Annotated in this window: 203 protein-coding genes, 1 pseudogene and 1 riboswitch (2 of these 205 running past the window's edge); of the genes and pseudogenes, 113 read left to right on the top strand and 91 right to left on the bottom strand. The window is 71.9% G+C overall.

The window, feature by feature from the left end:
• A protein-coding gene (locus JOD65_RS20850; RefSeq protein ID WP_191194710.1) for a CHAP domain-containing protein crosses the window boundary here: on the bottom strand, positions 1–119 show its 5' portion. 1,549 nt of this gene lie to the left of the window's left edge; the window shows 119 of its 1,668 coding nt (coding positions 1–119); the start codon lies at positions 117–119; the stop codon falls past the left edge of the window.
• Positions 120–194: 75 nt separating this feature from the next.
• Complete coding sequence (locus tag JOD65_RS20845; protein ID WP_191194711.1) at positions 195–1,415, bottom strand: GAF domain-containing protein; 1,221 nt, start codon at positions 1,413–1,415, stop codon at positions 195–197.
• A gap of 111 nt (positions 1,416–1,526) precedes the next feature.
• On the opposite strand from JOD65_RS20845, the gene JOD65_RS20840 reads away from it, so the two are divergent.
• The 6 genes from JOD65_RS20840 to JOD65_RS20815 all read left to right on the top strand — a co-directional run bounded on the left by JOD65_RS20840 (position 1,527) and on the right by JOD65_RS20815 (position 9,142).
• Positions 1,527–3,368, top strand: coding sequence for a flavin-containing monooxygenase (locus JOD65_RS20840; protein WP_191194712.1), 1,842 nt, complete (start codon positions 1,527–1,529; stop codon positions 3,366–3,368).
• Between the two features lie 75 nt (positions 3,369–3,443).
• Positions 3,444–4,367 (top strand): L-lactate dehydrogenase, encoded by a 924-nt coding sequence (locus JOD65_RS20835; protein WP_191194713.1) that lies wholly within the window; start codon positions 3,444–3,446, stop codon positions 4,365–4,367.
• A 21-nt stretch (positions 4,368–4,388) separates the two neighbouring features.
• Entirely contained in the window at positions 4,389–5,072 is a 684-nt protein-coding gene (locus tag JOD65_RS20830) for a TetR/AcrR family transcriptional regulator (protein ID WP_191194714.1), read from the top strand.
• Positions 5,073–5,166: 94 nt separating this feature from the next.
• Positions 5,167–6,276: a GuaB3 family IMP dehydrogenase-related protein gene (locus JOD65_RS20825; RefSeq protein WP_191194715.1), complete on the top strand. Its 1,110-nt coding sequence runs from the start codon at positions 5,167–5,169 to the stop codon at positions 6,274–6,276.
• A gap of 107 nt (positions 6,277–6,383) precedes the next feature.
• Positions 6,384–7,349: a putative endonuclease domain-containing protein gene (locus JOD65_RS20820; RefSeq protein WP_191194716.1), complete on the top strand. Its 966-nt coding sequence runs from the start codon at positions 6,384–6,386 to the stop codon at positions 7,347–7,349.
• A gap of 80 nt (positions 7,350–7,429) precedes the next feature.
• On the top strand, positions 7,430–9,142 hold the full coding sequence (locus JOD65_RS20815) for a glycerol-3-phosphate dehydrogenase/oxidase (protein ID WP_191194717.1): 1,713 nt from the start codon (positions 7,430–7,432) through the stop codon (positions 9,140–9,142).
• Here the strand turns inward: JOD65_RS20815 and JOD65_RS20810 are convergent.
• Complete coding sequence (locus tag JOD65_RS20810; RefSeq protein WP_191194718.1) at positions 9,139–9,666, bottom strand: hypothetical protein; 528 nt, start codon at positions 9,664–9,666, stop codon at positions 9,139–9,141. The genes JOD65_RS20815 and JOD65_RS20810 overlap by 4 nt on opposite strands.
• Before the next feature lie 121 nt (positions 9,667–9,787).
• Here JOD65_RS20810 and JOD65_RS20805 point away from each other — a divergent pair, with 121 nt between their 5' ends.
• The 3 genes from JOD65_RS20805 (at position 9,788) to guaA (ending at position 15,015) form a co-directional block, all read left to right on the top strand.
• Positions 9,788–11,404 carry a succinic semialdehyde dehydrogenase gene (locus JOD65_RS20805; RefSeq protein WP_191194719.1) on the top strand — a complete coding sequence of 539 codons (1,617 nt, stop codon included), beginning with the start codon at positions 9,788–9,790 and terminating at the stop codon, positions 11,402–11,404.
• The gene (locus JOD65_RS20800; RefSeq protein WP_224747165.1) at positions 11,401–13,122 is read left to right on the top strand and encodes a GMC oxidoreductase; all 1,722 of its coding nucleotides are present in this window, start codon (positions 11,401–11,403) and stop codon (positions 13,120–13,122) included. Before JOD65_RS20805 ends, JOD65_RS20800 begins: the two co-directional genes overlap by 4 nt.
• Before the next feature lie 315 nt (positions 13,123–13,437).
• Complete coding sequence (gene guaA, locus JOD65_RS20795; RefSeq protein WP_191194720.1) at positions 13,438–15,015, top strand: glutamine-hydrolyzing GMP synthase; 1,578 nt, start codon at positions 13,438–13,440, stop codon at positions 15,013–15,015.
• Positions 15,016–15,196: 181 nt separating this feature from the next.
• Here the strand turns inward: guaA and JOD65_RS20790 are convergent, their stop codons facing one another.
• A complete protein-coding gene (locus tag JOD65_RS20790; protein WP_191194721.1) occupies positions 15,197–15,559 on the bottom strand; it encodes a hypothetical protein in 363 nt (120 codons plus the stop codon).
• Between the two features lie 33 nt (positions 15,560–15,592).
• Here JOD65_RS20790 and JOD65_RS20785 point away from each other — a divergent pair, with 33 nt between their 5' ends.
• Positions 15,593–15,976, top strand: coding sequence for a VOC family protein (locus tag JOD65_RS20785; RefSeq protein WP_191194722.1), 384 nt, complete (start codon positions 15,593–15,595; stop codon positions 15,974–15,976).
• 4 nt (positions 15,977–15,980) lie between these two features.
• Here JOD65_RS20785 and JOD65_RS20780 read toward each other — a convergent pair whose 3' ends face one another.
• Positions 15,981–16,598 (bottom strand): pyridoxamine 5'-phosphate oxidase family protein, encoded by a 618-nt coding sequence (locus JOD65_RS20780; RefSeq protein ID WP_191194723.1) that lies wholly within the window; start codon positions 16,596–16,598, stop codon positions 15,981–15,983.
• A 151-nt stretch (positions 16,599–16,749) separates the two neighbouring features.
• Between JOD65_RS20780 and JOD65_RS20775 the strand changes: the two genes are divergently transcribed.
• Together JOD65_RS20775 and JOD65_RS20770 are read left to right on the top strand one after the other, a co-directional pair.
• On the top strand, positions 16,750–18,465 hold the full coding sequence (locus tag JOD65_RS20775; protein WP_191194724.1) for a sodium:solute symporter family protein: 1,716 nt from the start codon (positions 16,750–16,752) through the stop codon (positions 18,463–18,465).
• Between the two features lie 16 nt (positions 18,466–18,481).
• The gene (locus JOD65_RS20770) at positions 18,482–18,802 is read left to right on the top strand and encodes a hypothetical protein (RefSeq protein WP_191194725.1); all 321 of its coding nucleotides are present in this window, start codon (positions 18,482–18,484) and stop codon (positions 18,800–18,802) included.
• A 1-nt stretch (position 18,803) separates the two neighbouring features.
• On the opposite strand, the gene JOD65_RS20765 is transcribed toward JOD65_RS20770, so the two are convergent.
• Positions 18,804–23,087: an nSTAND1 domain-containing NTPase gene (locus JOD65_RS20765; RefSeq protein ID WP_191194726.1), complete on the bottom strand. Its 4,284-nt coding sequence runs from the start codon at positions 23,085–23,087 to the stop codon at positions 18,804–18,806.
• A gap of 95 nt (positions 23,088–23,182) precedes the next feature.
• On the opposite strand from JOD65_RS20765, the gene JOD65_RS20760 reads away from it, so the two are divergent.
• The 10 genes from JOD65_RS20760 (at position 23,183) to JOD65_RS20715 (ending at position 34,444) form a co-directional block, all read left to right on the top strand.
• On the top strand, positions 23,183–24,448 hold the full coding sequence (locus JOD65_RS20760; protein WP_191194727.1) for a DUF6986 family protein: 1,266 nt from the start codon (positions 23,183–23,185) through the stop codon (positions 24,446–24,448).
• Positions 24,448–25,323, top strand: a complete 876-nt coding sequence (gene pucL / locus JOD65_RS20755; protein WP_191194728.1) for a factor-independent urate hydroxylase — start codon at positions 24,448–24,450, stop codon at positions 25,321–25,323. The genes JOD65_RS20760 and pucL overlap by 1 nt, the downstream gene beginning before the upstream one ends.
• Positions 25,320–25,814 (top strand): 2-oxo-4-hydroxy-4-carboxy-5-ureidoimidazoline decarboxylase, encoded by a 495-nt coding sequence (uraD, locus tag JOD65_RS20750; RefSeq protein ID WP_191194729.1) that lies wholly within the window; start codon positions 25,320–25,322, stop codon positions 25,812–25,814. Before pucL ends, uraD begins: the two co-directional genes overlap by 4 nt.
• Positions 25,814–26,134 (top strand): hydroxyisourate hydrolase, encoded by a 321-nt coding sequence (gene uraH, locus JOD65_RS20745; RefSeq protein WP_191194730.1) that lies wholly within the window; start codon positions 25,814–25,816, stop codon positions 26,132–26,134. Before uraD ends, uraH begins: the two co-directional genes overlap by 1 nt.
• 2 nt (positions 26,135–26,136) lie before the next feature.
• Positions 26,137–27,495, top strand: coding sequence for an allantoinase AllB (gene allB, locus JOD65_RS20740; RefSeq protein WP_191194731.1), 1,359 nt, complete (start codon positions 26,137–26,139; stop codon positions 27,493–27,495).
• Positions 27,492–28,337 (top strand): bifunctional allantoicase/(S)-ureidoglycine aminohydrolase, encoded by an 846-nt coding sequence (locus JOD65_RS20735; RefSeq protein WP_191194732.1) that lies wholly within the window; start codon positions 27,492–27,494, stop codon positions 28,335–28,337. The genes allB and JOD65_RS20735 overlap by 4 nt, the downstream gene beginning before the upstream one ends.
• A 120-nt stretch (positions 28,338–28,457) precedes the next feature.
• Positions 28,458–29,876: a xanthine dehydrogenase small subunit gene (locus JOD65_RS20730; RefSeq protein WP_191194733.1), complete on the top strand. Its 1,419-nt coding sequence runs from the start codon at positions 28,458–28,460 to the stop codon at positions 29,874–29,876.
• Positions 29,873–32,248 carry a xanthine dehydrogenase molybdopterin binding subunit gene (xdhB, locus tag JOD65_RS20725; protein WP_191194734.1) on the top strand — a complete coding sequence of 792 codons (2,376 nt, stop codon included), beginning with the start codon at positions 29,873–29,875 and terminating at the stop codon, positions 32,246–32,248. The genes JOD65_RS20730 and xdhB overlap by 4 nt, the downstream gene beginning before the upstream one ends.
• Position 32,249: 1 nt before the next feature.
• A complete protein-coding gene (gene xdhC, locus JOD65_RS20720; RefSeq protein ID WP_191194735.1) occupies positions 32,250–33,065 on the top strand; it encodes a xanthine dehydrogenase accessory protein XdhC in 816 nt (271 codons plus the stop codon).
• Positions 33,062–34,444: a guanine deaminase gene (locus JOD65_RS20715; RefSeq protein WP_191194736.1), complete on the top strand. Its 1,383-nt coding sequence runs from the start codon at positions 33,062–33,064 to the stop codon at positions 34,442–34,444. The genes xdhC and JOD65_RS20715 overlap by 4 nt, the downstream gene beginning before the upstream one ends.
• On the opposite strand, the gene aceB is transcribed toward JOD65_RS20715, so the two are convergent.
• Positions 34,401–35,981 carry a malate synthase A gene (gene aceB / locus JOD65_RS20710; RefSeq protein ID WP_191194737.1) on the bottom strand — a complete coding sequence of 527 codons (1,581 nt, stop codon included), beginning with the start codon at positions 35,979–35,981 and terminating at the stop codon, positions 34,401–34,403. The genes JOD65_RS20715 and aceB overlap by 44 nt on opposite strands.
• A gap of 204 nt (positions 35,982–36,185) precedes the next feature.
• Between aceB and JOD65_RS20705 the strand changes: the two genes are divergently transcribed.
• The 6 genes from JOD65_RS20705 (at position 36,186) to map (ending at position 42,279) form a co-directional block, all read left to right on the top strand.
• Positions 36,186–37,286 carry a sugar ABC transporter substrate-binding protein gene (locus JOD65_RS20705; protein ID WP_191194738.1) on the top strand — a complete coding sequence of 367 codons (1,101 nt, stop codon included), beginning with the start codon at positions 36,186–36,188 and terminating at the stop codon, positions 37,284–37,286.
• A gap of 117 nt (positions 37,287–37,403) precedes the next feature.
• Entirely contained in the window at positions 37,404–38,180 is a 777-nt protein-coding gene (locus tag JOD65_RS20700) for an ATP-binding cassette domain-containing protein (RefSeq protein ID WP_191194739.1), read from the top strand.
• Between the two features lie 13 nt (positions 38,181–38,193).
• On the top strand, positions 38,194–39,510 hold the full coding sequence (locus tag JOD65_RS20695; RefSeq protein ID WP_191194740.1) for a sugar ABC transporter permease: 1,317 nt from the start codon (positions 38,194–38,196) through the stop codon (positions 39,508–39,510).
• A gap of 8 nt (positions 39,511–39,518) precedes the next feature.
• Complete coding sequence (locus JOD65_RS20690) at positions 39,519–40,751, top strand: ROK family transcriptional regulator (RefSeq protein WP_191194741.1); 1,233 nt, start codon at positions 39,519–39,521, stop codon at positions 40,749–40,751.
• Positions 40,752–40,802: 51 nt separating this feature from the next.
• Entirely contained in the window at positions 40,803–41,492 is a 690-nt protein-coding gene (locus JOD65_RS20685; protein WP_191194742.1) for a type 1 periplasmic-binding domain-containing protein, read from the top strand.
• A 10-nt stretch (positions 41,493–41,502) separates the two neighbouring features.
• Positions 41,503–42,279, top strand: a complete 777-nt coding sequence (gene map / locus JOD65_RS20680) for a type I methionyl aminopeptidase (protein ID WP_191194743.1) — start codon at positions 41,503–41,505, stop codon at positions 42,277–42,279.
• A 6-nt stretch (positions 42,280–42,285) separates the two neighbouring features.
• Here map and JOD65_RS20675 read toward each other — a convergent pair whose 3' ends face one another.
• The 4 genes from JOD65_RS20675 to JOD65_RS20660 all read right to left on the bottom strand — a co-directional run bounded on the left by JOD65_RS20675 (position 42,286) and on the right by JOD65_RS20660 (position 48,325).
• Positions 42,286–44,436: an MMPL family transporter gene (locus JOD65_RS20675; RefSeq protein ID WP_191194744.1), complete on the bottom strand. Its 2,151-nt coding sequence runs from the start codon at positions 44,434–44,436 to the stop codon at positions 42,286–42,288.
• 84 nt (positions 44,437–44,520) lie between these two features.
• Entirely contained in the window at positions 44,521–45,594 is a 1,074-nt protein-coding gene (locus JOD65_RS20670) for a hypothetical protein (RefSeq protein ID WP_191194745.1), read from the bottom strand.
• Positions 45,591–46,472 (bottom strand): glycerophosphodiester phosphodiesterase family protein, encoded by an 882-nt coding sequence (locus JOD65_RS20665; RefSeq protein WP_191194746.1) that lies wholly within the window; start codon positions 46,470–46,472, stop codon positions 45,591–45,593. Before JOD65_RS20665 ends, JOD65_RS20670 begins: the two co-directional genes overlap by 4 nt.
• Positions 46,469–48,325, bottom strand: a complete 1,857-nt coding sequence (locus JOD65_RS20660; protein WP_191194747.1) for an AMP-dependent synthetase/ligase — start codon at positions 48,323–48,325, stop codon at positions 46,469–46,471. Before JOD65_RS20660 ends, JOD65_RS20665 begins: the two co-directional genes overlap by 4 nt.
• A gap of 129 nt (positions 48,326–48,454) precedes the next feature.
• Between JOD65_RS20660 and JOD65_RS20655 the strand changes: the two genes are divergently transcribed.
• Positions 48,455–48,736, top strand: a complete 282-nt coding sequence (locus JOD65_RS20655) for a hypothetical protein (protein WP_191194748.1) — start codon at positions 48,455–48,457, stop codon at positions 48,734–48,736.
• Here the strand turns inward: JOD65_RS20655 and JOD65_RS20650 are convergent.
• Both JOD65_RS20650 and JOD65_RS20645 read right to left on the bottom strand, forming a co-directional pair.
• Positions 48,696–49,079 (bottom strand): HNH endonuclease, encoded by a 384-nt coding sequence (locus JOD65_RS20650; RefSeq protein WP_191194749.1) that lies wholly within the window; start codon positions 49,077–49,079, stop codon positions 48,696–48,698. The two genes, JOD65_RS20655 and JOD65_RS20650, sit on opposite strands and share 41 nt — an antisense overlap.
• A 36-nt stretch (positions 49,080–49,115) precedes the next feature.
• Positions 49,116–49,730, bottom strand: a complete 615-nt coding sequence (locus JOD65_RS20645; RefSeq protein WP_191194750.1) for a maleylpyruvate isomerase N-terminal domain-containing protein — start codon at positions 49,728–49,730, stop codon at positions 49,116–49,118.
• Positions 49,731–49,866: 136 nt separating this feature from the next.
• Here JOD65_RS20645 and JOD65_RS20640 point away from each other — a divergent pair, with 136 nt between their 5' ends.
• From JOD65_RS20640 to JOD65_RS20630, 3 genes are all read left to right on the top strand, one after another.
• Positions 49,867–50,247 carry an HDOD domain-containing protein gene (locus JOD65_RS20640; RefSeq protein ID WP_191194751.1) on the top strand — a complete coding sequence of 127 codons (381 nt, stop codon included), beginning with the start codon at positions 49,867–49,869 and terminating at the stop codon, positions 50,245–50,247.
• Between the two features lie 152 nt (positions 50,248–50,399).
• Complete coding sequence (locus JOD65_RS20635; protein WP_191194752.1) at positions 50,400–51,158, top strand: hypothetical protein; 759 nt, start codon at positions 50,400–50,402, stop codon at positions 51,156–51,158.
• A gap of 185 nt (positions 51,159–51,343) precedes the next feature.
• Positions 51,344–52,234 carry an NAD(P)-dependent oxidoreductase gene (locus tag JOD65_RS20630; protein ID WP_191194753.1) on the top strand — a complete coding sequence of 297 codons (891 nt, stop codon included), beginning with the start codon at positions 51,344–51,346 and terminating at the stop codon, positions 52,232–52,234.
• A 100-nt stretch (positions 52,235–52,334) separates the two neighbouring features.
• Here JOD65_RS20630 and JOD65_RS20625 read toward each other — a convergent pair whose 3' ends face one another.
• From JOD65_RS20625 to pepN, 3 genes are all read right to left on the bottom strand, one after another.
• Positions 52,335–53,606 carry an HNH endonuclease signature motif containing protein gene (locus tag JOD65_RS20625; protein WP_307821307.1) on the bottom strand — a complete coding sequence of 424 codons (1,272 nt, stop codon included), beginning with the start codon at positions 53,604–53,606 and terminating at the stop codon, positions 52,335–52,337.
• Positions 53,607–53,784: 178 nt separating this feature from the next.
• Positions 53,785–55,110, bottom strand: coding sequence for a hypothetical protein (locus JOD65_RS20620; protein ID WP_191194754.1), 1,326 nt, complete (start codon positions 55,108–55,110; stop codon positions 53,785–53,787).
• A 155-nt stretch (positions 55,111–55,265) separates the two neighbouring features.
• A complete protein-coding gene (gene pepN, locus JOD65_RS20615) occupies positions 55,266–57,719 on the bottom strand; it encodes an aminopeptidase N (protein ID WP_191194755.1) in 2,454 nt (817 codons plus the stop codon).
• A 144-nt stretch (positions 57,720–57,863) separates the two neighbouring features.
• Between pepN and JOD65_RS20610 the strand changes: the two genes are divergently transcribed.
• Complete coding sequence (locus JOD65_RS20610) at positions 57,864–58,472, top strand: SigE family RNA polymerase sigma factor (protein WP_191194756.1); 609 nt, start codon at positions 57,864–57,866, stop codon at positions 58,470–58,472.
• Positions 58,469–59,689, top strand: coding sequence for a beta-propeller domain-containing protein (locus tag JOD65_RS20605; protein WP_191194757.1), 1,221 nt, complete (start codon positions 58,469–58,471; stop codon positions 59,687–59,689). Before JOD65_RS20610 ends, JOD65_RS20605 begins: the two co-directional genes overlap by 4 nt.
• 7 nt (positions 59,690–59,696) lie before the next feature.
• Here the strand turns inward: JOD65_RS20605 and JOD65_RS20600 are convergent, their stop codons facing one another.
• On the bottom strand, positions 59,697–60,620 hold the full coding sequence (locus JOD65_RS20600) for a phytanoyl-CoA dioxygenase family protein (protein WP_191194758.1): 924 nt from the start codon (positions 60,618–60,620) through the stop codon (positions 59,697–59,699).
• A gap of 82 nt (positions 60,621–60,702) precedes the next feature.
• On the opposite strand from JOD65_RS20600, the gene JOD65_RS20595 reads away from it, so the two are divergent.
• Positions 60,703–61,644: an NAD(P)/FAD-dependent oxidoreductase gene (locus tag JOD65_RS20595; protein ID WP_191194759.1), complete on the top strand. Its 942-nt coding sequence runs from the start codon at positions 60,703–60,705 to the stop codon at positions 61,642–61,644.
• Here the strand turns inward: JOD65_RS20595 and JOD65_RS20590 are convergent.
• Positions 61,637–62,434, bottom strand: a complete 798-nt coding sequence (locus tag JOD65_RS20590) for a DinB family protein (RefSeq protein WP_191194760.1) — start codon at positions 62,432–62,434, stop codon at positions 61,637–61,639. The genes JOD65_RS20595 and JOD65_RS20590 overlap by 8 nt on opposite strands.
• A 55-nt stretch (positions 62,435–62,489) precedes the next feature.
• Between JOD65_RS20590 and JOD65_RS20585 the strand changes: the two genes are divergently transcribed.
• Both JOD65_RS20585 and JOD65_RS20580 read left to right on the top strand, forming a co-directional pair.
• The gene (locus tag JOD65_RS20585) at positions 62,490–63,374 is read left to right on the top strand and encodes an alpha/beta fold hydrolase (protein ID WP_191194761.1); all 885 of its coding nucleotides are present in this window, start codon (positions 62,490–62,492) and stop codon (positions 63,372–63,374) included.
• A 49-nt stretch (positions 63,375–63,423) separates the two neighbouring features.
• Positions 63,424–64,251, top strand: a complete 828-nt coding sequence (locus tag JOD65_RS20580; RefSeq protein ID WP_191194762.1) for an NADPH-dependent oxidoreductase — start codon at positions 63,424–63,426, stop codon at positions 64,249–64,251.
• Positions 64,252–64,269: 18 nt separating this feature from the next.
• Here JOD65_RS20580 and JOD65_RS20575 read toward each other — a convergent pair whose 3' ends face one another.
• The gene (locus JOD65_RS20575) at positions 64,270–64,485 is read right to left on the bottom strand and encodes an amphi-Trp domain-containing protein (protein ID WP_191194763.1); all 216 of its coding nucleotides are present in this window, start codon (positions 64,483–64,485) and stop codon (positions 64,270–64,272) included.
• A gap of 31 nt (positions 64,486–64,516) precedes the next feature.
• The gene (locus JOD65_RS20570; protein WP_191194764.1) at positions 64,517–65,665 is read right to left on the bottom strand and encodes an acyl-CoA dehydrogenase family protein; all 1,149 of its coding nucleotides are present in this window, start codon (positions 65,663–65,665) and stop codon (positions 64,517–64,519) included.
• 79 nt (positions 65,666–65,744) lie between these two features.
• Between JOD65_RS20570 and JOD65_RS20565 the strand changes: the two genes are divergently transcribed.
• Complete coding sequence (locus JOD65_RS20565; RefSeq protein ID WP_191194765.1) at positions 65,745–66,266, top strand: hypothetical protein; 522 nt, start codon at positions 65,745–65,747, stop codon at positions 66,264–66,266.
• 20 nt (positions 66,267–66,286) lie between these two features.
• On the opposite strand, the gene JOD65_RS20560 is transcribed toward JOD65_RS20565, so the two are convergent.
• From JOD65_RS20560 to JOD65_RS20550, 3 genes are read right to left on the bottom strand one after another with little or no spacing between them, the layout of a single operon-like run.
• Positions 66,287–67,174: an oxygenase MpaB family protein gene (locus JOD65_RS20560; RefSeq protein ID WP_191194766.1), complete on the bottom strand. Its 888-nt coding sequence runs from the start codon at positions 67,172–67,174 to the stop codon at positions 66,287–66,289.
• The gene (locus JOD65_RS20555) at positions 67,162–68,202 is read right to left on the bottom strand and encodes an LLM class F420-dependent oxidoreductase (protein ID WP_191194767.1); all 1,041 of its coding nucleotides are present in this window, start codon (positions 68,200–68,202) and stop codon (positions 67,162–67,164) included. Before JOD65_RS20555 ends, JOD65_RS20560 begins: the two co-directional genes overlap by 13 nt.
• A 41-nt stretch (positions 68,203–68,243) precedes the next feature.
• On the bottom strand, positions 68,244–72,473 hold the full coding sequence (locus JOD65_RS20550) for an nSTAND1 domain-containing NTPase (RefSeq protein WP_191194768.1): 4,230 nt from the start codon (positions 72,471–72,473) through the stop codon (positions 68,244–68,246).
• A gap of 144 nt (positions 72,474–72,617) precedes the next feature.
• Here JOD65_RS20550 and JOD65_RS20545 point away from each other — a divergent pair, with 144 nt between their 5' ends.
• Entirely contained in the window at positions 72,618–72,887 is a 270-nt protein-coding gene (locus tag JOD65_RS20545) for a hypothetical protein (protein ID WP_191194769.1), read from the top strand.
• Positions 72,888–72,912: 25 nt separating this feature from the next.
• On the opposite strand, the gene JOD65_RS23850 is transcribed toward JOD65_RS20545, so the two are convergent.
• Both JOD65_RS23850 and JOD65_RS20540 read right to left on the bottom strand, forming a co-directional pair.
• Complete coding sequence (locus JOD65_RS23850; RefSeq protein ID WP_263575291.1) at positions 72,913–73,041, bottom strand: hypothetical protein; 129 nt, start codon at positions 73,039–73,041, stop codon at positions 72,913–72,915.
• A 343-nt stretch (positions 73,042–73,384) separates the two neighbouring features.
• Positions 73,385–77,614, bottom strand: coding sequence for an nSTAND1 domain-containing NTPase (locus JOD65_RS20540; RefSeq protein ID WP_191194770.1), 4,230 nt, complete (start codon positions 77,612–77,614; stop codon positions 73,385–73,387).
• Between the two features lie 151 nt (positions 77,615–77,765).
• Here JOD65_RS20540 and JOD65_RS20535 point away from each other — a divergent pair, with 151 nt between their 5' ends.
• Positions 77,766–78,029 carry a hypothetical protein gene (locus tag JOD65_RS20535; RefSeq protein ID WP_191194771.1) on the top strand — a complete coding sequence of 88 codons (264 nt, stop codon included), beginning with the start codon at positions 77,766–77,768 and terminating at the stop codon, positions 78,027–78,029.
• Positions 78,030–78,035: 6 nt separating this feature from the next.
• Here the strand turns inward: JOD65_RS20535 and JOD65_RS20530 are convergent, their stop codons facing one another.
• Positions 78,036–78,578, bottom strand: coding sequence for a YbaK/EbsC family protein (locus JOD65_RS20530; RefSeq protein ID WP_318151937.1), 543 nt, complete (start codon positions 78,576–78,578; stop codon positions 78,036–78,038).
• Positions 78,579–78,783: 205 nt separating this feature from the next.
• On the opposite strand from JOD65_RS20530, the gene JOD65_RS20525 reads away from it, so the two are divergent.
• The 3 genes from JOD65_RS20525 to JOD65_RS20515 all read left to right on the top strand — a co-directional run bounded on the left by JOD65_RS20525 (position 78,784) and on the right by JOD65_RS20515 (position 82,574).
• The gene (locus JOD65_RS20525; protein ID WP_191194773.1) at positions 78,784–79,665 is read left to right on the top strand and encodes a glycerophosphodiester phosphodiesterase family protein; all 882 of its coding nucleotides are present in this window, start codon (positions 78,784–78,786) and stop codon (positions 79,663–79,665) included.
• A gap of 64 nt (positions 79,666–79,729) precedes the next feature.
• Positions 79,730–80,839: a glycerophosphodiester phosphodiesterase gene (locus JOD65_RS20520; RefSeq protein WP_191194774.1), complete on the top strand. Its 1,110-nt coding sequence runs from the start codon at positions 79,730–79,732 to the stop codon at positions 80,837–80,839.
• A 34-nt stretch (positions 80,840–80,873) separates the two neighbouring features.
• Entirely contained in the window at positions 80,874–82,574 is a 1,701-nt protein-coding gene (locus JOD65_RS20515; RefSeq protein ID WP_307821305.1) for an aminotransferase class V-fold PLP-dependent enzyme, read from the top strand.
• Here the strand turns inward: JOD65_RS20515 and JOD65_RS20510 are convergent.
• A complete protein-coding gene (locus JOD65_RS20510; RefSeq protein ID WP_191194775.1) occupies positions 82,571–82,882 on the bottom strand; it encodes a hypothetical protein in 312 nt (103 codons plus the stop codon). The genes JOD65_RS20515 and JOD65_RS20510 overlap by 4 nt on opposite strands.
• 11 nt (positions 82,883–82,893) lie before the next feature.
• Complete coding sequence (locus tag JOD65_RS20505) at positions 82,894–84,135, bottom strand: PspC domain-containing protein (protein ID WP_191194776.1); 1,242 nt, start codon at positions 84,133–84,135, stop codon at positions 82,894–82,896.
• Positions 84,136–84,278: 143 nt separating this feature from the next.
• On the opposite strand from JOD65_RS20505, the gene JOD65_RS20500 reads away from it, so the two are divergent.
• The 6 genes from JOD65_RS20500 to pcrA all read left to right on the top strand — a co-directional run bounded on the left by JOD65_RS20500 (position 84,279) and on the right by pcrA (position 91,151).
• Positions 84,279–85,658, top strand: a complete 1,380-nt coding sequence (locus tag JOD65_RS20500; protein ID WP_191194777.1) for an ATP-binding protein — start codon at positions 84,279–84,281, stop codon at positions 85,656–85,658.
• On the top strand, positions 85,655–86,320 hold the full coding sequence (locus JOD65_RS20495) for a LuxR C-terminal-related transcriptional regulator (protein ID WP_191194778.1): 666 nt from the start codon (positions 85,655–85,657) through the stop codon (positions 86,318–86,320). The genes JOD65_RS20500 and JOD65_RS20495 overlap by 4 nt, the downstream gene beginning before the upstream one ends.
• 100 nt (positions 86,321–86,420) lie before the next feature.
• Positions 86,421–87,848 (top strand): APC family permease, encoded by a 1,428-nt coding sequence (locus JOD65_RS20490; protein WP_191194779.1) that lies wholly within the window; start codon positions 86,421–86,423, stop codon positions 87,846–87,848.
• A 1-nt stretch (position 87,849) separates the two neighbouring features.
• The gene (locus tag JOD65_RS20485) at positions 87,850–88,302 is read left to right on the top strand and encodes a universal stress protein (protein ID WP_191194780.1); all 453 of its coding nucleotides are present in this window, start codon (positions 87,850–87,852) and stop codon (positions 88,300–88,302) included.
• 29 nt (positions 88,303–88,331) lie between these two features.
• Positions 88,332–88,685 (top strand): hypothetical protein, encoded by a 354-nt coding sequence (locus tag JOD65_RS20480; protein WP_191194781.1) that lies wholly within the window; start codon positions 88,332–88,334, stop codon positions 88,683–88,685.
• A gap of 57 nt (positions 88,686–88,742) precedes the next feature.
• Positions 88,743–91,151, top strand: coding sequence for a DNA helicase PcrA (pcrA, locus tag JOD65_RS20475; RefSeq protein WP_191194782.1), 2,409 nt, complete (start codon positions 88,743–88,745; stop codon positions 91,149–91,151).
• 363 nt (positions 91,152–91,514) lie between these two features.
• Here the strand turns inward: pcrA and JOD65_RS24140 are convergent, their stop codons facing one another.
• Positions 91,515–92,282 (bottom strand): M23 family metallopeptidase, encoded by a 768-nt coding sequence (locus JOD65_RS24140; RefSeq protein WP_204811315.1) that lies wholly within the window; start codon positions 92,280–92,282, stop codon positions 91,515–91,517.
• Positions 92,283–92,501: 219 nt separating this feature from the next.
• Positions 92,502–93,848 carry a cryptochrome/photolyase family protein gene (locus tag JOD65_RS20465; RefSeq protein ID WP_191194784.1) on the bottom strand — a complete coding sequence of 449 codons (1,347 nt, stop codon included), beginning with the start codon at positions 93,846–93,848 and terminating at the stop codon, positions 92,502–92,504.
• 129 nt (positions 93,849–93,977) lie between these two features.
• On the opposite strand from JOD65_RS20465, the gene sucC reads away from it, so the two are divergent.
• Together sucC and sucD are read left to right on the top strand one after the other, a co-directional pair.
• Complete coding sequence (gene sucC, locus JOD65_RS20460; RefSeq protein WP_191194785.1) at positions 93,978–95,147, top strand: ADP-forming succinate--CoA ligase subunit beta; 1,170 nt, start codon at positions 93,978–93,980, stop codon at positions 95,145–95,147.
• Positions 95,148–95,164: 17 nt separating this feature from the next.
• On the top strand, positions 95,165–96,046 hold the full coding sequence (gene sucD / locus JOD65_RS20455; protein WP_191194786.1) for a succinate--CoA ligase subunit alpha: 882 nt from the start codon (positions 95,165–95,167) through the stop codon (positions 96,044–96,046).
• 3 nt (positions 96,047–96,049) lie between these two features.
• On the opposite strand, the gene JOD65_RS20450 is transcribed toward sucD, so the two are convergent.
• The 3 genes from JOD65_RS20450 to JOD65_RS20440 are packed head-to-tail and all read right to left on the bottom strand — an operon-like array spanning position 96,050 to position 99,608.
• Positions 96,050–96,274, bottom strand: a complete 225-nt coding sequence (locus JOD65_RS20450) for a hypothetical protein (protein WP_191194787.1) — start codon at positions 96,272–96,274, stop codon at positions 96,050–96,052.
• Positions 96,275–96,278: 4 nt separating this feature from the next.
• A complete protein-coding gene (locus JOD65_RS20445; protein ID WP_191194788.1) occupies positions 96,279–97,673 on the bottom strand; it encodes a hypothetical protein in 1,395 nt (464 codons plus the stop codon).
• A 36-nt stretch (positions 97,674–97,709) separates the two neighbouring features.
• Positions 97,710–99,608, bottom strand: coding sequence for a SigE family RNA polymerase sigma factor (locus tag JOD65_RS20440; protein WP_191194789.1), 1,899 nt, complete (start codon positions 99,606–99,608; stop codon positions 97,710–97,712).
• A gap of 123 nt (positions 99,609–99,731) precedes the next feature.
• On the opposite strand from JOD65_RS20440, the gene JOD65_RS20435 reads away from it, so the two are divergent.
• The 6 genes from JOD65_RS20435 to JOD65_RS20410 all read left to right on the top strand — a co-directional run bounded on the left by JOD65_RS20435 (position 99,732) and on the right by JOD65_RS20410 (position 105,870).
• Positions 99,732–101,003 carry a cell division protein PerM gene (locus JOD65_RS20435; protein ID WP_191194790.1) on the top strand — a complete coding sequence of 424 codons (1,272 nt, stop codon included), beginning with the start codon at positions 99,732–99,734 and terminating at the stop codon, positions 101,001–101,003.
• A 3-nt stretch (positions 101,004–101,006) separates the two neighbouring features.
• Positions 101,007–102,197, top strand: coding sequence for a YibE/F family protein (locus tag JOD65_RS20430; protein WP_191194791.1), 1,191 nt, complete (start codon positions 101,007–101,009; stop codon positions 102,195–102,197).
• Between the two features lie 10 nt (positions 102,198–102,207).
• Entirely contained in the window at positions 102,208–102,825 is a 618-nt protein-coding gene (purN, locus tag JOD65_RS20425; RefSeq protein ID WP_191194792.1) for a phosphoribosylglycinamide formyltransferase, read from the top strand.
• A 1-nt stretch (position 102,826) separates the two neighbouring features.
• Positions 102,827–102,904: riboswitch (ZMP/ZTP riboswitch) on the top strand.
• Between the two features lie 25 nt (positions 102,905–102,929).
• Positions 102,930–104,507: a bifunctional phosphoribosylaminoimidazolecarboxamide formyltransferase/IMP cyclohydrolase gene (gene purH, locus JOD65_RS20420; RefSeq protein ID WP_191194793.1), complete on the top strand. Its 1,578-nt coding sequence runs from the start codon at positions 102,930–102,932 to the stop codon at positions 104,505–104,507.
• A gap of 126 nt (positions 104,508–104,633) precedes the next feature.
• Complete coding sequence (locus JOD65_RS20415; protein WP_191194794.1) at positions 104,634–105,482, top strand: bifunctional methylenetetrahydrofolate dehydrogenase/methenyltetrahydrofolate cyclohydrolase; 849 nt, start codon at positions 104,634–104,636, stop codon at positions 105,480–105,482.
• Position 105,483: 1 nt separating this feature from the next.
• Positions 105,484–105,870, top strand: a complete 387-nt coding sequence (locus JOD65_RS20410; protein WP_191194795.1) for a DUF3017 domain-containing protein — start codon at positions 105,484–105,486, stop codon at positions 105,868–105,870.
• Between the two features lie 115 nt (positions 105,871–105,985).
• Here the strand turns inward: JOD65_RS20410 and JOD65_RS20405 are convergent, their stop codons facing one another.
• A complete protein-coding gene (locus JOD65_RS20405) occupies positions 105,986–106,972 on the bottom strand; it encodes a malate dehydrogenase (RefSeq protein ID WP_191194796.1) in 987 nt (328 codons plus the stop codon).
• A gap of 108 nt (positions 106,973–107,080) precedes the next feature.
• On the opposite strand from JOD65_RS20405, the gene JOD65_RS20400 reads away from it, so the two are divergent.
• Positions 107,081–107,767 carry a hypothetical protein gene (locus JOD65_RS20400; RefSeq protein ID WP_191194797.1) on the top strand — a complete coding sequence of 229 codons (687 nt, stop codon included), beginning with the start codon at positions 107,081–107,083 and terminating at the stop codon, positions 107,765–107,767.
• A 26-nt stretch (positions 107,768–107,793) separates the two neighbouring features.
• Here the strand turns inward: JOD65_RS20400 and JOD65_RS20395 are convergent, their stop codons facing one another.
• The gene (locus JOD65_RS20395) at positions 107,794–108,906 is read right to left on the bottom strand and encodes an aquaporin (RefSeq protein WP_191194798.1); all 1,113 of its coding nucleotides are present in this window, start codon (positions 108,904–108,906) and stop codon (positions 107,794–107,796) included.
• 196 nt (positions 108,907–109,102) lie between these two features.
• Here JOD65_RS20395 and JOD65_RS20390 point away from each other — a divergent pair, with 196 nt between their 5' ends.
• The 3 genes from JOD65_RS20390 (at position 109,103) to JOD65_RS20380 (ending at position 112,955) form a co-directional block, all read left to right on the top strand.
• The gene (locus JOD65_RS20390) at positions 109,103–111,316 is read left to right on the top strand and encodes an NADP-dependent isocitrate dehydrogenase (RefSeq protein ID WP_191194799.1); all 2,214 of its coding nucleotides are present in this window, start codon (positions 109,103–109,105) and stop codon (positions 111,314–111,316) included.
• 68 nt (positions 111,317–111,384) lie between these two features.
• On the top strand, positions 111,385–112,632 hold the full coding sequence (locus JOD65_RS20385) for an MFS transporter (protein ID WP_191194800.1): 1,248 nt from the start codon (positions 111,385–111,387) through the stop codon (positions 112,630–112,632).
• A 164-nt stretch (positions 112,633–112,796) separates the two neighbouring features.
• A complete protein-coding gene (locus JOD65_RS20380; protein WP_191194801.1) occupies positions 112,797–112,955 on the top strand; it encodes a hypothetical protein in 159 nt (52 codons plus the stop codon).
• A gap of 17 nt (positions 112,956–112,972) precedes the next feature.
• Here JOD65_RS20380 and JOD65_RS20375 read toward each other — a convergent pair whose 3' ends face one another.
• Together JOD65_RS20375 and trpS are read right to left on the bottom strand one after the other, a co-directional pair.
• On the bottom strand, positions 112,973–114,235 hold the full coding sequence (locus tag JOD65_RS20375) for a lipase family protein (protein WP_191194802.1): 1,263 nt from the start codon (positions 114,233–114,235) through the stop codon (positions 112,973–112,975).
• 118 nt (positions 114,236–114,353) lie between these two features.
• Complete coding sequence (gene trpS / locus JOD65_RS20370) at positions 114,354–115,418, bottom strand: tryptophan--tRNA ligase (RefSeq protein WP_372440158.1); 1,065 nt, start codon at positions 115,416–115,418, stop codon at positions 114,354–114,356.
• 51 nt (positions 115,419–115,469) lie between these two features.
• On the opposite strand from trpS, the gene JOD65_RS20365 reads away from it, so the two are divergent.
• The 3 genes from JOD65_RS20365 (at position 115,470) to JOD65_RS20355 (ending at position 118,263) form a co-directional block, all read left to right on the top strand.
• On the top strand, positions 115,470–115,979 hold the full coding sequence (locus JOD65_RS20365) for a 2'-5' RNA ligase family protein (protein WP_191194803.1): 510 nt from the start codon (positions 115,470–115,472) through the stop codon (positions 115,977–115,979).
• Positions 115,980–115,983: 4 nt separating this feature from the next.
• Positions 115,984–117,039, top strand: a complete 1,056-nt coding sequence (locus JOD65_RS20360; protein WP_191194804.1) for a YihY/virulence factor BrkB family protein — start codon at positions 115,984–115,986, stop codon at positions 117,037–117,039.
• A 282-nt stretch (positions 117,040–117,321) separates the two neighbouring features.
• Complete coding sequence (locus JOD65_RS20355; protein WP_191194805.1) at positions 117,322–118,263, top strand: hypothetical protein; 942 nt, start codon at positions 117,322–117,324, stop codon at positions 118,261–118,263.
• 139 nt (positions 118,264–118,402) lie between these two features.
• Here JOD65_RS20355 and JOD65_RS20350 read toward each other — a convergent pair whose 3' ends face one another.
• From JOD65_RS20350 to JOD65_RS20340, 3 genes are read right to left on the bottom strand one after another with little or no spacing between them, the layout of a single operon-like run.
• Positions 118,403–119,146 carry a succinate dehydrogenase/fumarate reductase iron-sulfur subunit gene (locus tag JOD65_RS20350; RefSeq protein WP_191194806.1) on the bottom strand — a complete coding sequence of 248 codons (744 nt, stop codon included), beginning with the start codon at positions 119,144–119,146 and terminating at the stop codon, positions 118,403–118,405.
• Positions 119,143–121,164: a fumarate reductase/succinate dehydrogenase flavoprotein subunit gene (locus JOD65_RS20345; protein WP_191195473.1), complete on the bottom strand. Its 2,022-nt coding sequence runs from the start codon at positions 121,162–121,164 to the stop codon at positions 119,143–119,145. Before JOD65_RS20345 ends, JOD65_RS20350 begins: the two co-directional genes overlap by 4 nt.
• Before the next feature lie 40 nt (positions 121,165–121,204).
• Positions 121,205–121,918 carry a succinate dehydrogenase cytochrome b subunit gene (locus JOD65_RS20340; protein ID WP_307821302.1) on the bottom strand — a complete coding sequence of 238 codons (714 nt, stop codon included), beginning with the start codon at positions 121,916–121,918 and terminating at the stop codon, positions 121,205–121,207.
• A 155-nt stretch (positions 121,919–122,073) separates the two neighbouring features.
• On the opposite strand from JOD65_RS20340, the gene sdhC reads away from it, so the two are divergent.
• The 3 genes from sdhC to JOD65_RS20325 are packed head-to-tail and all read left to right on the top strand — an operon-like array spanning position 122,074 to position 125,527.
• Positions 122,074–122,895 (top strand): succinate dehydrogenase subunit SdhC, encoded by an 822-nt coding sequence (sdhC, locus tag JOD65_RS20335; RefSeq protein WP_191194807.1) that lies wholly within the window; start codon positions 122,074–122,076, stop codon positions 122,893–122,895.
• Positions 122,895–124,751, top strand: coding sequence for a fumarate reductase/succinate dehydrogenase flavoprotein subunit (locus tag JOD65_RS20330; RefSeq protein WP_224747168.1), 1,857 nt, complete (start codon positions 122,895–122,897; stop codon positions 124,749–124,751). The genes sdhC and JOD65_RS20330 overlap by 1 nt, the downstream gene beginning before the upstream one ends.
• Positions 124,751–125,527, top strand: coding sequence for a succinate dehydrogenase/fumarate reductase iron-sulfur subunit (locus JOD65_RS20325; RefSeq protein ID WP_191194808.1), 777 nt, complete (start codon positions 124,751–124,753; stop codon positions 125,525–125,527). The genes JOD65_RS20330 and JOD65_RS20325 overlap by 1 nt, the downstream gene beginning before the upstream one ends.
• Positions 125,528–125,694: 167 nt before the next feature.
• On the opposite strand, the gene JOD65_RS20320 is transcribed toward JOD65_RS20325, so the two are convergent.
• Positions 125,695–126,945, bottom strand: coding sequence for a hypothetical protein (locus JOD65_RS20320; protein WP_191194809.1), 1,251 nt, complete (start codon positions 126,943–126,945; stop codon positions 125,695–125,697).
• 148 nt (positions 126,946–127,093) lie between these two features.
• On the opposite strand from JOD65_RS20320, the gene JOD65_RS20315 reads away from it, so the two are divergent.
• The 4 genes from JOD65_RS20315 (at position 127,094) to JOD65_RS20300 (ending at position 133,371) form a co-directional block, all read left to right on the top strand.
• A complete protein-coding gene (locus JOD65_RS20315) occupies positions 127,094–128,926 on the top strand; it encodes a methylmalonyl-CoA mutase family protein (protein ID WP_191194810.1) in 1,833 nt (610 codons plus the stop codon).
• Positions 128,923–131,097: a methylmalonyl-CoA mutase gene (gene scpA, locus JOD65_RS20310; RefSeq protein ID WP_191194811.1), complete on the top strand. Its 2,175-nt coding sequence runs from the start codon at positions 128,923–128,925 to the stop codon at positions 131,095–131,097. The genes JOD65_RS20315 and scpA overlap by 4 nt, the downstream gene beginning before the upstream one ends.
• A gap of 1 nt (position 131,098) precedes the next feature.
• The gene (gene meaB, locus JOD65_RS20305) at positions 131,099–132,103 is read left to right on the top strand and encodes a methylmalonyl Co-A mutase-associated GTPase MeaB (protein ID WP_191194812.1); all 1,005 of its coding nucleotides are present in this window, start codon (positions 131,099–131,101) and stop codon (positions 132,101–132,103) included.
• A gap of 80 nt (positions 132,104–132,183) precedes the next feature.
• Positions 132,184–133,371: an amidohydrolase gene (locus JOD65_RS20300; RefSeq protein ID WP_191194813.1), complete on the top strand. Its 1,188-nt coding sequence runs from the start codon at positions 132,184–132,186 to the stop codon at positions 133,369–133,371.
• 15 nt (positions 133,372–133,386) lie between these two features.
• Here the strand turns inward: JOD65_RS20300 and JOD65_RS20295 are convergent, their stop codons facing one another.
• Complete coding sequence (locus tag JOD65_RS20295; RefSeq protein ID WP_191194814.1) at positions 133,387–134,547, bottom strand: sensor histidine kinase; 1,161 nt, start codon at positions 134,545–134,547, stop codon at positions 133,387–133,389.
• Between the two features lie 327 nt (positions 134,548–134,874).
• Here JOD65_RS20295 and JOD65_RS20290 point away from each other — a divergent pair, with 327 nt between their 5' ends.
• The 4 genes and pseudogenes from JOD65_RS20290 to JOD65_RS20280 all read left to right on the top strand — a co-directional run bounded on the left by JOD65_RS20290 (position 134,875) and on the right by JOD65_RS20280 (position 136,524).
• On the top strand, positions 134,875–135,228 hold the full coding sequence (locus tag JOD65_RS20290) for an iron chaperone (RefSeq protein ID WP_191194815.1): 354 nt from the start codon (positions 134,875–134,877) through the stop codon (positions 135,226–135,228).
• Positions 135,229–135,329: 101 nt separating this feature from the next.
• Complete coding sequence (locus tag JOD65_RS20285) at positions 135,330–135,554, top strand: hypothetical protein (RefSeq protein ID WP_191194816.1); 225 nt, start codon at positions 135,330–135,332, stop codon at positions 135,552–135,554.
• A gap of 72 nt (positions 135,555–135,626) precedes the next feature.
• Positions 135,627–135,752 (top strand): annotated as a pseudogene (locus JOD65_RS24220) (hypothetical protein); the annotation flags it as partial.
• Positions 135,753–135,771: 19 nt separating this feature from the next.
• Positions 135,772–136,524 carry an SDR family NAD(P)-dependent oxidoreductase gene (locus tag JOD65_RS20280; protein WP_191194817.1) on the top strand — a complete coding sequence of 251 codons (753 nt, stop codon included), beginning with the start codon at positions 135,772–135,774 and terminating at the stop codon, positions 136,522–136,524.
• 359 nt (positions 136,525–136,883) lie between these two features.
• Here the strand turns inward: JOD65_RS20280 and JOD65_RS24135 are convergent, their stop codons facing one another.
• On the bottom strand, positions 136,884–138,869 hold the full coding sequence (locus tag JOD65_RS24135) for a prolyl oligopeptidase family serine peptidase (protein ID WP_191194818.1): 1,986 nt from the start codon (positions 138,867–138,869) through the stop codon (positions 136,884–136,886).
• A gap of 231 nt (positions 138,870–139,100) precedes the next feature.
• Between JOD65_RS24135 and JOD65_RS20270 the strand changes: the two genes are divergently transcribed.
• Entirely contained in the window at positions 139,101–140,384 is a 1,284-nt protein-coding gene (locus JOD65_RS20270; protein WP_191194819.1) for a calcium-binding protein, read from the top strand.
• 111 nt (positions 140,385–140,495) lie between these two features.
• On the opposite strand, the gene JOD65_RS20265 is transcribed toward JOD65_RS20270, so the two are convergent.
• The 3 genes from JOD65_RS20265 to JOD65_RS20255 form a co-directional block, all read right to left on the bottom strand.
• On the bottom strand, positions 140,496–140,891 hold the full coding sequence (locus JOD65_RS20265; RefSeq protein ID WP_191194820.1) for an SHOCT domain-containing protein: 396 nt from the start codon (positions 140,889–140,891) through the stop codon (positions 140,496–140,498).
• A 144-nt stretch (positions 140,892–141,035) separates the two neighbouring features.
• Positions 141,036–141,374 (bottom strand): hypothetical protein, encoded by a 339-nt coding sequence (locus tag JOD65_RS20260; RefSeq protein ID WP_191194821.1) that lies wholly within the window; start codon positions 141,372–141,374, stop codon positions 141,036–141,038.
• A gap of 98 nt (positions 141,375–141,472) precedes the next feature.
• On the bottom strand, positions 141,473–141,901 hold the full coding sequence (locus JOD65_RS20255; RefSeq protein ID WP_204811313.1) for a cupin domain-containing protein: 429 nt from the start codon (positions 141,899–141,901) through the stop codon (positions 141,473–141,475).
• Positions 141,902–141,921: 20 nt separating this feature from the next.
• On the opposite strand from JOD65_RS20255, the gene JOD65_RS20250 reads away from it, so the two are divergent.
• Positions 141,922–142,422 carry a hypothetical protein gene (locus JOD65_RS20250; protein ID WP_191194822.1) on the top strand — a complete coding sequence of 167 codons (501 nt, stop codon included), beginning with the start codon at positions 141,922–141,924 and terminating at the stop codon, positions 142,420–142,422.
• A gap of 15 nt (positions 142,423–142,437) precedes the next feature.
• Here the strand turns inward: JOD65_RS20250 and JOD65_RS20245 are convergent, their stop codons facing one another.
• On the bottom strand, positions 142,438–143,085 hold the full coding sequence (locus tag JOD65_RS20245; RefSeq protein ID WP_204811311.1) for a FadR/GntR family transcriptional regulator: 648 nt from the start codon (positions 143,083–143,085) through the stop codon (positions 142,438–142,440).
• 72 nt (positions 143,086–143,157) lie between these two features.
• Between JOD65_RS20245 and JOD65_RS20240 the strand changes: the two genes are divergently transcribed.
• Positions 143,158–144,405 carry an MFS transporter gene (locus JOD65_RS20240; RefSeq protein WP_191194824.1) on the top strand — a complete coding sequence of 416 codons (1,248 nt, stop codon included), beginning with the start codon at positions 143,158–143,160 and terminating at the stop codon, positions 144,403–144,405.
• Between the two features lie 46 nt (positions 144,406–144,451).
• Here JOD65_RS20240 and JOD65_RS20235 read toward each other — a convergent pair whose 3' ends face one another.
• The 4 genes from JOD65_RS20235 to JOD65_RS20220 form a co-directional block, all read right to left on the bottom strand.
• A complete protein-coding gene (locus tag JOD65_RS20235; RefSeq protein WP_307821300.1) occupies positions 144,452–145,756 on the bottom strand; it encodes an ABC transporter permease in 1,305 nt (434 codons plus the stop codon).
• Positions 145,753–147,045 (bottom strand): ABC transporter permease, encoded by a 1,293-nt coding sequence (locus JOD65_RS20230; RefSeq protein WP_307821299.1) that lies wholly within the window; start codon positions 147,043–147,045, stop codon positions 145,753–145,755. The genes JOD65_RS20235 and JOD65_RS20230 overlap by 4 nt, the downstream gene beginning before the upstream one ends.
• Complete coding sequence (locus tag JOD65_RS20225; RefSeq protein WP_191194825.1) at positions 147,042–148,565, bottom strand: ABC transporter ATP-binding protein; 1,524 nt, start codon at positions 148,563–148,565, stop codon at positions 147,042–147,044. The genes JOD65_RS20230 and JOD65_RS20225 overlap by 4 nt, the downstream gene beginning before the upstream one ends.
• Before the next feature lie 149 nt (positions 148,566–148,714).
• Positions 148,715–149,830: a BMP family lipoprotein gene (locus JOD65_RS20220; RefSeq protein WP_191194826.1), complete on the bottom strand. Its 1,116-nt coding sequence runs from the start codon at positions 149,828–149,830 to the stop codon at positions 148,715–148,717.
• Positions 149,831–150,062: 232 nt separating this feature from the next.
• On the opposite strand from JOD65_RS20220, the gene JOD65_RS20215 reads away from it, so the two are divergent.
• From JOD65_RS20215 to JOD65_RS20205, 3 genes are all read left to right on the top strand, one after another.
• On the top strand, positions 150,063–150,506 hold the full coding sequence (locus tag JOD65_RS20215; RefSeq protein ID WP_307821297.1) for a cytidine deaminase: 444 nt from the start codon (positions 150,063–150,065) through the stop codon (positions 150,504–150,506).
• Positions 150,506–151,789 (top strand): thymidine phosphorylase, encoded by a 1,284-nt coding sequence (locus JOD65_RS20210; RefSeq protein ID WP_191194828.1) that lies wholly within the window; start codon positions 150,506–150,508, stop codon positions 151,787–151,789. The genes JOD65_RS20215 and JOD65_RS20210 overlap by 1 nt, the downstream gene beginning before the upstream one ends.
• A gap of 107 nt (positions 151,790–151,896) precedes the next feature.
• On the top strand, positions 151,897–153,495 hold the full coding sequence (locus JOD65_RS20205; protein WP_191194829.1) for a VWA domain-containing protein: 1,599 nt from the start codon (positions 151,897–151,899) through the stop codon (positions 153,493–153,495).
• A gap of 4 nt (positions 153,496–153,499) precedes the next feature.
• On the opposite strand, the gene JOD65_RS20200 is transcribed toward JOD65_RS20205, so the two are convergent.
• The gene (locus JOD65_RS20200) at positions 153,500–153,952 is read right to left on the bottom strand and encodes a MaoC family dehydratase (protein ID WP_191194830.1); all 453 of its coding nucleotides are present in this window, start codon (positions 153,950–153,952) and stop codon (positions 153,500–153,502) included.
• A 49-nt stretch (positions 153,953–154,001) separates the two neighbouring features.
• Here JOD65_RS20200 and JOD65_RS20195 point away from each other — a divergent pair, with 49 nt between their 5' ends.
• A complete protein-coding gene (locus JOD65_RS20195; protein WP_191194831.1) occupies positions 154,002–155,078 on the top strand; it encodes an adenosine deaminase in 1,077 nt (358 codons plus the stop codon).
• Here JOD65_RS20195 and JOD65_RS20190 read toward each other — a convergent pair.
• Positions 155,068–155,679: an ATP-binding protein gene (locus tag JOD65_RS20190; protein WP_191194832.1), complete on the bottom strand. Its 612-nt coding sequence runs from the start codon at positions 155,677–155,679 to the stop codon at positions 155,068–155,070. The genes JOD65_RS20195 and JOD65_RS20190 overlap by 11 nt on opposite strands.
• 97 nt (positions 155,680–155,776) lie before the next feature.
• Between JOD65_RS20190 and JOD65_RS20185 the strand changes: the two genes are divergently transcribed.
• Entirely contained in the window at positions 155,777–157,453 is a 1,677-nt protein-coding gene (locus tag JOD65_RS20185) for a substrate-binding domain-containing protein (protein ID WP_191194833.1), read from the top strand.
• A 241-nt stretch (positions 157,454–157,694) separates the two neighbouring features.
• On the opposite strand, the gene JOD65_RS20180 is transcribed toward JOD65_RS20185, so the two are convergent.
• From JOD65_RS20180 to deoC, 3 genes are read right to left on the bottom strand one after another with little or no spacing between them, the layout of a single operon-like run.
• Positions 157,695–158,555, bottom strand: coding sequence for an aldehyde dehydrogenase family protein (locus JOD65_RS20180; RefSeq protein WP_191194834.1), 861 nt, complete (start codon positions 158,553–158,555; stop codon positions 157,695–157,697).
• On the bottom strand, positions 158,552–159,985 hold the full coding sequence (locus JOD65_RS20175) for an aldehyde dehydrogenase family protein (protein WP_191194835.1): 1,434 nt from the start codon (positions 159,983–159,985) through the stop codon (positions 158,552–158,554). The genes JOD65_RS20180 and JOD65_RS20175 overlap by 4 nt, the downstream gene beginning before the upstream one ends.
• Positions 159,986–159,990: 5 nt before the next feature.
• Positions 159,991–160,968 carry a deoxyribose-phosphate aldolase gene (gene deoC / locus JOD65_RS20170; protein WP_191194836.1) on the bottom strand — a complete coding sequence of 326 codons (978 nt, stop codon included), beginning with the start codon at positions 160,966–160,968 and terminating at the stop codon, positions 159,991–159,993.
• A 78-nt stretch (positions 160,969–161,046) separates the two neighbouring features.
• On the opposite strand from deoC, the gene JOD65_RS20165 reads away from it, so the two are divergent.
• Positions 161,047–161,655, top strand: a complete 609-nt coding sequence (locus JOD65_RS20165) for a hypothetical protein (RefSeq protein ID WP_191194837.1) — start codon at positions 161,047–161,049, stop codon at positions 161,653–161,655.
• Here the strand turns inward: JOD65_RS20165 and JOD65_RS20160 are convergent.
• Positions 161,639–162,295: a TetR/AcrR family transcriptional regulator gene (locus JOD65_RS20160; protein WP_191194838.1), complete on the bottom strand. Its 657-nt coding sequence runs from the start codon at positions 162,293–162,295 to the stop codon at positions 161,639–161,641. The two genes, JOD65_RS20165 and JOD65_RS20160, sit on opposite strands and share 17 nt — an antisense overlap.
• A gap of 95 nt (positions 162,296–162,390) precedes the next feature.
• Here JOD65_RS20160 and JOD65_RS20155 point away from each other — a divergent pair, with 95 nt between their 5' ends.
• Complete coding sequence (locus JOD65_RS20155) at positions 162,391–163,332, top strand: NAD(P)-dependent alcohol dehydrogenase (RefSeq protein ID WP_191194839.1); 942 nt, start codon at positions 162,391–162,393, stop codon at positions 163,330–163,332.
• On the opposite strand, the gene yidC is transcribed toward JOD65_RS20155, so the two are convergent.
• The 4 genes from yidC to JOD65_RS20135 are packed head-to-tail and all read right to left on the bottom strand — an operon-like array spanning position 163,322 to position 167,316.
• Positions 163,322–164,119 carry a membrane protein insertase YidC gene (yidC, locus tag JOD65_RS20150; protein ID WP_191194840.1) on the bottom strand — a complete coding sequence of 266 codons (798 nt, stop codon included), beginning with the start codon at positions 164,117–164,119 and terminating at the stop codon, positions 163,322–163,324. The genes JOD65_RS20155 and yidC overlap by 11 nt on opposite strands.
• Positions 164,120–164,175: 56 nt before the next feature.
• The gene (locus JOD65_RS20145; RefSeq protein ID WP_191194841.1) at positions 164,176–164,484 is read right to left on the bottom strand and encodes a hypothetical protein; all 309 of its coding nucleotides are present in this window, start codon (positions 164,482–164,484) and stop codon (positions 164,176–164,178) included.
• 20 nt (positions 164,485–164,504) lie between these two features.
• On the bottom strand, positions 164,505–165,650 hold the full coding sequence (locus tag JOD65_RS20140) for a right-handed parallel beta-helix repeat-containing protein (protein WP_191194842.1): 1,146 nt from the start codon (positions 165,648–165,650) through the stop codon (positions 164,505–164,507).
• A gap of 1 nt (position 165,651) precedes the next feature.
• Positions 165,652–167,316, bottom strand: coding sequence for a phospho-sugar mutase (locus tag JOD65_RS20135; RefSeq protein WP_191194843.1), 1,665 nt, complete (start codon positions 167,314–167,316; stop codon positions 165,652–165,654).
• 59 nt (positions 167,317–167,375) lie between these two features.
• On the opposite strand from JOD65_RS20135, the gene JOD65_RS20130 reads away from it, so the two are divergent.
• The gene (locus JOD65_RS20130) at positions 167,376–167,747 is read left to right on the top strand and encodes a VOC family protein (protein WP_191194844.1); all 372 of its coding nucleotides are present in this window, start codon (positions 167,376–167,378) and stop codon (positions 167,745–167,747) included.
• A 143-nt stretch (positions 167,748–167,890) separates the two neighbouring features.
• Entirely contained in the window at positions 167,891–168,535 is a 645-nt protein-coding gene (locus JOD65_RS20125; RefSeq protein ID WP_191194845.1) for an MOSC domain-containing protein, read from the top strand.
• A 74-nt stretch (positions 168,536–168,609) separates the two neighbouring features.
• On the opposite strand, the gene tpx is transcribed toward JOD65_RS20125, so the two are convergent.
• Positions 168,610–169,107, bottom strand: a complete 498-nt coding sequence (gene tpx, locus JOD65_RS20120) for a thiol peroxidase (protein ID WP_191194846.1) — start codon at positions 169,105–169,107, stop codon at positions 168,610–168,612.
• 39 nt (positions 169,108–169,146) lie between these two features.
• Here tpx and JOD65_RS20115 point away from each other — a divergent pair, with 39 nt between their 5' ends.
• Positions 169,147–170,466, top strand: a complete 1,320-nt coding sequence (locus JOD65_RS20115) for a DUF2252 domain-containing protein (protein WP_191194847.1) — start codon at positions 169,147–169,149, stop codon at positions 170,464–170,466.
• A 20-nt stretch (positions 170,467–170,486) separates the two neighbouring features.
• Here the strand turns inward: JOD65_RS20115 and JOD65_RS20110 are convergent, their stop codons facing one another.
• Genes JOD65_RS20110 through JOD65_RS20090 form a run of 5 tightly spaced genes read right to left on the bottom strand, consistent with a single transcriptional unit; the run spans position 170,487 to position 174,071 of the window.
• Positions 170,487–171,476: an aldo/keto reductase gene (locus tag JOD65_RS20110; RefSeq protein ID WP_191194848.1), complete on the bottom strand. Its 990-nt coding sequence runs from the start codon at positions 171,474–171,476 to the stop codon at positions 170,487–170,489.
• A 56-nt stretch (positions 171,477–171,532) separates the two neighbouring features.
• On the bottom strand, positions 171,533–171,907 hold the full coding sequence (locus tag JOD65_RS20105; RefSeq protein ID WP_191194849.1) for a MerR family transcriptional regulator: 375 nt from the start codon (positions 171,905–171,907) through the stop codon (positions 171,533–171,535).
• A 33-nt stretch (positions 171,908–171,940) separates the two neighbouring features.
• Complete coding sequence (locus tag JOD65_RS20100) at positions 171,941–172,750, bottom strand: NAD-dependent epimerase/dehydratase family protein (protein WP_191194850.1); 810 nt, start codon at positions 172,748–172,750, stop codon at positions 171,941–171,943.
• Between the two features lie 8 nt (positions 172,751–172,758).
• Entirely contained in the window at positions 172,759–173,571 is an 813-nt protein-coding gene (locus JOD65_RS20095) for a purine-nucleoside phosphorylase (RefSeq protein WP_191194851.1), read from the bottom strand.
• Positions 173,572–173,618: 47 nt separating this feature from the next.
• Positions 173,619–174,071, bottom strand: a complete 453-nt coding sequence (locus JOD65_RS20090) for a gamma-glutamylcyclotransferase family protein (protein ID WP_191194852.1) — start codon at positions 174,069–174,071, stop codon at positions 173,619–173,621.
• A 67-nt stretch (positions 174,072–174,138) separates the two neighbouring features.
• Between JOD65_RS20090 and lpdA the strand changes: the two genes are divergently transcribed.
• The gene (gene lpdA, locus JOD65_RS20085; RefSeq protein WP_191194853.1) at positions 174,139–175,542 is read left to right on the top strand and encodes a dihydrolipoyl dehydrogenase; all 1,404 of its coding nucleotides are present in this window, start codon (positions 174,139–174,141) and stop codon (positions 175,540–175,542) included.
• On the top strand, positions 175,542–176,933 hold the full coding sequence (locus tag JOD65_RS20080; RefSeq protein ID WP_191194854.1) for an NAD(P)H-quinone dehydrogenase: 1,392 nt from the start codon (positions 175,542–175,544) through the stop codon (positions 176,931–176,933). Before lpdA ends, JOD65_RS20080 begins: the two co-directional genes overlap by 1 nt.
• Here JOD65_RS20080 and JOD65_RS20075 read toward each other — a convergent pair.
• Positions 176,869–177,777: a DNA-formamidopyrimidine glycosylase family protein gene (locus JOD65_RS20075; RefSeq protein ID WP_191194855.1), complete on the bottom strand. Its 909-nt coding sequence runs from the start codon at positions 177,775–177,777 to the stop codon at positions 176,869–176,871. The two genes, JOD65_RS20080 and JOD65_RS20075, sit on opposite strands and share 65 nt — an antisense overlap.
• A gap of 144 nt (positions 177,778–177,921) precedes the next feature.
• Here JOD65_RS20075 and JOD65_RS20070 point away from each other — a divergent pair, with 144 nt between their 5' ends.
• Together JOD65_RS20070 and JOD65_RS20065 are read left to right on the top strand one after the other, a co-directional pair.
• Complete coding sequence (locus JOD65_RS20070) at positions 177,922–179,160, top strand: SpoIID/LytB domain-containing protein (protein WP_191194856.1); 1,239 nt, start codon at positions 177,922–177,924, stop codon at positions 179,158–179,160.
• Positions 179,157–180,101: an SGNH/GDSL hydrolase family protein gene (locus JOD65_RS20065; protein ID WP_191194857.1), complete on the top strand. Its 945-nt coding sequence runs from the start codon at positions 179,157–179,159 to the stop codon at positions 180,099–180,101. Before JOD65_RS20070 ends, JOD65_RS20065 begins: the two co-directional genes overlap by 4 nt.
• Here the strand turns inward: JOD65_RS20065 and JOD65_RS20060 are convergent.
• Both JOD65_RS20060 and JOD65_RS20055 read right to left on the bottom strand, forming a co-directional pair.
• Complete coding sequence (locus JOD65_RS20060) at positions 180,088–183,480, bottom strand: pyruvate carboxylase (RefSeq protein ID WP_191194858.1); 3,393 nt, start codon at positions 183,478–183,480, stop codon at positions 180,088–180,090. The genes JOD65_RS20065 and JOD65_RS20060 overlap by 14 nt on opposite strands.
• Before the next feature lie 71 nt (positions 183,481–183,551).
• The gene (locus tag JOD65_RS20055) at positions 183,552–184,490 is read right to left on the bottom strand and encodes an NAD-dependent epimerase/dehydratase family protein (RefSeq protein ID WP_191194859.1); all 939 of its coding nucleotides are present in this window, start codon (positions 184,488–184,490) and stop codon (positions 183,552–183,554) included.
• Positions 184,491–184,614: 124 nt separating this feature from the next.
• Here JOD65_RS20055 and JOD65_RS20050 point away from each other — a divergent pair, with 124 nt between their 5' ends.
• Complete coding sequence (locus JOD65_RS20050; RefSeq protein WP_191194860.1) at positions 184,615–185,337, top strand: TetR/AcrR family transcriptional regulator; 723 nt, start codon at positions 184,615–184,617, stop codon at positions 185,335–185,337.
• A 104-nt stretch (positions 185,338–185,441) separates the two neighbouring features.
• On the opposite strand, the gene JOD65_RS20045 is transcribed toward JOD65_RS20050, so the two are convergent.
• The 8 genes from JOD65_RS20045 to JOD65_RS20010 form a co-directional block, all read right to left on the bottom strand.
• On the bottom strand, positions 185,442–187,151 hold the full coding sequence (locus JOD65_RS20045; protein ID WP_191194861.1) for an FAD-binding dehydrogenase: 1,710 nt from the start codon (positions 187,149–187,151) through the stop codon (positions 185,442–185,444).
• The gene (locus JOD65_RS20040) at positions 187,148–187,783 is read right to left on the bottom strand and encodes a TetR/AcrR family transcriptional regulator (RefSeq protein ID WP_191194862.1); all 636 of its coding nucleotides are present in this window, start codon (positions 187,781–187,783) and stop codon (positions 187,148–187,150) included. Before JOD65_RS20040 ends, JOD65_RS20045 begins: the two co-directional genes overlap by 4 nt.
• Before the next feature lie 127 nt (positions 187,784–187,910).
• Positions 187,911–189,692 (bottom strand): acetyl/propionyl/methylcrotonyl-CoA carboxylase subunit alpha, encoded by a 1,782-nt coding sequence (locus JOD65_RS20035; protein WP_307821296.1) that lies wholly within the window; start codon positions 189,690–189,692, stop codon positions 187,911–187,913.
• A 68-nt stretch (positions 189,693–189,760) separates the two neighbouring features.
• Positions 189,761–192,406 carry an AMP-binding protein gene (locus tag JOD65_RS20030; protein WP_191194863.1) on the bottom strand — a complete coding sequence of 882 codons (2,646 nt, stop codon included), beginning with the start codon at positions 192,404–192,406 and terminating at the stop codon, positions 189,761–189,763.
• A complete protein-coding gene (locus JOD65_RS20025; protein WP_191194864.1) occupies positions 192,403–193,467 on the bottom strand; it encodes an ABC transporter ATP-binding protein in 1,065 nt (354 codons plus the stop codon). Before JOD65_RS20025 ends, JOD65_RS20030 begins: the two co-directional genes overlap by 4 nt.
• Positions 193,464–194,939 (bottom strand): ABC transporter permease, encoded by a 1,476-nt coding sequence (locus tag JOD65_RS20020; RefSeq protein ID WP_204811309.1) that lies wholly within the window; start codon positions 194,937–194,939, stop codon positions 193,464–193,466. Before JOD65_RS20020 ends, JOD65_RS20025 begins: the two co-directional genes overlap by 4 nt.
• 80 nt (positions 194,940–195,019) lie before the next feature.
• A complete protein-coding gene (locus tag JOD65_RS20015) occupies positions 195,020–196,048 on the bottom strand; it encodes an iron ABC transporter substrate-binding protein (RefSeq protein WP_307821295.1) in 1,029 nt (342 codons plus the stop codon).
• Between the two features lie 208 nt (positions 196,049–196,256).
• Complete coding sequence (locus tag JOD65_RS20010) at positions 196,257–197,171, bottom strand: LLM class flavin-dependent oxidoreductase (RefSeq protein WP_191194865.1); 915 nt, start codon at positions 197,169–197,171, stop codon at positions 196,257–196,259.
• 71 nt (positions 197,172–197,242) lie between these two features.
• Here JOD65_RS20010 and JOD65_RS20005 point away from each other — a divergent pair, with 71 nt between their 5' ends.
• Complete coding sequence (locus tag JOD65_RS20005) at positions 197,243–198,442, top strand: acyl-CoA dehydrogenase family protein (RefSeq protein ID WP_191194866.1); 1,200 nt, start codon at positions 197,243–197,245, stop codon at positions 198,440–198,442.
• 7 nt (positions 198,443–198,449) lie between these two features.
• On the opposite strand, the gene JOD65_RS20000 is transcribed toward JOD65_RS20005, so the two are convergent.
• Both JOD65_RS20000 and JOD65_RS19995 read right to left on the bottom strand, forming a co-directional pair.
• Complete coding sequence (locus JOD65_RS20000; RefSeq protein ID WP_191194867.1) at positions 198,450–198,785, bottom strand: YnfA family protein; 336 nt, start codon at positions 198,783–198,785, stop codon at positions 198,450–198,452.
• Between the two features lie 27 nt (positions 198,786–198,812).
• Positions 198,813–200,147 carry an HNH endonuclease gene (locus tag JOD65_RS19995; protein WP_191194868.1) on the bottom strand — a complete coding sequence of 445 codons (1,335 nt, stop codon included), beginning with the start codon at positions 200,145–200,147 and terminating at the stop codon, positions 198,813–198,815.
• Between the two features lie 155 nt (positions 200,148–200,302).
• Between JOD65_RS19995 and JOD65_RS19990 the strand changes: the two genes are divergently transcribed.
• From JOD65_RS19990 to JOD65_RS19975, 4 genes are all read left to right on the top strand, one after another.
• The gene (locus JOD65_RS19990; protein WP_191194869.1) at positions 200,303–201,643 is read left to right on the top strand and encodes a sensor histidine kinase; all 1,341 of its coding nucleotides are present in this window, start codon (positions 200,303–200,305) and stop codon (positions 201,641–201,643) included.
• Positions 201,643–202,329: a response regulator gene (locus JOD65_RS19985; protein ID WP_191194870.1), complete on the top strand. Its 687-nt coding sequence runs from the start codon at positions 201,643–201,645 to the stop codon at positions 202,327–202,329. The genes JOD65_RS19990 and JOD65_RS19985 overlap by 1 nt, the downstream gene beginning before the upstream one ends.
• A 102-nt stretch (positions 202,330–202,431) precedes the next feature.
• Positions 202,432–203,313, top strand: a complete 882-nt coding sequence (locus JOD65_RS19980; RefSeq protein ID WP_191194871.1) for an ABC transporter ATP-binding protein — start codon at positions 202,432–202,434, stop codon at positions 203,311–203,313.
• Positions 203,310–204,521, top strand: coding sequence for an ABC transporter permease (locus JOD65_RS19975; RefSeq protein WP_224747170.1), 1,212 nt, complete (start codon positions 203,310–203,312; stop codon positions 204,519–204,521). Before JOD65_RS19980 ends, JOD65_RS19975 begins: the two co-directional genes overlap by 4 nt.
• A 29-nt stretch (positions 204,522–204,550) precedes the next feature.
• On the opposite strand, the gene JOD65_RS19970 is transcribed toward JOD65_RS19975, so the two are convergent.
• From JOD65_RS19970 to JOD65_RS19940, 7 genes are all read right to left on the bottom strand, one after another.
• Positions 204,551–205,009, bottom strand: coding sequence for a VTT domain-containing protein (locus JOD65_RS19970; RefSeq protein WP_191194872.1), 459 nt, complete (start codon positions 205,007–205,009; stop codon positions 204,551–204,553).
• Complete coding sequence (locus JOD65_RS19965) at positions 205,009–205,647, bottom strand: CDP-alcohol phosphatidyltransferase family protein (protein WP_307821292.1); 639 nt, start codon at positions 205,645–205,647, stop codon at positions 205,009–205,011. Before JOD65_RS19965 ends, JOD65_RS19970 begins: the two co-directional genes overlap by 1 nt.
• Before the next feature lie 18 nt (positions 205,648–205,665).
• Positions 205,666–206,298 (bottom strand): Maf family protein, encoded by a 633-nt coding sequence (locus JOD65_RS19960; protein WP_204811307.1) that lies wholly within the window; start codon positions 206,296–206,298, stop codon positions 205,666–205,668.
• Positions 206,295–207,998 (bottom strand): DUF885 domain-containing protein, encoded by a 1,704-nt coding sequence (locus JOD65_RS19955; RefSeq protein ID WP_307821290.1) that lies wholly within the window; start codon positions 207,996–207,998, stop codon positions 206,295–206,297. The genes JOD65_RS19960 and JOD65_RS19955 overlap by 4 nt, the downstream gene beginning before the upstream one ends.
• Positions 207,999–208,031: 33 nt before the next feature.
• A complete protein-coding gene (locus JOD65_RS19950; protein ID WP_191194873.1) occupies positions 208,032–209,603 on the bottom strand; it encodes a putative Ig domain-containing protein in 1,572 nt (523 codons plus the stop codon).
• Positions 209,604–209,737: 134 nt separating this feature from the next.
• Positions 209,738–209,977, bottom strand: a complete 240-nt coding sequence (locus JOD65_RS19945) for an acyl-CoA carboxylase subunit epsilon (RefSeq protein WP_191194874.1) — start codon at positions 209,975–209,977, stop codon at positions 209,738–209,740.
• Positions 209,974–211,599, bottom strand: coding sequence for an acyl-CoA carboxylase subunit beta (locus tag JOD65_RS19940; RefSeq protein WP_191194875.1), 1,626 nt, complete (start codon positions 211,597–211,599; stop codon positions 209,974–209,976). The genes JOD65_RS19945 and JOD65_RS19940 overlap by 4 nt, the downstream gene beginning before the upstream one ends.
• Positions 211,600–211,684: 85 nt before the next feature.
• Here JOD65_RS19940 and JOD65_RS19935 point away from each other — a divergent pair, with 85 nt between their 5' ends.
• The 6 genes from JOD65_RS19935 (at position 211,685) to purE (ending at position 216,228) form a co-directional block, all read left to right on the top strand.
• Positions 211,685–212,482: a biotin--[acetyl-CoA-carboxylase] ligase gene (locus JOD65_RS19935; RefSeq protein WP_191194876.1), complete on the top strand. Its 798-nt coding sequence runs from the start codon at positions 211,685–211,687 to the stop codon at positions 212,480–212,482.
• 32 nt (positions 212,483–212,514) lie between these two features.
• The gene (locus JOD65_RS24130) at positions 212,515–213,018 is read left to right on the top strand and encodes a PH domain-containing protein (protein WP_191194877.1); all 504 of its coding nucleotides are present in this window, start codon (positions 212,515–212,517) and stop codon (positions 213,016–213,018) included.
• Positions 213,008–214,027 carry an adenylate/guanylate cyclase domain-containing protein gene (locus tag JOD65_RS19925; protein WP_191194878.1) on the top strand — a complete coding sequence of 340 codons (1,020 nt, stop codon included), beginning with the start codon at positions 213,008–213,010 and terminating at the stop codon, positions 214,025–214,027. Before JOD65_RS24130 ends, JOD65_RS19925 begins: the two co-directional genes overlap by 11 nt.
• Positions 214,028–214,122: 95 nt before the next feature.
• Positions 214,123–214,440 (top strand): winged helix-turn-helix domain-containing protein, encoded by a 318-nt coding sequence (locus JOD65_RS19920; RefSeq protein ID WP_191194879.1) that lies wholly within the window; start codon positions 214,123–214,125, stop codon positions 214,438–214,440.
• A 62-nt stretch (positions 214,441–214,502) separates the two neighbouring features.
• Positions 214,503–215,672 (top strand): 5-(carboxyamino)imidazole ribonucleotide synthase, encoded by a 1,170-nt coding sequence (locus JOD65_RS19915; RefSeq protein WP_191194880.1) that lies wholly within the window; start codon positions 214,503–214,505, stop codon positions 215,670–215,672.
• Between the two features lie 4 nt (positions 215,673–215,676).
• The gene (gene purE, locus JOD65_RS19910) at positions 215,677–216,228 is read left to right on the top strand and encodes a 5-(carboxyamino)imidazole ribonucleotide mutase (protein WP_191194881.1); all 552 of its coding nucleotides are present in this window, start codon (positions 215,677–215,679) and stop codon (positions 216,226–216,228) included.
• 15 nt (positions 216,229–216,243) lie between these two features.
• Here purE and arfB read toward each other — a convergent pair whose 3' ends face one another.
• On the bottom strand, positions 216,244–216,678 hold the full coding sequence (arfB, locus tag JOD65_RS19905) for an alternative ribosome rescue aminoacyl-tRNA hydrolase ArfB (RefSeq protein ID WP_191194882.1): 435 nt from the start codon (positions 216,676–216,678) through the stop codon (positions 216,244–216,246).
• Positions 216,679–216,745: 67 nt separating this feature from the next.
• Here arfB and lhgD point away from each other — a divergent pair, with 67 nt between their 5' ends.
• Positions 216,746–217,954: an L-2-hydroxyglutarate dehydrogenase gene (gene lhgD / locus JOD65_RS19900; RefSeq protein WP_191194883.1), complete on the top strand. Its 1,209-nt coding sequence runs from the start codon at positions 216,746–216,748 to the stop codon at positions 217,952–217,954.
• A gap of 23 nt (positions 217,955–217,977) precedes the next feature.
• Positions 217,978–218,973 (top strand): Gfo/Idh/MocA family protein, encoded by a 996-nt coding sequence (locus tag JOD65_RS19895; protein ID WP_191194884.1) that lies wholly within the window; start codon positions 217,978–217,980, stop codon positions 218,971–218,973.
• 15 nt (positions 218,974–218,988) lie between these two features.
• On the opposite strand, the gene JOD65_RS19890 is transcribed toward JOD65_RS19895, so the two are convergent.
• Positions 218,989–219,420, bottom strand: coding sequence for a CoA-binding protein (locus JOD65_RS19890; RefSeq protein ID WP_191194885.1), 432 nt, complete (start codon positions 219,418–219,420; stop codon positions 218,989–218,991).
• A 156-nt stretch (positions 219,421–219,576) separates the two neighbouring features.
• On the opposite strand from JOD65_RS19890, the gene JOD65_RS19885 reads away from it, so the two are divergent.
• From JOD65_RS19885 to JOD65_RS19865, 5 genes are all read left to right on the top strand, one after another.
• The gene (locus JOD65_RS19885) at positions 219,577–220,500 is read left to right on the top strand and encodes a DUF6801 domain-containing protein (RefSeq protein WP_191194886.1); all 924 of its coding nucleotides are present in this window, start codon (positions 219,577–219,579) and stop codon (positions 220,498–220,500) included.
• Between the two features lie 152 nt (positions 220,501–220,652).
• The gene (locus tag JOD65_RS19880) at positions 220,653–221,825 is read left to right on the top strand and encodes an acyl-CoA dehydrogenase family protein (protein WP_191194887.1); all 1,173 of its coding nucleotides are present in this window, start codon (positions 220,653–220,655) and stop codon (positions 221,823–221,825) included.
• Between the two features lie 143 nt (positions 221,826–221,968).
• On the top strand, positions 221,969–223,345 hold the full coding sequence (locus JOD65_RS19875) for an L-serine ammonia-lyase (protein WP_191194888.1): 1,377 nt from the start codon (positions 221,969–221,971) through the stop codon (positions 223,343–223,345).
• Positions 223,346–223,446: 101 nt separating this feature from the next.
• The gene (locus JOD65_RS19870) at positions 223,447–224,343 is read left to right on the top strand and encodes an RNA polymerase sigma-70 factor (RefSeq protein ID WP_191194889.1); all 897 of its coding nucleotides are present in this window, start codon (positions 223,447–223,449) and stop codon (positions 224,341–224,343) included.
• An 81-nt stretch (positions 224,344–224,424) separates the two neighbouring features.
• On the top strand, positions 224,425–225,180 hold the full coding sequence (locus JOD65_RS19865; protein ID WP_191194890.1) for an SDR family oxidoreductase: 756 nt from the start codon (positions 224,425–224,427) through the stop codon (positions 225,178–225,180).
• A gap of 29 nt (positions 225,181–225,209) precedes the next feature.
• On the opposite strand, the gene JOD65_RS19860 is transcribed toward JOD65_RS19865, so the two are convergent.
• The gene (locus JOD65_RS19860; RefSeq protein WP_191194891.1) at positions 225,210–225,647 is read right to left on the bottom strand and encodes a pyridoxamine 5'-phosphate oxidase family protein; all 438 of its coding nucleotides are present in this window, start codon (positions 225,645–225,647) and stop codon (positions 225,210–225,212) included.
• Between the two features lie 107 nt (positions 225,648–225,754).
• On the opposite strand from JOD65_RS19860, the gene JOD65_RS19855 reads away from it, so the two are divergent.
• Both JOD65_RS19855 and JOD65_RS19850 read left to right on the top strand, forming a co-directional pair.
• Complete coding sequence (locus JOD65_RS19855; protein ID WP_191194892.1) at positions 225,755–226,588, top strand: universal stress protein; 834 nt, start codon at positions 225,755–225,757, stop codon at positions 226,586–226,588.
• 15 nt (positions 226,589–226,603) lie between these two features.
• Positions 226,604–227,353 (top strand): dienelactone hydrolase family protein, encoded by a 750-nt coding sequence (locus JOD65_RS19850; RefSeq protein ID WP_307821289.1) that lies wholly within the window; start codon positions 226,604–226,606, stop codon positions 227,351–227,353.
• Between the two features lie 19 nt (positions 227,354–227,372).
• Here the strand turns inward: JOD65_RS19850 and JOD65_RS19845 are convergent, their stop codons facing one another.
• Positions 227,373–227,907 carry the end of a hypothetical protein gene (locus tag JOD65_RS19845; RefSeq protein WP_191194893.1) on the bottom strand. 590 nt of this gene lie beyond the right edge of the window, so only the last 535 of its 1,125 coding nucleotides appear in the window; its start codon lies beyond the right edge, outside the window — the gene reads right to left on this strand; the stop codon is at positions 227,373–227,375.

Genomic DNA, 227,907 nt, shown 5'->3' with positions numbered 1-227,907 from the left:
CACGCCCACGGATAGTCGTCGGCCGCGTGCGCTGCCGCGGCGCCCACACCCAGCACCCCACTCGCCAGGCAGGTCGCCACGACAGCGCGCGCGAACCTTCTGCTCCCTCGTCCCCCCACCTGCAGGACGGTAGGCACCGCACCGGGTGCGCGTGACCGGCTTTGCCGACCTGTGCACCAGCCGTTGCCGAACGCTCACGTGCCGGCGCGCCACCGGCGTACGACCGGGGCGGACGAGCGAGGCAGCGCGGACGCGCGATCGCCGCGGACCTCGGTGGCCAGGCCGGGCGCCAGCCGGTAGGGGCCGGAGAGCAGCAGGCTGCCCGCGAGCCGGCGAAGCCGCGACATCTCGGCGCGGACGGTGACGGTGCGACCGGGGTCGGCGAAGAGGTCCTCAGAGAGCTGGCCGGCCGTGCGGCCCCCATGGCCGGCCTCGAGGAGGGACAGCAGGATCTCGGCGTGGCGGGGCGAGAGGGCGCGCGACCACGACCCGCTCGGACCGGACACCACCAGCCGGGACTCTCCGTCGAGCTCGAGCACCAGCGTCGACGTCGCGGCGTCGGTGGTCTCGCCGGACTCCAGGCGCAGCAGCCAACCGCCGTCCAGCGGCTCGGCGGTCGCGTGGCCGAGCGTCGGCAGCCAGACCCGGCCGGCGGTGAGCTGGTCGGGGAGCGCCACCCGCTCGGGGCTGCGGCTGCCGATGGCGGCGGCGAGGTGGCCGGCGTGGTCGATCGCGAGCGCGTCCCCGCTCAGCCTGGCGAGCAGCGGCGCGGCCCGGGCGCGGAGCCCGTCGAGGGCTGCACGGTGCCGGGCGACGATCTCCGACGACGTCATGCGTGCGGCGAGCTGGACGAGCGCGAGCTCGGCCGGGTGCATGCCGCGGCTCGGGCCGCTGACGTCGAGCACACCGAGCGTCCGCCCCGTCCACGGGTCGACCAGCGGCGCCGCGGCGCACCCCCAGCGGGTGTGCGACTCCACGAAGTGCTCCGGTCCCTGCACGTGCACGGCCGTCCCGAGCACCAGCGCGGTGCCGATCGCGTTGGTACCGACGTTGGCCTCGGTCCACGCCGAGCCGCCCACGAAGCCGAGGTCGTCCGCCAGGCGTCGTACGCCGCTGCTGCCCAAGCGCCACAGCACCCGACCCTCGGCGTCGGCGACGACCACCAGCTGACCGGCGTCGACGACCGGCGCCAGCGACTCGGCCAGGCGCGGCACCACGTCGGCCAGCCCGCTCGCGACGCGTCGCCGTTCGAGCTCGGCGGAGTCGATCGGCGGGATGTCGGCACCCGATCCCGGGTCGAGCCCGGTGGCCGCGACGCGGCGCCACGAGGCGGCGATCTCCGTGCGGGGGAGGGGAGCCCGCGCGCCACCGGCGAGCGCGGCCTCACGGCTGCGGTGCAGGTCGCGGTCGGTCATGCAGTGTCCCTCGGGTCCTCCGGCCGAGTGGTTGCAACCTCTCGCAACCCTGTCGGCGCCCGGCTCCGGCGGTGTGTGCTCGGTCACACCAGCGTAGTTGAAGGAGAACCGATGACCCAGACCCTGGATCCCGTGACCGGCACCGACCCGACCGCCCCGGACCCGCAGGCGCGCGTCGACGCGTGGCTCGCCCGCTTCGAGGCGGCCCTCGCCGCCGGCGACGCGACCGCGGGCGCCGACCTGTTCGCGACGGAGTGCTACTGGCGCGACCTGGTGGCATTCACCTGGAACCTCAAGACGGTCGAGGGCCGTGACGGCGTCGCCGACCTCATCGGTGCTGCCGGTGCCCGGTCGGGCGCGTCCGCCTTCGCGACCAGCGAGCCGCCCGACGAGGCCGACGGCGTGGTGACGGCATGGATCACGTTCGAGACCGGCACCGGCCGCGGCAACGGTCTGCTCCGGCTGAAGGAGGAGGACGGCGAGGACCGCGCCTGGACGCTGCTCACCGCGCTCTACGAGCTGAAGGGGCACGAGGAGCCGCGGGGCACGCACCGGCCGATGGGCACCCAGCACGGCGCCTTCAAGGACCGGGTGACGTGGCAGGAGCGGCGCCAGCAGGAGGCGGAGAGCCTCGGCTCTGCCACCCAGCCCTACGTCCTGGTGATCGGCGGCGGCCAGGGCGGCATCGCCCTCGGCTCGCGCCTGCGCCAGCTCGGCGTGCCGAGCCTGGTGATCGACAAGCACCCGCGTCCCGGCGACCAGTGGCGCAACCGCTACAAGTCGCTCTGCCTGCACGACCCGGTCTGGTACGACCACCTGCCCTACCTGAAGTTCCCGGACAACTGGCCGGTCTTCGCGCCCAAGGACAAGGTCGGCGACTGGCTCGAGTCCTACGTGAAGGTCATGGAGGTGCCCTACTGGTCGAGCACGGTCGCCACCAGCGCGACGTGGTCCGACGAGACCCAGGAGTGGACGGTCGAGGTCGAGCGCGAGGGCAAGCCGCTCACGCTGCGACCCCAGCAGCTGGTCTTCGCCACCGGGATGAGCGGCAAGCCGAGGATCCCTGACGTCCCCGGCACGGACGTGTTCCGCGGCGACGTGCACCACTCGTCCGCGCACCCCGGCCCCGACGCGTACGCCGGCAAGAAGGCGGTCGTCATCGGCAGCAACAACTCCTCCTTCGACATCTGCGGCGCGCTCTGGGAGCACGACGCCGACGTGACGATGGTGCAGCGCTCGTCCACGCACATCGTCAAGAGCAGCAGCCTGATGGAGATCGGGCTGGGCGACCTCTACTCCGAGCGGGCGCTCGCCGCCGGCGTGACGACGGAGAAGGCCGACCTGATCTTCGCCTCGCTGCCCTACCGGATCCTGCACACCTTCCAGATCCCCGCGTACGAAGCGATGGCGGAGCAGGACAAGGACTTCTACGACCGTCTGGAGAAGTCGGGCTTCCGGCACGACTGGGGCGACGACGGGTCGGGCCTGTTCATGAAGTACCTCCGGCGCGGCTCCGGCTACTACATCGACGTCGGCGCCGCCGAGCTGGTGGCCAACGGCGACGTCCACCTGGTGCAGGGGCAGATCGACCGGCTCACCGAGGATGCCGTGGTGCTCGAGGACGGTACGACGCTGCCCGCCGACCTCGTGGTCTTCGCCACCGGCTACAACTCGATGAACGGCTGGGTCGCCGACCTGGTCGACCAGGAGACCGCCGACCGCCTCGGCAAGTGCTGGGGCCTGGGCTCGGAGACCACCAAGGACCCAGGTCCGTGGGAGGGCGAGCAGCGCAACATGTGGAAGCCGACGCAGGTCGACCACCTCTGGATGCACGGCGGCAACCTCCACCAGTCGCGGCACTACTCGCTCTACCTCGCGCTCCAGCTCAAGGCGCGGCACGAGGGGATCGAGACGCCGGTCTACGGCCTGCAGGAGGTGCACCACACCGGCTGAGCCGGGCGGAGCCCGACAGGGAGCCGGCCCCCCACGGCCCCTGTCCTCCGAAGGCGCCGGCTGCCACGATGAGGCGTGACCTCCGCGAAGATCGCCATCGTCGGCGCCGGCGCCGTCGGCTCCACGCTCGCCTACGCCTGCCTGGTCCGCGGCGTCGCCACCACCGTCGCCCTGCACGACGTCGACGCGGCGAAGGTGCGGGCCGAGGAGCTCGACCTCCGCCAGGGCCTGCAGTTCCTGCCCACCGCCCACGTCGAGGGGTCGGCCGACGTCTCCGTGTGCGCCGGGGCGCAGGTCGTCGCGGTGACGGCCGGCGCCAAGCAGCAGCCCGGGCAGACCCGCCTCGACCTCGCGGCCTCGACCACCAACATGCTCCGCTCCCTGATGCCGGCCCTCGTGGAGGCGGCCCCGGACGCCCGCTTCGTGATGGTCACCAACCCCGTCGACGTGGTGACGTACGCCGCCCAGAAGCTGACCGGACTCGGCACCGAGCAGCTCTTCGGCTCGGGCACCGTGCTCGACTCGGCGCGGCTGCGCGGGCTGGTGGCGGCGCGCTGCGGCGTCGCGGTCCAGAACGTCCACGCCTACGTCGTCGGCGAGCACGGCGACAGCGAGATCCCGCTCTGGAGCAGCGCGAGCATCGGCGGAGTGCCCGTCACCGACCTGGTGGCGGCCCACGAGCGGGACGCGATGGCCGCCGAGGTGGTGGGCGCGGCCTACGAGATCATCAAGGGCAAGGGCGCCACCAACTACGCCATCGGCGTCTCCGGCAGCCGGATCATCGAGGCAGTGCTGCGCGACGAGAAGCGGGTGCTGCCGGTCTCCACGCTGCTGGCCGACTACCACGGCATCAGCGACGTCTGCCTCTCCGTGCCCACGGTGGTCGGGTCAGGTGGTGCCGAGCGGCGGCTCGAGGTCCCGATGGGCGAGGCCGAGCTCGCAGGGCTGCGCGCGAGCGCCGACCGCATCCGTGCCACCGCCAGCGACCTCGGCTTCTGAGGCGTCACCTACGCTCGCGTCGTGGAGGAGAGGGAAGCCCCCGAGCGCCGCTCGTACGACGCCAGCGGGCGCCGAGCGGCCGCCGAGCGGCGACGGCTCCACGTGGCCGAGGTGGCGGCGCGGTTGTTCGCCGAGCGGGGCTGGAACGGCACGACCCTCGCCCTGGTCGCCGCCGAGTCCGGGGTGTCCGTCGAGCTGGTGACCAAGACCTTCGACGGCAAGGCTGGTCTCTTCATGGAGGCCTTCCGGTCCGCCGGGTTCGGGCGCCGCGGCGGGTTGCGGGAAGCCTTCGCCGCCCTGCGGCTCGACGACGAGCCCGACCTCGAGGTGCGGCTCGACCGGTTCGTCGAGTTCGCCTGCAGCATCGTCGTACCGATGGGGCCGCTGGTGCTGGTGCTGGCGCACGGCGCCGAGCAGGACCCCGCCCTGCGCGACCTCGTCCGCGGCGCGCACCTCGGCCATGCGGCGATGTGCGGCGACCTGGTGCGGCTGCTCGCGCGCGGGGAGCCGGCGCCGGACGCCGTCGACGAGGTCTACCTGCTGACCCGCGCTGAGACCTACCTGACCCTCGCGCAGCACCGCGGCTGGACGGTCGAGAGGTATGCCGCGTGGCTGCGACGGTCGCTGCGCTCGGCCGTCGACGGACCGCCTGCCGGCTCGGGCGACGGTCGGGTGTCACCCGCCCCAAAATTGGGTACTATGTAACTGGATCCAAACGTGGGGTATGGATTCCGGGTCCAGAAGGTCCGGTCGGGTGGGGGCCCGGCCGGACCTGATGCTCGCCGATAGGCTGCCGGGCATGAGCGAGATCGAGATCGGCCGTGCCAAGCGCGGCCGCCGCGCGTACTCCTTCGACGACATCGCGATCGTGCCCTCGCGGCGCACGCGCGACCCCGAGGAGGTCAGCACGGCCTGGCAGATCGACGCCTACCGGTTCGACATCCCCGTGCTGGCCGCGCCGATGGACTCGGTCATGTCGCCGTCCACCGCGATCGCGCTGGGCCAGATGGGCGGCCTCGGGGTGCTCAACCTCGAGGGCCTCTGGACGCGGTACGACGACCCCACCGGCCTGCTCGAGGAGGTCGCCGGGCTCTCCGGGCACGAGGCCACCCGCCGCATGCAGGAGATCTACACCGAGCCGATCAAGCCGGAGCTCATCACCGAACGCCTCAAGGAGGTGCGCGCCGCCGGCGTCCCCGTCGCGGGCTCGCTCTCGCCGCAGCGCACGAAGGACCACGTCAAGGCCGTCGTCGACGCCGGCGTGGACATGTTCGTCATCCGCGGCACCACGGTCTCCGCCGAGCACGTGAGCAGCCAGGCCGAGCCGCTCAACCTCAAGGAGTTCATCTACGAGCTCGACGTGCCGGTCATCGTGGGCGGGTGCGCGACCTACCAGGCCGCGCTCCACCTCATGCGCACCGGTGCCGCCGGCGTGCTCGTCGGCTTCGGCGGCGGGGCCGCCCACACGACGCGCACGGTCCTCGGCGTCGCGGTCCCGATGGCCAGCGCCGTCGCCGACGTCGCCGCCGCCCGCCGCGACTACCTCGACGAGTCCGGCGGCCGCTACGTCCACGTGATCGCCGACGGATCCATCGGCAGCTCGGGCGACATCGCCAAGGCCGTCGCCTGCGGCGCCGACGCGGTGATGATCGGCTCGCCGCTCGCCCGGGCCGTCGAGGCTCCCGGCCGCGGCTTCCACTGGGGGAGCGAGGCGACGCACGCCCAGCTGCCCCGCGGCGAGCGCGTCGGCTTCGAGCCGGTCGGGTCGCTGGAGGAGATCATGTTCGGCCCCTCCCGCGTCGCCGATGGCACCATGAACCTCATCGGCGCCCTGCGCCGCGCGATGGCCACCACGGGCTACACCGAGCTCAAGGAGTTCCAGCGCATCGAGGTCGTCGTCCAGCACTGATCGCGGAGCCGTGAGGTCACCCGATGACCTCCAGGCTCCGCGATCCGCCCTCCACAGATCGTCGGATGCGTCTGGTCCCGCTCCAGCGGTGCCAGCAGGCTGGAGCGGTGCGAGACGATCCGGCGCTTCTCCACCTCTCCGGCCACCTGGACGGCCAGTGCGGGGTGGTCTCGCGAAGCCAGGCGCTCGGGTGCGGCCTGCGCCCCGGCGACCTCCGCCGCCTCGAACGACGCCGTGACCTGGTCCGCGTGCTGCCCCGCGTCTACCTCTCCCACACCGGGGAGGCGACCTGGTCGCAGCGCGCCTGGGCGGCCGTCCTCTACGCCTGGCCGGCTGCGCTCATCGGGGCGTCGGCACTCCGCGCCGCCGACGGGCCCGGTCGTCCTGGCGCCGACCGGGTGCCGATCCACGTGGGCATCGCCCCCGAGCGCCGGATCCTGCAGGTGCCCGGCGTCGTCGTCGTACGCACTGCGGGGCTCGACGCCCGCGCTCGCTGGAACCTCGGCCCACCCAGGCTTGCGTACGACGACGCGGCGCTCGACGTCGCGCTCGAGGCACGCACCGAGATGGAGGCGATCGCTGCGGTCGCCCGTGCCGTTCAGAGCCAGCACACGACGGCCGTCCGCATGGCAGGCCTGTTGTCCGAACGGACGCGTGCACGGCGGCGCAAGTTCCTGGAGGGAGTCCTCGACGACGTGGCCTCGGGCACGTGCTCGGTCCTCGAGCACGCCTATCTCGTCCGGGTCGAGCGGCCGCACGGGCTGCCCACCGCCATGCGGCAGGTGCGGGAGGTGACGGCCAGCGGGGTGGTCTACCGGGACGGGCTGCTCCTGGACCTGCCGATCGAGCTCGACGGTCGGCTCGTGCACGACACGGCCGAGCAGCGCGACCGCGACTTCGAGCGAGACCTCGATGCGGCGGTGTCCGGACGCGGAACCGTCCGGCTCTCGTGGGGTCAGGTGGTCGGGCGGCCGTGCCGGACGGCCGCGAAGCTCTCCTCGCTGGTCGTGCAACGAGGCGGGCCGCCGGCGTACGCGTGTGGGCCCGGGTGTGCCGTCAGGCAGGCCGCGTGAGCGTGATCGCGGAGCCGGGAGGTCACCCGATGACCTCCCGGCTCCGCGATGTCGTTCGGCCTCCCTGAGAGACTGGCGCCATGACCCTCGCCAAGGCCCTCGATGCCGATCAGCGCGCCGATGCGCTCCAGCAGCTCGGGTCCGGTGAGCTCGACGTGCTGGTCGTCGGCGGCGGGATCGTCGGCGTCGGAGCGGCGCTCGACGCGGTGACGCGTGGCCTCAAGGTCGGGCTGGTCGAGCAGCGCGACCTCGCCTCCGGCACGTCGTCGCGGTCGTCCAAGCTGGTGCACGGCGGCCTGCGCTACCTCGAGATGTTCGACTTCGCGCTGGTCAAGGAGGCCCTCGAGGAGCGCGGCCTGCTGCTCACCCGGCTCGCCCCGCACCTCGTCCGACCGGTGCCGTTCCTCTACCCGCTCGAGCACGCGTGGGAGCGCCCCTACGTCGGCGCCGGCGTCGCGCTGTACGACACCATGGCGATGACCGGCAGGTACGACATGGGCGTGCCCAAGCACAAGCACGTCTTCCGCAAGCAGCTCGCCCGGATGGCGCCGGACATCCGGACCGACAACCTCCACGGCGCGATCCGCTACTACGACTGCCAGGTCGACGACGCCCGGCTGGTGATGACCATCGCCCGCACCGCCGCCAACAACGGCGCCCACGTCGCGACCCGCACCAAGGTGACTGGCTTCCTGCGCGACGGCGACCGCGTCGTCGGCGTACGCGCGCGTGACCTCGAGGGCCAGCGCGACCTGGAGATCCGGGCCCGCGTCGTCATCAACGCGGCCGGGGTCTGGACCGACGAGGTGCAGGAGCTGGTGGGCGGCGAGGCCCAGCTCGACGTCGACGCCAGCAAGGGCATCCACATCGTCGTCCCCAAGGACCGGATCCGGTCGGAGTGCGGCTTCATCACCAAGACCGAGAAGTCGGTCCTCTTCGTGATCCCGTGGGACGACTTCTGGATCATCGGCACGACCGACACCGCGTGGGACCTCGACCTCGCCCACCCCGCTGCCAGCAAGACCGACATCGACTACGTCCTCGAGCACGCCAACCGGCTCCTCAAGGACCCGCTCGACCACCGCGACGTCGTCGGGGTGTACGCCGGGCTCCGGCCGCTGCTGAAGCCGACGCGCAAGGAGGGCGAGATGGGGGAGACCACCAAGCTCTCCCGCGAGCACACGGTCGCCAACCCGGTGCCCGGCCTCGTGCTGGTCGCCGGCGGCAAGCTGACGACGTACCGCGTCATGGCGCGCGACGCGGTCGACCACGCGATCCGCGACTTCGACGCCACGCCCTCCTCGATCACCGACCGGGTGCCGCTGATGGGTGCGTGGGGCCACGAGGCGCGGACCAACCAGCGGGTCGCGCTCAGTCGCGCGTCGGGCCTCGAGATCGGGGTGATCGACCACCTGCTCGGCCGCTACGGCGGCCTGGTCGACGAGCTGCTCGCCCTGATCCACCGTCGCCCCGAGCTCGGCGAGCCGCTGCCCGGGGCCGAGCACTACCTGCGGGCCGAGGTGCTCTACGCCGTCACCCACGAGGGCGCGCGCCACCTCGACGACGTGCTGGCGCGGCGGACGCGGGTGTCGATCGAGACCTTCGACCGCGGCATCGCCGCCGCGCGCCCCGCCGCGGAGCTGATGGCCGAGGGCCTGGGGTGGGACGACGCGCAGCTCGAGGACGAGGTCGACCACTACCTGCGGCGAGTGGAGGCGGAGCGGCAGAGCCAGCTCATGCCGACCGACCAGGAGGCCGACGAGGCGCGGGTCAAGGCGCGCGACATCGTCTAGAGGCGCTGGACGGGACCCGGCGCCGACCCGCCGAAGGCCTCGCGCAGGCCGGACCGCTTGCCGCCGGCCTCCAGGGCGTCGGCGACCTTGCCCACCGGTCGGGCGCCGGGCCAGACGTGCACCACCATCAGCGCGAGCGAGACCACGGCGCCCCCGAGGTAGGTGAGGATGCTGCCGTCGGGGAGCACGAACGCGGCGGCCACCGAGGCGATGGCCACGAACTCCGCGATGGCGAACCGCATGATCATCAGCGCCTGCCAGCGGGTGCGGGCCTGCGCGGCTGCGTCGTCGTCGGTGAGCGCGGTCGACAGGGCGGGGGTGCGGTAGCCGACGGCCTCGAGCAGCAGGTGCGCGGCGACGCCGGCCAGCACCTGCACGGCGAGGACCGCGACCGGGACCGACCCGGGTGCGGGCAGCACCACCGACAGCGCGACGCCGATGACGACGAGGGCGCCCATCAGCGAGCCCGCCAGGATGCGGGTGCTCGGCGCGAAGGGCGCGGACGTGGGCAACGGCGTCGACATGCGGCGAGCCTAGACCGATCGAGCGGCTCCGGACGTTGGACAAAAGTGGTCGATATGTCGAATGTTGGGACGAAGTGACCAACCGGTAGCAACGGCGTCGGCGGCGACCTACGCTGCAGGGATGAGTGAGCAGACCCCTGCGTCCGGTCCTGTCACCGACGGGCCCGCCGACCCCGAGCACGACGCCACCGCCGCCTACGGCCTCGACCGCGCGTACGTCGCCAGCCTGACGCGGCGCCTCGTCAGCACCACCGGCGAGACGGTCGCCGTCGCGTCGCCGATCGGCGGCACGCCGCTCGCGCACGTCCCCCAGTCGAGCCCGACCGACGTGGCCGAGGCGTTCGCCCGGGCGCGTCGGGCGCAGGCGTCGTGGGCGGCCACCTCCGTCGACGACCGGGCGGCGGCACTCCTGAGGCTGCACGACCTGCTGCTCGACCGGCAGGAGGAGCTCATCGACCTCGTCGTGTGGGAGTCGGGCAAGGCCCGCAAGGACGCCTACCTCGAGGTCGCCCACCTCGCGCTCACCGCGCGCTACTACGGCCGCACCGCCCACGAGCACCTCGACACCCGGCGCGTCGGCGGCATGTTCCCGGTGCTCACCCGTGCCGAGGTCAACCGCGTGCCGAAGGGCGTCGTCGGCATCATCTCGCCCTGGAACTACCCGCTCACGATGGCGCTCTGCGACGGCATCCCGGCGCTTCTGGCCGGCAACGCGGTGGTGTCCAAGCCCGACGCGCAGACCGTGCTCACCGCGCTACTCGCCGCCCAGCTGCTCGAGGAGGCCGGCTTCCCGCCCGAGACCTGGCAGGTCGTCGCCGGCCCCGGTCCCGAGGTGGGCGGCGCGATCGTCGCGAACGCCGACTACGTCTGCTTCACCGGCTCCACGGCCACCGGCCGCATCATCGCCAAGGGGTGCGCAGAGCGGCTGATCGGCTGCTCGCTGGAGCTCGGTGGCAAGAACCCGATGCTCGTGCTCCGCGACGCCGACGTGCACCGGGCCGCCGAGGGGGCGACCCGCGCGGTCTTCTCCAACGCCGGCCAGCTGTGCGTGTCGATGGAGCGCCTGTTCGTCGCCGACCAGGTCTACGACCGCTTCGTCGACGCCTTCGTCTCCCGCACGCAGGCGATGACCCTCGGCGCCAGCCAGGAGTGGTCCGTCGACGTCGGGTCGCTGATCTCGCAGGCGCAGCTCGACACCGTCACCCGTCACGTCGAGGACGCCGTCGCCAAGGGCGCCCGCGTGCTCACCGGCGGCCGGCACCGACCCGACCTCGGGCCCTACGTCTTCGAGCCCACCATCCTCGAGGGGGTCTCGGCCGACATGGAGTGCTTCGGCAAGGAGACCTTCGGCCCGGTCGTCTCGCTCTACCGCTTCCACAGCGAGGACGAGGCGGTCGAGCGCGCCAACGACGGCACGTACGGCCTCAACGCCTCGGTCTGGACCCGCGACACCGCGCGCGGGCGGGCGCTGGCTCGCCGCATCGCGTGCGGCACGGTCAACGTCAACGAGGCCTACGGCGCCACCTTCGGCTCGCTCGGCGCGCCGATGGGCGGCATGCGCGAGTCCGGCCTCGGTCGCCGGCAGGGCGCCGAGGGCATCCACCGCTACACCGAGGCGCAGTCCGTCGCCGTCCAGCGGCTGGTGCCGATCGCGCCGATGTTCGGGATGTCGGAGGAGACCAACGCGAAGGTGATGACCGGGGCACTGCGGCTGCTCAACAAGCTCGGCCTCGCATGACTGCCCCCGAGATCAAGCACTACGACGTCCTCGTCATCGGGTCGGGCTTCGGCGGGTCGGTCTCGGCGCTGCGGCTGACGGAGAAGGGCTACCGGGTCGGCGTGCTCGAGGCGGGCGCGCGTTTCGAGGACGACGACCTCCCCGAGCACGGCGGCGAGGTGCGGAAGTTCCTCTTCCGCCCCGAGCTCGGCATGTACGGCATCCAGCGCATCGACCTCGTGCACGACTGCTTCATCCTCGCGGGCGCCGGGGTGGGGGGAGGGTCGCTCAACTACGCGAACACGCTCTACGAGCCGCCGGACCCGTTCTACCGCGACCAGCAGTGGGCGCACATCACGGACTGGAAGTCCGAGCTCGGGCCCTACTACGACCAGGCCAAGCGGATGCTCGGCGTGACCGAGTACGCCAGGACGACGCCGGCGGACGTGGCCATGAAGAAGGTCGCCGACGAGATGGGCGTCGGCGACACCTTCCACGCGACCCCCGTGGGGGTCTTCTTCGGGCAACCCGGGCAGCCGGGGGGCGAGGAGGTCCCCGACCCGTTCTTCGGCGGGGCCGGTCCCGACCGGTCCACGTGCATCAACTGCGGCTCGTGCATGACCGGGTGCCGGCACAACGCCAAGAACACCTTGGTCAAGAACTACCTCTACCTGGCGGAGCAGGCCGGCGCCGTCGTGCACCCCCTCACGACCGTCACCGACGTGCGCCCCCGCGCCGAGGGCGGCTACGAGGTGACGGCACGGTGGACCAAGGCGAAGCTCTCCCGCGGTCGAGCCGTCAGGACGTTCACGGCCGACCAGGTCGTGTTCTCGGCCGCAGCGCTCGGCACGCAACGGCTGCTGCACCGCCTCAAGGCCGAGGGGTCGCTCCCGCGGGTCTCGGACCGCCTCGGCGTGCTGACCCGCACCAACTCCGAGGCCATCCTGTGGGCCACGGCCAACGACGACGCCGTCGACTGGACCGACGGCGTGGCGATCACCTCCAGCTTCCACCCCGACGAGCACACCCACGTCGAGCCCGTCCGCTACGGACACGGGCGCAACGTGATGCCGCTGCTCGCGACCGTGCTCGTCGACGAGGTGCTCGGCGAGAAGCGGTGGCGCACCTGGGGCAAGGAGCTGTGGCGGCAGCGCAACGGCCTGAAGGACCTCTACGCCTTGAACACCTGGTCGCGGCGCACCGTCGTCGCCCTGGTCATGCAGACCCTGGACAACTCGATCACGACCGTGTGGCGCACGCGCGGGTCCATCGGCTACATGTCGTCCCAACAGGGCCACGGCTCGCCCAACCCGACCTACATCGCGTCGGCGTACGACGCCGTCCGACGGCTGGCACGCATCATGGGCGCCCGGCAGGCCTACGGCTCCGTCGGCGAGCCGCTCGGCATGCCCTTGACCGCCCACTTCATCGGTGGTTGCGCCATCGGCGACTCGCCCGAGTCGGGCGTCGTGGACGCCTACCAGCGCGTCTACGGCTACGACGGCCTGCACGTCGTCGACGGGTCGGCGATCTCGGCCAACCTCGGGGTGAACCCGTCGCTCACCATCACCGCGCAGGCCGAGCGGGCGATGGCGTTCTGGCCCAACAAGGGCGAGGCCGACCCGCGCCCGGAGCTCGGGTCGGCCTACCGCCGACTCGCGCCGGTGGAGCCGAAGAACCCGGCCGTGCCGGACGCCGCGCCGGGGGCGCTGCGGCTGCCGATCGTCGGCGTCAGCTGATCCGGCGGACCTCTCCGCAACCTGGTCCGGAAGGTGGTCCGGAAGGTGGTCCGGAAGGTGGTCCGGAAGGTGGTCCGGAAGTTGGTCGGGGCCGGGCCGTAACCACCCCTCGCAGAGGTCGTTGGGCCGGGTGAGGGGCCCGGCAGTCATGCTCCCTCCCAAGGGCCGGGTCTCTCGTCTCGGCAGCTGTTCGCAGTGGCTGGGAGCCAAGCCCCAGGGTCCGATCACCCTCCCTCCCCGATCGGGCCCTGGGGCGTTCCCGGCCCGATCCCAGCCCCGTCCCGGCCCGGGGGCGTACGTCGATAGACTCGGCGCGTGACGCAGCCTGGAGAGCACGACCTGGTCCTCGTCGTCGACTTCGGGGCGCAGTACGCCCAGCTGATCGCGAGGCGGGTGCGCGAGGCGCGGGTCTACTCCGAGATCGTCCCGCACACGATGCCGGTGGCCGAGATGCTGGCCCGCAAGCCGAAGGCGATCATCCTGTCCGGCGGCCCGTCGAGCGTCTACTCCGAGGGCGCCCCGGGCATCGACGACCACGTCTTCACGGCCGGGGTGCCGGTCTTCGGGATGTGCTACGGCTTCCAGCTGATGGCCAAGGGCCTCGGCGGCGAGGTCGCCCACACCGGCGCGCGCGAGTACGGGCGTACCCCGGTCTCCGTCTCCGAGCCGGGCACCCTCCTCGAGGGCATCCCCTCCGAGCACAAGGTCTGGATGTCGCACGGCGACTCCGTCGCGCGGGCGCCCGAGGGCTTCACCGTGCTCGCGTCCACCGCGGACACCCCGGTCGCTGCGTTCGAGGACGTCGACCGCGGTCTCGCCGGCGTCCAGTGGCACCCCGAGGTGCTGCACTCCGAGCACGGCCAGAAGGTGCTCGAGCACTTCCTCCACCACATCGCCGGTGCCCGCCAGACGTGGACCATGCTCAACATCGCGGAGGAGCAGATCGAGCGCGTCCGCGAGCAGATCGGCGACAGCGGCCTGGCGATCTGCGGCCTGTCCGGCGGCGTCGACTCGGCCGTCGCCGCGGCCATCGTGCAGCGCGCCATCGGCGACCGGCTGCACTGTGTCTTCGTCGACCACGGGCTGCTCCGTGAGGGCGAGGCCGAGCAGGTCGAGCGCGACTTCGTCGCCGCGACCGGCGTCAACCTCCACGTCTTCGACGCGCGCGAGACCTTCCTCGCCGCCCTCGCCGGCGTCACCGACCCGGAGGAGAAGCGCAAGATCATCGGCCGCGAGTTCATCCGCGCGTTCGAGGCCGCCGAGGTGCAGGTGCTCGGCGAGGCGGCCGAGCACGGCGACAAGGTCGGCTTCCTCGTGCAGGGCACGCTCTACCCCGACGTCGTCGAGTCCGGCGGCGGCGCCGGCACCTCCAACATCAAGTCGCACCACAACGTCGGCGGCCTGCCCGAGGACCTCGAGTTCGCACTCGTCGAGCCGCTGCGCACCCTGTTCAAGGACGAGGTCCGCCTCGTCGGCGAGCAGCTCGGCCTGCCGGCGGAGATGGTGTGGCGCCAGCCCTTCCCCGGTCCCGGCCTCGGCATCCGCATCATCGGCGAGGTGACCGCCGACCGGCTCGACATCCTGCGCCGCGCCGACGCGATCGCCCGCCAGGAGCTGACCCGCGCCGGCCTCGACCGCGACATCTGGCAGATGCCGGTCGTGCTGCTCGCCGACGTCCGCTCCGTCGGCGTGCAGGGCGACGGCCGCACCTACGGCCACCCCGTCGTGATCCGCCCGGTGACCTCCGAGGACGCGATGACCGCCGACTGGGCCCGCCTGCCCTACGAGGTGATGGAGCGGATCTCCACCCGCATCACCAACGAGGTCGAGGAGATCAACCGGGTCACCCTCGACATCACCTCGAAGCCCCCGGGCACCATCGAGTGGGAGTGAGCCACCCGCGCCGGGGTTGCGCCGCGAGCCATACGGACCGGGTGATCTCGTAGGTCAGGACGCCGGGAAACGGCGCCAGGGTGCGTGTGACTCTGGCACACGTTCCCGGACAGGATCGTGGAAGATCCGAGTCATCAGGTGACGCGGATGTTCCACGATGACCGCCAACCAGCCCGAGTCCTCAGCCCGACTCCTCCAGACAGGTCGCGGTCGAGACGTCGCGCGGGCAGCCGCGGAGGTCGGAGCCGATGACGAGCCCGGCGAGGAGCGTCGCCAGCACGGAGAGGCCGACCGCGTACGCCGCCAGCCGGGCGCTGCGGCGTACGAGCGCGTAGAGCGCCAGCGGCAGCCCGGCGACGACCCCGGTGGCGAGCAGCAGGAGCCGGGTCAGGTCGGGGTCGGTGGAGCGGCCGAAGCCGCCGCCCGTGCAGCCGGAGACACCGCAGATGGTGAAGCCGGCGAGGAGCGCGGGACCGGCGGCCAGCACGATGCCGAGGACGACGAGCGCCGCGGCGAGGGGTGCGGAGACGGGCCGAGGGTCCATCGCGCCACCCTGTCAGAGGTCTAGGGTCGCGACATGCCGCGCGCGCTGCACCACCTGGACCTCTGGGTCGCCGAGCTCGCCACCGCGGAGGGGGAGTGGGGTTGGCTGCTCGCCTCGTGCGACTGGCAGCGTGAGGAGGGGGCGCTGTCGTGGGTGCACCCGGACGGCACCTACCTCTTCCTGGAGCACTCTCCCGACCAGCACGGCGAGCACGACCGGCTGCGCCCCGGGGTGAACCACCTCGCCCTCACGGTCGACACCCGTGCCGAGCTCGACCGGATGCGGGCGGAGTCGACCGAGCACGGCTGGCACGAGCTGTACGCCGACCGCTACCCGCACGCCGGCGGCGAGCAGCACGTCGCGCTCTACGTCGAGAGCTCGGAGGGCTTCGAGGTGGAGGTCGTCGTCGGCGACTGACCCGTCAGAACTGCGGGACGGACGGCGCGCTGGGGTTGGTCGCGTCGAGTGCCGGGTCGCCCTTCGCGAGGGTGCCGTCGAACCACTCGTCGAGCTTCCAGTCGGGGACCGGCGGCTGCGCGCCCTCGACGGGCACGAAGACCGACCTCTCCTGCGGACCGTGCGTGTGGACGTACCTCCGGCAGTTGGGGAACACCGCGTGTGCGCGCACCCGGACGACCAGCTTGGCGCCGGGGAACTCCGCGAGGAGCGGGTCCGAGGGATCGATCGACGCCTCGCCGTTGAGGCGGAGGCGCGAGCCGTTGGAGAAGTCGATGAAGAGCAGGCCGACCAGCGGGTTCTCGGTGACGTTGCCGGCGCTGAGGAACATGCCGTTGCCGTCGTAGAGCGGGAAGGCGAGCGTCGACGGGTCGATCACCCGGACGAACCCGGGGTGGCCACCCTTGTAGGAGGACTGCGGCTGCCCGTCGGCGTCCGAGGTCGCGAGGAAGAACATGTCACGTGCCTCGATGAAGTCCGTGAAGGCGGTCAGGTCGTCGCCCGCGACGCTGCCCAGTCGGTCGGCCAGCCGCCGGGTGTCGAAGCGGTCCTGCAGCGCTCGGTGCGCGTCGCGGTAGTCCATGTCGATGCCTCTCCTCCGACGAGGATCGCACTGTCGGACACCCCGCGGAAGTGCGATCCGGGCTGGATTGACCCACCACGGGGTGGTCGCGCGGACCGACGCGAGAGGTCTAGGTTGCTGGGTGGCCCACACATGAATCTCGGGAGGTGACATGTCGTCCGACACCCTGATCGACGCGACCTGGCTGGACTACCTGCTGGTCGCGATCTACTTCGGCTTCGTGCTCGGCATCGGCGTGATGGCCCGGCGGTCGGTGTCGGACTCGATCGACTTCTTCCTCTCCGGTCGTTCACTGCCGGCGTGGGTGACGGGCCTGGCCTTCATCTCCGCCAACCTCGGTGCGGTCGAGATCATGGGCATGTCCGCCAACGGCGCGGAGATCGGGCTCCCGACGGTCCACTACTTCTGGGTCGGCGCGGTGCCGGCGATGCTGTTCCTCGGCGTCGTGATGATGCCGTTCTACTACGGCTCGAAGGTTCGCTCGGTCCCGGAGTTCATGTTCAAGCGGTTCGGCACCGGGGCCCACCTGGTCAATGCCATCAGCTTCGCCGTGGCCCAGCTGCTCATCGCGGGCGTCAACCTCGCGCTGCTCGCTGGCATCCTCCACGCACTGCTCGGCTGGCCGATCTGGATCGCGCTCGTCGTCGCCGGCGCGATCGTGCTGTCCTACATCACCCTCGGCGGCCTGAGCGCCGCGATCTACAACGAGGTGCTGCAGTTCTTCGTCATCGTCGCCTCGCTGCTGCCGCTGACCCTCCTCGGGCTGAACCGCGTCGGCGGCTGGGACGGCCTCAACGACAAGATCACCGCCGCAGCGAACAGCGCACCGGCCTCTGCGGAAGTCGCCCCGGCGAGCCAGCAGCTCGAGTCGTGGCCCGGGCAGGCCCTCTCCGGGTTCGACTCCCCGTTCTTCTCGGTGGTCGGCATCGTGTTCGGTCTCGGGTTCGTGCTGTCCTTCGGCTACTGGACGACCAACTTCGTCGAGGTCCAGCGGGCGATGGCCTCCAACTCGCTCTCCGCGGCTCGCAAGACGCCGATCATCGGGTCCTTCCCGAAGATGTTCATCCCCTTCATCGTGATCGTGCCGGGCATGGTCTCCGCGGTCCTGGTGCAGGAGATGATCGACCTCAAGAACGGCGGCACCCCCGCAGGCGGGGCGAGCGGCGAGGGGGTGGCGTACAACGACGCCCTGCTGCTGCTGATGCGAGAGGTGCTGCCCAACGGCCTGCTCGGCCTGGCGATCGCCGGTCTCCTCGCCGCCTTCATGGCCGGCATGGCCGCCAACATCTCGGCGTTCAACACCGTCTTCTCCTACGACCTGTGGCAGCGCTACATCCGCAAGGACCACAGCGACGACTACTACCTCCGCATCGGGCGTCTCGCGACCGTCGCGGCGACCATCATCGCGATCTTCACCGCCCAGATCGCCATGGGCTACGACAACGTCATGAACTACCTGCAGACGCTCTTCGGGTTCTTCAACGCGCCGCTGTTCGCGACGTTCATCCTGGGCATGTTCTGGAAGCGGATGACGCCGACCGCGGCGTGGGTCGGCCTGGTGTTCGGCACGGTGTCGGCTGTCGCCGTCGACCGCCTGGCCGCCGCCGGTGTCATCGACCTGCCCGGCCAGGGTGCGGCCTTCCTCGCCGCGTCCACGGCCTTCGTCGTGGACTTCGTGCTCAGCATCGTCGTCTCATTGGTGACCAAGCCCAAGCCGGCCTCCGAGCTCAAGGGTCTCGTCTACTCCGAGACGCCGAGAGAGGACCGCATCGATCCCGAGGAGTCGTCCTACCCGTGGTACCGCCGGACGGTCCCGCTCGCCGGCATCGCGCTCGTGATGGTCATCATCCTCAACGCCGCCTTCTGAGAAAGGGGCCACCACCATGTCCGACACGTCTGGGAAGTCCGACAACGCCGCCGCTCCGCACAAGGCCGGCGCCTTCGACATCCGCAACATCATCGGCGCCCTCATGGGCCTCTACGGCGTCATCCTGACGCTCGCCGGCATCTTCGCCGACCCCGAGCTCGAGAAGACCGGAGGCGTCAACGCCAACCTGTGGACCGGGCTGGCCCTGATCGTGGTCGCCGCGGTCTTCGTCGGGTGGGCGCGCCTCCGGCCCATCGTCGTGCCGGAGAAGTTCGACCGGCCCGACGACGACCCGACCCGGCCCGGACCCCAGCGGAAGCGGCCACCGAGTCACTGAGTCACTGAGTCTCACCCTCGGGGCACGTCTCCTGGTGGGGCCGGGTGCCGAACCACGACTCCCACTCCACCTCGTCGAGATCTCCCGCCGAGGCACGGCAAGCGAACTCGATGGCGTGGTCGGCGCTCGTGTTCCAGTGATAGAAGCTGTCGGTGTACGGGGTGAGCAGCAGCGTCTCGTCGTCGGGCAGGAAGGCCACGTTGGTGATCAGCTGCTCCGGCATGAGCACGCTTCCCATGGTCACGCCCTCCACTCCGTCCCACAGCACCACCGTTCCGTCCCATCCCGTCGTGGCGAAGCGCTTGCCGTCAGCTGACCACGCGATCCAGGTGGTCGGCACGCCGTGGCCCTTGAGTGCCGGGCGGACGAGCTCACCAGTGGCCACCTCCACCAGAGCCACCTCGCCGTTCACCCCACCCACGGCCAGCCGCGTGTGGTCCGGGGAGACGGCCATCGTCATGATCTCGAATCCCACCTGGTCACGGTCGACCCGGCCGGTCTCGAGGTCGATGAAGACCCACTCGCTCAGCCCCCCTCCCCACTCGAACGACCCCGAGACCTCGGGAGGGGTGTCGCTCACGAGCGCGAAGGCCGAGTGGTTGTCCGGACCGGGCTGAACGCCGTAGGCCGACTCGCCGAGGTGGACAGGCTCTCCCGCCGGCGCAAGGGTCTGGGCGTCCAGGAGCACCATGTCGCCGCTCTCGTCGGTGAGGACGATCTGCTTCTCGTCCGGTGTCCAGGTCAGATCGACGATGAACTCCCGCCAGCGGTGTCCGGTGTTGCTCCGCACGACCTCGCCGGTGGCTGGGTGGAAGAGCCAGATCCGACCACCCCAGCTGCCTGCGAACAGGCTCGCGTCCTTGTTGAAGGCCCCGCCCGCGCAGCAGTCGGGCCGGGCGGGCTCGACCCACGGAGTCGGCTTTCCGCTGGCTGCGTCGAAGAATCTCAGGCCGTGGTCGACGTCCGAGTGAGCGGTGTACTGACCGTCGCGCGACGGCAGGACCCATCCGAAGCCGAACTCGTCAGGTGCGCGCGTGCGTGCCAGGAACCGCCCCTCGCCGTCGAGGTCCCACACCCGGATGGCTTCGTCCCCACCTGCGGTGTAGAGGAGCCCGCCGTCGGACGAGAACGCGAGCCCCAGGACGCCGTAGTCCGCGAGGTCGAGACGCTCGACCTCTGTGCCTTCAAGGTCCCACACAACTCCCTCGCCGTCCTGTCCGGAGGTCGCGATCCGACGACCGTCGGGCGAGAACTCGACACCGATCACGTTGGTGCGGTGCCCGCGCAACCGGTCGAGCACGGCCCCCGTGCGCGAGTCGAGCAGCGACACCTCGTCGGGGTCGGCGTTCGCCGCGGCCACCGCGAGGGTCCTCCCGTCCGGTGCGAGGTCCATGGCGAAGATGTCGCGCTCTGTCCGGAGCCTGGCCTCGCCAGTGCTGGTGTCGTACGCCGTGAGCGGCTGGCTCAGCCACGCCGTCGAGCCGTCGGCGCTCAGGGCGAGCAGGTTCCGGTCTCGCCTCTGCTCCGTGCGGCCCGGGACGGTGTGCCGGAGCACGAGACGAGGTTCCGGTCCCAACCGCCAGACCAGCAGGTGGTGCACGGTGGAGTCCCAGTACGGGGTACCGCCGATCTCGTCCCTGAGGAAGAGCCGCTGCACGACGGCAGCCACGGTGCTCCCGTCCGCACTCCACGCGAGGTCGACCGGACGGTCGAGCACCTTGGCTCCGTCGGGAGAGAGCCCGGGCAGCTGGGTCTCGATCGGCTCGAGCGTCCTCCCGTCGAGCAGGCGCACCGGATCCGGCGCGAGCAGGGGCATCCCGACGACGAGCGTGTCGCCGTCCGGGGAGAACGCCATCGGTGCGATGCGGTCACGGGACAGGGGTGACTCGGGGGCCCTGAACGTCGCCAGCTGCCGCCAGTCGTCGGGGTCGACCAGGTCGACCCTCCCTTCGTGGTCATAGACGGCGAGGCGCTCGCCATCGGGCGACAGCTCGAGGCCCGTCACGGGCGCTCCCTCCCACGGGGTCGACTCCACGAGCTGCGGCCGCTTCGTCAGGACGTCCTGGAGGTTTGCCCGGGTGGCCTCGGAGTCGTCGAGCCGCACCCCGGCGACCGCCAGCAGCAGCGACGTGTCCACGTTGTCGACCGAGAGCGCGCGAGCACCCGCGCGACGGGCGTCGGAGCTGGTCTGGGCCCGGACGGCGTCACGTGCATTGCCCTGTGCGACGGACTGCTGGCGGGCGGCGAAGGCGCCGGCCGCGAGGGCGGCCAGCAGCAGCACGAGGGCTCCGCCCAGGACGAGCCGGAGGCGCCGGATCATCCGGGCCTGGCGCCTCGCGGTGTCCGCGGCCGCGCGTTCCTCGGCCTCCGCCAGCTCACGGCTGGCGTCGAGGAACGACCGCTCGGTCGTCGTGAGCTCGGGGTGGGGACGCTCGTCCCACTCCAGCGCGTGCGCCAGCCGGACGCCCCGGTAGAGCTCGCTCGGTGGCCGGCCCAGCGCGTTCCAGGTGTCGGCCGTCGCGGACAGGTGGTGCATGATCCGCTGGCCCTCGACGTCGTCCTCGAGCCAGCCGCGCAGCCGCGGCCACGCCCGGGCCAGTGCTTCGTGCGCGATCTCGACGACGCCGTCGTCGCTCGTCACCAGCCGCGATCCGACGAGGAGGTCGACGAGCTCGTCGTTCGACGGGTCGGTCACGACCTGGCGGCGCGGGACCCGTGCGCGCACGGGCTCGCCCTCAGCGCCCGGATGGACCAGTCGCAGCAGCAGGTCGTGGAGGGCAGGTCGCTGGTCGGGGTCGAGGTCGGTGTACAGCGTCTCGGCCGACTGCGCGATCGCGCCACGGATCCCGCCTGAGGCGGTGTAACCGGCGACGGTGAGGGTGCGCCCCTCGCGCCGGAGCCAGGCCTCGCGCAGCACGTGCGAGAGGAGGGGCAGGGCGCCGGGCTCCCCCTCGACCTCGCGGACCAGCAGGTCCGCGAGTCCCGGCTCCACCAGCAGACCGGCCTGGCGTGCGGGGCCGTCGATCGCCGCGCGCAGCTCGTCCGGCGTCATCGCGGCCAGCACGTAGAGGCCGCGTTCCACGACGCGCGCCAGGGACGGGTGGGCGGAGACATCGCCCATTCGGTCCGCCCGCAGCGCCAGCACCAGCGGGGCGCCCGCGACCTGCCAGTCGGCGAGCACCTGGAGGAAGCGGTCCCGCTCCACGGGGTCGGGACAAAGGGAGAAGACCTCCTCCGCCTGGTCGACGACGAGCGCGCGCTGCGCTCCTCCTTGGCGTGGTGTCGGCAACGATCCGACCGGGTGGACGCCGGGCGTGATCACGTCTGCGTCCTGACCGCGACGCTTGAGGGTGGCCACGATGCCGGCGCGGACGAGTGACGACTTGCCGCTGCCGGACGGTCCGATGACGACCAGCACGCCCTCCGCGTCGAGCCGGTCCAGCGCCGCGGCGACATCGCGGTCGCGCCCGAAGAACCCCTCCTCGTCGCCGACGTCGTACGGCATCAGCCCCAGCCAGGGGCAGTCCGCGCTGCTCGAACTGGCGACCGGAGCGAGCTCGAGGGAGGGGTCCTGTCGCAGGATCGAGTCCTCGAGCGCGCTGAGCTGGGAGCCGGGGTCGAGCCCGAGGTCGTCCGCCAGCCGGCGGCGCACGTCGTTGATGGTCTTGAGGGCCTCGCCCTGGCGGCCCGACCGGTACTGGGCCAGGGCCAGCAGCTCCCAACGACGCTCCCGCAGCGGCGCCGCCTCGACCAGCGCCCGGGCCTCGGTGAGGACGTCGCGGTAGCGGCCGGCCTCGACCATGCCCTCCAGCCACCACTCCTGGGCGTCGAGTCGCAGGTCGGTCAGCCGGGCGGCCTCCAGGGTCCCGGGCTCCCAGTCCTCGAGCTCCTCCAGCGGGCGTCCGCGCCACAGGGCGAGGGCCTGCCCGAGGGTGTACGCCGCCCGCTCGTGCTCACCGAGCATCGCCAGCTCCTTGCCCCGAGCCACCAGGGCCTCGAAGCGCCGAGCGTCCACGACGTCGGCCGGGACGGTGAGCCGGTAGCCGTGACCGACGGTCTCGATCGCTTCCGCGCCCAGGCTCTTGCGGAGCCGGACGATGCAGGTCTGCAGGTTCTTGCGCCAGGACGCCGGGGGCGTGTCCCCCCACACCGCGTCGGCCAGCCGGTCGGCGCTGACGACGTCGCCGACGCTGATCGCTAGCGCGGCGAGGACCAGTGATTCCCGGGGACCCATCCGTGCTGCCGAGTCATCGACGGTGAGCGGTCCGAGGACGGAGATACCCACCTCTACACGGTGCGCGCGCCGTTCGGGGCGGTCAACACGCGATGTACCGATCGAGTACCGGTCTGTACCGCCGCCGTCGGACTAGGGTGCCGGGCATGGAGCGCCACGGGGCCGGTCTCGACCTCGCAGGGCTCGTCGACGAGCTCGACGAGCGCCTTGCGGACGTCGACGTCGCGCTCGCACATCACTACCCCGGCGAGCGCGCGGGACGCCAGCCCGTCCACACGGTGTACGTCCCGGCCGACCGGTTCCACGCGGGGCTGGTCGCCGACCACGGCGCCGCGGCCCTGGCCGTGACAGATGAGCACGAGGGCCTGCTGCTCCGACTGCTCGACGACGACGGCGATCTGCTGGCGCGGGTCCGCGAGAAGCTCGCGCGCGAGCCCGTGGAGGACCTGCGCATCGACTTCGAGGACGGCTACGGCACCCGGTCTGACGAGGAGGAGGACGGCGACGTACGACGCGCGGCGTCCGGGTTGCGCGCCGCCCTCGACGCCGGGACCGCCGCGCCCTTCACCGGCATCCGGTTCAAGGGGTTCGAGGCGCCCACCCGCAGCCGCGGCCTGCGCACCCTCACGCTCTTCCTGGCCGGGCTCGTCGAGGACGGCCCGCTGCCGGACACCTTCGTCGTCACGCTGCCCAAGGTGACCGCGGTCGAGCAGGTGGAGGCGCTGGTCCACGTCGCCGCGCGGCTCGAGAGTGGGCTGGGCCTCGACGACGGCGCGCTGCGCTTCGAGATCCAGGTCGAGACGCCGCAGTCGATCCTCGGCCCGGACGGCAGCGCCCTCGTGGCCCGCATGGTGCACGCGTCCGGCGGCCGCTGCACCGGCCTGCACTACGGCACCTACGACTATTCGGCCTTCTGCGGCATCGCCGCGGCGCACCAGAGCCTCGAGCACCCCGTGGCCGACCACGCCAAGGCGGTCATGCAGGCCGCGGCGGCCGGCACCGGCGTACGCCTCTCCGACGGCTCCACCAACGTGCTGCCGGTCGGCACGCCGGACGAGGTCGCCGCTGCGTGGGCCAACCACCTGCGACTGGTCCGCCGCTCGCTCGCGCGCGGCTACTACCAGGGGTGGGACCTCCACCCGGCCCAGCTGCCGACGCGCTTCGCGGCGACGTTCGGGTTCTACCGCGACGGGCTCGCGTCCGCGGCGGGCCGGCTGCGCACCTATGTCGAGCGCCGGGACTCCGGCGTCCTCGACGAGCCGGCGACCGCCCGTGCGCTCGCCGACTTCCTGCTGCGCGGGATCGACTGCGGCGCCCTGTCGCAGACCGAGGTGAGCGAGGGAACCGGGTTGGACGCACACCGGCTCGCCGGGCTGGCGCACCGCGCCAAGGAGACAGGAGGCAGTGGCTGATGAGCACGCGAGAGGGCACGGGGATCGTGCTGGGACCGAATCGCTACGGCAAGGCGGAGTCGCGCGTCGTTCGCATCGTGCGCGACACGACGCGCCACGAGATCCACGACCTCAACGTGTCGACCTCGCTGTACGGCGACTTCGCCGCCGCGCACACCGACGGCGACCAGTCGCAGGTGCTGCCGACCGACACCCAGAAGAACACGGTCTTCGCGTTCGCCAAGCGGCACGGCGTCGCGTCGCCCGAGGACTACGCGATCGCGCTCGGCACCCGCCTGCTCGAGGCCACGCCGGCTGCGAAGGGCGCCGTGGTGCAGGTCGAGGAGTACGCGTGGGACCGGATCCCGGTCAACGGCTTCGGCCACGACCACGCGTTCGTGCGCCGCGGCGGCGAGGTGCGCACCGCGGTGGTCGAGGTGACATCGGCGGGCCCGTCGGTCACCTCCGGGCTCAAGGATCTGGTGGTGCTGAAGTCCACCGGCTCGGAGTTCAAGGGCTTCCTCCGCGACGAGTACACGACGCTCCCCGACGCCGACGACCGCATCCTCGCGACCGCGCTCCGCGTGGACTGGCACCACCGGGACGGCGCGCGACCCGACTGGAGCACGACGTACGAGTCCGTGCGGGCGCTCCTGCTCGAGACCTTCGCGACGACCTACAGCAGGGCCCTGCAGGAGACGCTCTACGCGATGGGTCGGGCCGTGCTCACCGCCCACGAGGACATCACCCGGATCGCCTTCTCGGCCCCCAACAAGCACCACTTCCTGGTCGACCTCGAACCGTTCGGGCTGGACAACCCGGGCGAGGTCTTCATCGCGGCCGACCGCCCCTACGGGCTGATCGAGGCCGAGGTCGTGCGGGAGGGGACGGCGTGAACCTTCCACGCTTCAACGGCGCGACCGACGAGGACGCCCGCCGGCTGCTGCTCACCTGCCTCGATGCACCGCAGTGGGCCGACCGGGTGCTGGCCGGCCGGCCGTACGACACCCTCGGCGAGGTCGAGGCCGCCATGGTCGTGGCGTCGGCTGCCATCTCCGACGAGGAGCTCGAGCAGGCGCTCGCGCGGCACCCGCGCATCGGCGAGCGCGCCGACGCGGACCGGCACGACGCTGCCCACTCCACGCGCGAGCAGTCCGGCGTCGACCGGGACGACGCCGACCTGGCCCGTCGCCTCGAGGAGGGCAACCGGGTCTACGAGGACCGCTTCGGCCGGGTGTTCATCGTCCGGGCCGCGGGCCGCAGCGGCACCGACATCCTCGAGCACCTGCAGCAGCGCCTCGACAACAGCGACGAGCTCGAGCGCGCTGCGACGATCGACCAGCTGACCCAGATCGCGGTCCTGCGAATGAAGGAGGCGTTGTCCTGATGGCATCGCTGAGCACCCATGTCCTCGACACGGCGAGCGGTCGCCCGGCCGCGGGCCTGCGGATCACCCTGGAGTCGGCCGACGGCAGCGTCCTCGCCGAGGGACTCACCGACGACGACGGGCGGATCGGGGACCTCGCCGCGGACCTGGCGGTGGAGGACCACGTCCTGCGCTTCGACACCAGCGCGTGGTTCGCCGCGCAGGGGATCGCTGCCTTCTACCCCGAGGTCGTCGTCACCTTCGCCGTCGGGGACGACGAGCACTACCACGTGCCGCTGCTGCTGAGCCCCTTCGGCTACTCGACCTATCGAGGCAGCTGAGCATGGCCCAGGAGACCGCGCCGGAGACCCTCGTGCGGGCCGGCCGCGCGGTCATCGGCGGTGCCGAGCGGCCGGCCTCCGTCCGTCTCCGCGACGGGCTCGTCGTCGCCGTCGGTGCGTACGACGCCGCCGCCGCGGGTGCAGAGGTCGTCGAGCTGGCCGACGACGAGGTGCTGCTGCCGGGACTCGTGGACACGCACGTCCACGTCAACGAGCCGGGTCGCACCGACTGGGAGGGCTTCGCCAGCGCGACCCGCGCCGCGGCTGCCGGGGGTGTCACGACGATCGTCGACATGCCGCTCAACAGCATCCCGCCGACCACCACGGTCGCGGCGCTGGACGCGAAGCGGGCGGTCGCGGCCGACCAGGCCTGGGTCGACGTCGGCTTCTGGGGTGGCGCGGTCCCGGGCAACGTCGCCGACCTGGCGCCGCTCGACGACGCCGGGGTCTTCGGCTTCAAGTGCTTCCTGCTCGACTCCGGCGTGGAGGAGTTCCCCCACCTCGCGCCGGCCGAGCTCGCCGACGCGATGGCCGAGGTCGCGCGGATCGGCTCCCTCATGGTCGTGCACGCCGAGGACGCCGACGAGATCACGGAGTGCGCCCACGGTGCGGCCTACCGCGGCTTCCTGGACAGCCGGCCGGACGCCGCGGAGGAGCAGGCGATCGCGCTCGTCATCGACACCGCCCGGCGCACGGGTGCTCGCGCCCACGTCGTGCACCTCAGCGCCTCGGGCGCCGTGCCGGCGCTGCGGGCCGCCCGGGCCGACGGTGTCGACGTGAGCGTGGAGACCTGCCCGCACTACCTGCACTTCGACGCGGCGACGATCGCCGACGGCGCCACCGCGCTCAAGTGCTGCCCGCCGATCCGCGACGCGACCAATCGCGACGCCCTCTGGCGGGCGCTCGTCGCGGGCGACATCGACCTCGTCGTCACCGACCACTCGCCGTGCACCGTCGACCTCAAGCGCCAGGAGACCGGCGACTTCGCCGACGCCTGGGGTGGGATCGCCTCGCTCCAGCTGGGCCTGCCGGTCGTCTGGACGGGCGCCCGCGAGCGCGGCGTGCCCCTCGCCGAGGTGGTGCGCTGGATGGCCACCGCCCCGGCCCGCCGGGTGGGGCTGTCCGGCAAGGGCGAGATCGCCGTGGGCGCCGACGCGGACCTGTGCGTCTTCGCGCCCGACCAGGAGTGGGTCGTCGACGCGGCGGCGCTGCACCACAAGAACCCGGTCACGCCCTACGCCGGGCGTACGCTCACCGGCACCGTGCGCGCGACCTGGCTGCGCGGACGACCTGTCGACCTGTCGGGCCCGCCGCGCGGCCGGCTGCTGGGGCGAGGGATGAGGAGAGGGGTGGCGCGATGACGTACTGGGTCCCGAGGGGCGGGCTGCCGCCGCAGACCGACCTGACCACCGGCCAGTCCGGTCGGGCGGTCTTCACCGAGGCGTACGCCGTGCTCCCGCGCGGCACCATGACCGACATCGTCGCCAGCCGCCTGCCGCACTGGGACGACACCCGGCTCTGGGTGATCGCCCGGCCGCTGTCCGGCTTCGCCGAGACCTTCTCGTGGTACGTCGTGGAGGTGGCGCCCGGTGGCGGGACCGAGCGGCCCGACGACGACCCCGACGCGGAGTCCGTGCTCTTCGTCGTGGGCGGGCGGGCCACGCTGACCGTCGGTGACGAGACCCACGGGCTCGAGCCCGGCAGCTACGCGTTCGTGCCGCCCGGAACGACCTGGACGCTGCGCAGCGACGGGGCCGATGCCGAGCCGCTGACCTTCCACTGGATCCGCAAGGCCTACGAGCGGGTCGACGGCATCGAGGTGCCCGAGCCGTTCGTCGTGCACGAGGACGACGTCGCGGCCGAGCCGATGCCCGACACCGACGGCGCGTGGGGCACCCAGCGCTTCGTCGACCCGCTCGACGTGCGGCACGACATGCACGTCAACATCGTCGGCTTCGAGCCCGGGGGAGCGATCCCGTTCCCGGAGACCCACGTGATGGAGCACGGCCTCTACGTCCTCGAGGGCAAGGCGGTCTACCTGCTCAACCAGGACTGGGTCGAGGTGGAGGCGGGCGACTTCATGTGGCTGCGCGCCTTCTGCCCCCAGGCCTGCTACGCCGGCGGGCCCGGCCGTTTCCGCTACCTGCTCTACAAGGACGTCAACCGGCACCCGCGGCTGCACCCGACGTCGGGCCCGATCTGACTGACGATGTGACCCGGCTCACGTAGGATGGGCGGTGGCAGGTCGTCGTTCGGCATGGACAACCGGCGACCCGTGACTCCCTGAACCATGCGACGTCAGCGCTGCCCGAGGGGAGAGCACGTGCCGGATCCGCAGGTCACCGTCAACGGGCAGCCGCGCCCGCTCGCCGGGACGCCCATCCACACCAACGCGCTCGACTTCCTGCGCGGCCTCGGTCTCACAGGCGCCAAGGAGGGCTGTGCGGAGGGCGAGTGCGGCGCCTGCGCCGTGATGGTCGCCCGCCCCGAGGGGGCCGGCAGCCGCTGGACGCCGGTCAACGCCTGCCTGGTGCCGGCCCTCGCGCTCGACGGGCAGGAGGTCGTCACCGCGGAGGGGCTCGGCACGCCCGAGCAGCTGCACCCGGTCCAGGCCGGGCTCGCCGCCGCTGGCGGCTCCCAGTGCGGCTACTGCACGCCAGGGTTCGCCTGCTCGATGGCGGCGGAGTACTACCGGCCCGACCGCGAGGCAGGGGCCGACGGGTTCGACCTGCATGCGATCGCCGGCAACCTCTGCCGATGCACCGGCTACCGCCCGATCCGCGACGCGGCCCGCGCCCTCGGTGGTCCCGCACCCGCGGACCCTCTGGCCGAGCGGCAGGCGAACCCCGCGCCCGCGGCGGTGGCGACCCGGGTCGACGGGTTCGCCCGTCCCGCCGACCTCGCCGATGCGCTCACGCTCCTGGCCGACCACCCCGACGCCGTGGTCGTCGCCGGGTCGACCGACTGGGGCGTGGAGGCCAACCTGCGCGGTCGCCGAGCGGCGTACGTCGTCGCTGTCGACCGGCTGCCGGAGCTGCGCGGGATCTCGACCGACGGCCCGGTCGAGATCGGTGCCGCGCTGACCCTGAGCGAGGTCGAGGCGGCGCTCGGCGACACCGTGCCGCTGCTCGCGGAGGTCTGGCCGCTCTTCGCCTCGCCGCTGATCCGCAACGGCGCCACGATCGGCGGCAACCTCGCGACGGCGTCGCCGATCGGTGACCTCGCGCCCGCCCTGCTCGCCCTCGACGCGACGCTGCTGCTCGCCTCGACCACCGGTGACCGGGAGGTCGCGCTGGCCGACTTCTTCACCGGCTACCGCACGACCGTGCTGCGGCCCGCGGAGCTCGTCCGGGCCGTCCGGGTGCCGACCCCACTCGCCGCACACACCACGTTCCGCAAGGTCGCCAAGCGGCGCTACGACGACATCTCCAGCGTCGCCGTCGCGGCCGCCCTCGACGTCGTCGACGGCACGGTCGTGAGGGCCCGCATCGGCCTCGGCGGCGTCGCCGCCACGCCCCTGCGCGCCCGTGCCACCGAGGCTGCCCTCGAGGGACGGCCGTGGACGCAGGAGACGGTCGAGGCGGCCTCCTCCGTGCTCGCGGGGGAGGGCACGCCGATCGACGACCAGCGTGCCAGTGCGGCCTACCGCTCGGCGATGCTGGGCAACGCCCTGAGGGCCTGGTGGGACGAGGCGTGGGACGAGGCGCGGGACGAGGCGCGGGACGAGGAGGGGTCGGCGTGAGCCACCTGTCCGAGCGCCCCGACGACGCGGTCGTCGGCCTCGCCCTGCCCCACGAGAGCGCGGCCCTGCACGTCACCGGCCACGCGCTCTACACCGACGACCTGGTGCACCGCACGCCCCACGTCCTGCACGCCCATCCGGTCTGCTCGCCCCACCCGCACGCCCGGGTCACCCGGGTCGACACCTCCGCGGCCCTGACCGTCCCGGGAGTCGTCCGGGTGCTGACCGCCGAGGACGTGCCCGGCACCAACGACGCGGGCGTGAAGCACGACGAGCCGCTGTTCCCCGACGTCGTGATGTTCGTCGGGCACGCCGTCTGCTGGGTCCTGGGCGACACCCTCGAGGCCGCCCGCGTCGGCGCGGCCGCGGTCGAGGTCGACTACGAGCCGCTCCCCGCGATCGTGTCGCTGACCGAGGCGATCGACGCCGAGCACTTCCAGGGCGGCCGACCCGTCGTGGCCCGGGGCGACGTCGAGGCGGGCCTGGCGGGGGCGACCCACGTCTTCAGCGGCGTCACGGAGATGGCGGGCCAGGAGCACTTCTACCTCGAGACCCATGCCTCGCTCACCCTCGTCGACGAGGGTGGCCAGGTGTTCGTGCAGAGCAGCACGCAGCACCCGAGCGAGACGCAGGAGATCGTGGCCCACGTGCTCGGCCTCGACAGCCACCACGTGACCGTGCAGTGCCTGCGGATGGGCGGAGGCTTCGGCGGCAAGGAGATGCAGCCGCACGGCTTCGCGGCCGTCGCCGCGCTGGGTGCCGTCCTCACCGGCCGACCCGTGCGCCTGCGCCTGAGCCGCACCCACGACATGACGATGACCGGCAAGCGGCACGGCTTCCACGCGCAGTGGCGGGTCGGCTTCGACGACGACGGACGGCTGACCGCGCTCGAGGCGACGCTGACCTCCGACGGGGGCTGGAGCCTCGACCTCAGCGAGCCGGTGCTGGCGAGGGCGCTGTGCCACGTCGACAACGCCTACTGGATCCCGCACGTGCTCGTCCACGGCCGGGTGGCGCGCACCCACAAGACGTCCCAGACCGCGTTCCGCGGCTTCGGCGGACCGCAGGGGATGCTGGTGGTCGAGGACATCCTCGGCCGCTGTGCCCCGCTGCTCGGGATCGACCCGGTCGACCTGCGCCGGCGCAACTTCTACGTGGACGGCCAGGCCACCCCCTACGGGCAGGTGGTCCGCCACCCCGAGCGACTGGCCGCCGCGTGGGAGCAGGTGCTCGCCAGCGGCGACGTCGTACGCCGTCGTGCGGAGGTGGCGGCCTTCAACGCCGCTCACGCGCACCGCAAGCGCGGCCTCGCGGTGACGCCGGTGAAGTTCGGCATCTCCTTCAACTTCACGGCCTTCAACCAGGCCGGTGCACTGGTGCACGTCTACAAGGACGGGTCGGTGCTGATCAACCACGGTGGCACCGAGATGGGCCAGGGGCTGCACACGAAGATGCTCCAGGTCGCGGCCACCACCCTCGGCGTACCCCTCGCGAAGGTCCGTGTGGCACCCACCCGCACCGACAAGGTGCCCAACACGTCCGCGACCGCGGCGAGCTCCAGCAGCGACCTCAACGGCGGCGCGGTCAAGGACGCCTGCGAGCAGGTCCTGGCGCGCCTGCGCGAGGTCGACGCGGGGCGCGGCCTGGCGTGGGAGGAGCTGGTCCGCGAGGCCTACTTCAGCCGGGTGCAGCTGTGGGCGGCCGGCTTCTACCGCACCGAGGGCATCCACTGGGACTCCACGCAGATGAGCGGCCACCCGTTCAAGTACTTCGCCTACGGCGTCGCTGCGGCTGAGGTCGAGGTCGACGGCTTCACCGGCGCCCACCGCACCCGGCGGGTCGACATCGTGCACGACGTCGGCGACAGCCTGTCCCCGCTCGTCGACCTCGGCCAGGTCGAGGGCGGCTTCGTGCAGGGAGTGGGCTGGCTGACGATGGAGGACCTGCGCTGGGACGAGTCCGACGGTCCCGCGCGCGGCCGGCTCACCACGCAGTCCGCCAGCACCTACAAGCTCCCGAGCCTGGGCGAGCTGCCCGATGAGCTCCACGTCGCCCTGCTCGAGCACGCGCACGAGGACGGCGCGGTCTACGGCTCGAAGGCGGTCGGTGAGCCTCCGCTCATGCTGGCGTTCGCGGTGCGTGAGGCGTTGCGCGAGGCGGTCGGGGCCTTCGGACCGGAGGGCGCCAGCGTCGAGCTCGCCTCCCCGGCCACGCCCGAGGCGGTCTTCTGGGCGGCGGAGCGCGCCCGGGGCGCGGCCCCCGACCGCGTCGTCGAGGGCCTGCCAGGTGTACAGCCCGACCGGCCGGACCCGGCGGCGCCGGCCCTCCACCCCCGGTCCGAGCAGGCGGCCCGCGCGGCGGGGGAGGCCTGACGTGCACTGGCTGGGAGCGGTCGAGAGGCTGCGGGAGCAGCGGCTCGCCGGGGTGCTGGTCACGATCGCCGACGTCCGCGGGCACGCTCCCCGTGACGCCGGCGCCAAGATGGTGGTGTCTGCGACGGCGTCGTGGGGCAGCGTCGGGGGCGGCAACCTCGAGGAGACGGCGCTCGCCCGCGCCCGCGCGATGCTCGACGACGGGACCGACGCCCCGGAGCAGCTCGTCCTCGGCCTCACCGACAAGGCGCGCACCGACCACGGTCGCCAGTGCTGCGGCGGCGAGGTCACCCTGCTGCTCGAGCCGCTGCCGGTGGTGGGGTCCGTGGCGATCTTCGGCGTCGGCCACGTCGGGCTCCAGCTCGCGCGGATCCTGGCGGCCCACGACGTCGACCTCCACCTCGTCGACTCCCGCCCGGGCCTGCTCGCCGACGAGCGCCTGGCGTTGCCGGCCGACGGGGAGGCGCGGGTGCGGGTCCACCACTCGCCGGTCCCCGAGCTGGCGCTCGGGGCGGTCCCGGCCGGCACCCACGTCCTCGTGATGACCCACGACCACGCCGAGGACTTCGCCCTCTGCGACGCCGCCCTGCGCTGCACCCACCTCGGGTCGGTCGGGCTGATCGGCTCGACCGCCAAGTGGGCCCGCTTCCGCACCGGCCTCGCGGTGGAGGGTCACGACGGGGCCACGATCGACCGCATCCGGTGTCCCATCGGGTTGCCCGGTCCCTCCTCCAAGCCGCCGGCCGCGATCGCCGTCTCGGTGGCCGCCGAGCTGATGGACCTCCTGGCCGCCGACCGGGCGCGGACCGACGCATGACGATCGCCCCGACCAGCGACGCACGCGTCGTCTACCGGGCCCGCGCGTACGACGCTCCCGAGGACCCGTTCACCACGAGCGGCCCGGCCTTCCGCTACGACGACGACCTCGGGCTCGCCGTCTCCGACGACGGTGTGATCACCGACCGCGGCCCGTTCGCCTCGGTGGCCGCCTCACGCCCCGACGCGCCCGTCATCGACCTCCGGTCCGGCCTGCTGCTGCCCGGGCTGGTCGACACCCACGTCCACTTCCCCCAGGTGCGGGTGATCGGTGCCCTCGGCATGCCGCTGCTCGAGTGGCTCGAGCGGTGCGCCCTGCCGGAAGAGGAGCGCCTCGCCTCGACGTCGTACGCCGCCACGGTGGCCGGTGAGCTCGTGGCCGGTCTCGTCGCCGCGGGGACGACGACGTCGCTGGTCTTCGGGTCGCACTTCGCGCCGGCGATGGACGCCCTCTTCGCCGAGGCCGAGCGGTTCGGCCTGCGGATGACCAGCGGGCTCGTGGTCAGCGACCGCGTGCTGCCCGAGCCGTTGCTCACCACGCCCGAGCGCTCCCACGACGAGGCCGTCCGGCTGGCCGGGGACTGGCACGGCCGCGGCCGGCTCCGCTACGCCGTCACGCCGCGCTTCGCGCTCTCGGCCTCCGACGCGATCCTCGCAGCGTGCGCCGACGTCCTGGCCGCGGTCGACGGCGCCTGCTTCACCTCCCACGTGAACGAGAACAACGCCGAGGTCGCCACGGTCGCCGACCAGTTCCCGCACCGGGACCACTACGTCGACACCTACGACCACCACGGGCTGCTGGGTGGCTGCTCGGTGCTGGCGCACAACGTCCACCCGACCGACGCCGAGCTCGACGTGCTGGCGGCGCGGGGCACCGCGGTGGCCTACTGCCCGACGAGCAACGCCGCCCTCGGCTCGGGGATGTTCTCGCTGCGGCGCCACGTCGCGGCGGGCGTGCGCGTCGCGCTCGGCAGCGACGTCGGCGCAGGCACCGGGTTCTCGATCTTCAAGGAGGGCCTGCAGGCCTACTTCCTGCAGCACCTGCTCGGCGCCGACGGGCTGCCGCTGGCAGCGGGGCACCTGCTGCACCTCAGCACCGCGGCGGGCGCGGCGGCGCTGGGCCTCGGCGAGGTGACCGGCGACCTGAGCCCGGGCAAGCAGTTCGACGCGATCTGCGTGCGGCCGCCGGTCGGCACCGCGCTCGACATCGGGCTGCGGCACGCCGGGTCGCCGGAGGAGGCGCTCGGAAAGGTGTTCGCGCTCGCCGGTGACGCCGACGTCGCCGACGTGTGGGTCGGTGGCGACCAGGTCGCCTCCGGCGGGTTCGTCCGGCCGGTCAGTCGCCCCGCGCCAGCAGGACGTCGTACGCCTGCAGGGTGAGGAAGTCGGGGAAGTCCTCGCCCAGCGCGCAGTCGACGAAGAGCCGGCGTGCGTCGTCGTCGACCGCACCGCCGAGGGCCTCGTGCTCCTCGGCGACCAGCCGCTCGACGAGCTCGCGCGTGATCGCCTCGCCCGAGGCCAGGGTGGCGCCGTTGTGGACCCACTGCCACACCTGCGAGCGGGAGATCTCGGCGGTGGCAGCGTCCTCCATGAGGTTGTCGATGCCTGCCGCGCCGTTGCCCGACAGCCAGGCGTGGAGGTACTGCATGCCGATGCGCACGTTGCCGCGCAGTCCCGCCTCGGTGCGCTCACCGGGTGTCTCACCGACGGCGAGCAGGTCGGCGGCCGAGACCGCCACGTCGTCACGGAGCACGTCGAGCTGGTTGTCCCGCTCGTCGAGGACGGCGTCGAAGACCTCCTCGCACAGCGGCACCAGGTCGGGGTGGGCCACCCACGAGCCGTCGAAGCCGGCGCGGGCCTCGCGGGTCTTGTCCTCGCGCACCTTGGCGAAGGCGCGCTCGTTGACCTCGGCGTCGCGCCGGCTCGGGATGAAGGCAGCCATCCCGCCGATCGCGAAGGCGCCGCGTCGGTGGCAGGTCTGCACGAGCAGGTCGCTGTAGGCGGTCATCATCGGCGCCGCCATGGTCACCGCGTTGCGGTCGGGCAGGGTGAAGCCGGGTCCCGCGTCCCGGAAGTTCTTGATGATGCTGAACAGGTAGTCCCAGCGGCCGGCGTTGAGCCCGGCCGCGTGGTCGCGCAGCTCGTGGAGGATCTCGTCCATCTCGAAGGCCGCGGTGATGGTCTCGATCAGGACGGTCGCCCGCACCGAGCCGTGCGGCACCCCGAGCGCCGCCTCGGCGTGGGTGAACACGTCGTCCCACAGACGCGCCTCGAGGTGCGACTCCATCTTCGGCAGGTAGTAGTAGGGCCCGCTCCCGGCGGCCAGCAGCTCGCGGGCGTTGTGGAAGAAGTGCAGGCCGAAGTCGACCAGGGCCGCGACCACGGGGCGGCCGTCGGCCGTGAGGTGGGCCTCGTCGAAGTGCCAGCCGCGGGGGCGGGGGAGGACCACCGGCGTGCTCGCCGGGTCGGCGACGGCGTACTCCTTGCCCTCGGGCGAGGTGAAGGCGAGGCGCCCTCGGACGGCGTCGCGCAGGGTCAGCTGGCCGCCGACGACGTTGCGCCAGTGCGGGGTGTTGGCGTCCTCGAGGTCGGCGAGCCACACCCGCGCGCCTGAGTTGAGGGCGTTGATCGCCATCTTCGGGTCGGTGGGACCGGTGATCTCGACGCGGCGGTCGCGCAGGTCCGCGGGCACGGGCGCCACCGTCCAGTCGCCTGCGCGCACGTCGGCGGTCGCGGGCAGGAAGTCGAGGCGGCCGGTCCGGGCGATCTCTTCGCGCCGGCTCCGACGGGCCGCGAGCAGCTCGTCGCGACGCTCGTGGAACTGGGCGTCGAGGTCGGCCACGAAGGCGAGCGCCTCGGGGGTGAGCACCTCCTCGGACCTCGGCACGGGCGGGGCGGACACGTCGAGGCCGGTCATGGGCGCCACGCTAGCCGTCGGGGCTCACTGGTGGTCCAGTCCACAGCAGCCCCACGAGCCCGTTTTGGTAACGAACCGGCAACAGCCGCCGCGGCGATCTGGACGTGACGGTGGTCACTTCATATGTTGCGTGGAACAACATATGTACGCGCCTCCGCGCTGGGCGGTAGCCGACGTACGTCAGATCGCTAGGAGGCGGTTCGCGTGAAGCGGAAGCACAGTTTGGTCCTCGTCCCCCTGCTCGGCCTGTCGATGGCACTGACCGCTTGTGGCAGCGACGACAGCGGCAGCGACGACAGCGACAGCGGGAGCGACAGCAGCAGCTCGGAGGCCACCGGCAAGATCGGCGTGATCCTGCCCGACACCGAGTCCTCGGTGCGCTGGGAGAGCGCGGACCGCCCCGCCCTCGAGGCGGCCTTCGACGAGGCAGGCGTCGAGTACGACATCCAGAACGCCGAGGGCGACGCCGAGCGGATGACGCAGATCGCCGACACGATGATCGGCAACGGCGTGACGGTCCTGGCGATCGTGAACCTCGACTCCGAGTCCGGTGCGGCCATCCAGGAGAAGGCCAAGTCCCAGGGCGTCGCCACGATCGACTACGACCGCCTCACCCTCGGCGGCTCGGCGGAGTACTACGTCTCCTTCGACAACACCGTCGTCGGCGAGCTGCAGGGGCAGGGCCTCGCGGACTGCCTCGGCGACAAGAAGGCCAACATCGTCTTCCTCAACGGCTCGCCCACAGACAACAACGCGACGCTCTTCGCCGAGGGTGCGCACAGCGTGCTCGACGGGATGAGCAACTACACCGTCGTCGGTGAGCAGGCCGTCCCGGACTGGGACAACGAGGAGGCCGCCACGATCTTCCAGCAGCTCTACACCGCTGCTGACGGCAAGGTCGACGGCGTGCTCGCCGCCAACGACGGTCTCGGTGGCGCGGCCATCAGCATCCTCGAGGGCAACGGCCAGGCCGGCAAGGTCCCGGTCACCGGCCAGGACGCCACCGTCGAGGGCCTGCAGAACGTGCTCGCCGGCACCCAGTGCATGACGGTCTACAAGTCCGCCACGCAGGAGGCCGGTGCGCTGGCCGACGCCGCCATCGCGCTGGTCAACGGCGAGGAGGCCGAGACCACCGGCACCACGGTCGACTCCTCCGACGACAGCGAGGTCCCCTCGATCCTGCTCGAGCCGCAGTCCATCACCAAGGACAACGTCGGAGACGTGATCGACGACGGTGGCCAGAAGGCCGAGGACGTGTGCACCGGCAAGTTCGCCGACCTGTGCACCGAGGCCGGGATCTCCTGATCCCGATCGGGACAGCCTGACCCTCAGCGGTACGACGACGCCCGGGCCGGACCATTCGGCCCGGGCGTCGTCCTCCGTCCTCTCGCACAACAAATTCTGCTGATCGGAAGTGGGACCATGGTTCAACCGCTGCTCGAGCTGCGCGGCGTCAACAAGAGCTTCGGCGTGGTGCACGTGCTGCACGACGTCGACTTCGCCGTCTACCCCGGACAGGTCACCGCCCTGGTCGGCGACAACGGCGCCGGCAAGTCCACGCTCGTCAAGATCATCGCCGGCATCTACGGCCGCGACAGCGGTGACTACTTCTTCGACGGCAACAAGGTCGAGGTGCACGGCCCGCGTGACGTGGCCCACCTCGGCGTCGAGGTCGTCTACCAGGACCTCGCCCTCTGCGACAACCTCGACATCGTCCAGAACATGTTCCTCGGCCGCGAGGAGAAGAAGGGCGTCGGCCTCGACGAGATCACCATGGAGTCGCGCGCCCGCGAGACCCTCGCGTCCCTCTCCGTGCGCACCGTGAAGTCGGTGCGCCAGAGCGTCGCCAGCCTCTCGGGCGGTCAGCGCCAGACGGTCGCGATCGCCAAGGCCGTGCTCTGGAACTCCAAGGTCGTCCTCCTCGACGAGCCCACCGCGGCCCTCGGCGTCGCCCAGACGCGCCAGGTGCTCGACCTCGTCCGCCGCCTCGCGGACCGCGGCCTCGGCGTCGTGCTGATCTCGCACAACATGGGCGACGTCTTCGAGGTCGCCGACCGGATCACCGCGCTCTACCTCGGCCGGGTGGCCGCCGACGTCCCCGCGAAGGACGTCAACCACAGCCAGGTCGTCGAGCTCATCACCGCCGGACGCTCCGGCGACCTCGGCATCTCCGAGAACCCCGCCACCGCGTCCGTCTGAGAAGGAGCACGACATGACTGACACCGACGTCCCCAGCCCCGACTCCGCGGGCGGCACCGGCACCGTTCCCAGCCCGGCACCGATCCGGGAGACCACGGGCTTCGACAGCGACAACGCGCAGGCCGCGACCATCAAGGACTCGGCGCGCGAATACCTCGACCGCCTGCGCGGTGGCGACATGGGCTCCCTGCCCGCCATCCTCGGCCTCGTCTTCCTGTTCATCGTCTTCAGCTCGCTGCACGACCGCTTCCTGACGACCTACAACATGGCCAACCTGGTCATCCAGGCCGGCTCGATCATCGTGCTCGCGATGGGCATCGTCTTCGTCCTGCTGCTGGGCGAGATCGACCTGTCGGCCGGTGTGGCCGGCGGAGCCTGCGCGACGATCATCGCGCTGATGCTCATCGACTACGACTGGACGTGGTGGGCCGCGACCCTGACCGGCGTCGCCGCGGGAGCGCTGATCGGCCTCGCGATCGGCTCCCTGGTCGCCTTCCTGGGGATCCCGTCCTTCGTGGTGACCCTCGCGTTCTTCCTCGCCCTGCAGGCGATCCCGCTGAAGCTGATCGGCTCGGGCGGCTCGCTGCGCTTCAACGACGAGGTGCTGCGCGGCCTCTCCATCAAGAACGTCCCGGTGACCGCAGGCTGGATAGCGGCGATCCTCATCGTCGTCGGCTACGCCGCGCTCTCGCTGTGGAGCTACCGCACCCTCTCCGCCAAGGGCCTGGTCCACCGGCCGCTGGGCCTGGTGATCATCCGGATCGTCGTGCTCGGCGCGATCGTGCTCGGCGTCACCGCCCTGCTCAGCGCCAACCGCGCCCCCAACCCGGCGCTGTTCAACATCAGCGGCATCCCGTGGGTGCTCCCGGTCGTGGTCGTGCTCCTGCTGTTCTGGACGTTCATCCTCGGCCGCACCCGCTTCGGCCGGCACCTCTACGCCGTCGGCGGCAACGCCGAGGCCGCTCGCCGGGCCGGCATCAACGTCAACCGGGTGAAGATCACCGGCTTCATCATCTGCTCCTCGATGGCAGCCATCAGCGGCCTGCTCGCCGCGTCGTACACCGGCAAGGTCTCGCCGGGCTCCGGTGGCGGCAACGAGCTGCTGTACGCCGTCGGCGCGGCCGTGATCGGCGGCACCAGCCTCTTCGGTGGCCGGGGTCGGGCGATCGACGCGGTGATCGGCGGTCTGGTGATCGCGACCATCCCCAACGGCCTCGGCCTGCTCAACCAGGCGAGCTACATCAACTTCCTCGTCACGGGTGGGGTCCTCCTGCTCGCTGCGAGCGTGGACGCCATCTCGCGCCGTCGCCGTTCCTCTGCCGGCGTGTAGGGCCCGACATGACCACCCGCCGGCGTCCGGGCCTGGGCACCAACCAGGAGCTCGCGCGTCGCCACAACCTCGGGACCGTCCTGCGGCACGTCCATGGAGCCGGTCAGATCTCGCGCGCCGAGCTGACCGGCCTCATGGGGCTCAACCGCAGCACCATCGCCGCGCTCGTCAACGAGCTGGAGGCACTCGGCATCACCGAGCGGGTGCTCCCGGTCGAGGGGACGCCGCGCCAGGGCGCCGGCCGACCGTCGGCCGGGGTCCGCATCGCCGAGCAGGGCCCGTTCGTCATCGCGGTGGACCTCGGGGTCGACCGGGCGGTCGTGGCCCGCATCGGCCTCGGTGGGCGCGTGCTTCAGCGGGCGCAGGCGCCGGTGCGCAGCGACGGCGAGGCGTGGCAGGTCGGCGCCGCCGTCGCCGGACTGATCCGCTGCGTCGTGGAGGAGGTCCCCGACGCCGCGCAGCTGGTCGGCATCGGGATCAGCGTCCCCGGCCTCGTGCGCAACAGCGACGGCCTGATCCGGCTCGCCCCGAACCTCGAGTGGCACGACGTCTCGTTCGGCGGCATCGTCCTGGCCGCGCTCGGCCTCGACGTGCCGGTGTCGATCGCGAACGACGCCGACCTCGGCGCGCTCGCCGAGCACGTCCGCGGGGTGGCCGTGGGGGTGGACGACCTCATCTACGTCTCGGGCAACGTCGGTGTCGGCGCCGGCGTCATCACCGGGGGCGTCCGGCTGGAGGGCGCCGGGGGGTACGCCGGCGAGGTGGGCCACCTCCGCTTCAACCCGGCTGGGCGCGAGTGCCACTGCGGCAACCGGGGCTGCTGGGAGACCGAGGTCGGGGCGCACGCCATCGCCGAGGCCATCCACTGCCCGACCGACAAGGTGGCTCAGCTCGACGAGGTCCTCGACGGGTTCGGCGAGCCGTCACCGGCGCTCCGTGCCACCGGGACGGCGCTCGGGCACGGACTGGCCAGCATCGTCAACGTCTTCAACCCCCGCCAGGTGGTGCTGGGGGGCTACTTCCGCTCCCTCTACGCGCTCGTCGGCCCCGAGGTGGAGGCCGGGCTCGCCAACCGCGCGCTGCCGGCTCCCCTCGAGTCGGTGACGTTGACCCTGCCGGGACTCGGGTCCGACTCCTCGCTCCTCGGTGCCGCGGAGATCGCGCTGGAGCCCCTTTTCGTGGACCCGGTGGCCGCCCTCGGCACCGCGCTCGTCGGCGTCGGCACCCGGCTCGCCGGATGAGCGGCGCCGCCGGCGCGGTCACTGCAGGGCAGAGCCGATAACCTCCTCCGGATGCTCCGCGCAAGACTCCTCACCGCTGCCCTCGTCGTCGCCCCGCTGCTGTCGGGCTGCGTCGGCGACGAGCCGACCATCGCGGTGCTCGTGGCCGACGGCGGGGACTCCTCGTCCCGCGTGGTGGACCTCGACCGGCTCACCGACCGGGTGGAGTCGACCTGCGACGAGTGCCGCGTGCGGGTGTACGACGCCGAGGGCGACGCCGCCACCCAGAAGAGCCAGGCGCGCCAGGCGGAGGCCGCCTCGGCGGACGTGGTGGTCGTGGTGCCGGTCGACCCCGACGACCTCGACACCCTCGCCGGCGGCGACCTGCCCGTCATCTCGCTCGGTGAGCTCGTCCCCGGCTCGGACCGCTTCGTGGGCCTCGAGAGCGGCTCGCTGGCCCGCCAGACGGGCTCGGACGTGGAGGCCGCCCGCGACATCGTCCGCGGCGAGGAGAAGACGATGACGTACGTGCCGACGGGAGCGATGAGCGACCGTGCCGCCGACCTGGCCGTGGCCTACCTCGCCGACGAGCCCGTCGAGGGCGGCGAGGACGTCGACGGGGTGGAGTCGTGGCTCTACAGCGACCGCGACGTCACCGTCGACACCCTCACCTCCGTCCTGGTGGCCGAGGGGATCCTCACCCTCGACGACCTGTGCAGCGGTGACACGCGCAAGCAGTGTGCGAGGCTGGGACTGAGATGATGGCGCCCCGATGATCGAGATCCTCACCCCGGCCCAGGTCGACCGCGCCCGCCGCACCGGCGCCCTCGTCGGCGACATCCTGCAGACGCTGCGCTCGCGCAGCGACGTCGGCACCAACCTGCTCGACCTCGACCGCTGGACGGCCGAGATGATCCGCGAGGCGGGCGCCGAGTCCTGCTACGTCGACTACGCCCCGTCCTTCGGTCGGGGCCCGTTCGGCCACTACGTCTGCACGGCGGTCAACGACGCCGTGCTGCACGGGCGCCCGCGCGACCAGCGCCTCGCCGACGGCGACCTGCTCACCCTCGACCTCGCGGTCCGCCTCGACGGGGTCGCCGCCGACTCGGCCATCAGCTTCGTGGTGGGGGAGAGCCGCCCGGCGGGGAGCGTCGAGATGATCGAGACCACCGAGCGGGCGCTGGCCGCCGGCATCGCCGCCGCCGGCCCGGGCGCTCGGATCGGCGACCTGTCACACGCGATCGGCACGGTCCTGGGCGACGCGGGCTACCCGATCAACATGCAGTTCGGCGGCCACGGCATCGGCACGACGATGCACCAGGACCCCCACGTGTCCAACGACGGCCGACCGGGCCGGGGCTACAAGCTCCGCCCCGGCCTGCTGCTGGCGCTCGAGCCGTGGATCATGGCCGACACCGACGAGCTGGTGACCGACGACGACGGCTGGACGCTGCGCAGCGCCACCGGCTGCCTGACCGCGCACAGCGAGCACACGATCGCCATCACCGAGGACGGCGCGGAGGTCCTGACCCTCGCGACCTCCGCCTGACCCCTGTTAGTGCACCGTCTCCAACGGGGCCTCCGCCTCGCTCTCGGTGAGCGGGATGTCGGCTGAGTCGAGCTTGCTCGGCCACCAGATCTTGCCGCCCAGGTCGAGGTTGAGCGCCGTGACCAGGACCGACCGGACGACGAGTGTGTCGAGCATGACGCCGAGGGCCACGGCCACGCCCAGCTCGGCGAGGAACACCAGCGGCAGCGAGCCCAGCACCAGGAAGGTGGCGGCGAGGACGATGCCGGCCGAGGTGATGACGCCTCCGGTGGACGCCAGGCCGATGAGCGAGCCCTTGCGGGTGCCGTAGGTGACGGTCTCCTCCCTCACCCGGGTCATCAGGAAGATGTTGTAGTCGATGCCCAGCGCCACGAGGAACACGAAGGCGAACAGCGGGAACCCGGGGTCGGACCCGGCGAAGCCGAAGACGTACTCGAAGAGCAGCGCCGAGATGCCCAGCGCGGCGCCGAAGGACAGCACCACGGTCGCGATGAGGATCACGGGGGCGACGACGGCCCGCAGCAGCCCGATCAGGATCAGCAGCACGACTGCCAGCACCAGCGGCATGATGACCCAGCTGTCCCGCTCGGAGGCGATCTTGGTGTCGAGGTAGAACGCGGCACCGCCTCCGACGAGCGCGTCGGCACCCGTCACCCCGTGGACGGCCTCGCGGCTGGACTCCACGATGTCGGCCGCGGTGGTGGAGGAGATGTCGGCGTTGACGGTCGCCTCGAACCACACCCGGCCGTCGGAGATCGGCTGGACCTCTCCCGGGGCGCCGAGGCCCTCGACGCCCTCCAGCGACGCCGCGACGTCGGCTGCCTGGTCGGCGTTGGTGACGACCTGGATCGTGTTGGAGTTGTCGGCCAGGCCGTGGTCGGCGAGCAGCGCCTGGCCCTTGATGGAGTCGAACTCCTTCGTGTAGGTGTCCTCGGTGGAGAGCCCGGACGCGTCGAGCCGGAAGAGGCCGAGGCAGGCCAGCAGCAGGAGACCGGTGGTCGTGATCCAGACCCGGCGCGGGCGGTGGCTGATCGCGCGGCCGACGCGAGCCCAGAAGCCGTTGGCGGTGGGCTCGGCGCTGCGGTAGGCAGGGCGCTTGGGCCAGAAGACCCAGCGGCCGCAGATCACCAGCAGAGCGGGCAGCAGCGTCACCATCACGAGCATGGTGACGGCGACGCCGATGGCCAGGACCGGGCCGAGGCCGGCGGTGGAGTTGAGGTCGGCGAACGACAGGCACAGCATGCCGACGGCGACGGTCGCCGCGCTGGCGAAGATCGCCGGCGCGGCGCGGTGCAGCGCGAACGCCATCGCCTCGTGGCGGTCCTCGTGACGACGGAGCTCTTCCCTGTAGCGGGCGACGAGCAGCAACGCGTAGTCGGTGCCGGCCCCGATCACCAGGATGCTGAGGATGGCCTGGCTCTGGCCGTTGACCGTGAGGTCGGCGTACTTCGCGAGGAGGTAGACCAGGCCGGTCGCGATGAAGTTGGCCGAGACGGCGCAGAGGATCGGGAGCAGCCACAGGATCGGGCTCCGGTAGGTGAAGAGCAGGATCACGATGACGACGGCGAGCGTCGCGAAGATCAGGTTGGTGTCGATGCCCTCGAAGGCCTCGGCGGAGTCGGCGGCCTGGCCGCCGTAGCCGGCGAGGTGGACCTGTCCGCCGTCGAGCGTGGCGATGTCACGGATCTCGTCGGCGGCGTCGGGGATTGCGTTCCAGCCGTTGGCCCCGAAGTTGAGCACGAAGTAGAGGTAGGCGACCTCGCCGTCGTCGGACACCAGCGTCGGCACCGGCGCCCCCTGGGCCGCAGCTGCCTCCGCGGCCGCGGGCGTCAGCACGCCCTCGTCGGTGACACCGTCGATCTCGGCGATCTCCGGGCCGTCAGCCTCGATCTGGGCGAGGTCGTCCTCGGTCAGCCCTCCGTCACGCTGGTAGACCACCAGGGTGGGGATGTCGTTGGGGTCGACGGTCTCGGACAGCTCCTCCAGGACCTGGGTCGACTCCGCCGACTCGGGCAGCCACGAGGAGGCCTCGTTGTTCTGGACGGAGGTGAGCTTGGCCGAGAAGGTGGCCATGATCCCGGTGAGCGCCAGGACCGCCACGAGGACGACCCACTTGGTCACGCGGCCGGTCAGGGTGCCAGCGATCTGTCGGTGCATGCCCTTTAGTGGAGCAGCCGGGGGCCGTTGCGTGCATCGGTAATTGCCCTGAGGTCTAGACAGGGTCGGCCCCCCGGCGCCCCGTCAGCGGGTCTGGAGCCGGAACGGCGCCCGGGCGTCCATCGTCCCGCGCCGGGGTGCGACGGCGTACTCCATCGAGCCATCGACGCCGAGCCGCACGACCGCCCACCGGTCGGCCTGGTAGGTCACGACGAGCACGTGCCCGGCGTCCTCCCAGACCTCGTCGAAGTACGTCGCCGAGCGGCCGTTGCGGGCCGAGGTGAACGACCTCGCCACCGAGCCGTCGGCGGTGGTGAGGAGGTCGAGCGTCCCGGGGCCGAAGCCGTCGGCGTACGCCGGGGTGCCGAGGACGTGGCGGTTGTCAGGGGAGATGTCGGAGAGCTGGTTGTCGCAGGTGCGCCACTTCACGTTCCAGCTGCGCAGCATCGCGCTGCACGAGCCCATGTCGCTCAGCGAGGTGATGCCGCCGATCCACCGCCCGCGCCCGGTCGAGGTGAGTCGCAGGTGCGGCGGCCGGTCGACGATGCCGTGCGAGGACGTGTAGTAGGCGCGGTTGGGTCCGTTGACGTAGATCGAGCACCCGGTGCTCGTCGCGCTCTCCTTGCAGTCCTCGCCGAACAGCGCCACCGCCCGCCCCTTGCCGGAGATGGGGACCGGGTTGAACGACAGCACCCGGTCGCCCGCCTCGTCGATCGACCAGACCTTGCCGGCCCTGCCCGAGAAGGCGACGGCCTTGCCCTGGGCCGAGACCGCCAGTCCGTAGCCGGTGCGCCACTCGCGCGGGCCGGGGGTGCCGTCGGCGCCGATCCAGCGGGTCCTGGCACCGCCGGCACCGATGGTCTGGATGACGTGGCCGGAGCCCATCGGCGCGAACTGGTCGAGGCGGTTGGGCGCGGGCGTGCGGGTGCCGCCGGTCCCGTGGATCACGGTCCGGCCGGAACGCCGCTCGCTCCAGGCGACGGCGGGCGGGTCTCCCTGCTCGAGGCCGCGGACGTCGAGGACGGTCGTGGGGGCAGGACGGCTGCTCGTGTCAGCGGCGGAGGTCGCGGAGGTCGCCGGCGACAGCCCGGCGGCGAGGGCGAGGGCGGCGGCAGCGACCAGGGTGGCGCGCGAGGCCGCGCGGAAGGAGGGGGTCATGTCGAGGAGACGCTCCGGACCGGCGGCAGGTTGCCTGCGCCGCCGGGAAACGTGGGCGGGAGGCTGCGGCCCTCGTCGGCGAGCACGTCGCGGAGCCGCTCGGGGTGGTTGGTGATCAGCCCGTCGACCCCCAGGCGCACGAGGTGGCGCATGGTGGGCGCGTCGTCGACGACGTAGGGCACGACCGCCAGCTCCGCGGTGTGCGCGGCGTCGACCAGTTCCGCCGTCGTGAAGGGCTGGTACGCCGGATCGTCCACGCCGGAGCGGAACGGCGACCCGTGGATCGGCGAGATCGCCGTGAAGCCCTGCCGGGCTGCGGTGGTGATGAAGTCGTCGTCGACCGCGAGCCCGTCGAACCACGGCGACGGCGCCCCGCCGGCGCCCCCGAGGTACTTCGGGGAGACGAGCAGGTTGCGCGCGAGGGATGGCTCGGCCTCACCGACGCGGTCCAGCACGCCCCAGTCGAAGCACTGGATGCTCGTGCGGGGGACGAGCCCGTCCACGCGCAGGGCGTCGACGACCCGCTCGACGAACGCCTTACGGGAGGTGAGGCCGCTGGCGTCGAGGGCGTCGTACTTGATCTCGAGGTTGACCCGCACCCGGTCGGCGCCGCGCTCGGCGAGGAGCGCGGCGACCTGCCGGAGCAGCGGCATCGACGGCGGGAGGTCGGCGCGGCTGAGCTCGCGGATCCTCCTCGCGTCGGCCAGTCCGCCGTGGACGGTCGGGTCGTGGTGGACCACGACGTCGTCGTCCGCGGTCAGGTGGACGTCGAGCTCGAGGGTGGAGACCCCGAGCGCGAGGGCCCGACCGAAGGCCTCGAGCGTGTTCTCGGGCCAGAGCCCCGCACCGCCGCGGTGGGCTTGCAGGTCGAAGGTCACGTGTAGAGCTTGTCCACCACGTCGGCGTACTTGGTCTTCACGACGCGCCGCTTGAGCTTGAGCGTGGGCGTGAGCTCCTCCGACTCCGCGGTCCACTCGTCGGGCAGCAGCTCCCAGGCCTTGACCTGCTCGGGACGCGACAGCCGCTCGTTGGCCTTGTCGACCGCGGCCTGTGCCATCGCGCGGATCTCCGGCTTGGCCGACAGGTCGGCGAGGTCGGTGAACTCGACGCCCATCCTGGCCGCGACCAGCGGTGCGATCTCGCCGTCGAGGGTGAGGATCGCGACGACGTACGACTGGCCGTCACCGAGCGCCATGGCGTGGCCGACGATGGGCGACTCCTTGAGGTAGTTCTCGATGTTGGAGGGCGCGATGTTCTTGCCCGCCGAGGTGATGATCAGCTCCTTCTTGCGGTCGACCACCGAGTAGAAGCCGTCCTCGTCGACCGTGCCGATGTCCCCGGTGCGGATCCAGCCGGCCTCGTCGATGAGGTTGCGGGTCGCGGCCTCCTGCTTGTAGTAGCCGGGGGTGTTGACCGGGCCGCGGCACAGGATCTCGCCGTCCTCGGCGAGTCGCACCTCGACGCCGGGGTTGGGTCGCCCGACCGTGCCGAGCTTGAAGGCGTCGGGTCCGTTGGAGGTGAAGGCCCCGGTCGTCTCGGTCATGCCGTAGACGTCGTACACCCGCACGCCGAGCCCGCCCATGAACTTCGCGACCTCGAGCGGCATCGGGGCGGCGGCGCTCGCGGCCCACTGCACCTGGTCGAGGCCGAGCAGTAGGCGCAGGAACGCCAGGATCGCCTCGTCGGCCTTGGCGAAGGCCTCCTCGACCTCGGGCGTCATCGCGTTGCCGTACTCGTGGGCCTGCGTCCACGCGAGGCCCGCGGCCATCGCGTCGGTGACCAGCTTCTGGTTGGCGGGGTCGGGGTCCTCGGCGAGCTTGGCCGAGATGCCGGTCTTGATCTTCTCCCAGACGCGGGGGACGCCGAAGAAGGCGGTCGGATGCACCTCGCCGAGCGCCCCGAGGAGGCCCGCCGGGTCCGGGATCGCGTGCACGTGGCTGCCCAGGAACGGGGGAGCGTAGGTCGCCAGGATGCGCTCGGCGATGTGCGCGAGCGGCAGGTAGCTGATCGTGCGCTGCGGGCCGTGCAGGCCGCCGGCGTCGAGGGTGGAGACCGCCTCGTACATCACGTTGTGGTGGGTGAGCACCACGCCCTTGGGGTTGCCGGTGGTGCCGGAGGTGTAGAGGAACGTCGCCGGCAGGTCGGGGGTGATCCGCTCCATCCGCTCGTCGACGGGGCCGGTGTCGTCGCCGCGGGCAAGGAGGTCGGGCCACGTCATGACCCTCGGGTCGTCGACGCGGTCGGCGTCGGACAGCATGACCAGGTGGCGGATGGAGTCGACCTCCTCCAGCGCCCGCTCCCACCGCTGGTAGCGGTCGTGGTCCTCGAGCACCACCACGACGGGTCGTGACTCGCCCGCGATGAAGGCGACCTGGTCCTGGGCGAGGGTGTTGTAGATCGACATCGGCACGGCGGCCGCGGTCATGGCGCCGTAGTCGGCCAGCGTGTGCGCGGTGCGGTTGGCGGCCATGATCGCCACGGGGTCGCCCGGCTCGACCCCGAGGTCGATCAGGGCGGCGGCGACCCGGCGGGTCAGGTCCCACGTCTCGGTCCAGCTGATCGTCGACCACGTCTCGCCCTCGGCGACGTCGAACTTGTCGGAGAAGGCCGGTGCGTCGCCGTACGTCTCCGCTGCCTTCCGCACGGTGGCCGGCATGTGCAGCCCGAGGATGCGGGCCTCGTACTCCTCGCGCACTGCGAGGACGTCGGGGTGGGTGTCGGTCGCGGTCATCTCCGGCTCCTCGGGGTGCTGACGGGGTGTGGCGGGGGTCACATCATGATGGGCCGCGCCCTTGCTGGCTAGGGCCGACCGGTCCGGTGCGAGACCAGTCGACCGCACGGAGATGGGTACGTTCGACGCATGACCTCCGATCAGTCCACCACCGACGACATCGTCGCCGAGTCCGCGCTGCAGCTGTGGTCGGCGGCCCAGACCGACTTCGACCCCTTCGAGGTCGACTCGTCCGACTGGCCGGACACGGCCGTGCCGGTCCGCGACGTCGACATCGCAGTCGACACGCGGCTCGAGGTCGACGACGTACGCGCGGCGCTCGGACGGTTGGACGGGGTGAAGGTCGTGGTGGGTCGGGAGGCCGGGACGGTCAGCGTGCTGCGGGTGGTGCCGGCGGACACGCCGCTGTAGCCGGCTGCCGGAGCTCGGCCTGCACCGTCGCGAGACGCACCAGGAAGGCGCGCTCGTCGAGCCGCTTGCGGCGCAGCCAGCCGGTGACCTCGTCGTTGCACTTGCTCGCGTTGCACGAGGCGCACGCGGGGACGACGTTGAGCAGCGTGTAGCGACCGCCGCGGGAGATCGGGAGCACGCAGTCCTTCTGCAGCGCGCCGGCCGTCGCACCGCAGTAGGCGCACCCTCCCCAGGCGTCCTGCAGCGCGGTCCAGTCGTCAGGGCTGAGGTCGTGCTCGACGCTCGCCATCCGCCGCTGGCGCTTCCGGGCCGCTCTCGCGCGGCGGGTGCGGGGCGCTGGCATGGAGTCAGGGTAGGGGTGGTGCGTCCCCGATCCGCGTCACAGCACCGAGAAGCCGGGCGGAAGTCCCTCCCGCCCGGTGGCGGCACGCAGGAGGGCCGTGGCACGACCGTCGCTGACGGCGAGCTGCGCGACCAGGTCGAAGGCCTGCGCGGCGGGGGCCGGTGGCGGCTCGGACGCCAGGCCCAGGGCGGCTGCGAGGTCCGCGGTGTGGACGACGAGCTCGAAGGTGCGGGTCGGCAGGTAGTCCGCCAGCCGCATCCCGCCGGCGATCGTGGTGACCACCTCGGTGCCCTCGCACGCCGCGACCAGGGGAACCACTCGGGCGGCGAGCGCCGCGACGGCGGCAGCCGGGTCCGTCCCCAGCGCCTCGCCGGCTGCCCTGCCGCGAGCCGCGACGTCGGGTCCCGCGGCGACAGCCCGGGTCGCGCGGTAGTAGTCCGCCGCCGAACCGACCTCGACGGAGTCCGCAGGGCTGGCGAGGTACGTCTCGACCGTCAGCAGCGCACGGCTGGTGTGGCCCACCAGGCTGCGCACGTCCCACTCGCCCAGGCCGGGCTCCGTCCACCGGCCGCCCGCCAGGGCGGCGGTGGTGACGAACCACTCGGCCGCGTCGCCGAACGCCCGGCAGGAGGTCGTCCACTCGAAGTCCATCTCGGGAGGGTAGGACGCGGCACCACTGCGCGTCTTCACTGCCCGTTCGGGTGGCGCCCGATGGCGGCGACACGTCCCACCATTCCAACCAGCCCGTCTCCCTCAGGTCTCGCCCCGGCGTGCCGATCACCCGGACGTGACCACCGCACCGCTCGTGGACCCGGCGGACCTGCTCGAGACCGAGCGGGTGGTCTTCGGGCTTACCCACGCCGACATCGGCGCTGCAGTGGTCGAGGCGTGGGGACTCCCGTTGACGATCGTCGACGGCATCCGGGACCACCACGAGGCGCACGAGGACCTGTCCGCCGTGAGTGCGGCAGTGGCGCTGGCATGCGCGATGTCGTTCGAGATCACCACCCGTGACACGGACCCGGAGGAGCAGGAGAGCGAGGTGGCCCGACGCCGTGAGGTCACGCCCCTGATGAAGATCCTGCAGCTCGACGACGACGACTACCGCGAGATCGTGGCGAGGTCGAGCGAGCGGTTCGACGAGGTGGCCGACCGCTACGGTGGCTGAGCCCGCGGCACGGGGCCCGCGGGAACGCATCGCGTGACGGGCGGCGATGGGACGCATCGACGCCGATCCCCGAAGTCGAGTACGTCCGGGTGCGCGCGCGTGCTCGTGCGTGTCCGGGCAGGGAACGTGGGGTCGACGTTGGGAGGGACTTCATGCGCGGGCTCGTGCGAGCGGCGGTGGCCGCCTTGATCGCGCTCGCGGGTGCGCTGTGGGTGGCTGCCGCGGCGCAGCGCTGGTGGCCCGCCTGCAAGCTCGGCGACTTCGACGCCGTTGCGTGCATCCAGCTCCAGGACCATCTGTACGACTACGTCGCACCGACTGCTCCGTGGGTCGCCGTCGGCAACGCGGCTCAGCTCGCCGGAGTCGCGATGACTCTCCTGGCCATCGGGGTGACGTTGCTGCCGTGGTTGTGGCTGCCCCGCCGCCCGCTCGTGTGCCTGGCGGTGGCGTTTCCCGCGCTGTCTGTCCTTCTCATCGGTGGGTCGACGTGGCATGCCGGACTCAGCCACGAGGCCCTGGCAGCGGGAGTTCTTCCCACGATCCTGGTCTGGTCCTTCGGCCTGCCGATCGCACTGGCACTGGCCGCGGCGACGAGCCGCGACGACCACACCGCTCGGCGGACGACGCGGTGGCGCGTCGTCGTCACCGTCCTCATCGCCATGGCCACCCCGTTGGCGGAGCTCATCTTCGCCCCGATCCTGCTCGGGTACATGTCGCATGACTCCACGCCTTGGACGGGAGCGGTGACAGGAGCACTGCTCGTCGCGGCAGGGTGCGCTGTGTGGCCGGCGACGTCCGGACCCCGGCGGCCGAGTGCAGCTCGGACATCTGCGGGTCGAGGCCGCCGAAGCTTCCTCGGTGAGGCGTGGGAGGCGCCGACGACCGCGCCACCGGGTCACCGGAGGCGCTGACCGTCCCTGCGGCGATCTGGAACTTGGCTGGACCACCGTGGTGGCGCCTATCCGGCGACAACTGGCCGGATGGGCGCTGGTCCGCGCCTGCGGCCGAGCGGCACGCTTGATCACGGTACGGCTCGGAGGTGAGCACCTGAGCCGGCCATCGGCGAGGGGTCGGTCACGAGTCGCGGGAGGCGTTCATGAGTGTCGGATTCATCGGGCTCGGAAACATGGGCCTGCCCATGGCGCTCAACATGGTTCGTGCGGGTACGACCCTGATGGTCTGGAACCGGTCTCGCGACAAGGCAGAACTCGTGGCCGAGGCCGGCGCCACGGTCGCTCGTAGTCCGGCTCACGTGTTCCGCGACTCGACGACGGTGTTCCTCATGCTGGCGAACGGCGCGGTCATCGACGAGGTGCTCGAGCGTGGCACCCCCCGCTTCGACCAGATGGTGTCCGGACGGACGCTCGTCCACATGGGCACGACGGCGGCGGCGTACTCGGAGCGACTCTCCAGGGACATCGAGTCGGCAGGCGGCCGCTTTGTCGAGGCGCCGGTGTCGGGGTCGCGTCGCCCCGCGGAGGCAGGTCAGCTGGTGGGCATGGTGGCCGGCCCGACCGCAGCCGTGGATGCGGTCCTTCCCCTGCTCGCACCGCTGTGCTCGACCACGGTCATGTGCGGTGAGGTCCCGAACGCCACGCGCATGAAGCTGGCAGTCAACCTCTTCCTCATCACCCAGGTCGCGGGCCTCGCGGAGGCGTTCCACTTCGCCGAGAACAACGGCTTGGACGTCGAGGCCTTTCGTTCGGTGCTGGACGCCGGGCCGATGGCCAGCGGCGTCTCTCGGATCAAGTTGGAGAAGCTGGTGCTGGGCGACTTCGAGGTGCAGGCGTCGATCAGTGACGTGCACTACAACAGCCGTCTCGTCGCGGAGGCAGCCCGTCGGGCCGGCGTGTCCTCTCCCGTCCTCGACACCTGCCGCGACCTGTTCGCGGAGGCCGAGCAGCTGGGTCACGGTCATGCAGACATGGTTGCGGTGCTGCGAGCGATCGAGGCGCGCACCGAAGCCAGGGGACCGGGACCTGGCTGACCGCGGGTCGGTGACCACAGCGCGGATCGTCGCGCCGCCCCGATCGTGCCAAGGCGGCGAAACGGGCGTCGAGCAGATCGGACCTGCTCGGTGTCGCCGCCTATCTGCGTCGGTGGAAGCGGTAGTCGCCGTTGGGGAGGCGTTGGAGGCGCCATCGTGGTCCGTGGGCTCGATGGTGGTGGTGGCTGCAGGGCAGGACGCCGTTGTCGAGGTCGGTCCGGCCGGTCGGCACCCAGGGATCGAGGTGGTGGGCCTCGCACCAGGTGCCGGGGACGTCGCAGCCCTCGCCGCGGCAGGTGCGGTCGCGGACCAGGAGTGCCTTGCGCTGGGCGGGTGTGTAGAGGCGGCGGGTGCGGCCGAGGTCGAGGGGGAGGCTGTCGCCGCCGAGGACGACGGGCAGGATCTTCGCCGTGCACGCCAGGCGTCGTGCCTGGGCGGCCGTGAGCTGGTCGCCGGTGAGGTCGTCGCCCGGGACGAGGCCGGCGCCGATGAGGTCGGCGGTGGCGAGGTCGGCCCTCAGCGCGTCCAGGGACACGGTGACCACGAGGGTGGTGGCGTCGCCGCCGTGGATCGGGAGCCGGGTGGGGTCGAGGGACTCGAGGAGCTGGACGAACGCCTGCCCCATCCGCTTCGGGTAGGCCAGCCGCGGCACCGGGTCACCGGCCGTAGCCGCGCCCTGCGGATCGCGTGCTGCCCGCGGGTTGGTGAACGCTTCGAGGTAGGTCGCGAGCCGGGTGGCGGCGGCGTCGGGCAGGCGGGAGGAGAGGCGGGTGGTGCCGTCGCCGAGGCGACGCATCGTGAGCCGGGTGAGATCGGCCGCGTGGGTTTCGAGGTCGGCCAGGCGGGCGGCTTCGGTGGCTTCGGCGATCTCGGGGGCGACGACGTCGAGGATCCGGCGTCCGATGCGGCCGAGCTCCTTCGGCCCGAACTCCCCGGCACGGTCGACGAGGTGTGCCTCGGCCGCCGCCACGGTCTCGGCACCCACCCCAGCGGGCAGCAAGCGGAGCGCGCGGTCGATCACCCGAGCCCGGGCCAGCGATGCCGCACCCTCGCGCATCGCCGCCGCCACCGCGGGCCGCTCCCGGTCCAGCGCGCCGGCCAGGCGCAGGTCGGATCGCGCGTCGGCGTACGACGTCCGGGTGTGCTGCGCCAACCAGCCCGCCGCGTCCTTCGCCGCAGTGTCAGCGGCGAGGTCACCGGCGTCGGCGAGGATCCGCAACCGCAGCTCGACCAGCTGGGCCTCCGCCGCCACCAGCTCACGCAGCGCCGCCGCCTTCTCGCTGACCGTCATGAACGTCGGGTTCGCGCCAGCCACGGCCTTGAGCGACGCCCGGACGTCGCAGGCCGCGGCGATGATCGGATGACGAGTCACGGGCGGCCTCCTTCGACGACGGGTTCCACGCCACACGCACGTGCGGCAGGTCAACGGGTCGTCACCAGGACGCCAACTGGGCCAAGGCCCTCGTAGCACACCTCTCAGCTGAGGTTCATCGCCATCTTACCTTCATTCGCTCATATTCGCAAGCATGTTCGATCACCTGTAGCGGTGATCAGCGACCTGACACGTCCCGTGCGCCCGGTGTGACCTCCGTCCACCTGTGGCCGTCACGGGACAGCGCGACCGTACGCATCCCGGTGCGGGCGACGATCCATCCACCCGATGGGTAGATCCCAACGGCCCAGAAGGGACCGAATAGCCTCGGGGCGTCGGCCACGAGCTTCGGCGCGGCACCGGGCGAGGCGAGTCGCCAGATCTGTCCCGGCCGGTTGCAGGCGAGCTCGTCGCAGTAGTGCTCCGAGCCCGTCACCTCCGCGATGAGCAGCGCGCCGTCCGGGGTGAACGCCATGCCGCCGAAGCGCAGCCGGTCCCACGGCAGCTCGACACGGCGGAATTCTTTCTCGTCACCGGTCCACCACAGCTCCCACAGGTACTTCGGGAGGTCCGGCAGCATGTCCGACATCGCGATCGCCTGGAGGCGCCCGGGGCCAACGGCAAGCGTCGACTCGTCTGCGTACCGCCAGAGGTACTTGACCCCGAGCGGCAGTGCCACGTCCCTCCTGTCCCACGACAGGCCTTTGTCGGTGGAGGTCTCGAAACGCCACACTCCGTCGCCGACGCCGTTCCGGTAGCCGACGGTGGTCATCAGCGAGCCGTTGCGACCGGGCAGGCTCCCACGTACGTCACCGAGTGGCGAGCCGGGGATCGGGTAGATCTCTGCGGCCTCCACGTCGGCCGCCCACATGCCCTGGGACCCGTCCCCATCGGTCCTGAGACCATCGCCCGGGTCCACCGGCAGGTCCCCGATCAGGTTGTAGAGGCCGATCCCGAGGAGTTCGCTGTCCGCGTCGAGACTGGTGTCCTCCGCGACCCGTAACGGCTTCGTCTCGCCACCCGGGTAGAGGACGAAGGGCGGGTACGACCTGCGGGGCCACTGGTCCTGTGCCTTGATCCCGACCGCACCCTCGCCCAGCGGCAGGTAGTCAACGAGGTCGGCGAGCTCGTGGCTGATGCGCAGCCGGGTGGCGTGGGCCCAGTTGTCGTCCGTGGTCGCGATGATCGTCCCCCGGTCGACTCTGACCCGGGTGTCGACGAAGTAGGCGACGGCAGCTTTGCGGGAGGTGTAGTCCACGTCCCGCAGCTCGAAGCCGGGTGGGATGCGATCGAGGTGCTCCACCCTCTCGAGGAGGTGCGTCAGCTTGTCGAGCCGGTGCTGCGACATCGGCCGGGGCGAGGAGGGCGTGGTCGAGTCCGCGTCCGCGGGCGCGGAGGACTCGGTCGACTCGGGCGGCTCGAGTCGGGCCTCGCCGTCGCTACAGCCGGCGACGAGAGCGGCGAGCAGCACCGTCGCGAGGGGCAACGTGTCTCGGGTCCTCATGTCCTCAGGATGGAAGCTCGCCCCGTGCGGCGCACGGGTCGCGAGTCCCGACCGGACCGGGAACGTCAGGTAGCCCCGGACCTTCGTCGCAGTGCCGTTCGCGATGGTCTACTTCAGCGGCATCGACATGGGCTGCTGAGGCGGACCGCTGATCGTCAGCCGGCCCTGCGGGCGGACTCGCGTCGACGCCGCCTGTCGTTGAGCTCCCTCACGTTGTGCCGCACGACGGGGCTCACACCGTCCTGACCCGCAGCGGTCCCGAGCCGGTCGCGGAAGTCGTCCTCGCCCCCCACCGCGGGATAGAAACCGCGCGACATGCACAGGGCCCACAGCATCCCCGCGTTGCCGAGCTCCGGCAGCGCTTGCAGGAACCTCTCCGCATAGGCCGTCACCAGGTCGTCCTGGCCAGGCCGCCAGAAGGACCGGCCGACCAGGAAGAGGACGTCCTGCGGGACCTTGCGGTCGATCATCACGGCCTGCCAGGCGGTTTCCTTCGCCTCGGCGCTCGGACGGGCCGTCCGGGCCCGCAGGGCGTTCACCCACGCGTCGGGGTCCGGGTCCTCGGCGAGCAACGACTCGACGTCCGACTCAACCAGCTGGTCGAGCTCGCCGAGACGGATGAGGCGTCTCCACCGCAGGTCCGGCTCGGTTGCGTGCGCGGCGAGGAACTCCAGCTGCGTCGGTGTGGTGGCGCTCTGCGCGAGGCCGCGCAGTGCAGCCAGCCGGCGACCCGGTGCGTCCGCCAACGAGATGCACAGGTCGCTGACCCGCGACTGGAGGTGGTCGCGCGCCGCGGTGGGCGCCCAGTGGTCAGCCGCATCGACGAGCCGTCCGAGGAGGGGTTCGATGACGGAGTCGGCCGTCTCGCGCGACAGCACCCCCACGCCGCAGTCGACGAGCTGTTCGGCGCCCAGCTCTCCGTCGTAGAGCAGGCTCCACGCAGTGGTGAGCGCCAACGTGCGTCCCACCGCGGTCGGGAGCTCTCCTCCGCGGGTCAGCAGGATCTCCAGGGACACCGGGTCCGGGCGGACGGTGGCGAAGGTGAGGTCGTCGTCGTTGACCAGCAGCAGGTCCCCGTCAGCGCCACCGTCGACCTGCGTCCGTTCGCCGGCGACCTCGACGGACAGCGTCTCGAGCAGGGTGAGGCCCTCGCTGCTCGCGGCGTACGACCCGATCTGCAGGCGGTGCGGCAGTGGTGCCCGGCCGCCCGGCGCCGTCGCCACCAGGACGCGTCCGCCGTCCTGCCGTTCGAGCGTGAGTCGATCGGCCCCTGACGTCTCCAGCCAGCTCACGACCCAGTCGGACAGGTCGCGGCCGCTCGCCGACTCGATCTCCGCGATCAGGTCATCGAGCGTGGTGTTGCCCCAGGCGTACGTGGCGAAGTAGCTCCTCAGCCCCTCGAGGAAGGAGTCCTCGCCGACGAAGGCGACGAGCTGCTTGAGGACCGCGGCGCCCTTCGGGTAGGTGATGGCGTCGAAGCTCGCCGCGGCTGTCGCGACGTCGACGAGCTCCTGACGGATCGGATGCGTGGTCGGCGCTGCGTCAGCGGCGTACGCATCCTGCTTCTCGGTGGCGAGCATCTGGGCCCACATGTCGGTGAACTCCGTGCAGCGGACGGCGGACCAGGCGCAGGCCCACTCCGCGAAGGACTCGTTGAGCCAGAGGTCGTCCCACCAGCGCATGGTCACCATGTCGCCGAACCACATGTGCGCCATCTCGTGGAGCAGGACCAGGGCTCGCTCCTCCCGGTCGGCGTAGGAGGGCGGGTCGCGGAAGATGAAGACGTCGCTCCACGTGACACAGCCGTAGTTCTCCATGGCGCCGCCGAACTCCGGCACGAAGACCTGGTCGTAGCGGGGTTCCGGGAAGGCCATCGCGAACTGCTCGCCGTAGAAGGCGAGGCCCTTCGAGGTGAGGTCGAAGAGCTCCTCGGCATCCCGGTCCAGCATCGGGGCGAGGGACCGCCGCGCGTACAGGCCGAGGTCGTAGCCGTCCCGTGTGCTGCGCAGCTCCACGAAGGGCCCGGCGTTGACGACCGGGACGTAGGTCGACAACCGGGGCGTGTCCGTGAAGGTCCACCGCCGCGTGCCGTCGGCTGTCGTGACCGCTGCGCTGCCCATGTTGCTCGTGACCAGCCAGTCGACGGGTGCGTGGACGCTGATGCCGAAGACGGCCTTGAGGTCGGGCTGGTCGAAGCAGGGAAACACCACGCGGGCGTCGTCCGGCTCGAAGCTCGTCCACACGTAGACCGCGCCGTCGCTCGGGTCCACCGAGCGGTGGATGCCCTGACCGGCATCGGTGCGGCGCTGGACCGAGCGCACCACCAGCACGTTGTCGGGCCCGAGGTCGGGTAGCTCAAGGCGTCCGAGCGGGGGTGTCCCTGTAGCCAACGCACGGCCGTTGAGCGTGGCCTCCTCGACGTCCGACAGGCAGTCGACGAACGTCGTGCCTCCTGCCGTGGCCGCTGAGAACGCGATGGTGGTCGTGACACGGAGGGTGTCGCCCTCTGCCAGGCCGGTGAGGTCGAGCTCCAGGTCGTAGCGGTCGACCTCGAGGAGTGCCGCGCGCTCGCGTGCCTCGTCCTGCGTCAGACTCCGGGCCTCGGACATGCTGCACGGTAGCGCCGAACCGGGTCGAGGAGGGTGGCTGGCGTCGACTGGTCTACACGGCAGCTGGTTCGGGAGGACGATGGAACGTTCCTGCCCTCTGGTGACGATCAGTGGGTGAGGGCGAGAAGTGCTCAGGGACGGGACATGGTCATGGTCGATGTGGCGAGATCCGGCGGAGGTGATCCGGCTCCGGACGATGCTGGCTTCCGCGAGTGGATGATCGTCCGGGCCTCGACGCTGCGCCGAAAGGCGTTCTTGCTGTGCGGGGACTGGGCCTCGGCTGACGACTTGGTGCAGGACGTCCTCGTCGCGATGTACCCACGATGGTCGCGGATCGTCCGTGGCGGACATGTGGATGCGTACGCCAACCGCGTGCTGGTCGGGAAGCATGTCGACGCACGGCGCCGTCCGTGGCGGCGGGAACGGTCCTTCGACACCGTCCCGGACTCGGTCGACTCGGCCAGTGAGGGCGCCATCGCCGCGGTCGAGGAAGGCGACGGGCCTCTCGTGGCAGCGCTGGCCGCGCTCCCAGCGGGTCAACGCGCAGTCCTGGTCCTGAGATTCACCGACGACCTCTCCGTCGAGGGGATTGCTCAGGTCATGGGCATTCCGGCCGGCACGGTGAAGAGCCGCCTCTCCCGTGGCATCGAGAGCTTGCGGGCCCACCTCGATGCGTCAAGCGACCTCGCCGCGCGAGTGCCACCTCTCGAACCGGACCCGGCGTTCGTTCCCGTCACGGAGGACCGGTCATGAGCTCGAACCTGCAGGACCTCTTCGACGAGGTAGGTCGAAACGCGCCAGCCCCGACCCTGGACCCTGACGACGTCCTGCGCCGGGCCCGGCGCTCCCGCCATCGCCGCATCTCTGGCGTGGTGGCGGCGACCGTGGTCGTTGCCGTGGCCCTGGTGGTGGGGTTGGCGAGCCAGCGACAGCTGGGTGCGACGCCCGATCCTGCGACGCCACTCCCCACGGCGCCGGTTCTTGGGACCCTGGGCCGGCTCGCGTACGCGATCGACGGAGACGTCTACGTGGCCGACGCGCACGGCAGGAACCGGATCCGGATCGCGGACGGCACTCCCGGTGTGGACGGCAATTGTCCGGGCTATTGGGGAGAAGGACCCATCTGGTCCCCCGACGGGCGGTACCTCGCCTACCGGGGGGACCCCCTGACCGCCGGAGACACCCCGGCTCCGGACTGTCTCTGGAACCGCAACGTCACCATCAGTGACGCATCCGGCGACCGCCTCGCATCGTTCCCGGGCGACGGCTGGGCCGTCGCGTGGTCGCCCGACTCCACGCGCGTCGCTGCGTGGGTCGACTTCTACGGCGAGCACACGCTGGGCATCTATGGGCTCGACGGGGTGCGCCAGGCGCTGCTCGACGTCCCGTCGGACCTCATGACGGGAGGCGACTGGGACCCCGTGTGGTCACCCGACGGTGCGTGGCTCCTGGGCCCCGGCGGCCTGGTGATCCCGGTCGACGGCTCCCCGCCCCGGACCCTCCCGGAGGGCGACCCACGATCGTACGGTTGGTACGCGTACTCGCCCGGCGGAGCCGCCTTCGCCTACATCTCCCCGGACGGACTCGGCGTCGCGGCGGCCGATGGTTCCCGGGCTCGCGTGCTCGTCCGCGGTGGTCTCGGCAACGCGTGGTGGTCCCTGGGACCGGTGTGGTCGCCCACCGGTGATCGGATCGCCTTCGTGTCCGTCGAGAATGGGGAGAACGAGCTCGCCGTGCTCGACGTGGCGAGTGGGACCGTGGGCCCGCTGGCCGACATGGGTGGTCATGCCGACACGGTCGGTTCCATCATCACGTTCTCGCCCGAGGGTGACCGGATCCTGTTCGTGAGGAGGGATCCCACGGGTGAGAGGGGCTCACTCTGGAGCGTCAACACCGATGGCTCCGAACCCCACCGACTGGTGCCCGGGTCCGGGTGGGGCGACTGGCAGACGCTGGTCCCGACGCGCTGACGGAGCCTCACGCCTTCGAACGCCACGGGGCCATGTCGAGCCCGGGATAGCGCTGGCCCACCCCGTCGAGGGTCTCGGCGGTCCAGTAGGGGTGACCGGGGGCGGGGAACCCGAACAGCTCCAGCTGGCGCGGATCGGCCTGCTCGACGAAGTCGTACCAGTCAGGGTCGTGGCTGCGGTCGGCCCACGCGTGGCGCTGCGCCCACTCGGCAGCCGCCGGGCGGTAGTTGAGGTGCATGGAGAACCTCGCTCCGCGCGGTCGGGTGATCGCGGACCCGCGATGCACCGTCTGCGGCTGGAAGGCCACGACGGTCCCGGGCGGTCCGGTCGCCGGCACCTCCTCCCGGTACAGGTCGGGACGCCCGGCCGGGGACACGAACCCCGCCTCGGTGTCGCTGGTGTCGCGACGCGGGAAGAAGTTCGGCTTCGCGGGCAGTCCGTCCGTCGTGGCGGTCCGTGGAACCATCCGCGGTGCGCCGAGCTCGACCGTCACCTCGGAGAGGAAGACGAAGAGCTCGAGCTGGCGGTACGCCGGCGCAGTGGAGGGCGCCAGGACGGTGTGGTTGAGGTAGTCGCGGTGGAGGTCCTGCTCGTAGTCGGCCGCGCCTTCGTACTTCGCCCAGGCCTCTGCCGAGTAGAGACGGATGTCCGGTGTCCCGAGCAGCGTCGTGGCGAGCGAGACGAGGGCGTCGCAGACCGGGATCCGGTTCAGTGCGGGGCTCGCGAACGGGAAGCCGTCGATCCCGTCGAACTCGTCTCCGACGAACCGGGCGTTGCGGTCCGGGTCGGCTCCGTCGTGGAAGTCGGCCGCGGACGGGAACAGGAGTCCGAGCTCGTCGACGGCCGGGGCGAGGTCGGTGGCGGGGAGGTAGCCGGGCAGGACGACGAAGCCGTCCTCGATCCACGACCTCGTTGCGGCATGCAGGTCCATGGACCGGTTCTACGCACCGGGCGCTGCTCGCGCACCTGCTTTTCTCGCGCGCCCCGTTGGCCGCCTGACCTAGTGTCGCCGCATGGGAGCCGACGTGGTGGTCGTGGGCGCCGGCCTGTCGGGGGTCGCCTGCGCCCGCGAGCTCCGGGCGGCCGGCCTCGACACGCGCGTCCTCGACCGCGGTCGCGTTGCGGGCGGCCGGATGGCTGTCCGCACCCTGTGGGACCGTCGCGTCGACCTCGGTGCGTCCTACCTCACCGTGAGCGACCCCGGGTTCGCCGCCGTCGTCGACGACTGGTCCGCACGCGGGCTGGCCCGCGAGTGGACCGACACGTTCACGGCGCTGGGCGGAGGCACGCCGGACAGCAAGACCGGGCCGGTGCGCTGGGGAGCGCCGCACGGCCTGCGGTCGCTGGTCGAGGACCTCGCCGCCGACCTGGCCGTCGAGCGCCTGGAGGTGCACGCGCTGGCGGAGCTCGACGCGGACGCCGTCGTGCTCGCCATGCCCGACCCGCAGGCCCGCCGGCTCGTCGGCGACCACCCGGTCGCCGCGGTGCTCGACCGGGAGTGGGAGCCGGTCGTCGCCGTCGCCGGCCGGTGGTCCGACCGCACCTGGGACGGCGTCAGCCCGACCGGGCGCTTCGACGGGGCCTTCGTCAACGACGACCCCGACGTCGCCTGGATCGCCGACGACGGCCGGCGCCGCGGCGACGACGCCGCGGTGCTGGTCGCCCACTCGACGCCCGAGCTGGCCGTGCGCCACCTCGACCACCCGGCCGGCGCCGCACCGGCGGTGCTGCATGCCGTCCGGAGGCTCCTCGACATCGGCGAGCCGCAGGACGTCCACGTCCACCGCTGGACCTTCGCCCGTCCGACGGGTCGGCGCGAGGAGCCCTACGCCCTCGTCGACGGCGACCGCCCGGTCGGGGTGTGCGGCGACGGGTGGGGCGAGACGCCCAAGGTCGAGACCGCCTGGCTCTCCGGCGTACGCCTGGGGCGCGCGCTCGCCGCGCGGCTCACGTGACCGCCAGCACCGCCAGGTCGCGCTCGGCGTATAGCCGGTGCTCCCACTCCTCGTTGAGGACGACGCGCAGGCAGTCGGCGACGGTGAGCCCGGTGGCATCGGCGAGGAACGGCGTGGCCGAGGAGACCGGTCGGCCCAACCCGGCGTCGGTCAGCCCGTCGAGCACCTCCGCCACGGTCGCGCGGCGCTGGCGACGCAGGGCCATGACCTCGTGCAGCTCGGGCCGCACCCGCCGGGCCCAGGGCACTCCCTCGTGCTGGGGCGCCTCGTCCCAGGGCAGGTCGAGCGGGTGCCAGGGCGAAGGGTCGGCGAGCACCACGCCGCCCACCCAGCACGCGTGCGCGAACCCGAGGTGGCGGAGGGTCTCGATGAAGGACCACTCGCCCTCGACCTGCTCGTGCAGCCGCTCGGCGGACACGGCCCGGGCGTGCCCCATCGTCTCGCCCCACAGCCGGTCGAGGACGGCGAACGCCTCCTGGAAGCCGGCGACGTCGGTCGGCGCCATCAGCGCGCGCTCGGGCATCCGCCGGTTGAGCTCGGCCTCCACGAGCGGGACGACGTCGACCCCGTTGACCACGAGTCGCAGGACCTCGCCGCTGATCTCCATGTCGGGGATCTCGACGCCGGTCATCCGGACGCCGTCGAAGTACGCCGCCCGCACGCGGGTGCGGCTCAGGTCGACCTCGCGGACGTCCAGGCCGCTCATGTCGGCGCCCCGGAACGTGCTGCCCGAGAGATCCACCCGCTGGAAGCTCGAACCGGAGAGGTCCTGCTCGGTGAAGTCGGTCATCCGGGCAGACTAAAGGGCGATGCGGACGATCCGGGACCGGTTCGATGATGGCGGCATGACCGATGCACCCCGCACGCCCGGCACCGTCGCGGTCCCCGGCGCAGTCCTGTCCTTCGACGTCGTCGGCGACCTCGCCGACGCGACTCCCGACAGGCCGCCGCTGGTCCTGGCCGGATCACCGATGGACAGCACCGGCTTCGGCAGCCTCGTGGCCCGGCTCGACGACCGGGTGCTCGTCCTGACCGACCCGCGCAACGTCGGGCGCAGCACGCGCGAGGACGACACGGCGGCGGTGACGCCGGAGCAGCACGCCGACGACCTGCACGCCCTCGTCGAGGCACTGGGGGTCGGACCGGTCGACCTGTTCGCCACGTCCGGTGCCGCCGTCAACTCCCTCTTCCTGGTCGCCGCGCACCCCGACGACGTACGAGTCCTGGTGGCGCACGAGCCGCCGATGGCCGCGCTGCTGCCCGACGGCGCCGCCATCGGCCGGGCGTGCGACGACCTGGTCGCGGCCTACGACGCCGCGGGCATCGGCCCCGGGATGGCCCGCTTCATCAGCCTCGTGATGCACCGCGGCGAGTGGACGGGCGACGAGCCGGTCCCGGACCCTGCGGCGTTCGGCCTGCCGGCCGAGGACGACGGCTCTCGCAACGACGGCCTCATGGCCAACATGCGCGGCGAGGGATGCACCCGCGTCCCGGACCTCGCCGCCGTCCGGGACGCGTCGACCACCGTCCTCATCGGCGTCGGGGAGGAGTCGGGAGGCCCGACGGACGGGGAGATCGCGGGGCGCGCCGGGTACGCCGTCGCGCGGGAGCTGGGCGTCGAGCCTGTGGTCTTCCCCGGCGGCCACAACGGGTTCCTCGGCGGCGAGTACGGACAGACCGGCAAGCCGGACGAGTTCGCGGCGACGTTGCGCGGCGTGCTCGGCGGCTAAGCACAGTAAGTCGCCTAAAATAGTCGTCAATTGACGACGAGGAGCCATGATGACCATCACCGACCGCGCGCAGGACACCGGCTGGAACCAGCGCTACGGCGCGACCGAGGAGCCCGACCACACCGAGGTGCCCGACGTGGTCCGGCTCCAGCTCGCCCACCGCTCGGTGCGCCGGTTCCTGCCGGGTGAGGTCTCCGACGACGAGCTGCGGACGCTCGTCGCGGCGGCGCAGTCCGCCCCGACGTCCTCCAACCTCCAGCCGTGGAGCGTCGTCGCGGTGCGCGACCCTCAGCGCCGCCGTCGGCTCTCCACGCTTGCCGCGCGGCAGCAGTTCGTCGCCGAGGCCCCGCTCCTGCTGGTCTGGGTCGCCGACCTCGGTCGCGCCCGCCGGCTCGCTGAGCGCCGTGGGCACAAGCTCGAGGCCGCCGACTACCTCGAGACCGCGCTCATCGGGTTCATCGACGTCGCGCTCGCCGCCCAGAACGCCGTCGTCGCCGCGGAGTCACTCGGCCTCGGCAGCTGCTTCGTCGGCGCGATACGCAACAACCCCGAGGACGTCGCCGCGGAGCTCGGGCTCCCGGCCCACGCCGTCGCCGCGTTCGGCCTCGCCGTCGGGCGTCCCGACCCGGCCGAGCACGCCGGCGTGAAGCCGCGGCTCCCGCAGGAGGCGGTGCTGCACCAGGAGACGTACGACGCCGAGCGCGCCGACGCCCAGCTCACGGCGTACGACGAGCGGCTCACCCACTACAACGAGAGGTACGGGCTGGTGGGCGGCTGGACCGACCGCGTCCTCACCCGGCTCGCGGGACCGGAGTCGATGGCCGGGCGGCACCGCCTGCGCGAGGCGCTCGAGCAGCTGGGGCTGCCGGTCCGCTGAGGCGGGCCGACGAGGTGGCTACCAGGTGAGCTCGATCTCGATCTCGTTGTCGTCGCCGAGCTCGACCTCGACCTTGAGCCGCACCTCGTCGGGCACGGCCACCGTGACGCGGCCGCCCTCGCGGGAGAACTCCACCGAGTTGTGCTTGGCGAGCGAGTCGGCGAGGGCGCGCAGCCGGGCAGCGGCCTCCTCGCGGGTCATGGTCTGGGTCTCGTCCATCTCGAAAAGGTCCATGCCCCGAACGTAGACGATCGCCACCAACTGCCTACAGGCCCAGCATCCGCCCGATGATCTCCTTCTGGATCTCGGTCGTGCCGCCGTAGATCGTCTGGATCCGCGAGTCGGTGTAGGCCTTGGAGATCGGGTACTCGTCCATGTAGCCGTAGCCGCCGTGCAGCTGAACGCCGGCGTCGACGACCCGCTTCTGCAGCTCGGTGGTCCACCACTTCGCCATCGACGCCAGCGCTGTGTCGACCTCTCCGGCGTTGAGCCGCAGCACGCAGTCGTTGATGAAGACCCGCGCGATGTGCGCCTCGGTGGCCATCTCGGCCAGCACGAAGCGGTTGTGCTGGAACTTCCCGATCGGCTTGCCGAACGCCTCCCGCTCCTTGGCGTACGCCAGGCACAGGTCGAGGACGTGCTCGATCGCGGCGACGGCGATGCAGCCGATCGAGATGCGCTCCTGGGGGAGGTTCTCCATCAGTGACACGAACCCGGAACCCTCCGCGCCGAGCAGGTTCTCCTTCGGCACCCGTACGTCGGTGAAGGACAGCTCGGCGGTGTCCTGGGCGTGCAGCCCCATCTTGGCGAGGTTGCGGCCGCGCTCGAAGCCCTCCATGCCTCGCTCGACGACGAGCAGCGAGATGCCCTGGTGTCCCGCGTCGGGGTCGGTCCGGCAGACCACGACGACCAGGTCGGACAGGATCCCGTTGGAGATGAAGGTCTTCGACCCGTTGAGCACGTAGTGGTCGCCGGCGTCCACCGCCGTCGTACGGATGCCCTGCAGGTCGGACCCGGCACCGGGCTCGGTCATCGCGATGGCGGTGACCAGGTCGCCGGAGACGCAGCCCGGCAGCCACCGCTGCTTCTGCTCCTCCGTCCCGAGCGAGGAGATGTAGGGGACGATGATGTCGGTGTGCACGGCGAAGCCGGGCCCGGAGGCTCCGGCCCGCGCCGACTCCTCGGCGAGCACCATGTTGTAGCGGAAGTCCTTGATCCCCGGCCCGCCGTAGGCCTCGTCGACGTCGAAGCACAGCAGCCCGCGCTCGCCGGCCCTGCGCCAGACCTCGCGGTCGACGATGCCTGCCTGCTCCCAGGCGGCGTGGTGGGGCGCCACCTCCTTCTCGAAGAAGGCGCGGGCCACGGCGCGGAAGTCCTCGTGCTCCTGCTCGAGGATGCTGGGGCGGTCAGGCATGGTTCCTCCGATCGGTCGGGGTGGTGGACCTCCCCGACGGGGCGAGGCAACGCCGGTGCGGCGTGCCTACGTTGGCGGCATGACTCTCATCAGCACGGCCGTGCGCGCCACCCACCTCGTCACGAACGCCGCGTGGTTCGGCGGCTCGCTGATGGGGGCGGTCGGGCTCAACCAGGCCGCGCGCGAGCCCGACACCGAGCAGGAGCGGGTCGAGGTCTCGGGGACCGGCTGGGAGCGGTGGGGTCCGGTGCAGGGCGCCGCGATCGGGCTGCACCTGCTGAGCGGGATCGCGATCCTCGCCGACAACCGCAACCGCGTGGCGTCGCACCCGCCGACCACCGCGTCCGTGGTGGCCAAGACGGCGCTCACCGGGGCTGCCGTGGCCGCGTCCGCGGCGGCGTACGTCTACGGGCAACGCCTCGGCGACGCGAGCGGGGAGGACGGCCACCCCCGGGAGCCCGAGGTCGCCGAGGACGCCCGCGGCAAGCTGGCGTGGCTGCAGTGGGCGACGCCGGCGCTCACCGGCGCGCTGCTGATCCTCGACGCCCAGCTCGGTGAGCAGCAGCGAGGCAGGGCGGGCTTGCTCGACCGGCCCTGGTGAACACCCTGGTGGACGTCGCGTCATGACGCCGACCTGTTGAGCGCGTCGAGCATCGTGGTCGGCCCGAGGTCCTCGAGCCGGTAGCCGTGCGGGTAGCTGGTCGGCCGGTGGGCGTACGCCGTCCGGCGTGGGGGAGCGAGCCGCAGCAGCCGCCCGCGTGCCCGCAACCCGCCGCGCACCGCCCGGACGAGCCACCGCGGCTGGCGCGGCAGGCCGAGCGCCTCGCGCAGCGGCTCGTCCATGACCGCGATGGTGACGCGCCGCAGCAGGGGTCGCAGCGGCGCCGGCGCGACCTCCTTCGCGATCCGGATCGATGCCTCGGCCAGCCGGGTGGCCTCCGGGGTGTGGGCGAAGTGGCGGCGCTCGTAGTCGACGAGCAGCGCCAGGTACCCGTCGTACGTCGTGGGCAGGCCCTTGATCCCCATCAGCTCGCCGAAGCGGGTGGTCACCTTCGTGATCGCGGCGAGCTCGTGGTCGTCGAGGCGGCGCCAGCCGTAGGCCTCGATCCAGCGGACGGGGCCGACGATGGTGGTGGCGAGGACGTAGGCGAGCTCGTGGTCGGGGATGTCGTAGTGGCCGTGGATGCGGTTGAGCCGGCGCAGTGCGGCGTAGGAGCGCGGTGAGTCGATGCCGTCGAGGGTGGCCTCGTCGCCGATGAGGATGGTGTCGTCGTAGCGCTTGGTGCCGTGGTCCTCGAACTCCCGCGTGCGATCGAGGACGGCGGCGATCGAGGGGACGCCGTAGTCGCGCATGAAGGCGATGCCGGTGCCCTGCGTGTAGTCCCACGGGAACTCGAGGCGGGCGGTCAGCCGCAGGATCTCGTCGTGGTCGACCTCCGGGTCCAGGGACCGGATCCGGCGCAGGTTGGCGTAGCGGCCCGGGGCGTGCACGAGGCTCAGGACACCCATTCCTTCACCTGCGCCACGGTGGCGGCCGGATCCTCCGAGACGGGCGTGATGTTGAGGTCGGTGACCCCGGCCTCCCTGAAGGCGGCGATGCGCTCCCGGACGTACGACGCCGGGCCGACGAGGTTGGCGGCCTCGAGCCACTCGGTCGGGACGAGCGCCTCGGCCTCCCGCTTCTTGCCGGAGAGGTAGAGGTCCTGGATCTCCTCCGCCTCCTTCTCGTACCCGTAGGACCGCGCGACGTCGTTGTAGAAGTTCTTGCCCTTGGCGCCCATGCCGCCGACGTAGAGGGCGAAGATCGGGCGCGCGAAGTCGAGCAGCGACTTGGTGTCGGGGCCCTCGCCGATGGCCACCATGCCGCCGGCCATCACCTGCAGGGGACCGAGGCCCTCCTGTCGCCTGGCGTTGCCGGCCGCGAGGGCGTCACCCCAGACGAGGTGTGCCTTCTCGGGGTGGAAGAGGTGCGGGATCCAGCCGTCGGCGATCTCGGCGGTCTGCGCGACGTTCTTCGGGCCCAGTGCGGCGATCCAGATCGGGATGCTGTCGCGCTCGGGCCGGGTGAGCAGCTTGAGCGGCTTGCCGAGGCCGGTGACGGCGCCGTCCTCCTTGGTCAGTGGCAGGTGGAACTCGCCGTCGGCCGACAGCGGCTCGCGCCTGAGGCCGCGGCGGATGATGTCGACGACCTCGGCGGTGCGCGCCATCGGCTTGCGGTAGGGCACCCCGTGGAAGCCCTCGACCACCTGCGGCCCGCTCACCCCGAGACCCAGGATCGCCCGGCCCTGGCTGACGTTGTCCAGCCCGGCCGCGGTCTGGAGCAGGGCGCCCGGGGTGCGTGAGTAGATGTTGAGGATGCCCGAGCCGATCTTCACGGTCTCGGTCGTGGCGGCCAGGTAGCCCATCAGCGTGGGGGCGTCGAAGCCGTAGGCCTCCGCGACCCACACGCTGTCGAGTCCCGCCCGCTCCAGGGCGACCACCTCGTCGGCGGCCTTGCGCGGGTTGCCGTCGTACATCAGCAGGGTGGCGAGACGCATGCGACAACTGTGACAGTGGCACTGTCACGATGGCAAGGGTGTCAGTCCTGCGGGCAGACGGACTGGTACGGCTGGGCCGGAAGGACCTGGGTCCACTCCTCCTCCGTCAGGTCGCGGCCGGCCATCTGGCAGGCGAAGTCGAGGGCCCGGTCGACCTCGGTGTCCCACCTGTAGGTCGACCCGTCGTGGGACGCGATCGCCACGTCGCGGGTGTCGCCGATGAACTGGGTGCTGCTCGGGGTCGGTTCGCCGTGGTGGGGCGGGTACACGGTGCCGAGGAGGTCCAGCGTCGCGGCGTCCCACAGACTGGCGCCGCCGTCGCTCGCGCCCGAGACCAGCAGCTCTCCGTCGTCGGAGTAGCTGAGCGAGACCAGCGGGGCGCCCAGGCTGGTGGATCGCCGTTGCGCTCCGGACGCGATGTCGATGACGACGATTTCGCCGGTGTCACCCCCCACCGCGACCGTCGATCCGTCCGGGGAGGCCACCGAGGCGGCCGGGAACACGTCGACGTTCCCCTCGGACGTCACGTCCCCCGTGTCGACGTCGATCACCTGCCAGTGGGCGGAGATGCCGTCCCCCGAACTCGCGTAGACCATCGCGGTGCTCCCGGGGCCACCGATCGGGGTGGCGCAGCAGGAGGGCGGAACGTCCAACGGTTCGTCGCGAGACCGCAGGGTCTCGGCGTCGACGACGTGGGGCGGCCCGTCCCAGGTGCCTGCGAACAGGCTGCGGCCCTCGTCGACGTACGCGAGCGAGTTGAGCTCGCCTCCGACGACCTTCCGCTTCACGATGAGCTCGCCCGTGGTGGGGTCGAGGAGACGGGCGGCGCCCGAGTCCGGGCACGCCTCGCAGCGTGCGGCGTACAGCCTGCCTTCGGGATGCCAGGCCCCGAGGGACCACGGGTCCTTGCTCGTCCGGAGGCGCCCCGGGGGTGTGATGGCTCCGGTGACGAGGTCCGCGAACCTGACCCACCCCTTGCCGGTGTCGTCGGTCCAGCTGAAGACCACCTGCTGTCCGTTGGGGGAGATCTCGGCGTGCGCGAATGCCGTGGAGCCACCGACCTGGCTCGTCCTCTGCAGGTACGTGTTCTGCAGCGACAGGTCCCACGTGCGCAACATCGAGTCGCCGCCCCCGCCGTAGACCAGGTCATGGTCCGGACTGAAACCGACGCCCCACGGATCGAAGGTGTCCCAGCCCTCCAGTCGCCGGCCGGTTGCTGCGTCCCAGACGATGAGCTGACCGTCGCGTGAGCTCGAGCCCACGAGTGTGTCGTCGTGCGAGAACAGGATGTCCGGGGAGACGGCCTCCCGGTGTCCTCGAAGCGTGGCAACGGTGTTGCCCTCGGCCGTGCCCACCAACAACCCGTCTCCGTCGTTCCCGCCGTCGAGGGCCAGGACGGTCCCCGCGGTGTTGATGTCGACGCCCAGGAACGCCGTGATGTCGCTGCGCCGCCAGATCCGCGTGCCTGACGCCACCCGATAGGCCGACAGCGGCGCGGATGTGTACAGGGTGCTGCCGTCCGGGCTGAGAGCAATGCCCTGGGCCGCGGTCCCGGTGGGTACGCGAACGGGCGGCGTGGACGGCGAGCGCAGGTCCCACACGGCAACGTAGGTCGGCGCGGCGACCCCGGCTCGTTCCTGCTCCGGCACTGTCTCGAGGGAGGCCGCGAGATAGCGTCCGTCCTCACTGAACTGGACGTCGGACCCGATCGCCGGTTGCCGTCCGGGGGAGGACAGTCTCGTGGCCGTCGGTTGCATGGTGTCGGGATCCAGGAGGCGCACTGGATCCGTGGACTCCACTGACTCCAGGACGACCGCGAGCTGCCTGCTGTCCGGGCTGAACGATCCCATGATCCACGCCTGCCCGGCGCGCGGCGGACGGCCTGCGTCGTAGCTTCGCAGCAGGCGACTGGTGGAGGCGTCGTAGAGGTGCATCCAGTTGGCCTCGTCGGATGCGGCGATCCAGCGGCCGTCGGGACTGACGCTCAGGCCCTCCATGTAGCTGCCGCCGGGCGGCGCCGACCGGACCAGGTGTGGGCGCATGGAGAGCGCGGTCATCAGGTTCGTCCGGGTCTCCGGCGAGTCCTCGAGTCGAGCACCCGCGACCGCGAGCAGCAGCGAGAGGCTGATGTCGTCGGTGAGCTGCGACCGGAGCCCGACCCGCCGAGCGTCCGCGGAGACGGCCGCCCGTTCGGCACGTCCGGCGTTCTGGTTGGCGCGGTCGGACTGGACCGCGGCGAACCCGCCGGCGACGAGCGCGAGCGCGAGGAGGACGACTGCACCGCCGAGCACGATCCGCAGCCGGCGGATCAGGCGAGCCTGCGTCCGGGCCCGATCGGCGGCGGTCTGTTCCTCGAGCTCGGCGACGGTGCGTGCCCGCTCGAGGAACTCCCGCTCGGCGTCGGTGAGCGCGCTGTCCGTGCGGGACTGCCAATCCAGCACGCGGGTCAGGCGTACCCCGCGGTAGAGCTCGCTGTCCGGGCGGCCGAGGGTGTCCCATGCGTCCGCTGCGCCGCTGAGGTGGTGACGGATGCGCTGGCCCTCGACGTCGTCGTCGAGCCAGCCGCGCAGGCGTGGCCAGGCTCGCGCCAGCGCCTCGTGGGTGATCTCGAGGACGCCCGCGTCGCTGGTCACCAGCCGGGCGTCGACGAGCATCGCGACGAGCTGCTCGTGAGGCTCGTCGGCCGCGATCAGCCGGCGCGGGACCTGGGTGCGGACTGCCTCACCCTCGCCACCGGGGGAGACCAGGCGCAGCAGCAGGTCGCGCAGCAGGTGACGCTGGTCAGGGGGCGTGCTGCCGTAGAGCTGTTCGGCGGACTGGGCGACAGCACCATGGATCCCGCCGCTGGCGTGGTACCCGTCGACGGTCATCGTGTTGCCCTCGCGGCGCCGCCAGGTCTCCTGCAGGGCGTGCGATAGGAGTGGAAGTGCCCCGGGGTCGTCACGGACCTCGCGCACGAGGAGGTCCACCAGGCCGGGCTGGAGGACCAGCCCCGCCATCAGGGCCGGGCCGGTGATGGCCTCACGGAGTGCGGCCTCGTCCAACGCCCCGACGAGCTGGAGTGACCGCTCGACCAGGCGGCTGAACTCCGGGTGCTCGGTGACCTGCGTCAGCCGGTCGCCGCGCAAGGTCACGACGACCGGCCGCCTGGCGACCTCCCGGGCCAGCCGGTCGAGGAACTCCCTGCGCTCGTCAGGGTCGTCACAGAGGGTGAACACCTCCTCGGTCTGGTCGACTGCGAGGACCGTGCGTTCGTCGGCGCCCTCCGGCAGAGCGGTGAGGGCGTCGAGCGGACGCGCGGTGGGCGTGACGAGGACGATCGAGCGTCCCCGGTCGCGGAGCACGGCCAGCACCCCCGCGCGCATGATTGACGACTTCCCAGAGCCTGATGGGCCGACCAGCGCGGCGAAGGAGCCCGCCGCGAGGAGGTCGAGGCACGCCTGCACGTCACGCGAGCGGCCGAAGAACCGGTCGGCGTCGTCGACGTCGTACGCCTTGAGGCCCTGCCACGGGCACTCACCGTTGCCCGTGCGGGGCTGCGGCGCCATGAGGCTCGGGTCCTGGTTCAGGATCGATTGCTCCAGCGCGCCCATCTCCGGCGAGGGATCGATCCCGAGCTCGCGTGCCAGGACGGTCCGCAGCTGGCGCAGGGAGCGCAGGGCCTCACCCTGGGCGCCGGTCTGGTACTGCGCGAGGACGAGCAGCTCCCATCGGCGCTCCCGCAGCGGAGTCGCCCGCACGAGGGCGTGGGCATCCGAGAGCGCCTCACGTGCCCTGCCGCTGCGCAGCATCGCGTCGACGTGCATCTCCTGTGCCTCCAGGCGCAGCTCGTCCAGCCGCCCGGCCTCCCGGCGGGCCGGCGGCCACTCCGTGAGGTCGGCGAAGGCTGCGCCGCGCCACTGGGCGAGGGCCTGCTCGAGCTGGAACGCCACCCTGTCGGTCTCGCCCGCCGCGAGGAGTGCGCGGGCCCGGTGCACGCGCGCCTCGAAGTCGTGGGCGTCGAGGTCGTCGGGTGGCACGGCCAGCACGTAGCCGTGGGGCGAGGTCTCGATCGCCTGCGTGCCGAGCACCTTGCGGAGCCGGACGATGCAGGACTGGAGGTTCTTGTGCGCCGACGCCGGTGGCCGCTCGCCCCAGACAGCGTCGACCAGCTCGTCCGCCCGCACCGGCTGCCCCAACCGCGTGGCCAGGGCTTGCAGTACGACTCGGTCGTGGGGGCCGAGACGGCCCGGTCCGTCCACGGTCAGCGGACCAAGGACGTTGATCCCCACCCCGCCAGAGTGATCGGCCTCGGGAGGCGGGTCAACGGGACGTGTACCCGGGCTATACCGCGCGTGCGCCCGTCCTGTACCGGGTCGTGGGCCACTGGGCACCTCGAGCCGTCCGGCCCGGGGGACCCAGGTCAGGAGACCACCATGAACCACATCAGGAACGTCATCGTCGCACTGGCCGCCGCTGCTGCCCTCAGCCTCGTCGCCGGCTGCGGTGCCCTTGACGCACCCGCCCAGGACATCAGTGGCCCGGGCGAGGGCACGAGTGACACCCCGGCGCCGGAGGGCCCGGTCAGGACCAACCTCCACCGGCTCGACTTCGGGGACGGCGAGGCCGCCCCGCCCGCGCAGCCCGAGACGACACGGGACGCCAACCTGTCTCGCCTCGACTTCAACGACAACGGCCTCGGCTGACCGCACCGGAGATGGTGATGAGCTCCTACTCGATCGGCGCGGACTCGCCGCGCTGGTGGTGGCTCCCGGCTGCCGCCGGCGCGGCGGGGGCCGCAGCGATCGCCGCGATCCTGGTCCTGCCGGCCGACAGTGCCTCGCCACCCGAGAGGGTCACCCCGCATGACATTCCTCAGCCCGCGGGTGATTCGCGGTTCTCCAGGATCGACCCGGGCGCGGGTCCCCCGTGCTTCAGACGTCTCCCGCGCACCGACGGCATCGACCAGCCCAGGTGCGGGCGTCAGCCATCCCGAGGGCCGTGGCCCTCGCTCGACGGCCCGCGCCCCGGCCTAGACGCCGGCCCGTGAGGAGGGTCGTCATGGACGCGAACCGCTCCCGTCGCGCACTCGCCGCGGCCATCCTGGTCGCCGGCGCGCTCCTGGGCTCCGCCTGCGACAAGGTCGGCCCGCCGCCGCAGGACATCGGGTTCGAGCACAGCGTGGAGCCGCAGAAGCCCGCGTCTACTGCGGGCAGGTCTCGCGGAACGGCAGGTCGCCGAAGTGCTCGGCCCACTCATCGCGTGTGAGGTCGCGGCCCACCGCGCGGCACGCGAACTCGACGGCGCTGTCACTCGACAGGTCCCAGTCGTAGGCCATCCCGGTGAACCAGTCGAGGAAGCGCGCCGTGCGGCCGTCCGGCAGGAAGGCGCCGCTCGCCGCCATGCCCAGCGGCAGGGCGATGGTCGAGGTGGGGGTCACTGTCCCGGCGTCCCATACCGCGACCAGGCCGTTGGGGCTCGACGTCAGCAGCCGGGTCCCGTCCGGGGAGAAGGTCACCTGCGACCTGGGGTTGCCGCCCCACTCCCGCACCGGTGCGACCAGCCGGCCCGTGGACAGGTCGATGACCTCCACGTTGGCTCGGTCGCCGGCCTGGGCGCCGTCCCCGTACTCCCCGCCGCCGACGACGGCGCGCGCGCCGTCGGGTGACACGTCCAGCCAGTGTCCGTACCTCATCTCCAGCGTCCCTCGTCGCACCACGACCCCGTCGACCAGGTCGACCAGCGCCCAGCCGCGGCTCGGGAGCACGAAGCTGTCGGAAGTTGCGACGCCGACGAGGAGCACCACAGCCGTGCGCCCGTCCGGGCGGGCGACGACCCAGGACACGGGCTCACCCATCTCGACGGGCGTGCCCACCCGCTCGAGCGAGTCCCCGTCGAGCAGGGTGATGGTCCCGTCGAGCTCGGCCACGGCGAGGCGACTCCCGTCGGGGGTGTAGTCGAGCTCGGTGATCTGCCCGGAGGGGAACACCGCCTGCTGGCCGGTCGGCTCACCCTCGCTGTCCCACACCTCGACCCGTGGCCCCGCCGCGGTCGCGAAGTGCTGCCCGTCGGGGTGGAAGGCGCCGTAGGCGTGCCGGGAGCCCGCGGGCCCGGGCATCACGCCGACCCTGCCCGTGCGGTAGTCGGACAGGACCCATCCGCCGTCGGTGAGCACCACGGATCGCTGGCCGTCCGCGGCCATGACCCCGAACTGGCCGCTCCAGCCCGAGGATGTCGGCACGGTCGACACGTAGCCCCTCTCCCCGGTGAGGTCCCAGCGGCGCAGGGCGGTGCCACCCCGTCCCGACGCGTAGACGAAAGTCCCGTCGGCGGAGTAGTCGACGGCGTTGGCGTTGCCGCGGTCGAGGGAGAAGCCTCCGCGAGGCTCCTTCGCGTCGACGACCTTCCACTCCCGCACCTCGCGCTCGTCCGAGCTGGTCACCATGAACCTCCGCCCGTCGGGACGGACCCTCAGGCTCATCAGGAAGGAGCCGTCGGAGGGGTAGCTGGCCAGGACCTCCCCGCTGGACCCGTCGACCCGGGTCGGGGTGTTGCCGTCGATACCGAGGACGTCACCATCAGGGAGCACTGCGAGGGACCAGAACGAGTCGCGCGGGACGAGCACGCGAGAGGCGCCTGTGACCACCGAGCGTCGGGTCAGGGGGTGGGACGTGAAGAGGACCTCGCCGCGCTCGTCGAGCGCGACCTGCGGGACGACCTTGCCGATGAACCGGAAGCGGCGGGGCGCGGCCCCGCTGTGGAGGTCCCACACGAGAGCCGCGCCGCGGATCTGGGAGGCACCCACGTCCGCCGTCCTCTGCAGAGCTGCAGTGAAGTGGCTCGCGTCGCCACTGAACGACAGGTCGGTGACCTGCCACGCGCGACCCGGCAGGCCGCGCAACGTGGCTGCCGGCTCGAGGGTGGGCACCGAGAGCAGGTCGAGCGCCTGGCCACTGGCGGGGGTCCACGACACAGCCAGCCAGCGGCCGTCCGGGCTGAACTCCACCTGCCTTCCCACCTGGGCGCCCACGGTGACCAGCGGAGCGCCCTCCTGCCGCTCACCGACGAGCCCTCCGGTGCTCGCGTTGTAGAGGCGGAGGTGGTGCGACTCGTCGAGGATCGCGACGTACTTCCCGTCGGCGCTCGCGTCGATCCCCAGCGGGAGGTCACCCTCGATGGGGGTCGAGGTGAAGAGCTCGGGCCGCTTGCCGATGGCGGCGAGCAGGCTGTTCGCGGTGCCCGTGCCGGGGTCCAGACGGGTGCCCGCGACGGCGAGCAGCAGGGAGGTGTCGACGTTGGCGGTCACCAGCGCGCTCGCACCGGCGCTGCGGGCGACGGCGTTGATCTCCGAGGCTGCTGCCGCTGCCGCATTGTCGTCGGCCCGGTCCCGCTGGAACAGGGCGACACCCGCGCCGGCGGCCGCGAGCAGGAGCAGCACGACGGCCCCGGCGAGCACCTGTCGGAGGCGCGAGATCAGCCGGGCCTGCTCGCGCGCGCGTGTGACCGCGTTCTGCTCCTCGACGTCGGCCTGCGCGCGGGAGGCCGCGAGGAAGTCGCGCTCGACCACGGTCAGCGTGGCGCCGGTGCGGGCCCGCCAGTCCAGCGCGCGGGTCAGCCGGACGCCACGGTAGAGCTCGCTGTCCGGCCGGCCCAGGCTGTCCCACGCATCCGCCGTCGAGCTCAGGTGGTGCAGGATCCGACGGCCGTCGACGTCGTCCTCCAGCCACCCGCGCAGGCGCGGCCAGGCTCGGGCAAGGGACTCATGGGTGATCTCCAGGACGCCGTCGTCGCTGGTGACGAGCCGTGCCGAGACGAGCATCTCGATCAGCCGGTCGCGCGCGGCGTCCGTGCCGACGAGCCGCCGGGGGACCCGGGTGCGCACCGGCTCGCCCTCAGACCCGGGGGATAGCAGGCGCAGCACGATGTCGCGCAGCGCCTCGCGCAGGTCGAGCTCGACCTGGGCGTAGAGACGCTCGGCCGACTGCGCCACCGCGCCGTGGATCCCGCCGCTCGCCCGGTAGCCATCGACGGTGAGGGTGCTGCCCTCACGCCGCTTCCACGTCTCCAGCAGCGCGTGCGAGAGGAGCGGCAGGGCGCCGGGGTCGTCGCGGACCTCGGTGACGAGGAGGTCGACCAGCCCCGGTTCGAGGATCAGCCCGGCCTGACGGGCGGGGCCGGTCACCGCGAGGCGGAGGCCGCCCTCCTCGAGCCCGCCGACGAGGTAGAGGCCGCGCTCGACGAGCCGGCTGAAGGTGGCGTGGGCCGTGAGGTCGGCGAGGCGGTCGGCACGCAGCGCCACCACGACGGGCCGGCTGGCCGCTTCCTCGACCAGCGCGTCCAGGAAGGTGCGGGCCTCGTCCGGGTCCTCGCACAGCGTGAACAGCTCTTCCGCCTGGTCCACGAAGAGGGCGTCGCCGGCACGGGCCGGGCGGAGGGCCGACATGGCCTGCACCGGGTACCGGCCCGGGGTGATCGTCACCAGTGCCGTGCCGCGCTGGCGGAGCCGAGCGCCCAGGCCGGCCCGCATCAGCGACGACTTGCCCGACCCCGAGGGGCCGACCAGCGCGAGCATGCCCTGACGGTCGAGGATGGCCAGGCAGGTCTCGATCTCCTCTTCGCGCCCGAAGAACCGGTCCGCGTCGGTGACGTCGTAGGCCTGCAGTCCCTGCCGCGGGCAGGTGGACACCGCCGCGGACGCCTCGTCGTGTCGCAGCGAGGGGTCCTGACGCAGGATCGACTGCTCGAGGGCGGCGACCTCCGGCGCCGGGTCGATGCCCAGCTCACGAGCGAGGACCGTGCGGAGCTGCCGGATGGTGCGCAGCGCCTCACCCTGGGCACCCGTGCGGTACTGGGCCAGGGCGAGGAGCTCCCAACGGCGCTCCCGCATCGGGGCGGCACGGACTATGTCGTGGGCGCGGGGAAGGGCCTCGCGGGCGTGGCCGCCACGGAGCTGCGCGTCCAGCAGGAGCTCCTCGGCATCCCGGCGGAGCTCCTCGAGACGATCGGACTCCCGTCGGGCGGGCGGCCATTCGGCGAGGTCCGTGAAGGCCTGCCCGCGCCACAGCTCGAGCGTCTTCTCCAGCAGGAACGAGGCTCGATCCGCCTCACCCAGCGCAAGGAGCTCGCGGGCTCGTGCCACCTCTGCCTCGAACCGCTGGGCGTCCACGTCGTCGGCACGAGCCCGGAGCCGGTAGCCGCCGCCCGTGGTCTCGATGGCGTCGGCGCCGAGTGCCTTGCGGAGCCGGACGATGCACGACTGGAGGTTCTTGTGGGCAGACGCCGGCGGGCTGTCGCCCCAGAGTGCGTCCGCCAGCTCGTCGGACGTGACGGATAGTCCCTGACGGACGGTCAGGGCCTGGAGTACGACACGGTCGCGCGGACCGAGACGTCCCGAGCCGTCGACGGTCAGCGGACCGAGGACCTGGATGCCCACTTCTCAACGGTGCTCCCCGTCGCAGCACTCGTCAACGACGCGGATACCGGACGGATACCGCAGCGGGGCCCGGTGGATACCGCGTCGCCGCAAGTTCGAGTGGCCGGGCAGTCCCGCCCGACGACATCACCACTCGAGCAAGGACAAGACCATGAACACCATCGCGACAGCACGCACCTTCATCGTGGCGGCCACCTTCGCCGTCGCGAGCATCACCTTCAGCTCCTGCGGGTCGGAGATCGAGCCACCCGCGCAGGACATCGGCGGCGTCACGCCCGAACCGTCGCCGCGCCACTTCGAGCCGGCCTGCAACACCCGGGCTGCGGTCACGCCGTGCCCGGAGCCCGACACCTGGAACGGCAACGGGGCGCACAACCGCAAGCAGTTCGACGACGAGTACGCCGGAGGGAGTTGAGGCGGGTCACCGACCCAGGTCGGGGACCACCTCGGCGCCCGGCAGGTCCGCCAGCACGCGTCCGGGCACGAGCAGCTTGGAGCGTCGTACGCCGCTGCCGATCACCACGACGGGCTCGTCGAGCAGCGCGTCGTGGACCAGCACGCGCCACCCGTCGGGGAGCCCGAGCGGGGTGATGCCGCCGTACTCCATGCCGGTCTCGGCGACCGCGCGCTCCATGGAGAGGAAGGACGCCTTGCGCACGTCGAGCATCTTGCGGACCAGCGTGTTGACGTCGGCGCGCGTGTCCGCGCGCACCACGCACGCGGCGACCCGCTCGTCACCGGCCCGCGCGCCCGCCACCACGACGCAGTTGCCGCCCGCGGTCATCGGGATGTCGTACGCCTCGCTCATCGCGGCCGTGTCGGCGAGATCGGGGTCGATCCCGACCACGGCGACGTCGGTCGCTCCGGGCCACGCGGCGAGCGCGGCGGCGACGGGAGCGGCGACCAGGTCGGGGTGCTCGGTGGCGGGCAGGGACGTCAGGGAGGGGAAGCTCGGGAGCGTCACGCGGTCATCATGCGGCATTCACCCTCACGTCATCGCGGCACCACCGTCCGGTCCCCGTGCTCGGGCAGCGTGGTGCCATGACGGTGACCCGCGAAGCGGTGCACAGGACCTCGTCGTTGGTCCCCACCCCCGCTGTGGTTGCGCACCGCGGCGCCAGCGGGCACCGTCCCGAGCACACCTCGACGCCTACCGGACCGCCATCCGGATGGGCGTCGACGACATCGAGCTCGACCTCGTCGCCACGCGCGACGGGGTGCTCGTGGCGCGCCACGACCTCGAGCTCAGCGCGACGACCGACGTCACCGACCGTCCCGGGCTCGCCCACCTGCGCCGCACGCTCGTCGTGGACGGGGTGGAGGAGCACGGCTGGTTCGTCCAGGACCTCACGCTCCCCGAGCTCAAGGCCCTCGCCGCGCGCGAGCGGCTGCCCGGCACCCGGCCCGGCAGTGCGACGTATGACGGTGCGGAGGGCGTGCCGACGCTCACCGAGGTGCTGGCGATGGTCGGCGCGGAGTCGGTCCGGCGAGGCCGCCCGGTGGGGGTGGCGCTCGAGCTCAAGCACGCCGCCCACCACGACGCGGCCGGCCTCCCGCTGGACGTGCCGCTGCTGCGCGAGCTCGTCCGCCAAGGACTCGACCACCCGTGGGCGCGGGTGACGCTGATGTCCTTCGAGGCGCCCATCCTCCGACGGTTGGCCGAGCGGACCCGGCTGCCGGTCGTGCAGCTGCTCGACCGCGGGCACGCCCTGACGCCCGACGAGCTCGACCGCATCGACGAGTACGCCGACGGGCTCGGCGCGCACAGGTCGCTCGTGCTGCCCCGGGACGCGCAGGGAGCGATCGGCGCGCCGTCGTCCCTCGTCCGCGACGCCCACCGCCGCGGCCTCACGGTGCATGCCTGGACCGTCCGCGCCGAGAACCGCTTCCTGCCCACCAACCTGCGCCGCGGGACCGCCCCCGACGCGCTCGGGGACATGGCGGGGGAGGTGCGGGCGCTGCTCGATGCCGGCGTCGACGGGGTGATCACCGACCACCCCGAGGAGGCGCTGTCGGTGGTGCGCGAGCAGGCGGCGACCGCCGTCGGCTGAGGGTTCACGGGGCGTTCACCACGTCGACTGCCGCCTGCCTCCCCGTCCCGGTTGGCTCACGGGCATGACCTCTCGGACACGCGCCGGCCTCGGGCTGGCACTCGCCACCGCACTCACCTCCACCCTCGCCCCTGCCCTCGCCTCGTTCGCCGCGACCGCCGCTGCGGCGCCGGCCGGGACCGCCGGGCCGTCGCTCGTCGAGCCCGTGCTCGTCGGCCACCGCGGCGCCTCGGGCTACCGGCCCGAGCACACGCTCGCCGCCTACGAGCTCGCCATCGAGCAGGGCGCCGACTTCATCGAGCCCGACCTCGTCTCCACCAGGGACGGCGTGCTCGTCGCCCGCCACGAGAACGAGATCGGCGGCACCACCGACGTGGCGGACCACCCCGAGTACGCCGGCCGTCGCACCACCAAGGTCATCGAAGGCAGCCCGGTGACCGGCTGGTTCACCGAGGACTTCACCTACAAGGAGCTGCGCACCCTGCGCGCGAAGGAGCGGCTTCCGCAGGTGCGGCCCGACAACACGGCGTACGACGGCCAGGAGCGGATCCCGACCCTCGACGAGGTGATCAAGCTCGCCCGCCGCGAGGGCGTCGGCATCTACCCCGAGACCAAGCACCCGACCTACTTCGACTCCATCGGCCTCTCGCTGGAGGAGCCGCTCGTCGCGGCGCTGCGCAAGCGCCACTGGGCCGACGCCGACGACCCGGTCATCATCCAGTCCTTCGAGGTCAGCAACCTCCGCCGGCTCGACGCCATGGTCGACGTGCCGCTCGCCCAGCTCGTCGACGCCGCCGGCGGACCCGCCGACCTGCCGGGCACGACCTACGCCTCCATGGTGACGCCGGCGGGCCTCGCCACGATCGCGACGTACGCCGACGGGCTGGGCGCCGCGAAGAACCTGGTCCTCCCGCGCGACGCCGCCGGACGCACCGGCGCTCCGTCGTCGGTGGTGCCCGACGCGCACGCTGTCGGCCTCGTCGTGCACGTGTGGACCCTGCGCCGAGAGAACCAGTTCATGGCCACCAACTTCCGAATCGGCACCGACCCGAACGCGCCCGGCGACCTGGCCGCGGAGGCGCGGGCCTTCCTCGACGCGGGCGTCGACGGGGTCTTCAGCGACAACCCGGACGTGGTCGCCGGGGTGATGGACAAGACCACCTCTCAGCGGTGACAGGCAGGGCCTTGCACCGGCGTACGCTCACCCCGTGACGTACGCTGGTGCCGCCCCGACCGCGACCTCGACAGCCCTGCTCGAGCGCATCCGGGCGTCCGTCATCGGCGACGACCAGGTGATGGAGGGCCCCTACGGTCCCCGTCGCGTCACCTACGCCGACTACACCGCCTCGGGGCGCAGCCTCACCTTCGTCGAGGACTTCATCCGGCACGAGGTGCTCCCGGCCTACGCCAACACCCACACCGAGGCGAGCGGCACCGGGCTGCAGACGACCCGCCTGCGCGAGGACGCGCGACGGATCATCCGCGACGCGGTGGGCGGCGACGACGAGACGGTCGTCATCTTCTGCGGCTCCGGCAGCACCGCGGCGATCGACAAGATGATCGGCATCCTCGGCCTCCGCATCCCCTGCACGCTCGAGGACCGCCACCACCTGAGCGCCGCGATCCCCGCCGACCAGCGCCCGGTCGTCTTCATCGGCCCGTTCGAGCACCACTCCAACGAGGTGAGCTGGCGCGAGACCATCGCCGACGTCGTCACCATCCACGAGGACGCCGACGGCCGGGTCTCGCTCGACCACCTGCGCGAGGAGCTCGAGCGCCACGCCGACCGGCCGCTCAAGATCGGCTCGTTCTCCGCGGCCTCCAACGTCACCGGCATCGTGACCGACACCGAGGGCGTCGCCGACCTGCTCCACGAGCACGGTGCCCTCAGCTTCTGGGACTTCGCCGCGTGCGCGCCCTACGTCGACATCGAGATGTACGGCCCCGGCAGGTCGCGCAAGGACGCCATCTTCATCAGCCCCCACAAGTTCATCGGCGGCCCGGGCACCCCGGGCGTCCTCGTCGTGCGCCGCGAGCTGCTCGCCAACCGGGTGCCGGTCGTGCCGGGCGGCGGGACGGTGATGTACGTCAACCCGACCGAGCACCGCTACCTCGACGACCCGGCCCACCGCGAGGAGGGCGGCACCCCGGCGATCGTGGAGTCGATCCGCGCCGGGCTGGTGTTCCAGCTCAAGCAGGCCGTCGGCGTCGCGACGATCCAGGCGCACGAGGAGGAGCTGCTGCGCCGCGCGGTCGAGACGTGGGTCGCCGAGCCCGGGATCCAGATCCTCGGCAACCTCGACTCCCAGCGGCTCTCGATCGTCTCCTTCGTCGTCAAGGCGCCCGACGGGACCTACCTCCACCACAACTTCGTGGTCGCGCTCCTCAACGACCTCTTCGGCATCCAGACCCGCGGCGGCTGCTCGTGCGCCGGCCCCTACGGCCACCGGCTGCTCGACATCGACCTCGACCACAGCCTCCGCTTCGAGGCCCAGATCAGGGGAGGCTGCGAAGGCATCAAGCCCGGCTGGGTGCGGGTCAACTTCAACTACTTCGTCGACGAGGAGGTCTTCACCTACGTCGTGGAGGCCGTACGCCTCGTGGCGCGCGAGGGCTGGCGCCTGCTCGGCGACTACCGCTTCGACCCGGTCACCGGCCTGTGGCACCACCGCACCGGCCCGGTCGAGCCGCCGCTGCGCCTCGACGACGTCACCTACGCCGCCGACGGCTCGATGACCTACCCCCGGCACACGACGACGGCCCCCGTCTCGGTGCTCAGGGAGCACCTCGACGAGGGCCGCGCGATCATGGCCGCCGCGTCTCCACCGGACTGGTCCGACACCGCCCACCTGGGGGCCGACTTCGACGACCTCCGGTGGTTCGCGCTGCCGGCCTGCTCGCTCGACTAGCCGCCGAGCTGCTGCCGGCGGCCCGGCCAGACCGTGGCCGCAAGTCCGGCGGCACCGGCCGCCAGCCACGGGATCGGCAGCAGCCAGCGCAGCTCGGAGGTGTCGACGACGTCGCCCTGGACGAGCGCCCACACCAGCACCATGCCGGCGAACGCGACGCCCATCACGAGCTGCCCGATGTTGACCGGGTGCAGGCCGGACGGCTTGTCCGGTGCGTCGAGCGGGCCGACCATCGGCTCGTCGTACGTCGTTCCGTAGCTGGTGTCGTAGCCGTAGAGGTCGGAGAAGTCGTTCTCGTTGTCAGTCATGGCAGTTCTCCTCAGGCCGCTTCGCGGACGACGATCTCGCCGCCGACCAGGTCGATGGTGATGGACATGTCCGGGACGTCGTCGCCGCCGTCGATGGACCCGTTCTGCGTGATGTCGAAGCCGTCGCTCTGCTGGCCGAAGACCTCGCTGGTGCCACCCACGACCCCGGTCTGGACGTCGACGTCCACCCCGTCGGGGACGACGACCTCGATCTTTCCGCCGACCCCGTCGATCGTGATGTCGCGGCCGTCGAGGCCCTCGACGTCGGAGACGTCGGACAGGTCGAGGGTGAAGCGACCGCCGCCGAACTCGTAGGCCTGTCGGACCTCACCGGCGCTGGTAGGGGCGTAGTGGCGGTCCTGCTCCCCGACGTTGCTGCCGATGGTCGCGGCGGCCGTGCCGAACGCGGCGATGAAGCCCAGGAGGATCAGTCCGCCGGCGCGGCCCCAGAAGGAGCCGATGACGAGCACCAGCGCGGTGATGCCGAGCGCGAGGGCGGGGTACGCGCTGTCCGCGACCGCCACTCCGGCCAGGTCGACCACGCCGAGGACGCCCTCGGCCAGCGCGATCAGCGCCAGCGTGAACCAGAACAGGATCGGGCCGCGCTTGCGCGGGTTGCGCGGTCGCCGCGGCTGCTCGTACGAGCCCCACGGCGCTGCCGGGGGGTAGCCCGTCCCGGGAGCGTAGGCGGGGTCGTACGTGGTGGCGTAGCCGGCCGTGTAGTCCGTGGTGTGGCCCGACGCGGGGTCCGGCACGAGCTGGTCGCCGTACGCCGGCGGCGCGGCGCCGTCAGTCGGAGCGGGCGACCGCTGCTGCTTGCGGTGGAGGAACCACACGACGAGCCCGACGCCGATCGCCAGCGGCCAGGGGAACCAGAAGGCTCCGGCCCAGTCGCCGAGCGCGGCGAGCAGGGCGAGCACACCGACGCCGGCGAGGGCGATCGTGCGGCTGCGCTGGTCGAGGCCGAGCGGCTCGTCCGCGGTGCCCTCCTCGGGCACCAGGATCCAGGCGGCGACGTAGAGGAGCAGACCGGCCCCACCGAAGAACGTCGCGACCACGAGGGCGACGCGGATGATGATGGGGTCGACGTCGAGGTGGCGGGCGATGCCGCCGGCGACGCCGGCGATGTGCCGGTCGGTGACGCTGCGGCGCAGGCGGCCGAGGTCCTTCATCTCGTCGCGGGTGACCCGCGGGCCCGACGGGGGCGGGGTGCCCGGACCGGGCTGCTCGGTGGAGGGGCTGGCGTTGTCCATGCCCCAACTCTCCTCGGCCGTGACGCCCCGCACCATCGGGGACAGCCCTGATCCGGCACGGGTCCGCCGGGGTCCGGGTCAGGGTCGGCTCGGGGTCAGTCCTCATGGTCGGAGACCTGCGCGCCTGAGACGATGGAGGCACGATGAGCCACCCCACGCCCCCCGCACACCCGGCCGCCCACGCGGCTGCCCGCCCGACGCGCCCGGGTGCGTCGCGCCGCGCCTACCGCGACAGCTCAGCGCCGATCGCCGGCGGTGTCGCGGCCGGTCTCGCCCGGCACCTCGCGGTGCCGGTGCTGTGGGTGCGCGGCTTCTTCGTGGCCACCGCCTTCCTCGGCGGCTTCGGGCTCATGCTGTACGCCGGGCTGTGGGTGTTCCTGCCCGCCGACCAGCACTTCGAGGTCGGCGCCCCCGGCCTCGAGAGCGCGACCCGCACCGGCAAGCGCCCCGGTCGGCGATCGCGCCTGCGTGACGCCGGTCCGGCGATCGCCCTGGGGGCCCTGTTCTTCGGCGTGGTCCTCGGCGTCGAGGGGATCTTCGGCCAGGGGGTGCTCTTCTGGCCGGTCGTCCTCGCCGTCGCGGGCATCGGGCTGCTGTGGCGCCAGGCCGACGAGGCCCAGCGCGAGCGCTGGATGGACTCCTCCGGGCGCATCGACCCGTTCCGCGCGATCTTCGGCAATGGCGGCTGGGCCGCCTACGCCCGGATCGCCGCCGGCCTCGGGCTGATCGTCACTGCCCTCATCGTCTTCGCCGTGGCCGCCGGCCAGGCCACCTTCGCCATGCCCGTGCTGGTCGCAGGCCTGCTCGGGCTGCTCGGTCTCGCCATCGTCGTCGGCCCGTGGGCACTGCGACTCGTCAACGACCTCGGCGCCGAGCGGGCCGAGCGGGTGCGCACCCAGGAGCGCGCCGACATGGCCGCGCACCTGCACGACTCGGTGCTGCAGACCCTCGCGCTGATCCAGAAGAACGCCAACGACGCCACCACCGTCGCCCGCCTCGCCCGGTCGCAGGAGCGCGACCTGCGCCAGTGGCTGTTCGAGGCCGACACCACCGACGCGACGACCCTCGCCGGCGCGCTGAAGGAGATGGCGGCCGACGTCGAGTCGCAGCACCCGGTGGTCGTCGACGTCGTCACCGTCGGCGACTGCGACCTCGACGAGTCGCTGCGTCCCCTCGTCCTCGCCGCGCGGGAGGCCGTCGTCAACGTCGCCAAGCACGCCGGCACGCAGCGCGCCGACGTCTACGCCGAGACCACCGGGGGAGCGGTCGACGTGTTCGTCCGCGACCGCGGCGCCGGCTTCGACCTGGGCGGTGTCGCCGGCGACCGCCACGGCGTCCGCAACAGCATCGTCGACCGGATGGCACGCCACGGTGGCAGCGCGGACGTACGCTCGGCTCCCGGCGAGGGCACCGAGGTCCGCCTCCACATGCCGCGCACCGGCCGCCCCGAGTCACGCCACGAGCCCCACCCCGAGCCACGCAACGAGTCCCACCACGAGTCCCACGACGAGGAGACCCCATGACCCAGACCAGCCCCGAGCGTCCCGTGCGGGTCGTCCTGGTCGACGACCACGCGATGTTCCGCGCGGGGGTCCGCGCCGAGCTCGCCGCCAGCGGAGCGGGTGTGGTCGAGGTCGTGGGCGAGGCGGCCGACGCCGACGCGGCCATCGCGGTCGTACGCGAGCAGCAGCCCCAGGTCGTCCTGCTCGACGTGCACCTGCCCGGCGGGGGAGGGGTGGAGGTCATGCGGCGTCAGCCCTCGCCCGACGCGCTCTACCTCGCCCTGTCGGTCTCCGACGCCGCCGAGGACGTCATCGGCACCATCCGCGGAGGCGCGCGCGGCTACGTCACCAAGACCATCACCGGCCCCGAGCTCGTCGACGCGATCACCCGCGTCGCCGGGGGAGACGCGGTGTTCTCGCCGCGGTTGGCCGGCTTCGTGCTCGACGCCTTCGCCGGGTCGATCGACGTCGCCGCGGTCGACGAGGACCTCGACCGGCTCACCGAGCGCGAGCGGGAGGTGATGCGGCTGATCGCCCGCGGCTATGCCTACAAGGAGGTCGCGAAGGAGCTGTTCATCTCGGTCAAGACCGTCGAGACGCACATGTCGTCGGTGCTCCGCAAGCTCCAGCTCTCGAGTCGTCACGAGCTGACGAAGTGGGCCTCCGACCGCCGCCTGCTCTGAGGCGCGCACCGCGCCCGTCCGGGTGGGCGTCGATTGACAACGCCGCGCGGAACCGGTGGGGTCGGGGCACATCCCCACCCTTCTCGGGAAGCGAGGCACGATGGCTGACACCGCCACCATCCCGCACCAGGACGAGGACGACGGCGAGCTCAAGCGCTCCATCACCGGACGCCTCCTCTTCTTCTACACGCTCGGAGACGTGCTGGGGTCGGGCATCTACGTCCTCATCGGCCTCGTCGCCGCAGCCGTCGGCGGCGCGTTCTGGATCGCCTTCGCGCTGGGCGTCACCGTCGCGGCCATCACCGGAGCGGCGTACGCCGAGCTGGTCACCAAGTACCCCCAGGCCGCCGGCGCCTCGCTCTACGTCAACAAGGCCTTCGGCAACCGGCCGCTGACGTTCCTCATCACGGTGTCGTTCCTGGCCGCCAGCATGGCGGCGTCGGGCTCGCTCGCCGTCGGCTTCGCGTCCTACTTCGACACCCTGTGGTCCGGCCCGCCGGCGCTGCTGGTGTCCCTCGTCTTCGTGGCGCTCCTCGTGGTCGTGAACTTCATCGGCATCACCGAGTCGGTGTGGATGAACATGCTCATGACCTTCGTCGAGGTCGCGGGCCTGCTGATCGTGCTCATCATCGGCATCGTCTACATCGTCCAGGGCAACGCGGACTTCGGCGTGCTGACCCACATCGACACCAGCGGTGACTACGGGAGCCCGGCGCTCGCAGTGCTGGCCGGCATCTCGTTCTCCTTCTTCGCGATGACCGGCTTCGAGAACACGGCCAACGTCGCCGAGGAGACCATCGACCCCTACAAGGCGTTCCCGCGCTCGCTGGTCGGCGGCATGGTCGTGGCCGGGATCGTCTACGTCCTGGTGTCGATGGCCGCGGCGCTCACCGTGCCGACCGAGACGCTGGCCACCTCCGACGCCGCGCTCCTCGAGGTCGTCAAGGCGGGCATCCTGCCCTTCTCGACCGACCTGATGGCCACCCTGTTCAGCATCATCGCGCTGATCGCCATCACCAACACGACGCTGGTCACGATCGTCACCCAGCCGCGCGTGCTCTACGGCATGGCCCGTGAGGACGTCGTCCCGGGCGTCTTCGCCAAGATCCACCCGGTCCGTCGCAGCCCGTGGGTCGGGCTGATCTTCTCCGGAGCCGTCGTGGGGTCCCTGCTCGTGATCGGCACCCTGGTCACCGAGGCCGGGGGCGGCATCGACCTGGTCGGCCGGCTCGCCACGGTGACCGTGGTGCTGCTCCTCGCGATCTACGCGATCGTGATCGTCGCGTGCCTCAAGCTCCGCGGCCGGGACGAGGACAACCCCTTCTTCCGCGCCAACACGCCGCTGCTCCTCGTGGGCCTGGTCGGCAACCTCGCCATCCTCGGCTTCACGGTGTACGACGACCCGCACTCGCTGATCTGGTGCGCCGGGCTCCTCGGCGTCGGGCTCGTGCTGTTCCTCGCGGAGTACTTCTTCGGCAGCAAGGGCACCGGGTCGCGGGCCCCCGACCTCGACAGCCAGGAGGCCTGACATGCACGTCATCGTCGCCACGGACGGCTCCCGCCAGTCGCTGGCCGCCGCCAAGCACCTCAAGTCCTTCGCCGATCCCACCAAGGTCACCGAGATCTCCGTCGTCGCGGTGATCCGACCGCTGGCCTCGGTGGCGTTCGCCGACGACCTGGCCGAGGACGGGTTCGACGGGTCCTTCCGCGACGCCGCCCAGAGCGCGGTCGACGCCATCGCGGCCGTCTTCGACGGCTGGGGACCCAAGGTCAACAAGCGCATCCGCAGCGGGTCGGCCGCCAATGAGATCATCAAGGCCGCCAAGCAGTACGACGCGGGGCTGGTCGTGGTCGCGGCGGGCGGGCGCGGGCTCAGCGACAGCGTGCTCGTCGGCAGCACCGCCCAGCGCGTGCAGCACTACGCACCCTGCCCGGTGCTCGTCGTACGCCCTGCGCCCAAGCCGAGGAAGCGCCGGTCCTGATCGTCAGGCCGGTTCACTAGGGTGTCCGCATGGAGACCCTGCGGCTGGTGCTGCTCTTCGTCCACATCCTCGGTTACGCCGCCCTCCTCGGAGGCCTCCTCGTGCAGGTGCGCGACGACACGAAGAGCGTGAACTCGCTGATGCGCGACGGCATCGGGACGGCATTCGTCGCCGGCCTGCTGCTCGTCGGCGTGCTCGAGAACCTCAGCTCGCCCGACCACGCGAAGATCGGCGTGAAGTTCGCCATCGGCCTGGTGATCCTGGTGCTCGTGATGGTCAACATGCGCAAGCCGAGCATCCCGCAGGGCCTCTACCTCGGCCTCCTCGCGCTGACGATCGCCAACATCGCGGTGGCGGTCTTCTGGTCGCCCGTGCACGCCTGATCGGCTCCGACCGGGCCTGACCGGTTTGTCGTACCCGGCGCATAGGCTGGGGCCGACATGAGCCCCATTGACGCACCGGCCGACCCGGCCCTCTTCGAGCACCGCGACCACCCGCTCCTCGACGGGCTCAACGAGCCCCAGCGGGCCGCCGTGACTCACGCCGGTGCCCCGCTGCTGGTGGTCGCCGGCGCGGGCTCGGGCAAGACCCGGGTCCTGACGCGTCGCATCGCCTGGCTGATCAACGAGCGCAAGGCGCACCCGGGCTCGATCCTGGCGATCACCTTCACCAACAAGGCCGCGGCCGAGATGAAGGAGCGCGTCGAGGCCCTCGTCGGCAAGCGGGCCCGGATCATGTGGGTCTCGACCTTCCACTCGGCCTGCGTGCGCATCCTCCGCAAGGAGATCGACCGGGTCGGCTTCAAGTCCAACTTCTCGATCTACGACGCGGCCGACTCCAAGCGGCTGATGACGCTGGTGCTGCGCGACCTCGAGCTCGACCCGAAGAAGTACCAGCCCAACGCGGTGCTCCACTGGGTCTCGGACCAGAAGAACGAGCTGCGCGACGCGGAGGACGCCGCCAAGGAGGCGCGCAACTCCTTCGAGGAGGCCTACGCCAAGGCGTTCAGCAACTACCAGCGCCGCCTGCGCGAGGCCAACGCGCTCGACTTCGACGACCTGATCATGACCACGGTCCACCTGCTGCAGGCATTCCCCGACGTGCGGGAGAACTACCGCCGGCGGTTCCGTCACGTGCTCGTGGATGAGTACCAGGACACCAACCATGCGCAGTACAGCCTGATCCAGCAGCTGTGCGGGCAGTCCTTCGAGATCGGCACTGCCCTGGAGGAGCAGGGCGCCGAGGCAGCGGAGCGTGTGGAGCCGAGCGAGCTGATGGTCGTCGGTGACGCCGACCAGTCCATCTACGCCTTCCGGGGCGCCGACATCCGCAACATCATGGACTTCGAGCAGGACTTTCCCGACGCCACCACGATCCTGCTGGAGCAGAACTACCGCTCGACGCAGACCATCCTGACCGCCGCCAACTCCGTCATCGGCAACAACCGCGGCCGCAAGCCCAAGCGGCTGTGGACCGACGCGGGGGCGGGCGAGCGGATCGTCGGCTACGTCTCCGACGACGAGCACGACGAGGCCCGGTTCGTCAGCGAGGAGATCGACAAGCTGACCGACGACGCCGGCGTACGCCCTGCCGACGTCGCCGTCTTCTACCGCACCAACGCCCAGTCACGCGTCTTCGAGGAGGTGTTCATCCGCACCGGCCAGCCCTACAAGGTCGTCGGCGGGGTGCGCTTCTACGAGCGCAAGGAGGTCCGCGACGCGCTGGCCTACCTCCGGATGCTGGTCAACACCGCCGACGAGATCTCGCTGCGCCGGGTGCTCAACACCCCCAAGCGCGGCATCGGCGAGCGGGCCGAGGCCTGCATCGCCGCCCTCGCCGACCGCGACCGGATCACCTTCTGGGAGGCGCTGACCCGGGCGGCCGAAGCGCCCGGCCTGGCCACGCGCAGCCTGAAGAACATCGAGGCGTTCGTCGCGATCGTGCAGGAGCTGCAGTCGATGGTCGAGGCCGACGAGCGCCCCGACGTCATCCTCGAGTCCGTGCTCGAGCGCTCGGGCTACCTCACCGAGCTCGAGGCGAGCGACGACCCGCAGGACGGCACTCGGGTGGAGAACCTCGCCGAGCTCGTCGCGGTGGCGCGCGAGTTCGCCGAGGACCCGCAGCCGGGGCCGAGCGCCGACCCGGCCGAGGTCGAGGCCGGCACAGTCGCGGTCGGCCTCGGTGACTTCCTCGAGCGGGTCGCCCTGGTCGCCGACGCCGACCAGATCCCCGACTCCCCGGACGGCGACGACTCCGGGGTCGTCACGTTGATGACGCTCCACACGGCGAAGGGCCTCGAGTTCCCGGTCGTCTTCCTCACCGGCCTCGAGGACGGTGTCTTCCCCCACCAGCGCTCGCTCGGCGACCAGCCCGAGCTCGAGGAGGAGCGCCGCCTTGCCTACGTCGGCCTCACCCGCGCGCAGAGTCGCCTCTACATCTCCCGGGCCCTCGTCCGCTCCGCGTGGGGCGCGCCCAGCCACAACCCGGCCAGCCGCTTCCTCGACGAGCTCCCGGTCGACCTCGTCGACTGGCGCCGCACGGCCGCCGAGCAGACCCGCTGGGGCCGCAGCGACCTCAGCGGCGGCTCCACGCGCCTCGGCATCCCCACCGACGCCGGCCGCCGCAACTTCAGCTCCGCCGCCCTCCGCGCCGACGCGGCCTCCAAGGCCAAGCCCGCCCGCGAGATCCCGAGCCTCTCCCCGGGCGACCGGGTGGCCCACGACTCCTTCGGGCTGGGCACCGTCGTCGCCGTCGAGGGCGCGGCCGAGAAGTCCGTGGCCTCCATCGACTTCGGCTCCGAGGGCGTCAAGCGCCTCCTCCTCCGCTACGCGCCGGTCGAGAAGCTCTGAGGCGCGCCTGGCGGTGCGCCAGGGGGAATCGAGCCGTCCAGAATCCCCGTCAGCCACCGCTAGGTGCGCGTCGGCGTACGACGCGCCGGTGGCGGTGTGTCAGCCACGTTCTAGGCGCCCGGAATGTGGCTGAGCCACCGCCGAGGTGCATGTCGGCGTACGACCCGCCAGTGGGCGGTGCGTGAGGCCGGTTCTGGGCCCCGAAAACGTGTCTCACTCACCGCTGGCGCGCGCGTCGGCGTACGTCGCGCTGGTGGGCGGTGTGTCAGGGGGAATCGAGCCGTCCAGAATCCCCGTCAGACACCGCTCGGTCGCGGGCGCTGCTCGATCTCCCCTGACCTCGGGGCCGATAACGCGTCCCCGTCAGGGGACGATGCCGTGCTCGACGAACGCCTGGAAGGGGTCGACCGGGCCGCCGCCGCCGGGGCGGACCTCGAGGTGGAGGTGGGAGCCCGTGACGTTGCCGGTGGCGCCGACGGTGCCGATGTTCTCGCCGCCGTTGACGCGGTCGCCGACGGAGACGTAGATCGCGGTCTGGTGGCAGTACCAGATCTCGGTGCCGTCATCGAGGGTGACGACGGTCTTGTTGCCGTACGCCCCGTCGTAGCCGGTCTGGGTGACGGTGCCGTTGGCGACCGCCAGGATGGGGTCACCGCTGTTGGCGTTGAAGTCGAGGCCGGTGTGGTAGCTGGCCCAGAGGCCGTACTGGCCGAAGGTGGCGGTGATGCCGTAGCTGGCGAGGGGGAGAACCCACTTGTTCTCCTTGATCTTCGCCGCCTGCTTCTCCGCGGCGTTGCGCATCTCCTCGAGCTTGGCGGCCCGCTCGGCCATCTGCTTCTCGGCGAGCGCGACGAGCTCGGGGTCGGTCTCCTCGTTGCCCGAGTCGCGGGTGTGGTCGCGGCTGACGACGACGCCGCGGCGGGAGATGGCCTGGCCGGCGACCGAGCCGATGGCCTGCGTGGCCCCGACCGCGGAACCCGTCGAGGTGAGCGCGGTGACGCCCGAGCCGGACCCGGTGACGGCAGCGCCGGCGGAGACCGCCAGCACGGCGACACCGGCGACGAGGGGCAGGGACGGCAGCCGGACCAGGGAGCGTCGCGGCGGCGTGGAGGCACGTCGCTTGCCGCTCACGGGTGCAGCCGTAGCCGAGGTGCGTCGCTGGGGAGCGCGCTCCGCTCGGTGGTTGCCCATGAAGGAGTTACCAATCTGCCGGGTCGTCAGGGGGGTCGGGTCGGCGAGACCGCGCACGACTGTAACGGAAGGATCACGGGAAAGTGCAACCCTCGACCAAATAAGTTCACGTACCCCGCCGGGCGGCCGATAAACGGACGCTGCGAGGTGACGCAGGACTCAGCCGCGCGCCGCCTGGTAGCGCTCGAGCGCCTCCCGACGCTCGTCGGCGTGGTCGACGAGGCGCAACGGGTAGTCCCGCTCGTAGCCCACGTCGGACTTCCACGGCTCGTGGGCCGACTTGCCCGGCAGGTGCTCCAGCTCGGGCACCCAGCGGCGCACGTAGTCGCCCTGCGGGTCGAACTTGAGCCCCTGCGTCACGGGGTTGAACACCCGGAAGTAGGGCGAGGCGTCGGTCCCGGTGCCGGCCACCCACTGCCACCCGTGGTTGTTGGAGGCCACGTCGCCGTCGATCAGCAGGTCGAGGAAGTGCCGCGCGCCGACCGGCCACCACACGTGCAGGTCCTTGGTGAGGAAGGAGGCGGTGATCATCCGCACCCGGTTGTGCATCCACCCGGTGTGCATCAGCTGGCGCATCCCGGCGTCGACGATCGGGTAGCCGGTGGTGCCGGTGCGCCACGCCTCGATCGCGTCGTCGGGATCGTCGTACCTCATCCCCTCCAGCGCGGGCTTGAGGTCCGACCACGCCGAGGACGGTGCGTGCCACAGCACGTCGGCGTAGAAGTCGCGCCACGCCAGCTCGGTGGCGTACGTCGACGTGTGGGGGACCTCGGCCAGGAGCGAGCGCGGGTGGAGCACCCCGAGGTGGAGGTAGGGCGAGAGCCGCGAGGTGCCGTCGTGGTCGGGGCGGTTGCGCTCGTCCCCGTAGTCCCGCAGGCCGTCGTCGCGGAAGGACCGCCAGCGGCGCCAGGCAGCGTCCTCGCCGGCGCCGGGAAGGTCGAACGGCGCCTCGGCCACCGCCTCCTCCAACAGGTCCAGCGCGGCCTGGTCGGAGTCCGCCGGCGCGAGGTCGGGGGAGCGGGGCGTGGAGGCAGGGTCGGACCAGCCGTGCTCGCGCCAGGCGCGGGCGAAGGCGCTGAACACCTGGTAGGGATCACCGCTGCCGTTGCGGACCAGCCCCGGCCCCACGGCGTACGGCGACCCGGTCGCGACGAGCTCGACCTGCTCGGCCACGGCCCCGTCGCGGCGCCGGCCGTACGGCGTCGTCTCGGCGGCGACGTGCACCCGCCGACCGTCGGCCACCTGCGGCACGACGTCGCGGGGGTCGCCGTGGCGGATGGTCAGCGGGATGCGGTCGGCGAGCGCGAGCACGTTGGCGGCCAGCCACGCCCTGCGTGCCGGGCCTGCCGTGGCCCAGATGGCCGGGTCGACGACGAAGAGCGCGGTCGCCGACCCCTCCTCGAGCGCGGCGAGGAGGGCCGGGTTGTCGCGCACCCGCAGGTCGCGACGGAACCACATCACCGCTGAGGTCGAGTCCCGGTTCGAGCCTGGCTTGGGGGTGGACATGCTCCTCAACCTAGCCCGGGCGTGAGCACCACCACGCTCACCCGACCTCGCCCGACCCCGCTCGGAGGTCTAGGGTGCCGAGAGGGATTTCCCCGCACTGTTCGCAGACGAAAAGGACTGGTCACTCTCGTGGACCTGATGGAGTTTCAGGCGAAGGAGCTTTTCGCCAAGCATGGAGTCGCGACCACCCTGGGTGTCGTCGCCGAGACCCCGGAGGCCGCGCGAGCCGCCGCCGAGGAGATGGGCGGCGTGACCGTCGTCAAGGCCCAGGTCAAGGCCGGCGGCCGTGGCAAGGCCGGCGGCGTGAAGATCGCCAAGACCGCTGACGAGGCTGAGTCCTACGCCCGCGACATCATCGGCATGGAGATCAAGGGCCTGCGCGTCAACCGCGTCCTGGTGACGCCGGCGACGCCGCCGGTGGAGGAGTACTACTTCTCCTTCCTGCTCGACCGCTCCAACCGCTCGCACCTGTGCATCGCATCGGTCGAGGGCGGCGTGGAGATCGAGGAGGTCGCCAAGACCAACCCCGACGCCGTCAAGCAGATCCGCATCGACGCCCTCGAGGGCGTCACGCCGGAGAAGGCTGCCGCGATCGTCGACGAGGCCAAGTTCCCCGCCGCGCTGCGCGACCAGGCCATCGAGATGGTCCAGAAGCTGTGGAAGGTCTACGTCGAGGAGGACGCCACCCTCGTCGAGGTCAACCCGCTCGCGCGCCTGGAGGGCGACAAGCTCGAGGCGCTCGACGGCAAGGTGTCGCTCGACGACAACGCCTCCGAGGTCCGCCACCCCGACCACGAGCAGTTCGAGATCCGCGAGGAGGCCGACCCGCTCGAGGCGAAGGCCAAGGACAAGGGCCTCAACTACGTCAAGCTCGACGGCCAGGTCGGCATCATCGGCAACGGCGCGGGCCTCGTGATGAGCACCCTCGACGTCGTCGCGTACGCCGGTGAGGCGCACGGCGGCGTGAAGCCCGCCAACTTCCTCGACATCGGCGGCGGCGCCAACGCCCAGGTGATGGCCGACGGCCTCGACGTGATCATCAACGACCCGCAGGTCAAGAGCGTCTTCGTCAACGTCTTCGGCGGCATCACCGCCTGCGACGAGGTCGCCAACGGCATCAAGGGTGCGCTGGAGATCCTCGGCGACAAGGAGAGCAAGCCCCTCGTCGTCCGCCTCGACGGCAACAACGTCGAGGAGGGTCGTCGCATCCTCGACGAGCTCAACCACCCGCTGGTCACCCAGGTCGACACGATGGACGGCGCGGCCGACAAGGCCGCCGAGCTCGCCCACCAGGCCTGAGAGAGAGAACTGAACAGATGAGCATCTACCTCAACAAGGACTCCAAGATCATCGTCCAGGGCATGACGGGCGGCATGGGTGCCAAGCACACCACCCTCATGGTCGAGTCGGGCGCCAACATCGTCGGAGGCGTCAACGCCCGCAAGGCCGGGACGAAGGTCGAGCTGGGCGGCAAGGAGCTCCCCGTCTTCGGCACCGTCGAGGAGGCCATGAAGGAGACCGGCGCCAACGTGTCCGTCGCCTTCGTGCCGCCGGCCTTCACCAAGGACGCCGCGATCGAGGCCATCGACGCCGAGATCCCGCTCCTCGTGGTGATCACCGAGGGCGTGCCGGTCCTCGACACCGCCGAGGTCGTGCAGTACCTCGAGGGCAAGTCCACCCGCATGATCGGCCCCAACTGCCCCGGCATCATCACGCCGGAGGAGTCGCTGGCCGGCATCACCCCGCACACCATCGCGGGCAAGGGCCCCATCGGCCTCGTGTCGAAGTCGGGCACGCTGACCTACCAGATGATGTACGAGCTGAAGGACTTCGGCTTCACCACCGCGATCGGCATCGGCGGTGACCCGATCATCGGCACCACCCACATCGACGCGCTCGAGGCCTTCGAGAACGACCCGGAGACCAAGGCGATCGTGATGATCGGCGAGATCGGCGGAGACGCCGAGGAGCGGGCCGCGGCCTACATCAAGGAGCACGTGACCAAGCCGGTCGTCGGCTACGTCGCCGGCTTCACCGCTCCCGAGGGCAAGACCATGGGCCACGCCGGCGCCATCGTGTCGGGCTCCTCGGGCACCGCCCAGGCGAAGAAGGAGGCCCTCGAGGCCGCCGGGGTCAAGGTCGGCAAGACGCCGTCGGAGACCGCTGAGCTGATGCGGGCGGTCCTGAAGGAGATCTAGCCCTCAGGCGCTCTGGTCCAGAGCACTTTCCAGACGGCCTCGCAGGTCCACCTGCGGGGCCGTCGTGGATTTCGCGTGCCGGTCGTGGCGGGTGGGCGGGTGGGCCTCCCACAGCAGCCGCCACACGACGTGGGCGCCCAGCAGGCGCACCGGCGCGACGGCGGTGAGCCGTCGCGGCGACGGCAGGGTCGGGCAGGCCGAGCTGGCCAGCGTCGATGGAATGGACATGGTTCTAGCACCCCGTTTTCGTGAACGCGCACATCGACTGGACGATCTGGTTGGTGGTCCCCGTGACCTCGTCGGCCTGTCGGTCCAGCGACGCGAGCGAGCCCTCACCGTACGTCTGGACCATCAGTCGTGCCGAACCGACCCGGGTGACCTGGAAGACCGAGCTGCCGAGCCCGTCGGCGTACGTCAGGCCCATCGTCACCGTGTCGTAGCCGGTGTCGCGGGGCAGGACGGTCCACACCTGGTTGGCGGAGCGCCGGCAGTCGCGGGCGGCCCGACGGACCTCCGTCATGGCCTCCACCGCGGCGTCGGCGTCGGCGTGGACGACGAGCTCGCGCCCGTCGTAGTACTCCGGGCCGAGCACGAAGGAGTAGAGGTGGCGGGTGCTCGCCGCGTCGGCGTCGGGCCACACGTCGCGGCCGCACATCTCGACCGGGTCCATGCCCACGTCGTCCGTGGGAGGCGTGACGTCGTTGTCGCCGCCGTCCTCGGGCAGGCCGACGCCGAGCGGGAAGTCCGCCGGGATCTCTGCGGGCTCGGTGGGCTGGGGGGTCTCGGGTGTCCCGGTCGGGTCGGTCGTCGGGGTCGACGTCGGCGGCGCCGACGGTGTGGAGGACGGCGGCGACGAGGAGGGAGCCGACGGTGACGGCGTGGTGGGCGCCTCGGTCGGAGTCTCGGTCGGGGTCTCGGTCGGGGCCGGCGTGGACGTCGGGACCTCGCCGAACATCGCCAGTGCCTCGACCGTGCCGCGCAGCGGCCCGACGGTCGCGTCGACGGCGTCCCGGGCGCGCTCGCGGGTCCACTGCCCGTACGTCGACGTGACGAGGAGCGCGGCACCGACGGGCACGACGTGCACGATGGTCGCGCCCGTGCCCGGCTCGCCGTCGAAGCTGTAGGTCTGCAGGAGCGTGGTGGCCGGCCCGGGACCGAACGGCGAGGCCAGCACCTCGGTGCGCGTCTCCATGTCGCGGCTGGCGTCGGGCTCGGCGCAGTCGGCGACGAGGCCGGCCAGGCGGTCGGCGAGGCGGCGCGCGTCGTCGGGAGCCCCGAGGACCAGCAGCTCGCGGGTGTCGGCGGACTCGCCGCCGCTGTTGTCGGCCACCATCCGGTCACGGGTGCCCAGTCCGCGCAGCGGAGAAGTGCCGCACAGCTCGAGGTCACGCAGGCCGGTGCCGCTCCGGGAGGTCGGGACGGTGTCGGCAGGACCGCCCATGCCCGAGGACAGCGGGAAGTCGTCCGGGATCGCGGTGCCCGGGCTCGTCCCGTCGCTCGCTGACGCGACGGAGCCGTCCGAGGAGCCACCCGTCGTCGGCCCGTCCGCCGACTGGTCCCCGCACCCGGCGGCGAGCGCGAGGGTGCAGGCCAGCGCGGCGGTGACGAGCCGTGCGCGGTGCCTCATGACCGGTGAGACACCGTCAGGGGCGAAAAGGTTGCGTCAGCTCGAGGAATCCAGCGGTCCGAGCCGCTCGGCCACGCGCCGGGCGAGGGCGACGAAGTCGTCGCGCGACATCGTCATGGCGCGGTCGGGGGCGAAGCCGAGCTGGGAGACGGCGCCGCCGTCGCGCACGATCGCCATCAGGAACGGGAACGACTGGCTGTCGTTGATCTCGAAGGTCAGCGCCCACACGCTCAGGTCGCCCGACTTCGAGGACGCCGAGGCCAGCTGGGTCACGTTGGTGCCGAGGTTGGCCTGCCCGCACTGGCGGATGCGGTCGCGGACCTGGTCGACGAACGTGCCGGCCCGGCCCGGCTTCATCGCGCCGACGGTCTGGGTGAGGCCGAGCTGGTTGGCGTTCGGCGTCTCGGGGAAGAGGAAGGTGCGGGTCAGGGCCTTGCTGATGCCCTTGCCCTGGAAGGTCGTCCGGTCGCACCGGGTGGCTGCGTAGTTGTTGCGCGCCCGCTCGGGCTCCGTGCCGACCCAGGGGCCGCGAACGGCGGCGACCGGCGGTAGGTCGACCACCGAGAGCAGCCCCGGCGGCGTGCCGATCCCGAGCGGCGGGGTGGCGTTGTCCCGGGCGCGCCCGGCGCAGGCGCCGGCGCCCTCGGACCCGCACACGCCGTTGACGGCGGCGGCGAGCCCGGTCAGCACCGCCTTGTCGGGGACGGCGCGACCGCGGCTGCGCACGACCTGGGTGACCACGAGGCTGCCGGTGCGGGCCGTGCCGACGGTGAGGGTGGCCGGCTGCTTGCCCCAGGACCGCAGCCGGAAGACGCGTGCCTCGTCGCCGACGCGCTTCACCGTGCGGGTCGACATGAGCTGGGTGCGCGGGTCGATGCATCCGGCGAACCACAGCGACGCGGTCTCGAAGCCCTGCGCCGCCTGGCGCTCGTTGCGCGACATCTCGACCATCTGGACGGCGGTCGACCGTACGTCGGTGACCTCCCGCTTGCGCGTGCGCTGGCGGTCGCCCTTGCCGACCTTCGTCCGCTCCACGCGGGTCTCGGTGCCGTCCCAGGTGCGGGCGAGGGCGGTGACGCCGTCGGGGTCGGCGAACCGCTCGCGCTGGCACGGCGCCAGCAGGCCGTCGCCGTCGAGGTTGTCGGTGGTGGCGGTCTCGGTCCAGTCGAGCCCGGACCCGTAGCGCGTGAGCTGGTCCGGGGCGAGCAGCGAGTCGGCGCTGATCATCTCCGCGCCCGCGTCGTCGTCGACGGGTGCGTGCACCGTGACGCCGGGCGTGGCCTTCTCCTCGCTCAGGCTCGTGGGCTCGGCGCCGGCGCCGGTGGCGACCAGGGAGCCGGAGGCCAGGAGCGCGGCGGTTGCGAGGCCGGCCCCGATCACGGTGTGGGTACGGCGTCGCGCGGCGCCGGAGCGACGGATGACCGTGGCGCGGGGCCAGCGGATGTCCTCGAGCGGGCCGTTGAGCGCGTGGAGCAGCCGCGGGATGTCGGTGGTCGGGGCGTCGCGGTGCAGCGAGAACTGCGAGCTCGCCGTCTGGAGCTCGCGCTCGGCGTCGGCGCGGGGGAGGCCGACGGTGCGGGCCACCTCGCCGAGGGAGAGCGCGGAGATGCCGTTGAGGACGAGCAGCTCGCGCTGGCGCGCGGTGAGCTTGGACAGCGCGTCGAGGGTGCTGCGCACCTCGGGGTCGAGCGACTTGTCGCGGTGCCAGATCCGGGCGGTGTGCCGCCGGCGGGCGCGACCGAGGGCGAGGGGGCGGACGTAGCCGTCGCGGTCCTCGAGCTGCCCGACCTTGCGCCAGCGGTGCCAGGCCACGACGAAGGCGTCGCGGACGGCGGCCCGGGAGGCCGGCGCGTCTCCGGTGAGGGCGTACGCCTCGTGCAGGAGACGGGTGCGGGTCTCGACGTAGTAGGCGTCGAAGGTCTCGGGGCTCCTCATGACCGCTCCACGGTACGGGAGGGGGCCTTGCGGTGCACATCCCTGCCCACCGGGGCGTCGCGGTTGCGACGGGCGGCGTGGGAGCGACATCTGCTTCGAGGGGCAGGTGATGATGGGGCGGCCATGACGTCGCTCCTGACCCGACCCGACCACGCGCGGACCGAGGCTGTCCGGCCGCGCCCGCTCGTGCTGATCGCGACCCTCGGCGGTGCGCTCGCGGCGCTGGGCCCCCTCGTCGTGCTGCTGTCGATCGGCGTCATCGGCTGGTTCGCCTCCGACGCCGGCGTCCACGGCGCTCCCCGCGACGGCATGCGCGTGGGCGCCCTCGCCTGGCTGGCCGGCCACGGCTCCGGAGTCACCGTCCTGGGCGCGCGGGTCACGATCGTCCCGCTCGGGATCACGGCCATCGCGGCGTGGTCGGTGTGGCGGCTCGGGCACCGCGTCGGCGACTCGGTCTCCGGTCACGGCCCCGACGCCGACCGGATCTCCGACGGCGAGCGCGACTTCACCGTGCCCACCGCCGTCGCCCTGTTCTTCGCCTCGTACGCCGTCGTGGCCGTGGTGGTCGCGACCCTCGCCGCCGGCAGCACGGCCGACCCCTCCTTGCCGCGGGTGCTCGGCTGGACCGTGCTCCTGACGGCGTTCGTCGCCGCCCCGGCCATCGCGATCGGCTCGGGCCGCGCCGCGATCTGGGCGGCCTTCCTCCCGGCCTCCGTCCGGGCGGGCGCCGCCGTCGCCGGCTCCGTGCTCGCGCGGTTGCTGGCCGTCTCCGCCGTGCTCTTCCTCGTCTCCTTCGCCGTCTCCTTCGGCGAGGCCGCGACGATGACCTCGCGGCTGCACCTCAGCCCGTCGGAGGCCGGCCTCTACGCCCTCGTCAACGCCGCCTACGCCCCCAACGCCGCCCTGTTCGCCGGCTCGTGGCTCCTCGGGCCAGGGTTCGCCGTCGGTGGCGCGACCCTCGTGTCGCCGGGCGCGGTCGTGCTCGGCCCGCTGCCGGTCGTCCCGCTGTTCGCGGCGCTGCCGGCGGTCGGCACGCCTCCGGGCTGGATGGGCGGCCTCATGGTCCTCCCGCCTCTGGTCGCTGCCGTCTCGGCGCACCGCGTGCTCCGCGGCCGCCCCCTGACCTGGGACCGGATCGCGCTCGCCGGGTGCGGAGGCGGGCTGGCTGCCGGCGTCGGGTTCGCGCTGCTCGCCTCGCTGTCGGGTGGTGCCGCCGGACCGGGCCGCATGCGTTTCGTGGGTCCGTTCACCCGCGACGTCCTGGTCCACTCGGTCACCGCGTGCGGCATCGGAGCGCTCCTCGGCGCATCGGTGCTGGCCTTGTTCGCGTGGCGCACGGCCCGGTCCGTGGCGCCCGAGGAGGGCCCCGGTCCCGACACGCCCGCCGAGGACTGATCGGTGGGGGCTGGACACAGCCACGGCGAGCGCCCGTCCCTCGGGCCCGCGCCGCGGCAGATCAGGGTGCTGATGGCGGCGCTGGTGGCCCCGCTCGTGATCGCGACGCTCGTCGGGCTCGTCACGCTCTGGCCCGACGGCGACCTGGAGATCAGCGGTCCGGGGGTCGACGTCGAGCGCGGCGCGGCCGAGGTGCTGTCGGTCGGCCCGTGCCGCCAACAGGTGGAGGGGTGCCAGCTCGCCGAGGTCGAGCTGCTCAGCGGTCCCGGCGCCCCCGGTGAGGCGGAGGCACTGCTGCCCTACGGCTCGCAGGCACCCGAGGTGGTGGCGGGCGACCGCATCATCGTGTCGTTCACCGAGCAGGCGCCCGACGGCGAGCAGTACGCCTTCCAGGACTTCGACCGCGGGCCGCCCCTGCTCGTGCTGCTGATCCTGTTCGCCGTGGCCGTCCTCGCGCTGTCGCGCTGGCGCGGCATCGGCGCCCTCGCCAGCCTGGCGTACTCCCTGATCCTCATCGCGGGATTCACCTTGCCCGCGATCATGGAGGGTGCCTCGCCGCTCCTCGTCGCGGTGACGACCGCGGCCGCGATCATGCTGGTCACGCTCTACCTCTCGCACGGCTTCACCGTCCGCACGACGGTCGCGATGCTCGGGACCCTGGTGTCGCTCCTGGTGATCGGCGGCGTCGGGTGGGTGTTCACCGAGGTCGGCCAGTTCACCGGCCTCGTCGACGAGGGCAGCCAGTACATCTCCGGCATCGCCGCCCAGGTCGACCTCCGCGGGCTGCTGCTCGCCGGCCTGGTCATCGGTGCCCTCGGCGTGCTCGACGACGTCACCGTCACCCAGACGTGGGCGGTGTGGGAGCTCGCCGACGTCGACCCCGACGCCAGCACGCGCTCGCTCTTCACCCGCGCGATGCGCATCGGGCGCTCGCACGCCGCGTCCACCGTCAACACCCTCGTGCTGGCCTACGTCGGCGCCACGTTGCCGCTGATGCTCGTCTTCTCCGCGCTGTCACTGCCCTTCGGGGTCGCGGTCAGCCAGGAGGTGGTGGCGCAGGAGGTGGTCCGCGGGCTCGTCGGCGGGCTCGGGATCATCGCCGCGGTCCCGGTGACCACGGCGATCGCGGCGCTGGTCGTCGGCCGTCTCCTCCGCGAGCGGACGCAGGCGAGCGCACCCTCCCACCGCGCCTAGACTTCCGCGCGTGCACCAGCCCACCCGCCTCGTCGTCCTCGTCTCGGGATCCGGCACCAACCTGCAGGCCCTGCTCGACGCCTGCGCCGACCCGTCGTACGGCGCCCGGGTCGTCGCGGTCGGCGCCGACCGCGAGGACATCGAGGGCCTCGCGCGTGCTGAGCGCGCCGGGATCCCGACCTTCGTGCGCCAGGTGTCGGACTTCGAGACCCGCGAGGGCTGGGACGCCTCCCTGACCACCGTGGTGGAGCGCTTCGAGCCCGACCTCGTGGTCTCGGCCGGCTTCATGAAGCTGCTCTCGACCGAGTTCCTCGACCGGTTCCTCACCCTCAACACCCACCCGGCGCTGTGCCCGGCGTTCCCCGGCATGCACGGCCCGCGGGACGCCCTCGAGCACGGCGTCAAGGTCACCGGCGCGACCCTCTTCGTGGTCGACGCGGGCGTCGACACCGGCCCGATCGTCGCGCAGGTGCCCGTGGCGGTGGCCGAGGACGACGACGTCGCGTCGCTGCACGAGCGGATCAAGACCGCCGAGCGCGCGATGCTCGTGGACGCCGTGGGGCGGATCGCCCGCGAGGGGATCGCGGTGGAGGGCCGCCGGGTTCGCATCGGGACCTCCGCTCGGTAGTCTGGCGCCACACGACTGGCGCAGGTGGGCCACCACCAGGGAGTGACGCGCGAGAGCATCGAACGCCTGGGTGCCCTCGCACTCGTTCGCAACCGAGGAGTCCCGTGTCCCCGACCTCTGCTGACCGCATCGCCATCAAGCGCGCGCTCGTCTCCGTCTACGACAAGGCCGGGCTCGACGACCTGGTCCGCGGCCTGCACGCGGCCGGTGTCGAGCTCGTCTCCACCGGCGGGTCCGCCGCGCTCATCGAGTCGCTCGACCTGCCCGTCACCAAGGTGGAGGACCTCACCGGCTTCCCCGAGTGCCTCGACGGCCGCGTCAAGACGCTGCACCCGCGCGTGCACGCCGGGATCCTGGCCGACCGCCGCCTCGACTCCCACGAGGCGCAGCTCGAGGAGCTCGGCGTCGAGCCGTTCGACCTCGTGGTGAGCAACCTCTACCCCTTCACCCAGACCGTCGCCTCGGGCGCCGGTCCCGACGAGTGCGTCGAGCAGATCGACATCGGGGGGCCTTCGATGGTGCGCGCCGCGGCCAAGAACCACCCGAGCGTCGCCATCGTGACCTCGCCCGCGACGTACGACGCCGTGCTGGCCGCCGTCGCGGCCGGCGGGTTCACGCTCGCCGAGCGACAGCGCCTCGCCGCCGAGGCGTTCGTGCACACCGCGACGTACGACGTCCACGTCGCGTCGTGGATGGGCAACGTGCTCACCGACAGCAGCGAGGGGTCCGGCTTCCCGGCGTGGATGGGCGCCACGTGGACCAAGGAGGCGGTGCTGCGCTACGGCGAGAACCCGCACCAGTCCGCCGCGCTCTACAGCAACGGCTTCCAGCCCGAGGGCCCCGGTCTCGCCCAGGCGAGGCAGCACCACGGCAAGGAGATGTCCTACAACAACTACGTCGACGCCGACGCGGCCCGACGGGCGGCGTACGACTTCGACGAGCCGGCCGTGGCGATCATCAAGCACGCCAACCCGTGCGGCATCGCGGTCGGCGACGACGTGGCCGACGCGCACCGCAAGGCACACGAGTGCGACCCGGTCAGCGCCTTCGGCGGCGTGATCGCCACCAACGTCCCGGTCTCCGTCGCGATGGCCGAGCAGGTGGCCGAGATCTTCACCGAGGTCGTCGTCGCGCCGGGCTACGAGGACGGGGCGATCGAGGTCCTGCAGGCCAAGAAGAACATCCGCATCCTCGAGTGCCCGCCGCTCACCCGCGGTGGTGGCGAGGTCCGGTCGATCTCGGGCGGGCTGCTGCTGCAGGAGCGCGACGTCATCTCCGCCGAGGGCGACGACCCCTCCACCTGGACCCTCGCGACCGGGGAGGCCGCCTCCGACGAGGTGCTGGCCGACCTGGCGTTCGCGTGGCGTGCCTGCCGCGCCGTGAAGTCCAACGCGATCCTGCTCGCCGCGGGCCGCGCCTCCGTCGGCGTCGGCATGGGGCAGGTCAACCGCGTCGACTCCTGCCGCCTCGCCGTCGAGCGGGCGGGGGAGCGGGCCCCGTCCGCGGTCGCCGCCTCCGACGCGTTCTTCCCCTTCGCCGACGGGCCGCAGATCCTCATCGACGCCGGCGTGAAGGCCATCGTCCAGCCCGGCGGCTCGGTGCGCGACGCCGAGGTCGTCGCGGCCTGCGAGGCCGCCGGCGTGACGATGTACCTCACCGGCGCGCGGCACTTCTTTCACTAGGGGACGCGTCAGCGGACCCGCCAGTGAAAAGGTCGAGTGCACCCGCGACCGCCGAAGGAGGTCGCGACGGCGTGTACCGAGACACCATCGACACGAGCAGCAACAGACCCTGACAGGATGACCCGCGTGACCGCACAGACCCTCGACGGCGCAGCCACGCTGCGGACCATCAAGGCCGAGCTCGCCGAGCGCGTCGCGGCCCTTCGTGAGCGGGGCGTCGTCCCCGGCCTGGGCACCGTGCTCGTGGGCGACGACCCCGGCTCGCACTGGTACGTCGGTGCGAAGCACAAGGACTGCGCGGAGATCGGCATCACCTCGATCCGCCGCGACCTGCCCGCCACAGCCACCCAGGCCGAGGTGGAGGCCGTCATCGACGAGCTCAACGCCGACGACGCATGCACCGGTTTCATCGTCCAGCAGCCGACGGGGCTCGACGAGTTCGCGCTGCTCTCGCGCGTCGACCCCGACAAGGACGTCGACGGGCTGCACCCGGTCAACCTCGGCAAGCTCGTGCTGGGCGAGGCCGGACCGCTGCCCTGCACCCCGGTCGGCTCCATCGAGCTGCTGCGCCGTCACGGCGTCGAGATCGCCGGCTCCGAGGTCGTGGTCGTGGGTCGTGGCATCACCGTCGGCCGCCCGCTCGGGCTGCTGCTGACCCGCCGTTCCGAGAACGCCACGGTCACGCTGTGCCACACCGGCACCCGCGACCTCGCCGCGCACGTCCGCACCGCCGACATCGTCGTGGCGGCCGCCGGCGTGCCCGGCATCATCACCGCCGACATGGTCAAGCCCGGCGCGGCCGTGCTCGACGTCGGCGTCTCGCGCGTCGACGGCAAGGTCACCGGCGACGTGCACCCCGACGTGTGGGACGTGGCGGGGTGGGTCTCGCCCAACCCGAAGGGCGTCGGACCGATGACCCGCGCGATGCTGCTCACCAACATCGTCGAGATCGCCGAGAAGTCCGTCCGGTCCTGACATGGCCGAACCCGACCGCCCCGACCCGCCCGTCGAGCCCCCCGAGCCCCCCGAGTCGGTCCCCCCGGTCTCGGCGGAACCGCCGCCGGAGGACCCCGACGAGCCGCGCCGCTACCCCTCGACGATCGGGGGAGCGTTCTACCTGCTCGTCCTGGGCGTCGTCGCCGTGGCGATGGTCGTCGTGGCGCTCGACGAGTGGCGCAGCGGCGTCCGCCTGATGGGCGGGGCGCTGATCTTCGCCGCCGCCGTGCGGCTGGTCCTGCGCCGCCGCGACGCCGGCATGCTCGCCGTACGCCACAAGGTCCTCGACGCGGCCATCCTCATCGTGCTGGGCGGGTCGCTGATCTTCCTCGCGGGCTCCATCCCGGACCAGCCCGGCGGCTTCTAGGCGGGTCGGCGCATCCTGCCGCCGAAATCGCATCGAGTCGGCGCGTCCTGACGCGTGATTGCGTCAGGATGCGCCGACTCGACGGGCAGAGCGGGCCAGGACGCGCCGCCTCGGCTCAGATCAGGCCGAGCTCGGTGACAGCCGTGCGCTCGTCGGCGAGCTCGGCGGTCGAGGCGTCGATGCGGGCACGGGAGAAGTCGTCGATCTCCAGGCCCTCGACGATCGACCATTCGCCGCCCGACGTGGTGACCGGGAACGAGGAGATCAGGCCCTCGGGGACGCCGTACTCGCCGTTGGAGACGACGGCCATCGACACCCAGTCGTCCTGCGCCGAGCCGAACAGCCAGTCGCGGGCGGCGTCGATCGTGGCGGACGCGGCCGAGGCGGCCGAGGACGAGCCACGGGCGTCGATGATCGCGGCGCCGCGCTTGGCGACGGTCGGGATGAAGTCGTTCTCCAGCCAGGCCTGGTCGCCGACGAGCTCGGCGGCGTTCTGGCCCTTGACCTCGGCGTGGAAGAGGTCGGGGTACTGGGTGGCGGAGTGGTTGCCCCAGATCGTCATCTTGGTGATGTCGGTGACGGGCGCGCCGGTCTTGGCCGCGAGCTGGCTGATCGCGCGGTTGTGGTCGAGGCGGGTCAGCGCGGAGAAGCGCTCGCGCGGGATGTCGGGCGCGTTGGTCATCGCGATGAGGGCGTTGGTGTTGGCCGGGTTGCCGGTGACACCGATGCGCACGTCGTCGGCCGCGACCGCGTTGAGGGCCTTGCCCTGCGCGGTGAAGATCGCGCCGTTGGCCGAGAGCAGGTCGCCGCGCTCCATGCCGGGGCCGCGCGGACGCGCGCCGACGAGGAGGGCGAGGTTGACGCCGTCGAAGATCTTCTCGGCGTCCGAGCCGATCTGGACGCCGGCGAGGTTCGGGAACGCGCAGTCGTCGAGCTCCATGACGACGCCCTCGAGCGCCTTGAGGGCGGGCTCGATCTCGAGCAGTCGCAGCTCGATCGGGCGGTCCGCGGCCAGCGCGCCGCTGGCGAGGCGGAAGAGCAGGCTGTAGCCGATCTGGCCGGCGGCGCCGGTGACGGCGACCTTGAGGGGTTCGGAGGTCACGGTGGTACTCCTCGTGAGGTGTGCGGGAGGCGGGACGTCTGTCCGGCTGACGCTAGCAGCGCCGGATCCGCCGCCGGCCTCTGGTCTACGGCTGGCATGCTGGCGCCCATGACGAGGGGGCTCCGAGGCGTACGCCGTCCGCGGACGGCGGCTGCGCTGGCAGCCGGACTCGTCGTCGGTCTCACCGGGTGCGCAGGCATCGGCCAGCCCGCGCCCTACGACTCGCCCGGCATCAACGGCCTCGTCATCCCGACGCCGACGCCGACGCCCGCCGACTTCGTCGAGGGCGTCGACAACCCCTGGCTCTCTCTCGCGCCGGGGGCGCGCTGGACGTACGACGTCGCCGAGGACGCCGGCACGCGCGGTCGCATCGACGTCGACGTGCTGGACGACACGGTGCCGGTCGCGGGTCTGGAGGCCACGGCCGTGCAGACCACGACGGACCTCGGCGACGGCACGACGAGCGTCGCGACCCGGCTCTACGCGCAGGACGATGCCGGCAACGTCTGGCTGGTCGGCTCGGACACCGACGACGCGTCCTGGCGGGCAGGGGAGGACGGTGCGGAGGCCGGGCTCGCGATGCCCGCCGACCCGCGTCTCGGCGACGGCTGGCTGTCGTACGACGTCCCCGGCCTGCCGCGCGCGAGCGCGACCATCGAGGACCAGTCCAGCGAGCTGGTGCAGCTGCGCAACGAGGCCGACACCACGACCCGCACGGTGTACGAGAAGGGTGTCGGCCTCGTGGGGCTCGAGGACCTCGACGCCGGCTGGACCGCCGAGCTGGTCGAGGGCTAGCCGGTCAGTCGGGTCTCAGTCGGGGCTCAGTCGGGGCGGCGGACCTGGGTGCGGCCGTCGTCGTCGCCGTCGGGGTTGCCCCAGTGGCCGGGCTGTCCCGGCTGACCGGGCTGCTGTGCCGGCTGCTGCGGCGCGCCCCACTGCCCGGGCGGACCGGGCTGGGGCTGAGCGGGCTGGGCCGGCTGCTGCGGGGCCGGCTGACCCCACTGACCGGGCTGCTGCTGCGGTGCGCCGTAGGCCGGGTCGGGCTGCTGCTGCGGCTGCTGGTAGGGGTCGGGCTGGCCCCACTGCTGCTGCGGGGGAGCGCCCCACGCGGCGCCGGGCTGACCCCAGCTGGCCGGCTGACCCTGGTTCCACTGGGCCTCGTAGTTGCCCGGCACGAACTGGTCCTTCCGGCCGCCGCCGAAGTTGAGGCCCGAGCCGGCCACCGGCGCGGCGCCGTGGCCGAAGAGGACTGGGTAGGTGAGCCCGGCGATCGCGGCGCCGAGGAACGGCGCGAGCACGAAGAGCCACAGCTGGACGATCGCGTCGGTGCCGGCGAAGACGCCGACGCCGATCGAGCGGGCCGGGTTGACAGAGGTGCCGGTCAGCGGGATCGCGAGGAGGTGGAACATCGCGAGCGACAGGCCGATCGCGAGCGGGCCGAGCGCGACGTTGACCTCGTTGCGCGCGTCGGTGACGGAGAGGATGACCCATACGAAGACCGCGGTCATCAGCAGCTCGAGCAGCAGGGCGGCCCACCAGGCGAAGCCGGATCCCTGGTCGCCGAAGAAGTTCTGGCCCATGTTGCCCTCGGCGACGAAGCCCTCGAAGCCGTGGCCGAGGCCGAAGAGCACGGCGCCGGCGAGCAGGGCGCCGAGCAGCTGCGCGGCCATGTAGATGCCGACCTGGCTCCACGGCAGGCGCCCGCTGAGGACGGCGCCGAGCGTCACGGCGGGGTTGAAGTGACCGCCGGAGATGCGACCCACGGCGTAGGCCATCACCAGCACGGTGAGTCCGAAGGCCAGGGCCGTCGCGACGAGGTCGCCGCCGCTGTAGACGGCAGCGCCGCAGCCGAAGAAGACGAGCACGAAGGTGCCCAGAACCTCTGCGGTGAACTTCTGCCCGGTGGTCGGTGTGTCTTCGACGGTGTCGCTCATCGCGAGTCCCTCCAGAGTCAAGGTGGCCGTACCCCTCGTAGGCCACGCGAAGCCTAGCGGCATCCTGCGCCATGCCTAGCGGCATGACAGGAGGGGTGCGAGGGTGGGCGAGTCGCCACCCGTCACCGGCGTCAGGTATCTTGACGTCAAGAGTTATGCCCGGATCAGATCGCGATCTACAGGAGCTGTCGTACCCATGGCCAAGATCATCTACACCCACACCGACGAGGCGCCGCTGCTCGCGACGTACTCGTTCCTGCCGATCATCGCCGCCTACGCGAAGACCGCCGGTGTGGACGTCGAGACCCGTGACATCTCGCTGGCCGGCCGCGTGATCGCCCAGTTCCCGGACCGCCTCACCGACGACCAACGCCTCGACGACGCGCTGGCCGAGCTCGGCGAGCTGGCGACCCGGCCCGAGGCCAACATCATCAAGCTCCCCAACATCTCCGCCTCGATCCCGCAGCTCAAGGCGACCATCGCCGAGCTGCAGTCGCAGGGCTACGACCTGCCCGACTACCCCGAGAACCCGCAGACCGACGACGAGCGCGAGACCCGCGCCCGCTACGACAAGGTCAAGGGCTCCGCGGTCAACCCGGTGCTGCGCGAGGGCAACTCCGACCGCCGCGCGCCCGCCTCGGTCAAGAACTACGCGAAGACCCACCCCCACTCGATGGGCGCGTGGAGCAGCGAGTCCAGGACCTCGGTGGCGACGATGGGCCACGACGACTTCCGCAGCAACGAGAAGTCCGTGGTCCTCCCCTCCGACGACACCCTCTCGATCGTCCACGTCGGCAAGGACGACGCCGAGACGGTCCTCAAGGAGGGCCTGAAGGTCCTCGAGGGCGAGGTTGTCGACGCGACCTTCATGAGCGCGGCCCACCTCGACGAGTTCCTCGAGCAGCAGGTGGCGAAGGCCAAGGCCGACGGCGTACTGTTCTCCGCCCACCTCAAGGCCACCATGATGAAGGTCTCCGACCCGATCATCTTCGGCCACGTCGTGCGCGCCTACTTCGCCGACGTCTTCGCCCAGTACGGCGAGCAGCTCGCCGCGGCCGGTCTGTCCGCCAACGACGGCCTCGGAGCGATCCTCTCGGGCCTCGACAAGGTCGAGGGCGGCGCGGAGATCAAGGCCGCCTTCGAGAAGGGCCTGGCCGACGGGCCGTCGCTCGCGATGGTCGACTCCGACCGCGGCATCACCAACCTGCACGTCCCGTCCGACGTCATCATCGACGCCTCGATGCCGGCGATGATCCGCACGTCGGGCCAGATGTGGAACGCCGACGGCGAGCAGCAGGACACCCTCGCCGTCATCCCGGACTCCTCCTACGCCGGCGTCTACCAGGCGGCGATCGACGACTGCCGCACCAACGGCGCGCTCGACCCCTCCACGATGGGCTCCGTGCCCAACGTCGGCCTGATGGCCAAGGCGGCCGAGGAGTACGGCTCCCACGACAAGACCTTCGAGATCCCCGCCGCGGGCAAGGTCGAGGTCCGCAACGCCGCCGGCGACGTGCTGATGTCCCACGACGTCGAGGCCGGTGACATCTGGCGCGCCTGCCAGACCAAGGACGCCTCGATCCGCGACTGGGTCAAGCTCGCCGTCACCCGGGCCCGCGCCAGCGAGACGCCGGCGATCTTCTGGCTCGACGAGACGCGCGCGCACGACGCCAACCTCATCGCGCTCGTGACCGAGTACCTGAAGGAGCACGACACCGACGGCCTGGAGATCCAGGTGATGGCGCCGGCCGAGGCGACGACGTACTCCCTCGAGCGGATCCGCCGCGGCGAGGACACCATCTCGGTGACCGGCAACGTGCTGCGCGACTACAACACCGACCTGTTCCCGATCCTCGAGCTCGGCACCAGCGCCAAGATGCTCTCGATCGTCCCGCTGATGAACGGCGGCGGCCTCTTCGAGACCGGCGCCGGCGGCTCGGCGCCCAAGCACGTGCAGCAGCTGGTCAAGGAGGACTACCTCCGCTGGGACAGCCTCGGTGAGTTCTTCGCCCTGGCCGCCTCGCTCGAGCACCTCGCCGGCTACGACGACAACGCGCGCGCCCGGATCCTGGGCGACACGCTCGACAAGGCCACCGAGACGTTCCTCAACGAGGACCGCTCGCCGGGGCGCAAGCTCGGCACGATCGACAACCGCGGCTCGCACTTCTACCTCGCCCTCTACTGGGCCGAGGAGCTCGCGAAGCAGACCGAGGACGCCGACCTCGCCGCCGCGTTCGCCTCGCTCGCGAGCACCCTGCGCGACAACGAGAAGGTGATCGTCGACGAGCTGCTCGCCGTGCAGGGCAAGCCGGCCGACGTCGGCGGCTACTTCCGCCCCGACGCCGAGAAGGCTGCCGCGGTGATGCGGCCGTCCGCCACGTTCAACGAGGCCATCGCCTCGCTGGGCTGAGCGCGACCTACGTCACTGACAGGCCCCCGGGGGAATAACCCTCCGGGGGCCTTGTCTTGCGCCAGGTGATGACGACGACTGCCGAGACCTCCGCCCTGCCCGCCGACCCCTCGGCGGCCGACCTCGACGTCCCGTCGGTGACCGCCCGCCACTTCGGACTGGCGGTGCTCGCCCTCGCGATGGGCGGCTTCGCCATCGGCACCACGGAGTTCGTCACGATGGGGCTGCTGCCGCAGATCTCGAGCGGTGTCGACGTCTCGATCCCGACCGGTGGCCACGTCATCTCGGCGTACGCCGTCGGGGTGGTCGTCGGCGCGCCGGTGCTGGCCTTCCTCGGCGCCCGCCTCCCGCGGCGCGGCCTCCTGGTGGCCCTGATGGCGGCCTTCGCCGTCGGCAACGGCCTGAGCGCGCTCGCGACGTCCTACGAGCAGCTGATGGTGGCCCGCTTCGCCGCCGGGCTGCCGCACGGCGCCTACTTCGGTGTCGCCTCCCTCGTGGCGGCGAGCATGGCCCGGCCCTCGCGCAAGGGCCGCGCGGTGTCCCTGGTGATGCTCGGGCTGTCGGTCGCCAACGTGATCGGCGTACCCGCCGCCACGGTGCTCGGCCAGGAGCTGGGCTGGCGCGCGGCCTACTGGGCCGCCGGCGGCCTGGCCGTGGTCACCCTCGCCCTCGTCGTGTGGTTCGTGCCGTCGTGCCCCGGCGACCCCGGGGCGAGCGGTCGCCGCGAGCTGTCGGCCTTCCGGGTGCCGCAGGTGTGGCTGACCCTCCTGGCCGGCGCGGTGGGCTTCGGCGGCATGTTCGCCGTCTACTCCTACATCGCGCCCGTCGTGACCGACGTGGCCGGCCTGGGGGAGCGGTCGGTCGCGGTGTTCCTGCTGGCCTTCGGCCTCGGCATGGTCGCCGGCACCGGGCTCGCCGGGATCATGGCCGACTGGTCGATCTTCCGCTCGCTCATCATCGGCGGCGTCGGCATGGCCGCCACGATGCTGGCCTTCTGGGTCGCCGCCCCACACGGCTGGGCCGCCCTGCCCGTCGTCTTCCTCATCACGACGCTCGGCTCGGTGCTGGTCGTCAACCTCCAGCTGCGGCTGATGGACGTGGCCGGCGACGCCCAGACCCTCGGCGCCGCGATGAACCACGCCTCGCTCAACATCGCCAACGCCCTCGGCGCGTGGCTCGGCGGGCTCGTCATCGCCGCCGGCTGGGGACTCCGCGCCCCGGCCCTCGTCGGACTCGGCCTCTCCATCGCCGGCGTGGCCATCCTGCTGCTCTCGGCAGCGCTCCACGTACGCCAGCGGGACGCCGTACCCGCCTGATCCGGGCCTGATCTGCGCTGCCTTGCGCGAAGAACCGTGCACGCCTTTTCCGCTGATGTTGCGTGGTGTTAACACGGGCGGAACTGTTGCGTAGCCCAGGCTTGTAACGATCCAATCCATGGAGGGGCGGGTCAGCCGCCACAGGATCTCCGGATGGGGGAGTCATGGACGAGGACAAGATCGCACGCCAGATGGAGCGCCGCCGCCAGCTGGCTGACCGCAACGTGGGTGCGGTGGTCGAGCTGCTGAGGCGACGCGAGGAGCTGAAGGGCATCTACCCCGCGGCCGACCTGGTCGCGGAGAACGTCGGCTGGGCCGTGTGACGCGGCCGGCCTGAGCCTCAGAGCGACCAGCAGTTGCCGATCTGCGGCAGGCCGGCGAAGCGGGCCTCGAAGAACGGCAGCGCCTCGGCCAGGTGCGGCACCATGCCGCCGACGTGGAGCGGCGCGACGTTGGTCGAGAAACGGACGTTCGCCCCGGCGGAGCACCACGACCGCGCCATCGCCCGGCCGACGCCGTAGGGGATGGTGTCGTCGAGTGCGGAGTGGGTGACCAGCACCGGCACCCTCGGCCTGATGGTGCCGATGCGCTGCGACTCGATGATCGAGGCGAACGGCTCCAGCTTCATCAGCTCCGACATCGGCCGGCCGTCCGCGCTCAGCGTCGAGGACCGCACGAAGGCGTTGTCGAGCAGGTCGAAGACACAGTCCTGCTCGACACCGTCCATCGCCGCGCGGCCGGCGGCGTTGAGGTAGGGCGTCAGGTCGACGTCGTGGCTGGCTGCCAGCCCGCGCAGGGCGAAGAAGGCGAACGCCGAGAACAGCCCGCCGTCGAGGTTGGTGGCCACCTTGGCGAGGTCGGCCGGCACTGCGCCGACCACCGCGCCGCGGACCCGGAGGTCGGGGGCGTAGGTGGGGGCGAGCTCGACGGCGGACGCGGCCGCGCCGCCGCCCTGGGAGTAGCCCATCAGGCCGACGGGGCTGGTGCTGCTGAGCCCGGTGCCGGACAGGCGCTGCGCGGCGCGTACGACGTCGAGCGTGGCGCGACCCTGCGAGACCCGGTCCATGTAGGTGTGGATGCCGGCGGTGCCGAGGCCCTCGTAGTCGGGCATCGCCACCGCGTAGCCGCGCAGCAGCAGGCCCTCGATGCCGATGCCCTCGTACTCGATGCCCTCCGAGAACTGGCGCGACGGGGCGCACCGGTCGGCCATGCCCTGCGTGCCCGGCGCGTAGCCGATGACCGGTCGCGAGCCGACGCCGACCCACGGGGAGCTGGGCACCAGGACGGTGCCCGAGACGGCGATGGCCGTGCCGCGGCGGTTGGTGGTCGTGTAGAGCACCCGCTGGGCGTTGCGGACCAGGCTCGTCGCGTCGAGCGGGTCGAGCAGGAACGACATCCGCTCGCTGCGGATGACCGCGCCGTTGCCGCTGGGCAGGGTCGCGGGGGCCTCGTAGAACGCCGGCCGGGGCGGCTCGTCGACGACGGCGTACGCCGGCGTCGTACCAAGCACGGCGCCGATCGTGACGGTGAGCAGGACGGTGAGCAGGACGGTGAGCGGGGCGACGAGCGAGGCGCTCGCGCGGCGGAGCGCGGTGACGTGCATGGCGGTTCCCTCCTGGGCCGGACCCGGACCGGCCGATGAGGGGAACCTACTGGTGAGTCACATCGCTCGTCAGTGTGACCTGCGTCACGCCGTCAGGCGCAATCGTCAGGCCCAGTCGTCAGGCCCAGCCGTAGACCATGCCCATCGCCGCTCTGACCTCGTCGAGGGTCGCCTCGGCGACCTCGTTGGCCCGGGCGTTGCCGCGGCGGAGGACCTCGTCGAGGTAGCCGGGGTCGGCCTCCAGCTCGGTGCGACGGGCGCGGAGCGGGGCGAGCTCGGTGTTGATGGCGTCGGTGAGGCGGCCCTTGAGCGCGCCGCCACCGCCGTCGCCGATCTCCTCGGCGACCGCAACCGGGTCGACGCCTTCGCACAACCCGATGAGGGTGAGCAGGTTGGCGACCTCGGGCCGGGCGTCGGGGTCGTAGGTGATGACCCGGTCGCTGTCGGTCTTGGCGCCCTTGAGCTTCTTGGCGGTCTCGTCGGCGGTCATCCGCAGCTCGACCACGTTGCCCTTGGACTTGCTCATCTTGGTGCCGTCGGTGCCGAGGATCAGCGGCGCCTCGGACAGCAGCGCACCCGGCTCCGGGAACACGGGGGCGTACCTGTCGTTGAAGCGGCGCGCGACGACTCGGGTCTGCTCGAGGTGGGGGAGCTGGTCGCGACCGACGGGCACGACGTTGGCCTTGCAGAACAGGATGTCCGCGGCCTGGTGGACGGGATAGGTGAGCAGCAGCCCGCCGATCGAGGTGATGCCTGCAGACTTGGCCTCGTCCTTGACGGTGGGGTTGCGCTGCAGCTCGGCCACGCTGACCAGGCTGAGGAACGGCAGCATCAGCTGGTTGAGCGCGGGCACCGAGGAGTGCGTGAAGATCGTCGCCTTCTCGGGGTCGAGGCCCGCGGCGATGTTGTCGACCAGCAGGTTGCGCACGTTGCCGGCGATGTCGCCGGCGACCTCGCGGTCGGTGATCACCTGGTAGTCCGCGATCAGCTGCCAGATCTCGGCGCCGCTGTCCTGGAGGCGGAGGCGGTTGCGGATCGAGCCGAAGTAGTGGCCGATGTGCAACGCCCCGGTCGGACGGTCCCCGGTCAGCATGCGCAGCGAGGCCGGGTCCTTCGCCATCTGCTCCTCAATGGCGTCGCTGCGAGCCTGTGCGGCGCGGAAGGTGTCACTCACGCGGTCGATCCTTTCACGGGGGCGATCGGCGTCGCGATCGGGTTCTGTAGGGTTTCGGAGGTGCCCACCATCGGAGTAGCGATCGCGATTCCCGAGCCCTGGGCGAGCGAGCTCCAGGACTACCGGACGAGCGTCGGCGACACGACGGCGACGCAGATCCCCACGCACATCACGCTGGTCCCGCCGACCGAGGTGCCCGAACCCGACCTCCAGGCCGTGCGCGCGCACCTGACCCAGGCCGCGTCCGCCGTCCCGCGGTTCGACATCCACCTGCGCGGCACCGGCACGTTCCGTCCGGTCTCGCCGGTCGTGTTCGTCACCCTGGCCGAGGGGATCTCCGGCTGCGAGGTGCTCGCGGGCGCCGTACGGCAAGGGCCGCTCGAGGTCGAGCTGCACTACCCGTACCACCCGCACGTCACCATCGCCCACCACCTCGACGACGAGACGCTCGACCGGGCGTTCGCGGAGCTCGCCGAGTTCGAGTGCCGCTTCGCCGCGGACGCGTTCAGCCTCTACGTCCACGACGCCGACGCCGGCTGGCGGGCCACCGACCACTTCGCGCTGGGCTGAGCGGGTGCCCGTCCTCGACAGCGCCAAGCAGCGCGTCTCCGATGTCCGCGAGCGGCGTCCGGTCGTCGACCACCTCGCGCGCGCCCTCGAGCACTATGGACAGGTCAACGGCAGCGCCCTCGCCGCAGCGGTGACCTACTTCGCCTTCCTGTCGTTCTTCCCGATCCTCGCGCTCGCCTTCGCGATCTTCGGCCAGGTGACCAAGGTCTACGAGGACGCCGAGGACACGCTGGTCGACGCGGCGAACTCCGTCCTCCCGGGCCTGGTCGGCGGCGAGAGCGGCGTCCCGCTCGCGACCCTGCAGGCCGCGGCTCCGGGGATCTTCAGCGTCGGCATCCTGCTCACCCTCTATGCCGGTCTGGGATGGCTGTCCGGCATGCGCACTGCGCTGATGGCGATCTTCGAGGAGCCCGAGCGCGAGAAGCCGAACTTCGCGGTCGGCAAGCTGCGCGACGTCCTCGCGCTGATGGCGCTCGGCTCGATCCTGGTGGCGAGCGTGGCAGTGTCCGGCGTCGTAACCAAGCTGCTCACCCCGATCACGGAGTCGCTCGACCTGGGCGCGGTGGCGGAGGGCTTCTTCTGGGTGCTGGCCCTGTGCCTGGGCCTGGCAGCCAACACGTTGCTCTTCTTCGCCTTCTTCCGTCTGCTCGCACAGCCGAACACCCCCAGCCGGTCGCTGTGGTCCGGATCGTTCCTGGGGGCCGTCGTGTTCGAGGTCCTCAAGCAGCTCTCCACGTTCCTGCTCAAGGCGACGGCCAACTCCGACGCGTTCCAGGCCTTCGGCATCGCGCTGATCCTGATGGTCTGGATCAACTACACCTCCCGCGTCGTCGTCCTCGCCGCCGCCTGGGCCCACACCTCGCCCGAGGCCCGCGCCATCCGCGACGCGAACCGGGTCGCCGACCAGATGCCCGAGGGACCCCGCATCGACCTCGCCGCGGCAGCGCCCGGCGTACGCTCCGCCTCTCCTGCTTCCGACGCGACCTCCCCGAAGGCCGCCTTCGCCGCCGGCGCCGCCGCGATGCTCGGGCTCGTCGCCCTCCTCCGCCGCCGGAGCTGAGCGGCCCGCCGAGCGGTGCGTGAGCCACATTCCGTCGACGTCGAATGTGGCTCCGACACCGCCCGCCGGCGTGTCGCGCGTGTCGGTCGCCCGGGGCGGTGGCCCAGCCACAATCGCGGCTGCCGGAATGTGGGTGGGGCACCGCCCGGCACAGGATCGCTGCGAGTCGGAGGGGTGCACCCCTGGCCACGAGGTGTCCACAGCAGGTGCCCATGACGGCGTTTCCACAGGACGTACGACGGCCTCGGGCGCGGGCGGGCCGGTGTGTGGCGCCATGGCGTCATGCATGACGTCGCCCCTGAGCTCCTGCACGGTCCGTTCACACGCGAGTACGCCCTGGCGCTGGGCGTGCCTGCCCGCGTGCTCGAGGGCGTTCAGTTCATACGACTGCATCAGGGCGTCTACGTGCATCGGAGCCGCGACATGACGTGGGCCGACCACGTGGAGGCGGCGCGTCTTGCGCTGCCTCCATCGGCGCGTACGACGGGCGCGACCCGACTGCGACAGGCAGGCTTCGACGCGGGAGAGCGGTGGCCGCTCCACTTCGTCGTCCAGGGCGACCTGCACCTGACGCTCGATGGCGTGTTCCTGCACCGAACTGTCAAGACGCCGCCATGTGATGACCACGCTGTCACCATCGAGGCGGCATTCGTCGCCTTCTGTGCTGAGGCGCGATTGCTCGACGCCATCACGGTGGGTTCGGTCCTGCTCAACCGGGGGGCGCTCGACCTCGGCCTCCTCGAGGAGATCCTGAGCGAGGAGAGGTGGCGGCACGGCGTGCCCGAGACGGCGTACGCCCTTCCGCACCTCGAGGGGCGCTGCCGGTCCATGCCGGAGGCCGAGCTATTCGCGTACGTCGTGTTCGCGGAGCTGCCGGTGCCTGAGGTCAACCGACGGCTCGAGGTCGTCGAAGGCGTCGAGCTCACGCCGGATCTCTGGTTCGAGGACTACGGGCTCGTGGTCGAGTACGAAGGCAGCCAGCACCAGAATGATCGCGGGCAGTACAACGCCGACATCGACCGCTATGCGCTCTACCGCCGCCACGACGTGCCCTACGAGCAGGTCACCAAGGAGCGGATGCGGTCACCCAAGGCCACGGTCCGGCTGGTCCACGCGGCGCTCGTGGCGGAGGGCTACGTCGGGCCGCCGCCGGCGTTCGGGGCGCAGTGGGCTTCACTCTTCGAGCCGCTCGCCCATCTCGTGCGCCGGCCCCGCGCGGCGTGAGCCGCAGAAGCGGTGCGTCACCCACATTCACGTCGCACGGAATGTGGGTGGGACACCGCTCGAGGCGGCTGACACACGCCCGGAGACGCGACGAGGGCCGGGGGAGACCCCCGGCCCTCGTCGTGCGGCAGTACGTCGCTCAGTGACCGTGCTTGATCGCGATGCGGAGGTCCTTGTTGAGCTGGGAGATCACGTCGAGCGGGATCTCCTTGGGGCAGGCGGCGGTGCAGGCGCCGATGTTGGTGCAGCCGCCGAAGCCCTCGTGGTCGTGCTGGGCGACCATGTTGACCACGCGCTCGTCGCGCTCGGGCTGTCCCTGGGGGAGCAGGCCGAGGTGGGTCACCTTGGCGCCCATGAAGAGCGAGGCCGAGCCGTTGGGACAGGCCGCGACGCAGGCGCCGCAGCCGATGCAGGTCGCGACGTTGAAGGCGCGGTCGGCGTCGTCCTTGGGGACCGGCACCGAGTGGGCCTCGGGCGCCGAGCCGGTGTTGACCGAGACGTAGCCGCCGGCCTGGATGATCCGGTCGAAGGCGCCGCGGTCGACGACGAGGTCCTTGATGACGGGGAAGGCGTCGGAGCGCCACGGCTCGATCGTGATGGTCTCGCCGTCGGTGAACGAGCGCATGTGCAGCTGGCAGGTCGTGGTGACCTCCGGGCCGTGCGCGTCGCCGTTGATCATCAGGCCGCACATGCCGCAGATGCCCTCGCGGCAGTCGGAGTCGAACGCGATCGGGTCCTCGCCCTGGTCGTTGAGCTGCTCGTTGAGCACGTCGAGCATCTCGAGGAACGACATGTCGGGGGAGACGTCGGCCAGCTGGTAGGTGTGCATCGCACCAGCGCTGACGGCGTCGGGCTGACGCCAGATCTTCAGGGTCAGGTTCACTTGTAGCTCCGCTGCTTCATCTCGATGGCCGTGTAGGAGAGGTCTTCCTTGTGCAGGACGGGCCGCTCGTCGAGGCCGGCCCACTCCCAGGCGGAGACGTAGGCGAACTCGTCGTCGTGCCGCAGCGCCTCGCCGTCCTCGGTCTGCGACTCGCCACGGAAGTGGCCGCCGCAGGACTCGCGCCTGTTGAGCGCGTCGATGCACATCAGCTCGCCGAGCTCGATGAAGTCGGCCACGCGCCCGGCCTTCTCCAGCGACTGGTTGAGCGACTCGTTGGTGCCGAGCACCTTGACGTTGCGGTAGAAGTCGTCGCGCAGCCCGCGGATCAGGTCGATCGCCTTCTTGAGGCCCGTCTCCGTGCGCTCCATGCCGCAGTACTCCCACATGATGTTGCCGAGCTCGCGGTGGTACGAGTCGACGCTGCGGGTGCCGTTGACCGTCAGGAAGTGCTCGATGCGCTCCGTGACCGACGTACGCGCCTCGACGACCGCCGGGTGGTCCTCGCCGATGGCCTCGAACGGGCCGTCGGCGAGGTAGTCGCGGATCGTGTGGGGCAGCACGAAGTAACCGTCGGCGAGGCCCTGCATCAGCGCCGAGGCGCCGAGGCGGTTGGCGCCGTGGTCGGAGAAGTTGGCCTCACCGGTGACGAACAGGCCGGGGATCGTGGACTGCAGGTCGTAGTCGACCCACAGGCCGCCCATGACGTAGTGCACGGCCGGGTAGATCCGCATCGGCACCGAGTAGGGGTCCTCGCCGGTGATGCGGGCGTACATGTCGAAGAGGTTGCCGTACTTGTTGGCGACGGCGTCGCGGCCGAGGCGCTCGATCGCGTCGGCGAAGTCGAGGTAGACACCACGTCGTACGCCGTCCACCTCGGGGCCGACTCCGCGACCTTCGTCGCAGACGTTCTTCGCGGCCCGGGAGGCGATGTCGCGGGGGACCAGGTTGCCGAAGGACGGGTAGATCCGCTCCAGGTAGTAGTCGCGGTCCTCCTCGGCGATGTCGCGCGGGTCCTTGTCGCAGTCGGCCTGGTTCTTCGGCACCCAGATGCGGCCGTCGTTGCGCAGCGACTCCGACATCAGCGTCAGCTTGGACTGGTGCGAGCCGGAGACGGGGATGCAGGTCGGGTGGATCTGCGTGTAGCAGGGGTTGGCCATGTAGGCGCCCTTGCGGTGCGCACGCCACGCGGCGGTGACGTTGGAGCCCATCGCGTTGGTGGACAGGTAGAACACGTTGCCGTAGCCGCCGGAGGCGAGCACGACGACGTCCGCGAGGTGGGTCTGGACCTCGCCGGTGACCATGTCGCGGGCGATGATGCCGCGGGCCTTGCCGTCCGCGACGATCAGCTCGAGCATCTCGTGTCGGGTGAACATCGACACCGTGCCGGCGGCGATCTGGCGCTCGAGCGCCTGGTAGGCGCCGATCAGCAGCTGCTGGCCGGTCTGGCCGCGGGCGTAGAAGGTGCGCGAGACCTGGACGCCACCGAAGGAGCGGTTGTCGAGCAGGCCGCCGTACTCGCGGGCGAACGGGACGCCCTGCGCGACGCACTGGTCGATGATGTTGGTGCTGACCTCGGCGAGGCGGTAGACGTTGGACTCCCGCGAGCGGTAGTCGCCGCCCTTCACGGTGTCGTAGAAGAGGCGGTGGACGGAGTCGCCGTCCTCCTTGTAGTTCTTCGCGGCGTTGATGCCGCCCTGCGCGGCGATCGAGTGCGCGCGGCGCGGGGAGTCCTGGTAGCAGAACGTCTTGACGTTGTAGCCGGCCTCGCCGAGCGTGGCCGCCGCCGAGGCGCCGGCCAGGCCCGTGCCCACGATGATGATCGAGAGCTTGCGGCGGTTGGCCGGGTTGACGAGGCGGGCCTCGAACTTCCGGTTCTGCCAGCGGTCCGCGATCGGGCCCTCCGGCGCCTTCCCGTCTACCAGCGGCGTGCCTGGCGTGTAGTAGCCCGCGGCGTCGTCGTAGTCCCCGTCGAGGGACCCGCTCGGCGAGGCCTCCGCCGCGGTCACGGTGTCGGGCATGTCCATGTCATGGCTGTCGTGGCTCACGTGCGATGACCCCTTACTTGCTGATGATGCCCGCGAGCACGGCGAGCGGGACGAGGGAGAAGCCGACCGAGACGATCAGCGCGATGACGAAGCCGAAGACCTTGGCGCGCTGGCGCTTGGCCGCGGTGCCTGTCCAGCCGAGCGTCTGCGCGGCGCTCCAGATGCCGTGGTGGAGATGCGCGCCGAGGGCGAGCATCGCGACGATGTAGATCAGCGTCATCCACCACAGGTCGAAGGTGTCGACCATCAGGTTGTAGGGGTCGTTGGTCGCGCCGCCCCCCGGGTTGACCTTGCCGATGGTGAAGTTGAGCAGGTGCCAGATCAGGAAGACCAGGATCGTCACCCCGCCCCAGCGCATCATCAGGCTGGCCCGCGTCGCGCCGGTGTCCTTCTTCATGACGTACTTGGTGGTGCGGGCACGAGCCGCGCGGCGCCAGAGCACGACGGCGCAGTAGACGTGCACCACCAGCGACAGGATCAGGCCCAGTCGCAGGATCCAGAGCGCGCCCTCGTGCGGCAGCATCGGCTCGCCGAGCACGCGCAGGTGGTGGGCGTACTCGTTGAACGCGTCATGTCCGGCGAACGCCTTGAGGTTGCCGTACATGTGCGCGAGCACGAAGCCGAGGAAGATGAAGCCGCTGACCGCCATGCCCAGCTTGAGCGCGATGGTGGTGCGCGAGGCCCGCGCACCCTTCACGAGCCGAGGGGGATTGAGTTGGGTTGCCACGCCGCCACGTTATCGCGGCGCTCAGGCGCACGACGCGCCGAGGGCGTGTGAGGTTTTGCTGGGCGCGGTGTCTTCCGCTCAGGCGTGACACAGGTCATAGTCGGGACCGTTGTCCGGGACCGCCTCCCGGACTGCCGGGACCTCACGGAGGACGCATGGCGACAACCGACCACGGCGTGACCAGTCCGACCCGCGCGCGCATCGACGCCCGGACGTTGCGCCAGGACCGGTGGTGGCTCTCGCCCCTCACGACGTTCGTCGTGTTCTCGGCGTTCGTCGTCTACGCAACGGTCCGCGCGTTCATGGGCCGCGACTACTACGCCACGCCTTACCTGTCGCCGTTCTACTCCCCGTGCCTGGGCGACTGCGTGGAGGGCGCCTCCGACTTCGGCCAGCCGTTCGCGTGGTGGCCGCTGTCCGCGGCGCTGATCATCCTGATCTTCCCGCTCGGCTTCCGGATGACCTGCTACTACTACCGCAAGGCCTACTACCGGGCGTTCTGGTTGAGCCCGCCCGCCTGCGGCGTCGCCGAGCCCCACGGCTCCTACTCCGGCGAGACGCGGTTCCCGCTGATCCTGCAGAACGTCCACCGCTGGTTCTGGTACGCCGCCGTGCTGGTCGGCCTGGTGCTCACCTTCGACACGGTCCTGGCCTTCCGGCCGATGCCGGCGGAGTACGCCGTCGGCGACGGGGAGACCAGCGGCATCCACATGGGCCTCGGCACGCTGCTGATGATCGCCAACATCACCTTCATCTGGCTCTACACGCTGTCGTGCCACTCGTGCCGCCACCTCGTCGGCGGCCGGCTGCGCCACTTCTCCAAGCACCCGGTCCGCTACCGGCTGTGGACCTGGGCCTCGCGGCTCAACGAGAGCCACGGCAAGTGGGCGTGGTACTCGCTGTTCTCGGTCGCGATCGTCGACCTCTACGTCTTCCTGCTCGCCACGGGCACCATCCAGGACGTGAGGTTCTTTTGATGACGAGTGAGCGGCATCCGATGACCGGCAACGAGATGTCCTACTACGCCGAGGGCGGCATCGAGCGCCACCAGTACGACGTGGTGGTGGTCGGCGCCGGCGGGGCGGGCCTGCGGGCCGCGATCGCCGCGCACGAGGCGGGCGCGGAGACCGCGATCGTGTGCAAGTCGCTGCTCGGCAAGGCGCACACGGTGATGGCCGAGGGTGGCATCGCCGCGGCGATGGGCAACCGGTGGCCCGAGGACAACTGGGAGGTCCACTTCCGCGACACCATGCGCGGCGGGAAGATGCTCAACCACTGGCGGATGGCGCAGCTCCACGCCCAGGAGGCGCCCGAGCGGGTGATGGAGCTCGAGGACTGGGGCGCCCTCTTCGACCGGACCGAGGACGGGCTGATCAGCCAGCGCGACTTCGGCGGCCACAAGTACGCCCGCCTCGCCCACGTCGGCGACCGCACCGGCCTCGAGATGATCCGCACGCTGCAGCAGCGCGCGGTGCAGGTCGGGATCGACGTCTTCATGGAGTGCACCGTCACCGACCTGCTGAAGGACGATGCCGGCGCCCTGTCCGGAGTCTTCGGCTACTGGCGCGAGACCGGTCGCTTCGTGACGATCGAGGCCCCGGCGGTCGTGCTGGCCACCGGCGGGATCGGCAAGTCGTTCAAGGTCACGTCCAACTCGTGGGAGTACACCGGCGACGGCCACGCGCTGGCGCTGCGGGCCGGCGCTTCCCTGATCAACATGGAGTTCGTGCAGTTCCACCCGACCGGCATGGTCTGGCCGCCCTCGGTGAAGGGGCTGCTGGTCACGGAGTCGGTGCGCGGCGACGGCGGCATCCTGAAGAACTCCGAGGGCAAGCGGTTCATGTTCGACTACATCCCCGACTTCTTCAAGGCGGAGACCGCCGACACGGAGGAGGAGGCGGACCGCTGGTACGACGACAAGAAGAACAACCGCCGCCCACCCGAGCTGCTGCCGCGCGACGAGGTCGCGCGGGCCATCAACTCCGAGATCAAGGCGGGTCGTGGATCACCGCACGGCGGGATCTACCTCGACATCGCCTCGCGTCGCGATCCCGACTTCATCCGCAAGCGGCTGCCGTCGATGTACCACCAGTTCAAGGAGCTCGCGGACGTCGACATCACCCAGGAGCCGATGGAGATCGGACCCACCTGCCACTACGTGATGGGTGGCATCGAGGTCGACCCCGACACCGAGCTCAGCTCCGTCACCGGCCTCTACGCGGTCGGGGAGTGCTCGGGCGGGATGCACGGCTCCAACCGGCTGGGCGGCAACAGCCTCTCCGACCTGCTGGTCTTCGGCCGGCGCGCCGGCGAGGCGGCAGCGGCGTACGTCACCGGCCTGGCGCAGCGGCCCGTCATCACCGACGAGTCGGTCCGCGCCGGCGAGTGGTCGGCGCTGACGCCGTTCCAGGTCGAGGGTGGCGACAACCCCTACACGATCCAGCAGGAGCTCCAGCAGACGATGAACGACCTGGTCGGCATCATCCGCACCGCCGAGGAGCTCGAGCAGGCGCTGGTGCGGATCGAGGAGCTCAAGCAGCGGGCGCAGCAGATGTCGGTGGAGGGCCACCGCCAGTACAACCCCGGCTGGCACCTCGCCCTCGACCTGCGCAACATGCTGATCGTCTCGGAGTCGATCGCCAAGGCGGCGCTCGCCCGCCAGGAGTCCCGCGGGGGCCACACGCGCGACGACTTCCCCGCGACCGACCACGAGGCGTGGGGCCACAAGAACCTCGTCGTCCGTCTCGACGAGGCCGGCACCGGCGTGACCCTCGCCGAGCAGGCGCTGCCCGAGATGCCCGACGAGCTCAAGACGTACTTCGAGGAGACCTGATGGCCTACGACCTGAAGCTGCGTGTCTGGCGCGGAGACATCGAGGGCGGTGAGCTCACCGACTACACCGTCGAGGTGTCCGAGGGCGAGGTCGTGCTCGACGCGCTCCACCGGCTCCAGGCGACCCAGACCGGCGACCTCGCGATCCGGTGGAACTGCAAGGCCGGCAAGTGCGGCTCGTGCAGCGCGGAGATCAACGGCCGTCCACGACTGCTCTGCATGACGCGGCTCTCCGACTTCGAGCCGTCCGAGACGATCACGGTCACGCCGATGCGGACGTTCCCGGTGATCCGCGACCTCGTCACCGACGTGTCGTTCAACTACCGAAAGGCCCGCGAGCTGCCGTACGCCGAGCTGGGCCCCCGCGACGCCGACGGCAAGCGGCGGATGGCCCAGGTCGACGTCGAGCGGGGCCAGGAGTTCCGCAAGTGCATCGAGTGCTTCCTGTGCCAGGACGTCTGCCACGTCGTGCGTGACCACGAGGACAACAAGCAGCACTTCGCCGGACCGCGCTTCTTCATCCGCTACGCCGAGCTCGACATGCACCCGCTCGACACCCACGACCGTCGGGCGCTCGCCCAGGGTGCGGCCGGCCTCGGGATGTGCAACATCACCAAGTGCTGCACCGAGGTCTGCCCCGAGGGGATCAAGATCACCGACAACGCGATCATCCCGATGAAGGAGCGCGTGGTTGACCGCAAGTACGACCCGCTCGTGTGGCTCGGCAACAAGATCGGGATCCGCAACAAGGACAACGAGGGCCGCGCGGAGGTCTGAGCCTGTCCCGCGACGATGTCGACGGCGACGGGCTCGACGCGGTCGGGCCCATCCCTTGACCTTGCGCGACCTGGCCGGTCGACTGCTGTGCGCAACCTGATCAGCGCGGATCGGCGTGACGAGGGCGCGCAGGTCTCCCGGCGACGATGATCGCGGGTGAGGACCGGTCAGCCGTCCGTCGGACCGGTGGTGTCCGTCCGGCCGGGCAGCAGCCGCCACGACGGGGACGTCCGGTCGAGGTAGGCACGGGAGGCCCGTTCGACCAACGGGTGCCGGTCGGCGTGGTGGACGGCCCGCTTGCGCACCCAGAACCCGCCTGCCCGGAGCTGGCTGGTCAGCACCTCGGTGGGTCCCGGCAGCCGACCTTCGCGCTCGACGAACGCGCGCCGGTAGCGGCGGAAGAGCTGCCCGTGGTCGAGGGCGATCGACGCCAACGCCGCCCGTGTGGCGGCGAGCAGCTCGGCGTCCGTGACGTCGTCGAGCGCGGGGCCGGTGGCTGCGGCGTCGGGCGGCACGAGGTCGGAAATGGCGCCGTGGACCGTGAGGCCGCGGCGTCCGACCTCGGCCGCCAGCCGCTCGCCGTACGACCGCGCCCACGCGAGGTGCTCCGGCGGCAGCTCCAGCGGCCGGGCGGTCGCGCCGGCGAGCCGCGACCGGATCCCGGCCTCGATCACGAACCGGTGCTGGGTGGCGTTGAACGTCCCGCCCACCGCCTCGTTGAGGCGGCGCACCACCTCGAGCTCGGCTGCGCCCAGCGAGACGTTGCGGACGACCTGCTGCTCGCCGGGCCAGCCGTCGGGCAGGTCCGCCGCCGCGGCGAAGCGGGCCAGGAGGGCGGTGCCCGGCGTGCCGCGCGGCGGCACGGTGACCAGCCGGATCCGCTCGACCGGCACCGCCGACGACCAGGTGTCGACCACGCGGAGGAGGTCGTGGCGCCAGTGGAAGGACACGCCCTCGCTCGGCGGCGCGCCCTCCTGTCCCCGCACCGACGCCACGAAGTCCGCCCAGGTCGTGGAGCCGCCGTTGACGATCGTCTGCTGCCACGCCGACACCAGCGTCCGCGCCATGTCGCGAGCACCGATCACGACGTGCACCCGGTGGCCCTCGAGGGCACGCACCAGCCGACGCGCCTGGCGCGGCCGGGCCAGGGACAGCTCCTCCTCGGAGACCACCACGGTCGGACCGTCGTGGGCCGCCACGAGGTCGACCAACCGGCCCAGCGCCCCGGCGGCCTCGCCGCGCTGCTCGCCGCCCACACGTTGGCCGAGCAGGTCGTAGGCCGCGAGACGCTGGGCACGGTGGCCCCCCGGGAAGAGCACCCCCGCGGCGGCGAGCTGCTCCGCCGTGGCCGCGAGGGCGCCCTGGATCGTGGTCGTCCCTGTCTTGTAGAGACCCACGTGGAGGAAGACGTCCGGCATGACGACGACGCTAGGAAACGGCGGCGGCCGGCACATGGGGCCGACGTCCCGGCCGGCCGGGAATCTCCGGCAGGAGTGCCGGGACGGTGACCTATCCCATAGCCGGCGCAAGTGACCCTCGCCACGGTGCGGGCCTATCCTGCGCAGCATGACCGACCTCCCTGGTGGCCTCCCTGGTGGCCTCGACGGCGGACTCGACGAGCCCGAGGAGCTGCAGCCCGCGGAGGGCTCCCTCCGGCTCGTCGGCGACGGCGACGTGTACGACGTAGCGGCGTGGGAGGCGGCCACGGCCGCCGTGCTGCGCAAGGCCCGCCGCCTCGGCGACGACGCGCCCGACTCCGACGTCTGGGCGGCCCTGAGCCGCACGACGCTCGACGGCATCGACGTCGCTCCGATCGGGCAGCCCTCCGACCTCCAGGGACGCACGACAAGCGGGCGGCCGGCGCGCCGTGGCGCGTGGGACGTGCGGACGCAGGTCGAGGTCGCCGATGCGAAGGCCGCCAACGAGGCGGTGCTGCAGGACCTCGAGAACGGCGCAACCTCGCTCGCGCTGCACCTCTCCGAGGAGACGGAGCACGACTGGGCCACGCTGCTCGACGGTGTGCTGCTCGACCTGGCGCCCGTCGTCCTCGACCGTCCCTCGACCGAGCAGGTGGAGGCGTTCGCCGACTTCCTGGAGGGAGCGGAGGGTGCGCTGCACCCCGCCACGAACCTCTCCTTCGACCTGCAGACCATCGAGATGCTGCCGCACCGCCTGCGCGAGGACGGCGTGACGGCCCGCGACCTGTTCGCGCCGGTCGCCCGTCGCGGCTTCCAGCTCGGCGTCCGCGCGCTGGTGGTCGACGGCACGGCGCTGCACGACGAGGGTGCGAGCGACGCCCAGGAGCTGGGCTGGGCCATCGCGACCGGCGTCGCCTACCTCCGCCTCCTCGCCGACGAGGGTTTCTCCGCCGAGCACGGCGCGCGGCTGATCGAGTTCCGCCTCGCGGCCACCGACGAGCAGTTCCCGACCATCGCCAAGCTGCGCGCGGCCCGCCGGCTGTGGGCCCGCGTGCTCGAGGCATCCGGTGCCACCGGCGAGATGGCGCTGCACGCGGTCACCAGCCGGCCGATGACCAGCAAGCAGGATCCCTGGGTCAACATGCTGCGCGGCACGATCGCCGCCTTCGCCGCCGGGGTCGGCGGCGCCGACGCGGTGACGGTCGTCCCGTTCGACGAGCGGCTCGGCATGCCCGACGCGTTCGGCCGCCGGATCGCCCGCAACACCTCCTCGCTCCTGATCGAGGAGTCGCACGTCGCCGCGGTCGCCGACCCGGGCGGTGGCTCCTACGCCGTGGAGAAGCTCACCGACGACCTCGCTGTCGCCGGCTGGGCCGAGCTCGGACGGATCGAGGCCGCCGGCGGGGCTCTCGCCGACGAGGCCCGCTCCGGGGTGAAGGAGCGCTCCAGGGCCGTGCGCGCCGAGCGCGACGCCCAGGTCGCCGACCGGTCCCGCCCGCTCACCGGCGTCTCGGAGTTCCCGAACCTCGGCGAGGTGCTGCCCGAGCGCGAGGACCTCCCGTTCCGCTACGCCCGCCACTACGACTGGGCCTTCCAGGACATGCGGACCGAGCCCGCCTCGAGCCCGGTCTTCCTCGCCACGATGGGCCCGATCGCCGCCCACACCGCCCGCGCCACCTTCGCCACCAACCTGTTCGCCGCCGGCGGCGTCGCCGTCGAGGCCGCCGGAGCGACGCCCGACGTTGACGCGGTCACGGCGGCCTACGCGGGCCAGTCCGTTGTCTGCCTCGCGGGCACCGACGCCGCCTACGCCGCGTGGGGCGGCGACCTCGTGACGGCGCTGCGCGCGGCAGGGGCGTCGTACGTCGTCCTGGCCGGCAAGCCGGGGGAGCGGACCGTCACCGACGTGGACGACTCGTGTGCCGTGGGAGTCGATGCGCTCGGCTTCCTCGGCCGGATCCGAGAGGAGCTCGCCCGATGAGCATCCCGAAGAACTTCGCCGACGTGAGCCTGGGCTCGACGGCTCGTGAGGCCGCCGGCGCGGCTGGCGGCGAGCCGTGGAGCAGCCCGGAGGGGATCGACGTCCTCCCGGTCTACGGCCCCGAGCACCTCGAGGGCCTCGACGGCCTCGACACGTGGCCGGGCCTCGCGCCGTTCCTGCGCGGCCCCTACCCGACGATGTACACCACCCAGCCGTGGACGGTCCGGCAGTACGCCGGCTTCTCGACCGCCGAGGAGTCCAACGCGTTCTACCGCCGCAACCTCGCGGCGGGCCAGAAGGGCCTGAGCGTCGCCTTCGACCTCGCCACCCACCGCGGCTACGACTCCGACCACCCGCGGGTGCGCGGCGACGTCGGCATGGCGGGTGTGGCGATCGACTCGATCTACGACACCCGCACGCTCTTCGGCGGCATCCCGCTCGACGAGATGTCGGTGTCGATGACGATGAACGGCGCCGTGCTGCCCGTGCTCGCGCTCTACATCGCGGCGGCCGAGGAGCAGGGGGTGAAGCCGGAGCAGCTGGCGGGGACCATCCAGAACGACATCCTCAAGGAGTTCATGGTCCGCAACACCTACATCTACCCGCCGTCGCCGAGCATGCGCATCATCAGCGACATCTTCGCCTTCACCTCGCAGAAGATGCCGCGCTTCAACTCCATCTCGATCTCCGGCTACCACATCCAGGAGGCCGGGGCGACGGCCGACCTCGAGCTGGCGTACACCCTCGCGGACGGCGTGGAGTACATCCGCGCCGGCCTCGACACGGGCATGACCATCGACCAGTTCGCGCCGCGCCTGTCGTTCTTCTGGGCGATCGGCATGAACTTCTTCATGGAGGTCGCGAAGATGCGCGCGGCCCGCGCACTGTGGGCGCGGCTGGTCGACGACTTCGACCCGCAGAACCCCAAGTCGCGGTCGCTGCGCACGCACAGCCAGACCTCGGGCTGGTCGCTGACCGCGCAGGACGTCTTCAACAACGTGGGCCGCACCTGCATCGAGGCGATGGCCGCGACGCAGGGCCACACGCAGTCGCTTCACACCAACGCGCTCGACGAGGCGATCGCGCTCCCGACGGACTTCTCCGCGCGCATCGCCCGCAACACCCAGCTGCTCCTGCAGCAGGAGAGCGGCACCACCCAGGTCATCGACCCGTGGGCCGGCTCCTACTACGTCGAGAAGCTGACCCACGACCTCGCCGAGCGCGCCTGGGCCCACATCCAGGAGGCCGAGCGGGCCGGGGGCATGGCCGCGGCGATCGAGCAGGGCATCCCCAAGATGCGCATCGAGGAGGCGGCCGCCCGCACCCAGGCGCGCATCGACTCGGGCGCGCAGAAGGTCATCGGCGTCAACACCTACCGCCTCGCGGCCGAGGACAAGCTCGACGTGCTGCGCGTCGACAACGACGACGTCTACCGTCAGCAGGTCGCCAAGCTCGAGCGGCTGCGTGCCGAGCGCGACGACGACGCCGTACGCCGCTCGCTGGACGCGCTGACGGCCTCCGCCGAGCGCGGCCCGGTCGGCGGCGGCTCCCTCGAGGGCAACCTCCTCGCGCTGGCCGTCGACGCGGCCCGCGCCAAGGCCACGGTCGGGGAGATCTCCGACGCGCTGGAGAAGGTCTACGGCCGCCACCAGGCCGTGATCCGTACGATCAGCGGCGTGTACCGCGACGAGGCAGGCGCCGCCGAGGGCAGCGCCGTCGCCGCCGTGCTGAAGGCGACCGAGGAGTTCGAGGCCGAGGAGGGGCGCCGCCCGCGCATCCTCGTGGCCAAGATGGGCCAGGACGGCCACGACCGCGGGCAGAAGGTCGTCGTCACCGCCTTCGCCGACCTCGGCTTCGACGTCGACGTGGGGCCGCTGTTCTCCACGCCCGAGGAGGTCGCCCAGCAGGCGATCGACGCCGACGTGCACATCGTCGGCGTCTCCTCGCTGGCCGCCGGCCACCTGACCCTCCTGCCGGCGCTCAAGCAGGCGCTGGCCGACCAGGGCCGGCCCGACATCATGATCGTGATCGGCGGCGTCATCCCGCCCGACGACGTGGCGACGCTGCGGGAGATGGGCGCTGCGGCGGTCTTCCTGCCCGGCACCGTCATCGCGGAGTCGGCCCTCGACCTGATCGCGCGCCTGCGGGAGGACCCCGCCCTCGGTGGCTGAGGTGCGAGCACAGCGAGCCTCGAAGCCCGTCGACGTCCCCGCGCTCGTCGCGGGGGTGCGCGCGGGCCAGCGAGCCGCGGTGGCGCGTGCCATCACCCTCGTGGAGTCGTCGCGTCCCGAGCACCGGGTGGCCGCGCGCGAGCTGCTCACCGAGCTCGCGGCGACCGGGCGACCGATGGCGACCCGCGTCGGCATCTCGGGCGTCCCCGGCGTCGGGAAGTCGACGTTCATCGAGGCGCTCGGCACCCGGCTGACCGGTTCGGGCCACCGCGTCGGAGTCCTCGCCGTCGACCCGTCGTCGGTGCGCACCGGCGGCTCGGTGCTCGGCGACAAGACCCGCATGGCGACGCTGTCGGTCGACCCCGACGCCTTCATCCGGCCCTCGCCCTCGGCCGGCACGCTGGGCGGCGTCGCCCGGGCGACGAGCCAGGCGATGCTGGTGCTCGAGGCGGCGGCGTACGACGTCGTGCTCGTCGAGACGGTCGGCGTCGGGCAGTCCGAGGTCACCGTCGCGGGGATGGTCGACACGTTCCTGTTCCTCACCCTCGCCCGCACCGGCGACCAGCTGCAGGGCATCAAGAAGGGCATCCTCGAGATCGCCGACGTGGTGGCGGTCAACAAGGCCGACGGCGAGCACGAGACCGACGCCCGCGTGGCCGCGCGCGAGCTGTCCGGCGCGCTGCGCATGGTCCGCGGGCACGCCGAGTGGGCCCCGCCTGTCGTCACCTGCTCCGCGCTGACCGGTGCCGGGGTCGACGACGTGTGGCAGCGCGTCGGCGCCCACCGCGAGCACCTCGGCGTCGACGGCCTGGCCCACAAGCGCGCCGGGCAGCAGCTCGAGTTCACCTGGTCCCTCGTGCGCGACGAGCTCGACCAGCGGCTGCGCTCCTCACCCGGGGTCGCCGCGGTCCGCGACGACGTACGACGTGCCGTGCTGTCCGGTGAGCTGCCGGCGCCGCTCGCCGCGGACCGGCTCCTCGCGGCGTACGACGGGCGCACGACCTAGGACCGTGGTCGCTCGCGGGTCGTCCCGACCCGTGCGCAACGGGCCCGGGGGAGGGGGCACGCCCGTAGACTGGGTCGGTCATGCCACCCGAACTCCCTGCCACCCACGTCATCGCCGAGGTCGTCGACAAGTACGCCGACGAGCTCGTCGCGCTCCGCCGCGACCTCCACGCACACCCCGAGCTGAGCTGGGCCGAAGAGCGCACCTCCGAGGCCGTCGTGACCGCGCTGGAGGGGGTCGGCTGGACCGTGCGGCGACCCGAGGGCGGTGGGGTGCTGGCCGAGATCGGCCACAGCGGCCGGCTGGTCGCGCTGCGCGCCGACCTCGACGCGCTGCCGGTGGACGACCTCATCTCGGACCCGTGGCGGAGCACCAGCCCCGGTGTCGCCCACGCCTGTGGCCACGACGTCCACACGGCCGGGCTCGTCGGAGCCGGGCTCGCGCTGGCGGAGGTCTCCGCCCGCGGCCTCCTGCCCGGGCGCGTACGACTGCTGTTCCAGCCCGCCGAGGAGGTGATGCCCGGTGGAGCGCTGCAGCTGATCTCCGCCGGTGCGCTCGAGGGCGTCTCCCACGTCTTCGGCCTGCACTGCGACCCGAGCCTCGACGTAGGCCGCCTCGGCCTGCGTGAGGGCCCGCTCACCGGTGCCGCCGACGCGCTGACCGTGCGGCTGATCGGCAAGGGCGGCCACACCTCGCGGCCGCACCTCACCGAGGACCTGACCTTCGCCCTCGGCAAGGTCATCACCGAGCTCCCCGCGATCCTGAGCCGCCGTCTCGACCCTCGCGCGGGCGTCAGCGTCGTCTGGGGCATGGTGCGCGCGGGCTCCGCCCACAACGTGATCCCGCACGGCGGCGTGGTGGCCGGCACGGTCCGGATGCTCGACGCGGTCGCCTGGGCCGACGCCGAGCACCTGATCCGCCAGCTCATCACCGCCATCGTCGCGCCCTACAGCGTGACCGCCGAGGTGACCTACCAGCGCGGCGTGCCGCCGGTCGTCAACCACGAGGAGTCCACCCGCCTGCTCGGCACCGCGGTCGAGAGCGTCCTCGGCCCGCACGGCCACGTCTCGACCGCCCAGAGCCTGGGCGGCGAGGACTTCGGGTGGTACCTCGACTCCGTCCCCGGGGCGATGGCCCGCCTCGGCACCCGCACGCCCGGCGGACCGACGTACGACCTCCACCAGGGCAACCTCCGCATCGACGAGGCAGCCACCGGCATCGCCGCCCGCGTGCTCGCCGAGGCCGCGGTGACGGCGCTCAACGACTGATTCGCCAGGCGGGGGTCAGGCGGGCGGCAGCGGGAGGCCGAAGGTGAAGGTGCTGCCCTCACCGAGGGTGGACTCGACGGCGAGGTGACCGCTCATCAGGTCGACCAGCTCGCGGCAGATCGCCAGGCCGAGGCCGACCCCGAGGCGGTCGCCCGCGGACTGCGGGTCGGCCTGGACGAACGGGTCGAAGAGAGTGCGGAGGTCGTCGTCCGCGATCCCGATCCCGGTGTCGCGGACCCGGACCTCCACCCAGCTGCCGACGCCCGGGCCGTCCGCGGAGCAGGGGCGACCGCTGACACGCACGTCGACCGAGCCGTGCTCGGTGTAGGCGATGGCGTTCTGGACGAGGTTGGTGACGACCTGCGTGATGCGCCGGGTGTCGCCGAGGCCGGTCGCGGGGACCCCCTCGTCGACGGCCAGGGTGATGGCGAGGCCCTGCGACTCGGCGAGCGGGACCGCCCACGACGTCACGTCGGCGATGATCGCGCGTACGTCGACGGGCACCCTCCGCAGCACGGTCTGGCGCGCCTCGAGCCCGGAGAACTCCAGGATCTCCTGCACCAGGTGCATGAGGCGCTCCCCGGAGCGGTGCACGATCCGGGCGAAGTGCTCGGGCTCGGGCGGCAGATCCGTGTCGATCAGCAGCTCGGACGCGCCCACCAGCGCGGCCAGCGGCGTACGGACCTCGTGGCTCACCGTGGCCAGGAAGAGGGTCTTGGCGGCGTTGGCCTCCTCGAGCTCGCGCAGGATCCGCTTGGCCTCGGTGACGTCCTCGGTCACCCCGTGCACGCCGACGACCTCGTCGGCGACGATCACCGGGATCGCCGTGCAGCGGACGTCGATGACCTCCCCGTCCACGCGCACCACCCGTGCCTCGACCACCTGCGGATCGCCCGCCATGGCCCGGTCGAAACCGTCCTGGATGAGGTGCAGGTCCTCGGGGTGGATGACCTGCGCGAAGTGGGTCTGCCGCATCTCCGCGAGGCTCAGCCCGGTCATCTCCAGCGACCGGTCGTTGGCGTCGGTGAAGTAGCCCCGCGTGTCCACCGAGTAGGCGGCATGGGGGTGGTGGGTGAACATCGAGGAGTAGCGCTCGCTGCTCTGGGACATCGCATGCGCGCCCACGGTCGCGTCGGTCGACAAGGCGCGACCGGGGTCGCGCTCACCGAGAGCCATCAGGACCTCCGAGAATCGTGTTGGCGTGCGTTGCACCGTACCCCGCGGTATGCGCTGCGGAGGCATCGCTCGTAGTTCATCGGTTGTTCGAAAAGGTCCGACCGGCTGGTGGATCCACGCGAGGATCGAGGCGGTTGGGGTGTCGGTGGCCTCTGGCGGAATGTGATCATGACGACGCACCGGTGGGGCCTGAGGTCCCGGGCCTCGAGGGGATGTGGGAGCAGCCGGACGCCCGCTCCGTCTCGCTCCCGACTGCATGGCGTCGCGCCAACGCTGCTTCCCGGCCGTCCCCGCCGATTGCCGTCGTCGTCGAGCCATACTGCACTCATGCCGAAGTTCGCGTCGGTCGACGACTACCTCGCATCGCTGCCCGCTGAACAAAGGGAGGTGGTGGAGGAGATCGAACGACGGGTGATGCTGGTGGTGCCCAGCGCAGATCGCGTGATCCGCTACGACATGCCGACCTGGCAGGTCGACGGCGTTTCCCTCGTCCACGTGGCGGCGTGGAAGCAGCACGTGTCGCTCTATCCCGTGCCACCGGCAGGCGACGCTGACCTGGACGCAGACCTCGCGCCCTACGCCGGAGCGAAAGGCACGCTCAAGCTTCCGTACCCCGATGTCGACTACGCACTGATCGAGCGGGTCGTGCGCCGGCTGCTCGAGCCTCACCCTTCGAAATAGCGTCGGCTCAGCCTGCGAGCGATCACCGATCTCCGAAGGCTCCGTGCCGTGACCTCGGAGATTCATGGTGGGTGGCGTTGTGCGCGTCTAGTGTGCGAGACATGAAAGGGCTTGTGCTTCGTGTCCGGCTGATCAGCGGGGACAGCATGGATGTCACGTACGACGACCCCAGTGCGGGGAGTGAGAACGAGGTCATCGACCACGTCGTCGACACGCTCTCGCAGGGCTCTGGCGTGCTCCGCTGTCGACACGGCGATCGGCTCTTGGTGCTGTACGCAAGGGGTGTTGCCGCGGTGGAAGTCGCGCCCCGCGGCGCGGTCCTCTAGTGATTCAGGTCCCCCACGAGGGGCGAAGGTCAGGGACTCGTCCCAGCGAACTCGCAGCTAGGACGCGATCCGATGTGCCCGCATCGCCCGGCTGCGCACCCGGCCGGTCGTCGGTACGGTTGCCGGGTGACGAAGGGCACGGCGGTGGTGACGGGTGCGTCCACGGGAATCGGGGCAGCGACCTGCCGCCACCTCGCGGGTCTCGGCTTCGACGTGCTTGCCGGCGTACGCCGCGACGAGGACGCCCGCGCTCGTGGAGTCGTGGTCGCCCCGGGTCCGCGCGCAGAGGCTCGACGTCACCGACCCCGACCAGGTGGCCGCGCTCGCGGACGCGGTGGCGACCGGGCCAGGTCCGCTGCGCGCGCTGGTCAACAATGCGGGAATCGCGGTCGTCGGCCCGGTGGAGGCACTCACGGTGGCTGACTGGCGCCAGCAGCTCGAGGTCAACGTGCTGGGACAGGTCGCCGTCACCCGGACACTGCTGCCCGGCCTGATCGACGCGCGGGGCCGGGTTGTCATGATGAGCTCGATCGGGGGACGTGTGGCAGGTCCGCTGTTCGGGCCGTACTCCGCCTCGAAGTTCGCGATCGAGGCCTTCACCGACGTCCTGCGCCGCGAGGTCGGGCCCTTGGGCGTCCGGGTCGTGGCGATCGAGCCCGGCGCGATCGCCACGCCGATCTGGGAGCGGGGGCGGCTCGCCGGCGACGACCGTTGGGCGGGGGTCGAGCCTGAGGTCCAGCGTCGGTACGCTCGAATGGTCGACGCGGTTCATGCGCTCGCCGACCGGGGCTCACGCGACGGACTGCCGGCAGAGGACGTGGCCGAGGTCGTCGGTCGGGCGCTGACCGCGAAACGGCCACGCACCCGGTACCTGGTCGGGAGAGACGCCGTCGCCCAAGCGTGGCTTGGTCGGCTGCTGCCTGACCGGGTGATGGACGCGCTCGTACGACGTGCCGTGCTCGGGGGCTGACCACATGGGCGGCGTCCAGGTGCTGGCCAGGATGCACACCTACCTGGGGGTCAGCCCGCACGTCGCCGAGCGCCGCGTCTGGCCCGGACCGCAGCGCCTCGAGAGCCCGATTCGAACAGGTGTCGACAGACAACTGCTTCGCGACGGTGGTGGTTGTTCACGCGCGGCTGTCGAGTTGATCGATGCGGGTCGCCTTCAGCGGTGCCGCCACCAGCTCGAAGACAGGGCCGTACACCCCTGATGCCATCGCCTGTTCCACGGCAGCCGCCTGCGCGTCCGCAGAAGCCCACTTGGCAATCTCGATCAGGGCGTCCGGGTTGTGTGATTCGAGCCCATCTCCGTGCCATGGCGGCGGGCCACTACTGCGTGAACCCGTGCCACAGTGCCCAGGCGTAGAAGCACAGCTCGTCGACGTCCTGCTCGATCAGGGCGGCGCGGGTGGTGCCGCCGCTGTGCCCGGAGTCGCGCAGTGGCAGCAACAGGTACGGCCCGCCGTCGGTCGCGTCTGCCTGCATCCGGGCGACCATCTTCACCGGGTCGTACGGCGGCGCCAGCTTGTCGTTCATCGCCGGTACGAACGCGATCGCGGGGTAGCGGACCCCTGGTCGGACGTTGTGGTACGGCGAGTACCCGGCGAGGTAGGCACCCTCGACCGGGTCCTCGGGCGAGCCGAACTCGACGGTCGCGGTCCGCCCGTTGTCGAACCGGGTGAACCGGATCATGTCCAGCGTCGGCGCCCGGCAGAACACGGCCCGGAACGCGTCTGGCGCCTGCAGGGCGGTGACCGCCACGAGGATGCCACCGTTGCTGTTCCCGCGCGACACCAGCTGGTCGGTCGTCGTGTAGCCGTTCCTGACCAGCCAGCGGGCGGCCGCGATGTAGTCGTCGAATGCGTTCTGCCGGTTGGTCCCGACCGCCGCCTCGTGCCACTCGCGTCCGTACTCACCACCGCCGCGGATGTTGGGGAAGGCAAGCGCCCCGCCGGCCTCGAGCCAGGCCGCATGCACCGGTGAGAACCACGGCGAGACGTCGATGTTGAACCCGCCGTACCCACTCAGCCGCGTCGGCAGTGGTCCGTCCGTCCCCCTGGGCCGCACGATGAACATCGACACCTGTGTGCCATCCATCGACTCGTACCAGACCTGTTCGGTCGCGGCGTCGATCGCCGCATCGGGAACGTGGTACCCGGTGAGCTCGTCGTCGTCGACGTCGTAGTGGTAGATCGACAAGGGCTGGACGAACGACTGGAACTCGACCCACACCTCGTCGCCGTTCCAGCTTCCGGTGACGCCGCTGACGACCCCGCCCCCCTCGTTCCCATTGACCGAGCCGAGACCGGGCAGTGCGACGTCGCGGATCTTGGCGCCGTCGGCGGCGTGCACGGTGATCCGGTGCGACGCCGCGTGGGAGTAGACCGCATACAGGTGGCCACCGATCCCGCTGACGGTCTGCAGAGTGTCGTTGCTCTCCGCGATGACGGTGTGCCACACGGTGGGACTCATCAGCGATGCCCTGCACAGCCGGCCGCGTGGTGCCCCGAGGTCGGTGACGATGAGCAGGTCGTCGTCGACCACCTGGACCTGGTTCACGGCTTGCATGGTCGTCGTCACCGGCATCAGCTCGTCGTCGGCCAGCCTCAGCAGGGACACGGTGTTGGCGTGGACGAAGTCCCACTGGTACAGGACGGCGTACCGGCCGCACTCGGTCACGTCGACCCAGCACCAGTAGTCGGCGTGACCGCCGAAGACCTGCCGATCCTGAGCCGTGCCGATGCGGTGCTCGAGGATGACCTCCTTGCCGTCGGCGACCGCCGGGTAGAAGAACGACGCCGAGTCCGGTCGCCACGCGGGGCGATAGTGGCTCGTGCCGCTGGGCTCGTCGGCGAGAACGGTTCCGGTGTCGATCTCGAGGATCTGGATCCGCGCGTCGTGGGTGCTGCCGGTCGCCATGCCGAAGGCGACGAGCCTGCCGTCGGGTGACGGTACGGCGTACACGAGCGCGTCCGTGCTTGGCCAGGTGTTCGGGTCGAGCACGGTCTCGAGCGGCCCGTCCGGCTCGCGGCGCATCCGCAGCGCGAGCTTCTCGTCGTCGGGACGGGCCTGCCAGACGAACTCGCGTCCTCCCGCGCGGATCGGCCGGGACAGCCGCTCATAGCGCGACGCACGGGACACCGCGGCGCGGAACCGGTCCCGCGTCGGGACCGCGTCGAGGAGCGCGTGGGTGGCGGCCTCCTGCTCCGCGATCCAGCCCATCACCTCAGGGTCGTCGAACCGTTCGAGCCACTCGTAGGGATCAGGAATCCACTCATCGTGGAACCAGAACCCACTGTCCGGATCGGCCCTCACCGTCCCGCCCCTCCACTCGTATGCGCCCGATCATGCCGCATTCCGCGCGCACGGCGACTGCGTCTTTCCGCCGCGTGCTGCGTACCTCGACCCATCCGCTCATGCCGTGAACGTGGATCGAGCCGTCCGCAAGGGGAACCCAGGACGGGTCGACCCACAACTTCCGTCCTGGTCCGTGCGTCACACTTCTCACGGCCCGCAGACGGAGACCGACCCACTCGGAGGAGAGCCATGCGACGCATCCCCATCACTGTCTCGTTGATCGCCCTGGTGCCGCTCGGCGTCGTGGTCCTGGCCGCTGGTCCCGCGACGGCCGAGGCGACCTGTGACGGGAAGGTGCCCTCGATCGTCGTCGTCCCCGGTACGCCGACCACCGGCACGCCGGGTGACGACGTCATCCTCGGCACGTACGCCCGGGACGCCATCGACGGGGGTGCGGGCAACGACACCATCTGCGGGCTCGGCAACGCCGACACGCTGGTCGGCGGGCCGGGCGGCGACCGGCTGTTCGGTGGCCTCGACGACTACTACGTCCCCGACGACGGCTACGCCGGCGACACGCTCGTGCCGGGTCCCGGGAACGACCACGTGGACCTGGGCGACGACCCCGCGTCGGCGAACGTCGACGACGTGGACCGGCCGGCTCGCTACGACAGGGTCGTCTACGAGGACGCACCCGGTCCGGTGGCCGTGGACCTTTCGGCCGGTACGGCGACAGGTGAGGGCACGGACACGATCGTGGTGCCCGCCTTCTCCGGCGGGATCGTGGGCTCGGCGTACGACGACGTGCTGACCGGGACGGACGGGCCGGACCGCATCGTCGGCGGCGCCGGCGACGACCGCATCCTCGCGCTCGGCGGTGACGACGAGCTCGAGCCGGGGAAGGGCGACGACGTGGTGCGCGGGGGTGACGGCGACGACTACATCATGTCGCCGGACAAGGGACGCGACCGGTTTCACGGCGACGACGGCGGGGACTTCGTGGAGGCTCACGGACGCGGCAGCGCGATCGGCGGCGGTGGTGGCGACGACTACCTCGTTGCCGAGCTCGGCGCCACGGTCCATGGCGGATCGGGCAACGACGAGATCGACGCCGACCTCACCCGCAGGACGCGGATCGAGGTGGACGGCGGCGGCGGGCGACGCGACGTCGTCCGGCTGCGGGCGCCGAAGTCGGAGTTCCCGCGGGGCTCGAGGTACGTCATCGACGTGCCGCGCAAGCGCGTGACGGTCGGCGGCGCGAAGCGGGCGCGCTACGAGGGCGTCGAGGACGTCAGGTTCTCCGGGCGTCCCGGCAGCCTGACCTACCTGGGCGGCCCCGGGCGCGACCGCCTGTCGGTGAGCGGCGGCATGCGGGTGAAGGCGTACGGGCATCGTGGGGCCGACATCCTCGTGGGCGGTTCGCGCAACGACCTCCTCGTCGGTGGTCCCGGGCGCGACCAGCTCGTCGGTGGTCCCGGGCGGGACCGGTGCATCGGCGGTGAGCAGCGACGGCAGTGCGAGGTGCGCCGCTGACGCGGAGTGGGCGAGGACGAGCAGCTCGAGGAGCCGGCTGCCGCCGATGCTGGCTCGCCTCCCCACAGGTCGCTCGTGACGACTGCGGCCCTGGGGGTTCAGGCGGGTGGTTCAGGCGAGAGCCTTGGCCTTCAGCGTGTCGAACTCGCTCTGGTCGATGGTGCCGGAGTCGAGCAGCGCCTTCGCGTTGGCGATCTGGTCGGCAGGTGTGGTCGACGTGCCGGCGACCTGTTGGATGTACTGCTCCTGCGCGGCCTGCATCTCCTTTGCCCTGCTGAGCTGCCGTTCGTTCATGCTGCGGCCGCGGGCGATCAGGTAGATCAGGGCGCCCAACCAGGGCACGAGGATGAGGAGCAGCGCCCATCCGGCCTTGCCCCAGCCGCTGAGCGTGTGGTCACCGAACAGGTCGAACAGGCATCGGAACCAGACCATGAGTGCGGCGATCCAGATGAAGAACCAGAAGGACCAGAGGAGCACGTCCCCGAAGCCGTTGATATTGGAGTCCATGGCAGGGCCCTTTCGCAGGTCCGGTCGGGCGACCGGTGTGCCGCAGTGTGGCACCGCGGACGGTGTTCGCCGCTCACCCGCGGAGGGTGAGCATCAACGACACCGAGTCTGTGCGAGGGACCGCCGGCTCGCATCGGCTCGACGCTAGAGCTTCCTTCGACCGAACATGCGGCCCAACCGGGCGGCCATCGATCTCGGTGGCTTGACGTCGATCAGGGTCGATGCCTCTGGCAACGCCAGGTTCCTCGCCTGCTCCCTGGACAACGTCGTGCGGACATGGGTGGTGTAGATCGAGGCGACCTGGTCCGCATCCACGAACCGTGCACCTTCCGCAGTCTCGACGACGATGCCGTCGAACACCGAGACCTTTTCATCGACCAGAACGGCTTGGACGGTGGCGAAGTCGTACCCATCGCTCGTCTGCACCGGCGTACCCGGCTGGAGTGCGGTGTAGGCGATGCGGTGGTCGGGTGCTCCAGGCATGCAGCAACCTTAGGACCGCGCCGCGATGAGGGCGACGATCGGCCGTGCATGCGGCACGCGCCCCCCGGGATGAATGGCTGTACCCAGCGTGGACCCGGTCAGCGCCCTGCGGGCCCGTCGACGTTCACGGTCGGGACACCACCGCCCACCCGGGCGATCACCGCGAAGGATGGCTCGCGGCCGGGGTTGGACTCACGGTGGACGGTCCAGGCCGGTACGTGCACGAAATCGCCCGGGCCGGCATCCAGGTAACCGTCGTAGCCCTCGAACTCAAGTCTCAGCACACCACGCACGATGTACAGGCTCGACTCGTTGCGGTCGTGGTGGTGCCAGCCTGATACCGCTCCCGGCTCGGTCTCGACCTGGCCGGCCCAGAGCAGCGGGAGCTCGAATGCCAGGGCGCGGCTCATGCCAGGCGTGGGGTCTGCCGGCGCCAAGTCAGCCGGCGTGAAGACCCGTACTGGCCGTGGAAGGTCACCGCTCATCAGTTCACGATGCCACTGTCCGGTGCCCTGCGCGACCTGCACCGAGCCACTACGGTCAGTTCATGGAGCGGCGTGCGGAGAGGTGGCGCTGGCGACCGGAGCCGGGCTGGCTCTGGCTGTCGCTCCTCGGGCTGACAACGGGTGCCTTCGTGGGTGCCGTCCTTGCCGTGGTGGTGGTCCTTGTGGACGTGTTCGGTGCAGGTGCGTTGGCAGGTGACGCCATCGGAATCCCCGGCGCTGTCCTCGGCCTCGGTGTGTTCGGAGCACTGCTCGGTGGCGGGGTGGGGTTTGTCCTCGGCGGCGCGGTCGGGGTCGTCCTGATGCTCCTGGTGGGCCGCCGCATGCCGGGGCGGGCCCCGGCTGTCCTCGCCTTCGTCGGGGCGGCTGCCACGGTGGTTGTCCTGGCTCGGCCCGTCCTGGCGCCGTTCCTCAGGGTGCAGTCCGACGTTGTCACCGTGCTGATCTCGGCGAGCGGGGTGATCGCCGGTCTCGTCGCGGTGTGGTTCCGGGCCCAGCTGCCCCGACCGCCGGCGGAGGAGCGTACGAGTCGACCCGTGCCGTGATCGCCTGACGTCGGCTCAGTGCATGAAGGGGTCGAAGATCGACCGGACGAGGGCGGACGCACGGTCCGCGTCGCCCGCTGCGACCGCCTCGACGAGGTCGTGGTGGTGGCGGTGCGACGCGTCGTCGTCCCCGGACTCCTCGTGTCGCATGTGGCTCGCGAAGACGTCGGTCACGCTCGAGTAGAGCTGCAGGTAGAGGGGGTTGTGCGTCGCCGCCACGATCGCTCGGTGCAGCGCGAGGTCCGCCGCCGCCCGGACATCGGGGTCGTCCGACGACCAGCTCTCCTCGCGCCGGGTCCTGAGCTCACGGAGCAGCTCGATGTCGGCGTCCGTCCGACGCAACGCGGCGAGCGAGGCGGCGGTGCTGTCGAGTGCGAGGCGCAGCTCGAGGTAGTGGTGCCTGCTGCCGCCGGCCAGCTGCCGGGCGAGCGACCCGCTGAGCTCTGAGGTCGAGATCACGAACGTGCCGCGGCCCTGCTCCCGGCTGAGGAGACCTGCATGCACGAGGGACTGCAGCGCCTCGCGGACGGTGTTCCGGCCGGCGCCGAAGGCAGCAACCAGGTCGGCCTCGACGGGGATCCGCTCGCCGACCGGCCACCGGCCGGAGGTGATCTCCTCCTGGAAGCGCGCGGCGACCTGGTCGATCAGCCCCACTCGACGCACCGGCGGGGTTGTGCCAGACTCACCGTGATTCATCCCATGATCCCATCATTCGTCGCGACCTCGGAGCAAGTGTTGACCATCCCCACCGCCACCGCACCCACCCCCGGAGGATCAGGCCCGGCCACCCGCGGACGCCTCGCGCTGTGGGCCGGGCTCGCGATCGCCCTCACGGCGCTGAACCTGCGGACCGCGGTCACGGGCATCACGCCGCTGCTGGAGATCATCGGGTCGGACCTGGGGTTCGGAATCGCCCTCGCCGGCCTGCTGGGCACGGTGCCGGCGGCGACGTTCGCCGTCTTCGGCTTCCTGGCCCCGGTCGTGACGAGGAGGTACGGCCTCGAGCGCACCGCCACCGCCGCCCTCGGCCTCTCGGCAGTCTCCCTCGTGCTGCGGGCGCTCTCCCCGACGCCGGCCGTGCTGGTCGCGTCGACCGTCCTGGCGCTGGCGGGCATCGGCGCCGCCAACGTCGTGCTCGTGCCGCTCATCAAGGCGTGGTTCGCCGATCGCATCGCCCTGTGGACGTCGTCGTACCTGCTGCTGATGCAGACCGGGCAGTTCGTGGCACCCCTCCTGGCCGTGCCGGTTGCCGAGGCAGCGGGCTGGCGGGTCTCGGTGGGGATCTGGGCAGCCCCGGCAGCGGTGGCTGCGCTGGTCTGGTGCGTGCTCGCGGTCAAGCTGCCCGCCGACCACCACGTACCGGCCGTCGCCGCGACGCCCACCGTCAAGCTCAGGGTCGGTCGGTCGTCGACGGTCTGGGGGCTGGTGGTCCTGTTCGCGATGATGTCGCTGTCCAACTACAGCATCATCACGTGGGTGCCGGCGGTGCTCACCGATGCCGGTGGCAGCGCGTCACTCGGCGGCGCGATGGTCGGCCTCTACTCGGCGTGGGGGGTGCTCGCAGCCGTGGTGGTCCCGCAGGTCGCCACCCGGATGCGCAACCCGTTCGTGGTCGTCGTGGCGTGCTCGGTCGTCCTGGTCCTCGGCTACGTCGGCCTGGCTGTCTCGCCGCTCGACGGCACCGTGCTGTGGGTGTGCGCCCTGGGCATCGGCGTGAGCACGTTCCCGCTCTGCATGACCCTCATCAACCACCGGACGCGGACCCCGCAGTCCGCCTCGACCGTGTCCGGATTCGTCCAGGGCATCGGCTACGGGCTGGCCTGCCTCGGGCCGATCGGCCTCGGCCTGGTCCGCGAGGCGACAGGGTCGTGGACGACACCGTTGGTCGTGCTCGCCGCCACCGCCGTCCCGGGCGTGGTCGCCGGGTGGTTCGCCTGCCAGCCGCGGTTCGTCGAGGACGACGCGTCCCGCGTCGCCCGATGAACGAAGAAGGGCCCAGCGCACAGCGCTGGGCCCTCCTCGAGCTGACCTACTGTTGTCGGTAGGGCACGCCGTCCGCGGCCGGCGGCCGGGAGCGGCCCACCAGTCCCGCCACCGCGAAGATGGTGACGAGGTAGGGGAGCATCAGCATGAACTGGCTCGGCACGGGGGACCCGATGGCCGAGAGCACTCCCTGCAGGTTGGTCGCGAAGCCGAAGAGCAGCGCCGCCAGCGTCGCGCGGATCGGGTCCCACTTGCCGAAGATGACGGCAGCCAGCGCGATGTAGCCGGCGCCTCCGGTCATCTCGCGGTTGAAGCCGGCCACCGAGACGAGGCTGAAGTAGGCGCCGCCGAGACCGGCGATGGCACCCGCGAGCAGGATCGTGCGGTAGCGGGTGCGGTTGACCTTGATGCCGACCGTGTCGGCGGCCTTGGGGTGCTCGCCGACCGCACGGAGGCGCAGGCCCCAGCGGGTGCGGTAGAGGGCGTAGGCCACGACCGCGACGACGATGTAGAGCAGGTAGACGAGCGGGGTCTGGCGGAAGAATATCGGGCCGATCAACGGGATGTCGCCGAGGATCGGGATCGGCAGCGCGCGCAGGCGCTCGGGGGAGTTGAGCGACTCGGAGTTGGGCGTGAGCACCTGGCGGAACAGGAAGTTGGTCAGACCGACCACGAGCACGTTGAGGACGACGCCGACGATGACCTGGTCGACGAAGTAGGTGATCGCGAAGAGGCCCAGGATCAGCGCCACCAGGGCGCCGGCCACTGCGGCGGCCGCGACGCCGGCCCACGGCGAGCCGGTCATCGAAGCGGTGACGGCAGCGGCGAACGCGCCGAGGAGGAGCTGGCCCTCGATGGCGATGTTGACCACGCCTGCGCGCTCGCCGAGCACGCCGCCCAGCGCGCCGAAGACGAGCGGGATGGCGAGCGCCACGGCACCGCCGAGCAGGCTGACGACGCGGATGCGGTCGCCGGCGGCCGCCCAGCTGAGGAAGCCGATCATCCAGAGGATCGCGAAGGTGATCGGGATCCACATCGGCTGGCTCACGCGGGTGAGCATGCGGCGGACGGCCTCCGCGGTGAGCCCGAGGCAGATCACCACCATCAGCCACGCGGTGGGGCCGGACGGCACCACGATGTCGGGAAGGGTGACGAAGTCGGTCACCGTCGAGAGCTGGAACGTCGTGTCGCCCGACGGGCTCGAGCGGAGCAGGACGCCCGCGAGGAGCAGGGTCAGCACGCCGAGCACGACCGGGAGCTTGCGAGCGCCCGAGCCGCGGCCGTGCGTCACGACGGTGTCGGGAGCCAGGCCGCCGCTGTCGGGGGTCGGCTGGTCGGTCACGGTGCTCACTTGGCCTCCTGGGCGGGGAGCCGGAAGATCGCGCGCACCAGGGGAGGGGCGGCGAGGAAGAGGACGATCAGCGACTGCACCACGAGCACCAGGTCGACCGAGATGTTCTCGGAGGTCTGCATGGTGAATCCGCCGGCCTTGAGGGCGCCGAACAGGAGCCCGGCGGTCAGGATGCCGAGCGGGCGGGAGCGGCCGAGCAGTGCCACGGTGATGGCGTCGAAGCCGATCGCCGCGTCGAGGTCGAGCGAGACGCCGCTGGACACGGTGCCGAGCACCTGGTTGACGCCGGCGAGGCCGAGCAGGGAGCCGGAGATCATCATCACGGCGATGTAGATCCCGCCGACGTTGATGCCGGAGGCGCGGGCCGCGTGCGGGTTCTCACCGACGGCGCGGATGCGGTAGCCGAGCGTGGAGCGGTTGAGCAACCACCACACGACGGCGACCGCGACGATCGCGAGCACGAAGCCGAGGTGGAGGTTGAACTGGTCGCCCAGCACCTTGGGCAGCGTCGCCGAGTCCTTCATCGGCGGTGACTTCGGGTTCACCGAGCCGGGCGTCTTGAGCAGCCACTCCTTGGTGAGGGCCCAGAAGAGGAGGTAGTAGGCGACGTAGTTGAGCATGATCGTGACGATCACCTCGTGCGCGCCGGTGCGCGCCTTCAGCACGCCCGCGATGCCACCCCACAGGGCGCCGAACACCATGCCGACGATGATGGCCAGCGGCAGGTGGATCGCGAGCGGCAGGTCGAGCTGGAAGCCGACCCAGCCGGCCGCGCCACCGGCGATGAGCATCTGGCCGCGGCCGCCGATGTTGAACAGCGCCGCCCGGAAGGCCAGGCCGACGCCGAGGCCGCCGAGGATCAGCGGGCCTGCGAACTTCAACGTCTCCGTCAGCGGGCGCCACTGCTGGGCCGGCTCGGTGAGGTTGTAGTTGAAGACCGCGCCGCGGAACATCGCGCTGTAGGCGCCGGAGATGGCGTCCCACACGGCGGTGAAGAAGTCCGAGGGCCGCGCGGTGATGTAGCCGGCGGTCTCGCGCACCACGTCGTCGGTCGCCGCGATCATCACCGAGCCGACGAAGACCGCGAGGAACACGGCCAGCACGCCGGCGAGGACGTCGCCGGAGGCGATCTCGCGCAGCATCGACCGCGTGCGGTCGCCCCGCGCGTCGTGGGGGTCGACCTCGGGAGCCTCGGTCGTCGTGTCCGTGGCCGTCGCCCCCCGGGCCGCCTCGTCGTCCGTCACCGGCGCGTCGGGCTTCTCGGGCTGGGGCTGGGGGGTGTCATTCACGCGACCACGTCCTTCAGGTCCTTCGGGCGTTCGCCGGTCATCATGAGTCCGAGGGTCTCGCGGGGGGTGTCGGCCGCGACGATGCCGACGACCTTGCCGCGGTAGAGCACCATGATCCGGTCGGCGAGCGCGACCACCTCGTCGAGCTCGGTGGAGACCACCAGGACCGGGATGCCGCTGTCGCGGGTCGCGACGATCTGCTTGTGGATGAACTCGATCGAGCCGACGTCGACACCGCGGGTGGGCTGGGCGGCGACGAGCAGCCGCAGGTCGCGGGAGAGCTCGCGGGCCACGACGACCTTCTGCTGGTTGCCGCCGGAGAGGTTGGCGGCCAGCGAGTCGATGTCGCGGGCGCGGACGTCGTACTCCGTGAGCTTCTTCTGGGCGAACTCGCGCAGGGCGCCGAGGCGCAGCGAGCCGTTCCTGACGAACGGGGACTTGAAGCTGCGGTTGAGCATGAGGTTCTCGGCGATGGTGAAGCCGGGCACGAGGCCGTCGACCTGCCGGTCCTCGGGGATGAAGCCGACACCGGCGTCGAGGATCTTGCGCGTCGAGCGGCCGACCAGCTCGACGCCGTCGAGGTTGATGGAGCCGGTGACGTCGTCCTGCAGGCCGAGGATGGCCTCGGTCAGCTCGGTCTGGCCGTTGCCCTGGACGCCGGCGACGGCGAGGACCTCGCCGGCGCGGATGGTGAAGCTGAGGCCGTCGACCTGCGTGTGACCGGCCAGGTCGACCACGCGGAGGTCCTTGACCACCAGCGCGTCGTCGCCGAGCTTCGCGTCCTCCTTGTGGACGACCAGCTCGACCGGGCGGCCGACCATCATCGAGGCGAGCTCGGCGTTGCTGGCCTGGGGGTCGGCCTCGCCGACGACCTTGCCGAGGCGGATGACGGTGATCCGGTCGGCGACCTCGCGGACCTCGCGGAGCTTGTGGGTGATGAAGACGATGGCCTTCCCGGCCTCCTTGAGCTGGCGCATGATGTCCATCAGCTCGTCGGTCTCCTGCGGGGTGAGCACCGCAGTGGGCTCGTCGAAGACGAGCAGCTCCGCGTCGCGGGAGAGGGCCTTGATGATCTCCACGCGCTGCTGCACGCCGACGGGGAGGTCCTCGACCAGCGCGTCGGGGTTGACGTGGAAGCCGAAGCGCTCGGAGATCTCGGTGACGCGCTTGCTGGCCGCGGCGAGGTCCAGCGTGCCGGCGAAGCCGGTGGTCTCGTGGCCGAGCATGACGTTCTCGGCCACGGTGAAGACGGGGATGAGCATGAAGTGCTGGTGGACCATGCCGATGCCGGCCGCCATCGCGTCGCCGGGACCGGTGAAGTGCTGGACCTCGCCGTCGAGCTCGATCTCGCCCTCGTCGGCCTTGTAGAGGCCGTAGAGCACGTTCATCAGCGTGGACTTGCCGGCACCGTTCTCGCCGAGGAGGCAGTGGATCTCACCGGGCTCCACCGTGAGGGAGATCGAGTCGTTGGCCACCACGCTGCCGAAGCGTTTGGTGATGCCTCGCAGGACGAGTCTCATGGCATCGCATCCTAGGGGTCGGGATGGTCCGGAGGTCTGGACCGGGGGTCTGGTACGGGGTCGGCCGGGGGCCGGACGAGAGGCCTCGACACGGAGAAGGGAGGCCGACGAAACCGTCGGCCTCCCTCCATCGTGGAGCGTGCTGGTGATCAGCCCAGGTAGGACTCGACCTTGATGGAGCCGTCGATGATGCCGGCCTTCACCTCGTCGAGCTCGCCGGCCAGCTCGGGGCTGACCTTGTCCTCGAAGTTGTGGAACGGCGCGATGCCGACACCGTCGTTCTCGAGGGTGCCGATGTAGGGCTCGAAGTCGAACTCGTCGTTGCCCGCGGCCATGACGGCCTCGTAGGTCGAGACCTTCATGCCCTTGAGGATCGAGGTCATGACGTAGTCCTGGGTGGTCGGGTCGGTCTCGAAGAGGTCGGCGTCGACGCCCACCATCGCGATGTCGTTGCCCGAGTCCTCGATCGCGGTGATCGCGCCCTGGTAGATCGGGCCGCCGACCGGCAGGATCACGTCGACGTCCTGGTCGAGGATCTGCTTGGCCGTGCTGGTCGCGGCCTCGTTGGCCTCGAAGCCACCGGTGAAGGAACCGTTCTTGCCGTCCCAGCCGACGACCTCGACGTCCTTCTTCTTCTCCTTGGCGTAGTACTCGGCGCCCTGCTTGAAGCCGTCCATGAAGATGGTGACGGTCGGGAAGGGCATGCCGCCGTAGGTGCCGACCTTGCCGGTCTTGGTGTAGTCGGCAGCGGCGTAGCCGGCGAGGAACGCGGCCTCGGCGGTGTTGTAGAGCAGCGGCTTGATGTTCTCCACGTCGGCCTTGCCGTCGAAGGTCGCACCGTCGTCGCCGCCGTCGGCGGAGTCGTCGATCAGGACGTACTCGATGTCGGGGTTGGCGGCTGCCGACTCCTTGGTCGCCGCGGCCAGGGCGAAGCCGACGGTCACGATGACGTCACAGCCCTCGCCGACCAGGCTCTCCAGGTTGGGGCCGTAGTCGTTCTCGCTGTTGGACTCGACCGGCTTCAGCTCGACGCCGAGCTCGTCGGCGGCCTGCTGGGCACCCTCGAAGCCGAGCTGGTTGAACGACTTGTCGTCGAACCCTCCGGCGTCGGACACGATGCACGGCAGGAAGTCGCTGGCGGCCGGGGTGCTGTCGCTGCCGCTCCCGGTGGTGTCTTCCTCGGGCGCGTCACCACACGCAGCCAGGGTCGCGGCGGCGAGCAGCGCCACGAGGCCGCTCGAGACGACCTTCCTCGTCTTCAACACAAATGCCTCCAAGTTCGTGCACCCCCGGGTGGGGTCAGCTTTCCGGGAGCATGATGCCTGCCGTGGCGCACCCCGTCACGAGGTTCGGTACTTCTGAAATGCGTTTGAGACATAAAAGTCGCCGGACGACTTTCGGCGGAACCTGCCAAAGACCGCCGGTTCACGGTATGCGCCATAGTGGCCGCCTGCAGGAGCAGGCGGAGGGATGGCGGAGCGAACAGTGGAGGACGCCGTGCACGAGACGTTGGACCAACAGGGCTGGCACGAGCTCAGGGCGGCTGCCACCGAGGTGATGCAGCGGGCCTACGCCCCCTACTCCCACTACAAGGTGGGCGCGGCTGCACGGGCCGATGACGGCCGGATCGTGATCGGCTGCAACGTGGAGAACGCGGCGTACGGCGTCGTGCTCTGTGCCGAGTGCGGACTGGTCTCCCACCTGCACGCAACCGGCGGCGGTCGGCTGACGCACTTCGTCTGCGTCAACGGCGGGGGTGAGATCATCATGCCGTGCGGCCGGTGCCGCCAGCTCCTGTTCGAGCACGGCGGTCGCGACCTCCTGGTCTGGACCGTTTCGGGGGTCAAGCCCATGTCCGAGGTGCTGCCCGACGCCTTCGGACCCGACGACCTCACCCACATGGCCGACATGGCCGACGCAGCAGCGGAAGGAACCGACTAGTGGCTGCCCACGACGCCGTCGAGGTGATCCTCGCCAAGCGCGACAAGCACGAGCTGTCCGACAGCCAGATCGACTGGGTGATCGACGCCTACACGCGCGGCGACGTCGCCGACGAGCAGATGTCGTCGCTCGCCATGGCGATCCTGCTCAACGGCATGAACCGCAGGGAGATCTCGCGCTGGACCGGCGCCATGATCGCCTCGGGGGAGCGGATGGACTTCTCCTCGCTGTCCCGCCCGACGGCCGACAAGCACTCCACCGGTGGCGTCGGCGACAAGATCACCCTGCCGCTGGCCCCGCTTGTCGCGGCCTGCGGCGTCGCCGTCCCCCAGCTCTCGGGCCGGGGCCTGGGCCACACCGGTGGCACGCTCGACAAGCTCGAGTCGATCCCCGGGTGGCGCGCGGCGCTGAGCAACGAGGAGATGTTCGCCATCCTCGAGGACGTCGGCGCCGTGATCTGCGCCGCCGGCGACGGCCTCGCCCCGGCCGACAAGAAGCTGTACGCCCTGCGCGACGTCACCGGCACGGTCGAGGCGATCCCGCTCATCGCCAGCTCGATCATGAGCAAGAAGATCGCCGAGGGCACCGGGGCCCTGGTGCTGGACGTCAAGGTCGGCAGCGGCGCCTTCATGAAGGACCTCGACTCCGCGCGCGAGCTCGCCGAGACGATGGTGGCGCTCGGCACCGACGCGGGGGTGCACACCGTCGCCCTGCTCACCGACATGGCGACCCCGCTCGGGCTGACCGCGGGCAACGCAGTGGAGGTGCAGGAGTCCGTGGACGTCCTGGCGGGCGGCGGCCCCGCCGACGTGGTGGAGCTGACCCTCGCCCTGGCCCGCGAGATGCTCGCCGGCGCCGGGCGTGACGCCGTCGACCCGGCGGACAAGCTGGCCGACGGCTCGGCGATGGACGCGTGGAAGGCGATGATCCGCGCCCAGGGCGGCGACCCGGACGCCGCCCTGCCCGAGGCGAAGGAGTCGCACGTCGTCACCGCGCCGTCGAGCGGCACCCTCACCCGGCTCGACGCGATGGCGGTCGGCATGGCCGCCTGGCGCCTCGGCGCCGGGCGGGCGCGCAAGGAGGACCCGGTGCAGGCGGGTGCCGGCGTCGTGTGGCACGCGCGGCCCGGCGACGAGGTCACCGAGGGCCAGCCGCTGTTCACGCTGCTCACCGATGAGCCGGAGCGCTTCGAGCGGGCGCTGGCCTCGCTCGAGGGCGGCTTCGACATCGGTGGCGACGCGAGCGGTGTCGGCACGGAGATCGTGCTCGACCGGATCGGCTGACGCCCGCGCAGCGCCCTCCCCAACTCTGACGATGACCGGCCAGTAGCAACCGGGTCGCCCGGGCCTCCTCCTAGCGTTTCTTTACCTTAGGGATCTTGGGGGACCCGATGCAGAGCAACGACCAGCGCGGACCCGGCCGCGCCATGATGACGTCGACCGCCGTGCTGGCGGTCGTGGTGCTGGTGACAGGACTTGCGGTCGGCGCGGGCGCCACGTGGTTCGCACTGTCCCGCGGCGACGACGGGGTCGCCGCCTCCGACGACGGGTGCGCCGAGTTCCGCAGCGTCGACCTCGTCGTCGCGCCGGAGATGTACAGCGTGGTGGTGGCCGCCCTGGCGGACGTCACGCCCGACTGCGTGCAGGTCGACCCGGCGCTGCGGCCGGGCATGGAGGTCGCTCGCGGCGCCTCGCTGGGCAGCCGGCTGCCGGACGTCTGGATCCCGGAGGCGCACTTCGTGACCACCGAGGCCTTCCTCGGCCGGGCCCCCCGACCGAGGCTGCTGGTGAAGAGCCTGGCCCGGACGCATGTGGTCCTCGTGGGCGGCAACGCAGCGCAGCGCTTCGCGACGTGGGGCGACGCCGAGGCGTCGGGACTGGTCTCCGTGCCCAACCCGGAGTCGTCGGTCGTGGGCGCCCTCGCGGTGACCGCACCGGAGGCCGAGGCCCGCGCGGTGGGCCGGACCCGGGACGCCGCCCGCCAGCTCCTGGTCCCCTTCGCGCAGGCCCAGGGTGCCCGCACCGTGGACGGAGAGGACACGACGGTCCAGCCGGCCATGTTCGCGCGTCGCTCACCGCGGCTGGTGGTCGCCACTGAGCAGCAGCTGGAGACGGTGGATGGTCGTGCCGACCTCCGCGACCTGACCCCCGACGTGGGCGCCCCGGTCCTCGACTTCCCGCTCATGGTCGCCGCCGACGCCGCGCCCGGGTCGCGTGCCCTGGCGCGGGCGCTCGCCGAGCACCTCGAGGGCACGGTGGGGCGCTCGTTGATCGCCGACGAGGGACTCGCCGCACCGGGCGGGGACGGCGATGCCTCCCTGCGACCACCTGCGGCCAAGGCGATCGCGGAGGCGGTCTTCTCGTGGAGCCAGCTCAGCGTGCCGTCGGCCATGCTCGCCGTCGTCGACGCCTCCGGCTCGATGGACGCCGACGCCGGCAACGGGTCGCGGATGGACCTGCTGGCCGACGCGGCCCGGATCGGGCTCGAATTCCTGCCCGACCACGCGCGGGTCGGCCTGTGGATCTTCTCCATCGACAAGGGTGGGCCAGGGAAGGACTGGCGCGAGCTCGAGCCCATCCGTCGCCTCGACGACCTGCGCTTCGGCCGCACCCAGCGCTACGCCCTGCGGGAGCGCGCCGCCCAGATGTCCAGCCTCACCGACGGCGGGACCGGGCTGTACGACACGGCGCTGGCCGCCTATCGCACGGCCCTGCGCAACTACCGCCCGCACTACTCCAACTCCGTGGTCCTGATGACCGACGGCCGCAACGAGGATCCCGGCTCGATCGGCCTCGACCAGCTGCTGCAGCGGCTCGAGGAGCTGAAGGACCCCGACAAGCCGGTGCGCGTGGTGGGCATCGCGATCAGCGGGGACGCCGACCTCGGAGCCCTGCGCCAGATGGCCCGGGTGACCGGTGGTGAGGCCTACCTCGCTGCCGAGCCCGCGGACATCCTGGGGGTGTTCGCCCAGGCGGTGCTGTCGCGCTGAACCCTCAGGCGAGGAGCAGGACGACGTGGGCGGCCACGCAGGCCGGCTTGTCGTGGCCCTCGATCTCGACGGTGTGCTCCACGACGAGCTGCTTGCCGGCCGCCAGGTCGCGGACCTCGCCGAAGCGCACGTGCGACCGCAGCCGGCTGTCGACCGGCACCGGGCTGGGGAAGCGCACTTTCTCCAGGCCGTAGTTGAGCCGGGCGCCCGGGGTGTCGAGCCGGAAGACCTGCGAGGCGAAGTGCGGGAGCAGGCTCAGGGTGAGGAAGCCGTGGGCGATGGTGGTGCCGAACGGACCCTTGCCCGCAGCGTCGACGTCGACGTGGATCCACTGGTGGTCGAGCGTGGCGTCGGCGAAGGCGTCGATCCGCGCCTGGTCGACGTCGAGCCACTCGCTGGTGCCGATCTCGGACCCGGAGGCGGCGGCGACCTCGTCGAGCGTGGTGAAGGTGCGCATGCGCACGAACATAGTGCTTGACCGTGGGCGGGCCTGCTTGGATGTGCCGATGAGCACTCCCACCCGCGACCAGGTGCAGGCCGCCCCGAAGGTCCTGCTGCACGACCACCTCGACGGCGGGCTACGTCCGCAGACGATCGTGGAGCTCGCCGCTGAGGCCGGCCACGAGCTGCCCGCCTCCGACGCGGAGTCGCTCGGTCACTGGTTCACGGAGTCGGCCGACTCGGGCTCGCTCGTCCGCTACCTCGAGACCTTCGACCACACCGTCGCGGTGATGCAGAACGGTCCGGCGATCGCCCGTGTCGCCCGCGAGTGCGTCCAGGACCTCGCCGCCGACGGTGTCGTCTACGCCGAGGTGCGCTACGCGCCGGAGCAGCACGTCAGCGGCGGCCTCACCCTCGACGAGGTCGTCGCGGCGGTGCAGGAGGGCTTCGACGCCGGGATGGCCGCCAGCGGCGGCAGGATCGTCGTACGCCAGCTGCTGACCGCGATGCGGCACCAGGCCAGGTCGATGGAGATCGCCGAGCTGGCGATCGCGTGGCGCGACCGCGGAGTCGCCGGCTTCGACATCGCCGGCGCGGAGGCGGGCTTCCCGCCCACCCGGCACCTCGACGCCTTCGAGTACCTCCAGCGCGAGAACGCCCACTTCACGATCCACGCCGGTGAGGCCTTCGGCCTGCCGTCGATCTGGCAGGCGATCCAGTGGTGCGGCGCCGACCGGCTCGGCCACGGCGTGCGGATCATCGACGACATCACGGTGAACGACGACGGGTCGGTCGAGCTCGGTCGGCTGGCGGCCTACGTCCGCGACAAGCGGATCCCGCTCGAGATGTGCCCGAGCTCCAACATCCAGACCGGGGCGGCGGAGTCCTTCGCCGAGCACCCGATCGGGCTGCTGACCGACCTGCGGTTCCGCGTCACGGTCAACACCGACAACCGGCTGATGAGCGGCACCTCGATGACGCAGGAGATGTTCGGGCTGGTGGAGGCGTTCGACTACACGCTGGAGGACCTGCGCTGGTTCACCATCAACGCGATGAAGTCGGCGTTCCTGCCCTTCGACGAGCGGCTCGCGATCATCGACGACGTCGTCAAGCCGGGCTACGCCGCGCTCATCAACGGTTAGCAGCGCTGCTGTCGGTGGTCAGCTCGGCGTACGCCTGGTCGCCCGTCGCCCGCCGACAACCCTGGCGCACCGCGTGCGCGACGACCCGCTGCTGGTCGCGCATCAGCGCCAGTCCGCGGCGTACGAGCACCAACGGCGGCTTGCGGTGCTCGCGCAGGTCGCGGGTGAGGCGCCGCCAGAACGTGACGAGCGGGTGCTGGGTGATGCAGTAGGCCGCGGCGAGGATGCCCGCCTCCCGGCACGCGGCCACCACCTCAGGCGCGAAGATGCCCTCCGCGACGAACCGGCTGCTGCCGCCGAGGTCGACCGTGCGTGAGCCGCAGCGTCCGTTCTGCGCGATCTCGTAGATCGGCACCTCGCTGCGCCCGGTGGCGCACAGCTCGCGCAGCGCGGTGAGGGCGTCGGCCTCGTGCCACGAGTCGGGGTGGTCCCAGTCGACGAGCCCGGCGTTGGCGCCGGTGGTGATGCGGGGGAGCGAGGGGTCGTCGCCGTCCTTGTAGAAGTCGTCGAGGCGCAGGACGGGGAGTCCGAGGCGCTCCGCGAGCCGGGACTTTCCGGCGCCGCTGGGTCCGGCCAGGACGACCACCTGGGCAGTACTCATTTGTTGCGAACTCATTTCGTCGTTCGGCCACGGACGGTAAAGGCTGGACATTAGTCTCGCCCAGACCTTCGAACGACACCTCTGTGGGAGGACCTCCATGAGTCTCGACGACTCGACTGCGCCCGAGACCGCGCCCGCGACCGCGGACGGTTCTGGCGGCGCCGGCCGCTCCTCCAAGACCTACGTGCTGGGCGGACTCGCGCTCGCACTGGTCGTGGGCCTGGTCGGCTTCTTCACGGTGCGCGGTGCCAGCGGCGAACCCGAGGGTGCCGACTGCATCTCCGAGGTGGTCACGCTGACCACCGCCCCGGTCATGGAGGACCTCGTCAACCAGGCGGTCAAGGACGTCAACGAGGACGAGCCCTGCATCGACATCCAGGTCACGGCAGGCACCGTGAAGGACGTCGTCGCCCTGCTGAGCGACCCCAACGCCGAGCTCCCCGAGATCTGGATCCCGGACAGCCCGACCTGGAAGGGCCAGCTCACCAGCGCCGGCTGGACCGGTACGCCGATCGCGGAGGTCCTCGCGCAGACGCCGGTCGGTCTCATCGGCGGCCCGGCCGCCAAGGCCCCCACCTCCTGGTCCTCCGTGCTCGACGGCGGCAGCCTGGCGATGGCCGACCCGAGCGCCGAGGGTGCCTCTGCGCTCGCGCTGCTCGCGCCGTACGCCGAGATGAAGAAGACGGGCGAGACCGCGCTGTCCATCGAGGAGAAGACCGTCCCGGTCGCCCAGACGTTCGGTGAGCGCGCCGTGGCCGGCGGCGCCACCGAGACCGACCTCTCCACGATCACCGCTTCCAGCACCCAGCTGGTGCCCGCGACCGAGCAGGCCTACCTCGCCGCCCGCCGCAGCAACGACCAGCTCACCCTGGTGGCTCCGAAGACCGGCGCGCCGATGCTGCAGTACCCGCTGATCGACGTGAACCGCGGCACCAAGGACATCCTTGCCTCCGGTGGCGACCTGTCGGCCCGCGTGGGCCGCGCCCTGGGTCGCTGGTTCGCCTCGGGCGCCGGCGTGGAGGCCATCGCGGCCGCTGAGCTCCGCGGCCCCGACGGCGCTGCGCTGCCCAACGACATCGGCCTCGGCACCGCCCCGGTGCTCGCCAAGGTCGCCCAGAAGACCACCGACGACACCCTGCGCCAGTGGCGCGTGCTGTCGGTGCCGTCCAGCATCCTGGCGGTCGTCGACCTCTCCGGCTCGATGAAGATGGCCATCGGTGACACCACCCGCATCGGGCTGGCGGTGACCGCGTCCCAGGTCGCGCTCGACGCCTTCCCGGCGCAGGCCCGGATCGGCATCTGGGGCTTCTCCAAGAACCGCGGCGAGAACGGCGCCTCGTACGCCGAGTACTCCCCGCTCGAGCGGCTCGACGCCCCGGCGGCCGACGGCAAGACGCACGAGGACGAGGTCCGCTCCGAGGCCGACGCCCTGCCCGGCCGCGTGCGCGGCGGCACCGGCGTCATGGACTCCACCCTCGCGGCCTACAAGCACGCGCAGGAGATGTGGGACCCGGCGTGGTTCAACTCCGTGGTGATCATGACCGACGGCGCCAGCGACGACTCGAGCTCCCTGTCGCTGGAGTCGCTCGTCAACCAGCTCAAGTCGCTGCGTGACCCCGCCAAGCCGGTCAAGGTGATCGTCATCGGCATCTCGCAGGACGCCGACAGCGGCGAGCTCGAGCAGATCGCCGCCGCCACCGGTGGCCAGAACTACCTCGTGACCGACCCCAACGAGATCCTCGGCGTGCTGGCCCAGGCCCTGCTCAACCGCTGATCGACCGGCTCGCGCGACGCACAACAGGGATGGACGTCCACTCGTAGGAGTGGACGTCCATCCCTGTTGTGCGTGGTCCACGCTCAGGACTCGATGAATGTCCACCTGCACCAGTGGGAGTTCATTCCGAGCCGATGACGGCGGAGTCTCGGGGTCACCCGGTGACGCTGCGACTCCGCCATCACGCACGAAGGCCCCGGAGGATCTCCAGGGGCCTTCGTCGTGTCGTGCGTCGGTCGGCTCAGACGCCGATCGGGTGCCAGACGGTCTTGGTCTCGAGGAACTGCGTCATCCGGTCCAGCGCGGGCTCGGCGAGCCAGTCGGTGTCGGGAGCGGGACGTCGTACGCGCTTGAGGTTGTCGGCGGCAGCCACCTCGAGCTCGGTCGCGAGCTCGTCGTCCTCGACCCCGGTGAGGTCGATGCCGTTGACGTCCATGTGCGAGGCCAGCCACGGGGCGATCTCGGTCTGCGAGCCGGTGAGCACGTTGACCACGCCACCCGGGAGGTCGCTGGTCGCCATCACCTCACCGAGCGTGATCGCGGTCAGCGGGTTGTCCTGGCTGGCGATCACGACGACGGTGTTGCCGGTGATGATGAGCGGCGCGACGACGCTGACGAGGCCGAGCAGGGGGCCGCGCGGGGCGACGACGGCGATGACGCCGCTGGGCTCGGGGGTCGACAGGTTGAAGTAGGGGCCGGCGACCGGGTTGGCGTTGCCGACGACCTGGGTGATCTTGTCGGCCCAGCCGGCGTACCAGACGAGCCGGTCGATCGAGGCGTCCACGTAGGTGCGCGCACGGGCGGGCGTGATGCCCTCCGAGGCGCGGAGCTCGGCCTCGAACTGCTCGCGGCGACCCTCGAGCACCTCGGCGACGCGGTAGACGACCTGGGCGCGGTTGTAGGCGGTCTTGCCGGACCAGCCACCGAACGCGGCACGGGCGGCGACCACCGCGTCGCGGGCGTCCTTGCGCGAGGCCTGGGCGGCGTTGGCGACCAGGCGGCCCTTGGCGTCGTTGACGACGTAGGAGCGGCCCGACTCCGAGCGCGGGAACTGGCCCCCGATGTAGAGCTTGTACGTCTTGCGTACGTCGATGCGGCTCACGCGTCCGCTCCCTTCAGGTAGCCCTCGAGACCGTGGCGGCCGCCCTCGCGGCCGTATCCGGACTCCTTGTAGCCGCCGAACGGCGAGGTGGGGTCGAACTTGTTGAACGTGTTGGCCCAGACCACGCCCGCCCGGAGGCGGTTGGCCATGGACAGGATGCGCGAGCCCTTGTCGGTCCACACGCCGGCCGAGAGGCCGAACGGCGTGTTGTTGGCCTTCTCGATCGCCTCGGAGGGCGTGCGGAAGGTCAGCACGGACAGGACCGGGCCGAAGATCTCCTCGCGGGCGATCCGGTGGGCCTGAGAGACGCCGGTGAAGACGGTCGGGGCGAACCAGTAGCCGTTGGCCGGCAGGTCGCACGGGGCCGACCAGCGCTCGGCGCCCTCGGACTCGCCGATCTCGGAGAGCTCGCGGATCTTGGCGAGCTGCTCGGCCGAGTTGATCGCACCGACGTCGGTGTTCTTGTCGAGCGGGTCACCCACGCGCAGGGTGGCCATGCGGCGCTTGAGCCGGCTCATCACCTCGTCGGCCACGGACTCCTGCACCAGCAGGCGCGAGCCCGCGCAGCAGACGTGGCCCTGGTTGAAGAAGATGCCGTTGACGATGCCCTCGACGGCCTGGTCGAGCGGTGCGTCGTCGAAGACGATGTTGGCGGCCTTGCCACCGAGCTCGAGGGTGACCTTCTTGTCGCTGCCGGCGACCGCGCGGGCGATCGCCTTGCCGACCTCGGTGGACCCGGTGAAGGCCACCTTGTCGACGTCGGGGTGCGACACGATGGCGCGGCCGGTGTCGCCGGCGCCCGTGACGATGTTGACGACGCCCGGCGGCAGGTCGGCCTGCTGGCAGATCTCGGCGAAGAGCAGCGCGGTGAGCGGGGTGGTCTCGGCGGGCTTCAGGACGACCGTGTTGCCGCAGGCCAGGGCCGGGGCGATCTTCCACGCCAGCATCAGCAGCGGGAAGTTCCACGGGATGACCTGGCCGGCGACGCCGAGCGGGGTGGAGCCGTAGCCGGAGTACTGGAGCTTGTCGGCCCAGCCGGCGTAGTAGAAGAAGTGTGCGGCGACGATCGGCACGTCGACGTCGCGCGACTCCTTGATCGGCTTGCCGTTGTCGATCGACTCCAGGACGGCGAGCTCGCGGCCGCGCTCCTGGATGATCCGGGCGATCCGGTAGAGGTACTTGGCGCGCTCGGCGCCGGACATCCGCGACCAGACGCGGGTGTAGGCGCGACGGGCGGCCTTCACGGCCTCGTCGACGTCGGCGTCGCTGGCCTCGGCGACCTCGGCCAGCACCTCCTCGGTGGCGGGGTTGACGGTCTTGAACGACGTGCCGGTGCCGTCGACGAACTCGCCGTTGATGAACAGTCCGTAGGACGGCTTGATGTCGACGATGGCGCGCGACTCGGGCGCGGGGGCGTACTCGAAGGTCATGGTTATCAGTCCAGCGTGAAGTAGTCGGGACCGGAGTAGCGGCCGGTCGTCATCTTGGTGCGCTGCATGAGCAGGTCGTTGAGCAGCGTGGAGGCGCCGAAGCGGAACCAGTCGGGGTCGAGCCAGTCGTCGCCGCAGATCTCGTTGACCATCACGAGGTACTTGATGGCGTCCTTGGTGGTCTTGATGCCACCGGCGGGCTTGACGCCGATCATCTGCCCGGTCTGCTCGCGGAAGTCACGGACCGCCTCGAGCATGATCAGGGTGACCGGGAGGGTCGCGGCGGGCTGGACCTTGCCCGTGGAGGTCTTGATGAAGTGGCCACCGGCCATCATCGCGAGCCAGCTGGCCCGGCGGACGTTGTCGTAGGTCTGCAGCTCGCCGGTCTCGAAGATCACCTTGAGGTGTGCGTCGCCACAGGCCTCCTTGACCTGCGCGATCTCCTCGAAGACGTCCAGGTAGCGCCCGGAGAGGAACGCACCACGGTCGATGACCATGTCGATCTCGTCGGCGCCGGCCTCGACCGCGTCGCGGGTGTCGGCGAGCTTGATGTCCATCGCGGCGCGACCGCTCGGGAACGCCGTGGCGACCGCCGCGACGTTGACGCCGCTGTCGCCGAGCGTCTGCTTGGCGATGGCCACCATGTCGGGGTAGACGCACACGGCAGCGGTGGCCGGGCAGGTCGGGTCGGCCGGGTCGGGGCGCATCGCCTTGGACGCGAGCGCACGGACCTTGCCGTGGGTGTCCTGGCCCTCGAGCGTGGTCAGGTCGACCATCCGGATGGCCAGGTCGATGGCGTACGCCTTCGACGTGGTCTTGATCGACCTCGTGGCCAGACCAGCGGCGCGGGCCTCGCACCCGACCTGGTCGACGCCGGGGAGGCCGTGGAGGAATCGGCGGAGCGAGGAGTCCGAGCGCACGATGTCGTCGAAGACCGCGTGCGAGGAGGTCGTGCTCGCCGTGGAGCTGGCAGTGGGTGTCACCGACCCAGCATAGAGTTGGCTCGGACGCCCCCGGCAATCCGCAGGGGGCCAATGTCTGCCCAAAACAGCGAGGAGACCATGGCACGCCTGCAGGACGACGGCGAGGCCGTCGTGGAGCGGTTCCAACCCACCAGTGGACGGTTCTCCGGCTGGGCGGCCGTGCTGCTGGGCGCCGCGGTCGTGGTCGCCATGGTGGTCTACCTGGACGACGGCTTCCCCGCGTGGGTCGGCGGCGTCGCCCTGCTGGTCGGCGTCCTGTCGTGGGCCGCGATGCTGCGCCCGGCGTTGTGGGCCACCGAGGAGCACCTGGTGATGCGCAACCTCGCCGAGACGGTCCACATCCGGCTGGCCGCGGTCGAGGAGCTGGCCGTGCGCCAGGTGCTCGCGGTCCGCGCCGGCGACCGGCGGCTGGTCAGCACGGTGCTGGGCCGCACGTGGCGCAAGGCGATGACGTCTCGCCGCGCCCCGTCGTCCGAGGACGGCCCGCACGAGGGGATGCGCTACGTCGACTGGGCCGAGCACCGGCTCCGCGAGCTCGTCGACGCGGCCCGCGACCGCGCCGGGGTCACCGCCGGCTCGGAGGAGCAGCGCGCGCTGCCCGATGCCGTACGACGTGAGCCGGCGCTGGTGCCCCTCGCGCTGATCGCGCTGGCCGCCGCGCTGCTGGTGGTCAGCTTCTTCCTCTGATCTCCTCCGGCACGCGCTGCTCGAGGCCGTCGAGCACCAGCGCGAGCCCGTAGTCGAACTCGTCGCCGTAGGCGTAGTCCTGTCCCACGACCTGCTCGGCCACCATCTCCGCGAGGTGCGGGTGGTCGGCGAGCACCGCGCCGAGGTCGGCGACGAAGTCGTCGGCCGACTCGCCGGGCTCGAAGGGCAGGTTCACCTCGGTGAGGACGAACCCGTAGGTGTAGGCGTCGAGCACCGAGAATGCGTGCGCGGCGAGCGCGACGGAGAAGCCCGCCGAACGCAGGCAGCCGAGCACCGCGTCGTGGTGGCCGAGGGTGGCCGGACCGGGGGAGCGCCGCGACTCGAGGAGCCCGAGCCCCCACGGGTGGGCGGCGAGCACGGCCCGCGCCGAGCGGGCCCGCTCCTCCATCTCCGCGCGCCACCCCGTGCCCGAGCGTGGCAGAGTGATGCGGGCGAAGACCCAGTCCGCGAGGCCGTCGAGGAGCGCCTCCTTCCCGGCGACGTGGTGGTAGAGCGACATCGCCTCGACCCCGAGCTCGCGGCCCACGCTGCGCATGCTCACCCCGGCGAGGCCGGACGCGTCGGCGACCCGGCTCGCGGCGTCGACGACGCGGTCGGGGGAGAGCGGTGGTCTGGACATGAGGACTCCTGGGCTTGGGTGGCTTACAGGCGTAAGGCTACGGTGTCAGACACCAGGCTTACAGGTGTAAGTCTCCATGGGCTCGAGGAGTGGTCGTGAAGGCAGCAGTGGTGGAGCGGTACGGACCGCCGGAGGTCGTCTCGGTGCGTGACCTGCCCGACCCGGTCGCCGGGAAGGGCCAGATCGTCGTGCGCGTGAGGGCGACGACCGTCAACTCGGGGGACGCCCGGATCCGCGGGTGCCGCTTCCCGCGCGGCTTCGCGCTGCCGGGCCGGTTGGCCCTCGGGTGGCGCGGCCCGCGCCGAGCGGTGCTCGGCGTCGTCTACTCGGGGACGGTCGAGTCGCTGGGCTCCGGCGTCACCGGTCTGACGATCGGCGACCAGGTGGCGGGGATGACCGGGATGGCGATGGGCGCGCATGCCGAGCTCGCGGCCGTGCGCGCCGATCGGCTCACGTCGGTGCCTGCCGGTGTCTCGCACGAGGACGCCGCCGCCGTCCTCTTCGGCGGCAGCACGGCGCGCCACTTCCTCGACGACGTGGTGGCGCCCGGCCGGCGCGTCCTGGTCAACGGCGCGTCCGGCGCGGTCGGGACGGCGGCCGTGCAGGTCGCGCACCTGGCCGGCGCGCACGTGACCGCGGTCTGCAGCGAGCGCAACGCCGAGCTCGTGCGCTCGCTCGGGGCGGACGAGGTGGTCGACCACAACCGGACGTCGGTCCACGCCCTGGCGACGACGTACGACGTCGTGCTCGACGCGGTCGGCAACCTCGACCGGCGCTCGGGCCGCCGCCTGCTCGCGCCGTCAGGTGTGCTGGTGCTCGCCGTCGCGGGGCTCGTCGACACCGTCCTCGCCCGCGGGAACGTCCGCGCCGGAGGATCCCCGGAGGACCCCGCCCACTTCGCGTGGCTGCTCGAGCGGCTCGCGGCGGGGGACCTGCGGCCGGTGGTCGCGCGGACGATGTCGCTCGACGAGATCGTCGAGGCGCACCGCATCGTCGACTCCGGCCGCAAGGTCGGCAACCTCGTCGTCACGCCATGACGTGGCGCGCGGCCGCCGCTGTCCCGGGGGTGGGCCACCAGCGCGCGATCGCCGCCGACTGGCCCAGCGTCCACGTCGAGCTGCACACCCAGTAGACGAGCAGGGCCACCGGCACCACGCCTCCTGCGAGCAGCATCCCGCCGGCCGACATCACGGGCATGATGCGCTGCGCCGCGACCATCGCCTCCGGCATGCCCTCGACGGACGTGTTGGGCGCGACCACGAACCGCTGGGTGACGTACGACAACGCGGCCGCGGTCAGCGCGAGCCCCGCCACGACGGCGAGGTGGAGGCCACCGGAGCCGAGGTAGCCGTGGCCGGCGAGCGAGACGCCGACGAGCGAGGCGGCACCGAACGACGACACCAGCCCCGGTCCCATCGCGCCGACGGCCGTGCCGTGGGCCACGTCCGAGACGAGGTGGTAGAGCGCGAGCCACACCGGCAGCTGCACCAGCACCGGCAGGCAGCCGAGCCGGCTCACCCCGTGCTCCGCCGACACGGCTCGGCGCTCGTCCATGTGGGCGCGCAGGCTCTCGGCGTCCGTGCGGCCGCGGTAGCGCTCGGTGATCCCCTTCAGGTGGGGGCGGGCGCGCGCCCCGGCGTGGGCCTGGCGGACGCCGTGGATGACGAACGGCAGCAGCAGGAGCCGCACGAGGACGACGAGCGAGGCGATGCCGAGCACCCAGGTGACGGCGGAGTCGGCGGAGACGCCGAGGGCGGCGAGGGCGTCATGGGTCGTGGCCAGGACGGCGGCGAGGGCGTGCTTGAGCGGGGCGAGCGGTGACATGGAGGTCTCCTGGATCGGGTGGAAGGGTCTGTACGACGTCGCGCGGGGGCGACGGGTCAGACGCGTCCAGGAGCGCGCGGGCGCACCGGGTGGACCACGTCGGTGGTCCGTCCGGCGAGCACGAGCGGGATGTCGGCGGCGCGACGGCGCGGCCGGAGCGAGTGGATCCCGGCGTCGGGAACGGCCAGCAGGCAGTGCACGCCGGCGAGCGTGGTGGCTGCAGAGAGGGCGGTCATCACCACGACGGTCTGGGCGGTCGCGCTGGGGTCCAGCGAGGCGGCCGCGAGGAGCGATGCGACGCCGAGCAGGGTCAGGACGAGCGCGAGGCGCGCGCGTGCTGCCACGTCGGCGGCGGTCCGGACCATGGACCGAGGGTAGCGGGTGGTCAGCGGAGCTCGTAGGCGCCGAGGTCGGTGCGGCCGACGCCCGGGCGGCTCTCGTCGCGGGCCGGGTGGACGTACTGCCGCCGGGCCCGATAGCGCGACGGCACGCGGGCCCCGCGGTCGACGGCCCGCGACGACGCCGTGAGCCGGTAGTCCTCGCGGGCGGGGTCCACGAAACCGCCGGGCCCGACGCGGCGGTTGGCCCGCGCGTCGGGGCCCGCGCCGCTGGAGAGCTCGCCGGGTCCGACCAGGAGGTTGTTGCGCAGGTGGGCCCGGCTGCTGTCGGCGAGGGCGACGTACGTGCCGGACGGGCGCTGGTTGACGAAGGTGTTGTTGACCACCCAGAGCGTGCGGCTCGGGTTGGTCAGGCCCTCGGCGCCGTAGGAGACGAGAGCGGGGTTCTCCGACCGGGGGCCCTGGACGACGACGTTGCCGGCGACGAGCGACAGGCCGCCGTTGGGCAGGTCGATCGAGTAGCTCGCGGTGGCGTCGCCGTCGCTGATGCGGTTGGCGACGATCGTGTTGCGGGCGGCGCGGGACTTGAGCTCGTGGCCGGTGTCGGCGCCCCACAGCCAGCTGCCGGTCACCGTCAGCGACCGCACGGCGCCGACGTAGAGGTTGTGCGAGTAGCCGTCGCCGGCACCGTTGCGGAAGAACCGCGACCGGCGGATCACCACGTCGCTGTCCGGGTCTGCGCCGGTGAGGATGCCGTTCTCGTTGTCGTGGAACCAGCTGCGCGTGACGGTGAGGTCGGTGCCCTCCTGGCGGATGCCCGCGCCGTTGCGGTCGGGCACCGCGGCACCGCTCAGCTCGATCCGGTCGACGGTCGTCCGGTCGCCGACGATGACCCAGATCGCCTTGCCCTGGGCGTCGCTGCCGTCTGCCCGCAGGTGCGCCCGGCCGCCGTCCCCACGCAGGGTGAGGTCGTCCTGGGTCCAGGTCGCGACGTCGCCGGAGTAGGTGCCCGGGTCGATCAGCACGGTGTCGCCGTCGCGTGCCACCGCCGCGGCCGCGCTGGGGGTCGACAGGGCGCGGTCGGGCCCGACGCGCCACGTGCGCGGACCCCCGTCGGCGTACGACGTCGCGGCGGGCGCCGCGGTGAGCAGGCCGGCGGCGAGGGCGAGGACGAGCGGTGTCGCGGCGCGCACCTCAGCCCCCGAAGGCCACGCCCCGCAGGTCGGCCTTGATCGCGTCGAGCCGGCCCGCAGCGGAGATCCGGGCGGCATCCGCGCCACCCCCGTCGGACCCCGTCTGCACCGGGATCACGACCTCGAGGTAGCACTTGACCTTGGGCTCGGTGCCGCTGGGACGCACGATCACGCGAGCGCCCTCGGCGAGGGAGTAGCGCAGGCCGTCGGTCGGTGGCAGCGCGGCCGAGCCCTCGGACAGGTCCTCCACCTGCTCGACCGCCAGTCCGCCGAGGGTGGTCGGCGGATTGCTGCGAAGCCGGTCCATCGTCGCCGGGATGGCGGCGAGGTCGTCGAAGCGCACCGACAGCTGGTCGGTGGCGTGCAGGCCGTGCTGACCGGCGATGTCGTCGAGGACGTCGGGGAGGCCGCGCCCCTCGGCCTTGGCCTGCGCGGCGAGCTCGCACACGAGCAGCAGCGCCGAGACGCCGTCCTTGTCCCTGACGTGCTCGGGGTCGCAGCAGTAGCCGAGGGCCTCCTCGTAGCCGAAGGCGAGCCCCTCGACGCGGCCGATCCACTTGAAGCCGGTGAGCGTCTCCTCGTGCGGCTGCCCGGCGGCGGCGGCCATCTTGCCGAGCAGGCTGGAGGAGACGATGGAGTTGGCGTAGGTGCCCTGTCGCCCCCGGGCGAGCAGGTGGTGGGCCAGCAGGGCGCCCACCTCGTCGCCGCGCAGCATCCGCCACCCGTGGACGTCCGGCACCGCGACGGCGCAGCGGTCGGCGTCGGGGTCGTTGGCGACCACCAGGTCGGCCTTGTGCTCCGCGGCGAGCGCCATCGCCAGGTCCATCGCGCCCGGCTCCTCCGGGTTGGGGAACGAGACGGTCGGGAAGTCGGGGTCGGGGTGCTCCTGCTGCTCGACGACGTGTGGGGCGTCGAACCCGGCGGTCTCCAGCACCTGCGCGACGGTCGTGCCGCCGACGCCGTGGAGCGGGGTGTAGACGATGCGCAGGTCGCGCGGGCCGTCCTCGGCCAGGCCCGCGACCGTGTCGAGGTAGCGGTCGACGATCTCCTCGCCGACGAGGCGGCCGGCGTCGCCGCGCGGGAGCTCGGCGAGCGGGCCGACGGCGGCGATCCGGGCGGCGATCTCGCTGTCGGCGGGCGGGACGATCTGGCTGCCGTCGCCGAGGTAGACCTTGTAGCCGTTGTCCTGCGGCGGGTTGTGGCTGGCGGTGACCATCACGCCGGCCGCGCAGCCCAGCTCGCGGATCGCGAACGCGAGCAGCGGCGTGGGCAGCGTCCGCGGCATCACGAGGGCCTTGAACCCGGCGCCGGTCATGACCTCCGCGGTGTCGCGGGCGAAGACGTCGGAGTTGTGGCGGGCGTCGAAACCGATCACCACGGACCCGCCCTTGTGGCCGGTGTCGCGGAGGTACGCCGCCAGGCCGGCCGCCGCGCGCGTGACCACGACCCGGTTCATCCGGTTGGGGCCGGCGCCGAGGGCGCCGCGCAGGCCCGCGGTGCCGAACTCGAGGGGGCCGGCGAAGCGGTCGGCGAGGTCGGTCTCCGCGCCCCGCTCGGCGGCGGCGACGAGCGCCTCCAGCTCGGCGCGGGTCTGCTCGTCGGGGTCCTCAGCTGCCCAGGCGCGAGCCGCCTCGAGCAGGGCGGTCTGGTCGTTCGGCACGGTCATGGACGCACGCTATCCCCACAGGCCGTGACGCCGTCGGTGGGCGGTGCCACGATCGGGTCATGATCGATCACCTGGGCATCAACTGCACCGACCTGCCACGAGCGGCGGCGTTCTACGACCGGGTCCTGGGCGTCCTGGGGCACCGGCGCCTGATGGACTTCGAGGTGGCCATCGGCTACGGCACGGAGCAGCCGGACTTCTGGATCAGCACCTTCGAGGGCATCGGTCCCAACCGCGAGGTCCACGTGGCCTTCCGAGCCCCCGACGCCGCCACGGTCCGGGCCTGGCACGCCGAGGCCGTCGCCGCCGGAGCCGAGTCGCTCCACGAGCCGCGACTGTGGCCGGAGTACCACCCGGCCTACTACGGCGCCTTCGTCCGCGACACCGAGGGCAACAACATCGAGGCCGTCTGCCACACCGGCGACAACTGACCTCTACGAGCGTCGGCCGGGCGGAGGATCGTGGAGTCTCCGAGTCACCAGGTGACTTCCGGACTCCGCGATCCCGGCGTCGGTGTCGACCGAACCCCGGATGTCCGCGCGCGCCGGTCCACAGCGGCGGCTAGCGTGTCGGCGTGCCAGCCGTCGTCCGCTCCGTCAATGCCGGCACGGCCGGACCGGTCCCGGGGCTGAAGCGGCCCAGCGGGATCCACAAGCGCCCGGTGGACGTGATCGAGGTGCGCGACCCCGGGCCGAAGAGCGGCGGGCTCGGCAGCGGCGTCGTCGGTGACGCGATCATCAGCCGCCGGCACCACGGGGGGACGACCCAGGCGGTCTACGCCGTCGCCCGCGAGGAGCTCGACTGGTGGGGCGAGCACCTCGGCCGCGACCTGCCCGACGGCATGTTCGGCGAGAACCTCACCACGGTGGGCCTCGAGGTCGACACGGCCGAGGTGGGGGAGCGGTGGCAGGTCGGCGGCACCCTCCTCGAGGTGTGCGGGCCGCGCATCCCGTGCGCGACGTTCGCCAAGCACATGGCCGAGCGCGCGTGGGTACGCCGCTTCGCCGAGCGCGGCCTGACCGGCGCCCACCTCGCCGTGGTCGAGCCCGGGGCGATCCGGGCGGGCGACCCGGTCGAGGTCGTCGAGCGGCCGGGGCACGGGCTCACCCTGCCGATGTACTTCCGCGCCCTCATGGGCGACAAGGACCTCGCCGCGACCTTCCTGGCCTCGGGCCTGCTGCCGCAGGTCGAGCACGACTGGCTCGCGCGGCGCCAGTAGCGCGGGACGACGGTGGCCGCGGACCCATCGGGTCCGCGGCCACCGGTCGGGGTGTCGCTCGGGGTGTCGCTCGGTCAGCCGAGAGCGGCCACCGCGGCGTCGTAGTCGGGCTCGACGCCGATCGCGTCCGTGAGCTGGGTGTGGAGCACGGTGCCGTCGGTGTCGAGGACGACGACCGCGCGGGCCAGCATTCCCTTCCATCCGCCGTCGGCCATCGCGATGCCGTAGTCCTCGCCGAAGGAGGACCGGAACGCCGACCCGACGAGGACGTCGTCGATGCCCTCGGCTCCGCAGAAGCGGGCCTGCGCGAGCGGCAGGTCGACCGACACGTTGACGACGGCCGTGTTGTCCAGGCCGGACGCGAGCTCGTTGAACTTCCGGACGCTCGCCTGGCAGACGCCGGTGTCGATGCTCGGGAAGATGTTGAGCACGACCCGCTTGCCGGAGACGTCGGCGTCGGTGAGGGCCTGGAACTTGGAGTCGACCAGGTCGAAGCCGGGAGCCTGCGAGCCGACCGTGGGGAGCTCGCCCACGGTGCTGACGGTGTTGGGGCCGAGTTGAGTGGTTGCCATGGTCCCCAACCTACTGGCCGCCGGTCCTAGAGTGCCCGCATGGCCCCCGCGCGAACCGACGCCCGCACCGACGTGATCATCGAGGTGCTGCGCGACGCGTTCGCCCCACTCATGCGGGCCGACCCGGCGGCGTTCCGCGCGAAGTACCGCAAGATGGCCCGGGACCCGCACGCGTTCTACCGCGGCAGCGCGTGCCTCTTCTTCAACGACGTGACGGGCGAGCGCGACGAGTGGGCGGCCCACGGTGCCGAGCGCATCTGGATCCACGGTGACCTGCACGTGGAGAACTTCGGCACCTACCTCAACTCCGACGGCCGGCTGGTCTTCGACATCAACGACTTCGACGAGGCCTATGTCGGCCGCTTCACGTGGGACCTCCAGAGGTTCGCGGCGAGCCTCGCGCTCGTCTGCTGGCAGAAGGCGCTGCCCGAGGACGCGATCCGCAAGCTGATCGCCCGCTACGCCAGGTCCTACCTGTCCCAGGTGAACCACTACGTGGCCTCCGACACCGACGACGACTTCGAGATCCGGCTCGACAAGGCCGAGGGGCCGGTGCTGACCGCGCTGGTGGCCGCGCGGGCCATGCGCCGGGCCGACCTCCTCGACGAGATGACCTACCTGGCCAAGGGGACCCGCCGTTTCATCGAGGACGCCAGCACCCGCCGCCTTAAGCGCGAGGAGCGCGCCAAGGTGGTCGCGGCGTTCCGCGCCTACCTCGACACCATCCCCGAGTCGAAGCGGTTCGACCGCAAACTCTTCTACGAGCTGCGCGACGTCGTGGGCAAGTCCGGGTTCGGCATCGGCAGCGCCGGCCTTCCGGCCTACAACGTGCTGGTCGAGGGCTACAGCCAGGCGCTCGACAACGACGTCGTGCTGAGCATGAAGCAGGCCAACGTCCCGGCGTTGAGCAGGTTCGTCGACACCGCCGAGGTGGACGCCTACTTCGAGCACGAGGGGCACCGCACCGCGGTCAGCCAGCGCGCGCTTCAGGTGCACACCGACCCGCTGCTCGGGCACACGAGCGTCGACGACGTCGGCTACGTCGTCTCGGAGATCTCGCCCTACGAGGTCGACCTCGACTGGAGCGAGATCAACGAGCCCGACGACATGCGCTCGGTGGTCGACCTGCTCGGCCGCGCCACGGCGAAGATCCACTGCGCCTCCGACGAGGACAGCCAGCAGGACCTCGTCGACTTCGACGTCGAGGCGGCCATCGCCAAGTCGCTGGAGGGACGGCGCAACGAGTTCGTCCAGTGGCTGTGCGACTGGGGCATCGCGTACGCCGTCCGCGTGCGCGAGGACCACGCGCTGTTCGTCGACGCCTTCCGCGAGGGCAAGGTCGGGATCGCTGCGACCTGACCCCCGCTTGGTCGCCGGGCTCAGGCATCGATCGACGCCATGCTGCCGTAGCGGTCGCCCTGGACGGCGTCGCGCGGCACGGCCTGCTCGAGGGCGGCGAGGTCGTCGGCGGTGAGCTCGACGTCGAGGGCACCGACGTTCTCCTCGAGGTACGTCACCCGCTTGGTGCCCGGGATCGGTGCGACGTCCTCGCCCTGCGCGAGCACCCACGCCAGCGCGAGCTGTCCGGGCGTGCAGCCCTTGGACCCTGCGATCTCGCGGACCTTGTCGACGAGCACGAGGTTGGCGTCCAGCGCCTCGCCCTGGAACCGCGGGAAGTACTCCGACCGGCGGCGGTCGGCCTCGCCGTCGGCCCCGCCGGTGGCGCTGATCGCGCCCGTGAGCAGGCCACGGCCGAGCGGGGAGTAGGGCACCAGACCGATGCCGAGCTCGCGCAGGACGGGGAGGATCTCGTCCTCGAGGTCACGGGTGAAGAGGGAGTACTCGGTCTGGAGCGCGGTGATCGGATGGACGGCGTGGGCCCGGCGGACGGTGGCTGCCGAGGCCTCGGAGAGCCCGAGGTGGCGGACCTTGCCGGCCTCCACGAGCTCGGCCATCGCTCCGACGGTGTCCTCGATCGGGACCGTCTTGTCGACACGGTGCTGGTAGTAGAGGTCGATGTGGTCGACGCCGAGCCGCTGGAGCGAGGCGTCGCAGGCCGCACGGACGTAGTCGGGGGAGCCGTTGATGCCGACCATGGTGCCGTCCGGGAGCCGCTCGTTGCCGAACTTGGTGGCGAGCTGGACCTCGTCGCGCCGGCCGGCGATCGCCTTGCCGACGAGCAGCTCGTTGGTGAAGGGGCCGTACATGTCGGCGGTGTCGAGGAAGGTCACGCCCAGGTCGAGGGCGCGGTGGATGGTGTCGGTGCCGCCCTGCTCGTCGGGGGTGCCGTAGAACTCCGACATCCCCATGCAGCCGAGGCCGAGGGCGGAGACGGTGAGGGAGCCGATCTGTCGTGTCTGGATGCTCATGCCTGCCACCCTTCGCCTTCGAGCGCGCTCCAAGTCAACCCCTCGGCGGGTCGGGTTCAGGCGGTGGGCGCGACCTTGTTCTCGTAGAGCGCGATCTTGTGGTCGATGGCCCGCAGGTGGCCAGTCACCTCGGCGAGCTGGCGCTCCACGACCTCGCGGTGCGCGAGCAGCAGGCCCAGGCGCTCGGCCTCGTTGCCGTCGCCGTCCCGCACCAGCGCGGCATAGCGGCGTACGTCCCGGATGGGCATCCCGGTGGCGCGCAGCCGGGTCACCATCTGGATCCACCGCAGGTCCTCGGCGGTGTAGCGACGGTGGCCGGACGGGGCCCGGTCGACCGAGTGCAGCAGCAGGCCGTCACGCTCGTAGTAGCGCAGCGTGTGGGCCGTGAGCCCGGTCTTCTCGGCCGCCTCGGCGATGCTCAGGCTGGTCATCCGACCAGTGTCGGACTTGGAGCGTGCTCGAAGTCAAGCACCCAGCGCGGGACGATGGAACTGAGCCGTCGCGAACGGGCCGCCGACGAACTCGGCCTCCCCGTCGTCGTGCGGGCCGGCCTCGACCCGGTCGGCGTACGTCTCGGCGTCGTCCTGTGGCTCGTAGCCCAGCCGGCGACCCGGCTCGAGGTCCCACCACGCGCGGGTGTTGGCGCTGATGCCGTAGAGGACGGCGTAGCCGGGAGCGGGCGTGCTCAGCGCCGCCTCGACCATCCGGACGCAGTCACCGTGGGAGAGCCACGTCGACAGGCCGCGGATGCTGGCCGGCTCCTCGAGGAACGAGCCGATCCGGCACGCGACCGCGTCGATGCCGTGGCGGTCCGCGAAGAGGTGGAGGAGCGCCTCAGCCGCGACCTTGGCGACGCCGTAGTAGGTGTCGGCGCGGGGCAGGGCCTGCTCGGTCAGCGTGCCGTCCGCGCGGGGTGTGCGGCCGACGGCGTGGTTGGAGGAGGCGTAGACGATGCGCGGCACGTCGTGGGCCACCATCGCGTCGAGGAGGGCAGCGGTCGTCACGACGTGGGAGGTGAGCTCGTCGGGCAGCGACGCCTCGTCGGGGATGCCCGCGAGGTGCACGACGGCGCCGAGCCTGCCCCCGGTCGACAGAGCGGCGAAGACCGCCTCGACGGCGTCGCCGTCGGCGCAGTCGGCCTCGTGCCAGGTGAAGGGCGTCCCGTCGGGCGGCGGGACCAGGTCGAGGCCCACCACGTCGTGGCCGGAGGCGGCCAGGCCGGTGGTGACCACCCGGCCGATGCTGCCGGCGGCGCCGGTGACCAGGACGCGCATCGTCGGCCTCAGATCCTCGTCACGACCTGGCTCAGCAGGCCGCCCATCCGACTGGCCGCGGAGCGACCCGCCACGAGGACCTCCTCGTGGTTGAGCGGCTCGCCGCTCAGGCCGGCGGCGAGGTTGGTGACCAGGCTGATCCCGAGGACCTCCATGCCGGCCTCGCGGGCGGCGATGGCCTCCAGTGTGGTGCTCATGCCGACGAGGTGGCCGCCCATGATGCCGGCCATCCGGACCTCGGCGGGCGTCTCGTAGTGGGGGCCGGGGAACTGCACGTAGACGCCCTCGTCGAGGGAGTCGTCGACCTCCTTGCACATCGCGCGCAGGCGCGGGCTGTAGAGGTCGGTCAGGTCCACGAAGTTCGCACCGACGATCGGGCTCGTGCCGGTGAGGTTGATGTGGTCGGAGATCAGCACCGGCTGGCCGGGCTGCCAGCCCTGCTTGAGTCCGCCGCACCCGTTGGTGAGGACGATGGCCGAGCAGCCGGCCGCGGCCGCCGTACGCACCGGGTGCACGACGGCGGCGACGCCCTTGCCCTCGTAGAAGTGGGTGCGCGAGAGGAACACCAGGAGGTTCTTGTCGCCGCTCCTGATGGAACGGATCTTGCCGCTGTGGCCCGCGACGGCGGCGGCGCTGAAGCCGGGGAGGTCGGTCGTGTCGATCTCGGCGGTCGCCTCGCCGAGCGCGTCCACGGCCGGGAGCCAGCCCGAGCCCAGCACCAGGGCGATGTCGTGGCGCTCGACGCCGGTCAGCTCGGCGAGCCGGGCGGCCGCCTCGGCGGCGCTCTCGTAGGGCGTGGGGACGGAGGCTGCGTGGGTCACGCCGGAAACTCTAGACCGACGACAGCCGGTGCTCCGGTGTGTGGTGCTCAGAGCCCGGTGGACCGGCAGGCCCGGCGGCGCAGGGCCGCGACGTAGTCCTCGGGCGCACCCGCGGCGTCAGCCGCGTCGGCGAGGACCCCGAGGTAGGACGCCGAGGGCAGGCCTCCCTCGTAGGCGTCGAGGACGTAGGCCCACACGACGAGCGCGCCGGTCAGCGTCTGCACCCGCACCCTGGTCTTGCGGTAGAGGCCGGTGTCGGCGGCCTCCCAGCCGTCGAGCAGGCGCTCGTCCTCGGGCGTGACGTCGTAGACCGCCACGAAGACCTGCTCGAACGGGTCCTGCACGATCGTCGAGAGGGCACCGTCCCAGCCGTGCTCCTCGCCGCCGAACGTCAACCGCCAGCCCGTGAGCCAGCCGGTGGAGTGGAGGATCGAGTGAGGGCAGCGCTCACCCATGCGGGCGGGATCGAGGTTCGTCCCGTAGGCGGCGTACAGCGTCACGGGCCACACGATATCGAGCCGCGACCTCGGGTGGTTCCCCCTCACGGCGGACAACTAGGCTGGGGGCGTGACCGACACCCACTTCGACACCCTCGTCCTCGGCGCCGGCCCCGGTGGCTACGTCGCCGCGATCCGCGCCTCCCAGCTCGGCCAGAAGGTGGCCGTGGTGGAGGCCAAGTACTGGGGAGGTGTCTGCCTCAACGTCGGCTGCATCCCGTCGAAGGCCCTGCTCAAGAACGCCGAGTTAGCTCACACGCTCCAGCACGAGAAGGCGAAGTTCGGCATCGAGGGCGACGCCACGATGTCCTTCGGCCCGACCCACAAGCGCAGCCGCGACGTCAGCGCCGGCATCGTCAAGGGCGTCCACTTCCTGATGAAGAAGAACAAGATCACCGAGATCGACGGCTGGGGCACCCTGACCAGCGCGACCGGGATCGACGTCAAGGACAACGACGGCCAGACCACCGGCTACACCTTCGACAACCTGATCCTCGCCACCGGCGCCACCGTGCGCCTGGTGCCCGGTGTCGAGCTGAGCGACAACGTCGTGACCTACGAGGAGCAGATCCTCACCGACCAGCTGCCGGGCTCGATCGTCATCGGCGGCTCCGGGGCGATCGGCGTCGAGTTCGCCTACGTGATGGCCAACTTCGGCGTCGACGTCACGATCGTGGAGTTCCTCGACCGGATGGTCCCCACCGAGGACGCCGACATCTCCAAGGAGCTCCTCAAGCACTACAAGAAGCTCGGCGTGAAGGTGCTCACCTCCACGGCGGTCAAGAAGGTCGAGGACACCGGCTCGGGCGTCAAGGTCACCATCGCCCCCGCCGCGGGTGGCGACGAGCAGGTGATCGAGGCCGACAAGTTCCTCGCCGCCTTCGGCTTCGCCCCGCGGGTCACGGGCTTCGGCCTCGAGGACATCGGCGTCGCGGTCTCCGAGCGCGGCGCGATCGAGATCGACGACTACATGCGCACCAACGTCGACAACGTCTACGCCATCGGTGACTGCACCGGGAAGATGATGCTCGCCCACGTCGCCGAGGCGATGGGCATCGTGGCCGCCGAGACGATCAACGGCGCCGAGACGATGCCGGTCGAGTACGACTTCGTGCCCCGCGCCACCTACTGCATGCCGCAGATCGGCTCGTTCGGCTACAGCGAGGCCCAGGCCAAGGAGAAGGGCTACGACGTCAAGACCGCGACGTTCCCCTTCACCGCCAACGGCAAGGCGATGGGCCTCGGTGAGGCCGTCGGCTTCGTGAAGGTCGTCGCCGACGCCGAGCACAACGAGATCATCGGCACCCACATGATCGGCCCCGACGTCACCGAGCTGCTGCCGGTCATGACGCTGGCCCAGAAGTGGGACCTCACCGCCGACGAGGTGGCCCGCAACGTCTTCGCCCACCCGACCCTCGGTGAGGCCGTCAAGGAGGCCGTCCACGGCATCGCCGGTCACATGATCAACCTCTGATGACCGACCACATCGTCATCGTCGGCGGCGGGCCGGGCGGCTACGAGGCCGCCCACGTGGCCGCGCAGCTGGGCGCGCAGGTCACCGTCGTCGACACCGACGGAGTCGGCGGCTCGGCGGTGCTCACCGACTGCGTGCCGAGCAAGACGCTCATCGCGACCGCCGAGCTGATGACCGACATGTCGACGGCGCAGGAGCTCGGGGTCAACTTCCACGACCACCAGGGCGACGCGGCGACGACCATCAGCGTCGACCTGGCGCGGGTCAACGCCCGCGTCAAGCAGCTCGCGGCCGACCAGTCGACCGACATCGCGGCCCGCCTCGACCGCGACGGCGTACGCGTCGTCACCGGCCGCGGCCGCCTCGGCCCGGACCTCACCGTCGTCGCCACGACCGCCGACGGCGAGGAGACCCTGCAGGCCGACGCGGTCATCGTCGCGACCGGCGCGGCGCCCCGCACGCTGCCGAGCGCCCAGCCCGACGGCGAGCGGATCCTCACCTGGGAGCAGGTCTACGACCTCACCGAGGTGCCGGAGAAGCTGATCGTGGTGGGCTCGGGCGTCACCGGCGCGGAGTTCGCCAGCGCCTACCTGTCGCTCGGCATCGACGTGACGCTGGTCAGCAGCCGCGACCGGGTGCTGCCCGGCGAGGACGCCGACGCGTCGGCGGTGCTGGAGGACGTGGCCACCCGCCGCGGGATGAAGGTGCTCAGCCGCTCCCGCATGCAGTCGGTGACCCGCGAGGGCGACGAGGTGACGGTGACCCTCACCGACGGCCGCACGGTGACGGGCAGCCACTGCATCCTTGCGCTCGGTTCGGTGCCCAACACCGCCGACCTCGGCCTCGAGGAGGCGGGCGTGGCCGTGGACGACGGCGGCTTCATCACCGTCGACCGCGTCTCGCGCACCACGGCGCGCGGGATCTACTCCGCCGGCGACTGCACGGGCGTGCTGATGCTGGCCTCGGTGGCGGCGATGCAGGGCCGGATCGCGATGTGGCACTTCCTGGGCGACGCGGTCGCGCCGCTGGACCTCAAGAAGGTGTCGTCCAACGTCTTCACCTCCCCGGAGATCGCCACCGTCGGCTGGTCGCAGCAGGCCGTCGACGCCGGCGAGATCGAGGCCGAGGTCGTCACCCTGCCGCTGGCCGGCAACGCCCGCGCCAAGATGCAGGGCGTGCGCGACGGCTTCGTGAAGCTCTTCTGCCGCCCGGGCACCGGCATCGTGGTCGGGGGAGTGGTCGTCGGGCCGCGGGCCTCCGAGCTCATCCACCCGGTGTCGGTCGCGGTCGCGGAGTCGCTGACCGCCGACCAGCTCGCCCACGCGTTCACCGTCTACCCGTCGATGAGCGGGTCGGTGGCCGAGGCCGCCCGGCGCCTGCACCACGTCTGATCCCGGGTCCGTCGCCGACGCGGGCCTCCGGGCCCGGGCCGGGCTGGCACGACCGGCACCACCACGTGCGGCGGTTGGCGCTGTCCCCCGGCACCTCGGCCTGCACGCTCACCGGGCCGCCGCACCGGCGGCAGCCCTGCCGCTGGCGGCCCGTGATCCAGTGGTCGTCGCCCTTGACCGGTGAGCCGGTGGTCACCTGGTAGGCGCCCGGCACGTGCGCCGAGTGGCGCAGCATCGTGGCGGCGCGCTCGACGAGGTGGGGCACGTCGACCTCGCCGACCGGCGTCCACGGGCTCACGCCGCTGAGGAAGGCGAGCTCGTTGGCCCAGAGGTTGCCCAGGCCGGCGAGCGACCGCTGGTCGAGCAGCGCGGTCACCAGCGGGGTGGTCGGCGCGGCGAGCAGGCGGCGGACGGCCTCCTCGGCGTCCCAGTCGTCGCGGAGCGGGTCGGGGCCGAGGTGGCCGACCAGGTCGGCCTCGCGGTCGGTCGGCACGAGGGCGAGGTCGTGCAGCCGGATGCCGTGGACGGTGCGCCCGTCGTCGAGGGACCACACGAGCCGGACGTGGGGCTGCAGCTTGCCGGGCAACCGCTTGCCCGGCGCCAGGGTGGACCAGGAGCCGTCCATGCGGAGGTGGCTGTGGAGCGTGGCCGGCGGCGAGCCCGCCGCGCCGGACAGGCGGGTCAGCAGGTGCTTGCCGTGGGTGTCGTGCCCGATGACCTCGCGGCCCGACAGGTCGCGCGTGGCGAGCGCGGGGGTGCGGAAGTCGGAGCGGTCGACCGTGTGGCCCACGAGCTGGCGGTCCAGCCGGCGGGCGAGCTTCCACACGCTGTCTCCCTCGGGCACCCGTCCAGTGTCACAAACGGGTCCGACGGACCCGGCCCGGGACCAGCGGTCCGTGGCTCTCGCTGATCTGACGGTCCCTGCCCCGAACGCCCAGGCCGCCTGTAACCTCGGGGGTTCGTCGTTCGTTCTCGGGGGAGAGACCACATGTTGACCCGTTCCCGCCTGCTGCCAGTCGTGCTCGCCGCGAGTGCGCTGCTGCTTCCTGCCCTGCCGGCGTCGGCCGCCGAGCCGTCGGCCGAGCCGCGCCAGAAGGTCGAGGCCTGGACCGTCCCCGGCAGCAGCGCGATCACCATCACCGGCCACGGCTTCGGTCACGGCAACGGCATGTCGCAGTACGGCGCGCTGGGAGCGGCCCAGCAGGGTCTGACCTGGCAGCAGATCAACGAGTTCTACTACCCCGGCACCACGTGGGGAGCAGTCCGCGGCAAGCTGCGCGTGCTCATCACCGCCGACACCGGGCGGGACGTGCAGGTCGCGGCCGAGCGCGGCCTCAAGGTCGGCCGGGTGGGTCGCTCGCGCACCTGGCGCGTGCCCTCCAACAACGCGCGCAAGTGGCGCCTGGTCGCGGCCGGCCGCGACACCGCCGTCCAGTGGACGAAGGGCGGCTCGTGGCGCACCTGGAAGAAGGTCAGCGGCGAGGCGGAGTTCAGCGCCGCCGACGGCCGGCTGACCCTCGTGCTGCCCGGCGCCCGTCGTGACTACCGCGGCACCCTGCAGTCCGTGGCCCCCCGCCTGGGCGGCAAGCGCGAGACCGTGAACAAGGTCGGCATGGAGGCCTACCTGCGCGGCGTCGTGCCGCAGGAGGTCCCCGCCCTGTGGACCCCGGCGGCGGTCAGCGCCCAGTCCGTCGCGGCGCGCACCTATGCGGCGTTCGAACGATCGCACCCCAACGCCTCCCACTACGACCTCTGCGACACGACGCAGTGCCAGGTCTACGGCGGCGCGGACGTCGAGCACCCGTCGGCGACCGCGGCCATCCAGGCCACGGCCGGGCAAGGCCTCTACTACGACGGGCGACCGGCGTTCACGCAGTTCTCCGCGAGCAACGGCGGCTTCTCCTCGGCCGGCTCCATGCCCTACCTCGTGGCGCAGTCCGACCCCTACGACGGCCTCGTCAACCCGGCCTACTCCACGTGGACCACCACCATCGACGACACGCAGGTCGAGAAGCACTGGCCCGACCTGGGCGACCTCACCGGCATCGAGGTCGTCACACGCGACGGCAACGGCGAGTGGGGCGGTCGCGTCACGAACATGGCGTTCGTCTTCACCGGCGGCCGGGCCACGTTGAGCGGCGACGACGCCCGCTCCTACCTCGGCCTCTACTCCGACTGGTTCACGTTCAGCGTCATCCCGCGACAGAAGGGCCCCGCGCGCCAGTGACCCGACGACTCAGGCTGGCGGCAGCAGTCGCCGCCCTCGCTCTCGCCGCGTCCGCCTGCGAGTCCGGCCAGGCGGCCGGCGACGGCGACGTCGACCTGCCCGACCCCGTCGTCGACACCGAGGTGACGACCCGGATCGACTACGTCGCGATGGGCGACTCGTTCTCGGCCGGCCCGTTCATCGGCACGATGCGCACCGACCCCCAGGGCTGCGCGCGGTCCAAGGACAACTACCCGGCGTTCCTGGCCGACTGGCTCGACGTCGCCAGCTACACCGACGTGACCTGCTCGGCCGCCACGACCAGGGACCTCCACGCGCCGATGGTGATGTTCGACGGCAACACCACCGGGCCGCAGGTCGACGCGCTGTCGGCCGAGACCGACCTCGTCACCCTCGGCATCGGCGGCAACGACTTCGGCATCTACGACTCGCTCATCCAGTGCCAGCGCGGACCGGCGGTCGCCTGCCCGGTCGAGCAGCTGCGCGCCGACACCGGCAAGGTCACCGGCCGGGTCAAGGACGCCGTACGACGCATCGCCAGGGTCGCGCCCGACGCCAAGGTGCTGGTCGTCGGATATCCCGACATCCTCCCCACCGAGGGCACCTGTCGCGCCGTCGGCGTGCCTGCCGAGGTGCTGGCCCCGGTGACCGAGGTCGCCGACCTGCTCAACGCCTCGATCCGCCGCGGCGCCCGGGCGGCAGATGCGTCGTACGTCGACATGGCGGCGGTCTCTGACGGCCACGACGTCTGCGCCAAGGGCCGGGCGTGGGTCAACGGCCCGCGGTTCCGCGCAGGCATCGCGGCGCCGTTCCACCCGAAGATCAACGGCATGCGAGCCGTCGCCACCGAGGTGTTCCGGCAGGTGACCGGGGCGGACCCCGAGGAGATCACGGAGTACGCCGAGCCCGACCCCGACGTGGTCGTGCTCAACGAGGGCTGATCACCAGTACCAGGTCGCCGCCCTCGACGGCCTGCGTGGCGGGCACCGCGAGGCGGCTGACGGTCCCGGCGACCGGTGCGGTGATGGAGGCCTCCATCTTCATCGCCTCGATCGTCGCCACCGTCTGTCCCGCCTCCACGCTGTCGCCCTCGGCGACGGTGACCGTCACCGCCCCGTCGTAGGGCGCCGCGACGTGCCCGCTGTTGGTCGGGTCGGCCTTCTCGGCCGTGACGACGCTCGCTGCGATGCTGCGGTCGCGTACCTGCACCGGCCGCATCTGGCCGTCGACGGTCGCCATCACGTTGCGGATACCGCGCTCGTCGGGCTCGCTGATCGCCTCGAGGCCGAACAGCATCTCGCGGCCCTCGCGCACCCGCACGGGGTGCTCCTCGCCGCGACGCAGGCCGTAGAGGTAGTCGATGGTCGACACGGCCGACAGGTCGCCGTAGGACTCGCGCGACTCGCGGAACGCGGCCGTCGGGCCCGGGAACAGCAGCTCGTTGAGGGTCGCGCGACGGTCGGTGGCCAAGCTGGTCTGCTGCTCCTCGGTGAGGCTCTCGGTCGACTGCTTCCAGGTGCGGCCGGCGAGCGCCTTGGTGCGGAAGGGCTCCGGCCAGCCGCCGGGCGGGTCGCCCAGCTCGCCGTTGAGGAAGCCGATCACCGAGTCCGGGACGTCGTACGACGCCGGGTCGGCCTCGAACTCCGCCGGGTCGGCGCCGGCCGCGACGAGCGCGAGGGCGAGGTCGCCGACGACCTTGGACGACGGCGTCACCTTCACGACGTTGCCGAGGATGTCGTTGGCCGCGGCGTACATGTCCTCGACCTGCTCGAACTTCTCACCGAGGCCGAGCGCGATCGCCTGCTGGCGCAGGTTGGACAGCTGGCCGCCGGGGATCTCGTGGCGGTAGACCCGCCCGGTGGGGGCTGGCAGCCCCGACTCGAAGGGCGCGTAGACCCGGCGCACGGCCTCCCAGTAGGGCTCCATGGCGTTGACCGCGGCGAGCGAGAGCCCGGTCTCGCGGTCGGAGTGGTCGGTCGCCGACACCAGCGCCGACAGGGCGGGCTGCGACGTCGTGCCTGCCATCGAGGCGCACGCGGCGTCGACCGCGTCGACCCCGGCGTCGATCGCCGCGAGCAGCGTGGCGAGCTGGCCGCCGGGGGTGTCGTGGGTGTGCAGGTGGACTGGCAGGTCGAAGCGCTCGCGCAGCGCCGTCACCAGGGTGCGCGCGGCCGGGGCGCGCAGCAGGCCGGCCATGTCCTTGATCGCGAGCACGTGGGCACCCGCGTCGACGATCTGCTCGGCGAGCCGGAGGTAGTAGTCGAGGGTGTAGAGCCGCTCGTCGGGCGAGGACAGGTCGCCGGTGTAGCAGAGCGCGACCTCGGCCACCGACGTGCCGGTCGCGCGGACGGCGTCGATGGCCGGGCGCATCTGCGAGACGTCGTTGAGGGCGTCGAAGACGCGGAACACGTCGATGCCGGTCTCGGCGGCCTCCTGCACGAAGGCCTCGGTGACCTGCGTCGGGTAGGGCGTGTAGCCGACGGTGTTGCGGCCGCGGAGCAGCATCTGAAGGCCGACGTTGGGGATCGCCTCGCGCAGCGCCGCCAGCCGCTCCCACGGGTCCTCGGCCAGGAAGCGCAGCGCGACGTCGTACGTCGCCCCGCCCCAGCACTCGACCGACCACAGCTGCGGGGTGGTCCGGGCGACGTGTTCGGCGACCCCGAGCAGGTCGCGGGTGCGCACGCGCGTGGCGAGCAGCGACTGGTGGGCGTCGCGGAAGGTGGTGTCGGTGACGGCGACCTGCTCCTGCGCGCGCAGCCGGCGGGCGAACTCCTCGGGCCCGACCGCGCGCAGCAGCTGGCGGGTGCCGTCGGGCACCGGCTGCGACCGGTCGAGCTGCGGGAGCTTGCTGGCCGGGGTGACCGTCACCGGAGCGGCGCCGTGGGGCTGGTTGACGGTGACGTCGGCAAGGTAGGCCAGGAGCTTGGTGGCGCGGTCGCGCCCGACCTGCGCGGTGAGCAGGCCGGGGTGGTCCTCGATGAAGGACGTGGTGACGCCGCCGGCGGCGAAGTCGGGGTCGGCGAGCACGGCCTGGAGGAACCCGACGTTGGTCGAGACGCCGCGGATGCGGAACTCCAGCAGCGCGCGACGGGCCTTCTGGACGGCGGCCTCGAAGGTGCGGCCGCGACAGGTGAGCTTGGCCAGCATCGAGTCGAAGTGCGGGCTGATCTCTGCGCCTGAGTAGGTGGTGCCGCCGTCGAGGCGCACGCCCGGGCCGCCGGGGGAGCGGTAGGTGGTGATCTTCCCGGTGTCGGGCCGGAAGCCGTTGGCGGGGTCCTCGGTGGTGATCCGGCACTGGAGCGCGAAGCCGCGCGGCTGCACCGAGTCCTGGGTGAGGTCGAGGTCGGCGAGGGTGGCGCCCGCGGCGATCAGCATCTGCGACTGCACGAGGTCGACCGCGGTGACCTCCTCGGTCACCGTGTGCTCGACCTGGATGCGGGGGTTCATCTCGATGAAGACGTACCTGCCGCTGGGATCGAGGAGGAACTCCACGGTGCCGGCGTTCTTGTAGCCGATCTCGCGGGCGAAGCGCACCGCGTCGGCGCACATGCGGTCGCGGATCTCGGGGTCGAGGTTGGGCGCCGGGGCGATCTCGACGACCTTCTGGTGGCGGCGCTGGACCGAGCAGTCGCGCTCGTAGAGGTGGATGACACCGTCCTCGGACCCGGTCCCGTCGGAGAGGATCTGGACCTCGATGTGGCGCGGGTCGACGACGGCCTGCTCGATGAAGACGGTCGGGTCGCCGAAGGCACCCTCGGCCTCGCGCATGCAGGTCTCGATCGCGTCGCGGAGGTCGGCGCGGTCCTCCACGCGCCGCATGCCGCGCCCGCCGCCACCGGCGACGGCCTTGACGAAGAGCGGCGCCTCGATCTGCTCGGCGGCGGCGAGGAGCTCGTCGACGTCGGTCGACGGTGGGACGGACTCGAGCACGGGTACGCCGGCGGCCTTGGCCGCGGCGATCGCGCGCGCCTTGTTGCCGGTGAGGGTGAGCACCTCGGCGCTGGGACCGATGAAGGTGATGCCCGCAGCGGCGCACGCCTCGGCGAGGGCGGGGTTCTCCGACAGGAAGCCGTAGCCGGGGTAGATCGCGTCGGCGCCGCAGCGGACCGCGACGTCGACGATGGCCTGCGGGTCGAGGTAGGCGCGGACGGGGTGCCCCTCCTCGCCGATCTGGTAGGCCTCCTCGGCCTTCATCCGGTGCTCGGACCCGCGGTCCTCGTGGGGGAAGACGGCCACCGTGCGCGCACCGATCTCGCGCGCCGCACGGAAGGCCCGGACTGCGATCTCGCCACGGTTGGCGACGAGCACCTTGGAGAACATGGGGCGCACGCTATCGAGAGACGGATGTGACCTGGGTTACCCGTCCGTACGCCGGTCGGCTCGCACCCTCGTCACGCGGCCTCCTCCTGCTGGGCGCGCCACCACGCCACCGTCCGGGCCAGGCCGTCGGCCAGCGGGGTGGGCCCGAGCCCGAGCCGCTCCTCGCTGGCGGACGAGTCCATGACGAAGGGCTCCGCGAACATGTAACCGGTCTCGGCCATCTCCTTCATCTGCCGGGAGACCAGGCCGACCGCGCCGAGCACGGACACCGGGATCGACGACACCTTGGGGGCGCGCACGCCGCCCGCCTCGGCGACCAGCTCGACGAGCCGCCGCTGGGTGACCGGGGCGGCGGTGGGAGCGTGGAGGAACGAGTTCCACAGGTCCGGGCGAGCGGCGGCGGCGACCATCGCGGCGGCCAGGTCGGGGACGTAGGTGAAGGAGTGCGGCTGGTCGGGGCTGCCGACCACGCGCATCGTGCGCCCGGCCAGGACCGTCGGCACCATGCGCTCGCCGGCGTGGGCGTTGCGCACGAGCGGACCGTAGAAGTCGGAGGCGGCCACGCTGACGGTCGGGGTGGCGGAGGCGTCGCGCTGGGCGAGCAGCTCGGTGCGGACGCCGAGCTTGCCGGTGGTGGCGGTGCGCGGCGTCGACTCGGTGATCGTGCCGTCGACCGGGCCGTAGGAGTAGAGGCTCTCGGGGAAGACCACGACCGCCCCGACGCGACCGGCCGCCTCGAGGACGGCCCGCTCGGCCCTCGGCAGCTCGGCGCGCCAGACGCGGGCGTCGTACGCCGAGCCGTGGATGCAGTGGTGGACCGCGACCGCCCCCTCGAGGGCCCCGGTCAGCGCATCGAGCCGGGAGACGTCGACGCGGCGGCGGTCGATGAGCGGGTGCACCGGGCCGCTGCCCGAGCGGGTCAGCAGGCGGACCTGCTCGCCCGCGTCGGCGAGCTGCTGGGCGACGGTCGAGCCGACGGGGCCGGCTCCGGTGACGACGTGGACGGTCATGGGTGCTCCTCGGATTGGGAGAGCGGTGCTCTCGTTTCGACCATCATGCCTCGCGTGCCGCATCAAAACAAGAGCAGTGCTCACATTCGGTATCACCGCTCGCTCGTTGTGCTTGGATGGGCGGATGGTCGACTCCTCGTCCGAGACCCCTGCGAACCTCTCACCGCGTGCCCGGGCGCGCGTCCAGACGATGCGCGACATCGTCCGTCTCGGCCGCGAGCACCTCGCGACCGAGGGCGCGGCGGCCCTGTCGCTGCGCGCCGTCGCGCGCGACCTCGGGCTCGTCTCGTCGGCGGTCTACCGCTACGTCGCGAGCCGCGACGAGCTGCTGACCCTGCTCGTGGTCGACGGCTACGACGAGCTCGGCGACGCCGTCGACGCGGCCCTGGCGAAGGTCGACCGGTCCGACCACGCGGGCCGGATGACGGCCATCGGCCGCGCCGTCCGCGCCTGGGGCCTGGCCGAGCCGGCGACGTACGCCCTGCTCTTCGGCAGCCCCGTCCCAGGCTACGAGGCGCCTGCCGAGCAGACCACGGGACCGGGCACCCGCGTCGTCGTACGCCTCGTCGAGGTCTGGGAGGACGCCTGGCAGGCGGGCGCGATCTCGCTGGACGAGGCACCGCTCGCCCCGCGCCGCCTGTCGCGCGACCTGGCCCGGATCCGCAAGCAGATGGGGCTCACCGTGCCGGAGCAGCTGGTCGCGCGCGGGCTGTTCGCCTGGGCCGCGCTGTTCGGGTGCGTGACCTGGGAGGTGTTCGGACAGTACGGCTCGACGACCTTCACCGACCCCGCCGACCTGTTCGAGCACCACCTCGCCGCGCTCGTCGAGAGCGTGGGTCTGGCGTAGAAGGGCCGGACGTCATGAGGAGCGGTCGTCCGGACGACCGCTCGCCATGACGTTGTGCACGCACAGTCCGCACTGACTGGGCCGAAGGTGGTCGAACGCCGCGGCTAGCGCGCGAGCGCCCGCCCGACGGCGCGGCCCGAGAAGATGCAGCCGCCGAGGAAGGTCCCCTCGAGCGCGTTGTAGCCGTGCACGCCGCCACCGCCGAAGCCGGCGACCTCGCCCGCGGCGTACAGGCCCGGGACGCGGGTGCCGTCGGCGGCCACGCACTGGCCGTCGAGGTCGGTCTCGAGGCCGCCGAGCGTCTTGCGGGACAGGATGTTGAGGCGGACGGCGATGAGCGGGCCGTGCGCCGGGTCGAGGATCTTGTGCGGCTTCGCGACGCGGATCAGCTTGTCGGTGCGGCTGCGGCGGGCGTTGTGGATCGCCATCACCTGGATGTCCTTGGTGAAGGCGTTGTCGACCTCGCGGTCGCGCGCGACGATGTGCCGCTCGAGGTCGTCGACGTCGAGCTCCGGCCCGCGGGCGAGCTCGTTCATCCCGGTCACCAGGTCGGCGAGGGTGTCGGCCACGACGAAGTCGACGCCGTGCTCCTTGAACGCCTCCACCGGACCGGGGGCGCCCTTCGCGAGCCGGCTCTGGGCGAGGAACTTCAGGTCCTTGCCGGTGATGTCGGGGTTCTGCTCGGAGCCGGAGAGCGCGAACTCCTTCTCGATGATCGACTGGGTGAGGACGAACCACGAGTAGTCGTGCCCGGCGCTCAGGATCTGCTTCATCGCGCCGATCGAGTCCGCGCCCGGGACGCCCGACATGCCCTCGAGCCGCCGGCCGGTGGCGTCGAACCACATCGACGACGGGCCGGGCAGGATCCGGATGGCGTGGTCGGGCCACACCGGGTCCCAGTTGTGGATGCCCTCGACGTAGGCCCACATCCGGTCCTTGTTGACCATCGTCGCGCCGGCGTCCTCGGCGATGCCCTGCATCCGTCCGTCCACGTGGGCGGGCACGCCGGAGATCATGTGCTCCGGGGCCGTGCCGACGCGCTCGGTGGGCCAGTTGCGCCGCATCAGCTCGTGGTTGTGGCCGATGCCCCCACTCGTCACGACGACAGCGGCGGCGCGGTGCTCGAAGCTGCCGGCCGCCTCGCGGGTCGACTTCACGCCCCGCTCGGCGTCGTCGTCGGCGAGCACGGTGCCGCGCACGCCCACGACCGTGCCGTCCTCGACGACCAGCTCGTCGACCTGGTGGCGGAACACGAGGCGTACGAGCCCCTGCGCCTCGGCACGCTCGACGGGCTCGGCGAAGATCCGCACCACCTCGGGACCGGTGCCCCACGTCAGGTGGAAGCGCGGGACCGAGTTGCCGTGCCCGGTGGCCCGCCCGTCCCCACGCTCGGCCCAGCCGACGAAGGGGAGCGACTTGAGCCCGAGGTCGTGGAGGTAGGCGCGCTTCTCACGGTGGGCGAAGTCGACGTACGCCTTCGCCCACCGCTGCGGCCAGAAATCCTCGCCGCGGCCGGGGCCGTCGGTGCCGTCGCCGAGGCGGTCGAACTGGGCCGAGCCCTGCCAGTCCTGCCAGGCCAGCTCGGGGGAGTCCTTGATGCCCATCCGGCGCTGCTCGGGGCTGTCCACGAACAGCAGCCCGCCGAGCGACCACCAGGCCTGCCCGCCGAGGTTGTGGCGGTTCTCCTGGTCGAGGACGAGGACGCGCTTGCCGGCGAGGGCGAGCTCGTGGGTCGCGACCAGCCCGGCGAGGCCGGCGCCGACCACGATGACGTCGGGGGTGAAGCCGTCGGTGGGGGTGGTGGGGTCGGTCATCGGGGCTCCTGCTCGGGGTAGCGGTGGACGATCAGCTCGGCGAGCAGGCGCAGGGCCCGCTCGGCGGTGCGGCCGGGAGCGGCCGCGGGGTCGGGGTCGAGGACGGAGAAGGCGAGTCCGTCGAGCATGTTGACCACGATGCTGAGGACGGCCGGGAGGTCGTCGGCGGACAGGCGGTCGGCCCACAGGTCGGCGGCCACGTCGAGCATCTGCGCGTGCAGCGCCTCGCGCGCCGGCAGCAGCGCCTCGCGGAGGCCGGCGTCGGCGCGGGCGGCGACGAGGAGTTCGCGCCAGGTCTGGTTGGTGGGGGAGAGCACCGCCGCGCGCAGGTGGGTCAGCACGTCCGCCACGTCGTCGACGGTGTCGACGGCCGCTTCCTCGGTCGTGGCGCGGAACGCCGCGACGTTGCGGTTCGCCACGTGCTCCGCGGTCGCGACCAGCAGTGCCTGCCGGGTCGGGAAGTGGCGGAAGAGGGCGCCCTGGCTCACGCCCGCCTCCGCGCAGACCGCGGAGGTCGAGGTGGCGGCGTACCCCCGCTCGGTCAGGCACGTCACCGTCGCCTCGAGCAGCGCGCCGATCGTGCCCTCGCGACGCTGCGCCTGCGTACGGCGCGGGGCGGAGGTGGTGGTCACCGCACCAGTGTCACATAGAAAGTGAGTGCTTGCTATCTAACTGGTTCACGGGCGGCGGCTCGAGCGGGCGGGGACGTCATGGCGTGTGGCTGCCTAGGCGACCGGCGGCCATGACGTCCGCGAGCGATCAGTCCTTGATCTCGCAGATCACGGCGCCGTTGGTGACGGTGGCGCCGACCTCGGCCTGCAGGCCGGTGACGGTGCCGGCCTTGTGGGCCTTCAGCGGCTGCTCCATCTTCATCGCCTCCATGACGACGATGGTGTCGCCCTCGGCGACCTCCTGGCCGTCGGCGACGACGACCTTGACGATCGTGCCCTGCATGGGGGAGGTGACGGCGTCACCGGACGCTGCTGCGCCGGCCTTCTTCGCCGACCGCTTGGCCTTCTTCGCGCCACCTGCGCCGCCCGACCCTCCTGCGGAGAGTCCGCCGAGCCCGGCGGGCAGCACGACCTCGAGCCGTCGGCCGCCGACCTCGACGGTGACCTTCTGCCGCTCGCCCTGCTCCTCCGCCTCGCCGGCGTCGCCGGCGTACGGCTCGATCTGGTTGTCGAACTCGGTCTCGATCCACTGGGTGTAGACGGTGAACTCGCCGTCGCCGGTGGGCGTCGAGGCGCCGACGTAGGCGGGGTCGCGGACCACGGCGCGGTGGAACGGGATGACGGTGGGCATGCCGTCGACGACGAACTCGTCCAGGGCGCGGCGGGAGCGCTCGAGCGCCTGGGTGCGGTCGCGGCCGGTGACGATGAGCTTGGCGATGAGGGAGTCGAAGGACCCCGGGATGGTCTCGCCCTGGTCGTATCCGCCGTCGAGGCGTACGCCGGGACCGGCCGGGGCGTGCCAGCGGGTGAGGGTGCCGGGGGCGGGCATGAAGTTGCGGCCGCCGTCCTCGGCGTTGATGCGGTACTCGATCGAGTGGCCGCGGATCTCCGGGTCGTCGTAGCCGAGCTCCTCGCCGGCGGCGATGCGGAACATCTCGCGGACGAGGTCGATGCCGGTGACCTCCTCGGAGACGCAGTGCTCGACCTGGAGGCGGGTGTTGACCTCGAGGAAGGAGATCGTGCCGTCCTGCGCGACGAGGAACTCGCAGGTCCCGGCACCGTGGTAGCCGGCCTCGGTGAGGATCCGCTTGGACGACGCGTAGAGCTCGGCGACCTGCTCGTCGGTGAGGAACGGGGCGGGGGCCTCCTCGACGAGCTTCTGGTTGCGGCGCTGCAGCGAGCAGTCGCGGGTGGAGACGACGACGACGTTGCCGTGCTGGTCGGCGAGGCACTGGGTCTCGACGTGGCGGGGCTTGTCGAGGAACTTCTCGACCAGGCACTCGCCGCGGCCGAAGGCGGTGACGGCCTCTCGGACCGCGGACTCGTAGGCGTCGGGGATCTCCTCGAGCGTGCGGGCGACCTTGAGGCCGCGGCCGCCGCCGCCGAAGACGGCCTTGATCGCGACCGGCAGCCCGTTGGCCTTCGCGAACTCGACGACCTCGTCGGCATCCTTGACCGGGTCCTTGGTGCCCGGGGCGAGCGGGGCCTTCGCCTTGTCGGCGATGTGCTTGGCCCGGGCCTTGTCGCCCAGCGCCTCGATCGCGGCGGGCGGGGGACCGATCCAGATCAGCCCGGCGTCGATGACGGCCTGGGCGAACTCGGCGTTCTCGGCGAGGAACCCGTAGCCGGGGTGGATCGAGTCCGCCCCGGACTTCTCGGCGACCGCGATGATCTTGGCGATGTCGAGGTATGACTCGGCCGGGGTGGCGCCACCCAGGGAGTGGGCCTCGTCGGCGAGCCGCACGAAGAGGGCGTCACGGTCCGGGTCGGCGTAGACCGCGACCGACCCGATCCCGGCGTCCTTGCAGGCGCGGATGACGCGGACGGCGATCTCGCCGCGGTTGGCGATGAGGACCTTCTTCAAGCTCACGCGAGGACTCCTGGCGATGACACTGGGCTGGGCGGCGGGGGCAGCCGGAGGGCGTACCGTTCGGCAGGCTACCGCGACCCGAGCACGGCGCGACCGACTGCTTGGTGCACGGGCCGTACGACGTACGCGTAGGCGATCCCCACTGTGAGGGACGCCACAAGCGCGAGCCACTGGTGGCCCGCGTCCTCCAGGGGCGGGTAGACCTGCCAGTGGGTCAGGTAGATGAACAGGCTCGCCGTGGCCAGCACCCCCGCGACCCGCGCGAGCAGCGGCGTGACCGGCACGTGCGGGCACCACAGCATCAGCAGGAAGCCCCCGACGACGATGACCTCGCGGTGCACCTCGCCGAAGAAGCCGACGACCAGCAGGAGGGCCAGGCCGGAGACGACCAGGCGCTGCCGGGTGGTCGCGGCGCGCGCGCCCGCCCAGCCGAGGGCGAAGAAGAACGCCACGACGAGCGTGGTGTAGCGCTCGGTCGGGCCGGCGCGCAGGCCGACCTCGGCGATGCGGGCGACGGTCGCCACGGCCAGCACGCCGAGCGCGAAGCGGAACGGCGTACGTCGCTCGAGGCGGTGCAGCACCGGCAGCGTGGTCACGGCCAGCGCGGCGGCGGTGAGCCACACGAGCGACTCGAGGAACCACAGCTGCCACTGGTCGTCCCACTCCGAGCCGTTGACCACCTCGCGGACGAACAGGACGGTGGTGAGGTCGTAGCTGCCGAGCACGAGCGCGACGCCGCCGACCCACAGCACCGCCGGTACGACGAGCTGGGCCAGGCCGGCGAGGCCGTGCCGCAGCCGGGTGCGGGCACCGCCGGGCGCGGAGAGCTGGAAGCGCGCGAAGTTGAAGCCGGCGAGCGCGAGGAGCAGGTGGGCGCCGCCCTCGAGGCCGACGAGGTCCACGTGGCTGGCGACGATGATCAGGATCGCGAGCGCCCGCAGCGCGACCGTCGTGTCGAGGTACGTCGCGCGGCGTCGCGGGCGGCCGGTGGCCGCGGAGGTGCCGCTTCGCTCGTCGGCGTCGGCGTCGGCGTCGCTCCGGACGTCGGCGGCCGTCGCGAGGCGCTCGAGCTCGCCGATGCCGCGCACGTGCCACCCGGCGGGCAGCCCGAGCGGGAAGTGGTCGGCGAGCCGGGTCGCGAGCTCGACGTAGGACAGCGAGTCGCCGCCGAGCGAGACGAACGAGTCGGCGTCGGTGGCGTCGGGGCGGCCGAGCACGCGGACCACGTCGGCGCGGACGCTGCGGGCGTGACGGTCGGGTGAGGCCGTCGCGCCCTCCTCCCGCTCGACCTGCGTGGCGAGCGTGCCGAGGGCTGCGTAGTCGGGCTTGCCGCTGCTCGTGAGCGGCACCTGCGGCACGACGGTGACCCGCACCGCGTGCGGGGGTACGCCGCACCGGTCGGCCACGAGCGTGCGCGCGGCGGCGCTGCCGCGTCCGCTCGTGAGGAAGACGTGGACGGCGCGGTCCGTCGCGACGACCCGGGCGTGCCGGTCGACGTCGGCGCGCAGGCCCTGCTCGACGGCGTCGAGGTCGATGCGCAGGCCGAAGACCTTGCCCCAGCGGTTGCGTCGTCCCACCACGGCGAAGAGACCGTCGTGCTCGCGGGCGAGGTCGCCGGTGCGCAGCTCGGTCGTCACGCGCGGGAGGGCGAGGTCGGCGGGCTCCTCGGCGTAGCCGAGCATCACGTTGGCGCCGGTGTAGACGAGCTCCCCGACGCCGGGCCGGTCGTCGACGGACTCGTCGAGGTGCAGGTGCCCGCCGGGGATCGCGACGCCGATGCTGTCGGGGTGGTGCTCGGCGAGGTCCGGCGGCAGCCACGCCATCCGGGCCGTGGCCTCGGTGGCGCCGTACATCACCACCAGGTCCCACCCGCGGCTGCGTCCGGAGCGGCTCCAGCGGCGCACGTCCTCCGGTGCGAGCCGGCCGCCGGCCTGGGTGACCCGTCGCAGCGTCGGCAGGTCGCGGTCCTCGAAGCCGCTCGCGGCCAGCAGGTCGAAGGTGTGCGGCACGCCGGCGAGGCCGGTCACGCCGGTGCGTGCGAACAGGTCCCAGAAGCACGCGTCGACGACGCTCAGGTCGGTCAGCACGACGCTCGCGCCGACCGCGAGGTGGGAGTGCAGCACGGACAGGCCGTAGCAGTAGTGCAGCGGCAGGGTGGTGACCGCGCGGTCGGCGGGGGTGAGCGCGAGGTAGTCGGCGATGGCCGCGGCGTTGCTGGCGACGTTGTCGCGGGAGAGCCGCACGAGCTTGGGCGAGCCGGTGGTGCCGGAGGTGCTCAGCAGGAGCGCGAGGTCGGGGTGCAGGTCGTGCGCGCTCGTGGTGCGGCGTACGTCGTCGCGGGTGCCGGGCGTGCACACCACGTCCGGGTCGTAGGCGGCGATGGTCGCGTCGCGCTGGGCGGGCCGGCCGTCGGGGACGACGAGGGCGACGTGGCCGTGCTGGAGGGCGGCGAGGTAGCCGACGAGCGAGTCGAGGTCGTTGGCGCCCTCGACCAGCACGAGCCGGCGGGCCGGACCCCAGGTGGCCGCGCGGTCTGCCACCCGCCGGGCGAGGTCGGCGTGGGTGAGGACCTCGTCGCCGGCGAGCACGGCGGGAGCGGCGCCGAAGCGCGCGTGGTCGAGGACCGGGCCGTCAGCCGGCGCGACCCTCCTGGCCAGGTCGGGCGCGGGGGCCGGCATGGGGTGCAGCGCGGGCTGGGGCGACGTGAGCGTCACGGCGTGCCCGTCGGGTGGTAGGCCCGGACCAGGCCGGTGACGCGCAGGTGGACGGTGTCGCCGGGGCCGGGGTGGCGCACACCGGCCATCCGCGCGAGGACCGAGGTGCCGTCGTCGAGGCGGACCTGCACGGCGCAGTCGTGTCCGTAGTAGCTGACCTCCTCGACCGTGCCGCGCACGCCCTCGTCGTGCGCGAGGTCGACGAAGACCTGCTCGGGGCGGATCATCAGCGCGACCGGCCCGGTGGTCGGCTCGGTCAGCACGACCTCGCCCAGCGAGCAGGTCGCGCGGGCGTCGGTGGCGGTGCCGGGCAGCACGACAGCGCGGCCGACGAACTCGGCGACCTGCGGGTCGTTGGGGGAGAGGTAGACCTCGCTCGGTGTCGCCGACTGCACCAGCCGGCCGGCGCGCATCACGGCGACCTGGTCGGCGAGCGAGAGCGCCTCGTTCTGGTCGTGGGTGACCAGCAGGGCGGTGGTGTTCGTCGCCTCGAGGGCGCGGCGCACGGCCCGCGACGTGCTGCCGCGCAGGCTGGCGTCGAGGGAGGAGAACGGCTCGTCGAGGAGAACGACGGCGGGTTGCGGCGCGAGCGAGCGGGCCAGCGCCACGCGCTGCTGCTGGCCGCCCGACAGCTCGTCCGGGCGACGGTCGCGGAAGTCGGCCGGCAGCTCGACGAGGTCGAGCATCTCCACGACGCGGTCGCGACCCTCCTGGCCTCCGCGCGCATCCCGCGACAGGCCGAACGCGATGTTGGCGGCCACGTCGAGGTGCGGGAAGAGCGCCCCCTCCTGGGGGACATAGCCAGCGCGCCGCGCCTGCGGGGCCACGGGGCGTACGCCGTCGCCGGCGACGGTCGTGTCGCCGAAGGCGATGCTGCCCGACTCGGGGACCAGGAAGCCGGCGATGAGCCGCAGCAGGGTCGTCTTGCCGCAGCCCGACGGGCCGAGCACGGTCGTGAACGAGCCGTGCGGCACGTGGAGGGTGACGTCGTCGACGGCGCGGGTGGCCGAGGCGCCTGAGCCGAAGGACTTCGTGACGCCGGTGATCGTGAGCGAGCTCATGCCGGAACCCTCTCCGTGCGGGTGGCGGGGCTGTCGGAGCGCATCAGCAGCACCGTGGCGGGGATCGATACGAGCACCAGCAGCAGCGCGTAGGGGGCCGCGGCGCCGTAGCGGAGCTCGGAGGAGGCCGACCAGAACTCGGTGGCCAGCGTGTGCGTGCCGATCGGGGAGAGCATGAGGGTCGCGGTGAGCTCGGTCGAGATCGCGAGGAAGACCAGCGCGGCGCCCGCGCCGAGGCTCGGCGCGATGAGGGGCAGGGTCACCCGGCGTGCGGTCGCGAGCGGACCGGTGCCGAGGCTGTGCGCGACGTCGTCGAGCACGGTGGGCGCCTGCTCCAGCCCGGCGCGGACCGTCACCACGGCTCGCGGCAGGAAGAGGATGACGTACGCCGCGACGAGCAGGGCGGCGGTCTGGTAGATCGCCGGCACGAGGCGCAGCGACGCCACGACGAGGGCGAGGCCGACGACGATGCCGGGCAGCGCGTTGGCGATGTAGGTGCTGCGCTCGATCACGGTGCTCGCCCACCCGCGGTGGCGCACGGCCAGCCAGACCACCGGGATCGCGGCGAGCGTCGTGGCGACCGCTCCGGCGAGCGCGAGCGCGACGGTCGCGACGAGCGCCTCGGCCAGCTCGGCCATCGGGAACTCGGTCGACGTGCCCACGACCAACCAGCGCACCAGCGAGAAGGCCGGGATGCCGAGGGCAAGGACGACCACGGCGCCGACGACGCCGACGAGCGGCCAGCGCCACGGGCCGAGCGCGACGGGTACGGCGCCGCGGGCGGCGCCACGGCCCAGCCGGGCGTACCTCCGGTTGCCCCGCAGCCGCAGCTCGGCGAGGAGCAGCACCAGGCAGAGCAGGACCAGGACGACGGCCATCGCGGTGGCGGCGGCGCCGTTGAAGGTCGAGCCGTACTGGTCGTAGATGGCGGTGGTGAAGGTCGGGAAGCGCAGCAGCGACAGCGCGCCGAACTCGGCCAGCAGGTGCAGCCCGACCAGCAGCGCGCCGCCGAGCAGGGCGGGGCGCAGCTGCGGGAGGACGACGGTGCGGAAGGTGCGCGCGCGGGAGTGGCCGAGCGACCAGGCCGACTCCTCCAGTGCCGGGTCGAGGCGGCGCAGCATCGCGACGACGGGGAGGTAGACCAGCGGGTAGTAGGAGAGCGTGACGACGGTGAAGGCGCCGGTGAAACCGTGGACGCTGCGGTCCAGCGAGACCCAGGCGTAGCCGTTGACGAACGCGGGGACGGCGAGCGGTGCGACGAGCAGGCCGTGCCACAGGCGGCGTCCGGGCAGGTCGGTGCGCTCGACGAGGACGCCGAGCGAGACGCCGAGGGCGGCGGTGGCGGCCATGCACGCGATCGCCAGGGTGACGGTGTTGCGCAGCAGCTCGGCGATGCGCGGGCGGGCCAGGAGGTGCCAGAGGTCGACGGGGCCGATGACCACGACGTAGAAGGCCACGTAGGCCAACGGCACCAGCGCCAGGACCGCGACCGCCGCCCCCGCGACGAGCAGTGGCCGCGGTGCGCGACGCCCGGTCCGGGCGGCGTACGTGGTCAGAGGAGGCCTGCCGCGGTCATCAGCTCGGTCACCTGCGGCCCGTTGAGGCTTGCCACGTCGACGGTGGGCGGCTCGAGCTCGTCGAACGGCTTGACCGCGGGGTCGAGGCTCGCGTCGGGGTTGAGCGGGTACTCCAGGGCGTACGACTCCGCCATCGCCTGCTGCGCGGCGGTGCTGGTCAACCAGGTCACGAACTCCTCGGCGGCGTCCTTGTGCTCGCTGCTGTCGAGGATGCCGGCGCCGGAGATGCTGAGGAACGCGCCGGGGTCCTGGTTGCCGAAGAAGTGCAGCGCCGAGCTGTCGGAGTCGCTGCCGTTCTCCTGGCGGTCGCGGTACCAGTAGTAGTGGTAGGCGATGCCGGCGTCGACCTCGCCGGAGTCCACGGACTGCATCACGACGAGGTTGTTCTGCACCACCACGCCGTTCTCCTCGAGGCCGGCGAGCCAGTCGGCCGTGGCCTCCTCGCCCTCGAGCTCGAGGACGGCGGACACGATCGCCTGGAAGTCGGCACCGGTCGGGGAGAAGGCGACACGGCCCTTCCACTCGGGGTCGGCGAAGTCGAGGATCGAGGCGGGCATGTCGGCCTCGGTCATCGTGTCGGTGTTGTACATCGCGACGGTGGAGCGGGCCAGGAAGCCGGTCCACGCGCGGTCCGCGGGGACGTACTCGTCGGGGATCGTGGCCGTGGCGGCCTCGGGCAGCTCGGCGAACAGGCCGGCGTTGTCGACGATGCTCATCGCGGGCGAGTTCTCGGTGAGGAACACGTCGGCGGGGGAGTCCTCGCCCTCCTCGACGATCTGGTTGGCCATCTCGAGGTCCTTGCCGCTGCGCAGCTCGACGTCGAGGCCGGACTGCTCCTCGAACAACGGCACGATCTCGTCGAGGAGCTCCTCGTGCTGGGCGTTGTAGACGACGAGGTCGGGCGACCCGAAGACGCCGCACCCGGACAGGGTGGAGGCGGTCAGGAGGGTCGCGGCCAGGGCCACACTGGCGCGCTTGGTCGCGCGGCGGGGGGGAGTCGTCACGAGGGGGCGTCCTTACTTTGCTTAGGCTGCCCTAACTCTAGACCCGGACGGCGGGGGGCGTGGAATCGCGTCCGTCACACCGCGACACGGACCTCCATCACCCGGTGGAACGGCGTCTCGATGGCGCTGCGCAGTGAGCCGAAGCCGGCCTGCTCGACCACCGCCCGGATCTCCCTCGGCGGCTCTGACATGCCTTCGATGGCTCGGCTCAGGCGTCGATGCTGAGGAGCACGTCGCCGACGAGCCGCTCGAGCTGGGCCACCTCGTCGCCGAGCGGCCAGACGTGGATCCGTGAGCAGCCCGCCGCGGCGTACCGCCCCAACAGCGCTGCGCAGTGCTCCGGGGTCCCGACGCACACCCGGTCACGGAGCTCATCCGGGTCGCGCCTGACGAGCGGCGCCAGCACGTCGATGAGCACGCGCTCCGCGTCCGCCGGGTCGTCGGCGACCCACGTCCACATCGTCGCGACCGCGGCGGGGAGGTCCGGGCGGTCGAGGCGGGCGCGCTCCTCCGTGAGTCGCCGACGTCCTTCCGCGAACGCCTCCGGCGAGGTGTTGTACGCCGACGCGAGCCAGCCGTCGCCCCAGCGCGCGACGCGCCGCAGCCCGGCGGGTGACCCCCAGCTGGCGACCCAGATCGGCACCGGCTCGGGTGGTTCGACCCGCCTGGAACCGTCGAGGATCTCGACCCACCTGGCTGGCAGCGATCCGCCGCTCACCAGCCCGCGCAGGACGTGCAGCGACTCCTCGAACTGCTGCCAGCGGTCGTCGAACGGCACCCCGGCCGCGGCGTGGTCGGCCGCCGACGAGCCGGCCCCGACACCGGCGACGACCCGGCCCGGCGCGAGGGTGGCCAGGGTGGTGAGCGTGGCGGCGAGCTGGCCGGGGCCGCGCAGCGAGGGCAGCGCGACCGTCGTGGCGAGCTCCATCCCACCGGCGCGGTCGGCGACCGCGGCGAGGAGGGTCGGCCCGTCGAGCCAGGGTCGGTGGAAGGTGAGGTGGTCGTTGGCGCAGACCGCCGCCAGCCCGAGGTCGCGGGCGGCGTCCACCACGTCCCGTACGCGGCCCACGTCGGGACGGTCGCCGCTCGTCGCGACCTGCGGCAGGTGCGCTGCCACCTCCATCCCGCGAGCGTCCCACAGGAAGCGGTCGTGGGGGTTAGCGATCGCTAACCTCCGGCGCTAAGGTGCGAGGCATGACCTTCGAGCTGTCCCCCGAGCACGAGCAGTTCCGCCGCAGCGTCCGCGACTTCGCCGAGGCCGAGATCGCGCCGCACGCCGCGCAGTGGGACCGCGACCACCACTTCCCGACCGACGTGGTCCAGAAGATGGGCGCGCTCGGCCTGATGGGGCTGACGGCTCCTGAGGAGTTCGGCGGCGCGGGCATGGCGGGCGAGGACGGCGGCTTCACCTCGCTGTGCCTGGCGATCGAGGAGATCGGTCGTGTCGACCAGTCGATGGGCATCACGCTCGAGGCCGCGGTCGGTCTGGGGATCAACCCGATCCTCACCTACGGCACCGACGAGCAGAAGAAGACCTGGCTTCCCGAGCTCGTCGCCGGCGACAAGATCGCCGGCTTCGGGCTGACCGAGCCCGGCGCGGGCTCGGACGCCGGGGCGACCAAGACCAAGGCGGTGCTCGACGACGGCGAGTGGGTCGTCAACGGGTCGAAGCAGTTCATCACCAACTCCGGCTCGGAGATCACCTCGCTCGTCACGGTCACCGCTCGCACCGGCGAGCGGGCCGACGGGCGTCCGGAGATCTCGACGATCGTCGTCCCGTCCGACACGCCCGGCTTCGTCGCGGAGAAGGCGTACGACAAGCTCGGCTGGCACGCCTCCGACACGCACCCGCTGTCGTTCAGCGACGCGCGAGTGCCGGAATCGCACCTTCTCGGTGAGCGGGGCCGCGGCTACGCGCAGTTCCTCGCGACCCTGGACGACGGTCGCGTTGCGATCGCCGCGCTCGGGGTCGGGTGCATCCAGGCGTGCCTCGACATGTCGCTGCAGTACGCCGGCGAGCGGCAGACCTTCGGCGGCCCGATCGGACGCAAGCAGGGTCTCGCCTTCCAGGTCTCGGACCTGCAGGTGATGCTCGACGCGTCGCGGCTGCTGACCTACAAGGCGGCGGCGATGAAGGACGCGATGGACGCGGGCTCGTCGTCGGTCACCACGGCGTCGTTCAAGCAGGCGGCCGCCGTGGCCAAGCTCTACGCCACCGAGTCGGCGGTCACCGCGACCCGTATCGCGACGCAGGTCTTCGGCGGCTACGGCTTCATGGAGGAGTACCCCGTGACGCGGTTCTACCGCGACGCCAAGGTCCTCGAGATCGGCGAGGGGACGTCCGAGGTCCAGCGGATGCTCATCGCGCGGGGCCTCGGGCTGCCGGTCGAGTAGCGGTCCGTCAGGCGGGTCGCGGGGCGTACATGATGATCGCGACGCCGACCAGGCAGACAAGCGCGCCGGTCACGTCGTACCGATCGGGCCGGAAGCCGTCCACGACCATCCCCCAGGCCAGCGAGCCGGCGACGAACACGCCGCCGTACGCCGCCAGGATCCGTCCGAAGTGGGCGTCGGGCTGGAGCGTGGCGACCAGGCCGTAGAGCCCGAGGGCGATGAAGCCGGCACCCACCCAGATCCAGCCGCGGCCCTCGCGGACGCCCTGCCAGACCAGCCAAGCGCCACCGATCTCGGCGAGCGCGGCGAGGACGAAGAGCACGAGCGACGCGACGACGGTCATGGGCGGGAGTCTGGCAGCCGGCCGGGCTCAGCCGGTCAGGACGTACTCGATGTGCAGCGCCGGCAGGACCCTGCGCCGGATCGTGGCGACCGGCGGCGGCCGGGTGGTGAGGCGGTGGCCGGTCGGGAGGGTGGTGGTCACGCTGCCGTCCGGTTCGGTTCTCGACCGCCAGCGGTGTGCGGTCTTGGCGTAGTTGCAGGCCTCGCACAGCCCCTGCCCGTTGCGGGCCGACGTGGGACCTCCGTCCTCGCGGGCCTCGACGTGGTCGACGTGCCGCACGGGGGCGTCGCACCAGGGGGTCCGGCAGGTGCGGTCGCGGAGCCGGACGAACCGGGCGAGGTTGCCGCGGAAGGTGCGCGTGCGCGCGTCCATGCTGACGAGCTCGCCGGTGGTGGGCGAGGCGTAGAGCCGCCGGATGCTGACCTCCTCCTCCGCGGTGACGGCGCCGCACACGATCTCCCGCGCGAGCTCGGCCGGGATCGGGCCGAACCCGTCGAGGTGGGCCTCGTCGTCGGCGCCGCCGAACAGTGCGGCGTCGGTCATCACGACGCCGAGGGCGACAGGGGTGGCGGGAACGGCCGGCTCGGTGTCGGACGCGGGGACCCCGAGCATCGTGGCGACCAACGCGTCGGCCATCACCTGACCACGTCCGCGCTCCTCGCCCGCGGCGCGGGCCCGGTCGGCCACACGGGTGAGCGTCGAGTAGACCGCGACGCCTTCCTTGACGGGCAGCAGCGCGGTCAGCCAGGTCATCGAGTCGGGCGCCGGGCGCAGGGTCACACGGCGCTCGGACTCGGCGTGGCGACGGCGGGCCACGCACGCCGCCGGGTCGAGCCTCTCAGCCTCCGCGCGCAACCGGGCCAACAGCCTCCGGGGGCTGAGCTGTTCGAGCGCGTCAGGGTCGCCGGCGACGACCTCGTCCACGGCGAGGCGGTGGGCGAGGGGCAGGCAGGCGGTCTCCCGCGCGATCACGGTCGTGGTCCACTCGTCGATGCGGCCGTCCTGCCAGGCCGCCCACGTGTGCGGCAGCTCGGTCTGGACGACCCTGGCGAGGCCGAGGTGCCGCCGGCCGCGGTGCGGGGACTCCCGGCGGGCTGCGGCGACCACGTTGCCCACGCCCTTGCCGAGCTCCTCGGCCCGGACCCCGGCGTCGGCCTGCTCCTGCGTGAGCAGCGCGTCGAGGCGAGCCGTCAACTCCGCCTGCGCCGCGGACACCGTGCGGCCGAGTGTCTCGAGCTCGGCGACGAGGTCGACCAGGACGGGGGCGTCGAGCTCCAGCGCTGCAGCCACGATGCCCCGCAGCTCCGAGCGCGTCGCTGCGACGGCGGCGGCGGGGGTGCTCGGCAGCGGGCTCGTGGTCATGGCACCACGGAAGCATCGAGCCCGGACAGCCACGACCACGCGTGGCGTACGCCTGTGGACGGCGACGCCCGACGGCGACCTGTGGACGGTTCGTGGTCCGTCATCTCCGCCTCCCGACGGATCCGGACGCACCGCTCGCCCCCTACGCTCGCCCCATGCCCAGCACGAGCCAGCGCGCCCTGACGTGGTTCGGCGTGGACGACGAGTGGGAGCGTCCCCGGCCGCGGGTCGGGCGGCAGGACGTCGTCCTGGCCGCCAGCGTCGAGGCCGTCAGCCTGCTCGCGCTCGAGCTGGTGCGCAGCGCGGGCGGACTCGAGCACACCGACGTCCCGGTCTGGACGCAGTGGCTCGCCGTGTCGACGGGTGCGGCACTGCTCCTGGGTCGCCGCCGCTGGCCGCTGGTGGTCGCGAGCCTCGCCGCGCTGCACATGTTCGTCGCCGGCGTGTCGATGCCGGAGGTCATGGGGCAGGTGTCGCTCCAGATCGTGTACTTCGTCGCGCTCCTGTCCGGGGTCGCGTACGCCCGCGACCGGCGCGCGATGGTGGTGGTGATCGGCACGATCGTGCTCTTCATGTTCGCGTGGATCACCTGGCAGTTCGCCGTGGGCTCGGCGGCGCAGGACATGATCGACGAGATGGACCAGGCCGACCGGGTCGGGCTCTTCCCGCCGATCCCGTCCGCGGTGGCGATGACGTTGCTGGTCAACGTCATCTACTTCGGCGGGGCGATCGTCGGTGGCGGGGTGTCGTGGCGCGCGGCCCGGCAACGCCTGCGGCTGCAGGAGCAGGCGGCGACCATCACCGCGCAGGCCGGCCGCCTGCGCGAGCAGGCCGTCGTCGACGAGCGGCTGCGCATCGCCCGCGAGCTGCACGACGTGGTCGCCCACAGCGTCTCCGCGATGGGCATCCAGGCAGGTGCTGCCCGCCGGGTCCTCGACCGCGACCCCGAGGCAGCGCGTACGGCCCTCGCGAACGTCGAGGACGCCTCCCGCGACGCGCTCGCGCAGATGCGGCGACTCCTCGGCACGCTGCGCGAAGGACCAACTGACGGCAGCGAGGACGGGTCGGACCCGGCCGGCGGGACGCGTACGTCCGAGGCGGGCGTCGGCGACCTCCCCGAGCTGGTCGCCCAGGCGAGCCAGGAGGGTCTCACCGTCCACCTCGACGTCGTCGAGGACCCGACCTGCGCCGCGAGCCGGCTGCCCCGGGGCATCGGGCTCGCGATCTACCGCACGGTCCAGGAGGCGCTGACCAACGTACGACGACACAGCACCGCCGACACCGTCTCCGTCGTCGTCCGGGTCGACGAGTCCACGTCGTACGCCGAGGTCGAGGTCGTCGACAACGGCCGGCCGCGTCACGGCACCTCCGGCAGCGGGCTCGGCCAGCTCGGCATCCGCGAGCGGGCGGCCACCCACGACGGGCAGGTCGACATCGGGCCCCGGGTGACGGGCGGCTACCGGGTCCGCGTGCGCTACCCCCTCGGGGCGTCGTGATGGAACGCCCGCTGACGGTGCTCCTCGTCGATGACCACGCCATGGTGCGGTCGGGCTTCGCGATGGTCCTCTCGGTCGAGGACGACATCGAGGTCGTCGGCGAGGCCGCCGACGGCCTCGAGGCGATCGAACGGGCCCGCGCGACCCGCCCCGACGTCGTGCTGATGGACGTCCAGATGCCGCGGATGGACGGCATCGAGGCCACCCGCCACCTCGTCGCTGACGACCTCGGGCGTGTCGTCATCGTGACGACCTTCGACCGCGACGACTACCTCTTCGACGCCCTTCGGGCCGGCGCCAGTGGCTTCCTGCTGAAGAACGCCGGTCCGGAGCAGCTCCTCGACGCCGTACGCGCCGCAGGTCGCGGACACGCGCTGCTCGCGCCGGAGGTGACCCGCCGGGTCATCGGCAAGATGGCCGGGGGAGCGGGCGCCGGGGCGGGACCGGTGGCGACCGAGCGGGCCGAGCCGAAGGAGCTGGCGCTGCTCACCGCCCGCGAGCGGGAGGTGCTCGTGCTGCTCGGCCGGGGACTGTCGAACGGCGAGATCGCCGGCACGCTCGTGCTCGGCGAGGCGACGGTCAAGACGCACGTGTCCAACGTGCTCGCCAAGCTGCACGTGCGCGACCGCGTGCAGGCGGTCATCTACGCCTACGAAGCCGGCCTCATCCTCCCGACGGAGGAGTGAGCCAGGAGGGTCGCGCCGACACCCCGACCACGCCCACCTCCACCCCACAGCTCCGTCCCGCGGGGGATCCCCGCCGGGCCGCGCGTCACTAGCGTCGACGTCATGCTGGAGATCAGGGAGCTGACCAGACGGTTCGGTGAGAACACCGCCGTGGACCACGTGTCGTTCGAGGTGCCGGCCGGGTTGATGACCGGCTTCGTCGGCGGCAACGGTGCGGGCAAGACCACGACCATGCGGATGGTCATGGGGGTGCTCGGAATCGACGAGGGGGAGGTGCTGTGGCAGGGCCGGCCGATCACCCGGCTGGACCGCCGTCGGATCGGCTACATGCCCGAGGAGCGTGGCCTCTACCCCAAGCAGCCGATCCTCGACCAGCTCGTCTACATCGCCCAGCTCAAGGGCATGGACCGGGTCGCGGCCCGGACCCAGGTGACCGAGCTGCTGGAGCGGTTCGGGCTGGGCGAGCGGACCAAGGACCACCTCGAGAAGCTGTCGCTGGGCAACCAGCAGCGGGTGCAGATCATCGCCTCGGTGCTGCCCCGCCCGCGCGCGCTCGTGCTCGACGAGCCCTTCTCGGGCCTCGACCCGAGGGCCGTCGACTCGATGGTCGACCTGCTGCGCGAGTACACCCGCGACGGCGTGCCGGTCCTCTTCTCCAGCCACCAGCTCGACCTCGTCGAGCGACTGTGCGACCGCCTGGTCGTGCTGTCCCAAGGACGCCGGGTCGCCGCCGGGACGGTTGCGGAGCTGCGCGACGCGGGGGTGCCGCGCTTCCGCCTCGTCCTCGGCGGCGACGCCGGTTGGGTCCGTGACCTGCACGGGCTGGAGGTCCTCGACCTCGAGGGTGCCAGCGCCCTCGTCGAGGTGCGCCAGGACGGCGCCGAGCAGCACCTCGTCGCCGAGGCCACCAGGCGCGGCGACGTCCACGAGTTCGTCCGGGTCCGCCCGGCCCTCAGCGAGATCTACCGGGAGGCCACCGCATGAGCACCGACACGTCGAGCCCCGACGACCTGGACACCGACCGGCGCGACGAGCCCGCGTGGCTGCTCGTGACCCGCCGCGAGGTCGTCTCCCGGATCACCGACAAGTCCTTCCTCCTCGGCACGGCGTTCATGGTCGTGCTGATCGCCGGGTTCATCGGCTTCAGCGCCTGGCAGGAGGAGCGGACCGACACGGTGACCCTGGCCGCCACGCCGGACGCGGCCGCCATGGCCACCGCGGTCGCCGACGCCGCGCCGGGAGTGGACGAGAACGTCGAGGTCACGGTCGTCGAGGTCGACGACCGGGCCGCCGCCGAGTCGGCGCTGCGCGAGGACGAGGTAGACGCCTGGCTGCACCCCACTGACGACGGCTGGCAGCTGACCTCGGAGTCGAGCGAGCAGGGCTCGCTGACCAACGTCGTGGAGGTGGTCGTGCAGCAGCAGGTGCTGGCCGACAACGCCGCGGAGGTCGGGACGACGGTCGAGTCGCTCCAGGCCGGCAGCACGGTGACCACGGCCTTCCTGCGCGGCGACGCCGAGAAGGCGGGCGTCGCCGAGGCCGTCGGCTTCGTGTTCGTCTTCCTGTTCTACTTCGCCGCCCTCGTCTTCGGCATGCAGCTGGCGTCGTCGGTGATCGAGGAGAAGCAGAGCCGCATCGTCGAGATCATCGCCGCCGCCATCCCGGTACGGCACCTCCTGGCCGGCAAGGTGCTCGGCAACACGGCCCTGGCGGTGATCCAGCTGATGGTCTACCTCGTCGTCGGACTCGTGGGGCTTTCGTTCACGTCCTACAAGTCCTACGTCCCGGCGCTGTCGGGTCCGACGGCGTGGTTCATCGGCTTCTTCCTCGCGGGCTTCATCGCCCTGGCCTGCCTGTGGGCCGTCGCCGGGTCGCTCGCCTCGCGGACGGAGGACCTGCAGGCGACGTCGACGCCGCTGACGATGCTGATGCTCGTGATGTTCTTCGGCGGGCTTTCGCTCGACGGCCGCGGTCAGGTGATCGCGTCGTTCGTCCCGCCCGTCTCGGCGGTGGTGATGCCCAAGCGCATCCTGGCCGGCGGCGTGGAGTGGTGGGAGCCGCTGCTGGCCCTGGGCCTGCTGGCCGCGTTCGCCGCGGTCACCGTGTGGGTCGGGGAGCGCCTCTACCGCCGGGCGCTGCTGCAGACCGGCGGTCGGGTCAGCCTCCGCCAGGCGTGGTCCGCGGCCGAATGACCCGGAGGTAGGTGGGTCGGACGGGGACCTCAGAACAGGTGCACCAGTGACGAGGTCCCCGTCACCACCGCCCAGAACCGCAGGCCGCGCCCGGCGAGGCCGGTCAGCATGAAGATCCAGAACGGCACCCGCAGCGTCCCGGCGAGCACGGCCGTGACGGCGTACGGCGGGATGCCGGTGCTGGCGGACACGAACAGCAGGCCGGCCGTGAACCACGGCCTGCCCTCGGCGCGCTCGTGCCACTTGTCCAGCGAGGCCCGCGCCTTGGGCTTCTCGAGCTGGCGGTGGACCCACGGGGCGCGCTCGACGTGCATGCCGCCCCAGTACCAGAGGATCTTGCCGAGCATCTGCCCGATCGTGGCCGCGAGGAGCAGTCCCCACAGGTGGCCGGGGGCCTGGCTGACCGAGACGACGAGGATGGCCTCGATGTTGATGAGCGGCAGCAACGCGGAGGCGATCGAGGCGCCCAGGACGCTCCAGAACAGCATCAGCCCGCGGCGCCCGGTACCGGCAGGCCGATCTGCGCGAGGCGGCGCAGTGACACGCACTTGAGGACCAGCAGCGCGGTGGCGATCACGAGCCCCACCCACATCCAGCCGGTGACGAGCAGCAGCACGGCGAAGAGCGCGCTGTTGACCGCCTTGGCGGGCTTGGACCAGTTCCACAGCCAGATGGTGCGGTCGACGACGAAGAAGTAGTTGGGGCTGCGGATCGGCCAGGCGAGGAACGCGATCGACAGGAAGCAGTCGATGACCATGAACTCGGCGAGGTAGACGAAGATCGCCGGCGACAGGTCGGGCTGCAGCCACGCGAGCCCGATGTAGAACGCGGCGGCGTTGAACCGGTCGCACATGATGTCGAGGACGGCCCCGATGCGGGTCTCGCAGTCGCGCACGCGGGCGTAGAAGCCGTCGAGCATGTCGCCGACCCAGTAGACGCCGAGGGCGACGACCAGCAGCGTCAGGCTCTGCTGGTGGGCGGCCATGGCCGCCAGCACCACCGAGGCGATCGTCCGCACGAAGGTGATGACGGTCGCGCCGGTGAGCAGCCGTTCCTCGCGCACGCCGTAGCGGTCGCCAGGATCAGCCTCCGGCCCTCCCGCCGTGCCCTGCACCCCGCTCCCCACGCCCGGGATGTTAGCGGGTCAGGTCCACAGGTCGGGCCACGCGTGGCCGAGCTCGATGACCAGCTCGCGCAGCAGCGGCAGGCTCACGCCCACCACGTTGTGGTGATCACCCTCGATGCCGCGCACGAACGCACCGCCGACGCCGTCGATCGTGAAGGCGCCGGCGACGTGCAGCGGCTCGCCGGTCGCGACATAGGCCTCGACCTCGTCGTCGCTCACGTCGGCGAAGTGCACGAGGGTCGAGCCGGTCGCCGCGGCCACCCGCCCCGACGCCACCTCACGCAGGCTGTGCCCGCTGTGCAGGACGGCGCTGCGCCCGCGCATGGCACGCCACCGCTCCCGCGCATCGGCCGCGTCGCGGGGCTTGCCGAGCGCCTCGCCGTGCCCGCCCGATCCGGGGGCCGGCTGGAGCTCGAGCACCGAGTCGCAGCCCAGGACGAGCGCGTGGGGAGGTACGTCGTCGCGCGCGGCGACGGCGGCGCACTTGAGCTCGGCGAGCTGCAGCGCCAGCTCGGCCGGCGGCAACCCGTCGACCTGGGTCTCGTCGACCCCGCTCACGATGACCACCGGCTCGATGCCGGCCGCCCGCAGCGTGGCCAGGCGCGCAGGCGAGGCCGAGGCCAGGACCAGCGGCACGCGCGCGGTCGTCACAGGCGCCCCAGTGCCGTGCGCAGCGGGTCGAGCCCGAGCGAGCCCAGGTCGAGCGCGGCGCGGTGGAAGGACTTGAGGTCGAAGTCGGCGCCGTGGCGCTGCCGGACCTCGGCCCGCGCCTCGAGCCAGATGCGCTCGCCGACCTTGTAGGACGGCGCCTGGCCGGGGAGGCCGAGGTAGCGCTTGACCTCGAACTGGATGACCTCGTCGTCCATCTGGCAGTGCAGCCGCATGAACTCCAGCCCCAGCTCCGGCGTCCACGTCTCACCGGGGTGGAACGCGGTGCCGCCGGGGCCGAGCCGGTTGTCGTCGGGGATGGTGAGCTCGAGGTGCATGCCGATGTCGACGATCACCCGCGCGGCGCGCAGGGACTGGCCGTCAAGCATCCCCAGGAGGTCGGCGGGGTCGTCGAGGAAGCCGAGCTCCTCCATCAGCCGCTCGGCGTAGAGCGCCCACCCCTCGCCGTGCCCGCTGCACCAGCACATCAGCCGCTGCCAGCGGTTGAGCGTGTCGCTGCGGTAGGCCGTCTGGGCGACCTGCAGGTGGTGTCCGGGCACGCCCTCGTGGAACACGGTGGTGACCTCGCGCCAGGGGTGGAAGTCCTCGATGCCGTCGGGCACCGACCACCACATGCGTCCCGGTCGCTCGAAGTCCTCGGACGGGCCGGTGTAGTAGATGCCGCCGTCGTTGGTCGGGGCGAGCATGCACTCGATCCGCCGGATCGGCGCCGGGATGTCGAAGTGCACGTCGGCCATCGCGGTGATCGTGCGGTCGGCGAGGTCCTGCATCCACTCGCGGAACGCCTCGCGGCCCTGGACCACGCGGGTCGGATCGGCGTCGAGGTGGGCGACCGCGGCGTCGACGCCGGCGCCGGGGAGGATCTGCTCGGCGGTGGCGTCCATCAGGTCGGACAGCCGCTGCAGCTCGGCCCAGCCCCAGACGTAGGTCTCGTCGAGGTCGACCTCCGCGCCGAGGAAGTAACGGCTCGCGAGCGCGTAGACCTCCCGCCCGACCCCCTCGCGCTCCGCGCCCTGCGGCTCGAGCTCGTCGGTGAGGAACAGCCCGAACGCCGCGGTGGCGGCGCTCGCGGCACCGGCCAGGGCTCGCAGCTCGTCGCGGTCACCGCCCTGCAGGCGGTCGACGAGGCCGAGGTAGAAGTCGCCCGCCTCGCCGGACTGCCCGGTCCAGCGGCGCACCTGCTCGGCCACCTCGGCGTACTGCCGCGCCGCGACGACGTTGCCCTTGCGCGCCTCGTCGGACAGCGTCACGCGCAGGCCCTCGAGGGCGGCAGGTACGCCGGACAGGCGGGACGCGATGGCCGCGACGGCCTCCTCGCCCTCGGTCGGCATCAGGTCGAAGACGCCGCGGATCTCGTGCAGGGGGCTCCACAGCACCGACATGCGCGAGCGGTTGACGCCCGCCTCCTCCAGCTCGATCTCCAGCCGGGTCCGCTCGAGGAACGCGTCCCTCGCCGCCGCCTCGCGGTCGTCGACGGGGGTCGCGGCCTCGACGGCGGCGACGGCGCGCCGGGCCAGCGCCTCGCGGGCGTCGAAGCCGGCGGGGGAGAAGTCGGTCAGCTCGTGCTCGTGCCCGGCCACCCCGATCGAGGTGGCGGTCAGCGGGTCGAGGGCGCAGAAGTCCTCGACGTAGGCGTCGCAGAGGGCGTCGATCCGGCGCTCGTTCAGGAGGGGTTCGGTCACGCGGGCGACCCTAGACCGCTGCGGGGACAGGACTCACGGCGCCGGGCGCACCTCGATGCGGAGCTGCTCCCAGTCGTAGCGAGTGCCGTCGGTGACCGCGACATGGATCGGCCCGGAGCCTGCGAGGGTGGGCGTGCCGGAGAGCAGACCGCCGGAGCTGAGGGTGAGACCGGGTGGCAGCGACCCGAGCGAGGTCCAGGTCAGCCCGGAGGCCACGTTCGCCTTCAGCTGCTGGCTGTACGGCATGCCCACCGTGCCCGCCGGGAGGTGGTTGGACGCGGCGTTCACCGCGATCTGCAGCAGGTCGGCCGCGCTGGGCAGCACCCGGATGGTGAACTGCCTGCTCCCCGAGGCCTGGCCCACGACGCCGGTGACCGTGAACGTCCACACGCCGGCCTGGGAGGGCCGGCCGGTGACGTAGTTCGCGACCGGGTCCACGAAGTCGTCCCACACCAGCTCGAGTCCCGGCGGCAGCGACCCGGAAGTGATGCTCCAGTCGGCCCCGTCCGGGCACGGGGTGCAGGTCAGCTCCTGCCAGCCGTTGTTCACGTAGAGCCCGTCGGGGTAGGTGGCACCGACCGCGGCGTCGTCGAGCGGGAACGTCGTGACCGTCAGGCTCCCGGGTGGCACCCTCACCGTGACGGCGCGGGTGGCGGCGCCGGCGGCGTTCGCCGCCCGCACCACCGGCGTCCACGTCCCGGCGGCCGCCGCGGCGCCGCTGACCGTTCCGTCCGGCGAGAGCGACAGTCCCGGCGGGAGGCTGCCGTCGACGACGCTCCAGGTCAGCTCGCCGCCGCCGCCGACCAGGGCGGCCCGGTAGGAGATGTGCGGCTCGCCGGTGGTGAGCTCGGCGGTCGTGATCGACGGTGTGGTGGGCGCTCCAACGGCGCGGGTCGTGATCGACGTGTGCGGCGAGTCGGCGCCGTACATCAGCAGCCCTCCGTCCACGGAGAGCCAGTAGTCGTACCGTCCCACGTCCTTCATGCGGTGGGTGAGCGAGATCGCTCCACCGGGTCCGACGGTGCCGGTGGCGACAGGAGTCGAGATCCGGGACGGGCCACGGACCACGTGCACGGGTTGGCCCGCGAGCTCGGGTGCGGTGCGGCCGGTGAACGTCCACGGCTCGTCCCGGTAGGCGTCGCGTCCGCCGGGGCCTACGGCGTAGTCAGTGAGGAAGGCGAAGGTGTCGACCTGTTGCTTGGCCGACCTGGCCGGGGCGTAGGTCCGCGTGCCTCGGTAGGTCGCCATGTAGGAGCCCCGGAGGCGCACCTGCACGTCCTTGCGCCAGACGCCCTTGCGGCGCGTCGTGACCGTGCCGACCCTGGTCCAGGCCTTCGCCCCGCTGACGCGATGCCTGAGGACCACCTTCTGGCCCTTGAGGCCCTTGCCGCCTGACGTGAGCTTGCCGGACAGCCGGACCGTGGTGCCGTAGTGGGCCTCGTCCAGGCTGGCCCCGAGGGTCAGCTTCGTGGCCCGGGCCGCCTGGGCGCGCGAGTCCTGCGGGCCGTGGTCCGAGGGGTCTCCCGACGCCGGGACCGTGACGAGGCCGCCGCTCGCCGCGAGCGCGCTCGCGAGCAGCAGCAACCACCATCGACGACCAGCCATCGTCCACCCCCAACCGGAGCCTGAGCTGACGGCAACGTACGTCCGGCCGGGCCGCCGGCGGAGGTCGTGGGTCGAACGTCAGGCGAACCTTGACCTACTGGTCCAGCCCATCCGAGGGCGCCGGTGGGCCGGATCTATCGCGGCAGGCTGCTGGCCCGCCAGGCGCCGGGGCCGTGGCGGTGCGTGCGTCGTACGCCCCGGGCGGGGTTGCTCCACGCCGGCCGGGGTCGCTTCGGGGCCTCGCCGCCGCCCGACCCGAGCGCGGAGAACACCGCCACGAGGGCGGCGATCTCCTCAGGGGTCGCGTCCTTGCTGACGATCTTCAGGACCGGTGGCTGGGCACCGTTCTCGGCCGACGGCTCGTCGGTGGTCACAGCGGGATGTTCCCGTGCTTCTTGGGCGGGAGGGTCTCCCGCTTGGAGCGGAGCAGCCGCAGTGAGCGGATGATCTCCACGCGGGTCTCGTGCGGTGCGATGACGGCGTCGATGTAGCCCCGCTCGGCCGCGATGTAGGGGTTGGCGAGCGTGGTCTCGTACTCGTCGATGAGCTCGGCTCGCTTGGCCTCGACGTCGCCGCCCGCGTCGGCGACCTTCTTGAGCGTCTTGCGGTGCACGATGTTGGCCGCGCCCTGCGCGCCCATCACGGCGATCTGCGCGGTCGGCCATGCGACGTTGATGTCGGCGCCGAGGTGCTTGGAACCCATCACGTCGTACGCCCCGCCGTAGGCCTTGCGGGTGATGACCGTGATCAGCGGGACGGTCGCCTCCGCATAGGCGTAGATCAGCTTCGCGCCGCGGCGGATGATGCCCTGCCACTCCTGGTCGGTGCCGGGCAGGAAGCCCGGGACGTCGACGAACGTCAGGACCGGGATGTTGAACGCGTCGCAGAACCGCACGAACCGCGCGGCCTTCTCGGAGGCGTCGATGTCGAGCGTGCCGGCGAACTGCATCGGCTGGTTGGCCACGATGCCGACGGACTGGCCCTCCACGCGGCCGAAGCCGACGAGGATGTTGGGCGCGAACAGCTCCTGGACCTCGAGGAACTCCTCGTCGTCGAGCGCGGCGGTGATCACGTCGTGCATGTCGTAGGGCTGGTTCGGGGAGTCCGGGATGATTGTGTCGAGCGCCCGGTCGAGGTCGGTGAACTCCATGTCGGGCCGCTCGTCGTACTCCGGTGCCGGATCCAGGTTGTTCTGCGGCAGGTAGGACAGCATCGCCTTGACGTACTCGATGGCGTCCTCCTCGTCGGAGGCCATGTAGTGGGCGTTGCCGGACTTGGTGTTGTGGGTCCGGGCGCCGCCGAGGTCCTCCATCGTCACGTCCTCGCCGGTGACGGTCTTGATGACGTCGGGCCCGGTGATGAACATCGCGGAGGTCTGGTCGACCATGACCGTGAAGTCGGTGACGGCGGGGGAGTAGACGTGGCCGCCGGCGCAGTTGCCCATGATCATGCTGATCTGCGGGATGACGCCCGAGGCGTGCACGTTGCGGCGGAAGATCTCGCCGTAGAGGCCGAGGGAGACCACGCCCTCCTGGATGCGCGCACCGGCGCCCTCGTTGATGCCGATGATCGGGCAGCCGGCCTTGATGGCGAGGTCCATCACCTTGGTGATCTTCTCGCCGTAGACCTCGCCCAGCGAGCCGCCGAAGACCGTGAAGTCCTGGCTGAACACGCACACCATGCGCCCGTTGACCTCGCCGTAGCCGGTGACGACGCCGTCGCCGTAGGGCCGGTTCTTCTCCAGCCCGAACGCGGTCGAGCGGTGCCGCGCGAGCTCGTCGAGCTCGACGAAGGTGCCCTCGTCGAAGAGCATCTCGATGCGCTCGCGCGCGGTGCGGCGGCCCTTGGCGTGCTGCTTCTCGATCGCCTTCTCCGAGCCGGCGTGCACCGCCTCGTCGAGCCGTCGCTCCAGGTCCGCGAGCTTGCCCGCGGTCGTGTGGACGTCGATCTCCGACTCGGACGGGACGTCGGTGCCTTCACCCGGCTGTGCGCTCACGCCGTGGCCTCCTGTTGGCTGGTCGCGGGGTCCGGTCTGCCGGGGCGTGGTGCCCCGGGCCCGGTCTCTGGGGCAATCTAGACCCATGACGCCCAGCCCGGCACCGCGCCCACCCCTCGACCTCGACCGGCTGGTGACGCCCGCAGGCTGGCGCGTGGAGGTCGTCGAGTCGGCACCTTCCACCAACGCCGCCCTCGCCGAGCGGGCCCGCGCCGGCGAGGAGCCGGGGCTGGTGCTGGTCACCGAGCACCAGACGGCCGGGCGCGGTCGTCTCGACCGGGCATGGGAGACGCCGGCCCGCTCGTCACTGACGTTCTCGGTGCTGCTGCGCCCCGACGTGCCGGCGGCGTCGTGGCCGTGGCTGCCGCTGCTCACCGGGTACGCCGTCCAGGCCGCGCTGGGCGACCGGCTGCCCGACGTCGCGCTCAAGTGGCCCAACGACGTCCTCGTCGACGACGGCTCGGGCACCGGGCGCAAGGTCTGCGGGATCCTCGTCGAGCGGGTCGAGGCACCCGACGGCCCGGTGGCGGTCGTCGGCATCGGCATCAACGTCGACCAGACCCTGGACGAGCTCCCGGTCGCGCTCGCCACGTCGGTCTCGCTCGAGACCGGCGAGCCGGTGGAGCGCACCGGCCTCCTCGGCCAGGTGCTGGGCTCGCTGCACGGCCTCCAGGGCCTGCTCGACGACGTCGAGTCGCTGCGCCGGGCGTACGCCGACGTGTGCGTGACGCTCGGACGGACCGTCGACGTCCACCTGCCCGCGGGCGACGTACGCCGCGGCGAGGCGCTCGACATCGACGCCACCGGGGCCCTGGTCGTCGGCACCCACGACGGCACGTTCACGGTGGCCGCGGGCGACGTCGTGCACGTCCGTCCCGCCTAGCAGCCCGGGGCACCGGGTGACATGATCGGCGCGTGGCGTTCCCGAGCAAGCTCCTCAACCCCGGTGAGCACGTCGTCGTCTCCACCCGGTCCCACGTCAAGGCGCTCATCGTCCCCGTGCTCGTGGGCGTGCTGCTGATTGCGGCCGTGGTGGTGCTCAGCCGGCTCACCGACTCCACGGTGGCGGGCGGCGTCGCGGGCATCGTGGCGGCCCTGGTGGCCCTCTGGTTCGTGGTCCGGCCCGTCGTGTCGTGGCTGACCACGACCTACACCTTCACCAACCGCCGCTTCATCAAGCGCTCCGGCTTCATCGCCAAGGAGGGCCGCACGATCCCGCTCAACCGGATCAGCGGCGTCGACTTCGAGATCGGCGTGATCGACCGGATCTTCGGCTGCGGCACGCTCGTCGTCTCCGACGCCAGCACCGACGGCAGCGTCCTGCTCCACGACATCCCCGACGTCGAGCAGGTCCAGCTGCAGGTCTCCGACGAGCTCCACCGCCTCGCGAGTGGCGACCGCCGCGACGATGGCGCCTGACCGCAAGCGCCGCGCCGGCCTCCCCGGCACCGGCCCCCAGGGGGCGCCGGGGGAGCAGCTCGACCACGCGATCCTGCGCAGCGAGCCGGCGTTCAACGCCCTCGAGGTCGCCGCCGAGACCGGCGTCACGATCGAGCAGACCCGCCGGCTGTGGCGCGCGCTGGGCTTTCCGGAGTTCAGCGGCGAGAAGGCCTACACGGCCGCCGACATCAAGGCCGTCTCCACCCTCATGGGCTTCGTCGACTCGGGCGCCGTCGACTTCGACACGGCCGTCAACCTCACGCGCGGCGTCGGCCAGACCATGGCCCGCCTCGCCGACTGGGAGGTCTCCACGCTGGTCAGCCGCGTCGAGGAGATGGAGGCGGGCGAGGAGGCCACCGGCTCGCGCATCGGGTCGGCGCTGAGGCTCATCGACGAGGTCAACCCGCCCTTCGAGCGGCTCCTCGTCTACGCCTGGCGCCGCCACCTCGCCGCCGCGGTGGGCCGGATCGAGGCGATGGGCGCCAAGGACGAGGACCTCCACACGATCGACGTCAGCGTCGGGTTCGCCGACCTGGTCTCCTTCACCGCGCTGTCCAACACCCTCGACCGCGACGAGATCGGCGACCTCGTCGAGGTCTTCGAGAGCCGCTGCCAGGACGTCGTCGCCCGCTACGGGGGCCGGATCATCAAGAGCCTCGGCGACTCGGTCCTCTTCGTCACCAACACCGCCGAGGAGGCGGTCAGTGTCGCCGAGGGGATCATCAACGTCATCGGGCGCGACCCGAAGATGCCCGACGTCCGCCTCGGCCTCGCCAGCGGCCCGGTCGTCCAGCGGCTCGGCGACATCTTCGGCCCGCCGGTCAACATGGCCGCGCGGTTGACCCAGGTCGCCCGTCGCAACCGGCTGATCGTGGACCAGAACACCGCCGACCTGCTCCCCGACGAGGACTGGGAGGACCGGCGGCTGCCAGCCCGACCGGTGCGTGGCTTCGGCCTGGTGGAGCCCGTGGCCGTACGCCGCCGCTGACGCAGCGCAGGGTCGCTCGAGGTGGACCAGACCAGTTCGCCACAATTCACCCATAAGGACCACCAGCGGAGCGGGCGGTCCCTACGTTTCACCGCGTGTTGGCTGTGCAGGACGTACGACTCGACCCCACCTCGCGACAGGTGTGGCGTGGCGACCGCGAGATCAGGCTCTCCCGCAAGGAGTTCCAGCTCCTGCATGCCCTGATGGCGCGCCCGGGCGACATCGTCACCCGCGGGGAGCTGATGGCCGACGTGTGGCAGACGTCGTTCTACACGAACTCCAAGACCATCGACGTGCACCTCGGCTGGCTGCGCCGCAAGCTCGGCGACGACCCGCGCAAACCCACGCTGATCACCACCCACCGCGGGCGCGGCCTGCGCTTCGAGCCGGTCGGCGACCCGGTCGCCCGCTGAGCAGCGTCACCACTGCCGAGACCGCGGCCGGGACGGCAGCCGGGGTCGCATAGGCTCCGGTCGTGTCCTCGACCGGCTCGCACCGCGCTCCCACGCTCGCCGTCATCGGGGGCGGCCAGCTGGCCCGGATGATGGCCCAGCCCGCCATCGCCCTCGGGCTTCCGCTGCGCCTGCTCGCCGAGGCCGAGGGCGTCTCGGCCGCCCAGGTGATCCCCGACCACCTGGTGGGTGACTACACCGACCTGCCGACGCTCCGGAAGGTCACCGACGGTGCTGCCGTGGTCACCTTCGACCACGAGCACGTCCCCACCGCGCACCTGCACGCGCTCGCCGACGCCGGCGTCGCGGTGCGGCCCGGCCCGGAGGCGCTCGTCCACGCCCAGGACAAGGCGGTCATGCGGCGACGGCTCGCCGAGCTCGACGTGCCGTGCCCGCGCAACGCGGTGGTCACCTCGACCGCCGACGTGGAGGCCTTCGGCTTCCCGTGCGTGCTCAAGACCACCCGAGGTGGCTACGACGGCAAGGGCGTGTGGGTCGTCCGCACGGCGGACGAGTCCCGGGTCGCCTTCGACACCGCCGCGGCGGCCGGCGTGGAGGTGCTGGCCGAGGAGCTCGTCGACTTCCGGCGCGAGCTGTCCGCCCTCGTCGCCCGCTCGCCCAGCGGCCAGGCGGCGGCCTACCCCGTCGTCGCCTCCACCCAGCTCGACGGCATCTGCCACGAGGTGGTGGCCCCCGCGCCGGACCTCGCGCCCGCTCTCGCCGGTCAGGCGCAGGAGATCGCCCTGCGGATCGCCGGTGCGCTCGACGTCACGGGCATCCTCGCCGTCGAGCTCTTCGAGACGACCGACGGCCGGATCCTGGTCAACGAGCTGGCGATGCGCCCCCACAACACCGGCCACTGGTCCCAGGACGGCGCCGTGACGTCCCAGTTCGAGAATCACCTCCGCGCCGTCATGGACCTCCCGCTGGGCTCGCCGGCCCCACGTGAGCGCTGGACCGTGATGGTCAACATCCTCGGCGGACCCACCGACAGCGGCCACCTGTACGACGGCCTGCCGCACGCGATGGCACGTGACCCGCGGCTGCGGGTGCACTTCTACGGCAAGGACCTGCGCCCCGGACGCAAGGTCGGCCACGTCAACGCCTACGGCGACGACCTCGACGACTGCCTCGAGCGGGCGCGGCACGCCGCCGCCTGGTTCCGCGGCGACCTGGGCAACGAGAGCGAGTAGGGACATGAGCGAGACGCACACCCAGCAGGACGAGGCAGCAGCCGTGAAGGTCGGCATCGTGATGGGTTCGGACTCCGACTGGCCGGTCATGCAGGCGGCCGGCGAGATCCTCACCGAGCTCGGCGTGGCGTGGGAGGCCGACGTCGTCTCCGCGCACCGGATGCCCACCGGGATGATCGAGTGGGGCCAGCAGGCCCACACCCGCGGGCTGTCGGTGATCATCGCCGGGGCCGGGGGAGCGGCCCACCTGCCGGGCATGCTCGCCTCCGTGACGCCGCTGCCGGTCATCGGGGTGCCGGTGCCGCTGAAGTACCTCGACGGCATGGACTCGCTGCTGTCGATCGTGCAGATGCCCGGCGGCATCCCGGTCGCCACGGTCGCGATCGGCAACGCCAAGAACGCTGGCATCCTCGCCGCGCGGATCCTGGCGACGAGCGACCCCGACCTGCAGCAGCGCCTCGTCGACTACCAGGCGGAGCTCGCCGAGACCGCCCACGCGAAGGGCGACGTCGTACGCCGTGCCGCCGCCGGCGACAACCGCCGCGTCGGCTTCTGAGCCGGCTGGATACAGCTAGTCCCGGTCCCGCACCCGGCCGCGGAGGGCCTTGGTCGAGCCTCGCTCCTTCTTCGCCTTGAGCCGCCGCTCCTTCGCCCCGCGGGACGGCCGCGTGGGCCGGCGCGGCGGCGGGGGCGGTGCCAGCGCCTCGCGCAGCAGGTCGGCGAGGCGCTCGCGCGCGGCGACGCGGTTGCGGTGCTGGGAGCGGTGCTCGGACGCCGTGACGGTGATCCGTCCCGACGGCCAACGCCGCAGCGCCCGGGCCCGCTGGGTGTCCGTGAGCGCCGTGGAGGAGGCGACGTCGAGCTCGAGCTCCACCCGCGAGTCGGTGGTGTTCACCGACTGCCCGCCCGGGCCGGGCGACTTCGAGAAGCGCTCCACCAGCTCGACGGCGGGCACGACCAGGCCCTCGGGCAGGCCCGGGCCGGCGGGGACGAGGAGGTCGCGCATCCCCCCATTGTGGGATGAACGCCGGTGTTGCTTGACGGCGACCGCGTGAGGCACCAGCGTCTCGACCATGGGGGAGCAGCGTGTCGGCGTCGTGGGCGGAGGCATCCTCGGCGTCGCGATCGCTCGCGAGGTCGTCCGCCGGCGCCCGGGCACCGAGGTCGTGGTGCTGGAGAAGGAAGACCGGCTCGCCGCGCACCAGACCGGCCACAACTCCGGTGTCGTGCACGCCGGCATCTACTACAAGCCGGGCAGCCTGAAGGCCCAGCTGTGCGCCCGCGGCCGCGAGCTGCTCCGGGAGTTCTGCGCCGAGCACGCCATCGCGTACGACGCCTGCGGCAAGCTCGTCGTCGCGGTGGATGCCGACGAGATGGGTCGCTTCGACGCCCTCGAGCAGACGGCCCGTGCCAACGGAGTGCCGGGCCTGCGTCGGATCGCGGCCGAGGAGATCACCGACGTCGAGCCGCACGCCCGCGGTCTGGCGGCGCTCCACTCCCCGGAGACCGCGATCACCGACTACCCGGCGATCACCGAGGCGCTCGCCGACGAGGTCTTCGAGGCAGGTGGCGGCGTACGCCTCGGCGCGCGAGTCGTGGGCATCCGGCGGCAGGGGGACGCGGTCCTCGTGCAGGTCGAGGGCGACGCGACACCGCTGCGCCTCGACCACGTGGTGGTCGCGGCGGGGCTGCAGGCCGACCGGGTGTCGGCGCTCGTCGACGGCGAGCGCAGCCCGGCGATCCTGCCGTTCCGGGGGGAGTACCTCGGCGTCACCGCCGCCAAGCGGGACTTCGTGCGCGGCATGGTCTACCCGGTGCCCGACCCGCGCTACCCCTTCCTCGGCGTCCACTTCACCCGGCGGGTCGACGGCTCGCTCGAGGTCGGTCCCAACGCGGTGCTCGCCACGCGACGCGAGGGCTACCGGCGCCGTGACATCTCGGCCGCCGACCTGCGTGACGTGGTGGCGTGGCCGGGGTTCTGGCGGCTGGCGCGCGAGCACTGGCGCACGGGCGTCGACGAGGTCGTCGGCTCGGCGTCCAAGCGCGCGTTCATGCGCTCGGCGTCGCGCTACGTCCCGGACATCGGCGTCGCGGACGTGACCCGGGCCGGCAGCGGCGTACGCGCCCAGGCGGTCGACCGGGACGGCAGCCTCGTCGACGACTTCCGGATCACCCGCGCCGACGGCGTCACCTGCGTGCGCAACGCGCCGTCGCCCGGGGCGACCTCCAGCCTGGCGATCGCGGCCCACGTGATGGACGAGGTGTGGCAGCCCCGCGCGTGAGCCGGGCTGTCTAGGGTCCTGCCATGACCACACGCTGGGGAATCGCCGCGACCGGCGGGATGGCCGCCGCCTTCGCCTCCGACCTCGTCCTGACGGACGACGCGGAGATCGCGTTCGTCGGCAGCCGCGCGCGATCCTCGGCCGCGGCCTTCGCGGAGCGTTTCGGGGCGCCCGGGTCGGGCACCTACCGCGACCTCGTCGAGGCCGGCCGACGCGGGGACGTCGACGTCGTCTACGTCGCGACCCCCCACCCCCAGCACCACGACCTCGCCCTCGCCGCCATCGAGGCCGGCACGCCGCTGCTGGTCGAGAAGGCCTTCACGGCCACCCTGGCCGGGGCCGAGGAGGTGGTCGCCGCCGCCCGCGCTGCCGGGGTGTTCTGCATGGAGGCCATGTGGACCCGCTTCCAGCCGGCCGTCGCCCACCTCCGTGACCTCGTCGCCGCCGGTGGCGTCGGGGAGGTGCTGCTGGTGCAGGCCGACTTCGGCGCGCAGCGTGACTTCGATCCGGCCAGCCGGCTCTTCGACCTCGCGCTCGGTGGCGGCTCGATCCTCGACCTCGGCGTCTACCCGATCTCCTTGGCCCAGCACCTCCTGGGCCGCCCCGACCGCGTCACGACGACCGGCACGACCTACCCCAACGGCGCCGACCGCTCGGCGGCCATCCAGCTGTCGTACGACGACGGGCGGGCCGCGTCGCTGACCTGCACGCTGGCCAGCCAGACGCCCGGCCGCGCGCTCGTCGTGGGCACCGAGGGCTCGATCGAGGTGGTTCCGCCGTTCTACCACCCCAGCGCGCTCGTCGTACGACGCAACGGGGCGGAGCCCGCCGAGGTCGAGCGCCTGCCCACCGGGCGTGGCTACGTCCACCAGGCCGAGGAGGTGCAGCGCTGCCTCGCTGCCGGCCTCACCGAGAGCCCGCTCATGCCGCTGCAGGACACCCTCGACGTGATGTGGGTGCTCGAGGAGGCCCTCGGACAGCTCGGCATCACGATTGCCGAGGCGCCCGTCGAGCTCTAGTCGCGACGTCCGGCGTCAGCGGCGGCGCCTGCTCCACTCGATCGCGGGACAGGTGTCCATCACCATCGGCACCCCGGCGGCGGTCGTCCGCTCGAACGCGTCGGCGTCGACGACCCCGAGCTGGAACCAGACACCCTTCGCGCCGACGGCGACGGCCTGGTCGGCGAACTCGCCGGCCGCCTCGGAGCGGCGGAAGACGTCGACGACGTCGATCGGCACCGGCACGTCGGCGAGCGTGGGGTAACCCTGCTCGCCGAGCACCGCGGGAGCTCCCGGGTCGGCGAAGACCGGGTGGACCGGGACGATTCGCTTGCCGCGCTCCTGGAGCAGGGCGGCGATGGTGTACGCCGTCCTGCCGGGGTCGCCCGAAAGACCGACGACGGCCCACGTCTGCGCCTCGTCGAGCATCCGGTCGACGGTCGCGGGGTCCTGCCAGTCGCTGCTCATGGCTCCACGGTAGTCATGTCGATCCACGCCAGGGCCGGGTAGGTGCAGCACTCGTTACCAACCGGTAGCGACACGGCCCTGGTTGGAGCGCAGGGAGGGACACATGTGCTGGGATGGGCGTCGTCACATCACAACCCACGAGGGGATCACCACCACATGTTCCACAACGCATCTCGGCGCCTCGGTGCCGTCGCTGCTGCCGGCGCGCTGACCGCCGGCGCGCTGGTCGCCCTTGCGGCGCCCACTGCCACCGCGGCAACGGCGTCGACCACCTACACCTGCACCTTCCCGAGCCTCGGCGCCCGGGACATCCCGGTGTCCATCACGGCCACCCTGCCGACTGCCGCCAACGCCGGGCTCGATGCCCCGGCCATCCCGGTGCTCCTCAGCGTGACGCTGCCGGGCGACGTCGTCGACGCCGCGAAGGGGCTGTTCCAGGCGACCACCATCGGTGGCTTCTCGAACGACATGGTCGCCACCCTCGATGAGCTCTCCTCCTCGGACCTTGCCGAGCTGCCGCTGCAGAACGTGCGCTTCCCGCAGACCGCCGTGCCCACGACCGCGAACACGCCGCTGACGCTCAACACGCCCAACCCCCTGGCCACGCCGGGCGTGGTGCCCGCGTCCACGGTCCCGGTGAACCTGCCCGGTGGAGGCACGTACGACGTCGTGGTGCCGTCGGCGTTCAAGTTCACCGCGACGAAGCAGGGCGACGTGACGATGCTCGCGGACGTGCCGTGCGCCTTCAAGCCGGGGTCGCCGTCCAGCCTCGGCTCGATCATCCTGGCCGAGAACGAGTCGACCACCGAGGCGACGCCGACCAAGAAGGTCACGCCGCTCGGCAAGAAGACCAAGCTCAACGTCGTCGTCGAGGCGGCCAACGAGGTGCCCACCGGCAAGGTCAAGGTGATGAAGGGCAAGAAGACGCTCGGCAAGGGCGTGCTCAATGCCAAGGGCAAGGTCAAGGTCACGCTCAAGAAGGCGCTGCCGGCCGGCAAGACCAAGGTCAAGGTGCTCTACCTGGGTGACGACTACACCGAGAAGTCGAAGGACAAGAAGGTCGTCATCAAGGTCGGCTGACCTCACCTCACCACCCGCTCCACATGATCGACCGCCCGGTCGGTGCCTCGGCACCGGCCGGGCGCTCGTCGTCCTGTGCGCCGGAGCGAGTGGTCATGGCCACACCGCCGAGTACTGCTGGCGAAAGCATGGACGTCCTAGAATCCTGAGCCATGAGCGAGTTCCCCCTCTACGCCCTCTCCGAGGAGCACCAGGCGATCCGCGAGGCCGTCCGCGCCGTCGCCGACGCGAAGATCGCGCCGTTCGCGGCGGCTGTCGACGAGGAGGCGCGCTACCCCCACGAGGCGGCTGCAGCGCTGCTCGCGTCGGACTTCCACGCCCCCCACGTGCCCGAGCAGTACGGCGGCGCGGGCGCCGACGCGCTCGCCACCGTGCTGGTGATCGAGGAGGTCGCCCGCGCGTGCGTCTCGTCCTCGCTGATCCCCGCGGTCAACAAGCTCGGCTCCCTGCCGGTGCAGATCGCGGGCTCCGAGGAGCTCAAGCAGACCTACCTCGGCGCGCTGGCCCGCGGCGAGGGCGGCTTCTCGTACTGCCTCTCCGAGCCCGACGCCGGCTCCGACGCCGGCGGCATGAAGACCCGCGCGGTCCGCGACGGCGACGAGTGGGTGCTCGACGGCGTCAAGCGGTGGATCACCAACGCCGGCGAGTCCGAGTTCTACACCGTCATGGCCGTCACCGACCCCGAGAAGAAGACCCGCGGCGGCATCTCGGCGTTCGTGGTCGAGAAGTCCGACGAGGGCCTCTCCTTCGGTGCGCCGGAGAAGAAGCTCGGGATCAAGGGCAGCCCGACACGCGAGGTCTACCTCGACAAGGTCCGCATCCCCGCCTCGCGGATGATCGGCGAGGAGGGCACCGGCTTCGCGACCGCCATGCAGACCCTCGACCACACCCGCGTCACCATCGCCGCGCAGGCCGTGGGCGTCGCGCAGGGTGCGCTCGACTACGCGCTCGACTACGCCAAGGAGCGCCAGCAGTTCGGCAAGGCGATCGCCGACTTCCAGGGCATGCAGTTCATGCTCGCCGACATGGGCATGAAGGTCGAGGCGGCCCGCCAGATGACCTACGCCGCCGCGGGTCGCTCGGAGCGCGGCGACGACGACCTCACCTTCTTCGGCGCGGCGGCCAAGTGCTTCGCGTCCGACGTCGCGATGGAGGTCACGGTCAACGCGGTCCAGGTGCTCGGCGGCTACGGCTTCACCCGCGACTACCCGGTCGAGCGGATGATGCGCGACGCCAAGATCACCCAGATCTACGAGGGCACCAACCAGGTCCAGCGGATCGTGATGGCCCGGCAGCTCCTTGCAGGGGTGCAGAGCCAGCTCTGAGCTCCTCCCGATACGTCGGGCGCATCACGTTGCGTAGTGCGCAATGCGATGCGTCGTACGCAACCAACCCCTTGCCCTGGGCCCGCCGCTGGATCATCATCGTGGGTGCGGCCGCCGACGGCGACGGCAGCGGAGGGAACGGCATGACCGTCAGCGTCTTCGACCTGTTCAAGGTGGGCATCGGTCCCTCCAGCTCGCACACGGTCGGGCCGATGAAGGCGGCCCACCTGTTCGCCGAGGGGCTGCGGGCCGACGACCTGTTGCCAGGCGTGGCCCGCGTCCACGTCGAGCTCTTCGGCTCGCTCGGAGCGACCGGCCACGGCCACGGCAGCGTCAAGGCGGTCGTCCTCGGCCTCGCCGGTGAGCAGCCGCACCTCGTCGACCCGGTGGCGGCCGACCCGATGGTCCAGGAGGTGCTGTCCTCGGGGAGCATCGTGCTCGCCGGCAAGCACCCGGTGCCCTTCTCGGTCGACGACGTCGTGCTGCACCGGCGCAAGCGGCTCGAGTTCCACATCAACGGCATGGTCTTCCAGGCCTTCGACGCCGGCGGCACCGAGCTCAGGCGGCGCGAGTACTACTCGGTCGGGGGCGGCTTCGTGCTCGACGAGGACGACGTCGGCAACCGGGTGCTGGTGGCCGACGAGACGCCCGTCCCCCACCCGTTCTCCACGGCCGACGAGCTGCTCGCCATCACCCGGGCGACGGGCCTGCGGATCAGCGACGTGATGCTCGCCAACGAGCTGGTCCGCCGGACCGAGGACGAGGTGCGCCGCGAGCTGCTGGCGATCTGGCAGGTGATGCAGGAGTGCGTCGAGCGCGGCAGCCGGACGACCGGGGTGCTGCCGGGTGGGTTGAAGGTACGCCGGCGCGCGGCCGAGCTGAAGGCCAAGCTCGAGGTCGAGTGGGCGTCCGGGGTCGCCGACCCCCTCGGGGCGATGGAGTGGGTGACCCTCTACGCGCTGGCGGTCAACGAGGAGAACGCCGCCGGCGGACGGGTCGTGACGGCGCCGACCAACGGCGCTGCCGGGATCGTGCCGGCGGTGCTGCACTACTACCACCACTTCGTCCCGGGGGCCGACGACGACGGCGTCGTCCGCTTCCTGCTCACGGCCGCGGCCATCGGCCTGCTGTTCAAGGAGAACGCATCCATCTCGGGCGCCGAGGTCGGCTGCCAGGGCGAGGTCGGCTCGGCCTGCTCGATGGCGGCCGGCGGGCTGGCCGAGGTCATCGGCGGCACCCCGGAGCAGGTGGAGAACGCCGCCGAGATCGGCATCGAGCACAACCTCGGGCTCACCTGCGACCCGGTCGGCGGGCTCGTCCAGATCCCCTGCATCGAGCGCAACGCGGTGGCCTCGATCAAGGCGATCACGGCGGCCCGCATGGCCGTGCGCGGTGACGGCTCGCACTTCGTCTCGCTGGACAAGGCGATCAAGACGATGCGCGAGACGGGGCGCGACATGAAGGACAAGTACAAGGAGACCGCCCGCGGAGGCCTCGCCCTCAACGTCGTGGAGTGCTGACCTGCTCCGGAGGCCCGAAGCCGCCCGGTCCTGCACCACCACCCGGTCACCACCTGCCAGCGCTGACGCTCGCGCGGGTCGCGACCGGCATGATGGCCCCGATGCCAGAGCCGGAGCGGACCGACGACGACATCGAGCGCGCCCTGGCGCTGTTCGCCGACTCGCGACCGCGGATGTTCGGCATCGCCTACCGGATGCTGGGGAGCGTCGCCGAGGCCGAGGACATCGTCCAGGAGGCCTGGCTGCGCTGGCAGCAGACGGACCGCTCGGTGGTGCGCAACCCCGGTGGCTTCCTCACCACGATGACAACGCGCCTCGCGATCAACACCGCTGAGTCGGCCAGGATGCGGCGCGAGCAGTACGTCGGTCCGTGGCTGCCGGAGCCCGTCGACACCAGCGCCGACCCGTTGCTCGGGGCGGAGCGGGCGGAGGCGATCGGGGTCGCCGTGCTGGTCATCCTCGAGTCCCTCCCGCCTCGCGAGCGCGCGGCGTACGTGCTGCGCGAGGCGTTCGCCTACGACTACGGCGACATCGCGGAGGTCCTCGAGACCACCAGCGCCAACGCACGGCAGGTGGTCAGTCGAGCGAGGCGCCACCTGGCCGCGGAGCAAGCCCGACCGCCCGAACCGGTCGACCCCGCTCGGCACCGTGCCCTGCTCGAGGCGTTCCTCGACGCCGCGCGCGCCGGCGACCTCGCCGCGTTGGAGCGCGTCCTGGCCGAGGACGTCGTGAGCGTGTCCGACGGCGCCGGCATGGTGCGCCGGGCCGCGAGGCACCCGGTCGTCGGCCGCAGTCAGGTCGCGAGGTTCGTGGCTGCTTTCGCGCCGGTCTTCTGGCCCGACACGACGATCACCTGGCTGAGAACCAACGGGGCGCCGTCGGTGCTGGTCCAGCAGGACGGGGAAGCGGTGGCGGTGCTCAGCCTGGACGTGTCCGGGGCGGGCATCGAGCGCCTGATGTGGGTCATGGTGCCCGACAAGCTCACCCGCATGTCCTGACCCGCGCGGGTGCAGGTGTCACAAGCACGGCTGCTGTCCGGTCATCACTGCGGACCCATCCACCCACGTGAAGGACACACCATGAAGATCGTCGTCATCGGCGGAACCGGCCTGATCGGTTCCAAGCTCATCGCCCGCCTCACCGAGCACGGCCACGAGGGCGTCGCCGCCGCACCCAACACGGGGGTGAACACGCTGACCTGTGAGGGCCTCGCGGAGGTGCTGGTCGGCGCGGAGGTCGTCGTCGACGTCTCCAACTCGCCGTCGTTCGCCGACGCGGACGTGCTGGACTTCTTCACCCGCTCGACCGGCAACCTCCTCGAGGCCGAGAAGGCGGCGGGCGTGGGCCACCACGTCGCTCTCTCCATCGTCGGGACCGATCGCCTCCCGGCGAGCGGTTACCTGCGCGCCAAGGTCGCCCAGGAGCAGCTGATCCGCGACGGCGGCGTGCCCTGGTCGATCGTCCACGCGACCCAGTTCTACGAGTTCACCGCCGCCATCGCCCAGGCCGCCACCGTGGGCGAGGAGGTCCACCTGTCCACCGGCTACTTCCAGCCGATGGCTGCCGACGACGTCGTCGCCGCGCTCGGGCCGATCACGGTCGGTGAGCCGCTCGGCCGGATCCAGGAGATCGGGGGGCCGTCCAAGGTCCGGATGAGCGACTTCGTCGCCGCCGCGCTCACCGCCCAGGGTGACCCCCGCACGGTGGTCGCCGACCCCGCCGCGACGTACTTCGGAGCCGTGCTGTCAGGTGACGAGCTCGTCCCGGGACCCGGCGCGCGCCTCTTCACCACGACGTACGACGAGTGGCGCGCGGCGCAGGCCGCCACCGTGTGAGCGGCACCTGACCCGGCACGTGGCCCCGGTCAGTCCGGGGTCATGTGCTGCCAGGGGCGCGAGAGCTCGAAGCGTCGTCCGCTGACCTCGGTCACGTCGACCTCGACGACGTTCCACTTCGCCGTGGCCACCCACGGGCGGAGCGGGAGGTTCTCGGCGCGGTGCTCCTCGTCCTCCTCGAGCCGGCGAGCCCGGCCGCGCAGCACGATGCTCGTGGCGCGCTCCCCGACGATCTCGTCGACCTCGAAGGCGACGTCGGGGTTCATCACGACCCCGAGCAGCTTCGAGCCCTCGGCGGTCCGGAACAGCAGGGACCGGCGGCCCGTGGCCGGGTCGTGGTCGACGGCGTAGTTGACGGGCGCGATGTGCACCTCGTCGGCGAGGTGGTGGGCCAGCCTGCCGAACTCGTGGCGGCGCAGGAACTCCCAGCACTCCTCGGTGCCCATGCGGGTGATCGGCTCGTCCATACCGGGACCGTACGGCGGGGGAGCGGGCGTCGGCAGGGTCCTTGGACCCCTCCGGGACGGGCCGTCCTCACCTGTCGGGCAGCGAACCGGCGGCGCACGCTTGAGGCATGGACAACCCGCGCACCCCCACCCGAAGGATCCTGGTCGCCTACGACGGTTCGGCGGACGCCGAGCTCGCCCTCCGATGGGCGGCCGAGGAGGCTCGCGCCACCGGTCGTGGGCTCCACGTCGTCACCGTCGACGATGCGATCACGTCGCCCTGGGGCGCGGAGATGGTGCACCGCGGCGAGGACGTGCTCGCCGGCATCGAGGAGCGGTTCGGCGACCTCGACGTCGAGGTGGAGACTCGCGTCGGCCACGTGACCGGCGAGCTGCTCCGTGCCTCGGTCTCCGACGACCTCCTGGTGGTCGGCAGCCGGGGGCACGGCCGGGCCGAGGACCTGCTCATCGGCTCGGTCAGCCAGCACCTCGCCCGCCACGCGCCCTGCCCTGTGGTCGTCGTACGCCCCACGCACGGCGCCGACGCCCGCCGCATCGTGGTCGGGGTCGACGGCTCGGCGACGAGCTCGGCCGCCCTGGAGCAGGCGTGCCGGCGGGCCGAGCGGACCGGCGAGACCGTGGTGGCGCTCCACGCCTGGCGCACGCACGCGCCGTCAACCGACGTGTGGAACGCCGAGCCGCGGGCGCAGGAGGGTCTCGCGCACCGCCAGGTGCTGCTGGCCGAGAGCGTCGCCGGGATGCGGGTCGACCACCCGGACGTCGTGATCGAGCAGGAGGCGGTCCCGGTCGCGCCCGTCCGCTGCTTGGTGGATGCCTCGCGCGGTGCCTCATTGCTGGTCGTCGGCTCGCACGGCCTCGGCTTCTTCGGCGGCCTGTTGCTGGGCTCGGTGAGCCAGGGGGTGCTGCAGCGCGCGGAGTGCCCGGTGGCGGTGGTGCGCTGAGGCTAGCCTCGGAGCGTGCCCACCCTCACCCTGACCATGCCCGACGGTGACGCCGAGGCCTACCTCGCCACCGCGCCGAGCGCGGCTGGACCTGCGCCGGGCGTCCTGTTCGTCATCGACGCGATCGGCCTCCGGCCCCGGATCGAGGAGATGGCCGACCGGATCGCGTCGTGGGGCTACACCGTGCTGGCCCCCAACGTCTTCCACCGCGATGGCACCGCGGCCGAGCTGGCTCCCAGCACGGACCTGCGGGAGCCCGGCGCCCGCGAGGCCTTCATGCCCGGCGCCATGGAGCGCGTCAAGGGACTCACCACCGACCTGCTCGCGCGCGACCTCCCGGCGTACCTGTCGGCGCTGCGCTCACGTCCCGAGACCGCGGGGGAGGCCGTCGGGGTCACGGGCTACTGCATGGGTGCTCGCATCGCGGTCCGCGCGGCGGGCATGGACCCGGACGTCGTCGCGGTCGGCGGCTGGCACGGCGGCGGTCTGGTGACCGACGGGCCCGACAGCCCCCACCTCACCCTGGCCACGGCGCGGGCCGCGTTCGCCTTCGGGCACGCCTCCGACGACCGGTCGATGCCGCCCGAGGCCGTCGCCGCCCTCGGTGCCGCGATGGCTGAGGCGGGCCTGGCCGCGGTCAACGAGGTCTTCCCGGGCCCCCACGGCTACTCCATGGCCGACACGTCGATGTACGACGAGGAGTCCACCGAGCGGCACTTCGAGAGCCTGCGCACGCTCCTGGGCTCCGCCCTCGCGGCCCGCTGACCAGGGCCAGGGATCGCCCCTAGATGTGCACCGTGGGCGGCGTCCAGTCGCGCCGGTTGGCGACCACGTCGTTGGCGTAGGACTCTAGGCCCTGGTGCGCGAAGGTGCCGGCGTCGGCCGGGGGCTCGGTGCGCAGGCCGTCGAGCGCCTTGCCCATCTCCTCGGCGATCCGCTTGAGGTCGTTGAGGAAGCCGTTGTGGATCTCGGAGGCGGTGGCGGCGCTGAGCACCTCCATCTCGATGCTCTTGTCCGGGATGATGTAGGTGACCAGGCCGGTGACCAGGCTGACGCCGCCGCTCACCGCCGCCGCGGGCGGGAACAGGGCGACCAGGCCGGTGACCGTGCTGACGTGGCCGAGGATGTCCTTGGCGCCGCTGTTGTCCGTCATCGCCCCCGTCGGCCAGGCGCCGCTCCGGTCCTTCCAGGCCTGCCACTGCTCGAGCGCCTCCGTGACCCGGTCACGGCACTTCTCGGTCGCCTCCAGCAGGTTGGTCTGGTAGTCGGACAGGGCCGCGCCGACCTGGGCGCTGGAGGACGCGAGACGCGCAGCGGCG

The sequence above is a fragment of the Nocardioides cavernae genome (genome assembly GCF_016907475.1).
Lineage (GTDB): Bacteria > Actinomycetota > Actinomycetes > Propionibacteriales > Nocardioidaceae > Nocardioides > Nocardioides cavernae.
This window is presented reverse-complemented; position numbering and strand designations above follow the sequence as displayed.

Excerpts from the sequence above, each read along its gene's own strand:
- JOD65_RS20845 (WP_191194711.1), bottom strand. The coding sequence starts at position 1,415 with ATGACCGACCGCGACCTGCACCGCAGCCGTGAGGCCGCGCTCGCCGGT.
- JOD65_RS20840 (WP_191194712.1), top strand. The coding sequence starts at position 1,527 with ATGACCCAGACCCTGGATCCCGTGACCGGCACCGACCCGACCGCCCCG.
- JOD65_RS20825 (WP_191194715.1), top strand. The coding sequence starts at position 5,167 with ATGAGCGAGATCGAGATCGGCCGTGCCAAGCGCGGCCGCCGCGCGTAC.
- JOD65_RS20815 (WP_191194717.1), top strand. The coding sequence starts at position 7,430 with ATGACCCTCGCCAAGGCCCTCGATGCCGATCAGCGCGCCGATGCGCTC.
- JOD65_RS20810 (WP_191194718.1), bottom strand. The coding sequence starts at position 9,666 with ATGTCGACGCCGTTGCCCACGTCCGCGCCCTTCGCGCCGAGCACCCGC.
- JOD65_RS20805 (WP_191194719.1), top strand. The coding sequence starts at position 9,788 with ATGAGTGAGCAGACCCCTGCGTCCGGTCCTGTCACCGACGGGCCCGCC.
- JOD65_RS20800 (WP_224747165.1), top strand. The coding sequence starts at position 11,401 with ATGACTGCCCCCGAGATCAAGCACTACGACGTCCTCGTCATCGGGTCG.
- JOD65_RS20790 (WP_191194721.1), bottom strand. The coding sequence starts at position 15,559 with ATGGACCCTCGGCCCGTCTCCGCACCCCTCGCCGCGGCGCTCGTCGTC.
- JOD65_RS20785 (WP_191194722.1), top strand. The coding sequence starts at position 15,593 with ATGCCGCGCGCGCTGCACCACCTGGACCTCTGGGTCGCCGAGCTCGCC.
- JOD65_RS20780 (WP_191194723.1), bottom strand. The coding sequence starts at position 16,598 with ATGGACTACCGCGACGCGCACCGAGCGCTGCAGGACCGCTTCGACACC.
- JOD65_RS20775 (WP_191194724.1), top strand. The coding sequence starts at position 16,750 with ATGTCGTCCGACACCCTGATCGACGCGACCTGGCTGGACTACCTGCTG.
- JOD65_RS20770 (WP_191194725.1), top strand. The coding sequence starts at position 18,482 with ATGTCCGACACGTCTGGGAAGTCCGACAACGCCGCCGCTCCGCACAAG.
- JOD65_RS20760 (WP_191194727.1), top strand. The coding sequence starts at position 23,183 with ATGGAGCGCCACGGGGCCGGTCTCGACCTCGCAGGGCTCGTCGACGAG.
- pucL (WP_191194728.1), top strand. The coding sequence starts at position 24,448 with ATGAGCACGCGAGAGGGCACGGGGATCGTGCTGGGACCGAATCGCTAC.
- uraH (WP_191194730.1), top strand. The coding sequence starts at position 25,814 with ATGGCATCGCTGAGCACCCATGTCCTCGACACGGCGAGCGGTCGCCCG.
- allB (WP_191194731.1), top strand. The coding sequence starts at position 26,137 with ATGGCCCAGGAGACCGCGCCGGAGACCCTCGTGCGGGCCGGCCGCGCG.
- JOD65_RS20735 (WP_191194732.1), top strand. The coding sequence starts at position 27,492 with ATGACGTACTGGGTCCCGAGGGGCGGGCTGCCGCCGCAGACCGACCTG.
- JOD65_RS20715 (WP_191194736.1), top strand. The coding sequence starts at position 33,062 with ATGACGATCGCCCCGACCAGCGACGCACGCGTCGTCTACCGGGCCCGC.
- aceB (WP_191194737.1), bottom strand. The coding sequence starts at position 35,981 with ATGACCGGCCTCGACGTGTCCGCCCCGCCCGTGCCGAGGTCCGAGGAG.
- JOD65_RS20700 (WP_191194739.1), top strand. The coding sequence starts at position 37,404 with ATGGTTCAACCGCTGCTCGAGCTGCGCGGCGTCAACAAGAGCTTCGGC.
- JOD65_RS20695 (WP_191194740.1), top strand. The coding sequence starts at position 38,194 with ATGACTGACACCGACGTCCCCAGCCCCGACTCCGCGGGCGGCACCGGC.
- JOD65_RS20690 (WP_191194741.1), top strand. The coding sequence starts at position 39,519 with ATGACCACCCGCCGGCGTCCGGGCCTGGGCACCAACCAGGAGCTCGCG.
- JOD65_RS20685 (WP_191194742.1), top strand. The coding sequence starts at position 40,803 with ATGCTCCGCGCAAGACTCCTCACCGCTGCCCTCGTCGTCGCCCCGCTG.
- map (WP_191194743.1), top strand. The coding sequence starts at position 41,503 with ATGATCGAGATCCTCACCCCGGCCCAGGTCGACCGCGCCCGCCGCACC.
- JOD65_RS20675 (WP_191194744.1), bottom strand. The coding sequence starts at position 44,436 with ATGCACCGACAGATCGCTGGCACCCTGACCGGCCGCGTGACCAAGTGG.
- JOD65_RS20670 (WP_191194745.1), bottom strand. The coding sequence starts at position 45,594 with ATGACCCCCTCCTTCCGCGCGGCCTCGCGCGCCACCCTGGTCGCTGCC.
- JOD65_RS20660 (WP_191194747.1), bottom strand. The coding sequence starts at position 48,325 with ATGACCGCGACCGACACCCACCCCGACGTCCTCGCAGTGCGCGAGGAG.
- JOD65_RS20655 (WP_191194748.1), top strand. The coding sequence starts at position 48,455 with ATGACCTCCGATCAGTCCACCACCGACGACATCGTCGCCGAGTCCGCG.
- JOD65_RS20650 (WP_191194749.1), bottom strand. The coding sequence starts at position 49,079 with ATGCCAGCGCCCCGCACCCGCCGCGCGAGAGCGGCCCGGAAGCGCCAG.
- JOD65_RS20645 (WP_191194750.1), bottom strand. The coding sequence starts at position 49,730 with ATGGACTTCGAGTGGACGACCTCCTGCCGGGCGTTCGGCGACGCGGCC.
- JOD65_RS20635 (WP_191194752.1), top strand. The coding sequence starts at position 50,400 with ATGCGCGGGCTCGTGCGAGCGGCGGTGGCCGCCTTGATCGCGCTCGCG.
- JOD65_RS20630 (WP_191194753.1), top strand. The coding sequence starts at position 51,344 with ATGAGTGTCGGATTCATCGGGCTCGGAAACATGGGCCTGCCCATGGCG.
- JOD65_RS20620 (WP_191194754.1), bottom strand. The coding sequence starts at position 55,110 with ATGAGGACCCGAGACACGTTGCCCCTCGCGACGGTGCTGCTCGCCGCT.
- pepN (WP_191194755.1), bottom strand. The coding sequence starts at position 57,719 with ATGTCCGAGGCCCGGAGTCTGACGCAGGACGAGGCACGCGAGCGCGCG.
- JOD65_RS20610 (WP_191194756.1), top strand. The coding sequence starts at position 57,864 with ATGGTCATGGTCGATGTGGCGAGATCCGGCGGAGGTGATCCGGCTCCG.
- JOD65_RS20605 (WP_191194757.1), top strand. The coding sequence starts at position 58,469 with ATGAGCTCGAACCTGCAGGACCTCTTCGACGAGGTAGGTCGAAACGCG.
- JOD65_RS20600 (WP_191194758.1), bottom strand. The coding sequence starts at position 60,620 with ATGGACCTGCATGCCGCAACGAGGTCGTGGATCGAGGACGGCTTCGTC.
- JOD65_RS20595 (WP_191194759.1), top strand. The coding sequence starts at position 60,703 with ATGGGAGCCGACGTGGTGGTCGTGGGCGCCGGCCTGTCGGGGGTCGCC.
- JOD65_RS20590 (WP_191194760.1), bottom strand. The coding sequence starts at position 62,434 with ATGACCGACTTCACCGAGCAGGACCTCTCCGGTTCGAGCTTCCAGCGG.
- JOD65_RS20585 (WP_191194761.1), top strand. The coding sequence starts at position 62,490 with ATGACCGATGCACCCCGCACGCCCGGCACCGTCGCGGTCCCCGGCGCA.
- JOD65_RS20580 (WP_191194762.1), top strand. The coding sequence starts at position 63,424 with ATGACCATCACCGACCGCGCGCAGGACACCGGCTGGAACCAGCGCTAC.
- JOD65_RS20575 (WP_191194763.1), bottom strand. The coding sequence starts at position 64,485 with ATGGACCTTTTCGAGATGGACGAGACCCAGACCATGACCCGCGAGGAG.
- JOD65_RS20570 (WP_191194764.1), bottom strand. The coding sequence starts at position 65,665 with ATGCCTGACCGCCCCAGCATCCTCGAGCAGGAGCACGAGGACTTCCGC.
- JOD65_RS20565 (WP_191194765.1), top strand. The coding sequence starts at position 65,745 with ATGACTCTCATCAGCACGGCCGTGCGCGCCACCCACCTCGTCACGAAC.
- JOD65_RS20560 (WP_191194766.1), bottom strand. The coding sequence starts at position 67,174 with ATGGGTGTCCTGAGCCTCGTGCACGCCCCGGGCCGCTACGCCAACCTG.
- JOD65_RS20555 (WP_191194767.1), bottom strand. The coding sequence starts at position 68,202 with ATGCGTCTCGCCACCCTGCTGATGTACGACGGCAACCCGCGCAAGGCC.
- JOD65_RS20545 (WP_191194769.1), top strand. The coding sequence starts at position 72,618 with ATGAACCACATCAGGAACGTCATCGTCGCACTGGCCGCCGCTGCTGCC.
- JOD65_RS20535 (WP_191194771.1), top strand. The coding sequence starts at position 77,766 with ATGAACACCATCGCGACAGCACGCACCTTCATCGTGGCGGCCACCTTC.
- JOD65_RS20525 (WP_191194773.1), top strand. The coding sequence starts at position 78,784 with ATGGGCGTCGACGACATCGAGCTCGACCTCGTCGCCACGCGCGACGGG.
- JOD65_RS20520 (WP_191194774.1), top strand. The coding sequence starts at position 79,730 with ATGACCTCTCGGACACGCGCCGGCCTCGGGCTGGCACTCGCCACCGCA.
- JOD65_RS20510 (WP_191194775.1), bottom strand. The coding sequence starts at position 82,882 with ATGACTGACAACGAGAACGACTTCTCCGACCTCTACGGCTACGACACC.
- JOD65_RS20505 (WP_191194776.1), bottom strand. The coding sequence starts at position 84,135 with ATGGACAACGCCAGCCCCTCCACCGAGCAGCCCGGTCCGGGCACCCCG.
- JOD65_RS20500 (WP_191194777.1), top strand. The coding sequence starts at position 84,279 with ATGAGCCACCCCACGCCCCCCGCACACCCGGCCGCCCACGCGGCTGCC.
- JOD65_RS20495 (WP_191194778.1), top strand. The coding sequence starts at position 85,655 with ATGACCCAGACCAGCCCCGAGCGTCCCGTGCGGGTCGTCCTGGTCGAC.
- JOD65_RS20490 (WP_191194779.1), top strand. The coding sequence starts at position 86,421 with ATGGCTGACACCGCCACCATCCCGCACCAGGACGAGGACGACGGCGAG.
- JOD65_RS20485 (WP_191194780.1), top strand. The coding sequence starts at position 87,850 with ATGCACGTCATCGTCGCCACGGACGGCTCCCGCCAGTCGCTGGCCGCC.
- JOD65_RS20480 (WP_191194781.1), top strand. The coding sequence starts at position 88,332 with ATGGAGACCCTGCGGCTGGTGCTGCTCTTCGTCCACATCCTCGGTTAC.
- pcrA (WP_191194782.1), top strand. The coding sequence starts at position 88,743 with ATGAGCCCCATTGACGCACCGGCCGACCCGGCCCTCTTCGAGCACCGC.
- JOD65_RS20465 (WP_191194784.1), bottom strand. The coding sequence starts at position 93,848 with ATGTCCACCCCCAAGCCAGGCTCGAACCGGGACTCGACCTCAGCGGTG.
- sucD (WP_191194786.1), top strand. The coding sequence starts at position 95,165 with ATGAGCATCTACCTCAACAAGGACTCCAAGATCATCGTCCAGGGCATG.
- JOD65_RS20450 (WP_191194787.1), bottom strand. The coding sequence starts at position 96,274 with ATGTCCATTCCATCGACGCTGGCCAGCTCGGCCTGCCCGACCCTGCCG.
- JOD65_RS20445 (WP_191194788.1), bottom strand. The coding sequence starts at position 97,673 with ATGAGGCACCGCGCACGGCTCGTCACCGCCGCGCTGGCCTGCACCCTC.
- JOD65_RS20440 (WP_191194789.1), bottom strand. The coding sequence starts at position 99,608 with ATGAGGAGCCCCGAGACCTTCGACGCCTACTACGTCGAGACCCGCACC.
- JOD65_RS20435 (WP_191194790.1), top strand. The coding sequence starts at position 99,732 with ATGACGTCGCTCCTGACCCGACCCGACCACGCGCGGACCGAGGCTGTC.
- JOD65_RS20410 (WP_191194795.1), top strand. The coding sequence starts at position 105,484 with ATGGCCGAACCCGACCGCCCCGACCCGCCCGTCGAGCCCCCCGAGCCC.
- JOD65_RS20400 (WP_191194797.1), top strand. The coding sequence starts at position 107,081 with ATGACGAGGGGGCTCCGAGGCGTACGCCGTCCGCGGACGGCGGCTGCG.
- JOD65_RS20395 (WP_191194798.1), bottom strand. The coding sequence starts at position 108,906 with ATGAGCGACACCGTCGAAGACACACCGACCACCGGGCAGAAGTTCACC.
- JOD65_RS20390 (WP_191194799.1), top strand. The coding sequence starts at position 109,103 with ATGGCCAAGATCATCTACACCCACACCGACGAGGCGCCGCTGCTCGCG.
- JOD65_RS20385 (WP_191194800.1), top strand. The coding sequence starts at position 111,385 with ATGACGACGACTGCCGAGACCTCCGCCCTGCCCGCCGACCCCTCGGCG.
- JOD65_RS20380 (WP_191194801.1), top strand. The coding sequence starts at position 112,797 with ATGGACGAGGACAAGATCGCACGCCAGATGGAGCGCCGCCGCCAGCTG.
- JOD65_RS20375 (WP_191194802.1), bottom strand. The coding sequence starts at position 114,235 with ATGCACGTCACCGCGCTCCGCCGCGCGAGCGCCTCGCTCGTCGCCCCG.
- JOD65_RS20355 (WP_191194805.1), top strand. The coding sequence starts at position 117,322 with ATGCATGACGTCGCCCCTGAGCTCCTGCACGGTCCGTTCACACGCGAG.
- JOD65_RS20345 (WP_191195473.1), bottom strand. The coding sequence starts at position 121,164 with ATGCCCGACACCGTGACCGCGGCGGAGGCCTCGCCGAGCGGGTCCCTC.
- sdhC (WP_191194807.1), top strand. The coding sequence starts at position 122,074 with ATGGCGACAACCGACCACGGCGTGACCAGTCCGACCCGCGCGCGCATC.
- JOD65_RS20330 (WP_224747168.1), top strand. The coding sequence starts at position 122,895 with ATGACGAGTGAGCGGCATCCGATGACCGGCAACGAGATGTCCTACTAC.
- JOD65_RS20325 (WP_191194808.1), top strand. The coding sequence starts at position 124,751 with ATGGCCTACGACCTGAAGCTGCGTGTCTGGCGCGGAGACATCGAGGGC.
- JOD65_RS20320 (WP_191194809.1), bottom strand. The coding sequence starts at position 126,945 with ATGCCGGACGTCTTCCTCCACGTGGGTCTCTACAAGACAGGGACGACC.
- JOD65_RS20315 (WP_191194810.1), top strand. The coding sequence starts at position 127,094 with ATGACCGACCTCCCTGGTGGCCTCCCTGGTGGCCTCGACGGCGGACTC.
- scpA (WP_191194811.1), top strand. The coding sequence starts at position 128,923 with ATGAGCATCCCGAAGAACTTCGCCGACGTGAGCCTGGGCTCGACGGCT.
- JOD65_RS20300 (WP_191194813.1), top strand. The coding sequence starts at position 132,184 with ATGCCACCCGAACTCCCTGCCACCCACGTCATCGCCGAGGTCGTCGAC.
- JOD65_RS20295 (WP_191194814.1), bottom strand. The coding sequence starts at position 134,547 with ATGGCTCTCGGTGAGCGCGACCCCGGTCGCGCCTTGTCGACCGACGCG.
- JOD65_RS20290 (WP_191194815.1), top strand. The coding sequence starts at position 134,875 with ATGCCGAAGTTCGCGTCGGTCGACGACTACCTCGCATCGCTGCCCGCT.
- JOD65_RS20285 (WP_191194816.1), top strand. The coding sequence starts at position 135,330 with ATGAAAGGGCTTGTGCTTCGTGTCCGGCTGATCAGCGGGGACAGCATG.
- JOD65_RS20270 (WP_191194819.1), top strand. The coding sequence starts at position 139,101 with ATGCGACGCATCCCCATCACTGTCTCGTTGATCGCCCTGGTGCCGCTC.
- JOD65_RS20265 (WP_191194820.1), bottom strand. The coding sequence starts at position 140,891 with ATGGACTCCAATATCAACGGCTTCGGGGACGTGCTCCTCTGGTCCTTC.
- JOD65_RS20260 (WP_191194821.1), bottom strand. The coding sequence starts at position 141,374 with ATGCCTGGAGCACCCGACCACCGCATCGCCTACACCGCACTCCAGCCG.
- JOD65_RS20250 (WP_191194822.1), top strand. The coding sequence starts at position 141,922 with ATGGAGCGGCGTGCGGAGAGGTGGCGCTGGCGACCGGAGCCGGGCTGG.
- JOD65_RS20225 (WP_191194825.1), bottom strand. The coding sequence starts at position 148,565 with ATGAGACTCGTCCTGCGAGGCATCACCAAACGCTTCGGCAGCGTGGTG.
- JOD65_RS20205 (WP_191194829.1), top strand. The coding sequence starts at position 151,897 with ATGCAGAGCAACGACCAGCGCGGACCCGGCCGCGCCATGATGACGTCG.
- JOD65_RS20200 (WP_191194830.1), bottom strand. The coding sequence starts at position 153,952 with ATGCGCACCTTCACCACGCTCGACGAGGTCGCCGCCGCCTCCGGGTCC.
- JOD65_RS20195 (WP_191194831.1), top strand. The coding sequence starts at position 154,002 with ATGAGCACTCCCACCCGCGACCAGGTGCAGGCCGCCCCGAAGGTCCTG.
- JOD65_RS20190 (WP_191194832.1), bottom strand. The coding sequence starts at position 155,679 with ATGAGTACTGCCCAGGTGGTCGTCCTGGCCGGACCCAGCGGCGCCGGA.
- JOD65_RS20185 (WP_191194833.1), top strand. The coding sequence starts at position 155,777 with ATGAGTCTCGACGACTCGACTGCGCCCGAGACCGCGCCCGCGACCGCG.
- JOD65_RS20175 (WP_191194835.1), bottom strand. The coding sequence starts at position 159,985 with ATGACCTTCGAGTACGCCCCCGCGCCCGAGTCGCGCGCCATCGTCGAC.
- JOD65_RS20165 (WP_191194837.1), top strand. The coding sequence starts at position 161,047 with ATGGCACGCCTGCAGGACGACGGCGAGGCCGTCGTGGAGCGGTTCCAA.
- JOD65_RS20160 (WP_191194838.1), bottom strand. The coding sequence starts at position 162,295 with ATGTCCAGACCACCGCTCTCCCCCGACCGCGTCGTCGACGCCGCGAGC.
- yidC (WP_191194840.1), bottom strand. The coding sequence starts at position 164,119 with ATGTCACCGCTCGCCCCGCTCAAGCACGCCCTCGCCGCCGTCCTGGCC.
- JOD65_RS20145 (WP_191194841.1), bottom strand. The coding sequence starts at position 164,484 with ATGGTCCGGACCGCCGCCGACGTGGCAGCACGCGCGCGCCTCGCGCTC.
- JOD65_RS20135 (WP_191194843.1), bottom strand. The coding sequence starts at position 167,316 with ATGACCGTGCCGAACGACCAGACCGCCCTGCTCGAGGCGGCTCGCGCC.
- JOD65_RS20130 (WP_191194844.1), top strand. The coding sequence starts at position 167,376 with ATGATCGATCACCTGGGCATCAACTGCACCGACCTGCCACGAGCGGCG.
- tpx (WP_191194846.1), bottom strand. The coding sequence starts at position 169,107 with ATGGCAACCACTCAACTCGGCCCCAACACCGTCAGCACCGTGGGCGAG.
- JOD65_RS20115 (WP_191194847.1), top strand. The coding sequence starts at position 169,147 with ATGGCCCCCGCGCGAACCGACGCCCGCACCGACGTGATCATCGAGGTG.
- JOD65_RS20110 (WP_191194848.1), bottom strand. The coding sequence starts at position 171,476 with ATGAGCATCCAGACACGACAGATCGGCTCCCTCACCGTCTCCGCCCTC.
- JOD65_RS20105 (WP_191194849.1), bottom strand. The coding sequence starts at position 171,907 with ATGACCAGCCTGAGCATCGCCGAGGCGGCCGAGAAGACCGGGCTCACG.
- JOD65_RS20100 (WP_191194850.1), bottom strand. The coding sequence starts at position 172,750 with ATGCGCGTCCTGGTCACCGGCGCCGCCGGCAGCATCGGCCGGGTGGTC.
- JOD65_RS20080 (WP_191194854.1), top strand. The coding sequence starts at position 175,542 with ATGACCGACCACATCGTCATCGTCGGCGGCGGGCCGGGCGGCTACGAG.
- JOD65_RS20070 (WP_191194856.1), top strand. The coding sequence starts at position 177,922 with ATGTTGACCCGTTCCCGCCTGCTGCCAGTCGTGCTCGCCGCGAGTGCG.
- JOD65_RS20060 (WP_191194858.1), bottom strand. The coding sequence starts at position 183,480 with ATGTTCTCCAAGGTGCTCGTCGCCAACCGTGGCGAGATCGCAGTCCGG.
- JOD65_RS20055 (WP_191194859.1), bottom strand. The coding sequence starts at position 184,490 with ATGACCGTCCACGTCGTCACCGGAGCCGGCCCCGTCGGCTCGACCGTC.
- JOD65_RS20050 (WP_191194860.1), top strand. The coding sequence starts at position 184,615 with ATGGTCGACTCCTCGTCCGAGACCCCTGCGAACCTCTCACCGCGTGCC.
- JOD65_RS20045 (WP_191194861.1), bottom strand. The coding sequence starts at position 187,151 with ATGACCGACCCCACCACCCCCACCGACGGCTTCACCCCCGACGTCATC.
- JOD65_RS20025 (WP_191194864.1), bottom strand. The coding sequence starts at position 193,467 with ATGAGCTCGCTCACGATCACCGGCGTCACGAAGTCCTTCGGCTCAGGC.
- JOD65_RS20010 (WP_191194865.1), bottom strand. The coding sequence starts at position 197,171 with ATGGAGGTGGCAGCGCACCTGCCGCAGGTCGCGACGAGCGGCGACCGT.
- JOD65_RS20005 (WP_191194866.1), top strand. The coding sequence starts at position 197,243 with ATGACCTTCGAGCTGTCCCCCGAGCACGAGCAGTTCCGCCGCAGCGTC.
- JOD65_RS20000 (WP_191194867.1), bottom strand. The coding sequence starts at position 198,785 with ATGACCGTCGTCGCGTCGCTCGTGCTCTTCGTCCTCGCCGCGCTCGCC.
- JOD65_RS19995 (WP_191194868.1), bottom strand. The coding sequence starts at position 200,147 with ATGACCACGAGCCCGCTGCCGAGCACCCCCGCCGCCGCCGTCGCAGCG.
- JOD65_RS19990 (WP_191194869.1), top strand. The coding sequence starts at position 200,303 with ATGCCCAGCACGAGCCAGCGCGCCCTGACGTGGTTCGGCGTGGACGAC.
- JOD65_RS19985 (WP_191194870.1), top strand. The coding sequence starts at position 201,643 with ATGGAACGCCCGCTGACGGTGCTCCTCGTCGATGACCACGCCATGGTG.
- JOD65_RS19980 (WP_191194871.1), top strand. The coding sequence starts at position 202,432 with ATGCTGGAGATCAGGGAGCTGACCAGACGGTTCGGTGAGAACACCGCC.
- JOD65_RS19975 (WP_224747170.1), top strand. The coding sequence starts at position 203,310 with ATGAGCACCGACACGTCGAGCCCCGACGACCTGGACACCGACCGGCGC.
- JOD65_RS19970 (WP_191194872.1), bottom strand. The coding sequence starts at position 205,009 with ATGCTGTTCTGGAGCGTCCTGGGCGCCTCGATCGCCTCCGCGTTGCTG.
- JOD65_RS19950 (WP_191194873.1), bottom strand. The coding sequence starts at position 209,603 with ATGGCTGGTCGTCGATGGTGGTTGCTGCTGCTCGCGAGCGCGCTCGCG.
- JOD65_RS19935 (WP_191194876.1), top strand. The coding sequence starts at position 211,685 with ATGACGCCCAGCCCGGCACCGCGCCCACCCCTCGACCTCGACCGGCTG.
- JOD65_RS19925 (WP_191194878.1), top strand. The coding sequence starts at position 213,008 with ATGGCGCCTGACCGCAAGCGCCGCGCCGGCCTCCCCGGCACCGGCCCC.
- purE (WP_191194881.1), top strand. The coding sequence starts at position 215,677 with ATGAGCGAGACGCACACCCAGCAGGACGAGGCAGCAGCCGTGAAGGTC.
- arfB (WP_191194882.1), bottom strand. The coding sequence starts at position 216,678 with ATGCGCGACCTCCTCGTCCCCGCCGGCCCGGGCCTGCCCGAGGGCCTG.
- lhgD (WP_191194883.1), top strand. The coding sequence starts at position 216,746 with ATGGGGGAGCAGCGTGTCGGCGTCGTGGGCGGAGGCATCCTCGGCGTC.
- JOD65_RS19895 (WP_191194884.1), top strand. The coding sequence starts at position 217,978 with ATGACCACACGCTGGGGAATCGCCGCGACCGGCGGGATGGCCGCCGCC.
- JOD65_RS19890 (WP_191194885.1), bottom strand. The coding sequence starts at position 219,420 with ATGAGCAGCGACTGGCAGGACCCCGCGACCGTCGACCGGATGCTCGAC.
- JOD65_RS19885 (WP_191194886.1), top strand. The coding sequence starts at position 219,577 with ATGTTCCACAACGCATCTCGGCGCCTCGGTGCCGTCGCTGCTGCCGGC.
- JOD65_RS19880 (WP_191194887.1), top strand. The coding sequence starts at position 220,653 with ATGAGCGAGTTCCCCCTCTACGCCCTCTCCGAGGAGCACCAGGCGATC.
- JOD65_RS19875 (WP_191194888.1), top strand. The coding sequence starts at position 221,969 with ATGACCGTCAGCGTCTTCGACCTGTTCAAGGTGGGCATCGGTCCCTCC.
- JOD65_RS19870 (WP_191194889.1), top strand. The coding sequence starts at position 223,447 with ATGCCAGAGCCGGAGCGGACCGACGACGACATCGAGCGCGCCCTGGCG.
- JOD65_RS19865 (WP_191194890.1), top strand. The coding sequence starts at position 224,425 with ATGAAGATCGTCGTCATCGGCGGAACCGGCCTGATCGGTTCCAAGCTC.
- JOD65_RS19860 (WP_191194891.1), bottom strand. The coding sequence starts at position 225,647 with ATGGACGAGCCGATCACCCGCATGGGCACCGAGGAGTGCTGGGAGTTC.
- JOD65_RS19855 (WP_191194892.1), top strand. The coding sequence starts at position 225,755 with ATGGACAACCCGCGCACCCCCACCCGAAGGATCCTGGTCGCCTACGAC.